Here is a 230,686-nt window from a genome sequence, read left to right on the forward strand (position 1 = left end):
GGGATTTTTCATACGGGACATCCCTGTCCCGATGAAAAACGGCGCGCATCCCTGCGCGCCGCCCTCCGGGTCTTCGATTGCCTTCGCTAGTGCTAGGCGACGCACAGCAACAGCCAAAGCCAAAGCCAAAGCCAAAGCCAAAGCCAAAACGATGGCCGAGGACGGGATTTGAAGTCGGCTGCGAAGTATCCTCGCCATCGAAAGTTCGCGGTCGCGGCTTACGCCGCTCCTACAGTGGTCGATCACCGTTGCGGTTGCGGTTGCGGTTGCGGTTGCGGTTGCCGTGAAAGCTTGGCGTGGCAATGAGCTACGATGCGATCGTAGACCCGGAGGGCGCCGCACAGGACGTGCGGCGTTTTCCGATAAGACAAGGATGTCTTATCGGAAAATCCCGGCGACAGTTGCGAACTCGCAGGGGAGCTTCGTCAAGGAGAGCCCTTTTCTTTGGTTACCTTTCTTTTGGGCTTAGCAAAAGAAAGTAACCCGGTCGCGTCAGCGGACGGAAGCTTTAGATGTTGCTTCACCGCTCTGCGGCAAGGTGCGCAGCAACCCCGAGCTGCGCGATCGCGGCTTGTGACCGAAGGAAATCCAGTAGGACGCCGCTCCTACCCTGCGACAGATCAAGGCTTCGATCAATGACGGCGGCTAGGCGACCTCTGCGCATTCCGCGGTCGCGGCTCACGCCGCTCCTACAAGAGGAGGACGACTCACGCCGCAGCCCCGCACCGCTACTGCAACTGATAAGAGAAACTCAGGTTCCAGCGCGCCTTGCGGTCGTCGGCCTCCAGCGGCAGGTCCGCGGTCGGTCGGGCGTAAGCGAAGTCGACGTTGTAGTGGCGATTGTCGGACAGACGGATGCCGAGCCCGACCGAGCCGAGTTTGTCGATCGGCGGGCGGCCTTCGGTCATCGACACTTGGGCGTGCTGGACGACCAGATAGGGGGACACCGATTTCAACCAGCGCGACTGCGGGCGGTAGTTGCGGCTGAGTTCCAGCGACAACCCCCAGCCCTTGTCGGCCGACACTTCGCCGGGGTCGTAGGCCAAAGCGAAACGCGAGGCACCGAAGCTGATCTGCTCGGACGAAGGCAAGCGGTTGCGGCTGTACTGGGCGATGCCGCGCAGGATCGCCAGGTAGCGTTGGTCGGCCCAGCTGCGGCTCTGCGCGTAACCGAGGTTGTAGCGCCGGAACGAAACATCGTTCGGCGAGGCGAATTCGACGCCGGCGACGTTGGTCACCGTGCTCGCCGAGGCGCCCCAGGCATCGAGGCCGCGCGCGATCGACAGGCTGATCTGGCGCGCGCTGTTCTTCTTGGCCTTGGTGTAATCCAAGCTCGCCTGCAACACGCGGGTCTTGGAGCGCTGCTGCAGGGTCGCACCGGTCGCGGTGTTGCGGTAGGCATCGACCTGATCGGCGCCGTAGATGCCCGCGCCGATGAAGATCGAGCGCTCGTTGCGCAGCAGCCAGGGATAACGCGCAGCGAACGCCAGGCGGTCCTGTTCGACGCGGTGATCGAGGAAATCCGGCAACGGCGTGCGGCTGGCCGGTTCGCCGCGATAACGCGAACCGTCGACGCGACCGATCCAGCCGTCGCTGCCGAACAACTGCGAATAGCCGGCACCGTAGAAACGCTCGTCGCCGCGGCCGTCGGGATACAGCGTCGACAAGGTCCACTGCTCGGCCAACGGCGTCAGCGCATTGAGCTGCAGATTCATCAGCCCCTGGGTGCCGGGATGATTGAACTCCAGCGCCCAGGTGGCGTCGTAACGCTTGCCTCCGACGTTCAGTTCCAGCGCGGTCGCGCCGTCGGTGGTGGTCGGCGCGGGCACGTTGATCGCCATCTTCGCGCCGGGCAGGAAACCCAGGATCTGCGAGTAACGCTCGAAGGTGGCCTGGCGCAGCGGCCGGTCGTCGAGGATGTGCTGGGCGATCGCGCGGATCTTGCGCTCGAGCTTGCCCGGCTTGCCGCTCAGGCGCAGCTCGGCGACGTAGCCTTCGACCGCGATCACGCGGACCACGCCATTGGCGAAATCCTGAGTGGGCACATAACAGAACGACAGCGCGTAGCCGTGTTCGCGATACAGCTTGCTGCAGGCTTCGGCGGCCTGCAGCAATTCGGCGACGGTGATGTTCTTGCCGGCGAGCGGACTGAACACCGCCGCGACCTGCTCGAACGGGATCGCCTTGACCCCGGACACGTCGAATTTGCTCGGCGTGATCTGCACGGCGAGCAAGGCGGCCATTTCGGGATTCTGTTGCGGTGCGACCGTGGTGCTGACCTTCGGATCGGTCTTTGGCAACGGTGCCTGCGGCAGGGTCTGCAACGGGTTGCCGGTCGGCAGGCGGTCCTGGGAATACGCCGGCAAGGTCGAATACAAAAGCGCGGTGACCGTCAGCGCGAGTAGGTAGCGTTTTCCCGAAAGGCCTGTTCGCATGCACGCGCCCCTGCGTTTAGCGTGGTCCATCCAGCGGAAGATCGGCATTGGAATGGCGCGCCCGCCATGCGGCGGAACGCGCCTCCCCAAGACTCATGCGTTCACCATACGCCGTTGTTGCGCGACGGGAACGGGCCTGTGCCCGTTCCCGCGCGTTGCATCACAAACTTGCGTTCAAGGCTTCTTCTTGAGAAGGCCGGTACCGAGCAGGCCACCTTGGTTGGTGGTGCCGCCGAGCAGGCCGCTGCCGGTGCTGGTGCCATTGAGCCCGGTCGCCCCGGCCACGCCGTTGACGACCGTGCTCAGCCCCTGGGTAACCGGCTGCAAAGGACCATTGACCGCTGCAGTCGCCGTCGTGCCGACCGTAGTCACGCCACCGCCGACGCTGGTCACCGCGCCGGCGACCAAGCCGGTGACCGGCGCCAACGGCGTGGTAGCGCCGGTGCTGGCCAATGCCGAGCCCACGCCGCCGACCGTGCCGCCGAGACCGGCGACGCCGCTGGTCACGCCAGCTGCGGTCACGCCGACTGGATTGGCGATGCTGCCGGCATTGCCCATGCCTGCGGTGATGCCCGCGCCGACCGTGCCGAGGTTGCCGCTGACGCCCTGTACCGCGCCACCGAGTACGCCGGCCGCGCCGCCCGGAACCGGAACGCCGCTGAGCTGCGCACCGACCGTGCCGCCCGCCGCGGCTACGCCGCTGGTCGTGCCGCCCACACTACGCGAGACATTGGCGACGAGGTTGCTGCCGCCGCTGCCGCCGTTGGTGCCGCCGTTGGCCTGGCCGATGCCGGCGACCGGGGTCAGCACATTGCTGAGTGCGCCGGTCAGCGCCTGTCCGCTCGGGCCTTCGATCAGGCCGCCGACCTTCGGCGCGAGGCCTTTGACCTGCGTGCCGACGCCGGAGACCAAGGCACCGGCGGTGCTGGTCAACGGCTGGATCGGCGAGCCCTGGAAGGCGCCCACGGTCGCGACCGTCTTGCCGAGGTCGTCGACGGTGGTACCGACGTTGACCACTACGTTGTCGACGCCGGCCGCGGTCGTGCCGACCGGATTGGAGATATTGCCGATCTGGCCGAGACCGCTGCTGGTCGCTTGACCGAGCGCGGTGATCGTGTCGCCGACATCGTCGACCACAGTGCCCAGCCCCCGCGTGGTCGGAGTGCTGCCGCCGAGCAGAGCCTGATTCGGGATTTGCGCGCCCAGCCCGCTGATCGCGCCGCCTACGCCGGTGAGCAAACCGCCACCGGTGGTGACGACCGAGCCGACTACGCCGCCGGGCGGAGTGGTGGTGCTGCCGGGAGGATTGCCTGGACCGCCAGGCGTGCCGGGGCCACCGGGATTGCCCGGGCCACCGCCGCCGCCGGAACCACCACCGCCAGAGCCGCCACCGCCAGAGCCGCCGCCGCCCGAGCCACCGCCGCCGGAACCTCCACCACCCGTGCCGCCGCCTCCTGAGCCGCCGCCGCCCGAACCGCCACCCCCGTCGCCGCCCCCCCCGGGATTAGGATTGAAACTCGATTTGACGCCGCCCGAACCCGAGCAACCCGTGGTCGATACCGTGACCGTCAGGATGCAGGCTGCAAGCAGGCTGTAGGAAAGGGCCTTACGAATGCTTTGAGATTCCATTGCGTTCCTCCGAATGCAGCCTGAGCTGCCTCGTGCGCGAATGTGTCGCTACGCCTGCGTTCGCTAGATCGCGATACCGGCAAGCTCCCCTATCACACTTACAGTTGCCGTTCTGGTGTGTAGTGGGTCAAGGCTGCTCCGATCCATCGTTTATAAAGTGTGACGATCATCACGTTTATATAGCGACGCTCGCATATTTCCGATGACCGGTTAATTCGGTGAGAAAGAGTGATTTTCGTTCATCGGACGGCGCTGGAACGCGAGTTTGACGAAGTAACGGACAAGGCCCTGCGCAACCGTACGGTTAAGCCCTTCAGCGTTCTGAATGCGAACATGAAATCACCACTCAAACGTGCCTTCTGCGCACCCCAGACCCACGTCGGCACGGCCACGGCGGCGAGGCGCGAACTCGCTCGTCACGCGGCTTTCTTCTTTTGGACGGTCATGCAGTAAGCGTTATCGGCGTAATCATGATTTATGCACGATGGCTGATGCGCGGACCGGTTTCACCACTCGACCGTGCCGCGAACCACCGCCTGCACGCGCCCGCCGATCCACACTTCGCGTTCGTCGTCGATGCGGATCTCGATGCAGCCATCGCGGCCGACCTCGCGCCCCTGGCTGATCTGGTAGGCATCGCCAGCCTCGATGCGGCCGGCGGCGAGCAAGGCCGTCGCGATCGCCGCATTGGCGCTGCCGGTCACCGGGTCTTCGGCGATGCCGTCGCTCGGGCAGAAGGCCCGCACCACGTAGGCGAATCCGGGCTCCCGGGTTCGCGCGAACACCGCCAGGCCGAGCGCATCCTCGCCGCTCAAGGCCTGGATCGCCGCCAGGTCGGGGCGCATGCCGCGTACCGCGGCGGCATCGGCGAGTTCGGCCACCCACCAACGCGGTCCGTTGTCCCACAACGCCGGCACCAGCGGACCCCATGACACTCCGGCCAACGCCGCGTCGAGCAAGGCCTGCTTGTCGTCGCCGGTAACGCAACGCTGCGCGCGCGGCGTGCGGATGCTGACCCGCAAACCGTTCGCGTCGTGAACGATGCGCACCGGCAAATGCCCGGCCGCGCACTGCTGCACCAAGGCTTCGCTGCGCGGCGACACGCGTCCCGCATCGAGCACCGCCCAGGCCGCGCCGATGCTCGGATGACCGGCGAACGACAGCTCCTGGCGCGGGGTGAAGATGCGCACCCGATAATCGGCGCCCTCGTCGGGAGGCAGCAGGAAAATCGTTTCCGGCAGATGCGTCCAGGCCGCGAACGACTGCATCGCCTCGCTGTCGAGGCCTTGCGCATCGAACACCACCGCGAGCGGATTGCCCGCACCGATGCGGTGGGCGAAGACGTCGAGTTGCAGAAAGCGGCGCAGGCTCATGGAGGCCGAGAGTACAGCCCGCGGCGCATGCATTCATGTGCCCTCGGCACGATTGACGCGATGCTCGGCGAAGTCATCGCCGCTTGCGTCGAACCCATGCGGCCGAAGCGCATGTCATCGTGCGCGCGGTGCGACGACGGTGCAGCGCAAGGGCGCGGCCAGGACGGCCGCCCCCTTGCGTTGCGGGCCTGCGATCAATCGCAGAACCAGGTCCGCTTCTGGAAGATCGCAGTGCTCTCGCCCCAGGAGCTGTACTGGCCGCCGCAGCTGGCGACGGCGCCGCCGACTTCTTCGCCGGCTTCGTTGAAATACAGAATCGAATAACCCTGCCACGGAGGCGCGGCCTTGACGCTGCCGGCCAGCACCAACCCACCCAGCACCACCGCCGCCACTGCAGTTGCGATAAGACGCATCGTCGTTCTCCCCTTGCCTGATTCGTGCTCCGTCGGGCCATGCCTCGCCGGAGCGCTGGAAACCCCGCGACGTTCGCGCAAAGAGGAAAGCCCCGGAAGACCGGAGCTTTCCTGCGGCGCGGACGCCGCGAACCGTATGCGCGACGCCTCAGCTTTCGGCTGCGCAGCCCTGCACGAAACGCTTGTTCTCGGTGGTCTGGCCCCAACGGCCGTCGGCGGCGCCGCAGCCGGCGGTCCACTTGCCGACCTGCGCGCCTTCGGCGTTGTAGTAGTACCAGGTGCCCTGCCAGTTGTAGGCCAGTGCATTGAACGACACGCCACCCACCATCGCCACCGCCATGACGGCAGCGAACAATCCGATACGACGCATGCGATTTCTCTCCCGATTGCGCGGCGTCATTCGCCGCTCGGGCACCTTATGCCAGCGCGCGAGCGCAGCGGCACGATCGGACGCCCGAGCTTGTATCCACTTATCGAAATCGTGATTGCTATCGCTATTGGCCGTTTTGCCGCTGCGTAAAGCGCCGGCAATCGCAATCCAGGCGACGCGACGGAGCGAATCTGCGAGGTCGTCGTGGCGCATTCAGCCGCGCCGATGGTGCAGCGCACGACGCGTTGCGCGAACGAGTGTTGCGTGGACAACAGCGGCGCCGCTGCTGGGTAGGAGCGGCGTCCTACTGGATTTCCTTCGGTCACAAGCCGCGACGGCGATCGATCCGATGGCGGCGCAAGCGTGAGCGCTTCGGCGCAACCATGCCCATCTCTTACCTCGGAACACTTGAGATTCGGCGTTTGCGCCGCGACGGGCGGCGGCGCGGTCGCGGCTCGCGCCGCTCCTACCCCGCCGCCGCGCGTCGGATGCCCGCGCGGCCGATCAGGCCGCGAGCAAGGCCGGCAACTGCACCGGCGCGGCGGCCAGGTGCTGGGCGCCGGCTTCACGCAGTTCGTCTTCGCTGCCGAAGCCCCACAACACGCCGATGTTGCGCATGCCGTGCTCGCGCGCGCCTTCGATGTCCATGCGCCGGTCGCCGATCATCAGGCACTGCTCCGCCGACAGTTCGAAACGACGCAAGGCTTCGGCGATCAGGTCGACCTTGTGGGTCAGGCGGCCATCGCGGCTGGAGCCGATGACGTCGTCGAAGCGGTCGCCGAACGGCAGGCCGGCGAGGATCTTGCGTGCGTTGTCTTCGTTCTTGGCGGTGACGACGGCCAGGCGATGGCCGGCGCCGTGGACCGCGTCGAGCATCTCGGCGACGCCGTCGTAGACCGAAAGCTCGGTCCAACCTTCGCGGCTGTAGCGCTCCAGGTACAAGGCCACGGCCTGCTCGACGCGGGCCTCGTCGCCGAGCAGCGGCAGGAAGCTGGTGCGCAGGGCCGGACCGATCCAGCCCCGCAACTCCGCCTGCGACGGCACCGGATACCCAAGCTGCTCGAAGGCGTACGACACGCTGCGGGTGATGCCCTCGGCCGAATCGATCAGGGTGCCGTCGAGATCGAAGAACAGGGTGATCGGCGCGCCCACGGTCAGCCCGCGCGCTGCTTGAGCGCGGTCACCGCCGGCAGTTCCTTGCCTTCGAGGAACTCGAGGAAGGCGCCGCCGCCGGTCGAGATGTAGCTGACCTCGTCGGCGATGCCGTACTTGTCGACCGCCGCCAGCGTGTCGCCGCCACCTGCGATCGAGAACGCCTTCGACGCGGCGATGGCGCGCGCCAGGGTCTGCGTGCCATGGCCGAAAGCGTCGAACTCGAACACGCCGACCGGGCCGTTCCAGACCACGGTGCCGGCGTTCTTGATCAGTTCGGCGTAGCGCGCGGCGGTGTCGGGGCCGATGTCGAGGATCATGTCCCCGGCGTCGACCGCATCGACGGCCTTGACCGTCGCCGGCGCATCGGCGGCGAACGCCGGTGCCACGACGACGTCGGTCGGCACCGGAATGTCGGCGCCGCGCGCCTTGGCGTCGGCCATGATCTGCTTGGCGGTGTCGATCAGGTCGGGCTCGACCAGCGACTTGCCGACGCTGTGGCCCATCGCGGCGATGAAGGTGTTGGCGATGCCGCCGCCGACGATCAGCTGGTCGACCTTGGACACCAGCGAAGACAACAGTTCGAGCTTGGTCGACACCTTGGAGCCGGCGACGATGGCCAGCAGCGGACGCGCCGGGTGTTCGAGCGCCTTGGCCAGCGCGTCGAGCTCGGCCATCAGCAGCGGACCGCCGGCGGCGACCTTGGCGAAACGGATCGCGCCGTGGGTCGAAGCCTGGGCGCGGTGCGCGGTGCCGAAGGCGTCCATGACGAACACGTCGCACAGCGCGGCGTACTGCTTGGACAGCGCCTCGTCGTCCTTGCCTTCGCCGACGTTCATGCGGCAGTTCTCGAGCAACACCAGCTGACCGGGCTGTACCTCGACGCCGCCGACCCAATCCTTGATCAAGGGCACTTCGATGCCGAGCAGTTCCGACAGGCGCTGCGCCACCGGCGCCAGCGAATCGGCCTGGCTCCACTGGCCTTCCTTGGGGCGGCCGAGGTGCGAGGTGACCATCACCGCCGCGCCCTTCTCCAGCGCCAGCTTCAGCGTCGGCAGCGCGGCGAGGATGCGCAGTTCGGAGGTGATGCGGCCATCGTCGATGGGGACGTTGAGATCTTCACGGATCAACACGCGCTTGCCGGCGAGATCGAGATCGGTCATGCGAACGATGGGCACGGGGCCTCCTGAGGCGATGCGGGGGATGGAATGAATCGAACTGGGGACGTGGCTCGCTCGCGGAGCCGGCGCCGGGGTGGCTATTGTCGCGGCGCGGGGGGACGAAATAAACCTTCGTGTCTGAACGGAGGCATTGGTGGGGCTTATGGGTGTGGAGACTGTTTGGTATGGAAGGACGGCCGGGCCTGTGATCGGTGCTGATTGGGCCGCGCGAGAAGGTCGAAGTGGCGCGGTCGCGGCTTGTGACCGAAGGAAATCCAGTAGGGCGCCGCTCCTACCCAAGAGCGGGCGCGTTGCCGTTGCCGTTGCCGTTGCCGTTGCCGTTGCCGTTGCCGTTGCCAAGATTTTGATCTGCTTGGCCGCTTTGCCGGTCAACCGTAGACCCGGAGGGCGGCGCACAGGACGTGCGCCGTTTTTCGATAGGACAAGGATGTCCTATCGAAAAATCCCGGCGACAGCATCGCACTCGTGGCCTGTGCCCTTGCAAGGAGAGCCCTTTTCTTTGGTTACCTTTCTTTTGGGCTTAGCAAAAGAAAGTAACCCGGCCGCATAGCGGGCGGAAGCTCTGCACTTGCTTGAAGGAGGGAGCGTCGCGAATCCACCCCTGTAGGAACGACGTAAGTCGGGACCGCGACGCCTCAATCTCGCGCCGCTGCCGGCTAGAGCCCAGGGTAGGAGCGGCGCGAGCCGCGACCGCGTCGTTTCGGTCTCGCGGCGTATCGCTCGAGCAAGATCAAGATCTAGATCCAGATCAAACGCCAAAAGCTTCCGCCACTAAAGCGGCGGGTTACTTTCTTTTGTCTAAAGCAACAAAAGAAAGGTAACCAAAGAAAAATGCTTTTCTTTGAATCACAGGCCCGCACGAGCGGTGCATCCGCGGGGATTTTTCATACGGGACATCCCTGTCCCGATGAAAAACGGCCCGCATCCTTGCGGGCCGCCCTTCGGGTCTTGTATCGCCTTCGCGAGTGCGGCACTGCGCACAGCAACAGCAACAGCAAAAACTAAAGCCGCAGCCAGAGCCAGAGCCAGAGCCAGAGCCAGAGCCAGAAAAACTAAGTCATAGCCGTGGTGAATGCGGAGCTGAAGCTGGAGCTAAAAGCAAAGCAACGCAACCGCGCTGCCGCGCGAACCCTCAAGCCACCGGCTTGGAGCTGCGCAGCAAACTGAAAGCGAACCCGGCCACGATCAGCGCGCCGGCTATCAACACCGCCCACAGCAGCCACGAGCGCCAGTCGCGCTTCGGTTCCGGCGGCACCAGGGCGGCGGGGCCGGCCAGGGCCGCGGGTTCGCCGAGGCTGGCTTCGGCCGGTTGCCAGTCTTTACCGCGGGTCTGACGCAAGGCTTCGATCAGATGCGCGAGCGGCGAGTCGGCTCGGGCGGTGCGGGCGCTGCCGGCGACCAGGGTGTACGGCGGTGCGCCCTGGGCCAGGAACACCGCGACTTCGGGGCGATAGCCCAGGCGCAGCACCGGTTCGCCGGGCACCGCGGCGTTCGCACGCAAGCGCCAGTGGCGATCGCGCACGGTCGCGGCGAGCTGGCGCGCGGCGGAGCGGTCGCCCTCGCCCTGGCCGGCGACGCGGAACGCCATCCACGGGCCGGCCTGCGGGTGCCAGCCCTGCTCGCTGTCGTCGCGGCTGTCGAGGCGCCATTCCAAGGCATGGTTGCCCGGCAGGGCAACGTCGATCTGCTGAATCGGAAAGCGCCCGTCGAGTTCGTATTCGAACGCGACGCTGCCGTCCTTCTGTTCGAGGCGACGGCCTTTCAGCTCGCGCCATTGCAACGGCGCGGCGGCGGCGTTGCCGGCCAGTTCGGCGCTGACCGCGTTGATCTGCGCGGCGGCCTTTGGGTCTTGCGGGGTCAGACGCAGGTAGCGCGCCTGTTCGCCGACGCTGTCGAAGACGATGCGCCGCTGCAGCAGGCGTTGGCCGCCGCGTTGCAGGTCGACCAGACGACCGCTGCTGCTCAGGCTGCGCCACCGATCGAGATCGTCGCTGGCCTCGACGCTATAGGCCGCATCGAGCGCGGCGCCCGGCGCCCATTCCAGTTCGAGCGCGAGGATCGGCCGGCGCAAGCGGCTGGCGTCGATCAACAAGGCGGTCTGCGGCAAGCGCGTGGTGTCGCTGGCGGTGCTGCGCGCTTCGACGCGGCGCAGACGGCCGTCGGTCTCGACTTCGCTGATCAACTCCCAACCCTGGGTCGCCGAGTCCGGCGGCGAGGCCGGCAAGGCGAACCACGGCAAGGCCACGCGCTGCGGCGCGCGCGCCAAGGGCTGTTCGGGCGCGAACACCGAGGCCGGCACCGGCGTGCCGCTGCCGTCGAGCACCTCGATGTCGCGCAGCTGCGGGCTCTGCGCCTGCCGATAGACGTTCTCGTCGAGCACGACGCGATAGGCGCCGCCGTCGTCGCGGCTGAGGTTCAAGGGCCATTGCCGCGCGTAGTCCTCGCGCGGGCCGGCCCAGGCCAACAGCGGCACCGCGGCGAGCAACCAGGCGCTGCGGCGCAACCCGGAAATCGTACTCATGAAATCGTGCTCATGCCTGGGCCTCGTGAGTGCCGCGGTCGGGGCGGTCGGGACGGGTGTCGTCGTACGGCGGCGCCGGCGCACCGGGCGGCGCCGGGGCGAAATAGCCGACCAAAGTGCACAGCAGGCCGTAGGCGATGAACGAGGCGATGCCGAGCAGGTTGCCGAGATGGCCGCGATCGACCAGCACCAACTTGGCCAACACCACCGCCATCAGCAACGCACCGGCCAGCCACAGACCGCGCTGGCCGCGGCGCGAACCGGCGATCCAGCCGGCTACGCCGAGCACGCTCCAGACCACGGTCAAACTGGTCTGCACCAGGCTGGTCGAGAACATCGACGACGACCATGCCACTCCGCCCCAGTAATGCGCGCTGCGCAGCACTTCGACGGTGATCAGGACGAAACCGGCGGCGGCAAGCAGGGGCACGCGGCGGCGGCGCAGTACGGCGCCGACCAGCGGCGAGGCCAGCCAGGCCCCGAACACCGTCAACACCGCCCACTGCATCAGGCCGAGCGGGTTGACCAGGGGCAGCCACATCAGCGGACGCGGATTGGCCGGCGTGGCGAGGGTGAAGCCGATCGCCAACGCCAGCACGATCGCGAACGAGGCCATCAGCGGCGCCCGCCAGGCGGCGAAGCGCTGCGGCAAGGGCTGTGCGACCAGACCCGGGCGCCACAGGATCGCCGCGGCCATGACCAGCATCGGCAGCAACAAGGCCGCGACGGTCCAGCCGGTGCCGAGCACGGGAATGCCGTTGCGCTCCCACAAGGTCGACACGCGCAGCAGAGTCATGCCGATCGCCAGCGCCCAGGCCCACCACCAGCCCGAATGCCCCATGCCGAGTTCGCCGCCGGCGCGTTCGCGCAGGCCGCTCAAGTTGCGCCAACCGAGCACGGCATACAGCGCCCAGGCCAGCCAACCGAGTCCGGCCAGCGGGTAGTCGTGCTGTTCGGTCTGCAGGAACAGCAAGGGCAGCGCGGACAACAACGCGAATACCGCGGTCAGCGACAAGGCTTTCCAGGCATGGCGACGGAACACCTCGGCGGCGATGCAACCGCTGGCGGCGGTCAGCATCAGCACCGCATCGGCGCTGTGGCGGTCGGCGACGAAGTCGGCGATCTCGCTGCCGGCCGCACCGAGCCACCAGGCCAGGCCCCACAGGTAGTACGGCAAGGCCGGCCCCGGGCTGTCGCTGCGGCGGTGGCTCCAGGCGCTGGCGAAACCGGCGATGGCGATCAGCAAGGCGCCGGCGAAGCTGGCGTTAAGCACCGGTACCTCCGCGTCCCAGACCGCATCGCTGGCGCCGATCACGAAGGCGAAAGCCGCCGCGCCCTGCAGCAGGAAACCGACCAGTTGCGGCAAGCGACGTTGCTGGCGCAAGCCCAGCCAGACCATCGCCGCGCCTTCGAGCGCGAACACGCAGGCGGTGGCCTCGGCGGCGAGCGCGAGCGGAATGGCCAAGGTCGCGAAGCCCACCGCGAGCAAGGCATACGGCGTCGACAAGGCGAGGAAACGCTCGTCGCGACGCAGCCACCAGGCCAGCGCCGCGTACAACGCGCCCAAGCCCAGCGCGCAGAACGCCAGCGGCATGCGCTCGCCTTCGAGCAGGCCGGCCTGCAGCGAAAACGCGACCAGCGGCGTGCCGAACACCAGGCAGCCGTCGATGAGGTCGCGGCGCCCGGCCGGACGCTTGCGCGCATACAGCACCGGGATCAACAGATAGAAGGCGAAGAACAGCAGCAGGAAGGGTTCGGAGGTAGAGAAATGCTCGGGGCGGTACTTGAGCACGCCCCACAAGGTGCCGATGCCCCAGGTGAAGACGAAGCCGAGCAAGTTGAGCACGCGCCACGGCCGCCACCAGGCGATCGCGAAGATGCCGGCATTGAGCACGGCGTAGTAACCGAACAGGGCGACGTGGTTGCCGGAACCGGTCGACAGCCAGATCGGCGCGAGGAAGCCGGCGAGGATCGCGAACACCGCCAGCGCCATCGCGTTCTGCTTCACCGCCAGCACGCCGGCGCCGGCCACCAGCACCACGCTGAGCGCGAACGCCGCGCCGGCCGGCATCAGCTGGTACAGCTTGAACGCCGCGAACACCACCAACAGCAGGACGCCGATGGCGCCGCCCTGCAGGCTCAGGGCGAAACTGCGCTTGCGTTCGCGCTGGCGCCAACCGAACACCAGCCCGGCCATCGCCGCCAGGGCGACGCCCGCCAGGCGCAGTTCGATCGGCAGGTGCAGCCAGCCCTGATCGGTCGCGTACTTCAACAACGCGGCGACGCCGGCGAACAACACCAGCATGCCGACCTTGACCGGCACGTTGCCTTCGGTGAACCAGCGCCGCAGCCAGCGCGCGGCGACGGTGAACACGTCCGGCGGCGGCGGTGCGGCGGGTGCGCGCGCGGCTGCGGGCGCTACGCGCGCGGCGACCGGACGGGCGGCGACGTCCTGCGGCAGCGGCGGCGGCACGCTCGCGACCGTCGGCGGCGTGGGCGCCGAGACCGGCGGAACGGTTTGCGGTGGCGCGGTCGTGGGAGGAGCGGCCGCGGGAACGACGGGCCGCGGCGGACGGACCGCCTGCGTTGTCGGCGGCGGCGCTTCGCGCGCGATCCGCTCGGCCAGGGTCTCGTCCTCGCGGCGGCCGGATCTGGCCGCGCCATGCGATTCGGCTTGCTGCGCCACGCGACGCTCGAGTTCGGATACGCGCGACTTCAATCCGGCGACTTGCACCAGCGCCACCACGAGCAGGATCGGCACCAGCAACAACCCCAGTGCCACTAAAACGATCAGTGCTTCCATCACCCGTCCCTGTTCCGTGCATCGTGCGCTTGGTCACGAACGTTACACCAAGCCGCAAGCCTTGAAGGACAAGGCTTCACGCATTCTATACACAGCTTGTTCACCACATATCGCGTTGACGGAATCGATAAACCACACTATGTTGTGCCCGTCGGTGCTGATCGCGAGATTGGCTCAATAGGGAAGCCGGTAAGGACGCAGCCAGCGCGACGTCCAAAGCCGGCGCTGCCCCGCAGCGGTATGGGAAACGAACGCTACCAAGCACTGGACGCGCCTCGCGTCTGGGAAGCGGTAGCCAGTAGGAGACGCGAGTCGTCGTGTCCCGAGCCCGAAGACCTGCCGACAGCCGCGCGTTGCACACCGCGCGGTACCGGCCCAGGAGTCTTCGGGGGAAGACGGCCGGTGTCGCAGCACGATGGCTCCGCCGTCGTGCTCGTTCCGTTGCGGCGCCGCCACGCGCGCCGACGCGGGATGCGCCCGTCTCGGGCCGCGCGACACCTCGCCTGCAAGCTCCCGAGTTCCGCGCCCGCGGGGGCTCGGCCGTGCCATCGACGACGCCGCTGCGCGGCCGGTCGTCGCTGGCGCGTCCGCGTTCTCCGCGCGTCGCCCTTCGCGGGAAGGTCGGCGACCCGTGCACCCACGCCCCGGAGTTACGCCATGACCACGCTCGCACCCGAATCGTCCGCCGCCTCCCCCGCCGCCGACACTGCCGCCAAACCCGCCCGCGACCCGCAAGCCGATACCGGCTTCGCGCTGACCCCGCCCGCGGCCAACCTGACCATGAGCGTGACCAAGCGCAACGGCCGCCGCGAGCCGGTCGACCTGAACAAGATCGTGCGCGCGGTGACCCGCAGCGGCGAGAACCTGTACGCCGTCGACCCGATGCGCGTGGCCACCCGCACCATCTCCGGCCTGTACGACGGCGCGACCACGCGCGAACTCGACGAGTTGTCGATCCGCACCGCCGCCCTGCTGACCGCCGAAGAACCCGAATACGGCCGCCTCGCCGCGCGCCTGCTCGCCGGCGTGATCGAGAAGGAAGTCGCCGGCATCGAGATCCATGCGTTCTCGCAGTCGGTCCAGCGCGGCTTCGACCTGGGCCTGATCAACCAGCGTCTGCTCGACTTCGTCCAGGCCAATGCGCGCAAGCTCAACGACGCGATCGACCGCAACCTCGACGCCAAGTTCGACTACTTCGGCCTGCGCACCCTGTACGACCGCTACCTGCTGCGCCATCCGACCGCGCGTACCGTCATCGAGACCCCGCAGCAGTTCTTCCTGCGCATCGCCTGTGCGCTGAGCGAAGACGTCGGCGACGCACTCGCCCTGTACCGGCGCATGGCCCAGCTCGACTACATCCCGAGCTCGCCGACCCTGTTCAACGCCGGCACCACCCACGAGCAACTGTCGAGCTGCTTCCTGCTCGATTCGCCCGACGACTCGCTGGAAGCGATCTACAAGCGCTACATGGACGTGGCCAAGCTCAGCAAGTTCAGCGGCGGCATCGGCCTGAGCTACACCCGCATCCGTTCGCGCGGTTCGCTGATCCGCTCGACCAACGGCCTCAGCAACGGCATCGTGCCGTGGCTGAAGACCCTCGATGCCTCGGTCGCCGCGGTCAACCAGGGCGGCAAGCGCAAGGGCGCGGCCTGCGTCTACCTGGAGCCGTGGCATGCCGACGTCGAGGAGTTCCTCGAACTGCGCGACAACACCGGCGACGAAGCGCGCCGCACTCACAACCTCAACCTCGCCAACTGGATTCCCGACGAATTCATGCGCCGCGTCGAGGCCGACGCCGACTGGTCGCTGTTCGATCCGTCCAAGGTGCCGCAGCTGACCGACCTGTGGGGCGAGGCCTTCGACCGCGCCTATCACGCCGCCGAAGCGGCCGGCCTGGCGACCAAGAAGGTCAAGGCGCGCGACATCTACGGCCGGATGATGCGCACCCTGGCGCAGACCGGCAACGGCTGGATGAACTTCAAGGACAAGTCCAACCGCGCCTCCAACCAGACCCTGCGCGACGGCAACGTCATCCACCTGTCCAACCTGTGCACCGAAATCCTCGAGGTCACCTCGCAGGACGAGACCGCGGTCTGCAACCTGGGCTCGATCAACCTCTCGCACCACGTCGAGATGTACGAGGATGGCAAGGGCGCGTTCGATTTCGACAAGCTCGCCGAGACCGTGCGCCTAGCCGTGCGCCAGCTCGACCGCGTGATCGACCTGAACTTCTACCCGATCGAGACCGCGCGCCGCGCCAACCTCAAGTGGCGCCCGGTCGGCCTGGGCTCGATGGGCCTGCAGGACGTGTTCTTCAAGCTGCGCCTGCCGTTCGACTCCGAACCGGCGCGCAAGCTCGCCCAGGAGATCGCCGAGGCGATCTACTTCCACGCTCTGTCGGCGTCGAACGAGCTGGCGATGGAACACGGCAAGCACCCGTCCTTCGCCGACACCCGCGCTTCGGTCGGCGAGCTGCAGTTCGAAGCCTGGGGCGTGACCCCGTCGCAGCCCGAGCGTTGGGACGCCCTGCGCAAGCGCATCGCCGAGCACGGCCTGCGCAACTCGCTGCTGATCGCGATCGCGCCGACCGCGACCATCGCCTCGATCGCCGGCTGCTACGAGTGCATCGAGCCGCAGGTGTCGAACCTGTTCAAGCGCGAGACCCTGTCGGGCGACTTCCTGGTCGTCAACAAGTACCTGGTCGAAGAGCTCAAGAAGCTCGGCCTGTGGACCGCGGAAATGCGCGACCGGATCAAGATGGCCGAAGGCTCGATCCAGTCGGTGACCGAAGTGCCGGACGCCCTGCGCCAGGTCTATCGCACCGCCTGGGAACTGCCGATGCGCTCGCTGATCGACATGGCCGCCGAGCGCGGCGCGTATATCGACCAGAGCCAGTCGCTCAACCTGTTCATCGAAAGCCCGAACATCGGCCAGCTCAGCTCGATGTACATGTACGCCTGGAAAAAGGGCCTGAAGACCACGTATTACCTGCGTTCGCGCCCGGCCACCAAGATCGCCAAGACCACGGTCAGCGCACCGGCGACGCCGAAGCCGGAGCTCGTGCCGGTGGAGTTCAGCGCCAGCGAGGCGATCGCGTGCTCGTTGGAAAATCCCGAGTCTTGCGAGGCTTGCCAGTAATCCGCTCTGCTCCCTCTCCCGCTTGCGGGAGAGGGCCGGGGTGAGGGCCGCCGCACCGCCCAGCTCGCGCAGTCGACGATCCTCGCGCGCCCTCATCCGCCCTCCGGGCACCTTCTCCCGCAAGCAGGAGAAGGGATAAGCAACCTCTCCCGCATTCGGAGGGGACAGTAATCCAAGGAACCACCATGTCCACCGATTCAAATCGCCTGCTCCTCGACCCCGGTTTCGATCTCACTTTGCGGCCGATGCGCTATCCGCACTTCTACGAGATGTACCGCGATGCGATCCGCAACACCTGGACCGTCGAGGAAGTCGATTTCTCCCAGGACGTCAACGATCTCAAGCACAAGTTCGGCCCGGCCGAGCGGCATTTGATCGAACGCCTGGTCGCATTCTTCGCCACCGGCGACAGCATCGTCTCCAACAACCTGGTGCTGAACCTGTACCAGCACATCAACGCGCCGGAAGCGCGCATGTACCTGTCGCGGCAGTTGTACGAGGAAGCGCTGCACGTGCAGTTCTACCTGACCCTGCTCGACACCTACCTGCCCGATCCGAACGAGCGCGCCAAGGCCTTCGATGCGGTCGAGAACATCCCCTCGATCCGCGCCAAGGCCGAGTTCTGCTTCCGCTGGATCGATTCGATCCAGGGCCTGCGGCGCATCGAAACCCGCGATCAGCGCCGCCAGTTCCTGCTCAACCTGATCTGCTTCGCCGGCTGCATCGAAGGCCTGTTCTTCTTCGCCGCCTTCGCCTATGTCTATTACCTGCGTTCGCGCGGCCTGCTCAACGGTCTGGCCTCGGGCACCAACTGGGTGTTCCGCGACGAGAGCTGCCACATGGCGTTCGCGTTCGAAGTCATCCGCACCGCGCGCGAGGAAGAACCCGACCTGTTCGACGCCGACCTGCGCGCGCAGGTGGTGAAGATGTTCGAGGAAGCGGTCGAATGCGAATACCAGTTCGCCCGCGACGTGCTGTCCGGCGGCGTGGTCGGCCTGTCGCTGAAGGACATGCGCCAGTACCTGGAGTATTGCGCCGACCAGCGCATGGCCCAGCTCGGCATGCCCAAGCATTTCGGCTCGACCAACCCCTTCGCCTTCATGGACCTGCAGGACGTGCAGGAAGTGACCAACTTCTTCGAGCGCCGCGTCTCGGCCTATCAGGTCGGCGTGCAGGGCGAAGTCGCCTTCGACGAAGCGTTCTGAGTCTGTTCGGCACGGTCCGCTTCGCTTAAAGCGCCTTCCGCGCCCTTGAGCCCTCTCCTGCTTGCGGGAGAGGGGTTGGGGTGAGGGCGCGCCGCCGCATCGCGTACAGCGCTGCAATCCCGCATCGCCGCATCGAGTACGTCGCCTCTTGAATCTCCCCGAGCTCCCCATGACCGAAGCGCGCATGACCGAGATCGTCTTCCCCGACCACACCAACCACCTGGGCACGCTGTTCGGCGGCCAGGCGCTGGCATGGATGGACAAGGCCGCCTTCATCGCCGCCTCGCGCTACGCCCGTCGCACGGTGGTCACCGCGCGTTCGGAGCAGATCGACTTCCATACCGCCGTGCCCAAGGGCGCGTTGGTCGAGCTGATCGCGCGCGTGGTCGAGACCGGCCGCACCTCGATGCAGGTCGAGGTCGAGATGCATAAGGAAGACCTGCTGTCGGGCGAGTCGCAACTCGCCACCCGCGGCCGCTTCACCATGATCGCGCTCGACAGCGACGGCAAGCCCACGCCGGTACCGCCGCTCGCGCGCTGAGGCGCGCGGCCAGGACGTTCAGGGCGCCGTGCCGGGCGTCTCCGGCTCAGGCACGATCGTGCCCGTGCAGGCGCCGCTGGGCTGCTCGCACAACACCAGCGCGCGATACGACAAGCCGGCCCAACTGCGGCGCAGGCGCATCCCCAAGCGCGGTTTCTGCTGCAGCGACCAATACAAGGGCTGCGAGGTCTCGATGTAGCGCGAGCGATCTGCACCATCGACGGCCGCGCCATCGGCGGCCGCGCCCTCCGGCTCGAAGCGGAAGCTCACCGTGACGCTCGGGCCGCCGTTCTTGCTCCAATGCTGTTGCCAATGCAGGTTGGCGGTCTTGCCGACCACCCACTCCTCGCGTCCCCAACGCGCGTTGTAACGGTCCACCGACCAACCCAGCGCCATCCACATCGCTACCAGCACCATCAGCAAGGGCCCGGCCGCCAGCACGCGCCAAGGCCGCAAACTCGGCCAACGCGCCAGGCGATAAGCGCCACAAGCCAGGCCGACGATCAGCAACAGGTTCCACGCCCGCCACAAGCCGCTGGGTTCCACCGCGACCGGCCCGCCCCCATCGACCAGGCTCACCATCGCCATGATCAGGGCGACCGTAGCCGCGACCCCGAGCGCGATCACGGTCATGACCTTCCATTCGGCCATCGTCACCGGGAAATCTTCGCTGACGGGATCCTTCGTGGCGGCGGCTGCTTCTTGCTTCGATTTCTGTTTCGGCTTCGGCTTCGCTTCCTGCTTCGACATCTGCGCTCCATCGCCGCAAGCCGCGGCCCACATCAGGGTTACCCGGCGCGCGCGCGGAAGCAAGTTGCGGATATTTCGCCGGCACGGCGCTGCCTAGACTCGTGGCTCCCCCTCGATGGAACCACGACATGCGTCTGGACGATTACCGCACCCTGGGCCGCTCCGGCCTGCGCGTCAGCCCGCTCTGCCTCGGCACGATGACCTTCGGCAACGACTGGGGCTGGGGCAGCGACGCCGACGAAGCGCGCAGCGTGTTCGACGCCTACCTCGAACGCGGCGGCAACTTCATCGACACCGCCAACCTCTATACCGGCGGCAGCTCGGAAAGCCTGATCGGCGAATTCGCCCGCGGCCGCCGCGATGCGCTGGTGATCGCGACCAAGTTTTCGCTGTGCATGAATCCCGGCGACCCCAACGCCGGCGGCAACCACCGCAAGAATTTGCGCCAGTCGGTCGAGGCCAGCCTGCGCCGGCTCGGCAGCGATTACATCGACCTGCTGTATCTGCACGCCTGGGATGCGACCACGCCGGTCGAGGAAGTGATGCGCGGCTTCGACGACCTGGTCCGCGCCGGCAAGGTCTTGTATGCCGGCGTATCCGACCTTCCGGCCTGGCAGGCCGCGCGCCTGCAGACCATCGCCGAACTGCGCGGTTGGTCGCCGTTGATCGCTTTGCAGACCGAATACAGCCTGGCCCAGCGCGACAGCGAGCGCGAACTGCTGCCGATGGCGGCCGAACTCGGGCTCGGCGTCACCGCCTGGTCGCCGCTGGCCTCGGGCGTGTTGACCGGCAAGTACACGCAGGCCGACCTCGATGCGGGCAACGCCGAAGGCCGCCGCGCGGTCGCGATCGGCAACGGCGCCCTGACCGAACGCGCGCTCGCCATTGCCGAGACGGTCAAGGCGGTCGCGGCCGAACTCGAACGGCCGCCGGCGCAGATCGCCCTGGCCTGGTTGCTGCACCGGCCCGGCGCGGTGGCGCCGGTGATCGGCGCACGCACCCTGGCGCAGTTGCAGGAGAACCTCGGCGCGCTCGAGATCGAATTCAGCGACGCACAACAGCGTCGGCTCGACGACGCCAGCGCGATTCGGCTCGGCTTCCCGCACGATTTCCTGGCCCTGCCCGGCATCCGCCAGGTGATGTTCGGCGGCGCGCGGGTCGAACGCCGCTGGTGAACCCCGACGGACGAACCCGCGCGGCGGGCACGGCCGTTACTCGGCGCTCTTGTTGGAACGCCTCTTCGACGCGCCCGCCGTGGCCGGCGCGTCGGCATCGGCGCCCTCGTCGTCCAGCAGCGGCAGGCGCCGAAGGTCGCGGGCGTACAGATCGGCCGGGCTGTCGGAGGGGCAGGTCTCGTCCGGGAAGCCGAACTGTTCCTGCAGGGCCTTCGCGCACTCCGGCATGGAGGCGAAGTTCTTGCCGGTGGCCATGCACTGGGCATCGAAATCGCGACGGAAGGCCTCGCGGCGGCGGACGAAGTCCTCGCCGCACTTGCGGGTCAGGCGGATGCGGTCGAGGTCGTCCTGGGCGGCGTTGGTGCCGTCGAGGCCGAATTGCTTGAGCTCGTCCTCGGTGAGCACGCGCAAGTCGCGGTTGGCGATGGTCATCATCAGGTCGGCGACGCCGGTGGCGACGCCGTTGCGTTCCAGATAATCGCGGACCTGCTGGTTGATCGCCTTGAGTTCGCGGCTGAGTTCGGCGCGCGAGGTCGCGGTCGAGCGGTCGCGCATCAGCCGGTGGATGCCGACCTTGCCTTCGATCGAGCGGGTGTCGCCGGCGGCCAACACCAACACACAGGCGCTGTGGCAGACCGAATCCTCGCGCACCCAGATCGCCCAGCCCGACTCGGCGATCGAGTCGCCGGCGCGGATCGCTTCCTCGACGTGGCCGCCGCTGGAGTCGATGTCGAGGATGCGGGTCTGGATTTCCATGCGCGTGGCCATGGCGGCGACGCGCTGCACCAGCGCGGTGAAGCCGGCGCCGATCTTGCCCTGGTAATGCAGGCGCACCACGCCGCTGGCCTGGCACGGCGACAAGGCGTCGACCAGGCTGAAGAAGTCCAGCGCGGTCAGCGGTTTTCCGTCGCCGAAACGCGGGTAGTCGTATTCGCAGCTGATCTTGGCCACGCCGCCGTCGAGCTTGGCCGGCGGCCAGTAGGTGCCTTGCAGGATGTCGGTCTCGCTCGACGCGTCCGCGGCGGCGACCTTGGGCGACTCGTTCTGGCTGCCCATGGTGACCGGCTCGGACCGGGCCGGCGGCGGCGCGGCGGAATCCCTCCCGCAAGCCGCCAGTCCGAGCAGGCACAAGGTCAGCGCAAACGTCCTTCTGAAAAGCATGTTCCACCCATCGGAGTCGGGATCGCGCGGGCCGTCCTGGACCCGCGCCGCGCATCGTCGCCACAGCACCAACGTTAGCCCCAGGGCCCACCAAGCTCAACGGCAGGAGGTCATGGCGTTCGCGCCCGTCAGCGTGCCGACATCATCGTCGGCGGCGCATGAACGGCAGCCGGGGAAACCCCGGCCGCGGCGCCGTCGCCGGCTGCGGCCACAAATCGCAAACCGGGTCCACGCATCGCGATCGCGGCGATTGACTTCGCCGGTCGCGTTGCGTAGCTTGGCGGCGTGATGGTGAACATCGCTTCATGCAGATGAAGCGATGTGACAAATCGCCACCGGTTCGCACCGGCGGCGGTTAGAGGGAATCCGGTGCGGACGCCACGTCCAATTCCGGAGCTGCCCCGCAGCGGTATAGGGAACGAACTTCGTCAGGCACTGGGAGCGATCCCGGGAAGCGACGGACAGTAGGAGGCGCCTCGTGCTCCATGCCCCAAGCCCGAAGACCTGCCATGACCGGAAGGCTCGCCTTCCGTCCGACTCCGGCCCGCAAGGCGTCGGCGCTGCGTCCGGGCCCGTCCCGGCGCGGGCCGCATCGTGCGCGCCGGTTCGCCCGCGGGGGCGAAGGTCGACACCAAGGGTTGCGGCGAAGCCGGGCGCGCGAGCGTCGGGCCGGCGCAGCCGTGGTCTCCTTCGTTGCCCTGCGCCATGCCCACGCATCGCAGGTAATCATCATGATCAGCGTCACCCATCTCGGCTTCCCGCGCATAGGCGCGCGGCGCGAGCTCAAGCTGGCCCTCGAATCGTTCTGGAAAGGCGACACGCCGGCCCAGGCGCTGCACGACACCGCCCACGGCCTGCGCGAACGCCATTGGCAACTGGCGCGGCAGGCCGGCGCCGACGTCGTGCCGTGCAACGATTTCTCCCTTTACGACCACGTCCTCGATACCGCCGTTCTGTTCGACGCGATCCCCGCGCCGTACCGCGAGGTCTACGAGGAAAACCCGCTGACCGGGTACTTCGCCCTCGCCCGCGGCCTGCAGGACGGCCGTCGCGACCTGCACGCGCTGGAGATGACCAAGTGGTTCGACACTAACTACCACTATCTGGTGCCTCAGTTCGAACGCGATCAGCGTTTCGTGCTGCGCGGCGACAAGCCCCTGGCCGAACTGGCCCAGGCGCGCGCGCTCGGCATCCAGGCGCGGCCGGTGCTGCTCGGCCCGGTGTCCTTCCTCAAGCTCGGCAAGCGCAGCGACGGCGGCGACCCGCGCGAGTTGCTCGATGCCCTGCTGCCGGCCTATGCCGAATTGCTCGGCAAGCTCAAGGCGGCGGGTGCCGACTGGGTCCAACTCGATGAGCCGGCCCTGGTGCTCGACCTCGACGACGACGACCGCGACGCCTATCGCCGCGCTTATGCGGCCCTGGCCGAAGCCGACGCGCCGCAGCGCCTGCTGACGACCTACTTCGGCGGCCTCGGCGACAACGCCGCCCTCGCCGCGCGCCTGCCGGTGCAAGGCCTGCACGTCGACCTGGTGCGCGCGCCGCAGCAGTTGGAAAGCGTGCTGCCGCTGTTGCCGGACGACCGCGTGCTCAGTCTCGGCGTGGTCGACGGCCGCAACATCTGGCGCGCCGATCTCGACGCCGCACTGAGCCTGGCCCGCCGCGCCGGCGATCGCGCGCAATGGCTGGCGCCGTCGTGCTCGCTGTTGCACGTGCCGACCGACCTGGAACTGGAACGCAAGCTGCCCGCACCGCTGCGTCACTGGATGGCCTATGCGCGGCAGAAGATCGAGGAACTGCGCCTGCTCGCCGATGCCCTCACCGGCAGCGCCGACGCCAACCGCGACCTCGCCACCGCCGCCAGCGCGCGCGCTGCGCGCCTGGCCTCGCCGTTGCTGCGCAATGCCGAGGTGCGCAAGCGCTTGGCCGCGGTCGAACCGGCCATGACCCGGCGCGCCTCGCCCTACCCGCAACGCGCGAAGGTGCAGGCGCAGCGTCTCGGCCTGCCGCTGTTCCCGACCACCACCATCGGCTCGTTCCCGCAGACCGCCGAAGTGCGACGCGCGCGCGCCGAGCACAAGGCCGGCAAGATCGACGACGCAGCCTACCGGACCTTCCTGGAGAACGAGACCAAGCTGTGCCTGCGCGAGCAGGAAGCGCTGGGCATCGACGTGCTGGTGCACGGCGAGTTCGAACGCAACGACATGGTCGAGTACTTCGGCGAGCAGCTCGACGGTTTCGCCTTCACCGCCCACGGCTGGGTGCAGAGCTACGGCTCGCGTTGCGTCAAGCCGCCGGTGCTGTTCGGCGACGTGGTCCGGCCGCAGGCGATGACCGTCGACTGGACCCGTTACGCGCAGGCGCAAACCCAGCGGCCGGTCAAAGGCATGCTGACCGGACCGGTGACGATCCTGCAGTGGTCCTTCGTCCGCGACGACCAACCGCGCGCCGACAGCTGCCGCCAGATCGCCCTGGCCCTGCGCCAGGAAGTGCTGGACCTGGAAGCGGCCGGCATCGCCATCGTCCAGATCGACGAACCGGCCCTGCGCGAAGGCCTGCCGCTGCGCCGCGCCGACTGGCCGGCCTACCTGGCCTGGGCCGGGGAAAGCTTCCGCCTCGCCGCCAGCGGCGTCGGCGACGCGACCCAGATCCACACCCACATGTGCTACGCCGAGTTCAACGACATCATCGAGGCGGTGGCCGCGCTCGACGCCGACGTGATCTCGATCGAAACCTCGCGTTCGCGCATGGAGCTGCTGGACGCGTTCGTGCGCTATCGCTATCCGAACGGCATCGGCCCGGGCGTCTACGACATCCACTCGCCGCGCGTGCCCATCGAGACCGAGATGCGCGACTTGCTCGACAAGGCTCTGGATGTGCTCGATCCGGCGCAGTTGTGGGTCAACCCGGACTGCGGTCTGAAGACCCGCGGTTGGCCGGAAGTGCGCTCGGCCCTGCGGGCGATGGTGCAGTCGGCGCGCGGCCTGCGCGAGCAGGTCGCCGCCGAAGTCGAGTGAGCATGGCGGCCGACTGAACGGAACCGTCGGGGGCGCTTTCGCGCCGCCGACGATGCCCCTTCCGGAGTGCGGAAGGGGCGCTTGCCTTACATCACGTCGTAGGCCAGCACGTTCCACTGCTCCGGCTGGCCGGAGCTTTCCACCGAGCGCACGATCGCGCCGACGTCGGCGCCGGACACGCTGAACGGTGCGACTTCGTAATCCAGATCCTGGATTTGCAGACTACCTTCCATAGAGTTGCTCCTGATTCGCCGGCCTGATGGCATCCCGCGACGCGCCGGCGACGCCGCGCAGATTCATTGCAGCGTCTGCAGCACCTTGCTCGCATGGTCGCGGACCATCGCGCAATCGTCGGCGTACAAGCGCTCGAGCGCGCCGCGATAAGCGTCGCGATCCTCGCGCAGGCCGTCCAGGCACATCAGGCGCATGCGCGGCGGCAGCACCGTCGAGTCGACCACGTCGGCGAACAGCGGCGTGAGTTCGTCGCCGCCGACCAGCACCGCCATCTCCGCCAACATCGACAAGCGGCTGTGGATGCTCGCCGAGGTGTAACTGAGGATGCGCGCGCGCTCTTCCCCTAATTCCTGTTCGAACACGAAGTTGTACTGGCACTTGGCGATCTGGCTCTGATTGTTGAACAACACGTTCAACGAGATCGACAACTCGTCCGGCGGCGCCTGCCGATGCACATCGCGATGAGCGCGGTAGAGCATGATCTTGCCCTTGGGCAGGGTCGTGACCTCCGAATCCAGGATGCGCGCGCTGTCGCCGATGGCGCCGGTCAGTTCTCCCGGGTCGATCTCGGCGATGTGGGTGCGATAGCCCGAGCCGAAATAACCGACGGTGAGGAAATGGAAGTTGTGGTCGTGGGCGGTGTCGTACGAGTACGCGCGCTCCTCGTTCTTGCGCAAGGCGCCGGTCTGCTTCAGCGGCGACCACACGTTGGCGCGGATCATCACGTGCTTGCGCCGCGCGATCACATAGCACTGCGGGGCGACGAACGGCGGCGGCTCGCCGTCGAGGATCGAACGCAGCGACCGCGCCATGGTGCGCGCGACCAGGGCCGGGTCGTTGGCGTAGGCGGCGAGCACCGGCGCGGCTTCGGCGATGCTGTCCGGGTCGAGCGTATCGACCCGGCTGAAGATGAAATCGAACAGCTCTTCTTCGCTGGCCACCGTGGTCGCGGCGGCATTCAAGGTGTAGGCCATGGCGGTGTCCTTAGCGGTCAGGCGGTCGGGGTCAGGGCGGCGAGCGAACGCGTCGCGGCCCGGCGGATGTCGTCGTGCTCGTCGTCGACGGCATCGCGCAAACGCTCCAGCGCGGCCTGCGGATCGACCTTGCCGAGCAGTCGAATGGCCGACCAGCGCACGAAATGGCGCGGGTGCCGGCTCAGTTCGAGCAAGGCCTGCGGCGCCTGCTCCGCGTCGATAGTGGCCAGGGTCTGGCCGATGCAGACCAGTTCGGAGTCGCTCAGGCGCGCGGAAATGCAGCTGTCGGCACGCAGCGTCTCGGGGTCGAAGCGCCATTGCAGATCGACCGCGCTTTGCGAGAGCAACAACACCACGATGGTCGGTTGCCGCACGTCGACCTTGAACGCGGCATCGTCCACGCCCAGCGCCGCGGCCTCGCCGCTGGCCAGTTCGATGCGGCGGTTGAGCTGCACGCTCTGCTCGCGTTCGAAGTAGGCGTTGCGGAAGCTCTCGCCGGTGGCGTAGGTGCTCAGCTCGATGGCGCCGGCGGCGACGCCGATGCAGGCGTACTGCGACAGGGTGAAGATGCCGCTGGACGAGCTGAAGTAGCGCGACAGGTGCAGCGACCAGCCCTCGCCCGACATCAGGAACACGCCGTGCCGGCTCCACAGGCCGCCGCGGTTCCAGTTTTCCCACAACAGCGCCTGTTCGCCGTCGCCGAGCAGATCGGACAGCTCCTGGCGCAAGCGCGCGGCGATGGCGCCCGATTGCAGCAGAGTCTGCAGGTCCGCCTGCATATCGACGATGCCGGCGATGCCGCGCTCGCCGACGCGCCGGTCGACGGCATGCTTGAAGCGCGCGAATCTGGAATCGGCTAAAGAGCGCGATTGTGCATCCATGCATCCTTCCTTGAGTTGTGAGTTCGATCCAGCGAAACCTTCCGCGTCCTGCGGCCGCCGTGCCCAGCCATTCGGAATGGGTCACGGCCTGGCGACGATCGCGCGTCGCGGAGGATCGTGGTCCAACCGCTCCCCGGACCACGTGTTGCGATCCTAGCGACAAGCCGTCGCAAACGCAGCGATGCACAGGCGACGCCGGTCACAACTCGATCGATGCGTCGACCGCCGCGAACCGATGCGTCGTCGCTACGTAATTACGCTTTCATTCCGGCCACCTAACGCCCGCAATCTACGAATCCGTCCACCTCGCCCGCGCCACGCAAGCTTCGAATCAGTTCCACCCTTTGAAAAAGGGGGGCCAGGGGGGATTTGCTTTTTGCGGCGCACGCCGCCGCCATGCAACCCGAGATCAGAACGAGCCCACATCAAGCAGAGTTCTGGCCAGGCCGGAATGACGGATGTCCCGGCCGCCTCTTCCACAAACCCCGCCCAACAAAAAAGCCCCGCAATCGCGGGGCTTTTCGTCGCTCAGGATAACCGCCGCTTACTTGCCGGCGACGACCTTGACCATTTCCAGGCACTTGTTCGAGTAGCCCCATTCGTTGTCGTACCAGCTCACCAGCTTGACGAAGGTACCGTCCAGCGCGATGCCGGCTTCGGCGTCGAAGATCGAGGTGCGCGCGTCGCCGCGGAAGTCGGTCGCCACGACCTTGTCTTCGGTGTAGCCCAGCACGCCCTTCAGCGCGCCTTCGCTCTGCGCCTTCATTTCCGCGCAGATCTCGGCATAGGTCGCTTCCTTGACCAGTTCGACGGTCAGGTCGACCACCGACACGTCCGAGGTCGGCACTCGGAACGACATGCCGGTGAGCTTCTTGTTGAGCTCCGGGATCACCACGCCGACGGCCTTGGCCGCACCGGTGCTCGACGGAATGATGTTCTCCAGGATGCCGCGGCCGCCGCGCCAGTCCTTGTTGCTCGGGCCGTCGACGGTCTTCTGGGTCGCGGTGGCGGCGTGTACGGTGGTCATCAGGCCACGCTTGATGCCCCACTTGTCGTTGATCACCTTGGCCAGCGGCGCGAGGCAGTTGGTGGTGCACGAGGCGTTCGAGACGATCGTCTCGCCCTTGTAGGTCTTGTCGTTGACGCCATAGACGAACATCGGCGTGTCGTCCTTCGACGGCGCCGACAGCACGACCTTCTTGGCACCGGCATCGAGATGCTTCTGCGCGGTGACCTTGTCGAGGAACAGGCCGGTCGATTCGATCACGACTTCGGCGCCGACCTCGTCCCACTTGAGGTTGGCCGGGTCGCGTTCCTGGGTCAGGCGGATCTTCTTGCCGTTGACGATCAGGGTGTTGCCTTCGACCTTGACCTCGCCCTTGAAACGGCCGTGGACCGAGTCGTACTGCAGCATGTAGGCCAGGTAGTCGGGCTCGAGCAGATCGTTGATGGCGACGATTTCGATGTCGTTGCCGAAATTCTGCACGGCCGCGCGCAGGACGTTGCGTCCGATGCGGCCGAAGCCGTTGATGCCTACCTTGATCGTCATTGAGGTAACTCCTGCAGCCGCCCGGGCGGGTCAAGTGGGGAAACTCCCATTCTAGCAAGGCAGGGGCTGGGTCGCAGTCCGGCCCCCATGGATGGCTCGTCGCGGCCTATGGCGGCCCTTGACCGCGTCCGCAGCGGCTTTAAGGCCATTTCCGCGGCACATAGCAACAAGAATGGAACGTAGGTCTAGGTTTGCCGCTCTCCGGCGTATTTAGAGTGCGGTGCGGACAGACTCCTGTTCAGCAAACCTGCAAAATCGGTCTCTTCACGACCTCACAGGGGACTCAAGGAATGAATCAGCGACTGATCGGCGGCGTCCTCGCCGCCACCCTGGCCTGCGCGGCCCAGCCCGCCCTCGCCCAGCAGACCGGCAACTTCACCCTGGGTATCGGCGCTCACCAGGTCAATCCGAAGTCCGACAACGGCAGCGTGCTGGGCGGAGCGGCCGAGCTGGAAATCGGCGACAACGTCCAGCCCACCATCACCTTCGAGTACTTCATCCGCGACAACCTCGGCATCGAAGTGCTGGCGGCCACGCCGTTCAAGCACGACATCGATATCAAGGGCGTCGGCAAGGTCGGCACGACCAAGCACCTGCCGCCGACGTTTTCGCTGCAGTACCACTGGAACAGCCGCGGCGTGGTCTCGCCCTTCGTCGGCCTGGGCGTCAACTACACGACCTTCTTCAGCGAGAAGACCACCGGCGCATTGCGCGGCACCCGCCTCAAGCTCGACGACTCGGTCGGCGTGGCGGCCCATGTCGGCGTCGACTTCATCCTGACCGAGCGCAGCTCGATCCGCGTGGATGCGCGCTGGATGGACATCCAGACCGATGTCGAGCTGAACGACCAGAAGATCGGCAAGGCCACCATCGACCCGACCGTGTTCGGTCTGGCCTACGTGATGAAGTTCTAAGCGGACGATCCGCATCGGCGATCGCGGCGGGCGCGGCCGGCCGCGATCGCCGCACGGCCGATCCTGCGATTGTTGCCGCACTCGTGCGGCACGCCCATCCGCCAAGCGAATGCGGACCGCATCGCCGTTTGCGCGTGCCGGTTCCGGCCGACCGCGCGCCGCCAGGTTCGGACAGCGGAGTCGATGCACGGCTCCGGTAAAGTGGACGACATGACCTCCATCCGTGCGCGTTCGTTCTCCAAATCGCTGCGCCGCTATTCGGCGCTGCTGCTTCTGCTGCCGCTCAACAGTCTGGCCTGGGGTCCGCAGGGGCATCGCCTCGTCGCGGCGCTGGCCTGGGACGATCTGCGTCCGGACGTACGCGCCGAAATCGCCAAGATGCTCAAAGGCGAAGCCGACCCGTCCCTGCCCGGCATCGCCAATTGGGCCGACGACCTGCGCAACAGCGACCCCAAGCTCGGCAAGGAAAGCGCCAAGTGGCATTACGTCAACCTCGCCGAGGACGACTGCCGCTACGACGCAGCGCGCGATTGCCCCGGCGGCAACTGCGTGGTCGAGGCGATCCGCACCCAGACCGCGATCCTCGCCGACCGCAGCCGGCCCCAGGCCGACCGCCTGCAGGCCCTGAAGTTCGTGGTCCATTTCGTCGGCGACGTGCACCAGCCGCTGCACGCCGGCTTCGGCCGCGACAAGGGCGGCAACGATTACCAGTTGCAGATTCGCGGCGAGCCGGAACCCGTCGACGGTTATGGCACCAACCTGCACTCGCTGTGGGACAGCAAGATGCTGTCGATGAGCAAGCGCGACTACACGGCCTATCTCAAGTATCTGCGGCAGACCCCGGCGCCGGCCGCGACCGCTCTCGGCCTGCCGCCGGCCTCGCCCGCCTGGGCCGAGGCCTCGTGCCGGATCGTGCTGCAGCCGGGCTTCTATCCCGGCGGCCACCTACTCGAACCGGCCTATGTGGAAACCTGGCGCCCGGTGGCGGAAACTCAGCTGAGACTCGGCGGCGCGCACCTGGCCGGCGTCCTCAACGCCGCGCTCGCACGTCGCTGAGCGCAGCGGCCGCCTGCCGGCCTGGTCACGGGGCGGCGTCCGTCCCTCCCGCGCCCATCGAGCGGGGTCGCCGCCAGGAGCGTTCCGTATGTCGCCGCAGGTCATCTCGCCGCAGGTCGTGCCGTTCCATCATCGCGAAACCGGGACCTGGTCGTATCTGGTCGCCGACCCGGCGACGCGTGCGGCCGCCATCGTCGACCCGGTGCTCGACTACGACGCGCGCTCGGGCCGCACCGGCCTGGGCAGCGCGCAAGCCTTGCTCGACGAAGCCGCGCGCCGAGAGCTGCGCATCGACTGGCTGCTCGAAACCCATGCCCATGCCGACCACCTCAGCGCCGCCCACGCCCTGCGCGAGGCCATCGCCGCCGGCGGCGCGACGCCGCCGCGAATCGCGATCGGCCGCGGCATCGGCGAGGTCCGGCGTGTGTTCGCGCCGCTGTTCGGCCTGGCCGAGACCGAGACCGACGCCGCCTTCGACCATCTGTTCGCCGACGACGAAGGTTTCGCCATCGGCGATCTGCAGGCGCGGGCCATCCCGGTGCCCGGCCACACCCGCGACAGCCTGGCCTATCTGATCGGCGACGCCTTGTTCACCGGCGACTCGCTGTTCCTGCCCGACAGCGGCACCGCGCGCTGCGACTTCCCCGGCGGCAGCGCCGCCATGCTGTATCGGTCGATACAAACGCTGTATCGGCTGCCCGACGCCACCCGCGTCTTCGTCTGCCACGACTACGGCAAGCCCGAACGCGAGCCGGCCTGCGAAACCACGCTCGGCGAACAGAAGCGCAGCAACATCCACGTGCGCGCCGGCACCGGCGAAGCCGAGTTCGTCGCCTTGCGCGAGCAGCGCGACGCCGGGCTGCAGATGCCGGCGCTGATCCTGTCGGCGCTGCAGGTCAACCTTCGCGCCGGCGCCCTGCCCGAGCCCGAGGCCAACGGCGTGCGTTACCTGAAACTTCCGCTCGACCGGTTCTGAGGCGACTCAGCCGGCTTCGCGCTACTCTCGTCCTGACTCACACCCGACAGGTCCGCAATGAACCCGATCCGCCGCCGCTGGCTGGGCGCCTTGTGCACGCTCGCCGCGGTTTTCGCGGCCGCTTCGGCGTACGCCGCGCCGAGGCCCGAGGCCGCACCGATCACGGTGTTCGCCGCCGCCAGCCTGAAGGAATCGCTCGACGAAGCCGCGGCCGCGTACACCCAGGCCAGCGCGCAATCGGTGCGGGTGTCCTACGCCGCCAGCTCCGCGCTCGCCCGCCAGATCGAACAGGGCGCGCCGGCCGACGTCTTCCTCTCGGCCGACCTGGACTGGATGGATTACCTGCAGCAACGCAAGCTCATCGACGCCGGCAGCCGCCGCAACCTGCTCGGCAACCGCCTGGTGTTGATCGCCGCCCGGGCCAGTACCGCCAAGCCGGTCGCGCTCAAGCCCGGCGTCGACCTGCGGCCGCTGCTCGGCAACGGCCGCATCGCCCTGGCCCTGACCAACAGCGTGCCGGCCGGCAAGTACGCGCGCGCGGCGTTCACCTCGCTCGGCGTGTGGACCGCGCTGCAGCCCAAGGTCGCCGAGGCCGAGAACGTACGCGCCGCGCTGATGCTGGTCGCGCGCGGCGAAGCCCCGCTCGGCGTGGTCTACGCCAGCGACGCCCGCGCCGAACCGAAGGTGCGCGTGCTCGCGACCTTCCCGGCCGACAGCCATCCGCCGATCGTGTACCCGGTCGCCCGCGTCAGCGGCAGCCGGCATCCGCGTGCGGCAGCGTTCGCGCAGTGGCTGAAGAGCCCGGCCGCGGCGGCGATCTTCCGCCGCCACGGTTTCGCGACCCTGGACTGACCGCGCGACGATGTTCGACTTCAGCCCGGCCGAACTGACCGCGATCGCGCTCAGCCTCAAGGTCGCCACGGTTGCGACCCTGGGCAGCCTGCCGCTCGGCATCGCGATGGGCTGGCTGCTGGCGCGCACCCGCTTCCCCGGCAAGCTGTTGTTCGACACTTTGCTGTATTTGCCGCTGGTGTTGCCGCCGGTGGTCACCGGCTACGCCTTGTTGATCCTGTTCGGCACGCAAGGCGCGGTCGGGCGTTTCCTGTCGGACTACTTCCATTTCAGTTTCGCCTTCCGCTGGACCGGCGCCGCCCTGGCCAGCGCGATCATGGGGTTTCCGTTGATGGTGCGGGCGATCCGCCTGTCGATCGAAGCGGTCGACCGCCGCCTCGAACAGGCCGCCTCGACCCTCGGCGCGAACCGCTGGCGGGTGTTCTTCGGCGTGACCTTGCCGCTGGCCTGGCCCGGGCTGGTCGCCGGCGCGGTGCTGTCGTTCGCCAAGGCGCTCGGCGAGTTCGGCGCCACCATCACCTTCGTGTCCAACATCCCCGGCGAAACCCAGACCCTGTCGTCGGCGATCTACGGGCTGATGCAGGTACCCGACGGCGAGTCCGGCGTGCTGCGGCTGGCCCTGGTCGCGGTGGCGATTTCGTTCGCCGCCGTGTTCGCCTCGGAGTGGCTGGTGCAGCGGCAGCGACGCGAGACCCACCGATGAGCGATGCCATTCTCGATCGCGACTGCAGCGCGGACGATCCGCCCCCGGACGACATCCACGTCCTCGATTTCAGCCTGCGCCGCGGCAGCTTCGAACGCAGCGTCAATATTCGCAGCCGTCATCGCGTGATCGCCCTGGTCGGCGAATCCGGCGCCGGCAAGACCTCGCTGTTGTATGCGGTGGCCGGGCTGCTGCGGCCGCAGCGCGGCCGCATCGAGATCGCCGGCCGCTGCCTGTTCGACAGCGAACGCGGCATCGACGTGCCGGTGCATCGCCGCCGCATCGGCTACGTGTTCCAGGATGCGCGGCTGTTTCCGCACCTCAACGTGCGCCGCAACCTGTTGTACGGCCTGCACGGCGAAGCGCGGCACTCGCCGCGCTTCGCCTTCGAGGCCATCGTCGACTTGCTCGGCATCGCGCCCTTGCTCGAGCGCGATACCGCCGGCCTGTCCGGCGGCGAAAGCCAGCGCGTCGCCCTGGGACGCGCGCTGCTGTCCCAGCCGCACATCCTGTTGCTGGACGAGCCGCTTTCGATGCTGGACATGAACCGCCGCGACGAGCTGTTGCCTTATCTGCAGCGGGTACGCGACGAGATCGCGTTGCCGATGATCTACGTCAGCCACTATCCCGAGGAAGTGCGACGCATCGCCGACGAGGTGCACACCGTCGGTGCCTGAGCGCGTCGAGTGCGCAAGACTGGCGCGCAGCGTTCGGAGGAATGCTTCGAGTCGACGGCGATGCCGTCAGCGCTTGACGTCGACCGGAACGAAGGTGACCGACCGGCCCTGGAACACCGGCTTCATGCCCGAACTGCCGGCGACAAGCTCCAGGGCACTGCGCGCCGGTATGCGATCGACCTGCAGGCTGACGCCTTTGCCGCTGTCGTCGAGCGCCTGCGGATTGGTCAGGATCAGGCCGGCCTGGGTGGCGATGCGACCGGCGACTTCGCGCGGCATTTCGTCCGTCGCCGCGAGGGAGACCATCGGTTCGCCGGGCACCGAGTGCAAATAGACCGATTCGGTCTTCGGCGCGTCGGCGGGTTGCCCGGCCCATACGCCGAAGCCGCTGGCCAGGGCGACCAGACCGAGCACGGTGGCGCCGATCCCGACGCGCTTGGCCGCGGGCAAAGGTTGCTTGAGCATGAGAATTCTCTCCTTCAAAGGATGGGCTTGCGCCCAGTGGCATGCCAACGGCGAAGGGTTCGCCGCCAGCAGGGTTTTCAACATCGCTTCGCCGTAGGTACGCCGCGAGCGGGGATGCCGGGCGAGCACGCGCAGATCGCAGGCCAGCTCCTGGTCGTGACGGAAACGGCGCACGGCGTAATGCAGCAGGGGGTTGAACCAATAAACGCAACGCAACAGGGCGACGAAGGCGTTGACGTGCAGGTCGCCGCGCCGGATGTGGCTGCGTTCGTGGGTGCGGATCAAGGCCTGCTGTTCGATCGAGTAGCGCGTGTCGAAATCGCGCTGCACCACGATGCGCGGCCGCAACAGGCCGAACGCCGCCGGCAACCCCAGGATCGTTTCGGCTTGATAGAGGCCGTCCTCGCGGCGCGCGACGCGGCCGAGCCCGCGCTGGAAGCGCCATTGCTGGCCTAAGGTCGCTACGGCCATGACGATGGCGCCTGCAAGCCAGACAGCGAGCAACCAAGGCATCGGGTCGAAATCGGACGACGCGGCCGCCTGCATCGACGGCGGCAGGATCGGTGCGGCGCTCGCGCCCGCGACCGCCCCTGGCAGCCTTTGCCCTGCCGTCGGCAGCAACACCGCGATCATCAGCAGCGGCACCAGTGCCCAGGCGGCATAGCCGATCGCGGCACCGAAAGCGCGGCGCAGCGGCTGGCGCGCGGCCAACACGAACAACACCGCCAGACTCGTCGCGACCGTGGTTTCGATCAGCCACGTCGTCCATTCCATGCCCATGATCATGAGTCGCTCTCCAAACCGCCGGGGATTGCCGTTGCGTTCGCAGCGCCGCGCCTTGCTGCGACACGCCTGCCAACGACGTCAGTGCGCGTCATCGTCGAGCTCGTCGAGCAATTTGCGCAGATCGGCGATGTCCTTGCGACTGAGCTTGCGCTGCTCGCTGAAGTGCGCGACCAGGGGCGCGACGCGGCCGTCGAACAAACGGTCCAGCAGGCTGCGGCTCTCGCCCATCACCCAGTCCTCGCGCTTGAGCACCGGCGCGTACAGATAACGGCGGCCGTCCTTGTCGGCGCGCACCGCCCCCTTGTTCAACAGCCGGTTGAGCAAGGTCTTGATCGTCGCTTCCTGCCATTGCTGACTGTCGGCGAGCGCGGCGATGACCTCTTCGGCCGACTGCGGGTGACGGCGCCACAACACGTCCATGACGAGAGATTCGGCTTCGCTGATCTGCATCGTTTACATCCGTAATTTTTCCTTAGATTACGCATGTAAACGATACTGTCAAGCCCGCCGTCCGCGGAATGCGATACTGCCCGCATGACCGATCCCGCCCGCTTCGATTCCCTCGACGACGCCGTCGCTTTCCTCTACGAACGACTGCCCGGCCCACTGCATGTCGGTGCCCCGCTCGGCCTGGGCAAGCCGCATCGACTGCTCAATGCGCTGTACGCCCGGGCCGAACGCGAAACCGCGCGTCCGCTGCATCTGTACACGGCGCTGTCGCTGGATCCGCCAGGAGCCGGCAAGGGTTTGGAGGGGCGTTTCGTCGGTCCGTTCGCGCAGCGCCATTTCGGCGACGACTTCCCGCGCCTGCGCTATGTGCAGGCGCTCAAGCGCAACACGCTGCCTGCGCATATCGAGATCGAAGAGTTCTATCTGCAATCGGGCGCGCTGCTCAACGCCGTCGCCGCCCAGCGCCGCTACGCCAGCCTCAACTACACCCACGTCGCTCGCGCTCTGGCCGACCGCGGCGTCAACGCCATCGTGCAGAAGGTCGCGGCCGAACCCGGCGGCGATCGCCTGTCCTTGTCGTGCAATACCGACCTGACCTGCGATGCGGTCGATGCGATCGTCGCCCGCGGCCTGCCGCGGCCGGTGCTGATCGCCGAAGTCGATCCGCAACTGCCCTGGCTCGGCGGCAGCGCCGCCGTCGACCCCGGCTTTTTCGACGCGGTAGTGACTCCGCCGGGTCCGCATCCGAAGCTGTTCGGGCTGCCGCGGCAGCCGGTCACCGACGCCGACTACGCGATCGGCTTCTACGCCAGCACCCTGGTGCGCGACGGCGGCACCCTGCAGATCGGCATCGGCACCCTGGCCGATGCGCTGTGCCATGCGCTGGCGCTGCGGCATACCGACAATGCGGCATATTTGCGGGTGATAGCCGCATTGGGAGTCGACGTTGGAGCAACGCGTGGGCACACGGCTCCGTTGCAGGGTGACCTGACCGGAGACCGTAACGCGAAGGCGCCGGTTGCGCCGCTTGGTCACACCGCTTCTAGCGCCAATGACCTGGCCGGAGGCCGTAACGCGATGGCGCCGGTTGCGCCGCTCGGTCAACCTGCTTCTAGTGCCAATGACCTGAGCTTGGGGCGTAACGCGAAGGCGCCGGTTGCGCCGCTCGGGACCTTTAGCGCTGGGCTTTTTGGATGTAGCGAGATGATCAACGAGGGGTTTCGGCGTCTCGTCGAAGTCGGCGTGATCAAACGCAAGGTCGTCGACGACCTGGAGCTCATGCGCCGGCTCGACGACGGCAGCGCAAGCGCCGCAGACCATGCGTGGCTGGAAGCCGAAGGCGAATTCCTGCAGGGCGGCTTTTATCTGGGCTCGCCCGACTTCTATCAGTGGCTGCGCACCTTGTCGGACGAACAACGGCGCGGCATCGGCATGCGCCGGATCAGCGAAGTCAACGAACTCTACGGCGGCAACGAGACGCTCGAACGCCTGCAACGCCGCGATGCGCGTTTCTTCAACAGCTGCATGATGGCGACTGCGCTCGGTGCGGCGGTCTCGGACACGCTCGACGACGGCCGCGTGGTGTCCGGCGTGGGCGGCCAGTACAACTTCGTCGCCATGGCGCATGCGCTGCCGAACGCGCGCTCGGTGCTGATGCTGCGCTCGACCCGCGAAAGCGCCGGCACGACGCGCTCCAACGTGGTCTGGAACTACGCCCAGGCCACCATCCCGCGCCATCTACGCGATGTCTACATCACCGAGTACGGCATCGCCCACCTGCGCGGCAAGACCGACGAGGACTGCATCGAAGCGATGTGCGCGATCGCCGACACCCGCTTCGCCGGCGCCCTGCGCGAAGCCGCGCGTGCCTCCGGCAAGCTCGCGCCGGGCGCGGCGAAGCCGGCGTCGAGCGCACGCGGCGGCGCCAACACCCCGGAACGTTTACGCGAACTACTCGCCCCGTTCCGCGCCGACGGCACCCTGCCCGACTACCCACTCGGCAGCGACTTCACCGAAGTCGAGCAACGCCTGGTCAAGGCGCTGGGCCTGCTCAAGGCCAGTACGACCACACGTGCGACCACCCTGCGCACCGTGCTGCGGGCCGTGTTCTCCGCTCCCCGCCGCGACGACGAAGCATTGCAACGGATGGAGCTGGAAAAACCCACCGGCCTCGGCGAAAAACTGCAAGCGCGGCTATTGTCCTGGGCGCTGGCACAAGACGGGCAAGGCTGAGCTCGCTTCCTCGGGCGTAGTGTCCGGCGCAGACCAATCGAGGCGCTGCGAGCCGCAAGTCCATCCAGATTCCTTGCCGTTGCCGTTGCCGTTGCCGTTGCCGTTGCCGTGAAGATTTTGCTGTGGCTGTGCGTCGCTTCGCACTCGCGAAGGCAACCGAAGACCCGAAGGGCGGCACGCAGGGATGCGTGCCGTTTTTCATCGGGACAGGGATGTCCCGTATGAAAAATCCCTGCGTCAGCACCGATCGTGCGGGCCTGTGATTCAAAGAAAAGCAACTTCTTTGGTTACCTTTCTTTTGTTGCTTATGACAAAAGAAAGTAACCCGCCGCTTTAGTGGCGGAAGCTTTTAGCGTTTGATCTAGATCTTGCTTGAGCGATGCGTCGTGAACTCGTCGCAACGCGGTCGCGGCTCACGCCGCTCCTACAGGGGAAGGATTCGCGAGGTTCCGTTCTTCAAGCAAGAGCCGGCCCTCAGTAGGCCCCCTGCGTCTCGCCCACGGGCGCCCGCTTGCGCGCCGACACGCGAGCGAACAGCCGATGCCCGAGGCGGATGCCCGGTTTCTCGACGAAACGATAGGTCAACCACGCGGCCGGAATCGCCAGCGCCAGACTGATCGCCGCACAACCGGCATACGCCGCTCCCGGCGGAAGATGCTCGTACAACCTTGCGAACACGCCGTACAAGCGCGACACCACGAACGGATGCACGAGATAAAGCGAGTAGCTGATCGCACCCAGGAAACAGGTCGCTCGATTCACCAGCAAGCGATTATTGGCCAGCAACAGACCCAGCAACATCGCACCGTAGAACAGGGCGCACTGGAGTCAATCGCTCAGCCCCGGCACGGGCGGCAGCAGCCGATAGAACACCAAGGCGTTGCCGAGGATACCGATCAGCAACAAGGCGACGCCGAGCGGTCGGCGAATGCGCACGGGCTTGTCGCGCAGGCATAACCAGAGCTGGAACAGGACGCAGCCCCAGGCGAATACCGGCCAATGCGTCAAGGCTCCATAAACGCCGCCCAGGTGCGCGAACGGCGCCGGCCACCCGGCCGCCCACAGCGACAGCGCGAACGCCAGTGCGAGCAACAGTACCTGTCCGAGCAGCCCGCGCGCGTAAAGGGCGAACAGCGGGAACAGCGGGAACAGCAGGTAGAACAGCACCTCGACGCCGATGGTCCAACTGCCCATGACGATGCCAGACTGCCAATCCGGCGACAGGCCGAACAACATCGATACGTTCTAGACCGTCTCGGCAACGCCGTAGCGGGCCGACTCGCGGAGTTGGTCCGTGAGCAACATCACCGCCAGCAACACCAGCAGCAAGGGCGCGATGCGGAACCACCGGTTCAGATAAAAACTGCGCAAGGCCGCGCCCGATGCGGCATGGCGCGGCCGGGTCAGGGACAACGAAAACGCACTCATGACGAAGAACAGGGCGACACGGGTGACCGCCCATCGACGAACGGCAGGAGCGCCGCTAGCACGGCGAGATCGGGATCGGTCATCGCCATGACGTGATAGATCACCACATACAAGGCGGCCAGGCCGCAGCGCATCCAACTGGGGCAAGCGGGACTGCAGCGGCTCGGTGTTGAGGTCTTGTGCCATGCCATGTCATGGCCTCGGCAGCTAAGGAAGGACACGGTCGCCGGCGCGATCCACCGGAGGGCGTCATCCGGCTCGGTTCCGGATCGGCCCCGAGCCTCGTCACGCGTTGGTGCGGCCCGCCGGAGCGTCGTCGCACCTCGCCTTGCAGGCCCACGCCACCGAGCGGCGGCGGCGCGGCCTGCCCGAACCGGTCAGGCCAGGTTCTTGACCGCCGACACCACACGCTCGACGGTGAAGCCGAAGTGGGGGAACAGGGCCTCGGCCGGGGCCGAGGCACCGAAGCCGTCGATGCCGATCACGTCGCCGTCCAGGCCGACGTACTTGCGCCAGAAGCCGGTAACGCCGGCTTCGATCGCGACGCGCTTGCGCACGGCGTTGGGCAGCACCGACTCGCGGTACTCGAACGGCTGGCGGTCGAACACGTCGCTCGACGGCATCGACACCACGCGCACCTTGAAGCCTTCGGCGCTGAGCACGTCGGCAGCCTGGGTGGCGAGGCCGACTTCGGAACCGGTCGCGATCAGGATCGCGTCCGGGGTGCCTTCGCTGTCGCGCAGCACGTAGCCGCCGAGCGCGATCTGCTTGACCTGCTCGTCGGTGCGCGGCTGATGCATCAGGTTCTGACGCGAGAAGATCAGGCAGCTCGGGCCGTCCTTGCGCTCGATCGCCGCGCGCCACGACACCGCCGACTCGACCGCGTCGCAGGGACGCCAGACGTCGTTGTCGGGGATGTAGCGCAGCGACGCCAGGTGCTCGACCGGCTGGTGGGTCGGGCCGTCTTCGCCGAGGCCGATCGAATCGTGGGTGTAGACGTGGATCGCGTGCGCGCCCATCAGCGCGCTCATGCGCACGGCGTTGCGGGCGTAGTCGCTGAACACCAGGAAGGTGGCGTCGTAGGGGATGAAACCGCCATGCAACTGCAGGCCGTTGCTGATCGCGGTCATCGCGAATTCGCGCACGCCGTAATAGATGTAGTTGGCGTTCGGGTCGTCGGTCGCGACCGACTTGCTGCCCTTCCACAGGGTCAGGTTGGAATGCGCCAGGTCGGCGGAACCGCCGATCAGTTCCGGCAGCAGCGGCGCGAAGGTCTCGATCGCCATCTGCGAGGCTTTGCGCGAGGCGATGGTCGGGCCGTCGGCCTGCAGTTTGGCGATGTAGGCGTTGGCCTGGGCGAGGAAGTCGTCGGGCAGTTCGCCGTGCGAACGGCGGGTCAGCTCGGCGGCTTCGTCCGGGTAACGCGCGGCATAGGCGTCGAACAGGCGGTTCCACTGGTCCTCGCGAACCAGGCCGGTGCTGCGCGAACGCCAGCCGTCGTAGATGCTTTCGGGAATCTCGAAGTCGCCGTACGGCCATTCCAGCGCGGCGCGGGTCGCGGCGATTTCGTCCTTGCCGAGCGGCGCGCCGTGCGAGGATTCCTTGCCGGCCTTGGCCGGCGAGCCGAAGCCGATGGTGGTGCGGCAGCAGATCAGGGTCGGCTTGTCGTCGTGCTTGAGCGCGGTGTCGATGGCGGTCTTGATCTCGACCGCGTCGTGACCGTTGACGTTGCGGATCACGCGCCAGCCGTAGGCCTCGAAGCGGGCCGGAGTGTCGTCGGTGAACCAGCCGTCGGTGTTGCCGTCGATGGAGATCTTGTTGTCGTCCCAGAACGCGACCAGCTTGCCCAGGCCCCAGGTGCCGGCGAGCGAGGCGGCTTCGTGCGAGATGCCTTCCATCAGGCAGCCGTCGCCCATGAACACCCAGGTGCGGTGATCGACGATGCTCAACTCGGGGCGGTTGAAACGCTGTGCGAGCAGCTTCTCGCCGAGCGCCATGCCGACCGCGTTGGCCAGGCCCTGGCCGAGCGGGCCGGTGGTGGTCTCCACGCCCGGGGTCATGAAGTTTTCCGGGTGGCCCGGGGTCTTGGACTCGAGCTGGCGGAAGCGCTTGAGGTCTTCGATCGACAGGTCGTAGCCGGACAGGTGCAGCAGTGCGTACTGCAGCATCGAGCCGTGGCCGTTGGACAAGATGAAGCGGTCGCGGTTGAACCACTTCGGATTGTTCGGGTTGTGGGTCAGGTAGTCGTTCCAGAGCACCTCGGCGATGTCGGCCATGCCCATCGGCATGCCCGGATGACCGGAGTTGGCGGCCTGCACCGCGTCGATGGCGAGGAAACGAATGGCGTTGGCAAGGTCGCGGCGGCTGTGCGTCGTCATGGGAGTCTGCATGCTGGGGGCTTGGAAGCCGCTCCCGACGGGACCGGCGAAGAGCCGCCATTGTCCCATCCCGGCGCCGCCGTGTCGCCCCGCAGCAATGGCCGAAAGCCGCACGCCGGGCTTGCAAATGCGCGGAAAACCGCGCCGGGCCTGCTTCGAGGGCAGGATCGGCACGCTCGCCACAAGTGATCGGTGCGCTCGGCCACGAAGCCTGCCGGGCCGAGCGTGCGGACGGTCGCGCAAGCCCTCGCGCAAACGAAAAACCCGCCGTTCAGGCGGGTTTTCGTGCGCTCGCGGCAGCGGCCTCAGTCCGCCAGGCTTTCGGCCGGCGGATCGGCGACGCCGCGCGACACCATCGCCGCGATGGCGATGTCGCCGGTGACGTTGAGCGTGGTCCGGCACATGTCGAGGAAGTGATTGACGCCGAGGATCAGGCCGATGCCTTCGGCCGGCACGCCGACCATGGCGCAGATCATCGCGACCACCGGCAGCGAACCCGAGGGCACGCCGGCGGTGCCGATGCCGCCCAGGATGCACACCAGCATCACCATCACCTGCTGGCCCAGGCTCAGGTCGACGCCGAAGAACTGGGCCAGGAAGATCACCGTGACGCCTTCGAACAGGGCGGTGCCGTTCTGGTTGGCGGTCGCGCCCACGGTCAACACGAAGCGCGACACCCGACGCGGCAAGTGCAGCTCCTCTTCGGCCACGCGCAACGCGGTCGGCAGGGTGGCGTTGCTCGACGCGGTCGAGAACGCCAGCACCATCGCCTCCTGTACGCCCTTGAAGAACTCCATCGGCGAGCGGCCGCCGAAGAACTTCAGCGCCAGCGAATAGACCACGAACAGATGGATCGCGAGCGCGGCGACGACCACGGCGACGTATTTGGCGAGCTTGAACAGCAGGTCCCAACCGAACGCCGAGGCCAGGTTGAACATGAAGCAGAACACCGCGTACGGCGCCAGCTTGATGACCAGGCCGATCAGGGTCATGGAGATGTCGAACAGGCCCTGGATGCCTTCGCGCAGGGTGTCCACGGCCTTGGAGCGGGTCAGCACCATGCCCACGCCGATCATCAGGGCGAAGAACATCACCGCGAGGATGGCGTCGTTGGCGGCGGCCTGGATGACGTTGCTGGGCACGATCGAGACCAGCATCTGGATGCCCTTGGGCGCGTTGGCGCTGCCCTGGACGATGCTCTGCGCGCGCTCGGCGTTCTCGCTCATCATCAACTGGGCCTGGGCCGGGTCGACGCCGGCGCCGGGCTGGAACAGGTTGACCATGACCAAGCCGAGGATCACCGCCAGCGCCGACATCAGCACGGTCAGGCCGAGCGTGCGCCAGCCGACCCGGCCGAACGAGCGGATGTCGCCCATCTCGCTCACGCCCATGACCAGCGCCGAGAACAACAGCGGGATCACCAGCATGAAGATCAGGCGCAGGAAGATTTCGCCGGCCGGGCCGGTGACGGTTTCGGTGAGCAGCTTGAGCAGCGGGCGGCACTGCCAGGCGACATCGGCGCCGGCCGTGGTGGCCGGACAGACCTGGCCGGCCAGTTGCGCGTAGGTGACGCTGCCGATGCCGGCGGCGTAGACGATCAGGCCGAGGACGAGGCCCGCGAGGAAGCCGATCGCCATCTTCCAATGCAACGGCAGCGGCTTGCGCGCGTTAAGGTTTTCGCTCATGAATCCGGCCTGGCCCAAACAGCGGGCAGGATACACCAGGGGCCCGCGGCGGCCTTGCTGCGTCGCAGCCGCACCGGTCGAGGCCGGCGGAGCACGCGTCGGCGGGTGGAGCGGCGATCGCGGCGCCCGCTCAGGGCGCCGGGCGGCTCAGGAGGGCTCGTTCGAGCATGGCTCGCTCGAACATGCCTCGCTCAAGCAGGGCTCGCTCAAGCAGGGCTCGCTCAGGACGGCTTGCGCGGGGGATACAGCGGCGGCAACGGCGACGCTGTCGTCTGCTCCGCCTCGTGCCACGACGGCCCCTGGGCGAAGGCTTGGCGCAGTTGCGCACGCGCGGCGACGCCGTCGCCTCCGCCCCAGCGCGCGCGGCGCAGCGCCTGCACCGCCTCGCGCTGGGCCGGATCGGCCAGGCGCTCGACCAGTTCGTCGTCGTCGGCCGCCGGCGGATGCGCCAGCGAACGCAGCACGGTCGCGATGTGGTCGAAATCGGCGAGATCGATCATCTGGCGCAAGGCCGGCACGTTGACCGGCACGCGTTTGACCGCAGCGGCGGTGTCGGCGGTGACCTCGGCGCCCGGTTTTGGCAGCAAGGCAGCCGGATGGCTGCGCAGGTGCAAGGCCCAGACCAGGGTCGCCAGCCACAGCGCCGCGAACAGCAGCGCCGCCAAGGCCCAAGCGCTGGAAATGCCGCCCGCAGGCGCGGCACCGACAGCCGCCCCCGCCGCACCGGCCGGCAAGGCATCGGCAAGGGTCGTGGCCGCACCCGCTGCAGCGGACGCAGCCGTAGGAGCCGCCGCGGCCGCACCGCCGGCCGCCGCGATCGTCCACGACAGCGGCGGCAGGGCGCTGCTGCGCGGCTTGCCGCCGGCGACGTCCCACCACTCCATGCGCAGGCCGTCGAGCCGGGTCGGGCCAGTGCGCGACGGCACCAGCGAGAACTTGCGCGTCAGCTTCACCCGCGGGCGGCCGTCGGCGAAACCGTCGTCGGCCTGGACCGGCTCGGGAAACACCTGCACGCCGTCGATCGGCGGCAGTTCCAGCTCGGGCAGCTGCGCGGCGTTGGCGCCGTCGACCGTCGCCTCGACCACCAGGGTCGCCGCGCTGCCGACCCGCAGCTCCTGCGGCGTGGCGCGATAACGCAGGCTCAGGTCGTGCAAGGGCAGCCACGGCTGCGGCGCGTCGGCCGGCAGCGCCTGCACGTTCAGATTACGCGGCCGGGCGCGCGCGCGCAGTTCGTCGCCGCTGCCGCCCATGATCTGGTCGATGAAGCCCGGCGCGCTGCGCCCTTCGAACAGCGCCGCCGGCACGCTGAGGGCGCCGCTGCGTTCGGGCACCAGCAGGAAACGCCGTTCGACCACGGTGTAGCGGCGTCCGGCGATATCGCGGCTGTACTGCGCGTCGTCGCCGACCCGCATCAGCGACGCGCCTTCCGGCACCGGCTGGTCGATCTTGCCGGCCAGCAACGGCACCGCCGCGTACAGACGCACCACCCAGCCCACCGCCTGCTGCACGTAGGGGCTGAGGTCGTCGGCTTCGCTCTCGATGAAGACGTCGCCGCCCGCGCCCTGCGGCGCGCTGGCCGGTTCGCCCAGCACCTCCAGCGCCAGCGGCTGGGTGCTCTCGCTGCCGACTTGCAGCGCCGCAATCGCGATGCGGCCGCTGCGGCGCGGCTGCAGCAGCACCGAGAATTGGCTGCGCACGGCCAGGCCGTTCTTGCCCGGCACCATCTCGCTGTTGCTGCTGCTGGCGCTCAACACGAAATCGCCGCGCAGCGGGGCGAAGTCGGGACTGTTGCCGAGCGAGCCGGTGGTCTCGACGTTCAGGGTCACCGTTTCGCCGGCATTGATGCGCTCGCGGTCGAGCCAGGCGCGCGTTTGCGCGAACGCGCCCGTGCTGAGCGTCGCCAGCAACAACCACAACCCAAGTTGGCCCATCCATCGCGACATCGGTTTCAATCCCCTCGCAGCGCTTCCATCTGGCGCCGCTCGTATTCGATCTTGAACTTCTCGCGCAGCAGGCCGCCCGGATCGTCGGGGACGCGCTTGAGCCAGGCTTCGTTGGCGAGCCGGCGTTCGCGCTCGACCGGTGTTTCCTGCCCGGGCTTGCGCCCGGCAGCAGGCTGCTGTGCAGGGTCCTTGCCCTGGCGCGCAAGTTCGCGCTGCATGCGTTCGCGCTGGGCCGCATCGGCCTTGCGCTGGGCTTCGCGGTCGGACGGCTTGGATTCGCCGCCGGGCTTCGGCTGGGATTGGGCGGGGTCGCCGGAGTCCTGCGAGGGCTTGGGCGGCGCCGGCTTCGGCGACGCCGGCTGCGGCTGCCCGCCCTGCTGCCCGCCCTGCTGCGCATCCTGGCCTTGGCTGTCGTTCTGACCGCTCTTGCCGTCCTGCGATTTCGAGTTCTTGCCGTCGCCGCCGCCCTTCGGCGGCGGCGGGCGCTTCATCGCCGCTGCGACCGCGCGTTTGTTGGCCAGGGCGTCGGCCATGCCGGGCTGCAGCTTGAGCGCGCGATCGTAGGCCGCGATGGCGTCCGGATAACGCCCCTGGCGCGCCAGCGCGTTGCCGAGGTTGTACTGCGCATCGGCGCCTTGGGCGCGCTGATAGAGCTCGCCGGCACGCTCGAACTCGCCCTTGCGGTAGGCCTGGGTGCCTTCGCGCATGCGTTCGTGCGCGGCCTGATCCGGGCGCTGCCACAGGCCCTGCGCTTGCGCCGGCTGCATCGCCGGCCAGCACAGGCAGATCAGCACGACCGCGGCCACGCCGCTGCGGCGGCGGAACGCGAACAAGGCCAGCAGCATCAACAGCGGCAACAGCCAATAGCCGTTGTCTTCGCGGGCCAGGCTCTTCTCGCCGCGCGCGCTGCCGGCATCGGACACCTCCGGCGCCAGCAACCGCAGCGTCCGCAAGTCTTCATCGCCGCGGCCGATGCTCGCGTAACGGCCCTCGCCGTCGGCGGCGAGTGCGCGCAGCGAGTCGGCATCCAGCTTGACGCTGACGATGCTGCCGTCGGGACGCTGGAACGGGGTCGCGGTTTCGCCGCCCAGGCCCAGTACCGAGACGCGATAACCGCGATCGGCCGCCTGCGCCGCGGCGCGGCGCGCGGCCGCGTCGGCGCGGTCGGTCATCAACACGATTTCGCCACGTTCGAAACCGGCCTGGGCGAGCAGGCGCGCGGACCATTCGATGGCGCGGTCGCCGCGCTGGCCGTCGCCCGGCATGACATCGGGCGACAGCGCATCCAGGAACACCGCGACGTTGCGCGCGTCGTCGGTCAGCGGCGCCACCGTATAGGCATCGTCGGCGTATACGACCAAGCCGACCTGGCCGCCATCGCGCAGCTTCAACAGGGTCGCGAGCTTGGCCCGCGCCTGCGCCAGCCGCGTCGGCGGCAGGTCGCCGGCCAGGGTTCGGCTCGACAGGTCCAGCGCGATCACCAAGGGCGTGCTGCCCTGCCACAAGGGCTGCTCGCTCTGGCGCCAGCTCGGCCCGCTCAGCGCCAACACCGCCAGCGCATAGGCGAACACCGCCGTCGCCGCGGCGAAACGCGAACGACGGCCGTCGCGGCCGTCGAGCAGATGCGGCAGCAGATGTGGATCGACCGCGCTACGCCACACGCTGCTGCGATTGCGGCGCCGGCGCCATACCCACGCCAACAACGGCAGCGCCAGCAAGGCCCATAGCCAATGCGGACGCAAGAACTGCAAGGGCGCCAGATTCTGCAGCCACAGCGACGGGTTCATGCCGGCCTCCGTCGCGGCCACGCGAAGGCCAACAGGGCCAGCCCGAACGCGCCCGCCAACGGCCAGACGTAGCGCTCGATGCGCGGCCGCACCGCTTTACCGGGGCGCTGCACCGGTTCGATGCGGTCGATCTCGGCATAGATGCCGGCCAGCTCGGCGGTGTCGCGGGCGCGGAAGAAACGCCCGCCGGTGGTCTGGGCGATGGCGCGCAACGAGGTTTCGTCGAGCGGGTCGCCGCCCGGCACCGCGATCTTGAAACCGAACAGAGACAAGGAACCGTCGCCGCCGAAGGCGATGGTGTGGATGCGCACCTGATGATCGCGCGCGAGTTCGGCGGCCTTGTTCGGATCGAGTGCACCGGCGGTGTTGACGCCGTCGGTCAACAGGATCAGCACGCGCTGCCCCGAAGGCTGTTCGCGCAAGCGCTTGACCGCCAGGCCGACCGCGTCGCCGATCGCGGTTTCCTGCCCGGCCAGGCCGACCACGCTGTCCTTGAGCTGGTCGCGCACGGTGTCGCGATCCAGGGTCAGGGGCGTAAGCACGTAAGCTCGGCGCCCGAACACGATCAAGCCGATGCGATCGCCGACGCGGCGATCGAGGAAGTCGGCGAGTACCGCCTTGGCGGCGGTGAGGCGGTCGACCGGCGCATCGTTCAGGGCCATGTCCGGTTCGCTCATGCTGCCCGACAGGTCGAGCGCAAGCATCATGTCGCGGCCGATCTGCGGCGGCTGCACCGCTTCGCCGAGTTGCTGCGGGCGCGCCGCGGCGATGCACAACAAGGCCCAGGCCAACCACAGCAACCAACCCGCACCGCCGCCGCGCAGGCTGCGCCCGCCCACTGCGGCGATCGCATCCAGGCGTTCGCCGAACGGCACTTTGAGTGCGGCCGAGGCATCGCGCGCGGCCGGCAACAGCCAACGCGCAAGCAAAGGCAACGGCAGGGCCAACAGCCACCAGGGCCAGGCGAACAACTCGCGCCAATCGCTCAGCCAGGACATCAACGCGCCCCCATCCAACGCAGGAAGCGTTGCCGGGCGAGTTCGCGCAAGGCCGCGACCTGGGCCGGGTCGGCCTCGCGCCGATAGCCGCCGTCGAGCAACAGGCGCCCAGGGCCGTCGACGAAGTCGCTGCGCTTGCTGCCGCCATCGAGGAACTCCAGCCACTGCTCGCCCTGCAGGCGATCGGCCTGGCGATCGTGGCGGCGCGCGGCGCGGCGCAACAGCTCCGACATCGCCGCGACTTCGGCCGCCGGCGTGGCGGCGGCTTCGAGCGCGTGGTCGAAGACCCGCGCGATATCGCGCCGCCGCCGTTGCCGGCGACGCTGCCAGACATATACCGACAGCGCGACGATCGCGACCACGGCGATCAGCAGCCACCAGCCCGGCGCCAGCGGCCACAGGGACGGCGCATCCGGTTGGTGGACATCGCGCAGCGGCAGGGTCGCATCCATCACGCCACCAAGGGCCGCGAACGGCCCAGCAACGGTAACCACGATTCGCTCGGCGCCTCGGTCGACAAGGCCTGCACGCGCACCCCGCGCGCCGGCAGTTTCTCCAGGGCGAGCTGGACCGGCGCGACGAACTGGTCGTGCCAACGCTTACGCTGCGCATCGATGCCGAGATCGAGTTCGACCCGCTGGCCGTCGCGGCTGAACGGCAACGCCGTCTGCGGCGGCTGGGTTTCGATCGGATCGGTCAGCAGCAGCACGATCACTTCATGATGTTGGGCGAGCACCGGCCAGCGGCGCTGCGGCAAGGCCGCGATGCTGGCCGGGTCGGCGAGCACGATCAGGCGCGAACCCGGCCGCAACAAGCGCGCGGCGTGATCGAGCGCGACCTCCAGGCCGGCATCGTCGGCTGGCGGCTGCGCATACCAGCGCACCATCGCATCGAGCACGCGCAAGGCGCCGCGCGGGCCTGAAGCCGGCGTCACCGGCGGCTCGCGCAGGCTGCCGCGCAGCGCGGCGATGCGGTCGCCGTCGCGCGCCGCGGCCCAGGCCGCGACCGCACCCGCGCGCGCGGCCTGCACTGATTTGAAGCGTACGCGGGTGCCGAAATACAGCGAAGGCGCGGTGTCGGCGACGATCAAGGTCAAGCGCTCGCGCTCGGCCTGGAACAGTTTGGTATGCGCGCGGCCGGTGCGTGCGGTCAGGCGCCAATCGATATGACGCGCATCGTCGCCGTGCGAGTACTCGCGCGACTCCGCATATTCCATGCCGCGCCCGCGCAGCGGCGACAAGGCCTGCCCGCTGACGCCGTGACGGCCCAGGCGCGCACTGCGGCGCCCGCTGACCAACGCGCGCAGCGCGACCAGTTCCGCCAGACCCGGAACGATGCCTTCGCTCATCGGCCCATTCCGCTTGCGCGCATGTCGCCGTTACGAATCCCGGATCCCGATTCGCGAATCGCGGCCCTCAAGGCAACGGCACCTTCTTGAGCAATTCCCCGAGCAGGCGGTCGCCGTCCCAGCCTTCGGCGGTGGCCTCGTAGCTCGGCAGGATGCGGTGACGCAGCACCTCCGGAGCGATCGCACGCACGTCGTCGGGAGTGACGAAATCGCGACCGGCCAGCCAGGCGTGCGCGCGGGCGCAACGTTCCAAGGCGATCGAGCCGCGCGGGCTGGCGCCCCAGGCGATGCGTCGCGCCAGCGCGGCGTCGTAGCGCGCGGCATCGCGCGAGGCCAGCACGATCTCGATCAGGTAACGCTCGACCGCCGGCGCCACGTGCAGATCGAGCACGGCCGCGCGCGCGGCGAACACGTCGGCCTGCGGCATTTTCTCGACCGGCGTGGTCACGGTCTGCAAGGTCTGGCGCGCGCGTTCGCGGGCCAGGCGCAGGATCTCGGTTTCCGCGGCGGCTTCCGGATAGCCGATGCGCACATGCATCAGGAAGCGGTCGAGCTGCGCTTCCGGCAAGGGGAAGGTGCCCTCCTGCTCGATCGGGTTCTGCGTGGCCATGACCAGAAACAACGGCGGCAAGGCATAGGTCGCACGGCCGACCGTGACCTGGCGCTCGCCCATGGCCTCGAGCAGCGCCGACTGGACCTTGGCCGGCGCGCGGTTGATTTCGTCGGCGAGCAGGATCGGGTGGAAGATCGGCCCGGCCTGGAACTCGAAGCGGCCCTCTTGCGGGCGCCAGACTTCGGTGCCGGTCAGATCGGCCGGCAGCAGGTCGGGCGTGAACTGGACACGGGCGAAATCGGCTTCCAGACGCGAGGCCAGGGCACGCACCGCACTGGTCTTGGCCAGGCCCGGCGCGCCCTCGACCAGCAGATGGCCGTCGGCGAGCAAGGCGATCAACAGCCGTTCGATCAGTTCGGCCTGGCCGACGATCTCCAGCGCGAGCGCATCGCGCAGGGCGCGGAAAGCGTCGTGCAGGCGCGCGGTCTCGGCGCCGGCCTGCGCGGGAACGGTGTCACGGGTGCGTTCGAGGCTGCTGTCCATCCGGTATCCAATGACGATCAAAGGCGAGATCAGGTCGATTTTGACCGAAGTTCGCCATCGGGGTTCAAAAAGCGCGACAAATGCATCGAACCGCGGCCGTCGCGAACGCGGTTTGGCCGCGGCAAATCCATGCGATGCACGACGCAAGTGCTTGATTGGCGCCGCTTAACACCGGCCGCGGCGGTCTTCGTGCGAGGCTTCGAAATCGACCGCGGCCGGGCGCGCTCCCGGCCGTCATTCAGCTTGTGCGAACCACGGGCAGAAATGCAAAGAGGGCCCGAAGGCCCTCTTTGCGATGCGACTGATGTGTCCGCCCGTCCCCGGGTCGGACGCTCGACGCGGTGGATCAGCGCTGAGTCACCTTCATCACCTTGGGGGTGACGAAGATCAACAGCTCGGCCTTCTCCTTGCTGCGGCTCTTCTTCTTGAACAGATTGCCGAGGAAGGGGATGTCGGCCAGGAACGGCACCTTGGACAGGTCGGTGCGATCGCGGAACTCGTAGACGCCGCCGATCACGACGGTCTGACCGTCTTCGACCAGCACCGCGGTGTTGATGTTGCGCTTGTTGATCTGCGGCACCTGACCGATCGAGGTGTCGACGAAGCCCTCGATCTCGTCCTTCTTCACGTTCATGTTGAGGAAGACGCGGCCGTCGTTGGTGATGGTCGGATTGACCTTCATCTCCATCAGCACGTCCTTGAACTGGACGTTCGGGATCGGGATGCTGTTGCCGCCCTGCTGCGGGGAGATCGTCACGTAGCCGACTTCCTGGCCCTGGCTGATCACCGCTTCGCGCTGATTGCTGGTGACCACGCGCGGGTTGGAGACCACTTCGCCGCGACCTTCGGTCTGCATCGCGGTGAATTCCATGTCCAGGTTGACGTACTTGCCGAGGATCGTGAAGGCAAGCGCGCCGGCCGGATTGGCGATGCCGACGTTGCTGTTGAGGCTGGCCGGGAACAGGAAGGCCGGATTGGTCATCGTCTGCAGCAGCGAACGAGCCTGGTCCAGCAACGAGGTGGCCTTGGCCGGATCCGAGACGCGGAACAGATCGGCGTCGGCGGTCAGCTTGCTGGCCTGGTCGCGGATCAGCGCGTTCTTGGCGGTGGTGTTGCGATAGTTGTTGATGCTCTCCAGCGTGCCGCTGGTGATCACGTCGCCCTTCTGGCCGGAGACGCCGAAACGCGCGCCGAGGTCGCGGGCGAAGCTTTCGGTGGCGATGACGATGCGGGCCTCGATCAGGACCTGGTCGACCGGACGGTCGATGACCCGGATCAGTTCCTTCATCTGCACGACTTTCTTCGGAATGTCGCTGATCATCAGGGTGTTGGTGCGTTCGTCGGCGACCAGGCGGCCGCGCGGCGAAAGGAAGCCGTTTTCGTTGCTGGTACCGCCACCTTCTCCACCGCCGCTGCTACCGCCGCCGCCGATGCCTTTGGCCTCGGTCAGCGCCTTATAGATCTGCGCGGCGTTGTGGTAGTTGATCTGGATGTATTCGGTGGTCAGGTCGACGCGGTTGTCGAGAGCGATGCGCGCGTCTTCGCGGTCCTGCTCGTACTTGGCGACCTCGGCCTGCGGGGCGACCCAGACCACGTTGCCGCTGCGGCGCTTGTCCAGGCCCTTGGCCTGCAGGACGATGTCGAGCGCCTGATCCCACGGCACGTTGACCAGGCGCAGGGTGACGTTGCCCTGCACGGTGTCGGCCGCGACGATGTTGAGGTTGGACTCTTCGGCCACCAACTGCAGCACGGTGCGCACCGGCACGTCCTGGAAGTTGAAGGTCACCGGACGGCCGGAGTAAGAACGGACCACGCCGGGCTGAGTGGAGCCAGTGCTGCTGCCCGCTGCGCTCGCCGCCGACTTGGCGCCGGCCGCACCGACCGCGCGATTGCCCGTCGCCGCCGTGCGCGGCACGACCTCGACGATGTACTCGCGGCCGGTCTGGTAGGCCATGGTGTCGTAGGCACCGCTGGTGTTGAGCACCAACTGGGTCCCGGTGCCGCTGGTGCGCGCTTCGACGCGCTGCACCGGCGTGGCGAAGTCGCTGACGTTGAGCGGACGCTGCAACGAAGCGGGAAGTTGCGCATTGCCGACGTTGACCAGGACTTCGGAGCCCTGGTTACGCAGGTCCGGCAGGGCGCCGTCGCCGTTGAAACGCACGATCAGCTTGCCGGAGCCGCCGTCGCCGCGCTTGAAGTCGATGTTGGCCACCGAGATCGTGCCCGGCAATTGCTTGCTCGGGTCGTTGCTCGGCGTCGGCGCGACTTGCACCGTGGGTGCCTGGACAGCGGGTGCCGTCGTCGCAGCCGCAGGCGGCGCCGCGTGGACGGCGCTGATGCCAGCCAGCAGGCCGACGACGAGTCCGGCCATGCGCGGACCGGAAGCCATGGGGCGTCGAGCCGACGGCATGGATTTGGCGTTGAGTACGATCATCATGCTATCCCCTAATCATTGATCTTCGAGCGCCACGGAAGCTGGACGTTCCAGCCAACCGCCTGCGCCGTCCGGCACCAGTTCCACCAAGTCGATGCGCTCCTCAGTCACGGCGGTCACACGACCGTCGTTCTGCCCCATGTACGCACCGGGTCGAACACGATAAGTCACTTTGTCGGGCGCCATCACCAGCGCCACCGTACCGCTACCGCGGCCGAGCGTGCCGACCATGTCCAGAGCGTCGAGCGGAAACTGTTCGAGCAACTGCTTGCGCCGCACCTTGTCCGGACGCAGGCCGGAGCCGTCGTCTTCGTCGGTGAAGGCGGTGCTGAACGGATCGCGCAGGTCCTGCGCGGCGTATTCGAAGGTCTCGAACTGTTGCATGACCGGCAGCGGGTCCAGCGGCGGCGCGGGCTTGGCCTTGACCTCGGCGACCCACTTCTCGAGATTGGGCGCGTCGCCCGGCGTGCTCGAGATGCTGCGGAAGCAACCGCTGACGACCAGCGCCATGGCGATGGCGCACAGGCCGCCGACGAAGGAACGATTGAGAACGAAGCGTGCGCGCATCTCAGCTGCCCTCCTTCTTGTTCGCGCCGTCGCTGTTGCCAGCCGCGTCTTCAGCCGCCGGAGTCTGCGCAGCCATCTCTTCCTCGTCCAGATAGCGGTAGGTCTTGACCGTACCGGCCAATTCCAGCGGGCTGTTCGGCGTGATGCCGCCGACCGCGTCCTTGTTGTTCTTGCCCTTGGGCTTCAGCGAGATGTCGTGCATGGTCATGATGACCACGCGCGGCAGCGACGCCACGCCGCTGACGAAGGCGCCGAACTGGTGGTAGGTGCCCACCATGCGCAGAGCGATCGGCTTCTCGGCGTAGAACTCCTTCGGGACTTCGGCGCCGGGCTGGAACAACTCGTTGGCGATGCCGGTGGCCAGGGCCGTCTGCGAGATGTCGACGATCAGGTCGGGCATCTCGGTCTTGCTCGGCAACTGACGCAGCATCTGCTGGAGCTGCTGTTCCATCTGCACGAGCTGCTGCTTGAGCGGCTCCAGGTTGGCGGCCCGGCCCTGCTTGGTCTCGAAGGTGGTACGCAGATCGGTCTCTTTGCGCTCCAGGCCTTCAAGTTCGGTGCGCTTGTCGCTGACGAACAGCCACCAGGCCAGGCCGATGATCACCACGCCGACGAGGCCGCAGAAAATGATCTGGGCCCGACGCGGCCAGCCGCCGATGTTGTTGATGTCGAGGTTCTTCATAGAAGCCTTTCTGCTCACGACGCGGCTCCTGTCTTGGTGGGCGCCGACGCGGGCTTGGCCGGCGCGGCAGCAGGCTTGGCGGCTTCAGCAGCCGGCTTGACGGCCGGTTGCGCGGCCCCGGCAGGCGCGGCGGCCGGCGGCGTGGCACCCGGTGCCGGCGCTGCGGCGGCCGCAGGCGCGGTCCCGGCAGCGGCTACGTCCGCGGCCTCGGCCGAAACGACCGGCTCATCGGGAACACCGTCGCCGTCCTCGTCCTTCGGCGCGTTCGGATTCGCCAGTTTGACCTGGAGCTTGAACTCGTACGGCAGGCCCTTCTCGTCACCCTTGGCTTCGATGATGCTCAAGTCGGGCTTGGTCATCCAGCCGGAGGTTTCCAGAGTACGCATGTAGGTACTGACGCGGGCGTTGGACTGGGCCCGGCCTTCGAGCGTCAACGTTTCCGCATCCTGCTTGATCGCGGTGAGCACTGCGCCATCGGGGATGGTGCGCACCAGCGAATCGAACAGATGGACCATCTGCGAACGGTTGGACTGCAGCTTTTCGATCACTTCCTTGCGGGCGAGCAGCTTGGCCTTCTTCTTGTCGAGCTCTTCGATCTCGGTGATCTTCTTGTCGACCTCGGCGATCTGCGCTTCGAGGAAGGAATTACGCTTGCGTTGACCGCTGATTTCGCTGCTGTAATAGAAAACGATCAGCACCGAAAGCGCGACGGCGACCAGAGCCGACAGGCCGAGGATGGCGCCGAATTCTTTCTGACGTGCCTTGCGCCGTTCGGCGCGCCACGGGAGCAGGTTGATGCGTGCCATCAGTCGAAGCTCCTCAGGGCCAGGCCGCAGGCGATCATCAGCGCGGGGGCGTCCTGTGCGAGCGCATGCGCCTGGACGCGCGGTCCGAGGGTCATGTGCGCGAGCGGATTGGCCACCGTGGTCGGGACGCCGAGCTGTTCCTCGACCATCTCGGCGATGCGCGGAATCGAAGCGCCGCCGCCGGCCAGTACGATCTGGTCGACACGGTTGAATTCGCTGCCGGCGTAGAAGAACTGCAACAGGCGGCTGACCTGCTGGACCATCGCTTCCTTGAACGGCTCCAGCACCTCGGCCTGGTAGCTCTCGGGCAATCCGCCCTGGCGCTTGGCCAGACCGGCTTCCTCGTAGCTCAGTCCGTAGCGGCGCATGACCTCGTCGGTCAGCTGCTTGCCGCCGAAGACCTGCTCGCGGTGGTACAGACTGCGGCCGTTGCGCAGCACGTTGAGGGTGGTCATGGTCGCGCCGGAGTCGACCAGGGCGACCAGACCGTCGCGCGGGCTGCTCAGGGTGTCGGCCAGCAGCGCGAAGGCGTTCTCGATGGCGAACGCTTCCACGTCCATGACGCGGGGCGTCAGTCCGCCGAGTTCCAGCGCCGAAGCGCGAACCTCGACATTCTCCGAACGTGACGCCGCGAGCAATACCTGGACCATGTCCGGGCTGCCGGGCATCGGGCCGAGCACCTCGAAGTCGTGGTTCACCTCATCGATCGGGTACGGCACGTAGTTGGCCGCCTCCAGCTCGATCTGCGACTCCAACTCGTCCCCTTCCAGGTCGTTCGGCATGCCGATCACGCGGGTGATCACCGAGGAACCGGCGACGGCCGCAGCGGCATGCCTGACGCGGGTCCCCGACCTCGCGACCGCACGTTTGATCGCCTCGCCCACCGCCTCGACCTCGACGATGTTCTTCTCCACCACCGCATTGGGCGGCAGCGGTTCCACAGCATAGTGCTCAACGCGGTAGCGATTGCCGACTCGTGAGAGTTGCAACAGCTTCACCGCCGTCGAACTGATGTCCACGCCGACCAATGCCGGCTGGCTTTTCGTGATGAGTCCCACAGTTATCTCCCCATGCCACAAGCGCTTACGCGCACTTCGTGTGGCCCCGGCTTAGATAACGGACTTTTCACAGGCTGGCAACCACTTCTTTCACGATTGCCAACCCAGTCGTGCTTTTTTGACCCGCAACGTCACGTGACCCCCACCGTCAGTCTGTCGACTGCCTGTAAGACGGCGCAACACCGCGGGCCCTCCCCAGCCCGACTACCCGTCATCCCGTTCCGTGCCGATTGCCCCCAATCGCCCCCATCGCGGCCGCCCTGCGGCGCGTGGTCGCGCCACCACCCTACTCGCCCGAACCGGTTCCGTCGCCGACCGCCGGTCGGCTGGCGCCGAAACCGGGGCCGCCATCCGCGCTCCTCTATACTTGCCCGTCACGACCACCGACTCCGGAATCCGATTCGATGTCCCGTATTCGCCGTTGGCTGCGTTGGGCGCTCTATGCGTTCATCGGCGCAGTCCTGCTGGGCGCCATCGCGCTCGGCACCCTGTACTACCTGATCGTCCCCAAGCTTCCCGACGTCGAGACCCTGCGCACGGTCGAGCTGCAGGAGCCGATGTACGTCTATGCCCGCGACGGCCGCCTGATGGCGCTGTTCGGCGAGACCCGACGCTACCCGATCGCCATCGAGGACGTGCCCGAGCGGCTCAAGCAGGCGTTCATCGCGATCGAGGACGCCCGCTTCTATAAGCACCACGGCATCGACTACAAGGGTATCGGCCGGGCGATCTGGCTGCTGGCGACCACCGACGACAAGCGCGTCCCGGGCGGCTCGACCATCACCCAGCAGGTCGCGCGCCAGTTCTTCCTGAGCTCGGAATACAGCTACAAGCGCAAGCTCGGCGAGATGCTGCTGGCCATGCGCATGGAGCGCGAGCTCAGCAAGGACGAGATCTTCGAGCTGTACTTGAACAAGAGCTTCTTCGGCAACCGCGCCTACGGCGTCGGCGCCGCGGCCGAGTTCTACTACGGCAAGAAGATGAGCGAGCTCTCGCTCGACGAGATGGCCTCGTTGGCCGGCATCCCGAAGTTCCCGTCCAGCGGCAACCCGCTCAGCAATCCCGACCGCGCCAAGTTGCGCCGCGACTACATCCTCGACCGCATGGCCGAGCAGCGTTTCATCAGCGCCGACGAAGCCGCGCAGGCCAAGGCCGTGCCGATGCACGCCAGCCCGCACGAGCGCCCGGTCGAGGTCTACGCGCCCTACGTGGCCGAGATGGTGCGCCAGGAAATGATCGCCCGCTACGGCGCCGAGGCGCTGACCAAGGGCTATCACGTCACCACCACCATCGACCCGACTTTGCAGGTCGCCGCCGACAAGGCCGTGCGCGACGGGCTGTCGGTCTACGACCGCCGCCACGGCTGGCACGGGGTCGAGCAGCACTTCGACCTCGCCGCCGGCGAGGACGCCGCGACCGCGCGCCAGCGCCTGCGCGGCATCCCGGCCCAGGCCAATCTGTTGCCGGCGGTCGTGCTCGGCAGCAGCGGCGGCCAGGCCAACGTCGTGCTCGGCGACGGCACCGAGCTGACCCTCACCGAGAAGCAGGGCTTCGGCGGCCGCAGCCCCGGCAGCCTGGTCAAGCGCGGCGACGTGGTGCGCATCCAGCGCACCGAGACCGCGACGGAACCGGTAGCCGCTCCCGCCGCTCAAACCGGCACCGCGGCGGCCGCACCGGTCGTGCCCGCCGTGCCGGCCAAGCCGCCGGTGGTGAGCTACCGCCTCGACCAACTGCCGCAAGCGCAGGCCGCGCTGGTATCGCTGGAGCCCAGCAACGGCGCCTTGCGCGCGCTCTCCGGTGGTTACAGCTTCGCCGGCGCCAAGTTCAACCGCGCCACCCAGGCGCGCCGCCAGCCCGGCTCGAGCTTCAAGCCGTTCGTGTATGCGGCGGCGTTCGAACGCGGCTACAACCCGGCCTCGATCGTCCTCGACGCCCCGGTGGTGTTCAAGGATCGCCGCGGCCACCTGTGGCGCCCGCAGAACGACGGCGGTAACTTCGCCGGCCCGATGCGCGTGCGCGAAGCGATGGTGCAGTCGCGCAACCTGGTCTCGGTGCGCCTGCTCGACGCCATGGGCGTCGACTTCGCCCGCAAGTACATCAGCCACTTCGGCTTCGACCCGGAGCAGCTGCCGCCGAACCTGTCGATGTCGCTCGGCACCGCCTCGCTGACGCCGCTGTCGGTCGCACGAGGCTATTCGGTGTTCGCCAACGGCGGCTTCCGCATCACCCCGTGGTTCATCGACGAGGTCAAGGATCGCGCCGGCGCCGTGGTGTTCAAGGAAAAGCCGGCCACCGCCTGCCCCGAATGCGGCGGCCGCGGCGGCACCTCGGTCGCGGTGCAGGCCAGCACGGTGGTCGACGGTTTCGACCTGGGCCCGGCCGGCGGCACCGGCGACACGGCCAAGCCCGACCCGAAGAAGCCCGATCCGAAGGCCAAGAAGGCCGAGGACAAGCCGGCCGCGCCGAAGAAGGAACTGACTGCGGCCGAGAAGGCGAGCATGAACCTGGCGCCGCGCGCGATCGACGACCGCATCGCCTACCAGATCGTTTCGATGCTGCGCGACGTGGTCAAGCGCGGCACCGGCACCGCGGCCAAAGTGCTCGGCCGCGAGGACGTCGGCGGCAAGACCGGTTCGACCAACGACCACCGCGACGCCTGGTTCTCCGGTTTCGGCGGCCCTTACGTCACCACGGTCTGGGTGGGCCGCGACAACTACAAGTCGCTGGGTTACCGCGAATACGGCGGCAAGGCCGCCCTACCGATCTGGATCGACTACATGCGGGTGGCGTTGAAGGATCAGCCGCTTGCCGTCAACGAGCCGCCGCAGGGCATGGTCAAGGTCTCCGTCGCCGGCAACGGCGCGCTGATTCCCGACGGCGCCGGCGGCGTGATCGAGTGGGTCAAGGCCGAAGACCTCGAACGCATGCAGACCTACACCGATTACGGCAACGAAGAATCCGCGCCGTCGGAAGAGTCCTACGACATCTTCTGATCGCCTGTCCCAGGCAAGGCCCCGGCCAGGGCCGCACGCAGCGCGTGCGGCCTTTTCTTGCGCCATCGCGCGGCTCGGATCGTCCGCGCCTGGCCTGGCGTCTTGCCCGGTCGCGTTTGCCAGGTCGTATCTTGCTGAATCAGGCGCCTCGCGCCCTGCCGCGGCGACGGCGAGCCGCATGGACATTGCCCTGACCGACGAACGTGCTAGGTTTGGTCATGCCAGCCCTACCCGGCCGCGGCGAGCGCCCTCGCCGTGACGTGCCAGCCCGGAGGTCGAGATGCACCAGGCCCGACAGCACGCACATCAGCATGCGCAGACCCGCATTCGCGAGCGTCGCCATCGCCTCGCCCACGAAGCGGCCCGCCTGATCGCCGAGAGCGGCATCCGCGACTACCACCAGGCCAAGCTCAAGGCCGCCGAACGCCTGGGCATCTTCGACGACGCTTCGCTGCCGCGTAACCGCGAGATCGAGGACGCCTTGCGCGAGTATCAGCGCCTGTTCCAGCGCGACAACCTCAACGGCCTGCGCCAACGCCGCGAGGCCGCGCTGCGCGCGCTCGAGTTCTTCGCCGAGTTCGAGCCGCGCCTGGTCGGCCCGGTGCTGGACGGCACCGCCGACGCACGCAGCCCGGTCGCCCTGCACCTGTACAGCGACGATGCCGAGGCCGTGTCGATGTTCCTGGATCACCATCTGATCCCAGCCGAAGCCCGCGAACGCCGCTTGCGCCTGGACCGCGAACGCAGCGAAGACTTCCCGGTGTGGGTGTTCGGTGCCGAGGACCTGACCTTCGACCTGACCGTACTGCCGCTCGACGTGCTGCGCCAGGCGCCGTTGTCGAACGTCGACGAGAAGCCGATGAAACGCGCCTCGGCGGCGCAGTTGCGGCAGTTGCTGGCCGACGAGGAAATTTCCGACTTCGAGCGAGGATAGCGGGCCCTGGCGCGGATACCGCTGCGGGCAGAGCCCTCCGGCCCGCCTCGGCCACAGAACGCCTGAGCAGGCGGCCCGGTCATCGCCGTGCGCCTGACCACCCTCGCGACGCTTCCAAGCGCCATCCCCGCGAAGGCGGGGATCCGGAGACTTCAGGGCCATGTCGCGACCGAGCCCCAGGGGCCACGCCTTCGCGGGATAGCGGCACGAGATGAGCCAAGGGCCATGCGGCCGCGTGCGCATCAAACGAAATCGCCGACGACGCACGCCTGCCGCCAGCGCTGATCGGCTTCTTTCTGGCCCAGAACGACAAATACGCCCGTGCCTCCGGCCTGAGCCTGCAGCGCATGCGGCAATTGCGCGACGGCGTGCTCGACGGCAGCCTCGGTGCCGACCGGGCCATGCGCCAGGCGCAAGCGCAACGCGAACGCATCGCGCCCGGCGCCGCCGACGACCGCCGCGCATATGCGCATTTCATCCGCGACCTGCAAGCGGTCGCAAAGACTCCATAGCGACGGCCGCCGGCCCCACCCCGCCGCTGTCGCAACGCGTATAAATCCGCATCGATCCTTAGCAGGAAGCGCCCCACCATGCCGCGCAACGCCGTCCGGGCTCCGCAGCAGCCCCGCGCCCGGCCGGGCCGAGGTTTCCGTGAAACTTGCCCGATGACGAACGAGACACCGCCACGGGCCGACGGCACAATGACGAACCTTTACGCAGCCACCCAAGGAAGCATCATGCGATTTCATGGAACCGTACTGCTGTGTCTGGCGACGCTTTCGTCGGCCGCCGTCGCCGCCGGCAAGCCCGCGGCGACCAGCCTGTCCAAGCTCTATCAAAGCTACGAAGAGGCCGGGCACAGCGCGCTGTCGATGCCGGAGTACGATCAGGCCGTGCGCTTCACCGCGGTGGTGCTGGAACAGAGCACCTCGATGGCCGACACCGCGCTCACCTCCGCGACCGACGCCGACGGCGAGGTCGAATACGCACGCCTGACCAGCGAGGACGGCAAGCTGGCCGCACTTCCGCCAGGCACCGCCTTCACCGCGACCTGCACGGTCGGCTTCACGTCCGGCACCGAGTACCTGAGTCTGACCGACTGCGAGGTCGAGTAAAGCGCGACCCGCTCGGTCCGGCATCGCCGCGCGATGCCGATCCGGAGCGCAAACGAAAACGCCCCGCCGAAGCGGGGCGTTTTCGCATCCGGGATGCGGACGCGGATCAGCGCTGGTCGGCGCCGACGTAGTCGCGCGTCGCGTGACCGGTGTAGATCTGGCGCGGACGGCCGATCTTGTTCTCGGGGTCGTTCTGCTGTTCCAGCCAATGCGAGACCCAACCGGCGGTGCGCGCGATCGCGAACATGACCGTGAACATCTCGACCGGAATGCCGAGCGCCTTGTAGATGATGCCCGAGTAGAAATCGACGTTCGGGTAGAGCTTGCGCTGAACGAAGTACTCGTCCTTGAGCGCCGCTTCTTCGAGCTTCATCGCCACTTCGAGCAGCGGATCGTTGACGCCGAGCTCGCCGAGCACGTCGTGGGTCATCTTGCGGACCAGCGCGGCGCGCGGATCGTAGTTCTTGTAGACGCGGTGGCCGAAGCCCATCAAGCGGAAGCCCGACTCCTTGTCCTTGGCCTTGTCGATCGCGCCCTTGACGTTCTCGGGGCGACCGATCTCGTTGAGCATCTTGAGCACGGCCTCGTTGGCGCCGCCGTGCGCCGGCCCCCACAACGCGGCGACGCCGGAGGCGACGCTGACGTAGGGGTTGGCACCGGTCGAACCGACCAGGCGCACGGTCGAGGTCGAGGCGTTCTGCTCGTGGTCGGCGTGCAGGATGAACAGCAGGTCCATCGCCTTGGCGGCGACCGGATTGAGTTCCAGCGGCTCGCTCGGCACTTCGAACAGCATGTGCAGGAAGCGCGTGGTGTAGTCGAGGCTGTTCTTCGGATAGCGGATCGGCCAGCCGATCGAATAACGATGGCAGGCGGCGGCGATCGTCGGCACCTTGGCGATCAGGCGGATCGCGGCCAGGCGGCGCTGTTCCGGATCTTCCAGGTCGAGTTCGTTGTGATAGAAGCTCGCCATCGAGCCGAGCATGCCGACCAGCATCGCCATCGGATGGGCGTCGTGGCGGAAGCCGTACAGGAAGGTACGAAACGCTTCGTGCATCATCGTGTGATGCGTGACTTCGTGCTCGAACTTGCTGAACTCGCCGGCGGTCGGCAGTTCGCCGTTCATCAGCAGATAGGCGACTTCGAGGAAGTTCGACTTCTCGGCGAGCTGTTCGATCGGGTAGCCGCGGTACAGCAGCACGCCCTCATCGCCGTCGATGTAGGTGATCGCCGACTTGCAGCTGGCGGTCGCGGTGAAGCCGGGGTCGTAGGTGAACATCCCGGTTTCTTTCGGCAGCTTGGCGATGTCGACGCAGGAAGCGCCCAACACCGGATGCTGCACCGGCAAGATCACGCTCTTGTCGCCGGCGGTCAGGGTGACCTGATCGAGGCCAGCTTTTTTGGAATCATCGGACACGAAACACTCCTCAATCTGCCTGCCGCAGGGAAGGCCGCGGCAGGAGGGGGACGGGGGTCGCATTTGAACTGCGATGCTGAATTATCGCACAACGCTTCTTGAGCCCAAGCTCGGACTTTGGTCGGGAGGGGCGCATGGCGGCCACGCAGCGTTTCATCGCCGAGGCCGGTTTTCGGCCCCGAGGCAGGCCCAGGAAGGCCTCGCGCCGGCGGACGCGGGCCGGCTTGTCGCGGCTTGGCGGAAAGCCTGTCGCGAGGCGGTCGCCGGCCCGGACCGAACGCGACGAAGGCATCCGGGGAGGCGCGAACCGTCGCGGCCACACCCGTCGCTCAGCGGAACCGGTGGCGACGCAAACGCAAACGGCCGCCCTTTCGGGCAGCCGTTGTGCGCACAGCGATTGCGACGCGATTACTTCTGCGCGTAACGCTTGCGGAACTTGTCGACGCGACCGCTGGTGTCCATGATCTTGTGCTTACCCGTATAGAACGGGTGCGACGCCGACGAGATGTCGACCTTGATCAGCGGATACTCGGTGCCGTCGAGCTTGATCGTTTCCTTGCTCGACAGGGTCGAACGGGTCAGGATCTGGAAGTCGGTGGTGACGTCCTGGAACACGACGTTACGGTATTCGGGATGGATGCCTGCCTTCATGGCACTCAACCTTAGGTATGCGGGAAAGTCGGGCAGTATAGCGGCCGGATTGGGGGGCGTGCAAGTCCATTTGGCCGGAAAACCAATCGGCGGCGCTGAGGCTGAATGAGGCGGGCGCGAGCCATACGCACCCTGCTTCTTGCTCCATTGGCCGGCACCTAGCCGGCGATCGCGGGCGAGGCTTTGGGGCGTCGCCCGCTGATGGCTATCAACACTTCAAGCTTGGACAGGCGGCTCGGAGTGGGCTTGGGGCGCTGGAGATGACCTTCCGCACTCCTGCACCTTTCGCCGTAAACCGACGTTCCTCTGCCTGAGTGTGCGGCCAGTGCTGTCTCAATCCGGCGTTTGAAGCACGGCTTCTGCCCGTTTCGCCGTACGCCTACTCTCCTCTGCGAGGGTGTGCGGCCAGTGCCTTCTGAATCGGGAGGTCGCGGCGCTGTTGCTTCTGCCCGTTTCGCCGTACGCCTACTCTCCTCTGCGAGGGTGTGCGGCCAGTGCTGTCTCAATCCGGCGTTTGAAGCACGGCTTCTGCCCGTTTCGCCGTACGCCTACTCTCCTCTGCGAGGGTGTGCGGCCAGTGCCTTCTGAATCGGGAGGTCGCGGCGCTGTTGCTTCTGCCCGTTTCGCCGTACGCCTACTCTCCTCTGCGAGGGTGTGCGGCCAGTGCCTTCTGAATCGGGAGGTCGCGGCGCTGTTGCTTCTGCCCGTTTCGCCGTACGCCTACTCTCCTCTGCGAGGGTGTGCGGCCAGTGCCTTCTGAATCGGGAGGTCGCGGCGCTGTTGCTTCTGCCCGTTTCGCCGTACGCCTACTCTCCTCTGCGAGGGTGTGCGGCCAGTGCCTTCTGAATCAGGGTTTCGAAGCGCTGTTGATCATATTTCATGAGGATCGCGACCTTGTCGGGGCGGCCTTCCTGGCGACGCCAGTCGACCACAGTCGCGCCGCGGCTGTGGGTGCCTTCGAGTTCGATCGAGACCGGCCGCGATTGCACGTCCTGCGCACCCTCGGGTTCGAGCGCGAACGCCATCGCCAGGGCATCGGCGGCATGCCAGTGATCGCCGCGACGGTCGATCGACCACATCCGCGTCTTCTCGGAAATGCGCTCGTAGAACTTGCCGCGCGCCGAATCGGTCTGGAACCAGGTGAGCACGCGCTCGTGATGGAGGCCGTGGGCGATCACCGCTTCCCAGTCGGCCAGGTCGATGTGCTCGAAGGCTTCGAACACGATGTGCGCGGCTTCCGGATCGAAGTAGATGTTGAACTCCGCCGCCGGGGTGATGTTGCCCTGGCAGGTCACCGCGCCGCCCATCACCACCAGGCGCGCGATGCGCTGGGGCAGGGTCGGATCGAGCTTGAGCGCCAGCGCGACGTTGGTCAGCGGCCCCAGCGCCACCAGCAACAACTTGCCGGCGTGTTCGTGCGACAGGCGGATGATCGCGAGCGCGGCGTGCTCGGCTTCGACCTGGCGCTTGGCGGCTTCGTAGCCGACATCGCCGAAACCGTCCTGGCCGTGCACATAGCCCGCGTCCGGCGATGGATGCAGCAAGGGCGCATCGGCGCCGGCGAACACCGGCACGTCGACGCCGGCCACTTCGCAAAGCTTGAGCGCGTTGGCGACGGTGTGTTTGAGGCCGACGTTGCCGGCGGCGATGGTCAGTCCGACCAGTTCGTGGCGCGGATCGTTGAACGCCATCAGCAGCGCCAGCGCGTCGTCCACACCGGGGTCGGTATCGATAAGCAGGGGAATACGATCAGTCATGAAGCCACTCGTTCGTCGGTAACGGCCGCGTCGGCCGGGACAGCGTGCAGCGCGCCTTCGTAGCGCAACAGCTCGCCGAAGGGAAACAGAGAAAAGGCGACGGCGAAGCGGTAACGCTCGCCGTCTTCGATGCGCTTGTAGGCATCGGTGCGCGGAAACAGGAACAGCGGCAGCGGCACGCCGCGCACTTCGACGCCGCGCAGACGCCAGCGCCAGCCGCCATCCTCGAGCTCGACACCGAGTTTCATCCGCGCCGGGCCGGTGCTTTCCAGCCAATGGCCATCGGGATAACGGCCGACGGGACGGAACACCGAGATCAGTTCGCTGCCGTCGTCGAAACGGCGGCGCCACTGCATGGCCTGCGCGTCATGGACGATGTCGACGCGGAAACCGCGACGTGCGCGATCGATCGGAATGCCGAGGCGTCGGGCGAGACGGCGGCCGATGTACCCGGCCGGACCGGTTCCGGTGGAAAGAGCGACCTGCCCGCCCAAGGTCCCGCCGCTGCGATGCAGCGCCTGCAGCAAGGGGTGCAGCCGGTCGAAAGCCGGGCCGAACCATTGCGTGGCCGCGTTTTGAAGGGCTCCCGGCATCCGGGTGGGGCGCTCCAGCTGGCGGGACACTATGCCATTGTTTGCGGTCGCGGGGAGTGTTCGATTGTGCCCGGCTTGCGGCCTGGGTCACGGCGCTCAGGCGCCGCCGCGACAGCCCTCGACGATCAGGCCGAGGCGATCAGGCCGAGACGATCAGGCCGAAGCGTATCTCGCGGCACCGCCGACCCAGCGCGAGACGATGCGTTCGGCCAGCTCTGGTGAAGTCTTCAGCAGGCGCTCGCCCAGTTCCTGCACCAGCGGCAGCAGGTCGGCATCGCGGGCCAGATCGGCGACGCGGAAGCCGGCCAGGCCGGTCTGGCGGGTGCCGAGCAGTTCGCCGGGGCCGCGCAGCTCCAGGTCCTTCTCGGCGATCACGAATCCGTCGTGGGTCTTGCGCATGGTGTCCAGGCGCTGGCGCGCCAGGCCCGACAGCGGCGAGCGATACAGCAGCACGCAACTCGACGCGGCGCTGCCGCGACCGACGCGTCCGCGCAGCTGATGCAACTGAGCCAGGCCGAGCCGCTCGGCGTTTTCGATGATCATCAACGAAGCGTTGGGCACGTCGACGCCGACTTCGATCACCGTGGTCGCAACCAGCAGGTCGAGTTCGCCGTCCTTGAACGCGCGCATCGTTTCCTGCTTTTCCTTGGCCTTCATGCGCCCGTGCACGAGGCCGACGCGCAGCGGCGCGAGTTGCTGCGACAGTTCCTCGAACGTGGTCTGCGCGGCCTGGGCGATCACCTCGTCGGAATCGTCGATCAGGGTGCAGACCCAGTACGCCTGCCGGCCTTCGGCGCAGGCGGTGCGGATGCGTTGCACCAGTTCGGGCCGGCGCTCTTCGCCGAGCGCGACGGTCTGCACCGGCGTGCGTCCGGGCGGCAGTTCGTCGATCGCCGACACATCGAGATCGGCATAAGCCGTCATCGCCAGGGTGCGCGGGATCGGGGTGGCGGTCATGACCAACTGGTGCGGCACGATCGCATCGTCGCCGACCGCGCCGCCGGCGCCTTTGTCCCTCAAGGCCAGGCGCTGGTGGACGCCGAAGCGGTGTTGCTCGTCGACGATCGCCAGGGCCAGGTCGCGGAACGCCACGCCTTCCTGCATCAATGCATGGGTGCCGACCACCACCTGCGCCTCGCCGTTGGCCACCTGTTCGAGCACCGCCTTGCGCGCGCGGCCGGTGACCTTGCCGGCCAGCCAGGCCACGCGCACGCCCAGCGGCTCGAGCCAGCGGCGCAGATTATTGAGGTGCTGCTCGGCCAACAATTCGGTCGGCGCCATCAGCGCGGCCTGGCGGCCGTGCTGCACGGCCAGCATCGCCGCGAGCGCGGCGACCACGGTCTTGCCGCTGCCGACGTCGCCCTGGACCAGGCGCAGCATCGGCGAGGGTTTGGCCAGGTCGGCGCGGATCTCGTCGAACACCCGCCGCTGCGCGCCGGTGAGTTTGAACGGCAGCGCCTTGCGCAGTTTCTCGGCCAGCGGCATCTGCTTGAGCGGGCGCGACTTGTGCGCCTGTTGGCTGATGCGCTGGCGGCGCAGGCTGAGGTGATGGGCGAGCAGTTCTTCGAGTGCGAGCCGTCGCTGCGCCGGGTGGCGGCCGGCGATCAAGGCGGCCACGTCGGCGTCGACCGCCGGCCGGTGCACGGTCAGCAGCGCTTCGCGCAAGGTCGGCAGTTGCAGGCGCTCGCGCAGCTCGCGCGGCAGCAGCTCCAGCGAGGCATCGTCGGGCAGGCGGTCGAGGGCATAGCCGATCAGGCGGCGCAGAGTCGCCGGGCCGATGCCTTCGATCGCCGGATAGACCGGGTCGAGTTGTTCGCCAAGCGCGACCTCGCCCTCGTCGTCGAGCACGCGATAGCTGGGATGAACGATCTCGAGCCCGTGCTGGCCCGGCTTGGGCGTGCCGTACAGGCGCACCCGGGCGCCGATGCGGAACTGCGCGACCTGGGCGGCGCGAAAATGGAAGAAGCGCAGCACCAGCACCGAGCGCGAATCGTCGCCGACCGCCACGCGCAGCATCGGCCGGTAACGAAAGCCGCGGTCGACCGCCTCGACCCGGCCTTCGACCTGGGCGGCGACGCCGGGCTGGAGCAGCCGGATCGGGGTGATCTGGGTGCGGTCTTCGTATTGCCGCGGCAGTTGCAGCCAGAAATCCTGCAGCGTGGTCAGGCCGCGTGCGGCGAGCTTGTCGGCCACGCGCGGCCCCACCCCGGGCATCCGCGGCAACGGCTGTGTGTGGAGATCGACGGAGGGCCCGTCCTGACGGCTCGGCATCGCATAAGCATGCCGGGAACGGCCGCAAAGCTAAACCCCGGCGCGTCCCTGTGCCGGGTCTTAAGCGTGAACCCCGATGCATCGCGGCGGCGAACGAAACCGCTGCTGCCGTCGATGCGGGATTCTGCCGTGATCCCGCCGAAGCGGGAACGACGGAACAATGAAACGACCGGCCCTGCCTCAGAACCTCGCGCTGAACTCCACGCCGTAGCTGCGCGGTTCGCTGACCCGCGCGCCGACCGTGCCGAGCACGTTCTTGCCGTAGGTGCCGAGCGCGTTGATGTACTGGTGGTCGAACAGATTATTGCCGTAGGCGGCCAGGCCCCAGCGCCCCTGCGGCGAGGTCCAGCCCACGCGCAAGTCGGTGCGGTTCTGCGCCTCGCCGAGGTTCAAGGCCGGGCTGACGCCGCAGCGGTTCTGCGCCTGCGACTCCTCGCTGCAGCGGACCTTGCCGCGATAGGCATGGCGCAGAGAGAAGCGCAGGTCGCCGTGCTCGCCGAGGTTCCAGACGTAATGCGCGCCGCCGGCCATCGACCAATACGGCAGGCCGGTGGGATCGCCGCTGGCGTCGATGCCGTCGGAGGTCACGTAGTTCTTGTAGGTCGAATCGATGAAACCGGCGTTGAAGTCGAGGCCGAAGTTATCGGTGGCCTGCCAGCGCAGGTCGAGGTCGAGGCCGTAGGCTTCCAGGTCGGAGGTATCGACGACGAAGCGCGGAATGTCGGTGCTGCTGTCCAACCGCACCGCCTGGCGGTTGTCGTAGACATAGTAGTAAGCCGAGGCGTTGAGCTGCACGCGCTGCTCGGGGAAGACCTGCTTGATGCCGGTCTCGAAGTTCCACACGTCCTCGTTCTCGAAACTGCTGCCGATCTGCAGCGAGTTGAAGCCGCCGGCCTTGTAGCCCTTGGCCAGCGAAGCGAACACCATGGTGTCGTCGCTGAAGTGGTAGTCGACGACGAAACGCGGGCTGAAATCGCTCCAACTGTTCGAGGTGCGGTTGAGTACGCCCTTGTTGAGCATCGCCGGCGGGTCGATGAAGGCGACGTCGAACACGAACGCTTCGCGCGGCAGGCCGACCATGTCGAAGAAGCCGAAGGCCTGCAATTGGTTCAAGGTCGCATCGAGGGTCGGCGCGGTACGCGGCGTGTTCAACCACGAGAACTTCTTCTCGTCGCGGGTATAGCGCAGGCCGACGGTCAGGTTGAGCTTGTCGGTCGCGTGCCAGATCACGTCGCCGAACACCGCATAGGCCTTGGTGTCGAGGGTGTTGTGGAAGGTCTCGTTCCAGCGGTGGCCGAGCAGGGTCAGCGGAATGCCGTTGGCCTGCAGCAGGTCGTCGAAGAAGCCGAACAGACGCCCGTCCGGGGTCGGCGCCAGGCCGAGGTTGCGCACGATGGTGTCGACCGAATCGGTCAGCGCATTGACCTCGCTGGTCTGGCGGGCCTTCTCGTCGAAATAGCTGGCGCCGGCGATCCAGTCGAGCGTGTCTGTGCTGCCGCTGAACTTGAACTCCTGATAGAAGCTGCGGTTGCTCTCGGTGTTGGTCGAATCGACGTACAGGTACTTGCGGTTGGTGCCGTCTTCCTCGACCCGGTTGACCGAGTCGTAGTCGCGCCACGAGGTGGTCGAGGTGAAACCGCCCCAGTCGAAACCGTGGTCGACGATCAGGGTCACGCCGTCGAAACGCCGCGACTCTTCGTTGCCCTCGATGTCGACCGCGGTCGGGATCTTGCGCGGGTCGAGATAAGCCGATTCGTCGACCGGCAGAGTCGGCAGGCCCGGCGCGGACGGCAAGGCGACGATGCCGGTGGTGACCTGGCCGTTCTGGTCCAGGCTTTCGTGGTCCCAACTCAGCAACGCGCTGGTGCGCTCGCCGAAGCGGGCCTTGAAGGCCGCGCGCGTGGCCCAGTTGTTTTCCGGGCCGAGGTCCTCGCCGGTCACCGCGTCCTGGATCCAGCCGTCGGCGTGATTGACCAGGGCGTTGAAGCGAAACGCCGAGTGTTCGCCGGTCGGCAGGTTGAGCATGCCGTCGACGTATTGCTTGCCGTCGCTGCCCAGGCGCAGACGCGCCTTGACCTCGGTGGCGCTGAAGTCGGGTTTGCGGGTGATGATCGAGACCGCGCCGGCAGCGGTGTTGCGGCCGAACAAGGTGCCCTGCGGCCCCTTCAGCACTTCGATGCGCTCGACATCGGTGAACGGCAACAGCACGCCGCCGCCACGACCGGCGTACACGCCGTCGACGTATACGCCGACCGCCGGATCGGTGCCGATGCCGAAGTCGTCGGTACTGATGCCGCGCAACTGGAAGCCCGGCTGGGTCGGTTGCTGGCTGTCGACCACCAGGCCCGGCACGAAGCTGTCCAGGTCGCCCATGTCCTGCGCGGCGATGTCGTCGATGAGCTCGTCGGTCACCACCTGCAGGGCGATCGGCACGTCCTGCAGTTCCTGCTCGCGGCTCTGCGCGGTGACGGTGATCTTCTCCAGCTCCTTCGGCGCCGCCTCCTGGGCGTAGGCGACCGGCGCGGCCAGGGCGAAGGCGCCGCCGCAAAGCGCGGCGAGTGCGGCGGTGGTCGCGGTGACCAAACGGTGTTTGCGCAACGGCATCGGAAAGCTCCCCTCTCGTTCGTCGTAGACACGAACGCGCACGGCGGCGCGTTCCCCTCCCTGCCTTCCCCGACCCGCAGGTATCAGCCGCACTGCCCCTGTTGCGCGGCGATCCAGTCGCGGATCAGTCTTACCCCTTCGGTGTGCACGACACTGCGACCCAGCTCCGGCATCATCACCGAAGGGTCGTCGCTGCGCATGCGATAGAGCAGGATCGATTGATCGGGCTTGCCCGGCACGATGTCGTGACGGAAATCGCCGGTGCCCTTGCCGGCGGCGATCGGCAGCTTGCAGCGGCCCAGCCGCATCGGCTCTTGGGTCGCCGCATCGAGCCACAGGCCCGAGGTGTTGCCCGGCCCTTTCGGGCTGTGGCAATGGCCGCAGTTGATGTCGAGATAGGCGCGCGCGCGCGCGTCCAGGCCCGCCTTAGTGTCGCGCCAGTTAGCATCGCGCGGCGCGGCGGCCGCAGCGGGCGCGCCGTGCAGATAGCCGGCGCGAGTCCAGCGCGCGATCTGATTGCTCAGCCCATCGTCGTAAGCGAAGTCGCGATTGAGATGGCGTGCCTTCGGCCCGATCGGCTGCAGCGCCTTGCTCTTCATGTCGACGCCGTGGCAGCCGGCGCATTGGTTCTGGTCCGGCACTTGGTATTCGGCCGCTTCGCGTTGGCCGTCGGCCGCGACCAGACTCAGCGAAATCAAGGCGCCGCTGCGCATCAACCGCGCCTCGGTCTGTTCGGCGTTCCACACGTAAGGCAGCGCAACCCAACCCTGCTGGCGCCGCAGCAACAAACGCGTCTCGACCAGCCGGACCTTGGCCAGTTCCAAACCGCCGCCGCGCAGCTCCGGGCCATCGTCGGCGCTGCGCAGTACCGCATCGCCGCCGGCCTGGCTGCGCGGGTAGTAGAAGGTCTTGCTGAAGATGGTGCCGACCGGGAAATCGAAGGCCTCGTCAGCCCGGTACTGCGCGGCCTGGCCCTTCGGCATCCATACCGTGCGCAGCTTGTGCGCGTAGTCGGAGAACAGCGGCGTGTTCAAGTCGTAGGGCACGACCCCGGCATTGAGCTTCAAGCGGCCGTCGGCGACGCGCAGCAGGTTCCATTCGGCCAGGGTCGGCGGCTGGCCGTCGGCGAAGAAATGCACCGGCGCCGGCGCCGACTCGCGCGCGCATCCGGCCAGCAGCATCGACAGCAATACGGCAACGACCGAGCGCATCATCGTCTTGCGCATCGATCAACCGCGCTTGAGGTCGATCGCCGGCAGCTTCGGCAGGGTGCAGGCGTAGGACTTGAGGTCTTGGCTCGGGCTCTTGTAGCCGCCGGGACCATCGGCGTTGATCACGCCGGAGACGTCGCGGATGCAGATCTGCGGCCCGTCCTTGAGCGCCTTGTTGGCATACCCGTCCCACAGCACGTCGGGGAAGCGGCCGTTGAGGCCGTAGATCGCCGTCTTCAGGGCCTTGAGATCGAAACCGTCGGGCGAGTCGCCGCCGCCGGACAGGCGATTGCCGTAGATCGAGATCCGCTCCGGATAGGGATCGAAGTCTTTCGCCGCCTTGTCGTCCTTGTAGCCGGTCGAATACACGCTGGAGACGATGATGTTGGTGGTGGCGTTGTCGCTGATGTCGTTGTCGAAGATCTCGACGTCGTCGTTGGAATTCACCACCATGCCGCTGCCGGCCGGCACGCTGGCCACCGGCGTGCCCTTGGCGCCGAAGTTGGCGGTGTTGTTCTTGAACACCTTGTTCTTGAACACGCGGATCGCCCCGCCCTGCTGCGACAGCGCCGGCATGTTGAACACCAGGATGCCGCCGGTGTTGTTGGTGGCGACATTGTCGTAAACGTCGGCGTTGATCGTGTTTTCGATCTCGATGCCGGCGACGTTGAACTCGGCGCGGCTGTTGCGGACGATCACGTCGCGCGACTGGCCGACGTAGATGCCGGCATCGGAGGCGCCGATGGCCACCGAGTTCTCGATCAGCACGTTGCGGGTCTTGACCGGGTACAGGCCGTAGGCGCCGTTCTTGGTGCTCGGCCCGCCGGTCCATTCGACCCGCACGTTGCGGATGGTGATGTCCTGCGCCTCGTTGATCTTGAGGCCGTCGCCCTTGCTGTCCTCGATCGCCAGATTCTCGATGGTGAACTGGCTGGCGTTGACCAGCAGGCCTTCGGCGCCGGCCTTCTGGCCCTTGAAGCTCAGCACCGACTTGTCCGGGCCGGCGCCGCGGATGGTCACGCCGTCCACGCGCAGGGTCAGGCTGCGGTCGAAGGTGTAGCGCCCGGCCGGCACCTCGATCACCTCGCCCGGCTTGGCGTCGAGCAGACGGGTGCGGAAGCTCTCGGCGAAGGCGGCGTCGCCGGCGGCGACCTGCGCGGTCGCGGTGTGCTTGGGCTGCTCGGGACCGCAACCGGCGGCCAGGGCTGCGGCGGCGGCAAGGGCGAACGCCGGAATCTGCTTGCTCATGGATCTCCCCGTGATTGGCGACCGGGGCGCGGCGCGAATGCTCGCGTTGGGCGTCCCTCGTGGCTATGCGACGAGTCTCCGCCGCCGATGTGAGCGCGCGTGAGGGCGAATGCGGCACACTAAGGGGGCATTAGCGGTCAACCGTGCGGCCACGATCGTGAGGGGCGATGCGTCAGCCATCCGAGCAGGACAGCGCCAAATCCGACATCGCCTTGATGTCGCCGAACCTGCTGTGGGGCTTGCTCGAGACCGCGGACCGGATCGGCGCGCCCAGCGACGATTGGTTCGCCGGCACCGGCCTGAGCCGCGCCCAGGTCAGCGACCCGGGCGTGCGCCTGCCGAACCGGCCGACCGCGATCGTGATCGACCGCGCCCTGCGCGTGCTGCCCGACAGCATCGGCCTGGACATCGGCCGCAGCCAGCATGTCGGCAACTTCGGCCTGCTCGGCCTGGCGATGACGACCGCGGCGACCTTCGGCGAGGCCCTGCAGATCGGCCTGCGCTTCACTCCGGTAGTCGGCAGCCTGATGCGTTTCGTCGAAAGCGCCTCCGAATCCGGCACGGTCGCCCTGGCCGGGCAAATGACCCTGACCTATCCCTCGATCCACCGGTTCGTCTGCGAGGAGTTCTTCAGCAGTTGCCTCGCCCTCGCCCGCGGCCTGGTCGGCGAAGGCCTGCGCCCCTTGCGCATCGAGTTCAGTTATCCCGCGCCGGACTACGCCTCCCACTACCGCGATGTGTTCGACTGCCCGGTCGCGTTCGAACAACCGCAGAACCGGCTGGTGCTCGACGCGCAATGGCTGGCGGCGCCGCTGCCGACCCACAACCCGATCGCCTCGCGCCAGGTGCTGGCCCTGTGCGAAGCGCAGATGCCGGAAGGCGCGGTGCCCGGCGAGGTCACCGCCGCGGTCGAACGCCTGTTGCGCGCGCAATTGCCGCAGGACCCCAAGCTCGCCGGCATCGCCGCGCAATTGCACGTCAGCGAACGCACCCTGCGCCGGCAACTGACCGGCGAAGGCACCAGCTTCCACGAGATCCACGACCGCCTGCGCATCGACCACGCCTATGCGCTGCTGCGCGAACGCAATCTCACCATCGCCAGCGTCGGCGCCGCCATCGGCTATAAGGACCCGCGCGATTTCCGCCGCGCCTTCAAGCGCCTGACCGGCGAAACCCCGCGCGCGCTGCGCGAACGCCTGGCGGCCGAGATCGCGCGCGAGCGCAGATAGGGCTTGGGATTCGGGATTCGGGATTCGGGATTCGGGAATCGGGAATCGGGAATCGGGAATCGGGGCGATGATTTGCGAGCTTGCGTCGCCCGGTCGAGGCTCGTCGTTATTGCGGCTTCGCGGTCGCAGCTTGCGCAGTTCCTACTCGGGAGTTCATGCCCTGACGATGCCGGCACAAACGCAAACGGCCGCCTCGTGACGGGGCGGCCGTTGCTGTAAACACTGGGTGTCGCGGTTTAGCGCAGCACCATCACCGCATCGACTTCGAACGCCACGCCGCGCGGCAGCGCCGACACTTCGACGGTCGAGCGCGCCGGATACGGCGGGTTGAAGTACTCGCCCATCACCGCGTTGACCTTGCCGAACGCGCCGAGGTCGGTGAGGAACAGGCCCAGGCGGGCGATGTCGGCGAGCGAGCCGCCCGCGGCTTCGCAGACCGCCTGCAGATTGCGGAACGCGCGATGCGCCTGGGCTTCGATGTCGCCTTCGATGACCAGGCCGCTGGCCGGGTCGAGCGGGATCTGGCCGGACAGATAGACCGTATCGCCGACGCGCACGGCCTGCGAGTACGGGCCGATGGCGGCCGGAGCTTGATCGGTATGGATGATTTCGCGAGACATTTGGGGGCCGGGAATCGGGAATGGGGAGTCGGGATCTTAAAGCCGGGAATCGGGAATAGGGAGTCGGGAATCGTAAAAGCGAGGCGGTCCGTCTGGGCCTTGCGATTCCCGACTCCCCATTCCCGATTCCCGGCGGCGGCAAAGCCGCCGCACCTACATCCGCTGCACGCCCAGCACCACCGCCAGCCTGCGCACGCGGCGCATGACGTCGGCCAGATGGCGGCGGTCGCTGACTTCGATGGCGAAACGCATGATCGCGATGTTGGCGTCGCGCTCCAGATATTCGACGCGGTCGATGTTGGATTCGGCCTCGGCGATCGCCGCGGCGACCTGGGCCAGCGAGCCGGGGCGGTTGTCGACTTCGATGCGCAATGCGGCGGCGAAGTCGCCGGACACCTGGCGGTCCCAACCGATCGCGACCCAGCGGTCGGGCGACTTGCGGTAGTCGGCGACGTTCGGGCAGTCCAGGCGATGCACCACGATGCCCTTGCCGGCGGTGTGGTAGCCCATGATTTCGTCGCCCGGCAACGGCAGGCAACAGTTGGCGAAACTGATCACGCCGCGCTCGGCGCCGGTAATCAGGATCTTGTCCTCGGGCAGCCGCGGGCGGTCGATCGCACGGCCGCGCGTCTTGCCCGGCACTTCGCGCGCCAGCGCCAGGGCGACCTGGTTCGGCATGCGGTTGCCCAGGGCGATATCGGCCAGCAAGGCCTCCAGGCGCGGATAGCGATACTCGGCGAGATAGCTTTCCAGGCGCAGCGCCGGAGTGCGGTCCAGCGAGGTCTCCAGCACTTCCAGCGCGCGGTCGAGCATGCGGTGGCCAAGCTGGACCGCATCCTCGTGTTCGAGCTGCTTGAGCTGCTGGCGGATCGAGGTGCGCGCCTTGCCCGACACGACGAACTCCAGCCACTGCGGCTTAGGCGTCGACGACTTGGCGGTGATGATCTCCACGCGCTGGCCGCTGGCCAGCTTGGTGCGCAACGGCACCAGCTTGCCGTCGACGCGCGCGGCGACCGCGCGATTGCCGACGTCGGTATGCACCGCGTAGGCGAAATCCAGCGCGGTCGAATTGCGCGGCAGCGACATGATGTCGCCCTTCGGCGTGAACAGGTAGACCTCGTCCGGGAACAGGTCGACCTTGACGTTTTCGAGGAATTCCAGCGACGAGCCGGTCGAACGCTGCGACTCGACCAGACTGGCGATCCAACTGTGCGCACGCGACTGTGCGCTGTTCGGGCCTTCGCCGCCGTGTTTGTACGACCAGTGCGCGGCGATGCCGCGCTCGGCGATCAGGTCCATGTCCTCGGTGCGGATCTGCACTTCCACGGGCGAGCCGTAGGGGCCGAACAACACCGTGTGCAGCGACTGGTAACCGTTGGCCTTGGGGATGGCGATGAAATCGCGGAAGCGGGCATCCAGCGGTTTGTAGGCCGAATGCACCACGCCGAGGGCGTGGTAACAGTCCGGCACGCTGCGCACGACGACGCGGAAACCGAACACGTCCATGACCTGGTTGAAGCTCTTATGCTCGTGGTGCATCTTCATGTAGATGCTCCACGGCGATTTCACCCGGCTGATCAAGCGGTGTTGAAGCTTCTCCTTCGCCAGGCGCTGGGCCAGGTGCGCTTCGATCTGCACCAGCGACTCGCGCCGCACCACCGGTTGGGTGCGGATGCGTTTTTCGATGACCGCGTGGCGCCAGGGATGCAGGGCGCGGAAACCCAGGTCCTGCAGCTCGGCCTTGATCAGATTCATGCCCAGGCGCTGGGCGATCGGCGCGTAGATCTCCAGCGTCTCGCGGGCGATGCGCTCGCGCGCCTCGGCGCTCTGCGCGCCGAGCGTGCGCATGTTGTGCAGACGGTCGGCGAGCTTGATCAGGATCACGCGCAGGTCGCGCGCCATCGCCAGCAGCATCTTGCGGAAGCTCTCGGCCGCCGCTTCCTGGCGATCGCGGAACTGCAGCTTGTCGAGCTTGGTGACGCCGTCGACGAGTTCGGCCACGGTCGGCCCGAATTCGGTCGCCAGGCATTCGCGGGTCAGCGGCGTGTCTTCGATGGTGTCGTGCAGGATCGCCGCGACCAGGGTCTCGACGTCCAGCCCCTGCTCGGCCAGCACCTTGGCGACCGCGACCGGGTGGGTGATGTAGGGCTCGCCCGACTTGCGGGTCTGGCCCACGTGCGCGGCGGCGCCGACCGACCAGGCGCGACGCAGTTGCAGGCGCTGCGCTTCGGGCAGGTAGTGCGCGGCCAGTTCGAGCTCGCGCACATAGTCCGGCAGCTCCGTGTCGTCCAGAACGGCGGGATAGGTGCTCAGCGCGGGCTCGGCAGGGGTCATAACGGAAATTTACGCGGGCGATGGCTCAAGGTGCAACGCATCCATTGATATTGGGTGCGGCACGCAGGCAGCGCAGGCAAGCGGCCGGTCCCGATTGCGGCGCAAGGACGAGACATTCGTTCAGGAATGCGCCGACGGTCGCAGTCGGAAGGCGGCGGATACCGCGGCTGGCGCGTGATCGCGCTCGCGGCCGGCGTGCGGCCTGGCGCACCGCGTCGAGCGTCCGCGGCGGCGGCACAAACGAAAACGGCCCCGCCGAGGCGGGGCCGTAAACGTAACGGGCCCGCCAAGGCGGAGCCGCGATCGACTCCCCGCGCCGGAGCGCGGGGCGGATGCACTCAGTCGTCGCTCTTCGACAGATCGTCGTCGGCGACCACTTCGGCGGCGGCCCATTCCAGGGCTTCGCGCTCTTTGCGCTCGCGCTCGGCCTTCTCGACCGCATCGATGTATTCGGGGTTGATCTGGCGCGCGGCGATTTCGCGCAGTGCCAGCACGGTGGGCTTGTCGTTGGCTTCGCTGTTGTCCAGCTGCGGCTCGACGCCGTTGGCCAGCTGACGCGCACGCTTGGCGGCCAACATGACGAGTTCGAAGCGGTTATCGACCACTTCCAGGCAATCTTCGACGGTAATGCGGGCCATGGGGCTCCTGGCGGCCGGTGGGCCGTCTTTACAAGCGGTTGGGGACCGGGGAGTTTAGACCGCTTGCCGGGTCGGGGCAAGGTTTACTGCACCAAGCCCTTATGAATCAGACAGATAGGGGACGGGGCCGGGTGCGTGACGATGGCTTTGCACTGGGGGATGGGAACGGCCGAGAGCAAATCCCCCCTACCCCCCCTTTTTCAAAGGGGGGAAGCGGAGGCGGCGGGGTCGGGACTTCCGACTCCCGATTCCCGGCCCTCAGCCCTCGTCGGCCAGCAGCGCGGTGATCAGGCGCGAATGGCGGGCGACCTGCGGTTCGCGACGCAAGCGGCTGGCCAGGAAGATCGCGCACATTTCCTCGACCGCGGTGTCGAACACTTCGTTGACGATGACGTAGTCGAACTCGCCGTAATGCGACATTTCCTCGCGTGCGGCGTCCAGGCGCTGACGGATCGTCGCCTCGCTGTCCTGGCCGCGGGTGCGCATGCGCGACTCCAGCGCCTGCCTCGACGGCGGCAGGATGAACACGCTGACCGCATCCGGCACCTTGGACCGGACCTGGCGCGCGCCCTGCCAGTCGATTTCCAGCAACACGTCCTTGCCGGCGGCCAGGAAGGGCTCGACCGATTGCCGCGCCGAGCCCTTCCAGTCGCCGTGGACGCGGGCGTACTCGAAGAAATCGCCGGCCTCGACCATCGCCTCGAATTCCTGCGCGCTGACGAAGTGGTAGTGCTCGGCATGGCGTTCGCCCGGACGCGGCTGGCGCGAGGTGAACGAGATCGACAGGCGGATGTTGGGATCGCGCGCCAGCACGGCGTTGACGATGCTGGATTTTCCGGCCCCGGACGGGGCCGCGACGATGTAAAGGGTTCCGCGCATTAGGCAGTGATTCGTGATTCGAGAGTCGGGATGGGTAAAGCGGTTTCGCCGAGACGGGAACCGGCAACCCGGGATGCGCTGTGCGAATCCCGAATGCCGAATTCCCGATCGCGGCTACTCGATGTTCTGGATCTGCTCGCGGACCTGGTCGATCAGCACCTTGAGTTCGACCGCGGCCGCAGAGCTGCGCGCGTCGACCGACTTGGAGCCCAGGGTGTTGGCTTCGCGATTGAATTCCTGGAGCAGGAAATCGAGGCGGCGGCCGACCGCTTCGCGCAACTTGAGCACGCGCCGCGCTTCGACCACGTGCGAATCGAGACGGTCGAGTTCTTCGTCGACGTCGAGCTTCTGCAGCCACAGCACGAGCTCCTGCTCGACGCGGCCGTTGTCGGCCGGCTGGGCCAGATCGGCGAGCCGCGCCTCGAGCTTGGCGCGCTGGCCGGTGCGGATTGCCGGCATCAGCGTGCGCACCTCGGCGGCGATCGCGGCGATGCCGTCGACGCGCTCGCCGATGACCGTCGCGAGCTTGCCGCCTTCGCGTTCGCGCGCGGCGACGAATTCGTCGAGCACGCTGTCCAGCAGCGCCAGCGCCGCGGCCTGCAATTCGGCCGGATCGGTGCTCGGCGCCTGCAGCACGCCGGGGAACTGCAGCAGATCGGTGAATTCGGTGCGCAGCGCCGGGAACCGTGCCGACAGGTCGATCGCCAGATCGCTGAGTTCGCGCAGCCGGGTCGGGTTGAGCTGCAGCGCGTCGCCGCCTTCCGGCGCGCGCAGGCGCAGGGTCAGGTCGAGCTTGCCGCGGCTGATGCGTGCGGAAATGCGCTCGCGCAAGGCCGGTTCGAGCACGCGCAGTTCGTCGGCCAGGCGCACCCCGAGCTCGAGGAAACGATGGTTGACCGAGCGCAACTCGCAGCCGAGCGTGCCCCAGGGTGTCACGCGTTCGCCGCTGGCGAAGGCAGTCATGCTGCGAATCATTCGCGAATCCCAAGCCTACAGGGAGCGAATGGTAAACTCGCCGGCCATCAAAACGGTAACTTCGCGCCCATGACCGGTCCCAACGCCGCCCCCAACGAGGCCCCGACCGGCCCCCTCGCCCGTCCCAGCGGCCGTACCGCGGGCCAAATGCGCGAAGTCCGCATCGAGCGCAGCTTTACCCGCCACGCCGAGGGCTCGGTGCTGGTCAGCTTCGGCGAGACCCGGGTGCTGTGCACCGCCAGCGTCGAAAACAAGGTGCCCTCGTTCCTGCGCGGCAAGGGCGAAGGCTGGGTTACGGCCGAGTACGGCATGCTGCCGCGCGCGACCCACACCCGCAGCGATCGCGAGGCCGCACGCGGCAAGCAAGGCGGCCGCACCCTGGAAATCCAGCGCCTGATCGGCCGCGCCCTGCGCGCCTGCATCGACCGCAAGGCGCTCGGCGAGCGCACCATCACCCTGGACTGCGACGTCCTGCAGGCCGACGGCGGCACCCGCACCGCGGCGATCACCGGCGCCTACGTGGCCCTGGTCGATGCGGTGCGCTGGCTGCAGTCGCGCCGCGAGATCGCCCGCGACCCGATTTTCGGCGCGGTCGCCGCGGTCTCGGTCGGCGTCTACCGCGGCGTGCCGGTGCTGGATCTGGATTACGCAGAAGACAGCGATTGCGACACCGACATGAACGTGGTCATGAACGACGGCGGCGGTTTCATCGAGCTGCAGGGCACCGCCGAAGGCCACGCCTTCCGCCGCGAAGAGCTCGACGGCTTGCTGGCCCTGGCCGAAGCCGGCATCGCGGAGCTGATCCTCAAGCAGCGCGAGGCGCTGGCGGTCTGATCGCCGCGGACGGCTTCGAGTCCGGATGCGGGCTCGAAGCCGCTGCCATCGTTTCGCTCCGCTTGCGTGCCCGTCTCGCTGCGGCACACCAATCTTTCCAGCGCGGCAGGCCCGCGTGGACAGTCGCTCCTGCATCGCCCGCTGCGCCCATCCCGCGCTCTCTGTGTCATTCCCACGAAAGTCGAAATCCAACGGTTTTCCCTGGTTTTCGGAGACAAGGGCCAAGACGGGCGCCGCTTTCGCCGGCAAGGCGATGCGCTTGATCGATATACGCGATACGCGCAGCGTTGAAGACACACGCGCAGCGTTGAACTGAACGCAACGTGCGGGCTCGACGCGCATCGCAACGCCGTCCTTGTAGTCCAAGCACGAGCACGCCACCAGAACCACGAAACCCTTCACGGATGCACGAAGCCGGGCTTCGTATAACGGCGGCGGCGTGCCAATCTGCAGCGGGCTCGAGGGCGACACGCTCGGGCACGCGCATCATCGCGACGACCGGGGATTGTGCTTTCTGCCGGACCGTCGCGTCCTCCCTCCTCTCCATTCGGCCGGCTTCGCCCGCCCTCCTACCGAAGGCGATGGCGACGGCCCCTCAGCAAGGTCCGCCATGAATCGCAGCATCGGCAGCATCGCCCTCGTCGTCGCCGATTACGACGAAGCCATCGCTTACTACACCCAGGCACTGGGATTCGTCCTGCTCGAGGACATCGACCAGGGCGGCGGCAAACGCTGGGTCCGGGTCGCGCCCGCCGACGACGCCCAGACCGCGCTGTTGCTGGCCCAGGCCGTCGGCGAGGAACAAGGCTCGCGCATCGGCAACCAGACCGGCGGCCGGGTCGGCTTTTTCCTGCACACCGACGACTTCTGGCGCGACCACGCGGCGATGGTCGGGCACGGCGTGCGCTTCATGGAAACTCCGCGCGTCGAGACCTACGGCACGGTCGCCGTGTTCGAAGACCTGTACGGTAATCGCTGGGATTTGCTGGAACTGAAAGCATGAGATTAGTGCTGGCCAGCAGCAACGCCGGGAAGCTGGCGGAACTGCGCGACCTGCTCGGCGACACCGGCATCGAACTGGTGGCGCAAACGGATCTGGGGGTCGAGGACATCGAGGAAACCGGCAGTACGTTCGTCGAGAATGCGCTGCTCAAGGCCCGTCATGCGGCCGCGGTCACCGGGCTGCCGGCCCTGGCCGACGATTCCGGCATCTGCGTCGACGCGCTCGGCGGCGCCCCCGGCCTGTACTCGGCCCGCTACGCCGGCCAGCACGGCGACGCCCAGGCCAATATCGACAAACTGCTCGCCGCCCTCAAGGACGTGCCGGACGCCCAGCGCGGCGCGCATTTCTATGCGGTGATCGTGCTGCTGCGCCACGCCGGCGACCCGCGCCCGGTCATCGCCGAAGGCATCTGGCACGGCCGCATCCTGCACCAACGCCAGGGCGAGCGCGGTTTCGGCTACCAGCCGGTGTTCTACGACACCGAGTACGACGTGTCCGCCGGCGAGATCGACGACGCCCTCAAGAACCGCGTCAGCCACCGCGCCCGCGCCCTGGCGGCGCTGCGCGAGCGCCTGCCGGAGGTCGCCAGGTGAACCGGATGATGCGCGCCGCCGCTCCGCCCCGACGCGCCTTTCGCACCGGCGGCCACACCGTACTGTCGGTGGCCGTGCTGTACCTGCTGGCGATGCCGATCGCGATCTGGATCCGCCAGGACGGCCTCAGCGCCGGCACCCACCAGACCAACAGCTTCAGCTCGGAGATCGAGCTGGCGCTGTGGCTGCTGGCGACCCTGGTCGGGCTGGTCGCTCTGGCCGCCATCCAACGGGTCAGCCTGCAAGCCAGCCCCGGCCATACCATCGGCTACGCCAACATCACCACCGCCCATCGCACCCGCCGCTTCGCCCCGGGCGAGGTAGTGGGCATGTCCCTGCACCGGGCCAAGGACGGGCGCCTGCGCCTGACCTCGACCCTGGAACTGCGCCTGTCCCCGGCGCCGCACCGGCGCTGGAACACCGCCACCATTTTCGACGGCGAAACCTCCGGCGACGGCAGCGCCGAGCCCCTGGCCACGATCATGCGGCTGGTCGTCCAGGCCCGCCCGGACGTGGCGATCGACGCCAATCTGCGCGCCCTGCTCGCCGTCACCCGCTACGGCGCGACGCGCGACCGGTAAGCTGTCGGCCCCTTCCGACTGTTTCCGGGCCCTCGGGTCCGGTCGAGCGCTGTTTGAGCGATACCCTGACCACCCCGCCGTTGTCGCTGTACGTCCACCTGCCCTGGTGCGTGCGCAAATGCCCGTACTGCGATTTCAACTCGCACGAATACAAAGGCGGCAAGGGCAGCGCCCTGCCCTACGACGCCTATGTCGACGCCTTGCTGGCCGACCTGGAGCACGACCTGCCCTTGGTCTGGGGCCGGCCGGTGCACAGCGTGTTCTTCGGCGGCGGCACCCCTAGCCTGTTCCCGCCCGAGTTCATCGACCGCTTCCTGCAGGGCGCCAGCGCCCGCCTGCGCTTCGCGCCGGGTTGCGAAATCACCCTGGAAACCAACCCCGGTACCGCCGAGCACGGCCGTTTCGAGCTCTATCGCGCCGCCGGGGTGAACCGGCTCAGCTTCGGCATCCAGAGCTTCGACGACGGCTGCCTGCAGCGCCTGGGCCGCATCCACGACAGCCAGGAGGCCGAGGCCGCGGTCAAACTGGCGCAGGACGCCGGTTTCGACAACCTCAACCTCGACCTGATGTACGCCCTGCCCGGCCAGACCCTGGCGATGGCCGAGCGCGACCTGGAGCGGGCCTTCGCCCTCGACCCGGCCCACCTCTCGCATTACCAGCTGACCCTGGAACCCAACACCGTATTCGCGGCGCGGCCGCCGCAGGGCATCCCCGACGAGGACAGCGCCTGGGATATCCAGGAGCACTGCCAGGCCTTGATCGCCGCACGCGGCTACGAGCATTACGAGGTCAGCGCCTATGCGCGGCCGCAGCGCCGTTGCGCGCACAACCTCAATTATTGGCGTTACGGCGACTACCTCGGCATCGGCGCCGGCGCCCACGGCAAGATCACCCTCGGCGCCGAGCAGGCCATCCTGCGGCGCTGGAAGCACAAGCACCCGACCGAATACCTGGCCAAGGCCGGCACCGAAGCCGGCATCGGCGGCGACGACCGCATCGCGCCGGAGCGGCGGCCGTTCGAGTACATGCTCAACGTGCTGCGCCTGGTCGAGGGCTTTTCGCTGGCCGACTACGAGGCCCGCACCGGCCTGGCCCGCGCCGCCATCGCCACGCAACTGCAGGCCGCCTTCGACGCCGGCTGGCTGGAACAAAGCGGCGACCGGGTCCGTCCGACCGAGCTGGGGCGCTGCTTCACCAACGACGTGGTGGCGTTGTTCCTGCCCGACTGAGGGCCGATCGATCACCGACTGAGCGGCTTGCCCCGGTCGTAAACCGGGGGCCGCGGCAGGTGCCGGGCCTCACAAGCCCGCGACCGGCCCCGGCGGACACTCGCCTTTGGCCGCCCGTGCGGGTCGTTCGCGTTAGTGCCATTGGCCGCCTCCTGTCGGCTGCACGCCCACGCGCGGTCGTCGTCGGACCGCTTCGAGTTGGCGAGCGCCGGGGAGGCGTGGTTATATCTTGAGGTCGTCAGTACCGAATCCACATGTCCGCCACGTTTGATCCTCTGGACGCCTCGCCGCCGCGGGCCACCCTGGCCACGGCCGCGCTGCCCCGTCGCGTGCGCCGGTTGCTGGAGCAGCTGTACGCCCTGATCTCCGACGAAACCGCGCCGCAAATGGAACGGATGCTCGCCGAGTTCGAGCAGCAGCTGTTCCGCCAGGCCGACCAGGCCCGCAACCCGAGCCTGCAATCGGGTTATCTGGAAACCCTGCGCCTGGTCCGGCTGCGCCGCGCCGACCTGATCCCGCGCTATCTGGTCGCGCTGGAAACCGCGTTGACCCGCGTACGCCAGCCGGTCGCGCCGCGTTCGCAAGCGACGATCCTGCCCAGTTTCAGCGACCTGCGCCTGGTCGACGACAGCGAGGTCGACGAGAACACGGTGCTGCGCAGCATCGCCAGCCGCCACGAATCGCGCGCCGGCCTCGGCCTGTTGCTGCTCGGCCAACGCTTCGGCGTGCTCGCCGGCGCGCCGGCCTTCGATGCCGAACGCCTGCCGGTCGGCCCGCACCGCCTGATCCGGATCTTCGCCGACGTCTGCCAGCCGCTGCAGATCGGCCAGGACTCGCGCCTGGATCTGTTTCGTGTGTTCGACCAGCAGGTGATGCTGGGCTATGCGCAGATGGTCGAGGCCATGAACGCCCTGCTCGCGCGCGAGAACGTGCTGCCGAGCCTGTCGTTCGTGCCGCTGCGCACGCGCCCCAACGCTACGCCCCAGGGCGAGGCCGCGCCCGCCGACGCCACGCGCCGCGAACCGGTGCCCGACAAGAACCGCATACCGCACACGGGAGCCTCGCCGTCGGCGCGGCCCGGCGACGAGCGTCCGCACACCGCCTGGCCGGGCCAGCAAGCGGTGGCGCGGGCACCGGACGCAACCGATTTCGCGACCCTGCAGCAATGGCTCGGCGAGCGCCGCGAGTTGGTCGACAAGCTGCGTCCACGCAGCGCGGTCGCCGTGCCGGCCGCGGCCATGGACACCGCCGAGGTGTTGTCGATGCTGAACCGGCTCAAGGACGAACTGCCGCACGGCCCGCAGCCGCTGCGCAAGATCGCCGAGCTGCGCCAGTCGCTGCTGGAACACAGCGAGCCCCCGCCGGGTACGGTCGCCACGCTGTCGCGCGACGACGGCGACGTGTTCGATCTGCTCGACATGCTCTACGACGAGATCGAGCAGCGCCTGCGCGGCGACGCGACGATCTCGACCCTGCTCAACCGTCTGCAGGCGCCCTTGCTGCACGCCGCACTGCGGGACCGCAGCCTGCTCGAGCAAACCGAGCACCCGGCGCTGCAGTTGCTCAACACCGTCGCCGAAGCCGGCGCGCGCTGGACGCCGAGCGAAGACGTCGATCCGCAGTTGCACGAGCCGCTGCGCCAGGCCGTCGACCACGTGGTCGAGCACTACGACAGCGGCGCGGACGTGTTCGATGCCGCCAACCTGCGTTTGCAGGAACAACTGCAGAACCTGGCGCGCAAGGCCGAAGTTTCCGAACGGCGCCACGTCGAGGCCGCGCGCGGCAAGGAAAAGCTCGAGATGGCCAAGCGCCTGGCCAGCGAGGCGATCGAACAGCACACCGCCGAGCAGCGCCTGCCGCGTTTCGTCCAGACCCTGCTCAACCAGGCCTGGGCCGACGTGCTCACCCTGACCCTGCTGCGCCACGGCGAAGAATCCGAAGCCTGGCAGCGGCAATTGGAAACGACACGGCAGATCGTCTCGGCCAACCTCACCGGCGCGGATGCGCCGATGCCGTGCGGGCTCGACGCCGACATCGAACACGCGTTGACCCAGGTCGGCTACCACGGCGACGACGCCCGCGCGATTTCGCGCCAGCTCACGGTCGGCCCCGCGCACGAAGACGATGCCGCCTCGCGCACCGAACTGGCGATGAAACTGCGTTCGCGCAGCCGCCTCGGCGAAGACGCCGGCCCGGCCCGTTCGATCCTGCCTGCGCGCACCGCCGACGAGCAGCAGTGCTGGGAACAAATCCGCAACCTGCCGTTCGGCACCTGGTTCGAGTTCGTGCAGAACCAACAAGGCGACGCGGTGCGCCGGCGCCTGTCGTGGTTCAGTCCGGTCACCGACAACGCCTTGTTCGTCAATCAACGCGGCCAGCGGGTCGGCGAACAATCGCTGGACAGTCTCGCCCGGATGATGGCGCGCGGCCAGGCGCGGGTGGTCGTCGAGGAACGCAGCCGCCTGGTCGATCGCGCCTGGCACGCCGCGCTCGACGTGCTGCGCGGTTTCGGCGGCAAACGCACGGCCGATCCGGCCGGCGCATGAGGGCAGGCCCATGAACGAAGAATTCCGCCGCACCCGTCGCCGCCGACTCGCCGAAACCGTGCAGGTCGTCGACACCATGACCGAGACCGTGATCGGCCATCTGGGCAACTTGTCCGAGACCGGGATGATGCTGATCGCCAACACCCCGCTGGTCGACGACGCGCTGTACCAACTGCGCTTCAACCTGCGCGACGCCCCCCAGCACACCTCGCCGATCGAAGTCGGCGCCCATCTGCTGTGGCAGGACCGCGCCAGCGTGCCCGGCCAGACCTGGACCGGCTTCCGCTTCATCGCCATGCCCGAAGACGGCATGCAGCACCTGCGCCAGTGGCTGGACCTGCCCGGCGGCAGCTACGAGTAAGCGCTTCCCGCACCTGGTTGTTCTCCCTGTCGCGCCTGCGGCGAGCGCAGGCAGTGCAAGGCGAGAGGGCCGAAGCGAAGGTCCTGCCCCCGCCGGCGCAAATCCTGCCCCGGCGAATTGCGGCAAAATGGGCCGGTTTCCTCCAGGCCAGGCCCGCAATGAACGCTTCCGCCCGCACCGCCGATCCGTCCGCCCTCGACACCCACGCCCTGTACCGGCAGCACTTCGCCGAACTGCAGCGCCGCTGCGAGCAGGCGCTGGAACGCGGCGGGTTCGATCACCTGGTGGTGCCGAGCGGCACCTTGCACTACCAGGTCTTCGACGATCGCGATTACCCCTATGCGGTGAACCCGCAGTTCAAGGCCTGGGTGCCGCTGACCCGCAACCCCGGCAGTTGGCTGGTGGCCACGCCGGGCCATAAGCCCAAGCTGATCTATCTGCAGCCGTTCGACTACTGGCACGTCGTGCCGCAGGCCCCTAATGGCTGGTGGGTCGATCACTTCGAGGTGATCGTGATCCGCCAGCCGGAGGAAGCGCTGGCCCACCTGCCCAAGGACCCGGCGCGCTGCGCGATTCTCGGCGAAGCGCAGAGCGCGCTCGGCGCCGGCAGCGACCGCGCCTTCGTGCCGAACAACCCGCCGGCGGTCATCGACTATCTCGAATACCACCGCGCCTACAAGACGCCGTACGAAGTGGCGATGATGCGCGAAGCCACGCGCAAGGGCGTGCGCGCGCACCGCGCCGCCGAAGCCGCGTTCCGCGCCGGCAAAAGCGAGTTCGACATCCACCTGGCCTATTGCGCCGCCGCGCGCCAGGATGCCAACGAACTGCCCTACGGCAACATCGTCGCCCTCAACCGCAACGGCGCGGTGCTGCACTACATGGAACTCGACCGCGAAGCCCCGGCGCAGTCGCGCAGCTTCCTGATCGACGCCGGCGCCAGCCATCACGGCTACGCCTGCGACATCACCCGCACCTACGCCAGCGACGGCGGCGGCGAATTCCAGGCCCTGATCGACGCCGTCGATGCCGCGCAGCGGACGATGTGCGACCAGGTCCGCGCCGGTACCGACTACAAACGCATCCACCTCGACGCCCACCTGGCCCTGGCCGGCATCCTCAAGGACGTCGGCGTGCTCAAAGTCTCGCCGGAAGCGGCGGTGGCGACCGGCGTCAGCGGCGTGTTCTTCCCGCACGGCATCGGCCACGGCATCGGCCTGCAGGTGCACGAGGTCGCCGGCTTCGCCGCCTCCGACCGCGGCGGCCGCATCGACAAGCCCGCCGGCCATCCCTACCTGCGCATGACCCGCGTGCTCGAACCTGGCATGGCGGTGACGATCGAACCCGGCCTGTACTTCGTCGACCTGCTGCTCGACGGCCTCAAGCAGGGCGAACACGCCGGCAGCGTCGACTGGGACCGCATCGAACAGTTCCGCCCCTTCGGCGGCATCCGCATCGAAGACGACGTGGTCTGCACCGACGCCGCGCCGGTCAACCTGACCCGCGACGGCTTCGCGGAAGCGGCCTGAACCCCGCGTGCGGCGCATCCTGTTCGTCTGCAGCCAGAACAAGCTGCGCAGCCCGACCGCCGAACAGGTATTCGCCGTGCGCGACGACCTCGACGTCGCCTCGGCCGGCCTCAATCACGACGCCGAGCAGCCGCTCGGCGCCGAACAGGTCGAGTGGGCCGAGCTGATCTTCGTGATGGAAAAGGCGCAGCGCAGCAAGCTGCAGCGCAAGTTCCGGGCGCAGCTGCGCGGCAAGCGCGTGGTTTGTCTGGATATTTCGGACGAGTACGAGTACATGGCGCCGGAGCTGGTCGCTTTATTGCAGGCGCGGGTGCCGCGGCATTTGTGATGAGAGGGCGGCCGGCGCGGCGTCCAAGCCCCGCCGTTGCCGTTGCCGTTGCCGTTGCCGTTGCCGTTGCCGTTGCCGTTGCCGAGATTTTGATCTGCATTGCCGCTTTGCCGCTTTGCCGGTCAACAGTAGACCCGGAGGGCGGCGCACAGGACGTGCGCCGTTTTCCGATAAGACAGGGACGTCTTATCGGAAAATCCCGGCGACAGCATCGCACTCGTGGCCTGTGCCCTTGCAAGGAGAGCCCTTTTCTTTGGTTAGCTTTCTTTTGGGCTTAGCAAAAGAAAGTAACCCGGCCGCGTGAGCGGACGGAAGCTCTGCACTTGCTTGTAGCTTTTTAGAAGCGAAGCAAGATCAAACGCCAAAAGCTTCCGCCACTAAAGCGGCGGGTTACTTTCTTTTGTCATAAGCAACAAAAGAAAGGTAACCAAAGAAAAATGCTTTTCTTTGAATCAAGGGCCCGCGCGCTCGATGCCGACGCAGGGATTTTTCATACGGGACATCCCTGTCCCGATGAAAAACGGCCCGCATCCCTGCGGGCCGCCCTCCGGGTCTTCGATTGCCTTCGCGAGTGCAGGGCTGCGCACAGCAACAACCAAGACCACAGCCACAGCCACAGCCACAGCCACAGCCACAGCCACAGCCACAGCCACAGCAGAATCTTTACGGCAACGGCGAACTGCAACTGCAACGGCAACCGCAAAATGCATCATCGGCCTTGCAACCCGCACGACCACCCATCCCTCACCACACCTTGAACACCCGCCCACTCTGAATCCCCTCCACACTGCGCTGATACGCCAACGCCGCGCGCGCCGCGGTGACCGGTTCGAAGCCAGGGAAGAACGCGCCGTAGGCCTGCCACGACTCCGTCAATACGTTCGGGCTGACGGCATTGATGCGCAGGTCGCGCTGCAATTCGAAGGCGGCGCCACGCACGAAGCCCTCGATCGCGTTGTTGACGGCGCTGGCGTTGGCGCCGGCACGGATCGGTTCTTCGGCGACGATGCCGGTGGTCAGGGTGATCGAGCCGCCGTCGTTGAGGTGGTGCTGGCCCAGCAGGGCCAGGCGCACCTGGCCGAGCAGTTTGTCGTTGAGGCCCAGCGCGAAGTCGGCCGGGCGCATCGTTTCGAGCGGGCCGAAGTGCAGCACGCCGGCGGTGGAGACGATGGCGTCGAGCTTGCCGGTGCGACGGAACAAGGCCTCGACGCTGGCGTCGTCGGTGATGTCAACTGGGTAATCGGCGCTGCTGCGGCCGGCGGCCAGAATCTCGTGCTGCGGGGCGAGGCGTTCGGCCACGGCACGGCCGAGGGTACCGCTGGCACCGACGATGAGGATCTTCATGGGAACTCCGGGATGAGAGACAGGCGGCCAGTCTGCTCGCCGCGGCATCGACGGTGAATGCGCTAGGATTTCGGGCTCCCCTAACCGCGGGTTAGCCCTTGGACAAGCTGCGCAGCATGGCCGTGTTCGTCGCGGTCGCCGACACCGGCAGTTTCGCCGCCGCGGCCCAGGCCCAGAACCTGTCGGCGGTGATGGTCGGCAAACATGTGCACCAGTTGGAAGCGCATCTCGGCGCGCGCCTGCTGCAGCGCGATACGCGCAAGCAGCGCCTGACCGAGGTCGGCGAGAGCTTTCTCGAGGACTGCCGGCGCATCCTCGACCAGGTCCGCCACGCCGAGTCGGTCGCCGAACGCCTGCGTCACGACGGCCAGCCGAGCGGGCGCTTGCGCATCACCGCGCCGGTCACCCTCGGCGGCAATGCGGTCGCCATGGTGGTCACCGAATTCCTGCAGCGCCATCCCGAGGTCGCGGTCGAACTGGTGCTCAGCGACCGCATGTCCGACCTGATCGCCGAGGCCTTCGACGTCGCGATCCGGATCGGGCCCTTGCCGGATTCGGATCATCTGGTCGCACGCCCCCTGCGGCCGTACCGGATGATCGTCTGCGCTTCCCCCGAGTATCTAAACAAGCACGGTACGCCGAGCGACCCGCGCGAGCTGGTCGGCCACAGCTGCCTCAACCATCTGCTGTGGAATCACGATGCCGGTTGGCGTTTCGAGCACATCGCCGCCGAACCGCTGCGTCTGCGCGGGCGCTTCGCTTCCAACAACGGCGAGGCGCTGCGGCGCGCGGCGGTGGCCGGCTGCGGCATCCTGCTGCAGCCCGAGGTGTTGCTGGCCGACGACCTCGCCGCCGGCCGGCTACTGCCCCTGTTCGCCGAGCAACTGCCGCCGCCGCGTCCGGTGCATCTGCTGTACCCGCGCGACCGCCAGCCATTGCCCAAGCTCAGCCGTTTCGTCGAGCTGGTGCTGGAGCGCATGGGCCCGGCGGCGTAAGACTCGGCCCGCTGACCACACGTCCGGCGTTTTCGACTGCGATGCCGCCGCGAACGGCGGCGGCTGATGCACTGAAAACACGCGACAGCCAACTGTTGCTGCTATTGCTGTGCGCAGCTTGGCACTAGCGAAGGCAACAGAAGACCCGGAGGGCGGCCCGCAAGGATGCGGGCCGTTTTTCATCGGGACAGGGATGTCCCGTATGTAGAGCCCCGCGGATGCAACGATCGTGCGGGCCTGTGATTCAAGAAAAAGCAACTTCCTTTGGTTACCTTTGACCGAAGGGAATCCAGACAGACTTTGTTGCTTTAGGCAAAAGAAAGTAACCCGCCGCTTTAGTGGCGGAAGCTTTGGATTCGATCTTGATCCTGATCTTGCTTGAGAAAGACGCCGCGAGATCGCCACAGCGATGTCGCGGCTTGTGACCGAAGGAAATCCAGTAGGCGCCGCTCCTACCCTGACCAGGGCTGCGGCCAGAATCGACGCGATAGTGCGAGGTCGCGGTCGCGACTCACGTCGCTCCTACAGGGATAGATTCGTGGCGACGGCGCTCACCGCGCCATCAAGGCCTCGATCTCGTCGGCGCTGCGCGCGAGCCGGTCGGTCAGCACCTGATGGCCGTCCTTGGTGATCAGCACGTCGTCTTCGGTGCGGATGCCGATGCCGCGCCATTTCGGGTCGACGCTGCTGTCGTCGGGCGACACGTACAGCCCGGGCTCGATGGTGAACACCATGCCCGGCTCGAGCAGGCGCGACTCGCCGTCGAGGCGGTATTCGCCGACGTCGTGCACGTCCATGCCCAGCCAGTGCCCGGTCTTGTGCCGATAGAAGCGTTTGTAATGGCCTTCGGCGAGGTTCTTTTCCAGCTTGCCCTTGAGCAGGCCGAGTTGCAGCAGGCCTTCGGTCAAGGTTTCGACCGCGGCCAGATGGCCGGCCTCGTAGGCCACGCCGGGACGCGCCTGCGCCAGGGCCGCGGCCTGGGCCGCGCCGACCAGGTCGTGCAGCGCGCGTTGCGGCGCGCTGAAGCGGCCGTTGACCGGAAACGTGCGGGTGATGTCGGCGGCGTAACCGCGGTACTCGGCGCCGGCGTCGATCAGGACCAGGTCGCCGTCGGACGAGGCCGCGCTGTTGGCGCGATAGTGCAACACGCAGGCGTTGCTGCCGGCGCCGACGATGCTGCCGTAAGCCGGCTCGGCGTCGTGGCGGCGGAACACGCATTCGATTTCGGCTTGCAGCTCGTACTCGCGCACGCCGGGCCGCGCCGCGCGCATCGCCGCTTCGTGGGCGAGTACGCTGATGTCGGCGGCACGCTGCATGAAGCGCACCTCGTCGCGGTCTTTGAACAGGCGCAGCTCGTCGAGCAGATGGCCCAGCTCGAGGAATTCGTGCGGCGGCTGCGCGCCCTGGCGCACCATCGCACGCACGCGGTTGAGCCAGCCGATCAGCTTGAGGTCGAACTCGGCGTCGCGGCCGAAGTGGTAGTACACCCGGGAGCGGCCTTCGAGCAGGCCCGGCAGGATGTCGTCGAGGTCGGTGATCGGATACGCGTCGTCGAGACCGAAGGCCTCGACCGCGCCTTCCGGGCCGTAGCGCGGGCCGTCCCAGGCTTCGCGTTCGCGATCGCGCTCGCGGCAGAACAGCAAGGTCTCGCCATGGCGCCGGCCCGGCACCAGCACCAGCACCGACTCGGGTTCCGGGAAACCGGTCAGGTAGCTGAGGTCGGAGTCCTGGCGGAACGGGTAGTGGGTATCGCGGCTGCGGATATGCTCGTTGGCCGACGGCACGATCACGATCGCGTCGTCGCCGGCCATCGTCATCAACTGCTTGCGCCGGCGCACATAGGCCTTGGCCGGCATCGACAGCGCGGCGTTCATGTCAGTTCAGCCGATGGCGGTGCTGCGCCGCCATCGCCACGTCGCCGTGCAACAACAGCGCGACGATGCGCACGAACTCCTCGATCTCGGTCAAGGCTTCTTCGTCGTCTTCGTCGCCGTCGTCCTGCGGCGAGGCCGCGGCCAGACGGGCCAGATCGCCGAGCGCTTCGCGGCTTTCCTCCGACAGCGAGGCGGCCTCGCCGGCGGCGAGGCCGAAACCGCCGAGGAAACCGCGGCACCAGTCGAACAAGGCGCCGCTGCGTTCGGACAAGGGCGCTTCGCTATCGGGCAGCAGCAGATCGAAGCCGAAGCTGCGATCGCCGAGCTGCGAGGCGCTGGCGTTGCGCAGGCGATCCAGCGCGCCGTTCTCGGCCGGCGTCGCGACGGCCGGGTCGGCCAGCACGCGCGCGGGCCAGTCGCGCACCGATGCGCCGCCGCCGGCGAGCCAGCCGCACAAGGCGCCGTGCAGTTCGGAAGCGGAAGCGCCGAGCGAGAGCGTGCGGCTCTCGGCATCGACATCGGACAACAGGGGCAGTTCGATCGCGGCCACAGGCATCAAGTCGTGAGGGTTGCCGCAGTTTAGCAATGCCGGGCGAATGCAGGCGGCGTGAAGAAAGCCGCAGGATCCTGTCCTGTCTGGCGATTCGAGTCCGTAGTGCTTGTTGCCGCAACGGGCGCCTGCCTAAACTGCGGGCTGTTGCGCTTCACGCCACGGTGTCCGTGCGTTCCTCTTCCCCTGTCGCCCTGCTGACTGCCGGCCTGATCGCCTTGCTCCTGTGCATGGCGGCGCTGCCCCAGCGTGCCGATGCGGCCACGCGCGACTTCTACTTCTCGCGCCTGGGCAGCGAGCTCGGGCTCAGCCAGAACTCGGTCACCGCCTTCACCCAGGACGCGCACGGTTTCATCTGGGTCGGCACCCAGGGCGGCCTGCACCGCTACGACGGCCAGCGCTACGTGCCCTATCGGCACGACCCGCGCGATCCGGCCAGCCTGCCCGACAGCTACGTCACCGCGCTCGCCCTCGACGGCCAGCGCGCGATCTGGATCGGCACCCATTCCGAATACCTGGCCCGGCTCGACCTGGCCAGCGGCGCGATCCACCGCTACGAACCGCCGGATTCGCAGGCCGGGCGCCAGATCGTCTCGCTGCTGCCATGGCGCGACTCGCTGCTGATCGGCACCCTGGCCGGCCTTGAGCGCATGGACCCGCGCAGCGGCGCGCGCGAGCTGCTGCTGGCCCTGCCCGGCGAACTGAGCCGGCAATCGCCCTGGCAGGAACTCGCCCTCGCCCGCGACGGCACCGCCTGGTTCGCCAGCGCGGCCGGCCTGTACCGGATCCTGCCGAGCGGCAAGATCGAACGCATCGGCGCCGCCCAAGTGCTGCGCAGCGTGTTGATCGATCGGCGCGGCCGGCTTTGGGCCGGCGGCGTCGACGGCCTGTACCGGCTCGACGGCCACACCGGCATCCTGGTCAAGGTCGAGGACGAGGCCCTGGCGACGCTGCGCGATGCGCGGGCCCTGATCGAAGCGCCGGACCAGCGGATCTGGATCTCCGGTTTCGGCAACGGCCTGTACCGCCACGACCCCGAGACCGGCCACTCCCAGCGCGTGCACGCCGAGCCCGGTGTCGAGGCGACCCTGCCCGAAGACACCATCGAAGCGTTGATGATCGACCACGGCGGCCTGCTTTGGGCCGGCGGCCAGTACCGCGGCGTCGCCGTCGCCGACCCGCGCGGCACCCGCTTCAGCTACGTCCTCGACCTCGACGAGGACCGCACCGGCGCCGGCGCCTCCGACGCCAGCATCCGCAGCCTGGCCCAGGACGACCTCGGCGCGATCTGGATCGGCACCGACAACGGCCATCTGCGCCGCTACGACCTGGGCGCCGACCGCTTCCAGGACATGACCGCGCTGCTGCCGGCCAACGCCGGCGCCCGCCGCATCGCCGCGATCGCCCGCGAACCCTGCCCCGAGGCCGACAACCCGAATCCGCCGGCCTCGCTGCCACCGACCCGGCTCTGGCTCGCCACCGGCCAGGGCCTGCTGCGCCTGGACCCGGCCACCCGCCGGGTCGAGAGCATCGATCTGCGCGGCTACCGCGACGTCGCCCTGCGCTCGCTGGCCTTCGCCCGCGACGGCAGCCTCTGGCTCGGCAGCGACGACATCGGCGCCCTGCACTACCTGCCCGAGACCGGCGCCCTGGTCCGCTACGCCTATCGCGAAGGCGATTCCAAGGGCCTGAGCCATCCGCGCGTCAACGCCGTGCTCGAAGACACCAAGGGCCGGATCTGGTTCGGCACCGGCGACGGCCTGGACCTGCTCGACCCGGCCACCGGCTATCTGCGCCACTACCGCCATGCCACCGACGAGGCCGACAGCCTGCCGGGCAACTTCGTCCGTGCCGTGCACCAGTCCGCCGACGGCTCGATCTGGGTCGGCACCCAGGCCGGCCTGAGCCGGGTGGTCGAACACAGCGACGGCCGCATCCGCTTCGACCACCCGCTGGCCGAAGTGCTCGGCGACCACCCGGTGCCGGTGGTGTTCTCGATCGCCGAACGTCCGGCCGGCCGCCTCTGGCTCGGCACCGACGCCGGCATCCTGCGCTTCGACAGTGGCGCCTCGCTGGTGCGCCGTTATGGCCTGGCCGACGGCCTGCAGGACCTGGAATTCAACGCCGGCGCGGTCGACATCCTCGCCGACGGCCGCATCGCCTTCGGCGGCGTGCGCGGCCTCAACGTGTTCGACCCGGCGCGCATCGCCGACTCGCGCTACACCCCGCCGGTGCGCCTGCTCGGGGCCTGGATCGGCTCCGACACCAGCGCCGGTTCGAGCACGCTGTGGCAGTCGACCCGGCTGGAGATTCCCAACGACGCCGGCATCCTGCGCCTGCGCATCGGCGCCCTCGACTTCGGCCCGAACAGCGGCATCCGCTATCGCTACCGCATGGACGGTTTCGACCGCGATTGGATCGACAACGGCCCGCGCCAGGACATCACCTACACCCGCCTGCCGCCCGGCCGGTATGTCTTCCGCGCCCAATCGACCAACCGCGACGGGGTCTGGAATACCCAGGAACTGCGCATCCCGGTCAACGTCGAGCCGCCTTTGTGGCGGCATCCGCTGGCGATCGCCCTGGCGGCGTTGGCCGCGCTCGGTCTGGCCCTGAGCTTCGGCTGGCGCTGGCACGTCGCCCGCCAGCGCGAACGCGGTTACTTCGCCCAGATCCGCGAACGCGAAGAACGCCTCAAGCTGGCGCTGTGGGCGTCCGGCGAACAATTCTGGGACTACGACCTGAAGCGGCGCGAGTTGCACCGCATGCGCGTCGACGACCACAACCCGCAGTCGCCGGAGATCGGCGTGCAGGCCGACATCGCCGACGACCACGAGATCCATCCCGACGACCTCGGCCGCGTCACCGAACTGCTGCGCAAGCACCTCAAGGGCGACGCCGCGCTGTTCCTGTCCGAACACCGCATGCGCACGCCGAAGGGCGAATGGGGCTGGGTGCGGGCCCGCGGCCGGGTCGTCGAACGCGACGCCGAGGGCCTGCCGGTGCGCGTCGCCGGCACCGGCCGCGACGTCACCGCGGTGCGCAGCGCCGAACGCGAGCGGCGCATTTCCAGCGAGGTGCTGCGCTCGATGGCCGAAGCGGTGGCGGTGTTCGACCGCGACTTCGTGTTCGTCTCGATCAACCCGGCGTTCTCGCGCATGACCGGCTACCCCGAGAACGAAGTCATCGGCCAGACCACCGGCCTGCTCGACAGCCGCCAGCACGATCCCGAGTTCTACAGCGACATGCGCGACGAGTTGCAGCGCAGCGGCCGCTGGTCCGGCGAGATCTGGCAGCAGCGCAAGGACGGCAACGAATTCCTGTGCTGGCTGCAGGCCAGCATCGTGCTCGACAGCAGCGGCCAGCGCGGCCATTACGTCGCCGTGCTGACCGACATCACCGACCAGAAGCGCGCCGAGCAAGAACTGCGCTATCTGGCCAACTACGACACCCTGACCAGCCTGCCCAACCGCACCCTGTTGTCGGAGCGGCTGTCGCGGGCGATCGTGCGGGCGCGCCGCCACGGCCATCGCATCGCCCTGTTGTTCCTCGATCTGGACCGCTTCAAGGACATCAACGACTCGCTCGGCCATGCCGCCGGCGACCGCATCCTGCGCGCCGCCGCGGTGCGCCTGCAGGAAACCGTCGGCGCCGAGCACACCGTCGCCCGCCTGGGCGGCGACGAATTCACCGTCGTGCTGGAAAACCTGGAAACGCCGGAACAGGCCGAAGACGTCGCCCGCCGCCTGATCAAGGCCTTCGAGGCGCCGCTGGATTTCGACGAACGCCACGACGTGGCGATCTCGCCGTCGATCGGCATCAGCCTCTACCCGGACCACGCCCAGGTCCCGACCGACCTGCTCAAGCACGCCGACACCGCGATGTACCAGGCCAAGGCCGCCGGCCGGCGCACCTTCATGCGCTACACCGAGGCGATGGACATCGAGATCCGCCAACGCGCGACGATCTCGGCGGCCTTGCGCAAGGTCCTGGACCGCAACGAACTGCGCCTGGTGTTCCAACCGCGCCTGTCGCTGCCGGAAGCGCGCATCACCGGGGTCGAGGCGCTGCTGCGCTGGAACAGCGCCGAGTACGGCAATATCCCGCCCTCGCAGTTCATTCCGCTGGCCGAGGAAAGCGGCCTGATCCTGGAAATCGGCGAATGGGCGATGCGCGAGGCCTGCAGCCGCCTGCGCCAGTGGCGCCAGCAAGGGCTCGACCAGTTGTCGATCTCGGTCAACGTCTCGGCGATCCAGCTGTTGCGCGGCGACCTGCCGAAGATGGTCGCGCGCGCCCTCAGCGAAAGCGGCATCCCGCCGTGGCGGCTCGAGCTGGAGTTGACCGAAAGCGTGATCATGGCCAACGCCGCGCACACCTCCAACACCATGCAAGCGCTGCGCGAACTCGGCGTCGCCCTGGCGGTCGACGACTTCGGCACCGGCTACTCCTCGCTCGCCTACCTCAAGCGCCTGCCGATCAATACCTTGAAGATCGACAAGGAATTCATCGGCGACCTGACCCGCGACCCCGACGACGAGGCGATCACCAGCACGGTCATCACCATGGCTCACTCGCTGGGCCTGAACGTGGTCGCCGAGGGCGTGGAGTTGGAAGAGCAGATGGAGTTCCTGCTCGCCCACGGCTGCGACGAGATCCAGGGCTATTGGCTGGCGCGGCCGCTCGAAGCCGACGACTGCCTGGCGTTCATCCAGCAATGGCAGCCGCCGCTGAGCGTGCGCGCGGCGCGCTGAGACGGCCGGGAATCGGGAATCGGGAATCGGGAATCGGAACAGCAAGAGTGGGCGTCCGGCCATTGGGGGAGTGGCGACGCAGCACCGCATCGCCCCCCCGCGATGCCGTCGCCCCCGGCACGCCCCCGCGCCGCCCCGAAGCCGCCAGCGACCCGACGCCCGACCGATTCCCGACTCCCGATAGCCGATTCCCGGCAGCGCCTTGACCGCCCCCGCCCCAGCCTGCCATCGTGCCGGGATGGATCGCACCGAACTCATCACCGAATTGCAGTCGCTGCTGACCCGCGTCGACGAACTCGGCGATCGCGTGCGTCGTCTCAGCGAAGAGAACCGCAGCCTGCGTCAACAGCAGGAACAACTGGTCGGCGAGCGCTCGGCGCTGCTGGCCAAGAACGAGCAGGCCCGCACCCGCGTCGAGGCCATGATCGCGCGACTGAAGTCGCTGGAGCAGCACACGTGAATCCGAACCGATGAGCACGACCAGCGAAGCCGTCAGCATCCGCCTGCTCGACCGCGAATACACCGTCGGCTGCGAGCCGTCCGAACGCGACGACCTGCTCGCCGCCGCGCGCATGCTCGACAGCAAGATGCGCGAAATCCGCGGCAGCAACCGCATGGCCGCGCTCGACCGCGTCGCCGTGCTCGCCGCGCTCAACTTCGCCCACGAACTGCAGCAGCTGCGCGGCGACGGCGACCATCGCGACCGCGAAATCTCGCGCACCCTCGACGAACTGCATCGCAAGCTCGACAGCCTGTTCGACGCCGCGATCCGCTGAACCGCCGATCCGCTGAATCCGGGCGGCTCGCCCTTCGCCGCAAGCCTTGGCGCAAGCGGTTTTTTGTGACTTCGAGCATTGTCGCGTCGGGCGTTGCCGCTTGGCGTTTGTCTCATCCGGCCCCGTTCATCCGCGCTCGCGGATCGATCAAGCGCATGAACCGCAACGCAGCGTCGCCGACGAGCGGGCCCGCTGCGAGCGATGCGCGCGCTATACTCCGCGCACGTCCTCTGCTGTGCTCGACGGCGTGCGCAAACATTCGCCTTGTCCCTTAATTACGACCACGGGGGCGCAACGGGAATCCGGAGTGCAAGTCCGCCTCGCAGCGGGAAGCCCGAAGATCCCCAAGCGTTCCCACTTGAACCCCGGGTTCAAGGTCGTTTCGCACGCATCGACATTGGCGGAGGACTACTCATCCCGGAACGGGCGCGACGTCACGAAAGTGATTCGCGCCCGTTGCCTTGTCCGGAGCGCCCGCGCTTCCGTTTTCCCCCAGGACCCCGCGCCGAATGACGGTTGACCGTACGACGCTGCGCCGCGAACTGCGCGCGCAACGCCGCAATCTCGCCGCCCCCGCGCGCATCGCCGCCGCCGAATCCCTGGCCGCCCGCCTGCTGGCGCTGCCGTTCGCGCCCGCCACCGGCTATGTCGCCGGTTATTGGGCCATGGACGGCGAAATCGCCCTGCATGCCTGGCAGCTGCGCCTGCCGCCGGGCTGTGTGTACTGCCTGCCGGTGCTGCACGAAGACCAGCGCCTGCGCTTCGCCCCGTGGCGCCCGGGCGATGCCCTGGTCGGCAACCGCTTCGGCATCCCCGAGCCCGACGTCAGCCCCAGCTCGCTGCTCGAGCCTGAACACATGAGTCTGGTCGTGCTGCCGCTGGTCGGCTTCGACCCGCGCGGCCACCGGCTCGGCATGGGAGGCGGCTGGTACGATCGCAGCTTCGCGTTCCGCCAACGCAGCCCGGCCCCGCCGTGGCTGGCCGGCGCCGCGTTCGAACTGCAACGCATCGATGCGCTCGACAACGCCGATTGGGACGTAGCGCTCGATGCGGTTTGTACGGAAGTCCAGACTCTGGATTGCCGTTCCCCCCTGTTCGTCTGACCGTTGAGCACCGCATGACCGCACGCCGCCGCTACTGGCTGATGAAGTCCGAACCGGACACGTTTTCCATCGACGATCTGCAACGCGTCCGTACCGAACCCTGGAACGGCGTGCGCAATTATCAGGCCCGCAATTTCATGCGCGACGGCATGAAGGTCGGCGATGGCGTGTTGTTCTATCACTCCAACACCGCCGTGCCCGGCATTGCCGGCCTCGCCACGATCGCCAGCGAAGCCTACCCGGACCCGACCCAGTTCGACGCCAAGTCCGACTACTACGACGGCAAGAGCTCGCGCGAAGACCCGCGCTGGCTGCTGGTCGACGTCGCCTTCGAACGCAAGTTCGAGCGGGTGATCCCGCTCGACGAAATCAAGGCCCGCGCCGACGACCTCGGCGAGGACTTCGCCCTGACCCGCCGCGGCAACCGCCTCTCGGTGCTGCCGGTGACGGCGGCGCAGTGGAAGGTGTTGTTGTCGATGGAGTAGTGGAGCCGAGATTCGGGATTGGGGATTCGGGATTCGCAAACCCGCTCCTCCCGACCGAACCCACCTCCCCCGCTTTCTTTTCCAATCCCGAATCCCGAATCTCGAATCCCATGTCTGAAGCCAAACGCCTGGCCGGCGAAAAAGCCATCGACTACATCGAAGACGGCATGATCGTCGGCGTAGGCACCGGTTCCACCGTCGCCTTTTTCATCGAGGCTCTGGGCCGGCACAAGGAGCGCATCAAAGGCGCGGTGTCGAGTTCCGAACAGAGCACCGCGCGCCTGCAGGCGCTCGGCATCGAAGTGCTCGACCTCAACGCCACCGGCCCGCTGTCGTTGTACGTCGACGGCGCCGACGAATGCGATCCGCACAAACGCCTAATCAAGGGCGGCGGCGCCGCGCTCACCCGCGAAAAGATCATCGCCGAGGCCAGCGCGAAGTTCGTCTGCATCGTCGATCCGGCCAAGCGCGTCGACGTGCTCGGCAAGTTCCCGCTGCCGGTCGAGGTCGTGCCGATGGCGCGCAGCCTGGTCGCGCGCGAGATCCTGGCGATGACCCGCGGCCAGCCGGTGTGGCGTCAGGACGCCAACGGCGCCGGCGTGGTCACCGACAACGGCAACCTCATCCTCGACATCCACGGCCTGGCGATCACCGACCCGGTGGCGATGGAATCGGCGATCAACCAGATCCCCGGCGTGGTCAGCGTCGGTCTGTTCGCGCGCCGCCCGGCCGACATCGTCATCGTCGGCGGCGAGCCGCCGATCGTTCTGTAAGCCACTGATTTAGAACGTCTCTCAGCAGACGAGACGGCCTGCCGCCAGAATCGGCAGGTCGTCCGCACCGCCCGCCCGGCGCATCCCAGGCGGCCGGTTGCGCGGCGCGATACCGCCCCCATGCCGGCCCGCCGCCATGACCCTGCGCTGCCTGTTCGTCGACTTCAATTCCTACTTCGCCTCGGTCGAGCAATTCGACCGCGAGGAATTGCGCGGCCGTCCGGTCGGCGTGGTGCCGGTGTTGGCGGCCACCACCTGCTGCATCGCCGCCAGCCGCGAGGCCAAGGTCCACGGCATCAAGACCGGCACGCCGGTGCACGAGGCGATGGCGCGCTGCCCCGATATCGCCATCGTCGAAGCGCGCCCGGCGCGCTACGTCGATCTGCATCATCGTTTGATCGCGGCGATCCAGGATTGCATTCCGATCGACGGCGAACCGCTGTCGATCGACGAAGTCGCTTGCCGCCTGATCGGCCGCGAACGCCAACGCGACAACGCGATCGCGATCGCCCACCGGATCAAGCAGACCTTGATCGATCGCGGGCTCGCTCCGGCGATCCGCTGCTCGATCGGCATCGCCCCGAACACCTTCCTGGCCAAGACCGCCTCCGACATGCAGAAGGTCGACGGCCTGACCGTGGTCGAGCTGGGCGATCTGCCGCAGGCGCTGCACGGGCTGGAACTGCAGGATCTGTGCGGTGTCGGCCCGTCGATGCTGCAGCGTTTGCGCGATGCCGGTATCGACACCGTCGAACAACTCACCGCCGCACCACGCGAACACTTGCGCGCGGTCTGGGGCGGGATCGAAGGCGAACGTTTCTGGGCGCAGTTGCGCGGCATCGAACCGACGTCGCGGCAACGCAAGACGGTCGGTTCGGTCGGTCATTCGCACGTGCTGGACCCGCAGATGCGCAGCGCCGACAGCATGCGCTCGGTGCTGTTCAAATTGCTCGCCAAGGCGGCGATGCGGATGCGCGGCGAGCGGTGCCAGGCGCGCGGGATGAGCCTGCACGTGCGCTTCGCCGGCAAGGAACAACGCTTCAGCCGCAACCTGTCGTTCGCCGCGCTCGACGACACCCCCACCTTGCTGCAACTCATGGCCGAGGCGCTGGAACCGCTGATGCGCGGCGCCGCCAGCGGGCGGTGGAACGTCAAGCGTTTCCCGCCTTTGTCGGTCGCGGTGTCCTTGATCGACCTGCAACCCAACGCCGCCGACAGCGGCTCGCTGTTCGTCGAACGCGGACGCAGGCAGGCGCTGACCCGCGTGCTCGACCAGGTCAATCAGCGCTACGGCAATAACCGTCTGTATTTCGGCGCGATGCAGGACGCACTCGCCCAGGGCGCCGCGCCGATGCGCATCCCCTTCAGCCATATTCCCGAAGAATCCGCCGAAGCCGACCTCGGCGCCATCGCCCTGGTACCCGATCCGAGCATGAACGAGCTGTGGTTGCGACGGCTGCGCGAGTTCAATGTCATGGCCGAACATGCCCATCGCGAAGCGCGCGAAAACCCCGGCAAGCCCCTGCCGCCACCGGGGCCGTCGCCGATGCACCGTTCTTCCGGTGTCGGCGGCTGGGGCCGCAAACAACGCGAGAAAAACGACGACGACGGACGGGGCACCACCGGTTCGCTGTTCTAGCTATCGCAGAGGCGGCGTAGACCACGCCCCCGCAAATGGCTCCGCCCGCAAATGGCGCCGAAAGCCGCATGACGCCCCTCTCCCGCGAGCGGGAGAGGGAGTGGGGTGAGGGCAGTTGCTTACGAGCCATCAATCGACCGCGACGAACCCGCCGGTCTGCCGCTTCCACAGGCGCGCATACAAACCATCGCGGGCGATCAGTTCCTCGTGCGTACCGGTCTCGATGATGCGGCCCTTGTCCATCACCACCAGGCGATCCATGCGCGCGATCGTCGACAACCGATGGGCGATCGCGATCACCGTCTTGCCGGTCATCAACGTGTCCAGGCTGTCCTGGATCGCCGCTTCGGCCTCGGAATCCAGCGCCGAAGTCGCCTCATCGAGAATCAGGATCGGTGCGTTCTTGAGCAGCACGCGCGCTATCGCGATCCGCTGCCGCTGACCGCCCGACAGCTTGACGCCGCGTTCGCCGACCAAGGCTTCGTAACCGACTCGCCCCTCGCCATCGACCAGGCGAGGGATGAACTCGTCCGCACGCGCCTGACGCGCCGCCTCGGCCATCTCCGCTTCGCTCGCATCGGGACGGCCGTACAGCAGGTTGTCGCGAATCGAACGATGCAGCAGCGAAGTGTCCTGGGTGACCACGCCGATCTGCGAACGCAGGCTTTCCTGGGTTACGCCGGCGATGTCCTGGCCGTCGATCAGGATGCGGCCGCCTTCGAGATCGTACAGGCGCAGCAGGATGTTCATCAGCGTCGACTTGCCCGCACCTGACGGCCCGACCAGGCCGATCTTCTCGCCAGGCTTCACCGTCAGGTCCAGGTCGGCGATCAAACCGCTGTTCTGTCCGTAGTGGAAGTGCACGTTCTCGAAACGCACGCTGCCTTCGTCGACCTGCAGCGCTTTGGCCTCGGGGTGGTCGACCACCGTCAGCGGCCGCGAGATCGTCTCGATGCCGTCCTGCACCGTGCCGATGTCCTCGAAGATGCCGTTGATCGTCCACATGATCCAACCCGACATGTTGTGGATGCGGATCACCAGGCCGGTCGCCAACGCGATCGCGCCGACCGTGATCGCTCCGCGATGCCACAGCCACAAGGCCAGACCGGTGGTGCCGACGATCAGCAGACCGTTGAGCGTGGTGATGCTCACACCCATCAGCGTGGTCATGCGGGTCATGTCGCGCGACCGTTGGGTCTGCTCGATCATGGCCTCGGCCACGTATTCCTCTTCGCGCCGCGAGTGCGCGAACAGCTTGAGCGTGGCGATGTTCGAGTAGCCGTCGACGATGCGCCCCATCAACTTGGAACGCGCATCCGAGGCCCGCCATGAGCGCAGCTTCACCCGCGGCACGAAGTAGCGCAGCAGACCGATATAAACCACGATCCACACCGCCAACGGCAACACCAGCCAAACGTCCGCCTGCGCGAACAAGTAGATCGCCGACGCCGAGTACACGATCACGTACCAGATCGCGTCGAACGCCTGGGTCGTGGACTCGCGCAAGGACGGGCCGGTCTGCATGATCCGATTCGCGACACGGCCGGCAAAGTCGTTCTGGAAAAAGCTGAGGCTTTGCTTGAGCATGTAACGGTGGGTCTGCCAACGCACCAGGTTGGTCATGCTCGGATGTACCGTCTGATTGAGCAGCAAATCGTGCAAGCCGAGGAACAGCGGCCGCGCCAACAGCATTACCACGGCCATCCACAGCAACTCACCGCCGTGCTGCGCGAACAGTTCCTTGCTCGGCGTGGTATTGACCAGGTCGATGACGCGACCGAGGTAGTCGAACATCGCAACCTCTACGATCGCGACCAGGAAACCGACCACCGTCAGCACTGCGAACACAGGCCAGGCCTGTCTTATGAAATGCCGGTAGAACCCGGTGACGGTGTTCGGCGGCATCGTCTCCGGCGCCGGCCGGAACGGGTCGATCAACGATTCGAACCAACGAAAAATCATCATGGCGTTGAGCCTTGTTTGAACTTGGAAAGACTCCCGTGCGCGCCGCGTTTTCCGAGCCGAGACAGGCGCGGAAACAGCGATGCGAGGACGAGCGGCGCTGCTGCGCCGGATCGGATGACGGGAGTTAGGCGGCGGACGAGCGCGGGCGATCCAGGGCCAGGAAGGCCCGGAACGGCGGTCGTTCAGCCGGAGGCGGCCCAGGCATCGCCCGGTACCGCAAGCGCCGACTTAACGGCGGACTTTGCCGGTGATTGTGAACTTCATCGTGCTTCTCCTTGCGATCCCGGGGCGTCGCCGGGCACATGTGGCTCGACGCGCGAATCGCTGATGGGTGACCCGGCCGAAGTCTAACGCGCTTATGTTGCCGGCGACATCCGCCCAAAGTCGGTGTGGGCCGGGTTGCAGAGGCTGCCCATCCAGTTTCCGGCCGCCGTAAGAATTGCCTGGACCGCAGTCCACGTGCGGCCGAAGCGCCCAGGCCAATCGTGCTGTTCTGTTTTTTCGACACCGCCTCGCCAAAGCCGAGCGCGAAGCCGCCCATGTCGGCAAGGCTGAGCGTAGCCGTTGCCGTTGCCGTTGCCGTTGCCGTTGCCGTAGCCGTAGCCGTAGCCGTAGCCGTAGCCGTAGCCGTAGCCAAGATTTTGATCTGCTTTGGCGCTTTGCCGGTCAAGTGGAGACCCGAAGGGCGGCGCACAGGACGTGCGCCGTTTTTCGATAGGACAAGGATGTCCTATCGAAAAATCCCTGCGCAGGCATCGCACTCGTGGCCTGTGCCCTTGCAAGGAGAGCCCTTTTCTTTGGTTACTTTCTTTTGGGCTTAGCAAAAGAAAGTAACCCGGCCGCGTAGCGGACGGAAGCTCTGCACTTGCTTATGGCTTTCATACAAGCAAGATCAAACGATAAGAGCTTCCGCCACTAAAGCGGCGGGTTACTTTCTTTTGTCATAAGCAACAAAAGTCCGTCTGGATTCCCTTCGGTCAAAGGTAACCAAAGAAAAATGCTTTTCTTTGAATCAAGGGCCCGCGCGCTCGATGCCGACGCAGGGATTTTTCATACGGGACATCCCTGTCCCGATGAAAAACGGCGCGCATCCTTGCGCGCCGCTCTTCGGGTCTTCGATTGCCTTCGCGAGTGCAGGGCGGCGCACAGCAACCGCAATCTCCTGACGGCTACCGATGCCGCTATTTAGGTGCCAAGACATCGCGGCCTTTGCGCGCCCCAGCAGGCCACCTCGATAAACGACATCGGCGTTGTTTTCTCAACGCATTCGTGGTCGCGACTGACGTCGCTCCTACAGGTGGCACGGCGGCGATTAACGTCCGGTATCGAAGCGGGCCCCGAACTTAATGGGCTGGGATTAAGTGTTGGCTTGATTCCGGGTTAAAACGCGGACAAAGAAAAACGCCGCAACCTGTGGGTTGCGGCGTTTTAGGGTAAAGCCCCTGGCGATGACCTACTCTTGCATGGCTTAGGCCACACTACCATCGGCGCATGTGCGTTTCACTTCCGAGTTCGGGATGGGATCGGGTGGTGCCACACAGCTATTATCACCAGGGAGAGGGTGGAGGGTCGCCGTCTTCGTTGTATTGAAGTAGCGCACACGCTCTCGTTGGGTTGCTTCAGACGGGATGGTCTCCGTCATCGGCGAATAAGTTGGAATGTAGCGAACAGTATTTTGGGCGAAACGTCTAGAACGTGTCAATGAAGCCAAGGCAACTTGAGGTTATATGGTCAAGCCACACGGATCATTAGTACAGGTTAGCTCAATGCGTTGCCGCACTTACACACCCTGCCTATCAACCACCTAGTCTTGATGGTTCCTTTAGGGGACTTAAAGTCCCGGGAGATCTCATCTTGAGGCGCGCTTCCCGCTTAGATGCTTTCAGCGGTTATCGCTTCCGAACATAGCTACCCGGCAGTGCCACTGGCGTGACAACCGGAACACCAGAGGTTCGTCCACTCCGGTCCTCTCGTACTAGGAGCAGCCCCTCTCAAATCTCCAACGCCCACGACAGATAGGGACCGAACTGTCTCACGACGTTCTGAACCCAGCTCGCGTACCACTTTAAATGGCGAACAGCCATACCCTTGGGACCGACTACAGCCCCAGGATGTGATGAGCCGACATCGAGGTGCCAAACACCGCCGTCGATATGAACTCTTGGGCGGTATCAGCCTGTTATCCCCGGAGTACCTTTTATCCGTTGAGCGATGGCCCTTCCATACAGAACCACCGGATCACTAAGACCTACTTTCGTACCTGCTTGATCCGTCGATCTTGCAGTCAAGCACGCTTATGCCTTTGCACACAGTGCGCGATGTCCGACCGCGCTGAGCGTACCTTCGTGCTCCTCCGTTACACTTTGGGAGGAGACCGCCCCAGTCAAACTACCCACCATACACGGTCCCCGACCCGGATTACGGGCCTAGGTTAGAACGTCAAGCACGACAGGGTGGTATTTCAAGGATGGCTCCACCACAGCTAGCGCCATGGTTTCATAGCCTCCCACCTATCCTACACAGACGAACTCAACGTTCAGTGTAAAGCTATAGTAAAGGTTCACGGGGTCTTTCCGTCTTGCCGCGGGAACGCTGCATCTTCACAGCGATTTCAATTTCACTGAGTCTCGGGTGGAGACAGCGCCGCTGTCGTTACGCCATTCGTGCAGGTCGGAACTTACCCGACAAGGAATTTCGCTACCTTAGGACCGTTATAGTTACGGCCGCCGTTTACTGGGGCTTCGATCAAGAGCTTCGCCTTGCGGCTGACCCCATCAATTAACCTTCCAGCACCGGGCAGGCGTCACACCCTATACGTCCACTTTCGTGTTTGCAGAGTGCTGTGTTTTTGATAAACAGTCGCAGCGGCCTGGTCACTGCGGCCCCTCCCAGCTATTCACCAGAAAGGGCGCACCTTCTCCCGAAGTTACGGTGCTATTTTGCCTAGTTCCTTCACCCGAGTTCTCTCAAGCGCCTTAGAATTCTCATCCTGCCCACCTGTGTCGGTTTACGGTACGGTCTGCGTAAGCTGAAGCTTAGGAGCTTTTCCTGGAAGCGTGATATCAGCAGCCTAGTCCAAAAGGACCGGTCCTTAGTCTCAACGTTGCCCCCCCGGATTTGCCTAAGGGGACCGCCTCAACTCTCTCACCAGGACAACCAACGCCTGGCCTGCTTAACCTTCTCCGTCCCTCCATCGCACTTACGCGAGGTGCAGGAATATTAACCTGCTTCCCATCGACTACGCATTTCTGCCTCGCCTTAGGGGCCGACTCACCCTGCGTCGATTAACGTTGCGCAAGGAAACCTTGGGCTTTCGGCGTGCGGGCTTTTCACCCGCATTATCGTTACTCATGTCAGCATTCGCACTTCCGATACCTCCAGCGGACTTCTCAATCCACCTTCAACGGCTTACGGAACGCTCCTCTACCGCGCATCACAAAGTGATGCACCCCAAGCTTCGGTTTATCGCTTAGCCCCGTTAAATCTTCCGCGCAGACCGACTCGACCAGTGAGCTATTACGCTTTCTTTAAAGGGTGGCTGCTTCTAAGCCAACCTCCTGGCTGTCTGTGCCTTTCCACATCGTTCACCACTTAGCGATAAATTTGGGACCTTAGCTGTGGGTCTGGGTTGTTTCCCTTTTCACGACGGACGTTAGCACCCGCCGTGTGTCTCCCGGATAGTACGTACTGGTATTCGGAGTTTGCCATGGTTTGGTAAGTCGCAATGACCCCCTAGCCATAACAGTGCTCTACCCCCAGTAGTATTCGTCCGAGGCGCTACCTAAATAGCTTTCGAGGAGAACCAGCTATCTCCGGGTTCGATTAGCTTTTCACTCCTAATCACACCTCATCCCCTACCTTTGCAACGGGAGTGGGTTCGGGCCTCCAGTTGATGTTACTCAACCTTCACCCTGGGCATGACTAGATCACCCGGTTTCGGGTCTACTGCCCGCGACTATGCGCCCTTATCAGACTCGGTTTCCCTTCGCCTCCCCTATACGGTTAAGCTTGCCACGAACAGTAAGTCGCTGACCCATTATACAAAAGGTACGCAGTCACTCCTTGCGGAGCTCCTACTGCTTGTACGCACACGGTTTCAGGGTCTATTTCACTCCCTTCACCAGGGTTCTTTTCGCCTTTCCCTCACGGTACTGGTTCACTATCGGTCGGTCAGGAGTATTTAGCCTTGGAGGATGGTCCCCCCATGTTCAGACAGGGTTTCTCGTGCCCCGCCCTACTCGATTTCATCGCATCAGCCCCTTCGCATACAGGGCTGTCACCTTCTATGGCCGAGCTTTCCAACTCGTTTTGCTGAAGCTGATGCAACTTAAGGGCTAGTCCCCGTTCGCTCGTCACTACTTAGGGAATCTCGGTTGATTTCTTTTCCTCCGGGTACTTAGATATTTCAGTTCTCCGGGTTCGCTTCCAGCAGCTATGTATTCACTGCAGGATACCTATTGCTAGGTGGGTTTCCCCATTCGGACATCGTGGGATCAATGCTTATTGCCAGCTCCCCCACGCTTTTCGCAGGCTGTCACGTCCTTCATCGCCTCTGACCGCCAAGGCATCCACCGTGTGCGCTTATTCGCTTGACCATATAACCCCAAGTTGCCTCAGGATTATCGATTCACGAACAAATCAACAACTTCAAATGTTAGGGCCTCTTGGGCCCCGCCTTAGCCTCACGACACGTTTGGACATTCCGTCTCAAAACGCTCGCTACATTCCAGTTTTTCAAAGAACACTTCAAAGGCTTCAGCGCCTTCGAAGTTTCAAATCTTTATGTGTGCGCAGTTCAGAGTTTTGTCTCGCTCCAGCTTTCGCCAGGGTGGTGGGTCTGGGAGGACTCGAACCACCGGCCTCACCCTTATCAGGGGTGCGCTCTAACCACCTGAGCTACAGACCCAATTCGTCCCTAAGGACTACTTACTGGCTAGGTGGTGGAGCTTGTCGGGATCGAACCGACGACCCCCTGCTTGCAAAGCAGGTGCTCTCCCAGCTGAGCTAAAGCCCCATCGAAACGGGACGACTCCTCGATCACCCCAAGGCGATCGGGAACTCTGAAATGCAGGTCACTTGTGCGGACGTCTGGACAGGCAATTAACTGTCTTTTTGTCTCTAAAGGAGGTGATCCAGCCGCACCTTCCGATACGGCTACCTTGTTACGACTTCACCCCAGTCATCGGCCACACCGTGGCAAGCGCCCTCCCGAAGGTTAAGCTACCTGCTTCTGGTGCAACAAACTCCCATGGTGTGACGGGCGGTGTGTACAAGGCCCGGGAACGTATTCACCGCAGCAATGCTGATCTGCGATTACTAGCGATTCCGACTTCACGGAGTCGAGTTGCAGACTCCGATCCGGACTGAGATAGGGTTTCTGGGATTGGCTTGCCCTCGCGGGTTTGCAGCCCTCTGTCCCTACCATTGTAGTACGTGTGTAGCCCTGGTCGTAAGGGCCATGATGACTTGACGTCATCCCCACCTTCCTCCGGTTTGTCACCGGCGGTCTCCTTAGAGTTCCCACCATTACGTGCTGGCAACTAAGGACAAGGGTTGCGCTCGTTGCGGGACTTAACCCAACATCTCACGACACGAGCTGACGACAGCCATGCAGCACCTGTCTCACGGTTCCCGAAGGCACCAATCCATCTCTGGAAAGTTCCGTGGATGTCAAGACCAGGTAAGGTTCTTCGCGTTGCATCGAATTAAACCACATACTCCACCGCTTGTGCGGGCCCCCGTCAATTCCTTTGAGTTTCAGTCTTGCGACCGTACTTCCCAGGCGGCGAACTTAACGCGTTAGCTTCGATACTGAGAGCCAAGTTGCTCCCAACATCCAGTTCGCATCGTTTAGGGCGTGGACTACCAGGGTATCTAATCCTGTTTGCTCCCCACGCTTTCGTGCCTCAGTGTCAGTGCTGGTCCAGGTAGTCGCCTTCGCCACAGATGTTCCTCCCGATATCTACGCATTTCACTGCTACACCGGGAATTCCACTACCCTCTACCGCACTCTAGTAAGCCAGTTTCCAATGCCATTCCCAGGTTGAGCCCAGGGCTTTCACATCAGACTTAACAAACCACCTACGCACGCTTTACGCCCAGTAATTCCGAGTAACGCTTGCACCCTTCGTATTACCGCGGCTGCTGGCACGAAGTTAGCCGGTGCTTATTCTTCCGGTACCGTCATGACCTCGGGGTATTAACCCGAAGCTTTTCTTTCCGGACAAAAGTGCTTTACAACCCGAAGGCCTTCTTCACACACGCGGCATGGCTGGATCAGGCTTGCGCCCATTGTCCAATATTCCCCACTGCTGCCTCCCGTAGGAGTCTGGACCGTGTCTCAGTTCCAGTGTGGCTGATCATCCTCTCAGACCAGCTACGGATCGTCGCCTTGGTGGGCCTTTACCCCGCCAACTAGCTAATCCGACGTCGGCTCATCTATCTGCGCGAAGCCCGAAGGTCCTCCGCTTTCACCCGTAGGTCGTATGCGGTATTAGCGTAAGTTTCCCTACGTTATCCCCCACAAATAGGCAGATTCCGACGTATTCCTCACCCGTCCGCCACTCGCCACCCAAGGAGCAAGCTCCTCTGTGCTGCCGTTCGACTTGCATGTGTTAGGCCTGCCGCCAGCGTTCACTCTGAGCCAGGATCAAACTCTTCACTTAAATGTTTCGATTCCAGCCTTGCGGCCTTCATCAATGCTTTGAGTGCAGACTTCGCCCCAGGCCCTCATTACTCAATTACTCGCATTTGCATGCTTTCTTCAATCATTTGGACTCTGTTACGAACGTCTGCAAGATGGACAATCATCCACCCGCCAGACGCCCGCACAAGTCACCTGCGCACACTGTCAAAGATCGTCGAAACCGGCCTCAGCGCCTTGTTTCGTGCTCGTCACCGAAGTGCCCGAGCGAGCCGCACACTATACAGCAGTTTTCGTGAACGTCAACACCTGTCCGCGAAACTTTTTGCTGCCTCCCGACTCGTCGTCCGCTTCGTTTTTCCGAAGCTTCCGTCTCACCGGGCCGCGCATCTTACAGCATGTTTTCGACTCGTCAACACTTATCGAAACCGCCGTTTTCTGCGCCCCACCAACCTTACAAACCGGTCAGCGGGCCGCGCATCTTACAGCAATGTTTCAGACCGTCAACACCTGTCGAAACCGCCATTTCTGCGCGTCCCCGCCGTGCGATGCGTCTGCTCAGCGGGGCCGCGCATTATGCATACATGAATACGCATTGGGAAGAGGATCACGAAAAGAATTTCACAGCGTTCGCATTGACGCGCGCCGGCCGCTTCGATGATGTTCCAAGCATTCTCCAATCGCAGGGATGAGCGCCATGTCGACGCTACGTGCAGCGATCGTTTGCCTGGGCCTGCTCCTCTCAGGCTGTGCATCCAATGACGGCGAATCCTGGGTGGAACTCGCGGGTCGCCGCTATTCGGTGGAAGTCGCCGCCGACGATGAATCCAGGGCGCGCGGGCTGATGTTCCGCGACGAGATGGCCGCCGACCGGGGCATGGTGTTCGTCCACGACGGCGAACAGGCGCTGGCCTACTGGATGAAGAACACGCGGATCCCGCTCGACATCCTCTACTTCGATGCCCGCGGGCGGCTGGTGTCGCAACGCCGCGATGTGCCGCCGTGCTCGGCCGGCGATGCCTGCCCGCCCTATCCGAGCGATGCGCCGGCGAAGTATGTGCTTGAGCTCAATGCCGGCCAGGCGGCTCAATTGAACCTGCGCGACGGTGCCGCGCTGCAGTTCGGGCCGGGGATCGAATAAAGACGGGCGGTGGGATCACGCCGGCCTGGGCAGGCCCCGCCATGCGGGATACCTGTGTCGGGCACCTTCACGTAGGGAAGGACACCCAAGAAGCGAGCCAAACCGGCCAGGGCCGGCGATCCGCCGGGGCGGGACGCCCGCGCAGCGGCGCTTCAGACTTCCATCATCTCGAAATCGTCCTTGGTCACCCCGCAATCCGGGCAGGTCCAGGTGTCCGGCACGTCCGCCCAGCGCGTTCCCGGAGCCAGGCCCTCTTCCGGCAGCCCCAGGGCTTCGTCGTAAATGAAGCCGCACACGACGCACATCCAGGTGCGGTAGGCGGTGGTCGCGGCGATCTCGGACATGGGCGGATAATGCGGGGATTGCGGGACGCGCATTGTCACACCCCGCCCTCCCCGACGGAAGCCGACCCATGAATTCTCCTTGGCCGCGCCGCGGCCTGTACGCGATCACGCCCGACGAAGCCGACACCGGTCGTTTGACGGCCCGGGTCGATGCCGTGCTGGCGGCCGGCGCCCAGTGGCTGCAATACCGAAACAAATCCGCCGGCGCCGCCCTGCGCCGGCAACAGGCCTTGGCCCTGCTGGCGATATGCCGGCGCCATCGCGTGCCGCTGATCGTCAACGACGATTGGCGTTTGGCCGCCGAAATCGGCGCCGACGGCGCGCACCTGGGCGAAGACGACGGCCAACTCAGCGCGGCCCGCGCCGCGCTCGGCCCCGATGCGATCCTCGGCGCCTCGTGTTACGACGATATCGAACTCGCCCGCAGCGCCGCCGCCCAGGGCGCCGGCTACGTCGCTTTCGGCGCCTTCTTCCCCTCGCCGACCAAACCGCATGCGCGGCGGGCCTCGCCTCAGTTGCTGACGCAAGCGGCGGCGCTGAACCTGCCGCGGGTGGCCATCGGCGGCATCACCCCGGACAATGCGCGCTCGCTCGTCGATGCCGGCGCCGATTTGCTGGCGGTCATCAGCGGCGTGTTCGATGCGCCCGACCCGGCCGCTGCGGTGCGCGCCTACCTTTCCTGTTTCGAAGAAGCCCCCCATGAATAACACCCGCTCCCACGAGCTGTTCACCCGCGCGTCCGAACTGCTGCCCGGCGGCGTCAATTCGCCGGTGCGCGCCTTCAAGTCGGTCGGCGGCGAACCGTTCTTCGCCGAACGCGCCGAACGCGCTCATCTGTACGACGTCGACGGCAACCGCTATATCGACTACGTCGGCTCCTGGGGCCCGATGATCGCCGGCCACGCGCATCCGCAGGTATTGGCCGCGGTCGCCGAAACGATGCGTCACGGCCTCAGCTTCGGCGTGCCGAATGCGCTCGAGGTGACGATGGCCGAGGCGATCACCCGCATCGTGCCGAGCTGCGAGATGGTGCGCATGGTCAATTCGGGCACCGAAGCGACCTTGTCGGCGATCCGGGTGGCGCGCGGCGCGACCGGGCGCAGCCGCATCGTCAAGTTCGAGGGCTGCTATCACGGCCACGGCGACAGCTTCCTGGTCAAGGCCGGCAGCGGCGCACTGACCCTGGGCCTGCCGAACTCGCCGGGCGTGCCGTCGGCGCTCGCCGACCTGACCCTGACCCTGCCCTATAACGACTTCGACGCCGCGACCGCCCTGTTCGACGAAGTCGGCGACGAGATCGCCGGCTTGATCATCGAGCCGATCGTCGGCAACGCCAACTGCATCCTGCCGCGCAACGGCTACCTGCAGCATCTGCGCGAGCTGTGCACGAAGCACGGCGCGCTGTTGATCTTCGACGAAGTCATGACCGGCTTCCGCGTCGCCCTGGGCGGCGCGCAACAGCGTTACGGCATCGTTCCGGACCTGAGCACCTTCGGCAAGATCATCGGCGGCGGCATGCCGGTCGGCGCCTACGGCGGTCGCCGCGACCTGATGAGCCAGGTCGCGCCGAGCGGCCCGATCTACCAGGCCGGCACACTCAGCGGCAATCCGGTCGCGATGGCCGCGGGCCTGGCGACCCTGGAGCTGATCCAGGCGCCGGGCTTCCACGATGCCCTGGAACGCAGCACCCATGCGCTCTGCGATGGCCTGGAAAGCGCGGCGAAAGCCGCTGGAATCGCCTTCCACACCACCCGTGCGCCGGGCATGTTCGGCCTGTATTTCCGCGAAGGTCCGGTCGAAAGCTTCGCCGATGCCCTCGGCTCGGACACCCAGCGCTTCAACCGTTTCTTCCACGGCATGCTCGAACGCGGCGTGTATCTGGCGCCATCGGCATTCGAGGCCGGCTTCGTGTCGAGTGCGCACGGCGAGGCGGAAATCGCCGAGACGGTGGAAGCGGCGCGAGCGACGTTCGCTACGCTGTAAGGCGTCCACTCGCGGACTGAGGCAAGAGCAAATCCCCCCTGCCCCCCTTTTTCAAAGGGGGGAGCGAGCCGGGAAGTGGACGGCGTGGCGCCATTGTCCTTCGCCGCCGCAGTGACGCAAACAAAAAAGGCCGGCGAATTCGCCGGCCTTTTGTTTGACCAAGGCGGTCAGAAGGTGAACGTAGCGCTCAGACCGATGTTGCGGCGCGCGCCGAACCAGCAGTCGCCTCGGCCCATGCAGATGCTGAAATAACGCTTGTCGGTGAGGTTGTTGACGTTGAGCGCCCAGCGCCATGCGCCGGTGTCGAACGACACCATCGCGTCGGCCAGCGTCACCGAAGGCGTGGTCGGCGCCGGCAGGCTGTCGAACGCGCTCATGTAGCGCAGGCCCAGACCGGCGGCAAAACCGTCGCGGCCGCCGATGCTGAAACGCTGCTTGCCCCACACCGCCGCCTGGTGCCGTGGCGTGGCTTCGAGCTGTTTGTCGTTATCGAGATAGTTGTAGTGCGCGGTGATGTCGAAGCTGGAGGTCACCCTGCCGGTGAGCTCGAGCTCAAGACCGCTGACCTTGGTCTTGCCGGCCTGCACATTGGTGTTCGGGTGGGCCGGATCGGACACCAGGCGGTTTTCTTCGCGCAGTTCGTAGGCCGCGGCGGTGAAACTCAGGTCGCGGCCGGCCGGCTCGAACTTGAGGCCGGCTTCGATCTGCTCGCCCTTCTTCGGCTTGTAGCGAGCGCCGGTGATCGCATGGGTGCCGGCCACCGGGGTGAAGGACTCGCTGTAACTTACATACGGCGACCAGCCGGCCCAATCGTGGAACATGATGCCCAGGCGCTTGGTGGTGGCGCTGGACGCCTCGGTGCCGGCGCCGGCCAATCCGTTCTTGGCCCGATCGTGACGCAGGCCGGCAACCACGATCCAGTGATCGCCGATATGCATCTGGTCCTGCAGGTACATGCCCACCTGGCGCTGGCTGCTTTTGACCGCCGGACCGAACGGCGGCGGCGTATGCGGCAGGTACACCGGATCGAAGATGTCGATCGCCGGCATGGTGCCGCCACGGTCTTGCGCACCCTCGAACAGTTGCCGCTCTTCCTGCTTGAAACGCGCCGCATCGAGACCCAGCAGCATCTGATGCGAAACCGCGCCGGTCTGGAAGCGTCCTTCGACGTGCTGATCGATGTTCTGCATCCGCACCTCGGTATCGGCGAACCAGCCTTCGCGCCGAATGACGCGTTGCTGCGCGTCGACGAACGGGTTGAGCGGGTCGGTGAAGGGATCGCCATAAGCGCTGGCGTAATCGACCTTGTTGCGCGCGGCGCGGAAGGATTGGCGGACGGTCCAGTTGTCGTTGAAGCGATGCTCGAACGACCAGCCCGCGGACGTGCGGTCGGTGTCGTAATGATCGCCCGGGTTGCCGATGTAGCGATCGACCGGAATGCGCCCGTTCGGATTGGGCGCCAGCAGGCCGCTCCAGCCGAAGAATTGCGCGGTCGAGCCGCTGCGGTCCTGCTGCCAGCGCAGTTGCAGGGTCAGAGAAGTGTCTTCGCTCGGCTTCCAGGTCAGCGAGGGGGCGATCAGGCGACGGTCGTCGTCGACCTGATCGACCTGGGTTTCGCTGTCGCGGTAAACGCCGACGATGCGATACAGCCAGGTACCGTCGGCGGTCAGCGGCCCGGTGAAATCGGCGTTGACCTGGCGCCGATCGAAGCTGCCCAGTTGCACGCCGATTTCGCGCTGCGTCTGCGCCTGCGGGCGCTTGCTGACCAGGTTGACCACGCCGGCGGTGCTGCCCTGCCCGAACAGCATCGAGGACGGGCCGCGCAGCACTTCGATGCGCTCGAGCATGTAGGGGTCGGTGCGCGCGGTGCTGGTGTAGTAGTTGAAGTTGCTGCGCAGGCCGTCGAGGTATTCCTGCGGCGAACTGCCGCGGATCAGCACCGAGTCGGTACGCGAGTCCAGACCGTAAGCGTCCGAGCGCACGCCGGCGGCGTAGTTCAGTGCGTCCTGCACGTTCAAAGCGCCCTGGTCGGTCATGCGCTCGCGGGTGACCACGGTGATCGCTTGCGGGGTTTCCGAGATCGGCGTGTCGGTCTTGGTCGCGGTGCTGGCGTTGCCGGCCTTGTAGCCGATGGACGCGCCCTGGACGACGATGTGGTCGAGCGTCTTGGCTTGGTCGGCGGCGGCATCGGGGCCTTCGGCCAAGGCCGGAAAGCTCAGGCAAAAACCAATGGCCAGGGCGAGGGGCGCCGGGACGTGACGGCTGCAGGGCATGCGGGGGACTCCGGGGTCTAAAGCAAACGAGAATTATTATCGTTTAGTGAAGAGCCGTAAAGGCCCGCTCCCGGCCGGAGCGTTTGCGAAGGCGAGGTCGACGCCCTGCCGGCGCGGTTTCGATGGGTAATCGTTAGAGATCGCGAGCGATACGCTCGGCCAACCGGTCCAGCACGGCGCGATCGGCCGGTGCCGGCAAGCCGTCGCGGTACAGGCGCAAGATGCCGTCGTGCTCGCGGCGCGGCTGCACGTGCAGATGCACGTGCGGCACCTCCTGGCCGCCGGCCTCGCCGTTGGATTGCCACAGATTGAGCCCGGCCGGCCGGTCTTGCGCCGCCAGGGCCTTGGCGATGCGCACCGCGACCGCCATCAGATGGCCGGCGGTGGCTTCGTCGAGGGCGTAGATGTCCTCGATGTGCCGGCGCGGCACCACCAGGACGTGGCCTTCGACCGCCTGGCGCAGGTCCATGAAGGCCACCGCGACCTCGTCCTCGTACACCCGGCTCGCCGGCGCGCGGCCGGCGAGGATGGCGCAGAAGATGCAGTCGCTCATCGCGCCCAAAGTCAGCGCCCGGGTCAGCGGCCGAGGAACTGCAGCAGGGCCGCGCGCAGGCGCGCGAGCCCGTCGGCGACGTCTTGGTCGCCGATGTTCAGCGCCGGCACGAAACGCAGCACGTCCGGCCCGGCCTGCAGCACCAGCAGGCCGTGCTCGATGCAACGGTCGAGGATCTCGCCGGCCTTGCCGGCGTGTTCGGCACGCAACTGCGCGCCGATCATCAGCCCGCGCCCGCGAATCTCCGAGAACAGACCGAGCTCGCTATCGAGCGCGGCGAGGCCGGCGCGGATCGACTGCGCCTGGCGTTCGACGTTGGCCATCAGCTGCGGCGAATTCAACTCGCGCAGCGCCGCGCCCGCGACTGCCGCGGCCAGCGGATTGCCGCCGAAGGTGGTGCCGTGGGCGCCGAACTGCATCGACTGCGCGGCCTTCGGCCCGACCAGCATGGCGCCGATCGGAAAACCACTGCCGAGCGCCTTGGCCAGCGTCACCACATCGGGCACGACCTCATAACCATGGCAGGCGAACAAACGCCCGCTGCGGCCCATGCCGCACTGGATCTCGTCGAGAATCAACAGCGCTTCGTGGCGGTCGCACAAAGCCCGCAGACCACCTAAGAACTCCTGCGAGGCCGGCGTTACCCCACCCTCGCCCTGGACCGGTTCGACCAGCACCGCGCAGACGTCGCCCGCGGCCATCGCCGCTTCGGCCGCGGCCAGATCGTTGAAATCGCTGTAGCGGAAGCCCGGCGGCAGCGGCTCGAAACCTTCGTGGTACTTCGGCTGCGCGGTCGCGGTGACCGCGGCCAGGGTGCGGCCGTGGAAGCTGCCGCGGAAACTCAGGATCACCCGGCGCTCGGGCTCGCGGCCCTGCGCGGTCGCCCACTTGCGGGCGAGCTTGATCGCCGCCTCGTTGGCTTCGGCGCCGGAGTTGCACAGGAACACGCGTTCGGCGAAACCGGCGGCGGACACGAGCTGCTCGGCCAGGCGCAGTGGCGGCTCGCTGATGAAGACGTTGCTGGTATGCCAGAGCTTGCCGGCCTGCTCGGTCAGCGCCTGGATCAACGCCGGATGCGCATGGCCGAGCGCGTTGACCGCGATGCCGGCGCCGAAGTCGACGTACTCGCGGCCGTCCAGGTCCCACACGCGCGAGCCCTTGCCGTGATCGAGCACGATCCGGCGCGGGCGGTAGACTGGCAGGTAATAGCGCTCGGAGAGGGCGTAGAGCGAGGCGGTGTCCATGCGGGCGGCGGTCGCGATCGAGGGAGAAGAACCGCCATTGTCGCGCATCGTGCCGGCGCGCGCAGCGGCGCGGAGGCAAGACCGCCCGGCGTTCGGCGGCTGCGCGCCGGGCGGATCGAACCGCCGACGGACTGCCGCCGGCCGCGGCGGGCCTACGCTTCGCCGTCGCGGTGACGAAGACACCGATCGCGGCACCGCGACACGCCCGCGGCACTTCCCTCCCGCGCGGTTCGCGCCGACCCTGACCGACGCGTCGTCGCTGCGATGGCGCGTCGCCGGACATTCCATGCTCTTCTTCGATGAGGAAACGTCATGAGTTCACGCCGTAGCCACACCGTTCGCCTGCTCCCCGCCGTGCTCGTCGTGGTTCTGGCCCAGGCCGGCGCCGCGCCGCCGAAGATCGCGATCACCGAAACCGCCGCCTTCGATGCCGCCTCGGTGCCCGCCTTCACCGGCGCCTACGCCGATGTCTATGCGCACCTGGAAAAACAGCGTGCGGCCGACCTCGCCCAGTTGCAGCGCTGGGTCAGGCAGCCCTCGATCAGCGCCCAGGACAAGGGCATCGACGCCATGGCCGAACTGCTGCGCGGCGACCTGCAGGCGCTCGGCTTCCGCGATACCGCGCTGGTGCCGACCTCCGGCCACCCCGGTGTCTACGGCTATTACGACGCCGGCGCCGAACACACGCTGGTGGTCTACATGATGTACGACGTGCAGCCGATCGAACCCACCGGCTGGAAGGTCGACGCCTTCGACGGCGCCCTCGTCGACGACCCCAAGCTCGGCAAGGTGCTGATGGCGCGCGGCGCGACCAACCAGAAAGGTCCGCAACGCGCCTTCCTCAATGCGCTCGATGCGGTGATCCAGGTGCGCGGAAAACCGCCGGTGAACCTGATCGTGCTGGCCGAAGGCGAGGAAGAACTGGGCTCGCCGCATTACCCCGAAGTCGTCGCCAAATACGAGGCGCAACTGCGCAAGGCCGATGGCGTGTTCTTCCCGATGAACACCCAGGACCGCGACGGCGAAGCCTCGATGTTCCTCGGCGTGAAAGGCATCCTCTACCTGGAGCTGGAAGCCAAGGGCAATGCCAAGACCGGCGGACCGCAGAAGAGCGAGGTGCACGGCTCGCTCGCGGCCAAGCTCGACTCGCCGAGCTGGCGCCTGGTGCAGGCCCTGGCGACATTGACCACGCCCGACGGCGAGATCGCCGTGCCCGGCTATCGCGACGCGATCCGGGCGCCGAACGTCGAAGAACAGCGCTTGTTCAACGGCCTGGTGGCCAAGCGCGCCGGCGACACCCAGAAACAACTCGATGCCTTCGCCGCGGCGCGCTGGAAGAACGGCCGCAACGACCGCGACGCCCGCGCCGCGGAATTGTTCGACACCACCCTCAACATCGACGGCCTGGTCGCGGGCTACACCGGCGAAGGCGTCAAGACCATCCTGCCGCACCGCGCCGTGGCCAAGGTCGATTCGCGCCTGGTGCCCGACCAGACCCCCGACCAAGCCATGGCCCTGATCCGCAAACAGCTGGACGCCAAGGGCTTCGACGACATCGAGATCCGCAAGCTGTCGGGCTACCCGCCGGCGCAGACCTCGGTCGAAGCCCCGTTGACGCGCGCCGCGATCGGCACCTACCGCAAACACGGCTTCACCCCGCCGGTCGCCCCACGCATCGGCGGCAGCGCCCCCTACTACGTCTTCACCCAGACCCTGGGCCTGCCGATGATCGCCGGCGGCCTGGGCCACGGCAGCGGCGCCCATGCGCCGAACGAATACATGGTGATCGAACCCCTGAAGGGCTCGAAGATCGCCGGCCTGGTGCAGACCGAACAGTTCTACGTCGATCTGTTGTATTCGCTGGCGGAGGCGTTGAAGCAACCGAAGTAGTGAGTCGGGTGGCTTCGCACGGGAGCCCGAGGCAGCGATGGTCTGCCGTTGCCGTGAAGATGTCGCTGTTGCTGTTGCTGTTGCTGTTGCTGTTGCTGTGCGCAGCTTGGCACTAGCGAAGGCAATGGAAGACCCGAAGGGCGGCGCGCAGGGATGCGCGCCGTTTTTCATCGGGACAGGGATGTCCCGTATGAAAAAGCCCCGCGTATGCACCGCTCGCGCGGGCTTGTGATTCAAAGCAAAAGCATTTTTCTTTGGTGACTTTCTTTTGTTGCTTTAGACAAAAGAAAGTTACCCGCCGCTTTAGTGGCGGAAGCTTTTGGCGTTTGATCTTGCTGATCGAGAAGCCACAAGCAACAGCAGAGCTTCCGTCCGCTAACGCGGCCGGGTTACTTTCTTTTGCTAAGCCCAAAAGAAAGGTAACCAAAGAAAAGGGCTCTCCCTGCAAGGGCACAGGCCACGAGTGCGATGCGCGCGCCGGGATTTTTCGATAGGACATCCTTGTCCTATCGAGTCATTCCTTTTTAAAAGCTGGGCGCACGTCCTGTGCGCCGCCCTCCGGGTCTCCACTTGACCGGCAAAGCGGCAAAGCAGATCAAAATCTCGGCAACGGCAACGGCAACGGCAACGGCAATTCAGCGTGACAGCTCACGCAGATCGCAGAACGACCGCGGTCGCGGCTTGTGACGCAGGAAATCCTTGTACGACGCCGCTTCTACCCCCGAGGTTGCAGGCGGTAGCGGAGCGAGACCGAAGCATTGCGGTCGCGACTGACGTCGCTCCTACAGGGGGCAGCGAGTAGCGATGCGAACATGGGGCCTTGCAAACGGAGAACGGCGCACTGCGCCCCTCCCCATCCAGAGCGCCATCAATCGAGAAACAAATCCGGCAGCGGCTGCTTGCTCGCATCCACCGCGTATTCGCTGAAGTCGGTCACCCCGGCCTCGCCGAGCACGTCCTCGTCGATCAGGAAACGTCCATAGAAACCCTGCGCCGGGCGCACCAACACCGCGTGCACCGCATCGGCGACGATGCTCGGCTTGCGGCAGCGGTCCATCGGGATGCCCGGGATCAGGTTCAAGGCATCGGTGGCGATGATCGTCCTCGGCCACAGCGCGTTGACGGCGATGCCCTTCGGGCCGAATTCGCCGGCCAGGCCCAGGGTCACGAAGCTCATGCCCATCTTGGCCAGGGTGTAGCCGGTATGCGGCGCCCACCACTTCACGTCCAGGCTCGGCGGCGGCGCCAGGGTCAGGATGTGCGGGTTCGCGGCCTGCTGCAGGTACGGCAGGCAGGCCTGCGCGCACAGGAAGCTGCCGCGCGAGTTCACTTGCTGCATCAGGTCGAAACGCTTCATCGGCGTGTCGAGGGTGCCGCGCAACCAGATCGCACTGGCGTTGTTGATCAGGATGTCGATGCCGCCGAAGGTGTCGACGACCGCGGCGACCGAAGCGTTGACTTCGTCTTCTTCGCGAATATCGCACTTGAGCGCGAGTGCGCGGCCACCGGCCGCTTCGACTTCGGCGGCGACGCTGTGGATCGTGCCCGGCAACTTGGGATTGGCGACCGAAGACTTGGCGGCGATGGCGATGTTGGCGCCGTCGCGCGCGGCGCGCAACGCGATTTCGCGGCCGATGCCGCGCGAGGCGCCGGTGATGAAGATGGTCTTGCCGGACAAGCTGCTCATGGAAGCTCCTGGGGGCGGACGCAGAGCTCCCGAGCGGAAGCCCTGCGCTGGACAGAGGATTCGACCGATGCGTGGAACGCTAACGCAGCGACGACGCTGCGAGTTCGTGTCCCGCGACGGTGCGGCCGTAGCGGCGGATCGTAGCGGACCGGGTACACCATGCGCTTGCGCGGCCTGTGCGTACGGAAGCAGTCCGCGCGCGACGCCGGCGTCAACGCGGCCTCGCCTGACCGCCACGTCGCGGTTTCAACGAATCCCACCCCCTGATACCGATTCCCGACTCCCGGCCGTCAAGGCTTGGGCCCCTGCCCCTCGTTGTCTTCCCAATCCAGGATGCGCCGGGTGACGAAGCGGTAGACCGGCTTGCCGGTCGCGAACCAGAGTTCGCGCAACCAGGAATGGCGCTTGAGCACGCGCCGTTCGACCGGCGTCAGCGCCTGCGGGCAATAGGTGCGTTTGTGCTTGAGCAGATGGCGCAGGTCTTCGCGCGCCAACAGGCGCATCCAGCGCGAACGCGGGTCGCCGCGGGTGGCGAGCTGGAAATCGATGATCGCCGGGCGGCCGTCGACCAGCACCAGCCAGTTGGCTTCCTTGGCCAGGTCGTTATGGGCCAGGCCGCGCCGATGCAGCCGCTGCAGCAGGCGCCGGGCCTGGCGGAAGTAAGCCAGATCGCCGTGCGGCGGGCGCTGGTACATGGCGGCGCCGTCGAGATAGCTGCGGTCGAGCCGGCGCCCGTCCCAACGCAGCAACTGCGGGGTGGCCTCGAGGCCGTCGACGCGCTGCAGCGCGCGCGCCTCGCGCCGCGCCAGCCACCAGGCCGGCAAACGCAACCACCACGGCACGTGGCCCAGGTCGCGGCGCACGAACAGCCCGTCGCCATCGCGCATCAGGGCGATACGGCCGAAGCTGTCGGCCTTGAGTGCGGCGACTTCGATGACATCACAGGACATGCCGCCAGTGTAGCCGGGGTCGGAATCGGGAATCGGGAATCGGGAATCGGGAATCGGGAATCGGGAATCGGGAATCGGGACAGGCGAATGCATCAACCGAAGCCGGGCAAGCGCCTTTTTCGATTTTCGATTCCCTATGCCCCATTCCCGCCCCCAGGCAGTGCCGTAGGTCACGACCTGCCGTCAAGCACAGGCAGTCATCCGCGCAACAGACATCGCTGCCTATAATCGGCCGATGGAACCTGCCTGGCTAGAAAGCGCGACCGCATGGATCGCGGCCAATCCGATCGCCGCAGGCATCGTGATCTTCTTGATCGCGTTCTGCGATGCCCTGGTCATCGTCGGCATCGTGGTGCCCGCCCTGCCCCTGTTGTTCGCCGTCGGCACCCTGGTCGGCCTCGGCCACATCAGCGGTCCGTATGCGCTGGTCTGCTCGACCCTCGGCGCCTTCGCCGGCGACGGCCTGAGCTACTGGGTCGGCTACCGCTGGGGGCCGCAATTGCGCCAGCGCTGGCCGTTCTCGCGTTATCCGCAATGGCTGGACCGCGGCGAAGGCCTGTTCCGCCGCCACGGCAGCAAGAGCATCGTGATCGCGCGCTTCGTCGGCGCGGTGCGGCCGTTCGTGCCGGCGATCGCCGGCATGTTGAAGATGCCGATGAAGCGCTACGCGATCCCGAGCTTCGGCGCCTGCCTGGTGTGGTCGGCGCTGTTCCTCGCGCCCGGCTGGGTGCTGGGCGCTTCCTACGACGCCGTCGCCGCGGTCGCCGATCGCCTCGCGATCGTGCTCGGCGCCTTGCTGGTCGCGGTCGCTCTGGTCTGGGCCACGGTGCTCTACACCTGGCGCTGGTTCGCCTCGCACGCCAACAACCTGCTCGCGCGCGCCTTGCGCTGGACCCGCGCGCATCCGCGCCTGGGCCGCTACGCCGCGGCTCTTATCGACCCCAACCGCCCCGAATCGGCCTCGCTGGTGATGCTGGCGGTGTGCCTGCTCGGGATCAGCTGGATCTGGTTCACCCTGCTCGCCACCCTGCTCGCAAGCGGCGGCCCGTTGGCGATCGACCATACCGTCCACGAGTTCATGTGGACCCTGCGTAATCCGCTCGCCGACCGCTTGATGGCGGGGCTGGCGAGTCTGGGCGATGCCTCCGTGCTCGGCCCGGCCTCGCTCGCGGTGCTGGTCTATCTGGCCTGGCGCCGGCGCTGGATGGCGGCGGCGCACTGGGTCGGCGCGATCGTGTTCGGCCTCGCCCTGACGTCGTTGCTGGAAGCGGCGATCGACATGCCGCGCCCGCCGACCGCCCCGGCCGGCTTCGGTTTCCCTTCGGTTGCGGTGACGATGACCACGATCGTGTTCGGCTTCTTCGCCGTGCTGATCGCACGCGAACTGCCGGGCCGGCAACGCGTATGGCCGTATCTGCTGGCCGGCGTGGTCACCACCCTGGTCGGCTTCGCCCGTCTCTACCTGGGCGCGCACTGGCCCAGCGACCTGGTCGGCGGCACCTTGTTCGGCATCGTCTGGCTGTTGCTGCTCGGCATCGCCTATCGCCGCCATGTCGCGCGCTCGTTCTGGATGCGGCCGCTGGCTTGGCTGTTCTATACCGTCTTCGTCGCCGCCGCGCTGTGGCATGCGCCGCGCTCGGCCGACGCCTTGCTGGCGAAGTTCGCCGCCGCCACGCCGACCACCGTGCTCGAAGCCGGGCCGTGGTGGAAGAGCGACTGGGCGACGCTGCCGGCGCAACGCAACGAGAGCGACGTGCGCCAGCGCTGGCCGCTCGACATCCAGATCGCCGGCCCCTTGCCGCCGCTGCGCGCAAGCCTGGAAGCCAACGGTTGGCGCGTGCAGGAACAAGCCAACTGGCTGGCGACCATCGCCCTGCTCGACGACGACGCGCCGCCGCGCGACCAGATCGTGCTGCCGGCGACGCTGGATGCTCAGGCCGAAGCGCTGCTGATGCTGCGCGATGGGCCGAGTCCGGACGTGCAATACGCTCTGCGCCTGTGGCCGGCGCCGGCGGTGCTGTCCGACGGCACCCCGCTGTGGGTCGGCACCACCCAAACCCTGCGCTTGAACAAGCCCTTCAACGCCGCCGCCTTGTGGCTGCCGCAATCCGACGACGGCCGCGCCCATGCCGAAGTACGCAAGGCGTTGACCGGCTTCACCATGATCGAGCAGGCGCACCCGAAGAACGGCACGCGCGTGCTGCGCCTGCAATCGCAGTATCGAGTGCCGGGTACCGACCCGGCGCCGTGAGTGCACCGCGCGATCGGCGCCCGCACGTTGCGGCGCCGATCGATCAAACCGTGCGTGCGGGCTTAGGGCAATACCGTCAGCAGATGATCCAGACGCCGATGCGGCCCATCCATCTGCAGCAGCGCTTGCCGCTGGGTCAACGACAGCGGCAATAGCTCGGTCAGTCGCCAGCCGACCCAGGCCGCGTCGTCCATGCACGAACGCGGCGCCTTGGCATGCTCGCCGCCGATCTGCTCGAGCAGATGCTCCAGCAAGGTGACCAGCAGCGAATGTTCGGGCCTAACGACTTCGCTCGGTTCCGGCGCGCACCACTGCACCTCGGCGACCTGCAGGCCGTTGTCGCGCACCCGCACGCGCTCGGCGTGGAAGCGCCGCACGCCGCGCACGCGCAAGGTCAGCAGACCGTCCTCGCCGGTACCGAAATCCTCGATCACCGCCTCGGTACCGTAAGCCGCGGCCGCGGCCGGCGCACCGGCCTCGTTGCCGTCGATGATCAGGCAGACGCCGAAACCGCGCCCCTGTCGGCCGCAATCGCGCACCAGGTCGAGGTAGCGTCGCTCAAACACGCGCAAACCGAGCGCCGCACCGGGCACGAGCACGGTGTGCAGGGGAAACAGGCCCAGGGATTCGGAAGCGGCGATGTCTGCGGACATGGCGGCAGTGTAGCCAAGACCGGCTGCGGCCACGATATACGGCGGCTTGCTGGGGGCGCTGCGTCCGGCAGTAGCCCGCACGGCAATCGTCGCTTGCTTGGCTCGCGGCCCCTCTATCGCCGGCCCGGGTCGTCGGGGCTTATGGTCGGCGAGGGTGAGCGGTTGCCGTTGCCGTTGCCGTTGCCGTTGCCGTTGCCGTTGCCGTTGCCGTTGCCCAGATTTTGATCTGCTTTGCCGCTTTACCGGTCAAGTGGAGACCCGGAGGGCGGCGCACAGGACGTGCGCCGTTTTTCGATAGGACAAGGATGTCCTATCGAAAAATCCCGGCGACAGCATCGCACTCGTGGCCTGTGCCCTTGCAAGGAAAGCCCTTTTCTTTGGTTACCTTTCTTTTGGGCTTAGCAAAAGAAAGTAACCCGGCCGCGTTAGCGGGCGGAAGCTCTGCTCTTGCTTATGGCTTTCATACAAGCAAGATCAAACGATAAGAGCTTCCGCCACTAAAGCGGCGGGTTACTTTCTTTTGTCATAAGCAACAAAAGAAAGGTAACCAAAGAAAAATGCTTTTCTTTGAATCAAAGGTCCGCATGAGCGATGCCGACGCAGGGATTTTTCATACGGGACATCCATGTCCCGATGAAAAACGGCCCGCATCCCTGCGGGCCGCCCTTCGGGTCTTCTATTGCCTTCGCGAGTGTTCGGCTACGCACAGCAATAGCCGAAACCGAAGCCGAATCTTTACGGCCAAGGCGAAAGCCGGTCTTGCCGGGCCTCGTGGCCGGCGCCGTTTCGGGGAACCGGCGCGGTCGCGGCTCACGCCGCTCCTACAGGGGCTCGGGCGGCAACGTTAATTACGCCGTCTGCGCATCGCGCAATGCGGCGAAGAACCGCCGCGGGGCGCCGTCGAAACCACCGTTCGACATGAATACGACATGGTCGCCGGCGCGTACGCGTTCGCTCAACGCGGCGATCAGGGTATCGGCGTCGGGCACGGTCACGCCCTCGCCGCGCAGGCCGGCGACGACCTTGCCGGCATCCCAGGCCAGTTCGGGCCGATGCAGAAACACCACGGTGTCGGCGCCGTCGAGCGACGGCGCCAGGGCGTCGGAATGCGCGCCCAGGCGCATCGAATTGCTGCGCGGCTCCATCGCCACGACGATGCGCGCGCTGCCGACGCGTGCGCGCAGGCCGGCGAGCGTGGTGGCGATCGCGGTCGGATGATGAGCGAAGTCGTCGTAAACGGTGACGCCGCCGGTTTCGCCGATCACTTCCAGGCGGCGCTTGACGCTGCGGAACGCGGCCAGGACCGGCAGCACGCTGGCGACATCGACGCCGACCGCGTTCGCGGCGGCCAGCGCAGCCAGGGCGTTCATGACGTTATGGCGGCCGAGCAAGGGCCAACGCACTTCGCCGACTTCGACGCCGTCGTGGATCACCGCGAAGGCGCTGCCGTCGGCTTCGATCAAGCGCGCGGTCCATTCGAAGGCCGGCGCCGCCGATTCGGAGTGCAGGCCGAAACGCTCGACCGGGGTCCAGCAGCCCATCGCCAGCACTTCGCCCAGGCGCTCGTCTTCGCCGTTGACGATCAGGCGGCCGCGGCGCGGTACGGTGCGCACGAGGTGATGGAATTGGCGTTGGATCGCGGCGACGTCGGGGAAGATGTCGGCGTGGTCGTATTCGAGGTTGTTGAGGATCGCCACCAACGGACGGTAGTGGACGAACTTGCTGCGCTTGTCGAAGAAGGCGGTGTCGTACTCGTCGGCTTCGACGACGAACTCGCGGCCGGCGCCGATGCGCGCGGACACGCCGAAATCCTCGGCGACGCCGCCGATCAAAAAGCCCGGCCGGCGACCTGCGGCTTCCAGCAACCAAGTCAGGATGGTCGTGGTGGTGGTCTTGCCGTGGGTGCCGGCGACGGCGAGCGTGTCGCGGCCCGGCAGCACCTGTTCGCACAGCCACTGTGCGCCGGAGGTGTAGCGGCGGCCGTCGTCGAGGACCTGCTCGACCGCGGCGTTGCCGCGCGACAGCGCGTTGCCGACCACGATCTCGTCGCAATCGGCGCCGATGTGTTCGGGCCGATAGCCTTGCTTGAGTGCGATGCCGAGCTGTTCGAGCTGGGTCGACATCGGCGGATAGACCGCCTGGTCGCTGCCTTCGACCTCATGGCCGAGTTCGCGTGCGAGCGCGGCGACACCGCCCATGAAGGTGCCGGCGATGCCCAAGATATGTAGCTTCAAGATCCGAGGTCCTGGATTAACGTCGAAGGTCCAACGCGAGCGGCTCCTGCACGGCACCGGCGGCGCCTTTCCCGCCTGCGGGAGAAAGGGCTGAGGGCGCAGGAGTCGGCGTGCGCAGAAGCGCCACGGCTGCCGATCCCGCTACCGCGGAACCTGTGCGGTGGCTGGGAGGGCGAATGCCCTCACCCCAACCCTCTCCCGCAAGCGGGAGAGGGAGAAGAACCGGGGCGCGAACGCGACGCAGAAGAAACGGGGCTCAACCGACCGTCGGCGCCGGTTCCAGCGCTTCGATGATGCGGGTGAACACCACGTCCAGCGAGCCGACGCCGTCGACCACGGTGAGGCGGCCATGCTGGCGGTAGTACTCGATGACCGGCGCGGTCACGTCGTCGTAGACCTTCAGGCGCGTGCGCACCGCTTCCGGGCTGTCGTCGACGCGGCCCTGCTCGGCGGCGCGGCCGGCGATGCGCTGGACCAGCAATTCGGTCGGCACTTCGAGCTGCACGGCGAAGTCCATCGGCTGGCCGATCTTCTTCAGCAGCACGTCGAGCGCATCGGCCTGGGCCAGGTTGCGCGGATAGCCGTCGAGGATGAAACCGCCGGCGGTGTCGGGACGCGAGAAACGGTCCTCGAGCATGCCGAGCAGGATCTCGTCGCTGACCAGGTTGCCGGCATCCATCACCGCCTTGGCTTCCAGACCCAGCTTGGAACCGGCCGCGACTTCGCCGCGCAACAGATCGCCGGTGGAAATATGCGGCACCTGCAAATGCTCCTTAAGCCGCGCAGCCTGCGTGCCCTTGCCGGAACCGGGCGCGCCCAGAAGTACCAATCGCATCAACATCGCTCCTGAAAACTAACGAAATCGTCGCGGCCGGCGTTCGCCACGCCAGCCTCGCAGCCCACCGGCCGCACGAGGCTGGCCAGTCCGCGGGGCGGCGCTACACTCGGAGCCGCCATTCACCCGCCGGGCAAAATATTGCTGGCAGCTTACCGCAATCCGGCCGAAATCCTGGAATCCCCATGCCCAACGGAACTTTGCTGTACGCCCAATCCGGCGGTGTGACCGCCGTCATCAATGCCACGGCCTCGGCCGTGATCGAAACCGCCCGGGCCCGCAAGGTCAAGGTGCTGGCCGCCCGCAACGGCATCCTCGGCGCCCTGCGCGAGGAGCTGATCGACACTTCCCGGGAGTCGGCGGCGGCGATCCGCGCCCTCGGTCACACCCCGGGCGGCGCCTTCGGCTCGTGCCGGGTCAAGCTCAAGTCGCTGGAAGCCGACCGCGCCCGCTACGAGCGCCTGCTGGCGGTGCTCAAGGCCCACGACGTGCGCTGGTTTCTCTACAACGGCGGCAACGACTCGGCCGACACCGCGCTCAAGGTGTCCCGGCTCGCGGCCGAGTTCGGCTATCCGCTGACCTGCATCGGGGTGCCGAAGACGGTCGACAACGACCTCGCGGTGACCGACTGCTGCCCCGGCTTCGGCTCGGCCGCCAAGTACACCGCGGTGTCGGTGCGCGAGGCCGCCCTCGACGTGGCGGCCATGGCCGAAACCTCGACCAAGGTCTTCGTCTACGAGGCCATGGGCCGACACGCCGGCTGGCTGGCCGCGGCCGCCGGCCTGGCCGGCCAGGGCGCCGACGAGGCCCCGCACCTGATCCTGTTCCCGGAGCGGCCCTTCGATGAGGCCGATTTCTTCGCCAAGGTCCGGGCCACGGTCGAACGCGTCGGCTATTGCGTGGTGGTGGCCAGCGAAGGCATCCAGACCGCCGACGGCCGCTTCGTCGCCGATGCCGGCGGCGGCCACGACTCCTTCGGCCACACCCAGCTCGGCGGCGTCGCCTCGCACCTGGCCGGGCGGGTCAAGGACGCCCTGGGCTACAAAGTGCACTGGGCCCTGCCCGACTACCTGCAGCGCTCGGCCCGCCACCTGGCCTCGAAGACCGACGTCGAGCAGGCCCGCGCGGTCGGCAAGGCCGCGGTCGAGTTCGCGCTGAAGGGCCACAATTCGGTGATGCCGGTGATCGTGCGCACCTCGGACGCGCCGTATCGCTGGAAGATCGAGGCCGCGCCGCTGAGCAAGGTGGCCAACCACGAGAAGAAGATGCCGGCCGGGTTCCTGCGCAAGGACGGCTACGGCATCACCGCCAAGGCCCGCGCCTATCTGGAGCCGCTGATCCGCGGCGAAGCCCCGCCGCCGTACGGCCGCGACGGCCTGCCCAAGTACGTGGCGCTGAAGAACGTTGCGGTGAAACCCAAGCTGCCGGCCTTCGAAGGCTGAACGAACAAGGCTGAGCGAACTGCGACGGCCAGCCGTTAATGCCATCGCGAAACCGGCCTGAGCGCGCCGTCCGTAGCGGGCGGCGCTATCCTCGGGCGGCGGCGGGTCGCCGCCTCAAGGACCGCGTTCGATCATGGACAGTTGGACGAAGGCCGCCACGAAGGCCATCAAGAAACCCGCACTGTCGGCCAGCCTCGCCGCCCTCGTACTGGCGGCGGCACCGGCCTGCGCCGGCGAGGGCTATCTGTTGCATCGCTACGGCGACAAACCCGCGCGCGGCCTGATCTATGCCGACAGCAGCTGGATCGGGACCGCTTTGTCGCCGGAAGAGGAAAGCAGGATCTTGTTCGCCGACGGCCCCGACGCGGCGATCAGCGCGCGCGAGGCGGCGCCGCGTTCGATCCAGGTGTTCGAGGTCATGGAGCACCAGTCCGCACCGGACAAGATCGTCCACCACCTGCAGTTCGACTGCGCGCGCGGACGGGCGCGCAGCACCGCCGTCGAGGTGTATTGGCGCAACGACACCGAGGAAAGCCGAGCGCCGAGCGAGTGGGCCGCGACGCCGGCCGGCTGGATGACCCAGGCGCAGCGCTTCGCCTGCGAGCCGGCCTCGCGCAAGCCCGAACACGGCATGACCCCGCTCGACGGCGCGGCGAACCAGCTGACCGTGGTCGACCTGTCCTGGCAGCGCTTCTGGACCGACGGCAAACGGCCACGCTACACCACCACCCGCTCCAAGACCCAGATCGCCGCGCGCCGGCAGGAGGTCGAAAGCACGCTCGCGCGCCTGTCCGGTGCGATGAACCAGGTCCACGCCGAGCTGCGCGACCAGCAGGACGACGCCCGCGCCCAGGCCGAAGCCTCGGCGCGCAGCGCCCGCGCGAGCGAACGTCGCCAGCGCACGCCGAACCCGGCGCTGGAAAGCTGGATCGACGCACCGCTGCAATTGCTGGTCGGCACCTGGGGCGATCCGCTCTCGTACCGCGAGGAAGACGACAGCCGCTGGCTGCACTACGTGCTCGGCGCGACCGGGCCGATGCGCGAGGCGACCCCATCGGCACCGGCCACGGAAACCGGCCGCTGCACGATCAAGTTCATGGTCCGCCAGGGCAGCATCTACGACTACACCACCAGCGGCACAGGCGCATCGTGCAAGAACGCCGCGATCCCGGTCCGCTCCGTCTCGATATGAATGCGCGCCGGCATCGAGCACCGCCATCGGATAAGAGCGCATGATCGTGCATTGCCGCCGCCGCGACCTGTCGCCCTTATCCCGTACGCCATGACCGCCGAACGCCCCGTGCCGGATTCGCTGCATCCCTGGATCGAACGCATCTGGGTGCAGACGCGTCCGGCCGAGCCAGCGCGCGCCCTGCGCGAGCATTCCTTGCCGAACGGCTCGATGCATCTGGTCGTGCGCCTGGACGGACCGCCGCTGCGCTTGTACGCCGATGCCGACGATCGCATCGGCCGTCGCCACGCCGCCGCGACCGTCGCCGGCATCCGCGCCACGTATTGCATCAAGGACACCTCGGCTCCGGCCGCATCGGTCGGCGCCGTGCTGCGCCCCGGCGCGGCGCTGGCCTTGTTCGGCGTGTCCGCGGCCGAGCTCGCCGGCCAACACGTAGCGCTGGGCGATCTGTGCGGCGATGCCGCCGAGCTGCTGTACGAGCGCCTTGCCGGAACCGACGATCCGCACCGTCGTCGCCAGGTGTTCGGGCGTTTCCTGCACGAGCGTCTGCGCTCGTTGCGCGGCCTCGACCCGCAGATCGCGCAGGCGGCGACCCGGCTCGAACGAGCCTCCGGCACGGACGACACCATCGCCGCGATCGCCGAAGCCGGCGGCCGCAGCCATCGCCACTTCATCGCGGGCTTCCGCGATGCGGTGGGCCTGGCGCCCAAGCGCTATGCGCGCGTGCAGCGCTTCCGCCGCCTGCTCGCGGCCTTGTCGGCGACGCCGCGGCCCGCATGGGCGCAGCTCGCGCTCGAGCACGGTTATTTCGACCAGTCGCACCTGATCGGCGAGTTCCGCGAATTCGCAGGGGTCAGCCCGCGGGAATACCTGGCCGCACCGCTCGCCTCGCCGCATCATCTGCCGATCGGGCCGGGCTAGGCACGCGGTTCTCCTACTCGACGACGCCGGTCAATTTTTTCCAATCCACGCGAGCGGCCCGCAGCCATGCTGGCGCCGACATCCATCACGGAGCCCGCCATGGCCGTCCACGAGTTGTTTTCCTATCTGTGCGTCGGCGACGCCCAGGCCGCGATCGCGTTCTACTGCAAGGTCTTCGACGCCACCGAAAAATTCCGCCTGGTCGAACTCGGCGGCCGCATCGGCCACGTCGAACTCGACCTGGGCGGCACGACCCTGATGCTGTGCGAGGAATTTCCCGAAGTCGAGATTCGCCGCCCCGAACCGGAGCGCGGCCACAGCCACACCCTGCACCTGCATGTCGACGATGCCGACGAGGTGGTCGCACGCGCGGTCGCCGCCGGCGCGCACCTGGCGATGGCGCCGCGCGATCACTTCTACGGCGAACGCTCGGGCACGGTCATCGACCCGTTCGGCCATCGCTGGAACATCGGCCACAGCATCGAGCAGATCGAGCCCGACGAAATGCAGCGCCGCTACGAGCAGGACCCGGGCTGCTGAGGACGGCGAACCTAGGACAGCGAACCGAGGACGACGAACCGAGGACGGCAGGCCGCGTCCCGCGCGGCCTGCGTATCTGCACGCACGGCCACTCGCGGCGTGTGCGTGCCCATCGAGGCTCGGCGCGCAGGCGATGCTGCAGCCGCCTGCGTGGGCGCGAGTTCAGTTTTCGCGGGCGCCGCAAGCTGTGCGCTGCGTCAGGAATAGGCACACAGCACATTAACCATGCGGCGAAACCCGTTGAATCGCCTGGGCGATTGCGGCACTCTGCCATCGCGCGCGTTCATGCACCTAATGGCGGACGCACGGACGCTGAGTTTCGACATATCAAGGAGGCCTTCATGAAAGGCAAGCTGTTACCGCTGCTCATTCTCTTGCTGCCCTCGGCTTCGGCCCTGGCCGGCAAGTGCGAAGACAATTTCACCAAGTCCGGCAACCCGCTCAAGGGCACCGAGTATTCGACCTCGGTCACCGTGCCGGGCCTCAGCGTCGCCAGCGCGGTCGGCCAGATGAACAACATCGCCGTGTCCGACGGCATGAACGTGATCGACGCGAACAGCCAGACCGGCTCGCTGCTGCTCGAAGTGTCGCCGAACGTCGCCCATCGCGGCCTGCAGGTCTACGTGACCGCAGTGCCGGACGGCACCGTGACGATGTTGATGAAGACGCGCCGCGGCGCACTCGCCAACGCCGACTCGATCAAGACCTCGATGTGCAAGATGCTGTACCAGCTCAAGCCCGGCAAGGCACCGCCGAAGGCCGCCGGCGGCGCCAAGCCGATCTCGATCTCGGCGATCAAGCTGGCCGACGAAGTCTCCAAGACCGTCGAAGACAACGTCGCGATGATCGACGTGCGCAACAAGGGCAAGACCTACCGCGTCAGCGGTTACTTCCTGGGTTCCGAATCCGGCAGCGGCGGCCTGAGCGTGTTCTACGACATGAAGCCCTCGTTGCTGCCCGGCTTCATCCCGAGCAGCCGCGACGCCATAGTCTTCACCCGCGTGATGTGCCACATGGCCTCGGACCAACGCGGTTATTCGATGACTTTGCGCAAGGGCGACAAGCTCGACCTGGTCGGCACCTTCGACTCCTACCAGGCCGACACCCGCCTGATCCATATCGGCAACTGTCGGGTCGCCAAGTAAGCGCAGCGGCTTCGCAACGAAGCCGCCGCACTGAAGCGGGACGAAAGAAAGGGCCGCATTGCGGCCCTTTCTTTATGCGCGCCGTGACGCGCGAGGATTCTTCGACTGAAGTCCGGCAGGCGCCGGGGCCTTCGCTCAGCCGCCGCAGCCCTGGCCTTCGACTTTCATTTCGGCAGCGAACATCGGAATCGCGGCGAGCTTGTTGGCGGCGGCCTTTTCCTTTTCGTCCTGCAGGTACAAGCGCGACTTGCCCTGCGCATCCAGGGTCGGCGGCACCGCGGCCGCGGCCGGCTTGCGCCAGATCCGCACCACCGCCTGTTGCTGCGGGCAGGCAGCGCTGGGCACGCGGATCAGATCGTTGAACTTCCAGCCGCCGGCTTCGGAAGGCTGCGCCTTGGCGGCGTCGACGAAACGCGCACGCGGCTGGCAGTTCGGGCTGGTGCGCACGACCGCGAATTTGTAGGGATCGGCGGCCTGGCCGGTGAATATCCCCTCGACCCGCGCACAGGCTTCGGGAATCTGGCGCAGGGTGTGCAGGCGGGCGACCGCCTGGGCCGGGATCGGCCCGCGCTTGATCTCGGGCACCGGATCGGCGGCGGTCGCGAGCGCAGGCAGGCCCGCGCACAGGATCGAAACGAATAAAACGGGAACGAATCGCATCGTCGGCTCCGGTCTCACAAGGCCGGCGCAGACTGGCACGCATTGGCTGAACCCTCGCCGGCCGGGGGCGGAAGCCCGGCCGACGGCGCTCGCAGGTCCGGACCGCGAGCGCGTCGGCCGCCTGCAAGCGGCGGCCGACGCGCGGGTCGACACGACCCCGGGGTTCAAGCGGCCGGGTTCATTCCAGCGGAATGGGGCACTGCTTCTGCACGCAGCACGACCAGCAATAGGCCTGGGTGTTGCCGGACAGCTTGCAGTCGTAGATGCACTGCGCCATTTCCGGCGTGATGCTGGAGCCACCGGCCGCGGCGGTCAGCCCCAGCCCCATACCGAACACGAACACACAACATGCGATCAGCTTCTTGCTCATGGACATCTCCTGACTTGAGGTTCGATGGAAAACCCTTTCCTGTACTCAAGCGCACACCGGTATCGGCGCCGCAACGACGCGTCCACCCGTGGCTCCCCCTGCGGGCCATGCCCGCAGTGCGCATCGGCAGACCGTGGCGAATCCCTGGCCGGCACGATGCGCGCCATCGATCTAAGCGGCGCAGCGCAGGCAGTGTCAAACCGATGACCTGCCGGCGCCGTGCGAACGTCCGCGCGCCCGTGCATGCTGCTGCGCCGGTCGCTGCGCACCGCGCGTATTCAGCTGCTGCGTCACAGCGCGCGCGTGCACGGGTCAAGGCGATTACGGGGTCGATCCCGGGAACGAACCGGACCCGATCCGTGACTGCAGTCGCAGCCCCGCCGATGACCGCTCGGCCCTTGCGCCAGCCCGCGGCGGCGAGGTTTCACCGGCCCAGTGCGTGTGCGATAGTCGCGACACCGCCGTGTTCGCAGCACGGCGTCGCTGCAATGCAACACGCATCAGCGCAAGAAGCGATTCCGCGGCACACCGGCCAACAGCTTTCCGCGGCACAACACGATCGACCCGTTGTCCTGTGATGTCCACTTCTACACTTGGGGAGGGGTTCATGCTGGAGCAGTACGGTTTGACCTTGGCGCTGGGCTGCGCCGTCATCGCGATCCTTTACGGCATCGTGTCCGCGCGCTGGATCAGCGCTCAACCCGCCGGCAACGAACGAATGCAGGAGATCGCCGGCGCGATCCAGGAAGGCGCACGCGCCTATCTCAACCGTCAGTACATGACCATCGGCATCGCCGGCGCGGTCCTGTTCGTGTTGATCTGGTTCGCACTCGGCGGGCCGACCGCGATCGGCTTTCTACTCGGTGCGGTGCTCTCGGGCGCGGCCGGCTACATCGGCATGAACGTCTCGGTGCGCGCCAACGTGCGCACCGCCGAGGCCGCGCGCAAAGGCATCGGCCCGGCCATGGACGTCGCCTTCCGCGGCGGCGCGATCACCGGCATGCTGGTGGTCGGCCTGGGTCTGCTCGGCGTGGCCGGCTACTGGCTGGCGCTGGCGAAACTCGGCGTGACCGGCGAAAAAGCACTGCACGCCCTGGTCGGCCTGGCCTTCGGCTCGTCGTTGATCTCGATCTTCGCCCGACTCGGCGGCGGCATCTTCACCAAGGGCGCCGACGTCGGCGCCGATCTGGTGGGCAAGGTCGAAGCCGGTATTCCCGAGGACGACCCGCGCAACCCGGCGGTGATCGCCGACAACGTCGGCGACAACGTCGGCGACTGCGCCGGCATGGCCGCCGACTTGTTCGAGACCTACGCGGTCACGGTGATCGCGACGATGTTGCTCGGCAGCCTGATGGCCAGCACGGTCGGCGCCAACGGCGTGCTGTATCCGCTGGTGCTCGGCGGCGTGTCGATCATCGCCTCGATCATCGGCGCGTTCTTCGTCAAGGTGAAGGCCGGCGGCTCGATCATGGGCGCGCTGTACAAGGGCGTGATCGTCTCGGCGGTGCTCGCGGCGATCGCGTTCTATCCGATCACCACCGAGCTGATGCGCGATGCCAGCCACGGCGCAATGAACCTGTACGGCTGCGCGCTGATCGGCCTGATCCTGACCGGCGCCATCGTCTGGATCACCGAGTACTACACCGGCACCCAGTACGCGCCGGTCAAGCACGTCGCCGCCGCATCCACCACCGGTCACGGCACCAACATCATCGCCGGCCTCGGCGTGTCGATGAAGTCGACCGCGCTGCCGGTGATCGCGGTGTGCGTGGCGATCTGGGGCTCGCATGCGCTCGGCGGCCTGTACGGCATCGCCATCGCCGCCACCTCGATGCTGTCGATGGCCGGCATGATCGTCGCCCTCGACGCCTACGGCCCGATCACCGACAACGCCGGCGGCATCGCCGAAATGGCCGAGCTGCCCTCGGACGTGCGCGCGGTCACCGACCCGCTCGACGCCGTCGGCAACACCACCAAGGCGGTGACCAAGGGGTATGCGATCGGTTCGGCGGCGCTGGCCGCGCTGGTGTTGTTCGCCGACTACACCCACAACCTGCAGGCCGCGCATCCGGGCGTGGTGTTCAACTTCGACCTGTCCGACCACATGGTGATCATCGGCCTGCTGATCGGCGGCCTGATCCCCTACCTGTTCGGCGCGATGGCGATGGAAGCCGTCGGCCGCGCCGCCGGCGCGGTGGTCGAGGAAGTGCGGCGTCAGTTCCGCGACATTCCCGGAATCATGGAGGGCACCGGCAAGCCGCAGTACGACCGCGCCGTCGACATGCTGACCAAGTCGGCGATCAAGGAAATGATCGTGCCCTCGCTGCTGCCGGTCGCGGTGCCCGTGGTCGTCGGCCTGTTGCTCGGGCCGAAGGCGCTCGGCGGCTTGTTGATCGGCACCATCGTCACCGGCCTGTTCGTCGCCATCTCGATGACCACCGGCGGCGGCGCCTGGGACAACGCCAAGAAGTACATCGAAGACGGCCACCACGGCGGCAAGGGCTCGGAAGCGCACAAGGCCGCGGTCACCGGCGATACCGTCGGCGACCCGTACAAGGACACCGCCGGCCCGGCGATCAACCCGCTGATCAAGATCATCAACATCGTCGCCTTGCTGTTGGTGCCGCTGCTGCCGGTGACGGGAATGGGCGACGCTTCCGCCACCCACGGCGTCAGCGAAGCCGCACTGACCGCGCCGGCGACCGATGTCGGCGGGCCGGTGGACTCGGGCGCAATCGATGCATCGGGTCCGACCGAGGCCGTCGACAGCGCAGCATCCACGCCGGCAGGCAGCGCCAAGCTCTACTTCGACGTCGGTTCGGCCACCCCGCCGGCCAGCGCCGAGGCCGATCTGGCCGGCGTGGTCGCCGCATTGAAGGCCGAACCGTCGACGAAGGCCCGCATCTCCGGCTTCCACGACGAGTCCGGTGGCGCAGCGACCAATGCCGAGCTGGCCAAGGAGCGCGCGCAAGCGGTGCAGGGCTGGCTGGAATCGCAGGGCATCGGCGCCGACCGCATCGTCCTCGACAAACCGATGGTCACCACCGGCGGCGGCAGCGCCGATGAAGCGCGGCGAGTGGAAGTGAAAGTCGAGTAAGCGCATTCGGCATCGGCCCGACAGCCGATGCCGCTTCGCAAAACCGAAAACGGCGGCCTGGGCCGCCGTTTTCTTTTGACTATCTTCCCATCACCCAACTCACTGCTCCGCGAATGCATTCGCCGCGATATCGAACCACGGCGTGCACACGAGTTGCTGCCGTTCGGCGACCGCAAACGAGGCGCGCCAGATTTCGACCTCGCCGACACTTTCCGGCGCGATGAAATCGCCGTCTTCGAACGTCGCCACACCGAGACACCAGCGCAAACGCTTCGGCGCATCGGCGCCAGGTATCGCGAACTCGAAACGCCCTGCCGTCTCCGCACCCACCGGTACACGAATCGCCAACGGCGTCGGCGGCAAGGTCGGCGCAGGTCGCGGCAAGGGCGATACCGCATGGCTCAATGACACATCACCGTTCTCGGTCTGCACGGTCGGCGCCGCGATCGCACCGGCCTTCTGCCGCCCTGTCGCCACGGCGTGGCGGTCGCCGCGATCGAACACCGCGAGCGGCACATCGCCAAGGTTGTGCAGGCGATAACGCACCGTCAACACGCGTTTCGACGCCGCATAGGCGAACTCGGCTTCGAGCGCGACGCCGCGGCCTTGCACCTTCGCGATAGGGACGGCAGCCGAAGCGCGGTCGGCAGGCATGGGGTCGGACTCCGCGGATGAAGAGGGTTGAGCATGCACGCAGGCGCTCGCGGCGAGCGCCATCGAACACACGAGCAAGCGGCGAATGCAGGGATAACGGGGATACTGCGTCGACTTCATGCCAGGGCTCGTCTCGGGTACGGAGGATCGGCGCACGCGATGGAGGATGGCGACTGCCTCGGCGCACGCCCCATCCGGGAATCAGAACGACTATCCGCCGATCCTAGACAAAGCCGGGCAGCCCGCGATGAACGCGGGCTGCCGCCCGTCGCTCCTGAGACCGTCGTCGCGATGCGCAGTGAATACCGCGCCGTCAGAGCGAATAACTCGGCCGGTCCGGCAAGCCGAGCTCGCCTCGGATGCCGTTCTCGGTCAGGTGATCGGGATTGGCGGTGGTCTTGGGCGTATTGGGGTCGCCGTCGAAATCGTAGGCCGGCGCACTGGTCTCCAGGCCGACCGCCTGGCGTTCGGCGTTCGGCACCTCGCCGTTGTCGGGCCCGGTGCCGCGATAGGTGCCCGGCTGGAAGGTGCCGGTGACGCCGTTATAAGCGTGCGACATCTCGTGATACAGCACCACCACCGGCGCCGGGAACTCGGCCAGGTGGAACGAAGGGTTGTAGCTGATCTGCACGTCGCCGCCGGCGCCGGGCTTGCCGTTGACGATGTCGGCGTCGTTGCTGAAGGTCTGGGCGTAGCCGTTCTGCTCGTTGGCCAGTTCCTTGATGGTGACGGAGTTGCCGCGCGCGGCCGCCTGGTCGAACTCGGCCAGCATCTGCTGGCCGTTCGGCGAGCTGCGCAGGAACTCGATCTCGGCGCCGACGCGCTGCTTGAACGCGTCCGAGCCCTCGATGGTCACGCCCTTGCTGGCGCTGATTTCGACGTTGATCACCGTGTTGCGGGCGCCGGTGGCGGCGTTGATGAGGTCGCTGGCCTGTTGCGCATACACGGTGTCGTGGCCGGAGCGGTTGTCGACCGTGTCCTTGCCGGCGCCGGTATAGACGGCATCGTCGCCCTCGCCGCCGCGCAAGCTGTCGTCGCCCAGGCCGCCGGACAGCATGTCCTTGCCGGCGCCGCCTTCGAGTGTGTCCTGGCCCTGGCCGCCCTCGAGGAAGTCGACGCCATCGCCCCCGCCGAGCGTGTCGGCGCCGTCGCCGCCATAAACCACGTCGTCGCCGGTGCCGGCGTCGAGACGGTCGTCGCCGCTGTTGCCGAACACATCGTCACGGCCGGCGCCGGTCGATATGACGTCATTGCCGAGGCCGCCGTCGATGCGGTCGCTGCCGGCGCCTGTCGCGATCTGGTCGTCGCCGGCACCGCCGTCGACGACGATGTTCACCTTCACGTTCGAGGCGACGTTGATGGTGTCGTTGCCGGCGCCGCTGCGAATGGTCAGTTCCTGATTCTCGCCCAGGCGCACCTCGTATTTCTCGCCGTTGACGCCGACGTCGAGGGTGCCGTCGTCGCGCTGGGTGATCTGCACGTCGTCGTTCTTGGCGCCGGTGGTCAGCACGACCTGATCGGTGCTGACATAGGTGCGGCCCAGGCCGGCGTCGGCGAGGGTCTGCTCGCGCGCTATCGACACTTCGGCGCCCTGGTGCAGCGGGTCGATCTGCACGGTCTTGCCGTCCGGCGTGCGGCCCTCGCTGCGCTGCTGCGGGTTGGTGTCGTTGCCGTCTATCGCCACCGCATTATCGAGCGTCGGGCGGTCCGGCTCGGCAAGCTCGGTGACCGCCGCTTCGGCGGTCACCGGCGGCTGCGGCTCGGCCAGACGGTTCGGGTCGGCGGCGACCGGATCGTTCCAGTAAGAATCGACCGGCGGCGCGGAACGGGTGGCGTCGAGCTGTACGGACATGGCAAGCCTGCGATGGACGGAGTACGAGCCTCCTAGATACGCAGACGTATGGCCGCATCCAAGCTAGGGCGTACCCACGCTAGGGTCGACCCCAGGAGCGCCCGAACGCCGGCCCGACGGCGCGCGACGCAGAGTTACCAGGCTTCGACTTCGTAGATGCGGGTCGCCGGATCGGCCGGGTCCTGCGCCGGCTGGCTCACGTCCAGGCGCACATAACGCGCCCGCGTCGGGGCGATGCGATGCACGCTGACGCCGTCGACGTTGTCGTCGACCTTCGCCACTTGCCGCCAGCTCGCGCCATCGCTCGACACCGACAGCGCGAACGCACGCGTGTTCATCGCAGCCGCTTCGCCGCCGGCTTGCGCATGCTTGACGGTGAAGCCGCGCAGCACGCGCTCGGCTTGCAGGTCGATGCGCAGCCAGGCCGGCCGCTGCAGCGAACAGAACTTGTCGTGGGTCTTGCTGGCAAGCAAGCCGTTGACCGCCTTCTCCGCTTCCTCGCCGGGCTTGCAGATCGCCGAGCCGGTGGCCGGGCGATGCAAGGCGAGATTGGCTCGCGCCGGCTCGCCCGCGTATGCGAGAGCGCTCGGCCAGGCCACGGCGAGCACTACCCACACGATCGGCCAACGGTTCATGGCGCCCCCTGCTGCGCCAGCCAGGCGCGTTTGCTGACCTCGGCGGTCTTGTGCTCGCCGTCGTGGCTCCAACCCGGCGGCATGATCGGATACAGCAACTTGTTCTTCCATCCCGGCGCGGCGGCGACGTCGCGCAGCAAGGCCGCGAATTCGCCGAGATACGCATCGAAAAAACTGCCGGGTTTCAGCGGCCGGGTGATGCCGTACTCGATCCGCACGTCCTCGCGCTGCGGCTGATAGGTGCGGAACACGCGGTCCCAGACGTTGAGCAGATTGCAGAAATTGGTGTCCATGTAGACCGCGTTGCGCGCGTGATGCACGCGGTGGTGCGCCGGCGTCAGGATCACCCGGTGCAGCAACCCCAGGCGCCCGTCCTTGAGCGCGTGCTCGCCCAGGTGGATGAACTGTCCCCACAGCCCGTCGACGAACATGATCAGCAACAGCAGCGGCGGCTCGACCCCGGCCAGGATGCAGATCGTGGTGCGCACCAGATCCGCGTACGGCGCCTCCAGGAACAAATGCGCGTAGTTGACCGACAGATTCATCGCCACCGGCGCGTGATGAGTCGAGTGCAGGCACCACAGCAAGCGCACCTTATGGGCGAGGTAGTGGTAGACGAAATGAGCGAACTCCCAGACCAGGTAGCCGTAGATCAGCCCGGGCGCGCTGATGCCGACCTGGAACGGCGCATACGGCTGGAACAGGCCGATGCACAAGGTCACCACGCCGAAGGTCAGGAAGGTCGAGATCAGCCGGTTGGCCAGCAGGGTCAGGAACGGGAGCTTGTAGTCCTCGAGCTTGAAACGCCGTTGGGCGACGGTGCGCAACAGCTCGTACACCAACAGGATCGGGATGACCGGGTACAACAAGGCCGCGGCGCCGTCGGCGCTGAGCAGCGCCCGGTAGCCCTGCTCGGCCAACAACTGCAGCAAGGCCCCCAGGCCGAAGAAACCGATCAGCTCTTGCTCGACATAGCCCCACCACGCCATCGCCGCCCCCGCATTTGTATCGATCTAAATGCAGGATTAACACCCCACGTGGAGAGCGGCAAGCGCACCGGCCGAAACCCCTGCCGCCTCGTATTGGACGGCGCCTGGACGCTTTGGACACGATCGCCACCGACGCCCGATGGCCGCGTCGCTCGGATGCGGTTGGCTGCCGATGCGCGCACGAAGCCGCTGTTTTGCCGCCGATTGGACATTTACGCGGGCCGCGGCCCCCGGCCGAGCCCGCCTGCCCCCGTGCTGCAACGCAGCACCCAGCCGCGTAGAATGGCGCTCTTTCTTTCACCGCCCGCCTTCCGGCGGGCCTCAGCAGTCGGAGCACACATGGGTCTGGACCTCGTTTCCACCGGCAAGAATCCGCCGCACGAGATCAACGTCATCATCGAAATCCCGAAGGATGCCGAGCCGGTCAAGTACGAGGTCGACAAGTCCTCCGGCGCCATCTTCGTCGACCGCATCCTGTCGACCCCGATGCGCTATCCCTGCAACTACGGCTACGTTCCGCACACCGTCTGCGGCGACGGCGACCCGGCCGACGTGCTGGTGATCCTGCCGCTGCCGCTGATCCCGGGCTCGGTGATCCGCTGCCGTCCGGTGGCCGTGCTGAAGATGTCCGACGAAGCCGGCAGCGACGAAAAGCTGCTCGCCGTGCCGGTCGACAAGGTCTTCGCCGGCTACAGCCACATCCACGACATCGAACAGGTCAGCCCGCACTGGCTCGAGCGCATCGGCCACTTCTTCGAGCACTACAAGGATCTGGAGAAGGGCAAGTGGGTCAAGCTCGACGGTTGGGGCAACGCCGAGGAAGCCAAGAAGATCCTGGTCGAAGCCATCGAGCGCTACGCGGCCACCTCGGAAGAAGACAAGCCGAAGTTCTGATCGGTACTCGGTTCTGCATCAAACAAAAGGCCGCCTTCGGGCGGCCTTTTGCTTTGCGGCCCGCATCGATGCGCTATGCCCGATGCAAGAAAAGCGGGCGAAAGCGACGAACGTCTGCATGGCCTGGCGACCGCCGTTTCGCTCGGCCCGCGCCCCAAAAAACTACGGCCCCTTTCGGGGCCGTAGTCGTATTGCGGTACTACCTGACGCTTATCAGAAGCGCTGCGTGTACTTCATGTAGACGAAGCGACCGATGTCGAAGCTGCCGTTGTACGAGAAGCTGCTGTTCGGCTGGCTGTACATGGTCTGGCCAACGTGGTCGAACACGTTGTTCGCGCCCACCGCCACCGTGGCGTTCCACGGGGTGTTGTAGCGGACCTGCATGTCGTGGAAGGTGTTGCCGCCCACTTCGCGGATCGGCTGGATGCCCTTGTAGCCCGACTGGTAGTTCGGCTTGTCGCATTCCGCGCCGCCGTTCAGATCGTACGAGCACTCTTCCTTCAGGCCGGAGTAGTAACGCACGCCCCAGCTTGCGCCGAAGTCGCCGTAGCTCCAGTCGGCGTTCAAGTTCGAACGCACGCGGAAGTTGCTGCCGCCGTCGGCGACCCAGCTCGTGCGCTGCTCGACCGGCGTGGTGGCTTCGCCATCGCGCTTGTATTCCAGGTAGTCGACGTAGGTCGTCTTCCAGGTGAACGAGAAGTTGCCGAAACGGGTGTCGGTCAGACGGTAGGCGACGCCGAGGTCGTAACCGGCCGTTTCCTGGTAACCGCCGTTGATCAGGTTACGGGTCACGCCCACGACCTGGCCATCGGTGTCGCGCACGAAGCGGCTGCAAGCCGAATCGATGCCGAGCACGTAGCAGTTGTTGAGGATCGAGGTGACGGTTTCAGCCGCGATCACGTCGTCGATCTTGATCTTCCACCAGTCCAGGCTGATGTCGAGGCCGCTGACGTAGCTCGGGCTGTAGACGAAACCGATGCTGGTCGACTTCGAGGTTTCCGGCATCAGGTTCGGGTTCGAACCGGACAGGAAAGCGCTGTCGGACTGGGCGTTCGGACCGGTGGCCGGACGGCCGCCGGAAGCGACCTGGCGGAAGTTCGCCGGGACCGCGCCGCCGCAACGGGTTGCGACCTGCGGGTTACGCACGGCCGAGCCGAACAGCGTGTCGCACGGGTCGGTGTAGTTGTCGAAGCTTTCGCTGATGCCGCCGTACAGGTCGGCCACGGTCGGGGCGCGGAAGCCCGTCGCGTAGGTGCCGCGCACCAGCAGGTCGTCGATCGGCTTCCACTTCAGGCTGAACTTGCCGTTGGTGGTGTCGCCGAAGGTGTTGTAGTCCGAGTAACGGCCGGCGAGGCTGAACGACAGTTCTTTCGCGAAGGCCACATCGGCCAGCACCGGCACGGCGAGTTCGACGTAGAACTCGTCGAGCGAGTAGCCGCCCTGGGTTTCGCTACCGGCCAGGTCGGTGCTCAGGCCCGACTGCAGCAGGGCGTCCGGCGAGTAGTGCGCCGATTCCTTGCGGTGCTCGTAACCGGCCGCCAGGCCGAGGTCGCCCGCCGGCAGCGTGGCGAGCACGCCGCTGAGGTTGAGGCTGTAGACCTCGGTCTTGGTGGTCGAGGTGTCGTGGGTCGGCAGGTACAGGTACTTCTGCAGATCCTTGTTGCTCAGCGAACCCGGAGCGTTGACGCCCGGACCGAGCAGCGGGTTCCAGGCCAGGCAGTCGGCGATCGGGCTGGCTGCGGTGCCGCAACGGGCCACGCCGCCCGCGTCGATGAACGACGGGCCCAGGGCCTTCTCGACGTGCGGCAGGTACAGATTGCCGGTGCCGGTCTTGACGCCCTTGTTCTGGTTGTACATGTAACCGGCGTCCCAATCCCACGGCTTGCCGGCCAGTTCGAACGAACCTTCCAGGCCGCCGCTGAAGCGGTAGGTGGTCAGCTCGGACTTGGTCTGGCGCGGGACTTCCCAGCCACGGCGGTAGAAGTCGGCGTCATAACCCAGCGGGTTGAATGCGCTGCCGCCCTTCAGGGTCAGGTCGCCCTCGTAACGGTCGCTGAAACCGTTGGAACGGAACGGGTAACCGGCGATCTGCTGGGTGGCTTCGCGGTCCGTGTACAGGACGTCGGCCTTGGCGCGCAGGTTGTCGGTGATGTCGAATTCGGCGTTGGCGAACACCGAACGACGCTCCAGGCCGGTCGAGAGATACATCTGCTCGTTGGCGTTGGTGTAGTCGGTCAGCGGGTTCGTCGCGTGGAAGTTCGCGATGTTCGAGGTGTCGGTGGTGCCACGGTTCGCGGTCAGCGCGTTGTCTGCGTTGTCGAACAGGGTGCCCCACTGGTTGATGCCGCTCCAGCCGTTGGTGCGCACGCCGTTCGGGCCGACGTCCGGCACCGGATGGCCACGACCGTTCGGGTAGCGAGTGAAGGCGCGATCGCGGGCCATGACCGGATCTTCCTTGCTGTACTCGGCGCCCAAGGTCACCGAACCGCGCTCGCCGGTCTGGCCGACGACGAAGTTATAGACTTCCTTGTTGCCGTCGCCCTGGCCGTACTGGCCGAGGTAGGCGCTGGCTTCGAGGCCGTCGAAACGCTTGCGGGTGATGATGTTGACCACGCCGGCGATCGCGTCCGAACCGTACAGGGCCGAAGCGCCGTCGGTGAGGACTTCGATGCGCTCGACGATCGAGCTCGGGATCGCTGCCAGGTCGGAGTAACCGCTGGAGCTGATGCCCATGCGCTTACCGTCGATCAGCACCAGCGTGCGCTGCGGGCCGAGGTTGCGCAGGTCGACGTACTGGCCGCCCACGTCTTCGCCCGACGCCAGCGCGTCGGCGCGCGAGATCGCCGGCGAACCGGTGGCGGTGATGTTCTGGACGATGTCCGCGACGCTCGTGAAGCCCTGCTTCTGGATGTCGGCGCGCGTCATCGTGACGACCGGCTGCGAGGTTTCCAGATTCGCCTGACGGATGCGCGAACCGGTGACTTCGATGCGGTCGAGGGTGGTGGTGGCCTGATTGGAGGCGTCGGCTTCCTGTGCGCCGGCGATCGCCGGGATCAGGGCCGACACTAACGCCGTGGCGATGGCGGACGGCAGCAAGCCGTACCGCGCCGCGGGGCGCAGACTGCGATGGTTCATCTATCTCTCTCCAGTAATCTCGTTATGGGCGTGTTAAAACGCTTTGCAAAAGTACGACCCGCAAGCCGATGCTGCTTTGCCCTTGAGGCCGGGTGACTTTGCCGATTGAGTCGTCGCGGTCGTGGTCACAACGCAACGATGCAATCAAGCGCCGATGAAAACGCGATGCGCGCGTCGCGATCGATCGTCGACAACGAGTCGATGCGACGACGCACTCAGGCGACGCACAGGTTTGCGCGCGAAGACGAGAAAGTTTGCCGATGCTGTCGATGCGCCCGGCATGAACGACCGCTAAATCGAAACGGCGGCGATCGCGGCATCGCACCGCGCATGGCTGCGCAACGATTCAGCGCACGTTGCTGGAGAAAGAAATCGCAATGGCGCTGCGTGCTGGGAGATCGCGTACGGCGATCGTGCCGGGCTGGCCCTGCGCTCGTGGCCGGGGCCACGATCGTCGCCGAAGTTTCGATGCGCGCGCGGCGCGCATTCGAAACTTCAGCGGTCGTCCTGTTTGCGTATTGCGGATGTTGCGTACGACGCGTGCGCCGACCCGTGTATCGCGATCGATGCCTGTCGCAGTAATCGACTCGGCTTATGCGGCCTTGCGCAGCGGTGCGGCCGCCGGCTTCGCCGATGCCGATTGGGCCGATTCCAGCTTGGCGCTGGCGGCGGCGCTGCGGTAACGCGTCGCCGAGGTGCCGAAGCGTGCGCGGAAGGCGCGGGCGAAGCTGCAGCAATTGTCGAAGCCGCTGGCGGCGGCGACTTCGCCGATCATCATCGAGGTGTTCTTGAGCAGATCGGCCGCGTGCTCCAGACGCATGCGCGCCGAGGCCGCCTGCGGGCTCTCCTCATAAAGACTGTGGAAGGTCTTGGAGAAGTACCAGCTCGAGAAGCTCGTCAGTTCGGCCAGTTCGCTGATCCGCACCACGCGGTCGCAGTTGCCTTCCAGGTACAGGCGGGCGCGCTGCAGACGGCCGAACACCTGGCGCTTGCGGCTGCGCGAGCGGCCCGGGCAGCGCTGGATGCGTGCGGTCAGCTCGCGCTGGACGCCGGCCAGGTGCAGCAGGATCGGACGCAGGGCGTTGATGTCCAGGCCACCGTCGGCTTCGCCGTTGCGGGCATGGGCCTGGCGCCACAGGCGCAGGGCGATGCGGGCGTCGTGGCGGCTCATGCGGCCGCGGCCGGCATAGAGGCTGCACTCGGCGAGCCGGGTCATGGCCTTGATCGCGTCGGCGGTCAGGTTGAGGCCGACGCAGACGCCGTAGCGGTCGGCCTGCAGGACCGGCTTGGAGTCGCGTTCGAACGCGATCCAGTCGCCGCGCTTGAGGCGGAACTTACCTTCCTTGGCTTCGACCCAGGAGCTGCCGCGCAGCTGGACCCAGATCGAGAAATGCGTGCCCGACAGCTGGGCGCTGCCGAGACGGGAGACGCCGACGCAACTGGCCTGAATGGCGGGATCCTGAGCGTCCAGCTGCAACAGCTGTCCGCGATCCGCCCACAATGCTTGCTCCATTGGTCCACCTCATGTGCCGAGAATGAGGTGTTGTTTTGCCTAAGTCCGGCGCGCGACTTCAGAAATTTGACGGAGAGTTAGGCGAATTCGGAACGACGTCACAACCGAAGCTTTTCCGAAAGCACATTTGTTTGCAGAATCAATCAGTTGAGCCAACCGGGCACGAAGGTCTTCGGCTCTTCGGGCAGGTCCATGTAACCGATATCAGCGCCGTCCCACTTGGCCAGGGCCAGATAAACCGCGTCGCCGCGCGGACTCAGGCTGAATCCGTTGATCGCCGAGCGCCGGCTCTGGTCCAGGCACAGGACCGAGGGCGGCAACTCCGGCGAGGCGATCCGGCGCAGCAGGGACAGGCAGGTCGGCTGCTGGTCGAGGTAGCGCAGCTCGCCGGTCTCGGTCGCCACGTCCCAAAGCCGGTAGCGGTCGGCGACCGGTTCGCCGTCGTCGATGCGGCGGACGCTGGCCGGGGTCAGGTCCAGGTCCGACTGCCACAGCCCGGCCTCGGTCTGGCGGGTGAACAGCAGACGGTTGCGGGCGCCGTCGACGCGGACTTCGGAGACGTCGGCCAGCTGGCTCAACAGGCGCCAGGGCGTCAGCCGGCGGTCGAACAGATTCAGGCTCAGGCGGCCGTCGCCGGTGCCGGCCAGGACCAGCAGGCGATGCGGGTCGGGCAGTTGCACGGCCTGGATCGGGTCGGGCAAGGGCACCGGCAGGCGGGTCACGCGGCCGCTGGCCGGGACGATCTCGTGGACCACGTTGCGGCCTTCGGCGTCCGGCCCGACCACGGTCACCCGCGCGCTGTCGTTGGACCACGACGGCGCATAGCGCGTGCCGGGTTGCACGCCCTGCAGCATGCGCAGCGAATCGGGCTGGTCCATGTCGGCCCACCACAGATGGGTGCTGCCGGAGCGGTCGGAGACGAACACGATCTGGTGCGCGTCGGGGGCGATGGTGGGCAGGATGTCGCGGGCCGAGGACGGGAACAGCGGGTCGACCACGTGCACCGCGCCTTGCGAGGTATCGCCGAGCACCACCCGGAACAGGCCGAAATAAGGTTTGCGCTGGACGAAGGCCGCCGCCGGCCGCGCCGCCGCCACCGCCGGCGCCTGCGCCGACTCGATGCCGAGGTCGCGGGCCTGACCGGTGTCCAGGTCGAGACGGAACATGCGGGTGTCGCCGTCGATCATCCGCCCGAACAGAATATTGCGGCTGTCCGGCAGCCAGTCCCAGCCGCGCACGTCGGCGCTCAGGTGGCTGAGCCGTTCGGCCTTGCCGCCTTCGGCCGGCAGGCGCCAGAAATCGCCCTGCGGGCTGTTGCGCACGAACACCAGCCAGCGCCCGTCCGGCGAGAACCGCGGCGACAGATCGAGGTTGCCGGCGCCGGGCTGATACGGCACCGCGCGCCACTCGCCGCTGGCGAGGTCGAGCACGCGCATGCCGACGATGCCCTGCGGGGTCCACATGCTGCCGAAGATCAGGCCGCGGCCGTCGCCGGTCCAGTCGAAAGTCGGCGGGTTGCGCGAGTCGCACGTGCCGACTTCGCGCTCGGCGCCGCCGTTGGCGGCGATCACCAGCACCCGGCACGACACCCCGGGCTCCAGGCGCAGGAAGGCGATCGAACGACCGTCCGGCGACCACGCCGGGGCGCTGTCCTCGGCCTGGCCGTTGGGTTGGGTGAGCTGACGCGGCGGGGTCTGGTCGGTGGTCTGCACCAGGATCGCGGTGCCGCGCTGGCCTTCGGGGATCGCCACATAGGCCACCATCGCCGCATCCGGCGACAAGGTCGGGGCGAGCTCGAAGCCGGGCATGGACGTGATCAGGCGATACGGGCGCGGGGTATTGGTCGCGCGCGCCGGGTCGACCGCCGGCGCGGCCGCCTGCGTTTGCGGCTGGCGCGCGAGCGACCACCACACCAGGCCGCCGACCAGGCCGATCACCAGCGCGATCACACCGACGATCGAACGCCAGGTGCCGCGCGGACGCGGGTGGTTCGGCAAGGGCACCGGCTCGACGCGCTCGTCGACCATCGCCGCCGGTGCGGTCGATATTTCAACGTCGTCGGCCGGCTCGTGGTGGGTAGAAGCCGCGCTCTCCTGCGGCAGCCATTCGACCTCGGCCAGCAGGCGGTAGCCGTTCTTGGCGATGGTCTCGATGTAGCGCGGATTGCCGCGGTCTTCGTCGAAGGCCTTGCGCAGTTGGGTGATGGCCTGGGTGACGACGTCGTCGGTCGGCAAGGTGTCGGGCCAGACCTCGGTCAGCAGGGCATCGCGGCTGACCACGCGGTCGGCGTGTTCGACGAGCACCAGCAGCACGCCCATCGATTTGGGCGTGATGCGGCGAGGCCGACGGGCGCCCGGTGCGCGGATCTCGCGCAAGGGGATGTCGACCAGGCACTCCCCCACCCGCAGTTGCTCGGCGGGCGGAGTCGGTAACGATGGCTCGTGAATTCGCGGCATGAATCCTGCTGATGATGCGCACTCGCCCGCCGCCGGTCATGTGCCTGAACGCATGGGCGGCGTAACGACAAACCGACATATCCGGCATGGCGCGATGGCGCAATCGGAAAAGCGCGTATGAACCGCCTATTCTAGCGTCCGCGAAGCTGAGCCGGACCTGTTCGAGTGACGCAGGCGGCCCCAAACCGGCCAAAACGCCGGAACGTATCGTTCCAAAAGGGCCCAGGACCCGCGCATTCCCCTGTAACCCGGGGGTGTTAGCGGCTCAGCGCCGCTCGTTGCGCAGAATGGTCAGGCCGATCAGGCGCGACACCACCGCGGCGATATACCCCACCCCGGCGAACTGCTCGAACATGGTCAGCACCCGCGCCGCCGGGCTCATCGGCAGGATGTCGCCGAGGCCGACCGCCGACAGATTGGTGAAGCTCAGGAACAGCAGTTCGAGCCAGGTGCGCGGCTCGCCGGGGCGTTCGGCACCTATGAAACTGCCCGGATACCAAGCCTGGCAGACCAGGAAGGCGTAGGCGAAGCCCCAGGCCAGCAGGGTGAAAGTGGCACCGGCGGCGAACAGTTCGTCGGCGGTCACCCGATGGTCGCTCATCATGTAGGCGATCAGGCTGCCGGCCGCATAGAAGTACAGGGCCGCCTCCAGCGCCGAAGAAGCGATCAACAGATCGGGGCTGGCGAACAGCACCGACAACACCGACAACACGAACGCCGGCACCGCGATGATCCAGGCGATCCACTTGATGGCCGGGCTGCGGTTGACCACCCATACCGCCAGCGCCAGCACCAGCACGCCGAAGGCGCCGAACACCACCCGCCCGCCGCCCGACGGCTCGAACAAGGGATAGGCGAGCATGCTCAGCAGCTGCGCCGCGAGCAGGAAGGCCGAGGGATGGCGTCGCGCATGGACGCGCCATTTGAGGGAGGTGTAGTGGCGGTCGCTCATGCGGCGAGAGTGTGCAGGACTTGGCCGACGGCGCACAGAGGGGTGAGCGGGTGGTGCCGCCAAACGCGGTCCGCGCGGCCGTCCCCCTGTAGGAGCGGCGTGAGCCGCGACCCACCGAAGAGACCGGATACCGCGAATCCATCCGAAGCGGCAGGCATCCGGATCGAATCCGACCAGAGCCGTGGGGCTTCGGGGGGTCGGCTACTACGCTTTCGTACGACGCTTTGGTTAGTCGCAGCTTGCGCCGCTCCTATCCAACGGCAAAAGATCGGGCATCCGCGCATCGGAACTTCGGCTGCGGCGCTTTCGTACGACGCTTCGGTTGGTCGCGGCTTACGCCGCTGCTACAGGAGAGGCGGCGCAATGTTGGCAATCCGGCGCGACGCCATCGCGTCGCGCCGGATTTTCTCGACGGCCCGCGACGATCAGGCGCGGCGATAGACTTCCGCGCCCTGGGCGCGGAACTCGGCGGCCTTTTCGGCCATGCCCTCGTCGAGCGCGGCGACTTCTTCGACGCCGTGTTCCTTGGCGTAGTCGCGCACGTCCTGGGTGATCTTCATCGAACAGAAGTGCGGGCCGCACATCGAGCAGAAGTGCGCAACCTTGTGCGCGTCCTTCGGCAGGGTCTCGTCGTGGTACTCGCGGGCGCGCTCCGGATCGAGGCCCAGGTTGAACTGGTCTTCCCAGCGGAACTCGAAACGCGCCTTGCTCATCGCGTTGTCGCGCGCCTGCGCGCCCGGGTGGCCCTTGGCCAGGTCGGCCGCGTGCGCGGCGATCTTGTAGGCCATCAGGCCTTCGCGCACGTCGTGCTTGTTGGGCAGGCCGAGGTGTTCCTTCGGAGTGACGTAGCAGAGCATCGCGGTGCCGAACCAACCGATCATCGCCGCGCCGATCGCCGAGGTGATGTGGTCGTAGCCCGGGGCGATGTCGGTGGTCAGCGGCCCGAGGGTGTAGAACGGCGCTTCGCCGCAGACCTCAAGCTGCTTGTCCATGTTCTCCTTGATCAGTTGCATCGGCACGTGGCCGGGGCCTTCGATCATGGTCTGGACGTCGTGCTTCCAGGCGATCTTGGTCAGCTCGCCCAGGGTTTCCAGCTCGCCGAACTGGGCCGCGTCGTTGGCGTCGGCGATCGAGCCCGGACGCAGGCCGTCGCCGAGCGAGAAGGCCACGTCGTAGGCCTTCATGATTTCGCAGATTTCCTCGAAGTGGGTATAGAGGAAATTCTCCTTGTGGTGCGCCAGGCACCACTTGGCGAGGATCGAGCCGCCGCGCGAGACGATGCCGGTCACCCGCTTGGCGGTCAGCGGCACATAGCGCAGCAGCACGCCGGCATGGATGGTGAAGTAATCCACGCCCTGCTCGGCCTGTTCGATCAGGGTGTCGCGGAAGATCTCCCAGTTGAGTTCTTCGGCGCGGCCGTCGACCTTTTCCAGCGCCTGGTAGATCGGCACCGTGCCGATCGGCACCGGCGAGTTGCGGATGATCCACTCGCGGGTTTCGTGGATGTGCTTGCCGGTGGACAGGTCCATGACCGTGTCGGCGCCCCAGCGGATCGACCACACCAGCTTCTCGACTTCTTCGGCGATGCCCGAGGACACCGCGCTGTTGCCGATGTTCGCGTTGACCTTGGTCAGGAAGTTGCGGCCGATGATCATCGGCTCGCTTTCCGGGTGGTTGATGTTGTTCGGGATGATGGCGCGGCCGCGCGCGACTTCGTCGCGGACGAATTCCGGAGTGATGATTTTCTGGATGTTCGCGCCGAAGCTCTGGCCCGGGTGCTGGGTCAGCAGATGGCCTTCGCGGATCGCTTCCAGGCGCTGGTTCTCGCGGATCGCGATGTATTCCATTTCCGGGGTGACGATGCCGCGGCGTGCGTAATGCATCTGGGTAACGTTGGCGCCGCCAATGGCGCGACGCGGCAACGGCCGGTTGCCGAAACGCACGTGGGCGAGCTTGGGGTCGTGTTCGCGCTTGCGGCCGAACTCCGAAGACAGGCCGGTCAGCGCCTCGGTGTCGCCGCGTTCGGCGATCCAGCCGGCGCGCAGCGGCGCCAGGCCGGCGGCCAGGTCGATGACCGCGCCGGTGTCGGTGTAGATGCCCGAGGTGTCGTAGACCGCCAGCGGCGCGTTGTCTTCGCCGCCGAAGATGGTCGGGGTGCGTGCCAGCGCAATCTCGCGCATCGGCACTTGCAGGTCCGGACGCGAGCCTTGCACGTGGATCTTGTGCGAGCCGGGGATCGGGCGGGTAACGTCGGCCGACAGCTTCTCGGCTTGCTGGATCAGTTCGGAGGGCACCGCATTCATCGGAATTCGTCCTGTAGTTCGCTCATTCGAGCCGGGACGAAGCGGGCGGCGCGCGGACGCGCTGAAGGCGCCTCCGGCGAAGCTTCCCTACGGCGGTCTAAACCGCATCAGGTTCGAAGGGTCTGTCTCAACCACCGGGCCGTTCAGGCCATCGGCGGTACCCCCGCTTCAACGCGCATTAGACATGGAAACCGGCGACGGCGCCAATCCGGCGACGGCGGCGATTGCCCGCGATGGCCGGGCCGGCTAGGGTTCGGCGATGAAACCGACCCTGCCGCGCCGACGCGCCTACGTTCTGCCCACCCTCGCCGCGCTGGTCGTGGCCCCGTTGGCCATCGCCCTGTCCGCCTGCGCCGGCCCGGCGGCGAAGCCCGGCCCCGGCCCCGGCCCCGGCGCCGCCGCGCCAGCCGCCACCGCGGCGAGCCATCGCTCCGACCTGCTCGACCGCCTGCGCCCGCTGTGCGGCCAGGCCTTCGCCGGACGCGTCGTCGCCGATACCCCCAAGAGCGCCGACGACCCGTTTGCCGGCAAGCCGCTGGTCATGCACGTGCGCGAATGCGGCGCGAACGAAATCCGGGTGCCGTTCCATGTCGGCGACGACCGCTCGCGCACCTGGGTGCTGCGCGACGACGGCGTGCGCTTCAATCTCAAGCACGATCATCGCCACGCCGACGGCAGCGCCGACGCCATGACGCTATACGGCGGCGACTGGCGCGAGTCGTCGCGCGCCGGCCGCTACGAGTTTCCCGCCGACGACGAAAGCAAGGCCTTGTTCGGCAAGCTCGGCCGCGCGGTCTCGATTCCCAATGTCTGGGCGATCGAGATCAACGAGCGCCGCTTCGTCTACGAACTCGCCCGCCCGGGGCGATTGTTCCGGGTCGAATTCGACCTGACCCAACCGGTGCCGGCGCCTCCGCCGCCGTGGGGCAGCTGAGCCACGCCTGACACGCCGACATTCGCCAGGCCGCGCCGGCTGGCGATAATGCACAGCCGTTCCTTTCATGACCGTGCTGCTTGCACGCCCATGACCCGCCGATGCCTTCGCCTCGGTCCATCGCCCACACGGATGCCACGCCATGAACCTGTTGCGCCATGTTCTGTCCATCGCCTTGCTGCTCGCTTCGCCGCTGGCATCGGCCGCCGACTTCGTCGTCGAAAGCCCCGACATCCGCGACGGCGACACCATCGACGCGCGCTACGTGTTCAACGGTTTCGGCTGCAAGGGCGCCAATCAGTCGCCGGCGCTGGCCTGGCACAACCCACCGGCCGGCACCCGCAGTTTCGCGATCACCGTGCACGATCCCGACGCCGCGGGCGGCAAGGGTTGGTGGCATTGGGTGGTGGTCAACATCCCGGCCAAGGCCACGTTTCTCGACAGCGGCGCGAGCGCGGTTGCGAAGGCCTTCCCGCCGGGCGCCGTGCAGACGCGCAACGATTTCGGCAAGCCCGGTTATGCCGGGCCCTGCCCGCCGGCCGGCACCAGCCATCGCTACGAATTCACGGTGTGGGCGCTCAAGGTCGACAAACTCAAGGTCGACGCCAACGCCGGCGGCGCCCTGGCCGCCTTCATGCTGCGCGATCACGTCATCGGCCAGGCCCGGATCACCGCGAGCTACGGCCGCTGAGTCCGCGCCGGCGCGTCCCCGCCGGGGCCGCGTCCGGCTGGACAGGGGCCCGGACGGCGGCCGATTCCGCCGTCCGCCACATTCCTGCCGCCCCCTACTTGACGCGCCGCACAACGCCGGGTTATTGCTAGCCCCATGCACCCCGCCTTCGCCATCGTCCACAACGTCTCGACCCAGCCGCAAGGCGGGGTATCGGCGATTGTGTCGATGTCGATTACCACCACCGGTACCGGTACCACCTCTCACAAGGTGCGGACGGGCGTGTCCAGCTAATCGACCACGCCGCTCCGCACCCGACCAGGGTGCGGGCTGCCAGCCTCACCCGAACCGGGACACGGAGCTCCATCAGGAGTTTTCCATGTCGTCCGCTCAACCTCAGCCCGCCCTCGCTCGACCAGGCCTCGCTCAACAAGGCCCCGACGACCCGCCCGAAGCGGCTGGGTCCGACGCCGAACCGTCCAAACCTGCGCAAGCCTTCGCCGCATCACCGGCGCAGCAGTCGGCCTATGCGCCGGTGCCCGCGCCGGCACGCCATGCCCACAAATTCGGCGGCAGCAGCCTGGCCGACGCCGGCCGTTACCGCGTCGCCGCCGGCCTGCTCGACGACGGCGCGCCGCAACGGGTAGTGGTGGTCTCGGCGATGCAGGGCGTCACCGATGCGCTGGTCGCCCTGGTCGCCGACGCCCGCGCCGGCCAGGACTGGGTACCGGCCTGGTCCGATCTGCGCCAGCGCCACCTCGACACCGCCGACGCACTCGACGGCCAACACCGTCATGGTGCACACGCGGCGATCGAGACCGAGTTCGATGGCCTGCGCGCGGCGCTCGAAGCGCTCGCGACCGCCTCCGACGGCGCCTACGCCGATGCCCTGCCCGGCCTCGGCGAAGTCCTGTCTTCCTACCTCATGCACGCCGCACTCGGCGGCGATGGCGCGGGCTGGACGCGGCTCGACGCGCGCGAGGTGCTGGTGGTGCATCCGGGCGAGATGGGCGTCGGCGTGGATTGGGCGCTGAGCCGCGCGCGCCTCGCCGACTGGCGCAAACACCATGCCGACAACGACGTCGTCGTTACCGGTTTCGTCGCCCGCGACACCCAGGGCCACGACACCACGCTCGGCCGCAACGGCAGCGATTATTCCGCGGCGATCTTCGCCAACCTGTTCGACGCCGATGCGCTGACGATCTGGACCGACGTCGACGGCGTGCTGTCGGCCGACCCGCGCCTGGTGCCCGATGCGGTATGCCTGCCGACGATGTCGTATGCCGAAGCCTGCGAACTCGCTTATTTCGGCGCCAAGGTCCTGCATCCGCAAACGCTGGCGCCGGTGCAGCAGGGCGGCATCCCGCTGCGCATCCGCAACACCCGCAATCCGCAGGCGCCCGGCACCTTGATCAGCCTGGTGTCGGAACCCGATGCGGCGCCGGTCAAGGGCTTGAGCCTGGTCCACGACCTGGCGGTGCTGGAACTGATCGGCAACGGCATGGTCGGCGTGCCCGGCACCGCCGAACGCCTGTTCGGCGCGCTGCGCAGCGCCGGCGTGTCGGTGACGATGATTTCGCAGGGCTCGTCCGAGCATTCGATCTGCTGCGTGGTGCGCGCCGACCAGGCCGCGCGCGGCCGCGACGCCATCGTCGCCGCCTTCGCCGATGCCATGGCCGACGGCCAGGCCCAGGAAGTCACCGTCACCCCGGACATTTGCGTGCTCGCCGCGGTCGGCGACGGCATGGTCGGCACGCCCGGCGTCGCCGCGCAGTTGTTCGACGGCCTGGCCAAGGCGCGCATCAATCTGCGCGCGATCGCCCAGGGCGCCGGCGAGCGCAACATCTCGGTCGCCATCGCCGCGCGCGACGCCACCCGCGCCCTGCGCGCCGCGCACTCGGCGTTCTGGCTGTCGCCGCATTGCCTGTCGATCGGGTTGATCGGCCCCGGCAAGGTCGGCCGCGCCCTGCTCGCGCAACTGCACGAAGCGCAATCGCGTTTCCAACGCGACAGCCGCCACAACAAGGTCGACCTGCGCCTGCGCGCGATCGCCGACAGCCGCCGCATGCAGTTGGCGCCGCGCGCGATGGCCTTCGAGGGTGCGCACGAGGCGCTGGCCGCCGATGGCGTGGAAACCCTGGACCTGGAACGCTTCGCCGCGCACGTACGCGCCGAGCACATCCCGCATGCCTTGATCGTCGATTGCAGCGGCAGCGACGCGGTCGCCGCGTTTTATCCGCAATGGATCGCCGCCGGCATTCACATCGTCACGCCGAGCAAGCACGCCGGTTCCGGCCCCTTGGGGCGCTACGAGGCGATCCGCGAGGCCGAGCGCAGCGGCGGCCAGTTCCGCTACGAAGCCACGGTCGGCGCCGGTCTGCCGGTGATCCAGACCCTACGTTCGCTGCTCGACACCGGCGACGAACTGACCGAAGTCGAAGGCATCCTCTCGGGCACGCTGGCCTGGTTGTTCAACCGCTACGACGGCCAGACCGCGTTCTCCGAACTGGTGCGCGAAGCGCATGCGCTGGGCTATACCGAACCCGATCCGCGCGACGACCTGTCCGGCACCGACGTCGCCCGCAAGCTGGTGATCCTCGCCCGCGAAGCCGGCCGCGCCTTGTCGCTCGACCAGATCGAGGTCGAGAGCCTGGTGCCGGAAGCGCTGCGCAGCGTATCGAAGGAAGAATTCTTCGAGCGCCTGCACGAACTCGATGCGCCGCTGCAGCAGCGCTTCGACGCCGCCCGCGCCGCCGGCCTCAGCCTGCGCTACCTCGCCCGTCTCGATCGCGAAGGCCGCGCCAGCGTCGGCGTGGTCTCGCCGCCGCCGGGCCACGCCGCCTTGCACGGCGCGCTCACCGACAATCTGATCCAGTTCCGCACCCGCCGTTACGCCGATAATCCGCTGGTGGTGCAAGGCCCCGGCGCGGGCCCGGACGTCACCGCCGCCGGCGTCTTCGGCGACCTGCTGACGATCGCGCAAACCCTTGGAGCCCGTGCATGAGCGCCGCGTTTTCTTCTGCATCCTCTTCCGCTCCGTCCGCCTCCGACGCAGCCGCGCAGCGGCGCCAGGCCAGCGCGTTCGCGCCGGCCAGCGTCGGCAATATCGGCGTGGGCTTCGACCTGCTCGGGCATTCGATCGAAGGGCCGCGCGATGTCGCCACGGTGCGGCGCATCGAGGCGCCGGAAGTACGCATCCGCGCGATCCGCGGCGACGTGCCCGGCGCCGACTCGTTGCCGCTGGAGGCCGCACGCAATACCGCCGGCCAGGCCTTGATCGCGCTGCGCGAAAAACTCGGTCTCGAGCACGGATTCGAACTCGAACTCGACAAGGGCATACCGCTCGGCTCCGGCCTCGGCGGCTCGGCGGCGTCCTGCGTCGCCGCGCTGGTCGCGGCCAATGCGGTGCTCGCGCAACCGCTGTCGCGCGATGCGCTGTACGAATTCGCCCTCGACGGCGAATCGGTGTCGAGCGGCAGCCGCCACGGCGACAACGTCGCGCCGATGTTGCTGGGCGGTGTGGTCATGGCGACCTCGACGCGGATGATTCCGCTGTCGGTGCCCGACTGGCTGTACGCGGTCGTCGTGCATCCCGACCAGGTGCTGGAAACGCGACGCGCCCGCGCCGTGCTCGCCGATCCGTATGCGCTGCCCCTGGTGGTGAAGCAGAGCGCGCACTTGGCCCTGTTCCTGACCGGCTTGCAGCGCGGCGACGCCGGCCTGCTGCGCGAAGGCTTGGTCGACCTGCTGGTCGAACCGCGCCGTGCACCGTTGATCCCCGGCTTCGCCGCGGTCAAGGCGGCGGCGCTCGATCACGGCGCGCTCGGCGCGAGCATTTCCGGCGCCGGCCCGAGTTGCTTCGCCTGGTTCGCTTCGCGCGCCGAAGCCGCTGCGGCGGCGCCGGCGATGCAGCAAGCCTTCGCCGATGCCGGCTTCGATTCGCGCGCTTACATCACCCCGGTAGCGGGACCGCGCACGGAGGTGATCGGGTAGTAGCGGAGCAACAGCAACAGCAAATCCCCCTGCCCCCTTTGTCAAAGGAGGGAGTAGCAACGGCAACTGCCAAAGCAACGGCAGGAGCTTTCGGCTTCCACCTACTCGACGCGCCTGTCTTCCCCCTTTGGTGAGGGGGACCGAGGGGGACTGCTCTCCCTGCAAGCGCAACATCATCACTTCCGGACATCGCATGAACTTCCTCAGCACCCGCGGCAACACCCCGCCGACCGCTATCGACCAGGCGCTCGCCGCCGGTCTCGCGCCCGACGGCGGGCTCTACGTGCCCGAACGCATCCTGCCCTTGGCGCAGCCGCTCGCCGCCGAGCGGCTGGCCGACACCGCCCACACGATTCTCGCGCCTTACTTCGAGCAGTCCTCGCTGCGCGAGCGCCTCGATCAGATTTGCAAACACGCGTTCTCCTTCGATGCGCCGCTGCGCCCGCTCGCCCGTACCGACGACTGGTTGCTCGAGTTGTTCCATGGCCCGACCGCCGCGTTCAAGGACTATGCCGCGCGTTTTCTCGCCGAGGCGCTCGCCGGCCTGCGCGAGGCCGATGCGCCGCCGACCACGATCCTGGTCGCGACCTCGGGCGACACCGGCGCCGCGGTCGCGGCGGCCTTTCACCGCCGCCCCGGTTTCGAAGTAGTGATCCTCTATCCCGATGGCCGCGTTTCGCCGCGCCAGGCGCACGGCCTGGGCTGCTGGGGCGACAACGTCCGCGCGCTGCGCGTCGACGGCGATTTCGATGCCTGCCAGCGCCTGGCTAAGCAAGCGCTGTCGGACGAAGCCCTGCGCGCGCAACGGCCGCTGAGTTCGGCCAACAGCATCAGCCTCGGGCGGCTGCTGCCGCAGGCGGCGTATTACGCGCATGCCGCCGCACGCCATTACGCCGAACGCGGCGAGCCGCTGAACTTCGTCGTCCCCACCGGCAACCTCGGCAACGCCTGCGCCGCCTTCGTGGCCAAGCGCATGGGCCTGCCGATCGGCGAGATCGTGCTGGCGACCAACGCCAACGACACCTTGCCGCGTTATTTCGCCGGCGCCGACTATCTTCCTCAGCCGACCCGGGCGACCCTCGCCAACGCGATGGACGTCGGCGCGCCGAGCAACTTCGAGCGCCTGCGTCATTGGCACCGCGACGATGCCGAACTGCGTGCCGCGGTGCGCGCGGTCGGCGTCGACGACGCCACCATCACCGAGACCATCCGCAACGCGCCGCAGCGCCACGGCATCGTGCCCTGCCCACACACCGCGACTGGCCTGCACTTGCTCGAGACCCTGCGCGCGCAAGGCGACGAACGCCCCTGGGCGGTGGTCGCGACCGCGCACCCGGCCAAGTTCGACAGCATCGTCGAGCCCTTGGTCGGTCATGCCGTGGAACCGCCGCCGGCGCTGGCCGAGTCGTTGGCCCGGCCGGCGAACGCGGAGCCGTTGGCGGCCGACTATGCGGCGCTGCGGCAGCGCTTGTTGGCGGATGGCGCCTAAAGGGAACGCGTGCGGTCTACGTGCCCCTTTGAAGAAGAGGTCATGCCTGGCGCGTGAACATGGAGCCTGAACGCGGCGACGCGAGGGGATTTGCTTCCACCGCTGAGATCTAAGCCACAGCAAATCCCCCCGCCCCCCCTTTTCAAAGGGGGGGAACTGCAAGCGACCGCAAAGGGGAGAACTGCAAGCGATGACGTAATACGGAGGTGGGTGCGCGCGTTCTATCGCCCCCTTTGGCAAAGGGGGCCACGCCCCGGAGAGCATGAAGCCTGAACGTGCCGACGCGTGGGGGATTTGCTTCGGCCTTGCGATCAGGGGCAAAAGCAAAGCCCCCTGCCCCCCTTTTTCAAAGGTGGGAACTGCAATGAGACTTCCACGTCGAAACGCGGGAACCAGAATCGAAGACAAGGCACATTCGCCGGACAGGCGAGCTGTGACCGCTCGCACGCGTCCGGATGGTTTTTCCAGAAACTATTGACAAGCCCAGAACGGGCATGTTCTTCTCGCTGACATGACGCAGCGCAACAACCACTCGCAGACGACTTCGGTCCAGGCCCAGCAGGCCTCGAACGACGCCGCGCGCGTTGCGCTCCGACTCGGGCCGGCCATCGCCACGATTATTCTCGTCCTCGTACTTATTACCTCGCTTACCAGCGCGGGAGTCGGGTTCGTGTAGCAAAACCACACAACCCAGGTCGAAAGAACCTAGACCCCGCGCCCGAAAGGCGCGGGGTTTTTCGTTTTAAGGCCCTGGGTTCCTGTCGCCAACGACTTAGGAACACCTGTTCGTGAGAAGCAACGCCATCAAGCAAGGCCCGGCCCGAGCCCCCGCACGCGCGATGTTGCGTGCGACCGGCCTCGACGACGCGGCCATCGCCAGACCGCTGGTCGCCGTCGTCCACACCTGGTCCGACGTTTCGCCGTGCAACATCACCCTGCGCGACCTGGCCCAGCACGTGCGCCGCGGCGTGCACGACGGCGGCGGCACGCCGATCGAGTTCAACACCATCGCCGTCACCGACGGCATCGCGATGGGCACCGACGGCATGCGCGCCTCGCTGGCCTCGCGCGAAACCATCGCCGATTCGATCGAGCTGGCGGTGTCCGGCCATTGCCTGGACGCGATGGTGCTGCTGGTCGGTTGCGACAAGACCATCCCGGCCGCGGCGATGGCCGCGGCACGTCTGGATATCCCGACCGTGATCCTCTACGGCGGCACGATCATGCCGGGCCACTGTCCGTCGAAGGCCGGCCAGGACGACAAGCCGCTGACCGTGCAGGACGTGTTCGAGGCGGTCGGCGCGCATTCGGCCGGGCGCATCGACGACGCCGAGCTGCATCGCATCGAGTCGCATGCCTGCCCCGGCGCCGGTGCCTGCGGCGGCCAGTTCACCGCCAATACCATGGCGATGGTGCTGACCTTCCTGGGCCTGTCGCCGCTGGGCCTCAACGACATCCCGGCGATCCACGCCGACAAGCCCGAGGCCGCGCGCGCCTGCGGCGAAATGGTCATGCAACAGTTGCGCAATGGCGGGCCGAGACCGCGAGCGCTTCTCTCTCCCCATGCGTTGCGCAACGCAGCGCGCGCGGTCTCGGCCACCGCCGGTTCCACCAATGCGGCCCTGCATCTGTTGGCGATCGCCCACGAAGCCGGCGTCGCTTTCGACCTGGAAGAGTTCGAAGCCGCCGCGCATACGCCGGTCATCGCCGACCTGAAACCGGGCGGCCGTTACACCGCCGCGGAGATGTTCGAATTCGGCGGTGCGGCACTGGTGGCTCGCGAACTGAAAGCGGCCGGTTTGATCGAGGATATTCCGACGGTCACCGGCCGTTCCTTTTTCCAGGAACTGGCCGAGGCGCGGATGGCCGACACCCAGGACGTGGTGCGTCCGATCTCCGACCCGCTGAAGCCGCGCGGCGGCTATTCGATCCTGTACGGCAACCTGGCGCCCGAGGGCTGCATCCTCAAGCTGGCCGGTCACGGCCGCGAACACTTCGCCGGCCCGGCGCGCGTGTTCGATTCCGAAGAAGCCGCGTTCGCCGCGGTGCAGGCGCGCCGGATCAACGCCGGCGACATCGTGGTGATCCGCTTCGAGGGGCCCGCCGGCGGCCCCGGCATGCGCGAAATGCTGGCGGTCACCGCCGCGCTGGTCGGCCAGGGCCTGAGCAACGACGTCGCGCTGATCACCGACGGCCGCTTCAGCGGCGCCACCCACGGCTTCATGGTCGGCCATATCTCGCCGGAAGCCGCGCACGGCGGCCCGATCGCGCGTCTGCGCGAAGGCGACGTGGTCAGCATCGACGTCAAGACGCGCCGCCTCGACGTCGCCGCCGACCTCGCCGCGCGCGAGCCCGCGCGTATCGAACCGCGCGTGACCACCGGCGTGTTGGCCAAGTACGCCCGTCTGGTCGGCTCGGCCTCGCAGGGCGCGGTTACCGCGCCCGGCCCGCTGCAATCGCCGGCCCCGAAAAAGATCGACGCGGCACTGATCGACACCGCGCTGCCCCAACCCGCCTGACCCGCTCCATCGCTCACCCCTCTCCGCTCACTCCTCCTTACGAGACCGTCATGACCACCAGCACCGCCTCCCGCCCCAAGATCGCCATCGTCGGCTACGGCAGCCAGGGCCGCGCCCATGCGCTGAACCTGCGCGACTCCGGCTTCGACGTCACCGTAGGCCTGCGCCCGGGCGGCCCGACCGAGATCAAGGCCAAGGCCGACGGCTTCACCGTCAAGTCGCCGGCCGAAGCCGTCGCCGGCGCCGAGCTGGTCGCCGTACTGACCCCGGACATGGTCCAGGCGCAGCTCTACCGCGACGTGATCGAACCCAACATCGCCCAGGGCGCCTGCCTGCTGTTCGCGCACGGCTTCAACGTGCACTACGGCCAGATCGCCCCGCGCGCCGACCTCGATGTGGTGCTGGTCGCGCCGAAGGGCCCCGGCGCGCTGGTCCGCCGCGAATACGAAATCGGCCGCGGCGTGCCGAGCGTCTACGCCGTGCACCAGGACACCAGCGGTCGCGCCGAAGAGTTCGCCCTGACCTATTGCGGCGGCATCGGCGGCGCGCGCCAGAACGCGATCAAGACCACGTTCAAGGAAGAGACCGAGACCGATCTGTTCGGCGAACAGGCGGTGCTGTGCGGCGGCGCGACCAAGCTGGTCCAGGCCGGTTGGGAAACCCTGGTCGAAGCCGGTTATCAGCCTGAAGTCGCCTACTACGAGTGCCTGCACGAACTGAAGCTGATCGTCGACCTGTTCTACGAAGGCGGCGTGACCCGCATGCACGAGTTCATCAGCGAGACCGCCCAGTACGGCGCGCTGACCCGCGGCACCTACGTGGTCGACGACAACACCAAGGCGCAGATGCGCAAGGTGCTGGCGGAAATCCAGGACGGCACCTTCGCCCGCCAGTGGATCGCCGAGTACGCCTCGGGCAACGCCAACTACAAAAAGCTCAAGCAGGGCGACCTCGATCATCCGATCGAAGCGGTCGGCAAGAAGTTGCGCGCCAACATGAAGTGGCTGGACACCGCGCCCAAAGCGCAGACCGCCGCACCCGCCGCGCCCCGCGGCGAACGACAGGAAGAGGCCGCCTGATGAACGGTGCCCGCTGGCTGGTGCAAGCACTGGCCGCAGAAGGCGTGGACACGCTGTTCGGTTATCCGGGCGGCACGATCATGCCTTTCTACGATGCCCTGCACGGGTCGGACCTCAAGCATGTGCTGGTCCGTCACGAGCAAGGCGCGGCTTTCGCGGCCAACGGCTATGCCCGTGCCAGCGGGCGAGTCGGTGTATGCGTAGCCACGTCCGGTCCGGGCGCGTCGAACCTGGTCACCGGCATCGCCGACGCGATGCTGGACTCGGTGCCGATGGTCGCCATCACCGGCCAGGTCGCGACCTCGCTGATGGGCACCGACGCGTTCCAGGAACTGGACGTGTTCGGCATGACCATGCCGATCGTCAAGCACAGCTTCATCGTGCGTCGGGTGGATGATCTGCCGGGCATGGTCGCCGAAGCCTTCCGGCTGGCGCGTTCGGGCCGTCCGGGCCCGGTGTTGATCGATCTGCCCAAGGACGTGCAGAACGCCGACGCCACCCATCTGGCCGCGCACGTGCCGCTGCCGACCGATCCGGTGCCTAGCGCACCGGACGCGGCGTATCACGAAGCCGCAGCGCTGATCGCGCATGCGCAAAAACCGCTGATCTACGGCGGCGGCGGCATCGCCCTGGGCGATGCGGTCGAGTCCTTCCGCGCCTTCGTCGACGGCTGCCAGATCCCGGCGGTGCTGACTCTCAAGGGCCTGGGCGCCCTGCCGGCCGCGCATCCCTTGAACCTGGGCATGCTGGGCATGCACGGCAACCGCGCCGCCAATATGTCGGTGCAGGAATGCGATCTGCTGATCGTGGTCGGTGCGCGCTTCGACGACCGCGCCACCGGCAAGCTGGCCGAGTTCGCACCCAACGCGCGCGTGGTCCACATGGACCTGGACGCCTGCGAGATCGGCAAGCTGCGTCACGCCGATGCCGCGGTCAACGGCGACCTGCGCCGCGCGCTGGATGCGCTGACCCCGCCGTGCACCGCGCAACTGCGCGGCCGCAACGGCAACGCACGCCGCAACTGGCGCGACACCTGCCTGCAACGCAAGCGCGACTGCACGCCGCGCTACGACGCGCCCGGCGAAAGCGTGTACGCGCCGTCGCTGCTCAAGCGTCTGTCGGAGCTGGCGCCTGAAGCGGTGGTCAGCTGCGACGTCGGCCAGCACCAGATGTGGGTCGCCCAGCATTGGCGCTTCGACGACCCGCGCAAGCACCTGACCAGCGGCGCGCTCGGCGCGATGGGCTTCGGCCTGCCCGCGGCAATCGGCGCGCAACTGGCGCTGCGCCGCGACGGCGAGCCGGAGCCGCAGGTCATCTGCGTCAGCGGCGACGGCTCCTTCCTGATGAACGTGCAGGAGCTGGCCACCGCCGCGCGCTACCGCCTGCCGGTGAAGATCGTTCTGCTCGACAACCAGGCTCTGGGCATGGTGCGGCAGTGGCAGGAACTGTTCTTCGAACGCCGTTATTCCGAGATCGACCTGTCCGACAACCCGGACTTCTGCGCCCTGGCCACCGCGTTCGGCATCAAGGCCATGTACGTCGACCGCGCCGACTCGGTCGAGGAAGCGCTGGCCTACATGCTCGACACCCCGGGCCCGGTGCTGCTGCACGTCGCCATCGACCAGGCCGCCAACGTCTGGCCGCTGGTGCCGCCGAACCACAACAACGCCCAGATGCTCGACCCCGAGGCCAACGACGCCGACGCGATCGTCAGCCTGACGCCCCCCACCACCGCCGAGAAGGAGGACGCCCATGCGATACCAGCTTGAACTGACCCTGCGCCAGGCCGAAGGCGCGCTGGCTCGCGTATTGGGCGCCGCCGAACGTCGCGGCTTCCGTCCCCTGTCGGTGGACGGCGAAGCGCAACCCGACGGCGATCGTTGGCATCTGCGCATGACGGTGGAGGGCGACCGCGCCGACTCCGCCCTGCAGAGCCAGCTCGCCAAGCTTTACGACTGTCTTGCTGTCGAGGTTTCCCCATGCACCTGAATGCCGAAATCCTGGAGCGTCCGGCGCAAGCCGAGGCGCAATCGCCCGCACAGGCCGCCTCGACGATGCGCGAGCGGGCTTATGCGCCGGCTCGGAGTGAAGCGCCGGGCGCTGAAATCGATGGTTCGAGCGCGGCTCGCGGTTCTGAGTCCCATGCTCGCAGTGAAGTCCCAAGCGCTGAAGTCGCCAGTTCGACCGCCGCTCGTGGTTCTGAGTCCCATGCTCGGAGCGAAGTCCCGACTTCTTCGCAGCAACCACTCATTTGGTTCGACGGCCAGTTCATCGCTGGCGACACTCCGGAAGCGCCACTGACCACCCACGCCATGCATTACGGCACCGCGGTGTTCGAGGGCATCCGCAGCTACGCCACCGCCGACGGCGGCGCGGCGGTGTTCCGCCTGCCCGAGCACATGGAGCGCATGCGCAAGGGCGCGCAGATGTTCGGCATCGACTTCGACGTCGAGCGCGCGAGCGAGGCGACCTTGGCGACCCTGCGCGCCAACGGCCATCGCGATGCCTACATCCGTCCGCTGACCTGGATGGGCACCGGCACCATCGGCCTGGACGTCGATCCGCTGACCCAACACCTGATGATCGCGACGCTGGCCAAAGTCGTGCACCTGGGCGGCGCACGCACCCGCCTGACCGTGTCGCCGTGGAAGCGCAACCCGGCCACCTCACTGCCGGCACTGAAACTCAGCGGCGCCTACGTCAATTCGATCCTGGCCAAGCGCGAAGCCAAGCAACGCGGCTTCGACGAGGCGCTGTTCACCGACGACAAGGGCTATGTCGTCGAATGCACCGGCGCCAACGTGTTCATGGTCAAGAACGGCGTGATCACCTCGGTCGACCATCGCGACGCCCTGCCCGGCATCACCCGCGACACCATGATCGAGCTGTCCGGCGCGCAGTCGCGCGAAGTGACCTTGCACGAACTGCTCGACGCCGACGAAGTCTTCGTCTGCGGCACCGCCGCCGAAGCGACCGCGATCGCCGTGCTCGACCGCCGCGAGTTCGGCGACAACCCGGTCACGCGCGAGCTCGCCGCCCTGTATGCACGCGTGGTGCGGGGCGAGGAATCGCGCTACGCCTCGTGGCTGACCCCGGTCTGACGCCGTGGACTGCGACGTAGCCAGCCTGGCCCAAGTCAGCGCCGCCGATCTGTTGGCGGCGCAGGCGCGGCTGCGGCGTTATCTGGAACCCACCCCGCTGCACCACGCCGAGCGTTTCGGCTGCTGGCTGAAGCTGGAGAACCTGCAGCGCACCGGCTCCTATAAGGTGCGCGGCGCGCTCAACGCGTTGTTGGCGGCGCGCGAACGCGGCGATCACCGCACCGTGATCGCCGCTTCCGCCGGCAACCATGCGCAAGGCCTGGCCTGGGCGGCCTACCGCCTGGGCATCAACGTCATCACGGTGATGCCGCGCTGCGCGCCGCAGACCAAGATCGCCGGCGTCGCCCACTGGGGCGCCACCGTGCGCCTGCACGGCGAGACCTACGACGAGGCCAAGGCCTTCGCGATCGAGCTGGCCGACCAACACGATTACCGCCTGCTGTCGGCCTTCGACGACCCCGACGTGATCGCCGGCCAGGGCACGGTCGGCCTGGAACTGGCGGCGTTCGCGCCCGACGTGGTGATGGTGCCGATCGGCGGCGGCGGCCTGGCCGCCGGCGTGGTCCTGGCGTTGAAGTCCGAACTGCTGGCGCGCACCCCCGCGGCGCGGCGCATCCGCGTGATCGGCGCCCAGGTCGAAGGCGTCGATTCGATGGCGCGCGCGCTCAAGGGCGACCGCCGCCTGATCGAACCGGTCGCGACCCTGGCCGACGGCGTGCGGGTCAAGGACCCGGGCCGCCTGACCGAACGCGTGCTCGAGAGCATGCTCGACGACATCGTCATCGTCCGCGAAGCCGAGCTGCGCGAGACCCTGGTCCGCCTGGCCCTGGAAGAACACATCATCGCCGAAGGCGCCGGCGCCCTGGCCCTGGCCGCGGGCCGCCGCATCGTCGGCAAGCGCAAATGCGCGGTCGTCTCCGGCGGCAACCTGGATGCCGGCGTGCTGGCACGCCTGCTCTCGGAAGTGCGCCCGCGCGCGCCGCGGCGCCCACGCCGGCGCACTCGCGAAGCGCTCGGTCGCGAGACCGCAACCATCGAGGCGGACATTTATACGCTGGCCAATCTTCCTCCCGCGCTGCGACTTAGCCGGGGCCCGAGCGGCCCCGACTCCCGCCCCGCCACCGATGCCCCGTATTCCATCCGCCATTCAGTTGTAACAGAGGAAGTCCCCGCATGAACGACTCGCCAGGACCGGTAGCAGCGATTACCGACGCGCCTCAACACGTCACCATTTTCGACACCAGCCTGCGCGACGGCGAGCAATCGCCCGGTTGCAGCATGACCGCCTCGCAAAAGCTCCGTTTCGCCCACGCCCTGTCCGAACTCGGCGTCGACGTCATCGAAGCCGGCTTCCCGGCCAGCTCCGAAGCCGATCTCGAAGGCACCCGCGCGATCGTGCGCGAGGTCCGCGGCTCCACCCTCGCCACCCTGGCGCGCTGCCATTCCGGCGACATCGAAGCCTGCGCGCGCGCGCTCGAAGGCGCCGCCAAGCCGCGCATCCACGTCTTCATCTCGACCAGCCCGCTGCACCGCCAGCACAAGCTCAACCTGGACAAGGAGCAGGTGATCGAACGCGCGATCGCCGCGGTCGAGCAGGCGCGCAAGTACGTCGACGACGTCGAGTTCTCGGCCGAAGACGCGCTGCGCACCGAACACGACTACCTGGCGCAGATCTGCAGCGCCGCGGTCGCCGCCGGCGCGCGCACCTTGAACATCCCGGACACCGTCGGCTACACCACGCCGAGCGAAATCCGCAGCCTGTTCGAGTACCTGCGCGCGAACGTGCGCGATGCCGACCGCGCCGTGTTCAGCGCCCACTGCCATAACGACCTGGGACTGGCCGTGGCCAACAGCCTGGCCGCGATCGAAGGCGGCGCGCGCCAGGTCGAGTGCACCATCAACGGCATCGGCGAGCGCGCCGGCAACTGCGCCCTGGAAGAACTGGTGATGGCGCTGCGGGTGCGCAACGCCTATTACAACGTCGGCACCCGCATCGACACGCGCCGGCTGGTGCCGACCTCGCGCCTGCTGTCGCGCATCACCGGCATGGTGGTCCAACGCAACAAGGCCATCGTCGGCCAGAACGCCTTCGCCCACGAATCCGGCATCCACCAGCACGGCATGCTCAAGCACCGCGGCACCTACGAGATCATGCATCCGGAAGACGTGGGCTGGGCGCAGTCGCAGATGGTGATGGGCCGCCATAGCGGCCGCGCCGCCTTGAGCGACCGCCTGCAAACCCTGGGTTTCGCCCTGGACGAGGCGCGCTTGAACGCGGTGTTCGCCGGCTTCAAGGCCCTGGCCGAGAAGAAGCGCGAGGTGTTCGACGCCGACCTGGAGTCGCTGGTGCTCGGCGCCGACGCCAAGGCCGCCCGCGGCCATCGCCTGGTGCGCGCCCACGTCAGCACCGGCGTCGCCGACGGCAGCCTGCCGACCGCGAGCGTGCAGTTGCTCGACCCCGACGGCGCCGCGGTCAGCGAGGCGGCGATCGGCGACGGCCCGGTGCACGCCTTGTTCGCCGCGCTCGCGCGCGCGACCGGCGTGGCCTTGCGCATCGACAGCTACAACGTGTCGAGCGTGACCACCGGCGACGACGCCCAGGGCCAGGCCAGCGTGACCGCGCGCATCGACGGCATCGAGATGACCGGCTCGGGCACCAGCACCGACATCATCGAGGCCAGCGCCCTGGCCTGGCTCGACGTCGCCAATCGCATTCGCCGCACGCAACAGGCGCCGCAGCGGCTGACGGCTACGGCATGAATCTCGCCCCTCTCCGGCCGTCGCGTCTTCCCGAAGTCGTCATCCCCGCGAAGGCGGGGATCCAGAGACTTCAGAGTGCTGCTGCGATAGAGCCCTGGGTCCCCGCCGTCGCGGGGACGACAGCCGAAAGACTCGGCTAGGGACGAAACCACCGAACTCCGGCGCCACTACGAACCACTCCAGCCATAGCAGCCAAACAGAACACCGGACTCCATGACTACCACCTCGGCTCCTCCCAGCACCTTGTTCGACAAACTGTGGGACGCGCACCTGGTATCGCCCGAAAGCGATGCCGTGCCCGCGGTCCTCTACATCGACCTGCACCTGATCCACGAAGTCACCTCGCCGCAGGCGTTCGCCGAACTCGAATCGCGCGGGCTCGCGCCGCGCCGCCCGGACCTGACCAAGGGCACGCTCGACCACTCCACCCCGACCCTGCCGGCCGGCGCCGACGGCCGCCTGCCCTATTTCACCGCCGAGGCCGAGAGCCAGGTCGACACCCTGCGCCGCAACTGCGCGCGCCACGGCGTCGAGCTGTTCGATTTCGACAGCGCCTACCGCGGCATCGTCCACGTGATCGGCCCGGAACTCGGCCTGACCCAGCCCGGCATGACCATCGTCTGCGGCGACAGCCACACCGCCACTCACGGCGCCTTCGGTGCGCTCGCCTTCGGCATCGGCACCAGCGAGGTCGGCCACGTCCTGGCCACCCAGTGCCTGCTGCAACGCAAGCCCAAGACCCTGGCGATCAACATCGAGGGCGAACTGGCGCCTGGTGTCGGCGCCAAGGACCTGATCCTGCACGTCATCGGCGAGATCGGCGTCAACGGCGGCACCGGCCAGGTCATCGAATACCGCGGCTCGACCATCCGCGCGCTGTCGATGGACCAGCGCATGACCGTGTGCAACATGTCGATCGAAGCCGGCGCGCGCGCCGGCCTGATCGCGCCCGACCAGACCACCTTCGATTACCTCGCCGCGACCCCGCGCGCGCCGCGCGGCGCCGACTTCGATCGCGCCGTCGAACGCTGGAGCGCCTACAAGACCGACGACGGCGCGGTATTCGATCGCGAAGTGCATATCGACGCCAGCGCGATCAAGCCGACCCTGACCTGGGGCACGCATCCCGGCCAGGTCGCGGCGATCGATGCGCACCTACCGCAGGCGCGCGATACCGACGAAGCCAAGGCCCTGGCCTACATGGGCTTCGACGGCGGCGCGGCGATGGCCGGCCGTCCGGTCGACGTGGTCTTCGTCGGCAGTTGCACCAACTCGCGCTTGTCGGACCTGCGCGAAGCCGCCGAGGTACTGCGCGGCCGCCACATCCATCCGCGCGTGCGCATGCTGGTGGTGCCGGGCTCGGAGCAAGTCAAGCGCGACGCCGAGGCCGAAGGCATCGACCGCATCGTGCGCGAGGCCGGCGCCGAATGGCGCGAACCGGGCTGCTCGATGTGCATCGCCATGAACGGCGACCTGGTCGGTCCCGGCCAGCTCGCGGTGTCGACCAGCAACCGCAATTTCGAGGGCCGCCAGGGCAAGGGCTCGCGCACCCTGCTGGCCTCGCCGCTGACCGCCGCCGCCTGCGCCATCGCCGGCCACGTCACCGACCCGCGTCCTTACCTCACCGCCGTGAAGGAGGTCGCGTAATGTCCGCGTCCCAGTCCCCCAACCACGCCGCTTCGCCGTCGAGCGACGGCTTCGTCGAGTTGATCGCGCGCACCGTGGTGCTGCGCGAACGCAATATCGACACCGACCAGATCATCCCGGCGCGTTTTCTCACCACCACCGAGCGCAAGGGCCTGGGCCGATTCGCGTTCAACGATTGGCGCGCGCTGCCGGACGGCTCGCCGAACCCGGACTTCGTGTTCAACCGCCCCGAGAACGCCGGTGCCGCGATCCTGGTCGCCGGTCGTAATTTCGGCTGCGGCTCCTCGCGCGAACACGCGCCGTGGGCGCTGACCGACCTGGGCCTGCGCGCGGTCATCAGCAGCGAGATCGCCGACATCTTCCGCAGCAACTCGCTCAAGAACGGCCTGCTGCCGATCGTGGTGTCGCAAGAATTGCTGGACGAACTGCTCGAACAGCCCGGCATCGAACTGCGCATCGACGTACGCACGCGCCGCCTGCACCTGCCCGACGGCCGCGCGATCGAGTTCCCGCTCGACGCCTTCGCCCAGACCTGTCTGATCGAAGGCGTGGACCAGCTCGGTTATCTGCTGCGCCAACTCGACACCATCAACCAATACGAACAGCGCCGCGCGACGGCGCTGAACCCCCGCCAGGAGAATCAACATGCGCGCTGACATCGTCGTTCTGCCGGGCGACGGCATCGGTCCGGAAGTCACCGCCGCCGCGGTCGAAGTGCTGCGCGCGGTCGGCCGCCGCTACGGCCATCAGTTCACCCTCAACGAGCACCTGATCGGCGGCGCCGCCATCGACGCCAGTGGCGAGCCCTTGCCGGCCGCTACCCTGAGCGCCTGCCAGCGCGCCGATGCGGTGCTGCTCGGCGCGGTCGGCGGCCCCAAGTGGTCGGACCCGAAGGCGAAAGTGCGTCCCGAACAGGGCCTGTTGGCGCTGCGCAAGGGCCTGGGTCTGTACGCCAACCTGCGCCCGGTGCAGCCGCACTCGGCCACCCTCGGCGCTTCGCCGATCAAGCCGCATCTGCTGGCCGGCGTCGACATGATCGTGGTGCGCGAACTCACCGGCGGCATCTATTTCGGCCAGAAACAACGCAGCGAGACCAGCGCCAGCGACCTGTGCGAATACAGCGTCGAGGAAATCGAACGCGTCGTGCGCCGCGCCTGCCAGCTCGCGCGCGGCCGCCGCCAGCACGTGGTCTCGGTCGACAAGGCCAACGTGCTGGAAACCTCGCGGCTGTGGCGCGAAGTCGCCAGCCGCGTCGCCCGCGACGAGTTCCCCGACATCACCCTGGAACACCAACTGGTCGACTCGATGGCGATGCACCTGATCGCCAAGCCGCGCGCGTTCGACGTCATCGTCACCGAGAACATGTTCGGCGACATCCTCACCGACGAGGCCTCGATGCTGGCCGGTTCGCTGGGACTGCTGCCGTCGGCCTCGCTCGGCGAAGGCAAGGTCGGTCTGTACGAGCCGATCCATGGCTCGGCGCCCGACATCGCCGGCCGCGGCATCGCCAACCCCTGCGGCACCATCCTCAGCGCAGCGCTGTTGCTGCGTCATTCGCTGGGCCTGAATGCGGAGGCCGAGTGCATCGAGCAGGCGGTCGCAGCGGTGCTCGAAGCCGGCGTGCTGACCGCCGACCTCGCCCCGGCCGGCCAAGCCGTCGGCACCCGTGCGGTCACCGACGCGGTGCTGGCGCAACTCGAACTGCCCTGTCACATCCCCGAACTGCGCGACTGACGCCTGGCTCCATCTGGCTAGCTCCATCTGGCTTGTTCCATCCACCGCAGGCCGCCCCGGCGGCCTGCGGCAGCCGCAAGACCGCTCTCTCCAACGTTCTGGTAACTCCTGGCCCGATGCTCGTGCATCGGGTTTTTTTTTGCCCTTCGCCCGGCCGCACCGCAACACCGCCGTCACCCGTCGTTGATGTGAACCCCGGCCACAATCGATTCGTCACCGTATGCCATCATCCTGACGTGTCCTGGGTCGACGCCGCGGCCCGCAGCATTCGCGAGAGCGCATGACCGAACCCGCATCCTCTCCCGACCGACCCGCCCACGAATCGCCCGCCGCGAACCCGTCCGATGCCGTCCTGCCCGACGTCGATCTATTGGTCGTCGGCGGCGGCATCAACGGCGTCGCCATCGCCCGCGACGCCGCCGGCCGCGGCTTGTCGGTGCTGCTGTGCGAACGCGACGACATCGCCTCGCACACCTCCAGCGCCAGCACCAAGCTGATCCACGGCGGCCTGCGCTATCTCGAACAGTTCGAGTTCGCCCTGGTCGGCAAGGCCCTGGCCGAACGCAAGCGCCTGTTGCGCATGGCACCGCACATCATCTGGCCGCTGCGCTTCGTCCTGCCGCATCAACCGCATCTGCGCCCGGCCTGGATGATCCGCATCGGCCTGTTCCTGTACGACCGGCTCGGCGGCCGGCGCGGACGCGGACTGCCCGGTTCGCGCTCCGTCAATCTGCGCAAGCACATCACCGGGCGGCCGTTGCGCGACGACTTCGTCCACGGCTTCGTCTACTCCGACGCCTGGGTGCAGGACGCGCGCCTGGCGGTGCTCAATGCGATGGATGCGGCCGAACGCGGCGCGACCGTGCTGACCCGCACCGCCTGTGTTTCGGCGCGGCGTGAAGAGCAGGCCTGGGACGTACGCTTGCGCGGCGCCGACGGTGTGTCGCGGCGAGTGCGCGCGCGCGTCCTGATCAATGCCACCGGCCCGTGGGCGGTACGCTTCCTCGACGAAGTCGCGCAGGTGCCGCACCGGCACAATCTGCGCCTGATCAAGGGCAGCCACATCGTCGTGCCGCGGCTGTTCGAACACGATCACGCCTACATCTTCCAACAACCCGATCGCCGCATCGTGTTCGCGATCCCCTACGAACACGACTACACCCTGATCGGCACCACCGACGTCGACTACCGAGCCGATCCTTCGGCGCCGCACATCGACGAGGCCGAAACCCAGTACCTGTGCGAGGCCGCCTCGCGCTATTTCAAGCGCGCCATCCAAGCGAGCGATGTGGTCTGGACCTACAGCGGCGTGCGGCCCCTGCTCGACGACGAAAGCGACGCCGCCTCGGAAATCACCCGCGATTACCTGCTCACCCTCGACCGCGAAGGCGCGCCGCTGCTCAACGTGTTCGGCGGCAAACTGACCACCGCGCGCAAGCTGGCCGAGGAAGCCTGCGACCGGCTCGCACCGCTGTTCGGCGGACTGGGTCCGGCCTGGACCGGCACCGCGCCGTTGCCGGGCGGCGATCTGCCCGATGCCGATTTCGACGCCTTCCACGAAGACTTCAGCCTGCGCCGGCCGTGGCTGCCGGACGCGCTGGCCCTGCGCCTGTGCCGCAACTACGGCAGCCGGGCGCTGCGCATCGTCGAGAGCTGCTCGCATCTGGAAGAGCTGGGCGAATGTTTCGGCGCCGACCTGTACACGGCCGAGGTCGATTACCTGATCGATTGCGAGTGGGCGCGCAGCGCCGACGACATTCTGTGGCGGCGCTCGAAGCTCGGGTTGCGCATCGATGCGGCGGGTGCGATGCAACTCCAGGGTTATGTTGCGCGACGTCTGGCTGGCTGGGCTGATATAGATGTACCAGCGGCGGATGTACCAGCGGAGGACGCATGAACCGGGGCGCCGCTACGCACTGTCGGGAGTGCGTGTTCAGTCGCTCGCCCCTCGTATCGCCATTCCCGCGAAGGCAGGCTCCGCTTTCATTTCGGCGAAACCGAACATCTAGGGCTTCTCAGATGCATGGCTCTGAAGTCTCTGGATTCCCGCCTTCGCGGGAATGACGAAAGGAAGGAACTTCGTTTCCGTTAGTCGCCCACAAATCCTAACCGAACTATCGCCACGACTCGCAACGCCGTAGCCGCCCTCAATAACACCACCAACGTACCAACGCGACACCCAGGAGAGTCATCGCAATGGTCACACCGATGTCGCAATACCTTAGCGAGTTCATCGCCACCGGCATGTTGATCCTGCTCGGCAACGGCGTGGTCGCCGGCGCACTGCTCCATCGGTCGAAGGCGCAAGGCGCCGGCTGGGGCGTGATCACCGCGGCCTGGGGCCTGGCGGTGCTGATCGGCATCTTCATCGCCGGGCCGACCAGCGGCGCGATCATGAATCCCGCGCTGACCATCGCCCTGGCGAGCATCGGCAAGCTCTCGTGGGCAGTGGTGCCGGGCTATGTCGCCGCGCAGGTCGCCGGCGCCTTCGCCGGCGCGGTGCTGGTGTGGCTGGCCTATCTCGCCCATTGGCGGATCAGCGACGACCCGGCCGCCAAACTCGCGATCTTCTGCACGGCGCCGGCGGTGCGCGACACCAAGGCCAACCTGCTCACCGAAACGATCGGCACCTTCGCCCTGACCTTCGGCGCGCTCGCGATCGGCGCGAATACGCTCGCGCCCGGCATGGGTCCGCTCGGTGTCGGCCTGCTGGTGGTGGTGGTCGGCATGTCGCTCGGCGGACCGACCGGTTATGCGATCAATCCGGCGCGCGACCTCGGCCCGCGCATCGCCCATGCGCTGTTGCCCATCGCCGGCAAGGGCGGCTCCGACTGGGGCTACGCCTGGGTGCCGATCGTGGCGCCGATCGTCGGCGCCCTGCTCGGCGCTTTCGCTTTCCAAGCCGTGTATGGATGAGGAGCGGGAATCGGGAATGGAGAATCAGGAATCGTAAAGCGGTGCGATCACATCGCTAAGCCTCTTCCAACTCCCAGCCCACCCACTCGATTCCCCATTCCCCATTCCCCATTCCCCATTCCCCATTCCCCATTCCCGACCTCGACCTCGACCCCGAACGAGTACCCACATGGACAAGTCCTACATCCTCGCCATCGACCAGGGCACCACGAGCTCGCGCGCGATGCTGTTCGATCGCAATGGCGCCGTGGTCGGCGTGGCCCAGCGCGAATTCGAGCAGATCTTCCCGCGCCCCGGCTGGGTCGAACACGACCCGCGCGAGATCCTCGCCAGCGTGCAGACCACCGCCATCGAGGTCATGACCAAGGCCCAGATCAGCGCCTCGCAGATCGCCGGCATCGGCATCACCAACCAGCGCGAAACCACGGTGGTCTGGGACCGCCACACCGGCCAGGCGATCCACAATGCCATCGTCTGGCAGTCGCGCCAGACCGCGGCGATCTGCGACCAGCTCAAAGCCGATGGTTATGAGCAACTGGTGCGCGAACGCACCGGGCTGCTGATCGACGCGTATTTCTCGGGGACCAAGGTCAAGTGGATCCTCGACCACGTCGAGGGCGCGCGCGAACGCGCCGAACGCGGCGACCTGCTGTTCGGCACCATCGACACCTGGCTGATCTGGAACCTGTCGGAGAACAAGGCCCACGTCACCGACTACAGCAACGCCTCGCGCACGCTGATGTACGACATCCACAAACGCCAATGGTGCCCGGACCTGTTGAAGATGCTCGGCGTGCCGGCGGCGATGCTGCCGGAGGTGCGCTCCAGCAGCGAGGTCTATGCCCACACCGGTGCGCGCCATTTCTTCAACAACTCAGTGCCGATCTGCGGCGTCGCCGGCGACCAGCAGGCAGCGCTGTTCGGCCAGGCCTGCTTCGAGGCCGGCATGGCCAAAAACACCTACGGCACCGGCTGTTTCCTGCTGATGAACACCGGCGACAAGGCGGTGCGTTCCGACAACGGCCTGCTGACGACGATCGCCTGGGGCATCGACGGCAAGGTCGAATATGCCCTCGAAGGCAGCATCTTCGTCGCCGGTTCGGCGGTGCAGTGGCTGCGCGACGGCTTGCGCATGCTCGGCAAGGCCGGCGACTCGCAGGCCTATGCCGAACGCGCGCGTTCGACCGAAGGCGTGTACTTCGTGCCGGCTTTCGTCGGCCTGGGCGCGCCGTACTGGCGCAGCGACGTGCGCGGTGCGATGTTCGGCCTGACCCGCGGCACCAGCAAGGAGCATTTCGTCCGCGCCGTGCTCGAATCGCTGGCCTACCAGACCCGCGACGTGCTCAGCGCGATGCAGGCCGACTCGGGCATCGAACTGAAATCCCTGCGCGCCGACGGCGGCGCCATCGCCAACGATTTCACCGCCCAGTTCCAGGCCGATATTCTCGATGTGCCCTTGAAGCGCCCGCGGGTCAGCGAGACCACCGCGCTCGGTGCGGCGTATCTGGCGGGTTTGGCGGTGGGGTTCTGGGAAAGCCGCGAACAGATCGCCCAGCAATGGCAGGTCGAGCGCAGCTTCGAACCGCAGATGCTGGAAGCCGAGCGCGAGCGCTTGTATGCGGGCTGGAAGCGGGCGATCGACGCGACCTTGGCGTTCAGCGTCGAGCACGCTTAGGCGCCGCGTTCTTTAGCCCTTAGCCTGCTTTGCCCCTCTCCCATTCAGAGGAGAGGGGTTGGAAGGAGGGCAGTTCTCACGCCTCGTTCGGCACCTTGATCCGGAACCAGGCCGCGTAGAGCGCCGGCAGGAACAACAAGGTCAGCGCGGTCGCGACCATCAGGCCGCCCATGATCGCCACCGCCATCGGGCCGAAGAAGGCGCTGCGCGACAGCGGAATCATCGCCAGGATCGCCGCCAGCGCGGTCAACACGATCGGGCGGAATCGCCGCACGGTCGCATCGACGATGGCCTTCCAGGGCTCGTGCCCTTCACTGCGGTCCTGTTCGATCTGGTCGACCAGGATCACCGAGTTGCGCATGATCATGCCGGCCAGCGCGATCGTGCCGAGCATCGCGACGAAGCCGAACGGCACCCGGAACACCAGCAGGAACAGGGTCACGCCGATCAGGCCCAGCGGCGCGGTCAACAGCACCATGAAGCTGCGCGAGAAGCTGCGCAGTTGCACCATCAACAGGGTGAACACCGCGAACAGGAACAGCGGCATGCCGGCGTTGATCGACTTCTGCCCGCGCGCCGAGTCCTCGACGCTGCCGCCGATGTCGATCGAATAGCCGTACGGCAGCTTGGCGCGCAGTCCGTCCAGGGTCGGCGAAATCTGCGCCATCACGCTCGAAGGCTGGGTGCCGTCGTAGATGTCGGCGCGCACGGTCATGGTCGGCAGGCGGTCGCGATGCCAGATGATGCCTTCCTCGAAACCGTATTCGAGGGTAGCGATCTGGGTCAGCGGCACGCTGCGGTTGTTGGCGGTCGGCACCATCAGGCTGCCGAGCATGTCGAGCTGCAGGCGCTCCTGGTCGGGACCGCGCAGCAGCATCTCGATCAGCTCGTTGCTTTCGCGGTAGGTGCTGATGTGCGAGCCCGACAGCGAACTCGACAGGAACTGCGACAGCTGGGCCGAGCTGATGCCGAGCGCACGCGCGCGCTCCTGGTCGACCTGCAGGCGCACGACCTTGCTCGGCTCGTCCCAGTCGAGATTGACGTTGGCCACGTGCGGGTTGGCGCGGATCTTCTCGCGCACCTGGTTGGCGATCTTGCGCACCTGGTCGATGTGCTCGCCGGACACGCGGAACTGCACCGGATAACCGACCGGCGGGCCGTTCTCCAGTCGCGTCACCCGCAACTGCAGTTCGGGGAAGCGCGGCGCCACGTCCTGGATGATCCAGGTGCGCAGGGTTTCGCGGGCCTGCAAGTCCTTCGGCATCAGCACAAACTGGGCGAAATTCGCCGCCGGCAGTTGTTGGTCGAGCGGCAGATAGAAACGCGGCGAGCCGGTGCCGACGTAGGACACGTAGTTGGCCAGGTCCTTGCGCTGCTTGAGCATGACTTCCAGGCGCTGGACCTGTTCGCCGGTCTGACGCAGCGAACTGCCTTCGGCCAGCTCCATGTCGACCATCAGTTCCGGGCGCACCGAATCCGGGAAGAACTGCTGCGGCACGAAGCGGAACATGAACACCGACAGCAGGAACGCGCCGACGGTGATGCCGATCACCAGCCAGCGCCGACGCACGCACCAGGTCACCCAGCCACGGAAGCGCACGTAGAACTTGGATTCGTAGGGATCGTGGGCGTGGCCGTCGATCGGCGGCTTGGGCGCGATCACGCTGGCGAACATCGGCAGGCGCTCGGCCCAGGACACGCGCGCGTCGTGCCAGCGCGCGGCCAGCGAACCGGGCTTCGGCGGCGCCGCGGCGTGGCCGTAGTCGGGCAGCAGTTTGTCGCCGAGGAAGGGAATGAAGGCGACCGCGGCGATCCACGACACCAGCAAGGCGATGGTCACCACCTGGAACAGGGAACGCGTGTATTCGCCGGTGCTCGATGCAGCGGTCGCGATCGGCAAAAAGCCGGCCGCGGTGACCAGGGTGCCGGTCAGCATCGGGAAGGCGGTGCTGTCCCAGGCGAAGGCGGCGGCGCGCAGGCGGTCGAAGCCCTGCTCCATCTTGATCGCCATCATCTCCACCGCGATGATCGCGTCGTCGACCAGCAGGCCGAGCGCCAACACCAGCGCGCCGAGCGAAATCTTGTGCAGGCCGACGCCGAAGAAATCCATGACCGCGAAGGTCATCGCCAGCACCAGCGGAATCGACAGCGCCACCACCAGTCCGGTGCGCAGGCCGAGCGAGAAGAAGCTCACCAGCAACACGATCGCCACCGCTTCGGCGAGCACGCGCACGAACTCGCCGACCGATTCCTCGACCGCGGCGGGCTGGTCGGCGACCTTGCGCAGTTCCATGCCGGCCGGCAGGGTTTTCTGCAGCCGCGCGAATTCCGATTCCAGGGTCTTGCCGAGCTGCAGGATGTCGCCGCCCTGTTTCATCGACACGCCGATGCCGATCGCGTCCTGGCCCATGAAGCGCATGCGCGGCTGCGGCGGATCGGAGAAGCCGCGACGCACGTCGGCCACGTCGGCCAGACGGAAGGTGCGGTCGCCGACGCGGATCGGGAACTCGCGGATCTGTTCGACCGAGGTGAACTGGCCGCCGACGCGCAAGGGCACGCGGCTGGTCGGGGTCTCGAAGAAACCCGCCGGGGCCAGCGCGTTCTGCTGATTCAGCGCTTCCTGCACGGCCTGCGTCGGCACACCCAGGGTCGACAGCTTCACGTTGGACAGCTCAACCCAGATCTTTTCGTCCTGCACGCCGATCAGCTCGATCTTGCCGACGTCGGTCTGGCTCTGCAGCGCCAGTTGCACGCGCTCGGCGTAATCCTTGAGCACGGCGTAGTCGAAGCCCTCGCCGGTGAGCGCGTAGATGTTGCCGAAGGTATCGCCGAACTCGTCGTTGAAGAACGGGCCGACCACGTCGCTCGGCAAAGTCGGACGAATGTCGCCGATCTTCTTGCGCACCTGGTACCACAGCGGCCCGATCTCGCTGGAGCGCATCGAATCGCGCGCGGCGAAGATCACCTGCGACTCGCCGGCGCGCGAGTACGAGCGGATGAACTCGTACTCGCCGGTCTCCATGAGTTTCTTCTCGATGCGCTCGGTGACCTGGCGCGAGACTTCCTCGGCGGTCGCGCCGGGCCACAGGGTGCGCACCACCATCACCTTGAAGGTGAAGGCCGGGTCCTCGCTGCGGCCGAGGCGCAGGTAGGACATCGCACCGGCGATGGCCAGCACCAGCATGGCGTAGACGATCAGGCTGCGATGGCGCAGGGCCCATTCGGAAAGATTGAAGCGCATGGATCAGCTCACTTCGTAGGCCCCTGTCCCGGCGGCGGGACAGGGTTGGGGTGAGGGTGCGGGCGGTAGCGCGAGGGCATGGCCGGCCTGGTAGGAGTCGCGGAGGCGGTTAACGCTCAACGTCGCGGAGCGATCAGCGCTCAACCGGGTGGTTGTCGCGGTCGACGGCGACCACTTTCTGCCCGTCGCGCAGCAGGTGGCCGCCGGCGGCGACGACCCAGTCGCCGGGCTGCAGGCCCGAACTCACCGGCACCCGCTCGGGGCCGTAGGCGCCCGTCTGCACCGGCCGCAGCTTGACCGTGCCGCTCTTGAGGTCGGCGACGAACACGGCCGTGCCGTTGGCGCTGCGCTGCACGGCCGCGAGCGGCACGCTGAGCCCGCTGGCGGCATGGTTGGGCAGGTAGATGCGCGCGCTCTGGCCCAGTTCCAGGGTGCCGGCCGGCGCGTCCACGGTGACCCGCGCGGCGTAGGTACGCGAGGCCGGATCGGCTGCCGGCGACACTTCGCGGACCCGGCCCGGCCAGCGCTGGCCGGACTGCGACCACAGTTCGATCAAGACCTGCTGGCCCGGCTTGAAGGTCGCGATCGCGCCCTCGGGCACGGCGAAGGCGACTTCGCGGGCGCCGTCGGCGGCCAGCGCGAACACCTGCTGGCCGGCGGCGACCACCTGGCCGGCCTCGGCGCTGCGGCTGGCGATCACGCCGGCGCTCGGCGCACGCAGATGGGTGTAGGCCGACTGGTTGCGCGCGACCTCGAGGTTGGCGCGGGCGGCGTTGACCTGGCCGAGCGCGGCCTTGGCCGCTGCGTCCTGGGCGTCCTGGGTCGAACGGCTGACCAGTTGGTCCTTGGCGAGCTGCGAATAACGGACCTGATCGGCGCGGGCGCGGCCGTAGTCGGCTTCGGCAGCGGCGAGCTGGGCCTGGGCCGCACGCGCCTGGGCCTCCAGATCGCCGGCGTCGAGTATCGCCAACACCTGGCCTGCGGCAACATGGGCGCCGACGTCGACCTTGCGCTCGATCAGCTTGCCGCCGACCCGGAACGACAGCGGGCTCTCCTCGCGGGCCCGGACCTCGCCGGCGAAGGCCGAGACCCCGTTGACCGCACCGCCCGGGTGGGTGACCAGCACCGGCCGCGGGGACTCTTCGACCTGCTGGCCCTTGCCGCAGGCCGTCAGGACCAGCATGAGCGCCGCGCCGAACAGCATCGGGGCGGCGGGCGCGGCGGTAAAAGTCCGGTGGCGCATTGCGGTTGGCCTCATCGCGAATTAATGTACTTACCAGTACTGTATAAATAACGAACCCGGTAGTCCAGTATTCCTTATGTCCTCGCCCCGACCCTCCAGCCCCCCGATGCGGCCGGCCAAGCCGGCCGGCCCAGGCCGCCCGAAGGACCTCAGCAAGCGCAACGCGATCCTCGACGCGGCCAAGCGCCTGTTCCTGGTCGACGGCTTCGACGGGGTCAGCATGGACCAGATCGCCGCCGGGGCCGGGGTCTCCAAGCTCACCGTCTATAGCCATTTCGGCGACAAAGAGACCCTGTTCGGCGCCGCGGTCAAGGCGTATTGCGAGCAGCACCTGCCGCCGCTGATGTTCGTGCCCGACCCGGCCACGCCGCTGCGCGAGCGCCTGCTGGCGATCGCCAACGCCTTCTACGAGATGGTCAGCTCGCCCGAGGCGATCCAGATTCATCGTCTGTTGTGCTCGCCCCAGGTCGCCCAATCGCCGCTGTCGAAGATGTTCTGGGAGGCCGGGCCGCAGCGCCTGCACGACGAATTCACCGCCTTGCTGCAGCGCCGGGTCGAGGCCGGCGAGCTGGAGATCGACGACGTGCCCCGCGCCGCGCCGCAGTTCTTCTGCCTGGTCAAGGGCGAGCCGCACGCCTTGCTGATGTTCGGCTGCGGCGCGCCGGGCCGGACCGAGGTGCGCGCGCACATCGACGCCTCGGTGACGATGTTCCTGCGCGCCTATGCCCGCCGCGAGCGCTGAAACCGCCGCGGCACGGCCCGAAACCCGCACGGTGCCGAGAGTTCCGGTGACTTTCGGCACTAAGCCCGGGCCCGGGCGTGGTTAATTCTTTTGCTCCGGGGGTCGCGTGGTCCCGGTAGAATTCGCAGTTCCCACGCAACATGAAGACGCCCCGATGACTACGCTCGATTACGCAAAAGCACGTGAACTGATGGTCGAACAACAGGTTCGGCCGTGGGACGTGCTCGACCCGCGCGTGCTCGATGTGCTGGCCGCTTTGCCGCGCGAGGCCTTCGTCGACGAAGCGCACCGCAATCTGGCCTATACCGACGTGCAGCTGCCGTTGGCGCACGGCGAATTCATGATGAAGCCGGTGCTCGAAGGCCGCACGCTGCAGTCGCTCGCGGTCGACCCGACCGACGACGTGCTCGAGATCGGCACCGGCAGCGGTTACCTGACCGCCTGCCTCGGTCTGCTCGCCCGCGAAGTCGTCAGCCTTGAGCTCCACCCCGACCTCGCCGCGACCGCGCGCAAGCGCCTGGCCGCGCAATCGATCAACAACGTCCAGGTCGTCGATGCCGACGCCCTGACTTACCGCACCGACCGCCGCTTCAACGCGATCTGCGTGACCGGCGCGGTCTCGGAAATTCCGCCGCAGTGGTTGCAGTGGTTGCAGCCCAACGGCCGCCTGTTCGTCGTCCGCGGCCGTTCGCCGGCCATGGAAGGACTGCGGGTCACCGCCGGCGAACGCAACGATGTCAACGCTGCGCGCATCCAATCGTTGTTCGAAACCGACCTCCCCTATCTCGTCGGCGCGGCCCCCGCGCCTGCCTTCGAGTTCTGAACGCTCAAGGAAGCCGCATGACCCGCCGCCCTCTCGTTCTTGCCCTGGCCTTATCCCTGCTGCCGGCCGTCGCGTCGGCGGAAGACTTGCTGCAGACCTATGAACTCGCGCGCCAGGGCGACCCGCAGCTGTCGGCGGCCGAATCCAACCGTCTGGCGACCAAGGAAGACCGCATCCAGGCCCGCGCCGCGTTGCTGCCGTCCTTGTCGGGCACCGCGCGGCTGAGCCGCAGCCGCACCACCAGCGAAGGCGGCTCGGGCAGCAGCGATCCGACCGATCCGGATCCGATCCCGGCCGGCGTCGACTTCCGCTCCGACAGCACCTCGCGCAACTACTCGCTCGCCGCGAGCCAGATGATCTACAACCGCGCCAGCATCAAGACCTACCAGGGTCAGAATGCGATCAGCCAGGCCAGCGACTTCACCCTCGAATCGGCCAGCCAGGAACTGATCACGCGCACCTCGGCGGCCTACTTCGACGTGCTGGTCAAGCTGGAGAACCTCGCCGCCGCCGAAGCCGCCGAAACCGCGCTGCAGAAGCAGTTCGACTACGCCTCCAAGCGCCTGGAAGTCGGCCTGGCGCCGATCACCGACGTGCACGAAGCGCGCGCCCAGTACGACACCGCCCGCGCCGGCACCATCACCGCGCGCAACGCGGTCGAAGACGCCTACCAGGGCCTGAGCCAGATCACCGGCCAACCGGTGCGCGCGCTCAAGGCCTTGCCGGCCGACTTCAAGCCGAACCTGCCGGAAGCGCAGGACGTCGAAGGCTGGGTCAACAATGCCGTGCAGAACAATCCTTCGCTGCGCGCGCAGGACTTGCAGGTGCGCGCCGCCGAAATCGGCGTGGAAACCGCGCGCGCCGGCCATTGGCCGACGCTGAGCTTGAACGGCAGCTACGGCGACAACGCCAGTTGGGGCGACCGCACCTTCATGGGCCAGACCATGAATGCACCCGGCAACGCCAACCACGGCCCGAGCATCGGCCTGGAACTGTCGGTGCCGTTGTACGCGGGCGGCCGCATCCAGTCCGGCGTGCGCCAGGCCCTGGCGCGTCGCGACGCCGCCCAGGACGAACTCGAACGCCAGAAGCGTCTGCTCGTGCGCACCACCCGCAACGCCTACCAGACCCTGGTCGCCGGCATCAGCGAAGTCGAAGCGCGCCGCCTCGCCCTGGTCTCGGCGCAGGCCGCCTACGATGCTTCGCAGGTCGGCCTGGAAGTCGGCACCCGCACCGTGCTGGACGTGTTGAACAACCAGCGCACCCTGCTGGAAGCGCAACAGGCCTATGCCCAGTCCAAGTACAACTATCTGCAGAACCGCCTGCTGCTGGAACAGGCCGCCGGCTCGCTCGACGTCGCCGACGTGCAGGACATCAACCGCCTGCTGACCGCCGACGCAGCGACCAACCTGGCACCGCCGCAGGCGCAGTAACGCGGCGATCCGGATCCCTTCGGAGCCCCACGAAAAACCGCCGGCCCACCGGCGGTTTTTTCGTTTGTGGCCGCGCCTTCTTCCCCAGTAGGAGCGGCGCGAGCCGCGACCGCGGGACGCGCAACAACCTCAATGTCTTCGTAATCGATCGAAGCCGCGTAGCTTCACCAGGGTAGGAGCGGCGCGAGCCGCGACCGCGCCCTAGCGCCGACCGTGCAACCGCGGGCACCGCTGCGAATACGACGCTCTGCGGATGGCTGCGCAATGGTTGCGGGTTCGCGCTCGCGGCTTGCGCCGCTCCTACCCGCGTGCCGGTATTTCGCGTTGATGATTTACGACGACGATGGCGTTTCTGGCCATCCCGCGGTCGCGGCTTACGCCGCTCCTACAGGGATGGATTCACCGCGCTCAACGCAGCGGCGGCAAGGCCGGCTGCAGCAAGGCCATGGTGCGGGCCAAGGCGCCGCGGCCCAGTTCGACCAGGGCGCGGCCGGCGTCGATCATCTTGGCGCGTTCGATCGGGTCGGCCAGCAGGCGCTCGACCGCGGCCTCGACCGCCTCGGCGTCGGCGCCGATCCGCAAGGCACCGGCGGTTTCCAGGCGCTGCGCGATCTCGACGAAGTTGTGCAGATGCGGGCCGGTCACGATCGGGGTGCCGGTCGCGGCCGGTTCGAGCAGGTTGTGCCCACCGATCGCCTGCAGGCTGCCGCCGACGAAGGCGACATCGGCGCAGGCGTAGAAGCTCATCAGTTCGCCAAGGGTATCGATGACGAAGACATCGTCGCCCGGCTGCGGCCAGCGCGCGCGCGAACGCGTCGACACCTGCCAGCCGGCGCTGCGGGCGTGTTCGGCGACGACCCGGAAGCGTTCCGGATGGCGCGGCGCCCACAGCAGCAGCAGGTCGGGGAAACGCTCGCGCAGGCGCCGATGCATGGTCACCGTCGCGGCCTCTTCGTCCTCGTGCGTGCTCGCCGCGATCCACACCGGCCGCTCGCCGGTGTGGCGGTGGCATTCGAGCGCGAACTCGTCGAGCGCGTCGGGCACGTTGACATCGAACTTGAGGTTGCCGGTCTCGGTGACCTGCTCGGGGCGCGCGCCGAGTTCGACGAAACGCTCGCCGTCGGCGCGCGACTGCGCCGCCACCGTGCGCACCGTGCGCAGGGCGCGCCCCACCAAGGGCGCCAACACGCGATAGCCGCGCAGCGAACGCTCCGACAGGCGCGCATTGAGGATATAGGCCGGAATACCGCGGTCGCGGCAGCCGAACAACAGGTTCGGCCACAACTCGGTTTCCATGATCAGCGCCGCGCAGGGCTGGTGATGGCGCAGGAAACGCCCGACCGCGCCGGGCAGGTCGTAAGGCAGATACACGTGCTCGACCGAATCGCCCCAGGCCGAACGCGCGCGGTCCGAACCGGTCGGGGTGATCGTGGTCACCAGCAGGCGCAGATCGGGACGGCCGCGGCGCAGGGCATTCACCAGCGGAATCGCGGCGTTGACCTCGCCGACCGAGACCGCGTGCAGCCACAGGGTGCGGGTCTGCGCGGGGCCGCGATAGATCGCGTAACGCTCGAGCCAGCGCTGGAAATAGGCCGGCTGGCGGAAGCCGCGCCAGATCAGGTGATAGATCGTCACCGGCGCCAACAGATACAGCGCGACCGAATACAGGCCGCGCAACAGGCGCTCGATCAAGTCCTTCCGCATCCGACAAGGATAAAGCTTGCGGAGGTGATCCGGTCGTGGATGCCGTCATCGCGCACCGCACCGGACTCGACCGGATGCGCAGAACCGGCGATGCGCGGGCATTCGCAGCTCATCGGCGCGGAAGCCGCGAGGCCCGCAGCGCACGCGAACCACTCACCGCCGGCATCGAGCCCCGACGTGCCGATGCCCGCCGCGGTCGCGCTCGCGGCGGTACTGCACCGACAGCACACGCTCACCGCATAAACTATGGCCATGGCCGAACCTGTCCTGCCCCCTCGCCCTTCCCTGCTGGTGCCGCGCCTGTGGCCGATGTGGCTCGCGCTGGCCGCGATGTGTTTCGGCGCGCGCCTGCCCTGGGGTCTGCAACGTGCGCTCGGCCGCCTGATCGGGGTCTTCGCCCTGCGCGTGGCGGGCCAGCGCCGACGCGCGGCCCGCATCAACCTGGCCCTGTGCTTCCCGGAGAAGACCGAGGCCGAGCGCGAAACCCTGCTGCGGCAAAGCTTCCGCGACCTCGGCATCGGCTTCTTCGAATTCGCCCGCGCCTGGTGGGGCGGGGTCGCGCCGATGCGGCGCACGGTGCGCATCGAAGGCCTGGAGCGGCTCGACGAGGTGCGCGCGGCCGGACGCGGCGTGCTGATGATCTCGGGCCATTTCATGACCCTGGAGATGTGCGGGCGGCTGATGTGCGACCACCTGCCGCTGGCCGGCATGTACCGCAAGCACCGCAACCCGGTCATGGAATGGGCGGTCAAGCGCGGCCGTCTGCGCTACGCCGCGGCCATGTTCACCAACGAAGAGATCCGCCCGGCGATGCGCCATCTCAAGCAGGGCGGCTTCCTGTGGTATGCGCCGGACCAGGACATGCGCGGCAAGGACACGGTGTTCGCGCCGTTCTTCGGCGTGCCGGCGGCGACGATCACCGCCACCCACCAGTTCGCGCGCCTCAGCGGTTGCGCGGTGGTGCCGTTCTTCCATCGCCGCGAGGGCGCCGATTACATATTGCGCGTCGGCGCGCCGCTGGCCGAGTTCCCGTCCAGCGATGCCACGCAGGACAGCACCCGCGTCAATGCCCAGATCGAGGCGATGGTGCGCGAAGCGCCGAGCCAGTACCTGTGGATCCACCGCCGCTTCAAACGCCGCCCGCCGGGCCAGCGTTCGCCGTACAAGAAGCCCGTCGAGAACGCTCCGGCCTGATCGACCCGCTCGGCAACGGAACAACGCGACCGCTTACGCCGTCGCGGCGCCCTCGTCCGGCGGCTGCGCCAGCAGGCTGCCGGCGTACAAGGCCGCCAGCAGCAAGGTCAGCCCGCCCCAGAAGGTCGAATAGAAGGCCAGGTGGGTGTTGAACGGGAACACCGTCACCAGCAAGGCCAGCATCGCCGGCCGCGCGGCTTCGCGCGCGCGCGCATCGGCGACCGCCCACGCGCGCCAGGCCAATGCGGCGCCGGCCAGCCACAGCAACAGGCCGAAGGCGCCGGTTTCGGCGAGCACTTCGAGCAGCAACTGGTGCGCATGCAGCGCCGGGCCTTCGCCCCAGGACGTGGTGCGCCCGGGTTGCGGGTCGCAGGCCGGGAAGGCTTCGCGGAAGCCGCGCGCGCCCACGCCGTTGAGCGGATGCTCGCCGACCATGCACAGCGCCGCGCGCCAGATGCGCGTGCGCCCCGACAACGCATTGTCGAGGCCTTCGACGTCGGCGCTGACGATGTGCGCGGTGCGGGCGAGGCGGTCGTGCACCTGCGGGCTGGTCTGGTCGAGCACCGCCAGTGCCAGCACGCCGAACGCGAACACGCCGAGCAGGCGCTTCCAGCCGAGCAAACGCCACCCCGACAACACCAGCACCAGGCCGTAGGTGATCCACGACGCGCGCGAGCCGGCCAGCACCACGACCACGCCTACGGCGGCCGCTGCGACCAACCAACCGCCGAGACGGAAACGGCGGCCGACCGCGTACAGCACGAACGGCGAGAAGCTCGCGATCACCTGGCCGAGCTTGAGATTGCACGGGCCGAGCACGCCGCTGAGGCGGTCGACACTGGCGATCTCGGCGTCCGAACACATGCCGTGGCCGCTGATCGCCTGCTTCAGCGAGTCGATGCCGAAGAACAGCGGGCTGGTGCCGGTGAGGCCTTGCAGCAAGGCGTCGACGGTCCACAGGCCGATGATGATGGCCAGGCCGCCGAAGGTGGTGCGCTGCCCCTGCCGGGTCGCGACCGCGGCCGCGACCAGCCACAGGAACGGCAGATAGCGCAGATCGACCGCGGCCTCGCGCAAGGCGCGGCCCGGGTCGACCGCATCGGTCGCCGAGATCAGTTCCGGCAACCAGTACGCCGCGAACAAGGCGCTGGTCAGCACCCAGGCCGGATCGCTGAGCAGGCGCGCGCCGGTGTTGAAGCGGACCAGCACCAGTCGCACCAGAGCGGTCAGTGCGCCGAGTGTGAGCACGGTTTCGGCATAGCCCGGCGCGAACAGCAGCGCTATATAGGACAGGATCCAGGCCGGCGCCCAGCGCCAGCCGACGATCGCATGAGGTGCCTCGACGGGCGGCGGCCCGGACGAAGCCGTCGCCGGATCAGGCGCGGTGTGAGGCATCGACGAGTTCGGCATAGACGGCAAGCGTGGCCTCCTGCATCGCCCGCAGGGAAAACGCCATCGTATCCACAGCCGCGGGCGCTTGCGTTAGCAATTCGCAAGCCGCCGCGCGCAGGGCCTGCAGATCGAACGGCGCGACCGCGCCGCGCGGCTGCAACTGGGTCAGCAGTTCGCCGACACCGCCGTAATTCCAACCGACCACCGCACGCCCGCAGGACAAGGCCTCGACCACGGTGCGGCCGAAGGCCTCGGGTTTGCGCGAGAGCTGGAGGACCAGATCGCTCGCGGCATAGGCGCGGGCGATCTCGTCGGTCGGTGCGGTGAAGGCGATCGCCTCGCCGATGCCGAGCTGCTGCGCGGCCTGTTCCAGTTCGACGATATAGGCCTCGCGCCCGGCCTCGCGCGCGCCCGGCAGCCACAGCCGCGCATCATGGCCGTCGGCGCGGATCGCGGCGAGCAAGGCCAGCGCATCGGCATGGCCCTTCAGGCGCGTACCGCGTCCGGGCAACAGCAACAAGGGGCCGTCGCCGGCGAGCGCGGGATGCCGCGCCGCGGCCCAGGCCCGCGCCTGCGGATCGGGCCAGGGCGCGTGCGGGAACGCCGCCGGATCGATGCCGCGCGGAATGATGCGCAGCTTGTCCGGGTCGGTATCGGGATAGTGTTCGAGCACGTAGTCGCGGACCGTGCGCGAGACACAGATGGTGCGTTCGCCGCGGGTCATCACCGCGCTGTAGCGCGACGGCGAATTGAGCCCGTGCACGGTGGTGACGAAGCGCGGCCGCGTCGCCTCGTCCATGCCGCGCCAGGCCAGCAGGCCGATCCAGGCCGGCAGGCGCGAACGCGCGTGGACGATGTCGACCGAGTGCTCGGCCCACAGCCGGCGCAGGGTGAAGCCATGGCGCAGGGTCGAAGGCGATTTGCGCCCGATCGCCAGCTCGATGTGTTCGGCGCCCGAGGCCAGCAGTTGCGGCACCAGGCGGCCGCCGGCCGAGACCACGATGGCGCGGTGGCCGGCGCGCACCAGCGCTTCGGCGACTTCGAGAGTCGAACGTTCGACGCCGCCGGATTCCAGCTTCGGCAGCAATTGCATCACCGTCAGCCGGCGCATGGTCGGCGTGGGCGGTGTCACGCGGCCGCGATCAGTCGTCGACCAGGGTGAAATGCGCGCCGCAGTACGGGCACTGGCATTCGCGCTCGGCCTCGATCGGCAGGTACACGCGCGGGTGCGAGTTCCACAGCGCCATCGACGGCAGCGGGCAGCTCAACGGCAGGTCGGCGCGCGTGACGGTATAGCGCTGCTCGGCGTTGGCCTGGGTGGGATGGGCGTTGGCTGCGGTCATGAGGGACGACGGATGGCGACGCGGGGGTGGCAGTTTAGCAGCGTTGCGGGGTCGGGCCGTGTACGGGGCGCGGCGGTCTGGCTGGGTACTTTAGGAGCAAATCCCCCCTAGCCCCCCTTTTTCAGAGGGGGGGGAATCCTTCTGGTGGGTATGGCAGCACAGGCGGCTTGGTCGCCTCCGGTTGCCCTTGATCTCGTAACGACGAAGCGAACGGCTCGATCAGCTAAGGATTGATCGAAGCGATCAAGGCTCAGATCGGCGAAATCCCCGTAACGGGTCCCCCTCTGAAAAAGGGGGGCCAGGGGGATTTGCTCTTGATTCTTGCTCTTGCTCTCAACCCGCCGGCGGCAGATCGAAAAACAGCAGATCGGCCGTCGTATCGCCCAAACCGGTCAACACCAGCTCGGCGGATTCTTCGCGAAACCCAAGCGCATCGCCGGCTTCGAGCGTGCGCCCAGCCACCTCGACCCGCCCCCGCGCGACCTGCAGCCAATACAGACGTCCCGCATCGAGCAGGCGTCGCGCGCTGGACCCGGGCGCCAGGGCCAACGAATACAGGCGCAGGTCCTGGCGCACCGGCAGACCGCCGTGGGCGCCGTCGCGCGAGGCCAGGAGAACGAACTCGCCGTCGCGCGCTTCGGTCGCCTCGCGCTTGGCGTAGGCGGGTCGGGCGTTGAGACGGTCGGGCTGGATCCAGATCTGCAGGAAATGCACCGGCTCGCTGTCGGAGCCGTTGTACTCGCTGTGTTCGACGCCGTGGCCGGCGCTCATCCACTGCAGTTCGCCGGCGCCGATGACGCCGCCGTCGTCGGCGCTGCCTTGGTGCGACAGGCGGCCGCTCAGCACGTAGCTGAGGATTTCCATGTTGGCGTGACGATGCGGCGCAAAGCCCGCGCCGGGGTCGACGCGGTCTTCGTTGATCACCCGCAAGGCACCGAAGCCCATCCAGGCCGGGTCGTAGTAGCCGCCGAACGAGAACGTGTGGCGGCTGTCCAGCCAACCCGCCTGGACCTGGCCGCGGGCGCTGGATGGGCGTTCGATGATCATGCGTTCGCGCTTACTTCTTGGCTTCGGGCTTGGGCACCAGCGCTTCGGTGGTGATGCGGATGCTGACTTCGTCGCTGACGTTCGGCGCGTACTTGCCGAGGCCGAAATCGCTGCGCTTGAGCGTGGTGCTGGCATCGAAGCCGGCGGCGGCGCGCTTGGCCATCGGCTGCTCGCCGATCTTGTTGATGGTGACGTCGAGCACGGCCGGCTTGGTCACGCCGTGCACGGTCAGCTCGCCACTCACCTTGAGCTTCTTGTCGCCGGCCGCTTCGACCTTGGTGCTCTTGAAGGTGATGGTCGGGAATTTCTCGGCGTCGAAGAAATCGGCGCTCTTGAGGTGCTCGTCGAAATCCGGCACGTGCGAATCCAGGCCGTCCAGCGGGATCGTGACCTGCACCGAGGAAGCCGCCGGCTTGGCCGGATCGTAGGTAATGGTGCCGTCGACCTTGCCGAAATGCGCGACCGGGTTGGAGAAGCCGAAATGGCTCCAGCCGACCACGACGTCGGTGTGGTTGGGGTCGATCTTGTAGGTCACGGCGGCGGCGCTGGCGGTGCCGGCGAAGGCCAGGCCCAGGGCAGCGGCAAGCAGGATGCGCTTCATGGTGAATTCCTCGAATGGAGTCGTAGGGGGTGGATCGTATGGGTCGGGAGTAACGACATCACGGCACTATTGCGCAAGCAGGCGCGGGCCGGCATCGGCCCACGCCGGAAGCGTGGCGGCGCGCACGCCTCAATCGATGCGCGCGGCCTCGTCGAACGGCAGGCGCGGCGAGCGCGGGAACAGCGCCGCCGGCGCGCCGACGCCGAGGTTGATCAGGAAGTTCGACTTGATCTGGGTGCCGCCGAAGAAGGCCTCGTCGACCTTGGCGTTGTCGAAGCCCGACATCGCGCCGGTGTCCAGGCCGAGCGAACGCGCCGCCAGGATGAGGTAGGCGCCCTGCAGGCTGCCGTTGCGGAAGGCGGTGGTGCGGATGTGCTCGTCGTTGCCGGCGAACCAGCTGCGGGCATCGGCGTGCGGAAACAGGTAGGGCAGCTTGTCGTGGAATTCCAGGTCGTGGGCGACGATCACCGTGACCGGGGCGGCCATGGTCTTGGCCAGGTTGCCTTCCGACAGGGCCGGGCGCAGCTTTTCCTTGGCTTCGGCCGACTTCACGAACACGAAGCGCGCCGGCGAGCCGTTGGCGCTGGTCGGCGCCCATTTGACCAGGTCGTACAGCTGGCGCAGCGTCTCGTCGCTGACCTCGCCGCCGAGCTCGTTATGCGTGCGGGCGGTGCGGAACAGTTGATCGAGGGCTTCGTCGTTCAGGGGCCTGGACATCGTCTTCTCCATGAGGCTGCCGCGCTGGGCATTGATCGGGAGACGAAGTGTAGAGTCTCAATCTGACCTTAGAACCGACAATCCCGGAACGGATTAAGCGCATCTGTGCAACGAAACGGCCTTTCCGCCAAAACTAGCTCCACGGCTGCAACCTGGATCCTGACCGACGGCCATGCCGGCAATCAGCGCCAAGCCTATGCCCTGACCCAGGCCCTGGGCCGGCCGGCGATCGATTGGACGCTGGACCCGCGTGCGCCCTGGCGCTGGGCTGCGCCGCGGCGCCTGCCCGGCGTCGGCCAGGCCTTCGGCCCCGAATTCGTCCGCGCCCGCAGCGCCCGCCCTGCGCTGGTGATCGGTTGCGGCCGCCAGGCCGCGCTGGCCACCCGGCTGCTGCGCGGCGACGGCTGCGCAGCGGTGCAGATCCTCGATCCGCGCATCTCGCCGAAGCATTGGGACTTGGTGATCGCGCCCGAGCACGACCGCCTGCACGGCGGCAACGTCATCACCCTGCTCGGCAGCCTGAACCCGGTCGACGACCTGTGGCTGGCCGGCGCGCGCAGCGCCTTTCCCGCGTTCGGCGCCCTGCCCGGGCCGCGCACGGCCTTGTTGCTCGGCGGCCCGAGCGCGCATGCGAAATTCGATCAGGCCGCGTTCGACGTGTTGGCGACGCAGTTGCAGACCCTGCTCGAACGCGAGTCCGGCAGCCTGTTGGCGACCACCTCGCGGCGCACGCCGGTCGAGATCCGCGCGCGCCTGCGTCAGCGCCTGGCGCGGTTGCCGCGAGTTTCCTGGTACGAGCCCGGCGAGGGCGCCAACCCCTACCCCGGCCTGCTCGGCTGGGCCGACCGCATCGTCTGTACCGCCGACTCGGTCAACATGCTGTCGGAAGCCGCGGCCACGCGCGTGCCGGTGTTCGCCTTCGGCATCGAGCGCGTCGACGGCCGGCCCGGACGTTTCGTCGACAGCCTGCTCAGCCTCGGCCGCGTGCGTCCCTTCGACCAACGCTTGTCGGCCTACCCGGTGACGCCGTTGCGCGAGACCGCGCGGGTCGCGCAGGAAGTCCGGCAACGGCTGGGCCTGCGCGACTGAGCATTCGGCCGACGGCCGCGTCTAGCGGGCCTGGCGCGGGTTGGCGAAGTTGCCGATGAACTGCAGCTCGTTGTAGCGCCGGCCGGGCTGCGCTTCGTGGAAGACGGCGTGGTCGTAGAAGTACAGCGCATTGCCTTCGATCACGCCGAGCTCATGGCAGCGCGCCAGGATCGCGCGTTCGGTCTGCGGCGTATGCGCGCCGACTTCCAACACCAAGGTCTCGACCGGCACCCGCCGATGCCCGGCGGTGGCATAGGCGATGAAGAAATCCGCATCGAGAAAATCGCAGCCGAAGTCGCGGTGCGCCGGGCAGCCCGAACCGCTCGCTTCCATGCCGTCGAGATAGCGCTCGAACGCCTGCGGCGATTGCGTGGTCGTGCCCATCCACACCGAGATCATGCCGCGCGCGGTGTCGTCGATCATGCCTGCGGCCGGCTCATGACGCCTCGCGCAGGCCGTGCGCCTGCATCGCCGTGGAGATGGCCGTGCGCGAGGCGGCGATCGCCTCGGTCTCGACCACCCGGCGCGGGCGCCGGTCGAGCGTGCATTCCAGGCCCGCCGCCAGCAAGGTCGTATGCGCCACGCGTAGCGAGGCGGCCTGGGTGTCGTCGAAGGCGCCGCAGCGACGCGCCGCCTCGATCAGGCCGGCCGAGTCGCGCGGCGACAACAGGGCGCGCTCGCGCACCGAATCGCGCAACACCAGGTACTGCAGCAGGAACTCCAGGTCGACCAGGCCGCCCTCGCCCTGCTTGAGGTCGAAATAGGCGGCGTCGCTGCGGTCGAGTTCCGCGCGCATCTTCACCCGCATCTTGGCGACGTCATCGCGCAACTTGGCCGCGTCGCGCTCGCGCGCCAGGGTGCGTTCGCGCACCGCTTCGAAACGCTCGTGCAAGCCGGCATCGCCGGCGACGAAGCGCGCGCGCACCAGGGCCTGGTGCTCCCAGGTCCAGGCGCGCTCGTACTGGTACTCGCTGAAGCTCGCCAAGGACGACACCAACAGGCCCTTGGCGCCGTCCGGGCGCAGCCGTACGTCGACGTCGAACAAACGCCCGGCCGCGGTGACCGCGCCGAGCAGGGCGACGATCTTCTGCGCCAGGCGCGCGAACCAGCGCCCGGCGTCGAGCGGACGCGCGCCGTCGGACTGCGCCCCGCCTTCGATCGCCGGCGCGTCGTACAGAAACACCAGGTCGAGATCGGAACCGAAGCCGAGTTCCTCGCCGCCGAGGCTGCCGTAACCGAGCACGGCGAAACGCGCGTCCGGCACGCGGCCGTGCGCACTCGCCACTTCCTGCTCGGCCAGGGCCAGGATGCGCATGACCACACCGTCGGCGAGCCAGGCGAGCTGGCGCGCGCTCTGTTCGGCGCTCTGGCGGCCGTCGCGCAAGGCCATGGCGATGCGGAAGCTCAGCGACTGCCGCACCTCGTTGAGCGCCTGCAGGGTCGCCTCGGCATCGTCGCCGCCGTCGACTTCGGCGCTGGCCGCCTGCAATTCCTCGCGGCCCGGCAACGGGCCGACGACGCGCGCGTCGAGCAACTCATCGAGCAGCAGCGGATGCGAGGCCAGACGCTCGGCCAGCAAGGCACTTCGCGACACCGCCTCGACCAGGCGCGACAGCGCCGCCGGCTGCTCATCGAGCAAGGCCAGGTAGGCGCTGCGGCGCAGGACGTTATGCAACAAGGCAAGCAGGCGCTTGAGCGCGAGCATCGGCTGCGACGAGGTCGCCGCGCCCTGCAGCAGCGCCGGCAACACCCGGTCCAGGCGCGTACGCGCGGCATCCGACAAACCGCGCACGCCGGGGCTGCGGGCGAAATCGCGCAGCGCGCCGTCGGCATCGGCAGCGGCCTCGAAGCCGGCCTCGGCCAGGGTCTCGGCATCGCCGGACTCGGGCAGCGCGCGCCAGTACGCGGTCAGTGCATCGGGCGCGGCGCGGCGCCGACGCGGCGCGAGCAAGGCCTCGAACTCGCCGGTCACGCGTTCGCGCCGACGTTCGAGTTCGCCCGCCAGCGCATCCCAATCGGGATAGCCCAGGCCGACGGCGATGCGCAGGCGGTCGCTTTCGGCCGCAGGCAAGGCGTGGGTCTGGGCGTCGCGCAGCATCTGCAGGCGGTTCTCCAGACGGCGCAGGAAGCGATAGGCCTCGGCCAGCGACTCCCCGGTTTCTTCGGCGATCTGGCGCAGCGCGATCAACTCGCGCAGCGCAGGCAACAGACGGCGCCCACGCAGTTCGGCTTCGCGGCCGCCGCGGATCAGTTGCAAGGCCTGGACCAGGAATTCGATCTCGCGGATGCCGCCGGGGCCGCGTTTGATGTCGTCGGCCAGCTCCTTGCGCGCGACCTCGGCGCTGATCGCCGCCTTCATCGCGCGCAAACCGTCGAGCGCGCCGAAATCGAGATAGCGCCGATACACGAACGGCCGCAACGCATCCAGGAAGCGTTCGCCGGCCTCGATGTCGCCGGCCACCGGGCGCGCCTTCTGCCAGGCGTAACGTTCCCAGTCGCGGCCTTCGCGCTGGAAATACTGCTCCATCGCCGCGAACGACCAGGCCACGCGACCGGCGTTGCCGTAGGGGCGCAGACGCAGGTCGACGCGGTGGCAGAAGCCGTCGGCGGTGATCTCGTCGAGCAAACGCGCCAATTGCTGGCCGAGCTTGGCGAAATAGGCCTCGGCGTCGAGCGCGCGCGCGGCGTCGCGGCCGTCGAACTCGGTGCTGCCGTCGTGCTCGTAGGCGTAGACCAGGTCGACGTCGGAACTGAAATTGAGCTCGCCGCCGCCGAGCTTGCCCAGGCCGAACACGACCAGACGCACGCGTTCGCCGTCGCGGGTGCGCACCGCGCCGTGGCGGCGTTCGAATTCGTCTTCGAGCGCGCTCAATGCGACCTGCAGGCAGATCTCGGCCAGGCGAGTGCTGCCCTCCAAGGTGTCCTCGACCCGATCCAGGCCGAGCGTGTCGCGCCAGATGAGGCGCGTCGAGCCGGCGGCGCGGTAACGGCGCAGGCGTGCGCCCCAGTCGGCGCGGAACTCGGCCTCGAGCGAAGGCGGCGGCGGTTCGCTCGCGCCGTCGTCGGCGCCGAGCGCAAGCAGCAGCGCCGGCTGTCGCACCAGGGTGTCGATGGCGAAGTCGCTGACCGCGGCGACGCGCGCCACCCGCGCGGCCAGGCCGGCATCGTCGAGCGCGGCGCGCGCTTCCGGCGAGGCGGCGCGCAAGCGCGTCAGCGCGCGCTCGGCGAGCGCGTGTTCGAGTGCGGGACCATCGTGGGGAAGAGTCGAAGAGAAAGACGCGGACATGCGGCGATGATGGCATGCCGTTGCGCGGCATCGGAATCGGAATCGGCGTCGACAACGGACGCAGCGGCAAGCAGGAGTGAGCTGCGAGGAGTGAGGAGTGAGGAGTGAGGAGCGAGAAAAGCCGAGCGCAGCGGCGACGACAACGCGCTTGCGGCTCGACGCGTATGCGCCGGCACTCATCGCGCTCACACCACGTTCGCGGCGGCCCTGTTCGCACGAACCCGATCGGCCGATGCAGGCCTTCGCGGCGCCGCCGGACCCGCCACAAAACCTTCGGGCATAAAAAAGCCCGCTTCCGGTAGAACCGGTTGCGGGCTTGCTCCCTCCCCCACGTCGGGATGCGGGGCGATCGTGAAGGAAGCGTTATCCCCTTTGCACGCTGCACTGCAAAACAGAACTCCCCAGTTCATTTGAAGCACTGAGAACGATTCCCGATACGCATCGGCAAAGCCTGTCGCGGCGCGGATGTTACCGATGACATCCGATTCATCGTTGTGACCGTAAGCGCGCGGCGCTCGCGTGGCCGAAGAAACCTGAATAGGGAAGCCCCGCGCTCGCTTGCGCCAAACGGTCGCAGCCCAGCGGCATGAACAGCGTGGGCCGCGTGCCCTCATGAACCGCTTTGTCCTGTCGGCCACGCTCCTGCCGTTGATTTGGCGTGCTCCCCGTATCTATATGGAAGCCACCCGCGTCCACGGAGGAGGCGCTATGCCCCGCAATCAAGCATCCCCCCGCAGCTTGCTGACGGCCTGGGCCCTGTGCCTGGCCCTGTCGGCCTGCAGCCATGCCTCATCGCCCCGTTCAAGTACCAACGCACCCAAGGAGGACCCCATGACCGCCGCCACCGGCACCACCCCACTCAGCGGCGACGAGGTCAGCCGCCGCATGCTCAAGCTGATCGGCAGCCTGGCGTCCAATGCCGACCTGACCGCCGAGCACCTGGAGAAACACACCGGCCTGGCCATGCGGCAGGCCGACAGCGGCGACGGCTCGTTCGGCGCCGGCGCCCAGATCCATCCGGACTGGTCGTACAACCTCTACGTCACCCGCCCGGCCGGTTCGCAGAAGAACAAGCTGATCTTCGACTTCGCCCGCACCGGCAACGAGCGCGCGCCGATGACCCCGATCTGCGGCCTCGACTTCGACGCCTATGCCAAGGAACTCAAGGGCATGGGCTTCCAGGACAGCGCCTCGTACGGCGAACACGGCCGCGTCGACCACTGGAATTTCCAGCGCCCGACGCTGACGCTGCAGGTCTTCATCGAGGGCGAGTCCAACGATTCGCCGGAGAAGATCGGCCATCGCTGCGTCAAGACCATCACCATCGAATAAGGCAGGGAAGCCGTCATGCCGACCCCGACCAGTACCGAGCTGCAGAAGCTGCTCGACGAATTCGCCAAGCAACCCGGCGTCACCGCCGAGGTCACCGCGAACCTCAAGACCACCATCGCCAATTCGCCCACCCTGGCGGCGCAGGTCGACGACGCCATCGCCAAGGGCCACCTGAAATCGTTCAAGCCGCTCAGCGACGCGCATGCCGGCGGCGCCTACAACGGCAAAGAGCAGGCCATGCTGTTGCCGATCAACGGCCTGACCAAGCCGCCGGCGGGCAGCTACAACGCCGGCAACATGACCTTCGTGCTCGGCCACGAAGTGCAGCACGGCTTCTACCGCACCGACCGCGACACCGCGCTCAAGACCTTCGCCACCGAAGCCACCGCGCTGGCCAAGACCGTCGGCGACAAGCACGACTACACCGCGACCATCGGCAAGGTCATCCAGGCCGACCGCGACAACGAAGCCAAGGCGCACATCGCCGGCTGGAACGCCCTGGTCGGCAGCGTGCGCGAAGCCAAGCCGACCGCGACCCTGGCCGACGTCTACAACGCCTCGCCCGGCCGCGCCGGCGACTTCATGACCCGCGGCGGCACCGCGCCCAACTTCACCTATGCGCTCAAGGCCGACCTGACCGTCGATGCGAACCTGTCGATGGCGATGAGCGCCGACAACGTCAAGGCGATGGGCAAGTACTACTTCGACATGCCGCCGGCGCAGGCGCGCCTGGGCCACAACGGCAATTCGGATTACGCCAACTACTACGGCGCCGGCTACATCGGCTACGTCAGCCAGCTCGAACACGCCCACGGCAAGACCGCCGCCGGCGGCAAGCCCGAGCTGCACGTCAACCTGACCCAGCTCAAGCTCAACGAAAACATTATGGAGCAGAACGGCATCGACCTCGGCGCCAATTCCGCCAATCGCCAGCCTTACTTCGACACCAGCAGCACGCCGCCCCGGGCCGGGCACTTCGACCACACCAAGTCGACCCACACCCACGTCAACATCAACGCCTCGCCGCTGGACCTGCTCAACGAACTGCGCGGCGACCCGCATGCGCACGGCAAAGGCGATCCGCGCCATGCCGAGCATCCCGACCACGCCTTGTTCCGCGGCATCCTCGACAAGGTCAACGGCGAGTTCCACAAGCACGGCGGCCATGTGTCCGAGCGCGACGCCGACCGCATCGCCGCCGGCCTGACTCTGGAGAGCAAGCGCAACCAGCTCACTCCGGACCATGTCGTGCTGAGCGTCGATCCGGCCACCAAGGAAGTCGGCAAGACCGCGTTCCTGGTCCAGGGCGACCTCGCCAGCCCCACCCATACGCGCGTCAGCGTGGCGACCGACCGCACCGCGCCGGCGGAAGAATCCTTCCGCCAGCTCGAAGCCCTGAACCAGGCCCAGGCGCCGGCCCAACAGGCCGCGCAAGGACAGCAACAGACTGCATCGCGAGCGACCCCCGCACTATAAACAGCAGCAACAGCACCGCGGCGATCCAGACCGCCGGCGCGCAAGGCGCCGGCGGTCCACCGAGACACCTTCCAGTGCCGACCCGGCACTTCACCGTAGTGCCACCAGGAACCCAAGCATGGACCGCAATTCCCAGACCTGCGCTGTGAATGCGCAACGCTGGCCGACACCGCGAGCGCAACCCCTCGCTCTCGTTTGCCTGCTCGCCGCTGCCCCCCTGACCCTCGCCGCGCAGGACAACGCGCCGCGCGAGCTCGACCAACCGGTGATGGCGCGCATGCTGCGCTCGGGCGACGCCAAGACGCCGTCCCTGCTTCTGACCAAGAGCGGCCCGCAACCGCTGGACACCCACGAGGCGATCCTCGACCTGCGCATCGCGTATACCGAGTCGAAGATCTGGAACCCGGGACATACACGCTTCGACACCGTCAAGCTGCGTTCCTATCAAAGCCCCGGCACCAATCCCAAAGTGCCGTTCGTGGCGCCGACCATCGTCACCGCACCCGGCGAAACCGTGCGCGTACGTCTCGACAACAGCTTGCCGAAAGAAGATTGCGCGCCGGTCGGCATCAACGTGCCGCACTGTTTCAACTCGACCAACCTGCACTCGCACGGCCTGTGGGTCAGCCCCACCGGCAACAGCGACAACGTGCTGCTGACCCTGCGTCCCGGCGTGAAGTTCGAGTACGAGTACAACCTGCCCGCCGATCACCCGGCCGGCACCTTCTGGTATCACCCGCACTTGCACGGCTCGACCGCGCTGCAGGTGTCCAGCGGCATGGCCGGCGCGCTGATCGTACGCGGCAACCGCCTGCCCTCGAACGATCGCAACGGCGACCTCGACACGCTGTTGCGCGATCAGGGCGGCACGCCATACCAGGAACGCCTGTTGCTGTTCCAGCAGGTCGCCTACGCCTGTCGCGATCAGCCCGAGCCCGGCAAGACGCTCGGCAAGATCAAGACCGACCAGAACGGCTTCTGGCGCTGCGATCCGGGCGATGTCGGCGGCATCGAAGCCTACGACCAGTTCGGGTTCCCGGGTGGCAAGAGCCTGTGGGAACTCTCCGGCCGCTACACCAGCATCAACGGCGAAGTGCTGCCCAATTTCTACGAACTGAAAGCCGGCCGCATCGAACGCTGGCGCCTGGTGCACGCCGGCGTACGCAACAGCATCAACCTGCAACTGCGCGCGGTACGCGCGGGCGCCGCCAGCATCGAGGGCTTGTCCGGACCGGCGCTCGACGGCTGGGTGACCCAGAACTGCACCGGTCCGCTGCTGCCGCAGTTCGAGGTCGCCGCCGACGGCCTGACCCATGGCCAGGCGATCGAGAAAAGCGAAATCGTCCTGCAGCCGGGTTATCGCAGCGACGCCCTGGTCGTGTTCCCGCAGGCCGGCCAGTACTGCGTGATCGACGGCGCCGCACCGGCCAGCGCCAGCATCACCAACGCCGCCGAAAACCGGCAATTGCTCGGCCTGGCCAACGTCGCCGCGACCGCGGCGCCGCCGGTCGCCGACATTCGCGCCTACCTGACCGAGAACCTGATCACCTCGGCGAAGTACCTGATGCCGGACGGCGTCCGCGCCAAGGTCGTCGCCGACCTCAACGACCGTCTGCGACTGACGGCGTTCGTGCCGCACAAGGACATCGCCACCGGCGACCTTACCGGCAAGCAGGAACTGGAGTTCTCGATCAAAGGCGAGGACTACATGGTCGACGGCAAAACCTACGACCCGAAGAGTGGGCGCGACCTGGTGCTCGGCAATGTCGAGGAATGGCGCCTGACCTCCACCGTCGGCAGTCACCCCTTCCACATCCACGTCAATCCCTTCCAGGTGGACCGCATTCTGAACAAGGAAGGCAAGGACGTCAGCGTCACCGGCGACCCGGGCGACTCGCAGTACGCCAACACCAAAGGCACCTGGAAAGACACCTTGTTCGTCAAGGGCGGCTACCAGTTGTTCGTGCGTACCCGCTACGAACGCTACATCGGCGAGTACGTCCTGCATTGCCACATCCTCGACCACGAGGATATGGGCATGATGCAGAACGTGCGCATGCTGGTGCCCGACGGCAAGGGCAACGGCATCGGCAACGGCCACCATTGAGGCGCGATGAGATCGCGGCACGGGCGGATCGCCCGTGCCGCGATCCACGAACGTCTCCTGTAGGAGCGGCGCAAGCCGCGACCAACCGAAGCGGTAGATCCCACGCCTCATCCCGAAGCCCGGCGCCCCACCCGCAAAACCGGACCTGCATCGTTACCGCGATAGCGCGGTCGCGGCTCACGCCGCTCCTACAAGGGGCATTACTCGCTAGCGCAGATCCAGGCGATCCGCGCCTCAGCGCTTCACCCGCTTCGCATACTCGGCCATATCGATGCGCAGGATGCGGCGCAGCTCCAGGATCGCCTGCGGGGTCTCCTGCACGCTGTGACCAGAGGGGATCACCTTCTCCGACAGGGCGCCGTCGAGGTGCGCGCTGCGGTACGGCACCGCGCCATCGCTGGACTGCAGCAGCGGCAGCTTGAGATCGCGCTGACCGACGATGGTGTGGTACGGCAGGCCCGCTTCGATCGGCAGGTTTTCGGTGCTGCGCATGAACAACGAGTTCGGGCTGAGGTCGTCCGGGCCGGTCGGCGGGCGTCCCTTACGGAAACCGATCTTCTGCAATTCGTCCTGGCCGACTTCGTTGCGCTGGGCCAGTTCGGCGGTTTCGCGCAATACGTCGAACGGCAGCCGGATCAGCTTGCGCACCATCCGCAACGGCCAACCGTCGGTGACCACCGCGCCGCGATGCGGCGAGGCCAGGAATACCGCGCGTTCGAACTGCGGCATCGCCTTGAACACGGTCAGTTCGCGCACCATGGGCTCGTTGCGCAGACGCTGCGCGGCGGCCGGGTCGAAGGCCTGCAGGGTCGCATCGAGGACGCGGTCGCCGCTGTCGCTCACGAGCAGGCGCGAGATCACCCCGCCCATGCTGTGCCCGACCAACACCGCGTCGCGGCCGGCGATGTCGTCGCCTTCGGGATCGTAGTGGGCGAAGGTCTGGGTCAGGGCCGAGTCGATCGCGGCGCGATTGGACAGGATGCTGAGGTTGGTCGGATAGAACACCTGCCACAGTTGGTAATGCTTGCGCAGGGTTTCGTCGCCGAGCAGTTCGTTGGCGAGGTTGACCCAGGCCTCCGGGCTGCTGGCCAGGCCGTGCACCAGCACGATCACGCGCTTGTCGGGGTCGTAGGGCTGGTTGAGGTAGATGCGCGGCTTGAACGCGCGCGCCTGCTTCGGCCTCAGCAAGCTCGACAGACTCAACCGCGCCAGTTCCGAACGCGCCAGCCAGATGCCGTAGGCGGCCGAGTAATTCGCCGCCAGCGGCACCTTGCGCCCGGCGATGGTTTCGCTGTCGATGCGATAAGGGTTGTAGACGTCCATGCGCGCGGTGCGGCTGGCGAGCACGGCATCGAGCCCGCCGTCGCCGTCGAAGCGCAGGGTCGCGGTGACCGGCAGATAGCGGGTGTCGCGGTACGGCGTGTCGGCGGCATCCGGGTCGCTGCGCGAACGACGCGGGAACACCGCCACCAGGGCAGTGCCGAAACCGTCGCGGCGATACACCGCGCGCAGGTTGTCGAAACCCAGGGTGTCGGACGCGAGCAAGGCTTCCGGTTGCTGAGTCAGCTCGGTGGCTTCGTAACCGTGCAGGGCGATGCTCAGTTCGAGCCCGCCGACCTGCAGGGGCGTAGTGCCGATCTGGCCGCGGCTGGCTTCGAACGCGGCCTGGGCGACGACGTCGATGGCGCGGTTGTAGAAACGCAGCACGCGCTCCTGGCGCGCCTCGAACACGCGCTGTTCGGGCGTGCGCGGGCTCAGGAACAAATAGGCGTAGGCATAGCGCGCGGTCTCGATCGCCGCGCGCGTGCGCAGGTCGCTGCCGACGTCGGGCGCCACAGCCGGGCTCTCCGACGGTTCGGCCCGCTTCGCGATCCCAGCGCTCTCGGCGGCCTTGGTCACGGTCGCGGGCGCGGCGTTCATGCGCAGCAGTTGCAGCTCTGCCGCAGTCGCCAGCCAATCTTCGACCGGCGCCAGCGGCCGCAATTGCGCGATGCAGGGCTCGGGCTCGCGTGCGCAGTGTTCGGGGTCGAGGCCGGCCGAGCCCAGCGCGGTCGCCGCCGCGGTGCTCAGGCGCCCGCCGCTGAGCGCGTCGACGTTGCGTTCGACCGCGACCTCGCCGAACGCGCGTTCCTTGACCTTGACCACGGCGCAGCCGCTGCCGAGCGACAGGATCAGGCTGGTCAGAAGCAGGGCGATTGGGCGCAGGGACATGCAGGTTCCGGAGCAAAGGCTGGCGGGCATTGTCGAGCGCGGCCGCCCGCGAGTAAACGCATTCCGGCACGAACCGGCTACAGGGGGCGCGGCCAACTCGCCCGACCGTCGAGCGGGCAAAGAAAAACCCCGCCTCGCGGCGGGGTTTCTCGTGTTGCGTCAGCGCGGAGGCTTGAATCAGAAATCCATGCCGCCCATGCCGCCCATGCCGCCGCCGCCCGGCATCGCCGGCTCGTCCTTCTTCGGCAGCTCGGCGACCATCGCTTCGGTCGTGATCATCAGACCGGCGATCGAAGCCGCGTTCTGCAGCGCGGTGCGGGTGACCTTGGTCGGGTCCAGGATGCCGAACTCGAGCATGTCGCCGTATTCGCCGTTGGCGGCGTTGTAACCGAACGCGCCCTTGCCTTCCTGGACCTTGTTCAGGATGACCGACGGCTCTTCGCCGGCGTTGGTGACGATTTCGCGCAGCGGGGCTTCCATCGCGCGCAGGGCGATCTGGATGCCGTGGTTCTGGTCTTCGTTGGCGCCCTTGAGGCCCGAGATCGCGGCCTTGGCGCGCAGCAGCGCGACGCCGCCGCCCGGAACGATGCCTTCTTCCACGGCAGCGCGGGTGGCGTGCAGCGCGTCTTCGACGCGAGCCTTCTTTTCCTTCATCTCGATCTCGGTCGATGCGCCGACCTTGATCACCGCCACGCCGCCGGCCAGCTTGGCCACGCGCTCCTGCAGCTTCTCGCGGTCGTAGTCCGAAGAGGTCTCTTCGATCTGCGCCTTGATCTGCTTGATGCGGGCCTGGATCGAATCGCCGTCGCCGGCGCCGTCGATGATGGTGGTGTTCTCCTTGGAGACCTGCACCTTCTTCGCGCGGCCGAGATCCTTGATCGTGGCCTTTTCGAGCTGCAGGCCGACTTCCTCGGAGATCACGGTGCCGCCGGTCAGCACGGCCATGTCTTCGAGCATCGCCTTGCGACGATCGCCGAAGCCCGGGGCCTTGACGGCGCAGACCTTGACGATGCCGCGGATGGTGTTGACCACCAGGGTCGCCAGCGCTTCGCCTTCGACTTCCTCGGCGACGATCAGCAGCGGCTTACCGGCCTTGGCCACGCCTTCCAGCACCGGCAGCAGGTCGCGGACGTTGGAGATCTTCTTGTCGTACAGCAGCACGAACGGGTCGTCGAGCTCGGCCGACATCGACTGCTGGTTGTTGATGAAGTACGGCGACAGGTAGCCGCGGTCGAACTGCATGCCCTCGACGACGTCGAGCTCGTTTTCCAGGCCCGAACCGTCTTCGACGGTGATCACGCCTTCCTTGCCGACCTTGTCCATCGCCTGGGCGATCAGGTCGCCGATGTCGGCGTCGGAGTTGGCGGAGATCGCGCCGACCTGGGCGATTTCCTTGCTGGTCGAGGACGGCTTGGAGAGCTTCTTCAGCTCGGCCACGGCCTCGATCACGGCCTTGTCGATGCCGCGCTTGAGGTCCATCGGGTTCATGCCGGCCGCAACGGCCTTCATGCCTTCGCGGATCAGCGCCTGGGCCAGCACGGTCGCGGTGGTGGTGCCGTCGCCGGCGTTGTCGGAGGTCTTGGAAGCGACTTCCTTGACCATCTGCGCGCCCATGTTCTCGAACTTGTCGGCCAGCTCGATTTCCTTGGCGACGGACACGCCGTCCTTGGTGATCGTCGGCGCGCCGAAGCTCTTCTCGAGCACGACGTTGCGGCCCTTCGGACCGAGGGTGGCCTTCACGGCATTGGCGAGCACGTTGACGCCGCGCACCATCTTGGCGCGCGCATCCTCACCGAAACGAATTTCTTTAGCGGACATTTGGAACTCCGGGAATAGGGAATGGGGAATCGGGAATGGGAAGAGCGAAAGCGGGCGGAATCGGTCGGGGCGGGTTCGTCAGCGCAAGCGCTTTACGATTCCCTATTGCCCATTCCCGATTCCCGGCTTTCAGCCAACGATCGCGAGGACGTCGTCTTCCTTGAGGATCTTGTATTCGACGCCGTCCTGCTTATAGGAGCTGCCCGAGTACTGACCGTAGATGACCTTGTCGCCGACCTTGAGCTTCGGCGCGCGCACGCTGCCGTTGTCCAGGGCCTTGCCTTCGCCGATGGCGACGACTTCACCCTTGGTCGACTTTTCCTTGGCGGCGTCGGGGATGATGATTCCGCCGGCCGAGATTTCGTCGGCTTCGATCGGCTTGACCACAACGCGGTCGTAAAGCGGCTTGAGATTCATGGCAACCCTCTGTAAGTGCTTGAATGGGTGGAGAAAGGACGGGAATTTTAGCAGTCGCCCCCGGAGAGTGCCAACGCCGGGGACAAAAGCGCCCGGACGAACCGGGACTGCACGCTAAATGAGGCGGTCCCGGCAGCCTTTCAAGGGGTGGGCGACGAAATCCTGGCCCCGGTCGATGACAGGCCGGGTAGCGGCCCGCTCGCGCAGCCCGACCGCTCAGCTCCCGAGCCGCTTAAGGTAGGCGGTCGGTGTGGCGCCGAGGTTGCGCCGGAACATGGCGATGAAGGCGCTGACGCTGTCGTAGCCCAGGTCCAGGGCGATCGCGGTGACCGCATCGCCGGCGGCCAGGCGCTCCAGCGCCCGCATCAGGCGTGCGCGCTGCCGCCATTGCAGCAGGCTTTGGCCGGTCTGCGCGGCGAAACGCCGGCTCAGGCTGCGCTCGGACAGATGCGCGAACGCGGCCCACTCGGCCAGGCCGCGCGGGTCGGCCGGATCGTCGGCCAGGGCCTGGGCAACGCGCAGCAAGTGCGGGTCGGTCGGCATCGGCAGGCCGATCGGCCGCTGCGCCGGGTCCGCGGGCCTGCTGAGAGCGGGCCCGTCCAGTGCGAACCCGCTTGGAGCAAGCTCGCCCTGGGCGATCTCGTCGAGCAGCACCTGGGCGAGCCGGGCCTGGGTCGGGCCCAGAGGGGCGTCGCCCGGCCATTGCGCGGCCCGCGCGACCGCCTCGCGCAACAGGCCGGACACGCGCAGGGCGCAGGCTTGCGCCGGCAGCGCCGCGCAGGCGGGTTCGGCGACGTAGACGCTCCAGCCGGAGAAGGCGGCGCCGTGCGAGCGTAAGGAGTGCTCGGCCTGCGGCGGCACCCACACCGCGTCGGTGGCCGGCACGACCCAACGCCCCTGCGCGGTGCCGACCGTCAGCAGGCCGCGCTGCGCGCCGAACAACTGCCCGCGCGCATGCCGATGCGCGGCGGTGTCGCGCACGCCGGCGCGGGTCATCGTCACGGCGATCACCACCGGTCCGTCGGCGGAATCGGCGCGGAGCGCGGCGAGCAGAGGGTCGGACATTGGCTGGAACGCGCGATCGAATGGCCGGGGCAACGTAGCAGAGCATCGCCGCCGAACCCAGCATGGTCGCCTCATCCCGAACGGAGCCGCGCCATGCGAGCCGAAGACATGTTGCCCGACCATCTCGACCACACCCGCATCGACGGCGTCCTCGTGCGCAAAGGATCGGTCGGTGCGTTTCTCGCCAATGCGCGGGTCTGGTCGGATGGCGAAGCCGATGCCGAGGCGCGTGCGCAGGCCGAACGGCATATCGTCGAGGCGCTGCCGGCCTTGCGCGCGTTGGGTCTGTTCGAGGTATTGGAGATTCGCGATCCGGGGCTGCGCGCGTTCGTTGCGGGGATGAGTGAGGTTACGGTCGCCTAAAGAATCAATATTTCGTCGCACCCCGGATTCGCGGTCGCGGCGCGAGCCGCGACCGCGCCGTCTCAACCTCGCTTCGTCACCGGCGGCCCCTCCCCTGTAGGAGCGGCGTAAGCCGCGACCGCGCTGCTTGCCGTGGCGGCGTGTCTGGCCGCAGAGCGGTGAAACAACATCAAGATCTAAAGCTTCCGTCCGCTACGCGGCCGGGTTACTTTCTTTTGCTAAGCCCAAAAGAAAGCTAACCAAAGAAAAGGGCTTTCCTTGACGAAGCTCCCCTGGGAGCACGCAGCCTGCGCCGGGATTTTCCGATAAGACATCCTTGTCTTATCGGAAAACGCCGCACGTCCTGTGCGGCGCCCTCCGGGTCTACGGTTGCATCGCTAGTTCGGAACTGCGCCAAGCACTTACGGCAACGGCAACGGCAACGGCAACGGCAACGGCAACGATCGTCGCGGCTCTTGGGTAGGAGCGGCGCGAGCCGCGACCGTGATCGCTCCGCCTGCCGCGTCGCTGCGGTGCCCGACATTCCACGCTACCCATGACTTCCCTACCGCGCGCCCTGCTACGCCGCGCACTAAACTGCAGCCATCCCCGCCATCGCCAGGACCGCCGCATGTCATCCGTGACCTCACCCAAACAGATCGCCGCGTCGCTGACCGAATTCTGGTCGCCGCGCGTGGTCGCCGAAGTCGACGACGCCTACATCAAGGTCGCTCGCGTGCAAGGGCAACTGGCTTGGCACAGCCACGCCGACGAGGACGAGCTGTTCCTCGTACTCAAGGGCCGGCTGGTGATCGAGATGGAAGACCGCAAGGTCGAACTCGGCGAGGGCGAGATGTTCGTCGTGCCCAAGGGCGTGCGCCACAACCCGATCGCCGACGAGGAATGCCATCTGATGCTGATCGAGCGCAAGACCACCCTGCACACCGGCGACGTGGTCACCGACAAGACCCGTTCGCTCGACGAGCAACTGCGCCCTTTGGGCTGAGACGGCGTAACCGAACCATCCACGACACGATCTGCAAGCGCGATGACTTGGCAGCCGCCGCGTCGTCGATGGACGCACCACGCTCGATCGCGGTTGCCGCTACCGATGCTCACGGCCGGTCGGGCCGGACGACTTCGATGTCGAGGCCGAAGATCTGGCGCCACAAAAGAAAAGAGCGCGTCCCGTGGAACGCGCTCTTTGGTGCGGAGATGGCCTGTCCTCTGCATGGCGCTATCCGGCGCCCTCCCCCCGAACCGACCTCTTGTCTTTCCGAAGTCCTTATCGGCGTGCGGCCATATTCCAAAGTCCACGCTACGGTTGCTAGGGAGCGCGACCGGAAATTACGCTACTTTTGGTAGCGCTAATGATTGCTTATCGGCCTAAGTCATTGTAATAAATAGGCCTGCTGATACAGCACGACAGCGTAAACGCACGGGCTGATGCGACTATCGATCACCTGGTGACTATCGGTAGCTGAACGTGTGATATCGGCCACTAACCTGCCAGGAACTGTCATATGACGCCGCAACAGCGCATCCGCCTCGCCCGCCGTCACGCCGGACTCTCGCAAGCCGCGCTCGGGGCCGCGGTCGGGGTGCAACGCAGCGCGGTCGGTCATTGGGAGTCGGCGCAGAGCAAATTCCCGAGCGTCGCCCACCTGCGCGAACTGGCCCTGGTCACCGGGGTGCAATTCGAATGGCTGGCGACCGGGCGCGGCAAGATGAGCCTGTCGTTGGACACGGCGATGGACTCGGTCGCCGCGGCCGAGGCCTTGCTGATCGACGACCCGCTGGAACTGCGCCTGATCCTGGCCTTCCGCGAAGCGCCCACGCGCGCCAAGGCACCGCTGGTCGAAGTCGTCGAACAGATGGCCGAACTGCGCACCGGCCGCCCGGCGCGCTCGGTCGCCGGCGGCGCCAAGCGCACGACGGCCTGAGAAGCCCGTCGCAAGTTCGGGCGCGAACCGTGACGCAGGGCCGCGGGCGATGTCATAAACCCCGACTAGACTCGACCGTATGCGCCCGGGGAGGGTGCATCGACCGCGTCGTTCCGCACGCACGCGTCGTCAATACATAAGGAGCCGTTCGATGCCGATGTCCGTTCGTGGCCGATCCACCGCCCTGCACTGTTCACACCCCGCACGCCCCCGCCCCGCCCTGCCGCGCCAAGCCGCGCGCCTGGCCCTGGCGATCTGCGCCCTGTTGCCGTCGCTGGCCTCGGCCGCCGTCTTCATCAACGAATTCCATTACGACGATGCGACCTCCGCCGGCGACGTCGGCGAGCGCATCGAGATCGTCGCGACCGCCGGCGAAACGCTTAGCAACTACCGCGTCTATCTGTACAACGGCAGCTCGCCCTCGTCGGCGGTGACCTACGACAACGACCTGGTGCCGGCCGGCAGCGTCGTCACCTGCGGCGGCAGCGTGCGCATCGCGACGCTGAGCTATCCCACCAACGGCATCCAGAACGGTTCCAACGACGGCTTCGCCCTGGTCGACGGCAGCGGCAACGTGGTCCAGTTCCTGAGCTACGAAGGCCAGATCACCGCCAGCGGCGGTCCCGCCTCGGGCCGCACCAGCACCAACCTGCCGGTGTCGGAATCCGGCTCGACCGCGGCCGGCACCTCGCTGCAGCTGTCGGGCAGCGGCAGCGCTTATTCGCAGTTCGCCTGGCAGAACTCGGCGACCCAGACCTTCGGCGCCTGCAACAACGGCCAGAGCTTCACCACCTCGACGCCGAACACGCCGCCGAGCGTGACCTCGACCACGCCGGGCAACGGTGCGAGCAACTTCCCGGCCGCCGGCGACCTGGTCGCGAACTTCAGCGAAGCGGTGACCCTGGCCAGCGGCGCGTTGACCTTGCAGTGCGCGACCTCGGGTACGGTCGCGCTGACCTATCCGTCCAGCGGCACCGCCATCACCGCCTCCACCGGCACCGCCCTGCATGCCGGCGAAAGCTGCACCTTCACGGTCGTGGCCAGCCAGGTCAGCGACGCCGGCGGCGCGCATCCGGCGGCCAACACGGTCGCCAACTTCACCGTCGCCAGCGGCGGCGGTGGCGGCACCGGCTACTACTCGCACGTCAACACCAGCAGCGCCAGCCAGTTGCGTTGCTCGCTGCACGAAACCATCAAGGGCCACACGGTCTATCCGTACAGCGGCGGCACCACCAACACCTGGACGATCCTGGAGATCGCCGACGAAGACCCGAACAACGCCGGTCGCATCCTCGACGCCTACAAGAACCGCAGCTTCGTCAAGGTCACCGACCGCGCGGGCAGCGGCAGCGGCGTGAAATACAACCGCGAACACACCTGGCCGAACTCGCTCGGCTTCGGCTCGACCACCGGCAACCTCGGTCTGCCGTACGCGCCCTACACCGATACCCACATGCTGTACCTCACCGATGCCGGCTATAACGCCGACCGCGGCAACAAGCCCTTCGCCGACTGCTCGCTGTCGAGCGGCTGCGGCGAGCGCGTCACCGAGGTCAACAACGGCAACGGCGGCGGCAGCGGCGTGTACCCGGGCAACTCGAACTGGTTCAAGACGCCCGACGGCAACGCCGGTTCGTTCCAGGTCTGGGGCAAGCGCAAGGGCGACATGGCGCGCGCGGTGCTGTACATGGCGATCCGCTACGAAGGCGGCACCGATCCGAACAACGGCCAGAGCGAACCGGATCTGGAACTGACCGACGACCGCAGCAAGATCGTCATCACCTCGTCCTCGCCGGCCTACATGGGCTTGTTGACCACGCTGCTGTCCTGGCACCAGGCCGACCCGCCGGATGCCACCGAACAGGCGCGCAACGAAGTGATCTTCAGCTTCCAGGGCAACCGCAACCCCTTCATCGATCATCCGGAGTGGGCCACCGCCTCGCTGTTCAACTCGGCCAAGCCGGCGAGCTGCCAGCTGATTCCCTGATCGGCAAGTAACGCGCAAGAACGAACGCCCGCGGATGCGGGCGTTCGTTTTTTGGGGAACGAGAACCGCGCAGCCCGGGCAGTGCGCTTGCTTGCATTGCCCCGTATTGATCGTATGGCCGCATGGGTCGTAACCCATCTGGCGTCATCCCCGAACAGGGGATACCGCCGCATCGTCCTAGAGACCTCAAGCGTCCTCGCATGAAAGTCCAGTGGTCGCGGAGTGCCCTGGCCGGGTCGTAGCGACCTGGCGATAACCTCCAGATGAAGGTCCGGCGATAGCATCCCCACTCAATCGAACACCACCACCGGCTTGCCCATCTCGCGCGCGCCGGCCATCGAAGCGATCGCCGCGACGCCGTGGTCGAAGCCGTAGCGCGCGCCGACCACCGGCTCGATGCGATGCCGTTCCACATCGGCCAGAAAAGCCTCGAAATCGCGAAGGCTGCCGACGCTGATGCCGTGGATGTTGAGCTGGCGCGCCATGATCGGCCCGATCAGATTGCCGTCGACCTGCATGCCGTGCAGGAAGCCGATCACCGCGATATGGGCGTTGTCGGCGGCCGCCTGCAACAGCTCGAGGAACTGCGAGCCACCGACCACGTCGACGATGCCGTCCACGCCGCGGCCGTCGGTGAGTTCGCGTACCGCCGCGGCCAGATCCGGGCGCTGCCGATAATCGATGACCGCGCGCGCACCGAGCGCACGCAAGCGTTCGGCCTTGCCGGCATCGCCGGTGGTCGCGATCACGTCGATGCCGCGCGCGACCGCGAGCTGTAAGGCCATCAAGGACACGCTGCCGGTGCCTTGCACGAGTACGCTGGCGCCGGGCTGCAGGTTCATGCGCTGCAGCGCGCTCCAGGCGGTGAGCCCGGACACCGGCAAGGTCGAGGCCGCTTCGTCGCTGAGGAATTCCGGCGCGGGCAGGATCGCGCCGGCGGGCAATACGATCTGGCGCGCGAGCCAGCCATCGAGCGGGCCGCCGAGTTTGCTGAGGTGGTTCGCCGACTTGAACGGCCCGTCGATCCAGCCGGTGGTGTAGTGGCCGAGCACGCGATCGCCGGGCGCATAGCCCTCGACGCCGTCGCCGACCGCCTCGATGCGGCCGACCCCGTCGGACAGCGGTATGAACGGCCGCGGCAGTTCCGGCTGATAGCGGCCGGTGGCGAGGGCGTAATCGCGGTAATTCACCGAGGCCGCGGCGACGCGGATCCGGACTTGGCCGGGGCCGGGCTGGGGTTCGGGCAGGTCGATGCGGCGCAGGCTGTCGAGGCTGTGGCCCTGGAGTTGGTAGGCATCCATCGTGGTTCTCCGTTGCCGGTGCGCGGACCGGCCGGGTGAGGGGTGCCCAGACTATTGTTGAGTCGATTGCTGATATAGGATCTCGATGACAACTCATCATTGAGGATGTCTCAACAATGATCGGCGGGCTCTATTCCGAACTCGAGGCCTTCGAGGCCATCCTCCAGCACGGCAGCTTCACCGCCGCGGCGAAGCAACTGCAGGTCACCCCGGGCGCGATCACCCGCCGCCTCAACACCTTGGAGGCCCGGCTCGGGGCCAAGCTGCTCAACCGTTCGACCCGGCGACTGAGCCTGACCGAGTCCGGACGCCACTACTACGCCGAAGTCGCGCCGGCGCTGGCGCAGATCCTCGCCGCCGGCGAACGCGTACACGACCTGTCGGCGCAGCCGCGCGGCGAGCTGCGGGTGTCGGTGCCGATGAATTTCGGCCGTCTGTACGTAATGCCGCACGTCGAGGCCTTCCTGCAGCGTTGGCCCGGCATCGACCTGGACCTGCAATTCGACGACCGCTTCGTCGACCTGATCGGCGCCGGTTTCGACGCCGCGATCCGCATCGGCGCGCTCAGCGATTCGCGCCTGGTCGCGCGCCGCATCGCGCAGACGCGACGGATCCTGGTGGCCTCGCCCGACTACCTCGCACGGCGCGGCGCACCGCGTACGCCGGCCGAGCTGATCGAGCACGACTGCCTGCACTACACCTTGTTCCGCGACACCCCAACCTGGGAATTCCACCGCGACCGCGAACCGCTGCGCGTACCGGTGCGAGGGCGCTTGAAAGCGAACTACGGCGTGCCGTTGGTCGACGCCGCCGTGCACGGCCGCGGCATCCTGCAGACCGCGACCTTCGCCGTCGCCGAGGAGTTGGCGAGCGGACGGCTGGTCGAAGTGATGCCGGACTGGAGCCTGCTGCCGATCGGCATCTACGCGGTGTACCCGAGCCGCGACTACCGGCCGCGCAAGGTCGAGGCCTTCATCGACTTCGTCGAAGCGACGATCGGCGAGCCGGCGCTGTGGGATCGGGTGATCGCCGGGGGCGAATGACGGGCGAACGGCGCCGGGTCGTTTCGAGCAGAGCAAATCCCCCGCGCTGCGGTTCTGCATCGGCATCGGACCAGGCGGGGCGCTCGCCCCCTTTGCCAAAGGGGGCGATGGTCGGCTCGGATCATCGATTGCTGGGGAGCGAAGTGCGCGTGTGCCGCTTCGGGCGGAGCAAATCCCCCGCGCTGCGGTTCTGCACCGGCATCGGACCAGCGCGGGGCGCTCGCCCCTTTGCCATAGGGACGATGGTCGATCGCGCTTCTGCGGGTGTCGCCGGTCGGCTCCAACTCGCCGCTAAACCACGAGCGAGCGCAGGAGCACGAGACCTCCGGCCACCAAGCTGAGCGCAACCGGTTGAACCCGCCCCCCCTTTGTTGCAACCTCGCAAAAGGTCATAAGCCAAACCCGCCTCCTGGCGTGGCCGCTCCAGCCACCGCCATGAAGATGCGGGCCGCGCTCGGGCCCAAGGATCGAAAGAACGCCTCAGACCCAAAGTGCTCCGTCACCGATCCGGTGGACGGCACCGACACCGCAGTCAACGGGGGCCGATCTGTGCGACGCATCCTGAAGTACCTGGGCATCACCTTACTTGCCGCCTTGGCGGTATCGCTGGTACTGGGCCTTTGGCCCTTCATCGACCGGGATGCACCCGCTACCCATCCCCTCCCCCTCGCGCAAGCTCCGCTGCCTCCGGAGCAAGCGAAGAAGCTCACGAACTACATAAGGACCGAGGCGGACGGCATCGATGCTTTCGTCGTGCTGCGCGGCGAAACGGTGCTGATGGAGTACGGGGAGGTCGGCACGCCCATGAACCTGGCGTCCGCGCGCAAGAGCATCCTCAGCCTGCTGTTCGGTGTGGCGGTCGACCGCGGGTTGATCGATGTGAACGAGAAGCTCGGAGCGCTAGGCATCGACGAGAGCCGCACGCCCCTCACGCAGACGGAGAAGCAAGCCACCATCGAGCACCTCCTTCAAGCCAGGTCGGGCATCTACCTGCCCTCTGGCGCGGAGACGGTAGAAAACAAAGAAGGCCGCCCGCAGCGCGGCCAGTTCGCGCCGGGCGCGAACTACTTCTACAACAACTGGGACTTCAACGTTCTGGGCGCCATCTTCGAACGCAAGACGGGGCTGTCCATTGGCGAGGCCATCGATACCTGGCTGGCCACACCGCTGGGCATGCAGGACTTCAATCGCGAGCACGTGATCTACGACAATCGCGGCTCCGACTCCGATTACAGAACCTATCGCATCCACATGAGCGCGCGCGACCTTGCGCGGCTTGGGGCGCTGGTAGCGCAAGAGGGCCTGTGGAACGGGAAGCGGGTCGTCTCAGCCGAGTGGATAGCCAGGAGCACCACGTCGTATTCCGCCACGCAGAACCCGTTCTACGACGGGTTCGGCTACTCCTGGTGGTTGAACTCCGAGCTCAACGCCGTGCAGGCCGACGGCTGGGGCGGCCAGTACCTGCTGGTGGATCCGGCGCGGGAACTGACGCTGGTGGCGCGGCGGGATACGGGTAACTCGATTCTGGGCTACCTGATCTTCAGCCAGTTCCAGAAGCAGGGGCATCCTTCGGACATACAGAAGTTGTACAAGCTTGTGCGGGATGTGCCGGCGATGAGTGGCGTGCGCTAGTTCGAGCCTGCGCAGAAGAACGGGGATTGGGGCGGTACCCAACTGCAGCCCCCTATCGAGTAGCCACTCGACGGGCGCTTGCCGTTCGGGCGCGGCCGTCCGTCTCAAGGGCGAAGCCCGTTGCGCTGATCGGTTGAACCCGCTCTGTCTTCCAGTCCGGAACCAACCGCCCCCGGCAAACTCCAAGCCCGGTCCCTCATTCCGCTTTCGCGTGGTTTGCTGAAAGCTTGCTCGTCGCCCCCACGGCCCGCCGATGACCCCGCCGACTCCCGCCGCAACGACCTCCCACTCCTGGCGCCGCGCGCTGTCGATGCTGGCCAGCCTGGCGATCCTCGCCCTGGCGCTGCATGCGCTGGCCGGCGAATTCAGCGAGCAGGGCTATCGTTCGATCCGGCATGCCTTCGCGCAGTTGGAAGACCGGCGCATCGTCCTGGCGTTCCTGCTCGGCCTGGCGAGTTATGCCTGCCTGGTCGGTTTCGATGCCATCGGCCTGCGCCGCAATGCGAGCAAGGTCAAGCCGCTGCGCCTGGTCGTCACCGCCTTCCTCGCCAATGCGGTCGGGCACACGCTCGGTTTCGCGGCGTTGACCGGTGGCGCGGTGCGCTTGCGCGGCTACGGCGCGGCCGGTCTGTCGCTCGCCGACATCGGCCAGGTCGTGTTGATGAGCACCCTCGGCTTCGTGTTCGGCGCCTGGGTATTGCTGGCCTGCGCCTTGTTGTTCGAGCCGGCCCCGGCGGCGTTGTTGCTGCCGCTCGGCGAAGGCGCGATTCGCGCCATCGGCGCGGTGATCGCGCTCGCCTTCGTCGGCCTGTGGTTCGCGGTCGGGCACGACGGCCGCACCCTGCGCTGGCGCGGCCATGCCTTGTGGTTGCCCGATCGCCGCACCGTGCTCGAAGTGACCGCCTTGAGCGTGGTCGAACTGGCCCTGGCCGGCAGCGCGCTGTATGTCCTGCTCGCACCGATCGCCGGTACCGACTTCATCGGTTTCGTCGGCCTGTACCTGGTCGCGGTGGTCGCCGGCCTGCTGTCGAGCGTGCCCGCCGGCATCGGCGTGTTCGAGTGGAGCCTGCTCAAGCTGCTGCCGGGCGTGGCGCCGGCCAGCCTGCTGGCGGCGGCGCTGGCCTATCGCATCACCTACTACGCCTTGCCGCTGGCCTTGGCGACGCTGGTCGGCATGATCGGCGCCGTGCGCGGACCGGTGGCGGCGCGCGCCGGCGCCCTGCGCACCGCCTGGCTCGCGATCCGGCCGTGGCTGCCGCATGTGATCGCGCTCGCCGCGTTCGTGCTCGGCGCCGCGCTGATCCTCGACGGCACCTTGCCGAAACCGCGCCATCGCCTGGTCGGTGCGCCGCTGCCTTTGATCGAGACCTCGCAATTGCTCGCCAGCCTCGGCGGCGTCGGCCTGCTGTTGATCGGCCAGGGCCTGCAGCGCCGCAGCCATGCCGCGTGGGCGCTGGCGTTGGCCGTGTGCATCGTGCTGCCCTTGCCGACCTGGTTGCGCGGCGGCCACCTCAGCCTGGCGCTGGCGCCGCCGCTGGTGGCAGTCGCCTTGTGGGCGGCGCGGCGCGAGTTCTATCGCGAAGGCGCCCTGCTCGACGAAGCCTGGTCGTGGCGCTGGCTGCGTAATCTCGGCCTGGTGCTGATCGCCGCGGTCTGGCTGCTGTTCTTCGCCTACAGCCATGTCGAATACCGCAACGAGCTGTGGTGGGAATTCCTGGTCTCGAGCAACGCGCCGCGCGCCTTGCGCGCGATGCTGCTGGTCAGCGTCACCGTGATCGCCTTCGGCCTGGCGCGCTTGCTGCATGCGGCGCGCGCGCCGCTGCCGGCGGCGAGCGATGCCGAGCTCGCGGCGATCCGGCCGGTCCTCGCCCAGGCCGACGACAGTCAGGCGCATCTGGCCTTGACCGGCGACAAAGCGCTGCTGCTCGATCCGCAACAACGCGGCTTCGCGATGATGCAGCGCTACGGCGGCTCGCTGATCGCGATGGGCGACCCGGTCGGGCCGCCCGAGGTCGCCCGCGCGCTGATCTGGCGTTTTCGCGAGGAAGCCGACCGGCTCGGCATGCGGCCGGTGTTCTACCAGGTCGGCGAGCAGTATTGGCAGACCTACCTCGACCTCGGCCTGACCCTGGTCAAGCTCGGCGAAGAAGCGCTGGTGCCACTGGCCGATTTCAGCCTGCAGGGCGCGACCCGCGCCGAATTGCGCCAGGCCTGGAACCGCGGCAAGCGCGCCGGGCTGAGCTTCCGCATCGCCCCGGCCGACGAGGTCGAAGCCTTGCTGCCGGTGCTCGCGGAAATTTCCGAGGATTGGCTGGAGCACAAGTCCGGCGAAGAGAAAGGCTTCTCGCTCGGCTACTTCGACGCCGATTATCTCAAGCGTTTGCCGATCGCCCTGGTCGAACGCGAGGGCCGTATCGTCGCCTTCGCCAATCTGTGGAACGCGACCAACGGCCGCGAGCTGTCGGTCGACCTGATGCGTCACGGCGAGGCCGCGCCGAAAGGCACGATGGATTTCCTGTTCGCCGAGTTGCTGGGCTGGGGCCGCGAACACGGCTACGAGCGCTTCTCGCTCGGCATGGCGCCTTTGTCGGGGCTGTCGCAGCATCGCCTCGCCGGGCGCTGGAACCGCTTCGCCAACCTGGTCGCGCGCCACGGCGAACGTTTCTACGGTTTCGTCGGCCTGCGCCGCTTCAAGGCCAAGTACGACCCGGTCTGGCGCACGCGCTACCTCGCCGCGCCGGGCGGCATGCATCTGCCGGCGGCATTGATCGACGTCACCCGCTTGATCTCGCTCGACCCGCGCCGGCACGACGACGGCGAGCATCGCATCGCGCGTTTCCCGACCCGCGCGCCCGAGGCTCAGGAACCCGGCGCGATACCGGCCGCCGACAGCACGCGCGCGGCGACACCGTCGTAATCGCCGTCGAGGTGGTGGTCGCCCGGCAGTTTCTCGGTCCGTGCGGCGGCGGCCGGCAACTTCGGACACAGCGCATCGCCGTCGTCGGCGCCGTACAGACATAGCGTGCGCGCGGCCGGCATGCGCGCGATCTCGGGCGCGATCGGCAGGCCGCGGTCGCTGCTGCCGATCCAGTTGCTGAGGTGGAACTCGTATTCGGCTTTCTCGCCGACCGAAATCAATGCGGTCAGCGCGATCGCCTCGCGGCTCGGCGACGGTAAGCGGTTGTAAGCCGCCGGCAACACGTCGGCGCCCTGCGAGAAACCGATCAACAGCACGCGCGGGCGCCGCCACTGAGCGCGGTAGTAGCGGACGATGCGATCGAGGTCGGCGGCGAAACCCTGCGGCGTGCGCGGGCTCCAGAAGTAACGCAGCGAGTCGATGCCGACCACCGGCACGCCGGCTTTCGCCAAGCGGTCGGCCACGCTCTGGTCGAAGCCGGCCCAACCGCCGTCGCCGGACACGAAGATCGCAAAACTGTCGCGGTGGCCGCCGCTGCTTGCAGCGACTTCGGTCAGCGGCAAGCCTTTCAGATCGGCCGGCGGCAACGGCGCGCTGACATGGCCTTGCGCACCGAGGCCGATCAAGGCCGCGCGCAGACCCGGCGTAGCATCGCCGCGCGCATCGCGGGCGAAACGGCGCGCCTGCGGGATGGCGGCGACGAAGGCATCGCTCGCCGCCTTCGGGCACTGCGCCTCATGGCGCCCCGTGTCCGCAGCGGCGACCAGCCAGGGCAACGACAACGGCGAAGGCTGCAACTGCGCCGAACCTGCGCCGCGAGCCGGCACCAGCTTCAACGCGCCGGACGGACATATTGCGCGCGGCAGGACCAGACGCGGGCAAAAATCGACCGCCACCGCACCGGCGAACAGCGTGCCGCCGCCCTGCGCGGCGACCGCATACGCCAACGCCGCCCCTTCGCCATCGCCGAGCAACAAAGGCAGGCGGTAGGTCGGCAAGCGGTAATAGGCCTGCACGAAACGCGAGAAGTTCTCGACGTCGCCGGAGGAGAACGCGCAGGCGCCGCCGTCCTTGCGCAGGTCGCGTTCGAGCGCGGCGACGTCGACGGTCGCGACCATCGCGCCATCGGCGACCAAGGCGTCGACGCGCGCCTTGCGTTGCGCGCCGTCGAGACCGTCGGCGAACCAGAGCACGAAGCGGCGCGCCTCGCCGGAGGGCAGACGCACCGGGATGTTGTGGAAGCGGCCGTGGGAGACGCTGCGCGCGAGCACAGGCGCGGCTGCGGTTGCCGTTTGCGCCGCCACCGCCGCGCTGTACGGCGCGGCGATCAGCAGCAGGGGCAAGGCCCATCGGGCAGGAATCGTCATGGGCACGTGCTGCATCTCCTGGATGCAGGGCTTATACCATCGGGGTTGGCCGGGGTTGGCCCCAAAGCAAATCCCCCCTGCCCCCCTTTTTCAAAGGGGGGAAACGCGCAGCGCCGGAGTTTTGCAACGCGCAGCGACGGGGTTGGGTGACGCCGGCGGACTTCCAGGCCTGTCGGGCACCGCTCCGGGCCGGCCCGGCCCGGCTTCGATCCTGCACCATCCGACCGGATCGGGTTAGGCCGGTCCCGGCGACGGCCTTACACTTGGCCGGATGTCCCTCACCGACTCCACCCCGCTGCCGAGGCTGGTGCTCAGCACCTGCCCCGACGAGGCCACGGCCGATGCCATCGCATTGGCCCTGGTCGAGGAACGGCTCGCCGCCTGCGTGAGCCGTTGGCCGGGCGTGCGCTCGACCTATCGCTGGCAAGGCCGCATCGAACACGCGACCGAGGTCCAGTTGCTGATCAAGACCACCCCCGCCCTGGCCTCGGCCGTGCTCCAGCGGATCGCCGAGCTGCATCCGTATGAACTGCCGGAGGCATTGGTGGTCGAAGTCCGCGACGGCCTCGACCCGTACCTGCACTGGGTGGCCGAACAGACCCGAGACCGATGACTGACGACCTGCTTTCCGGTCGGCGCCCGCGCGCCGGCGCCGCCCTCGCCTACGCCCTCGCCTGCCTGGCCGCGCTGTTCGCCGCGCCGGCGCTCGCGGTCGACGAAAAAGACCTGCTGCCGGTCGACGAGGCCTTCGTGCTCGCGGCCGAGGCCGGCGGCGCGGATCGCATCGCGGTGTCGTGGAAGGTCGCGCCGGGTTACTACCTCTACAAGCACCGCATCTCGGTCAAGAGCGACGCCGGCTTCGCCGCGCAGGCGCTGCAGTTGCCGAAGGGCAAGGCCTACAAGGACGAGTTCTTCGGCGACGTCGAGACCTACCGCGACCGCCTCGTCGCCACCCTGCCCGGCCAGGCCAAGGCCGGCAGCGCCAAGCTCACCATCAAGTACCAGGGCTGCGCCGACGCCGGCATCTGCTATCCGCCGCAGACCCGCACCGTCAACGTGGCGCTGGCTGCGCCCGCCGCGGCGGCAATGGACCCGGCTCCGGCGGCCGCGCCATTGGTTTCCTTCGGCCCGCGCGGCGGCGCCAATCCGCTGCTCGGCGCCAGCCCGCTCGGCGCGCCCTCGGCCGCCAACACCGGCACCGATGCCTTGCCGTTGCCGCCGGAGCAGGCCTTCGGCTTCGAGGCCATCGTCAGCGACGGCAACACCCTGCTGCTGCGCTTCACCCCGGCGCGCGGCTATTACCTGTATCGCGACAAGACCTCGCTGAAGACCGACCAGGCCGCGATCGCCGCCGGCAAGCCGCAGTGGCCGCGCGGCACCGCGCACCGCGACGAGCACTTCGGCGAGGTCACCGTGTTCTTCGACCAGATCGACGTGCCGCTGCCGCTGCTGCGCAAGCAGGCCGACGCCGCAAAACTGACCCTGACCGCGAACTTCCAGGGCTGCCAGACCGACGGCATCTGCTATCCGCCGATGACGCGCAAAGTGACCCTGGACTTGCCGCGCGGCACCGTGGCGGCGAGCGCGGTCGCGCCGGCGGAGCCGGCCGCCGGCACGACGGCCGCTGCAGCCGCGGCGAGCGCTGTATCGCCTGCGACCGCCGCAGCATCGACCCAAGCGAACGCTGCTGCCGATGCCTCCGCCGTCGGCATGGCCGCGAGCAACGCGACGCCCGCCACCGACGCAGCCAGCCTGGCGCCCGCCAGCGACGCGGCAACGCCCGCGACCGATCCCTCAGACGCGGCCGCGCCGCAGGCCGAGGACAGCCTGCTCGCCGCCTCGCTCAAGGGCGCCAACCGTTATTGGGCGCTGCTGACCTTCTTCGGCTTCGGCCTGCTGCTCGCGTTCACGCCCTGCGTGTTGCCGATGGTGCCGATCCTGTCGGGCCTGATCGTCGGCCAGGGCCCCGGCCTGAGCGCGCGCCGCGCGTTCTCGCTGTCGCTGGTCTACGTGCTGGCGAGCGCGGTGGTGTTCACCCTCGCCGGCATCGTCGCCGGGCTGGCCGGCGCCAATCTTCAGATCGCCTTCCAGACGCCGTGGGTGATCGTGTTGTTCGCCCTGCTGTTCGTGGTGCTGTCGCTGTCGAGCTTCGGCCTGTACGAACTGCAGTTGCCGCATGCATTGCGCAGCCGCCTCAGCGAGGCCAGCAATCGCCAACGCAGCGGTTCCTGGCTCGGCGTCGCCAGCATGGGCGCGCTGTCGGCCTTGATCGTCGGCCCCTGCGTCGCGCCGCCGCTCGCCGCCGCCGTGCTCTATATCGGCCAGACCCGCGACCCGCTGTTCGGCGGCGCGGCGCTGTTTGCGCTGGCCATGGGCATGGGCGCGCCCTTGATCGTGTTCGGCGTCGCCGCCGGCAGGGGCCTGCCGACCACCGGCCCGTGGATGGTCGCGGTGCAGCGCGCGTTCGGCCTGATCTTCATCGGCATGGCGGTGTGGATGCTCTCGCGCATCCTGCCCGGCCCGGTGACGCTGGCGCTGTGGGGCGCGCTGCTGCTCGGCGCCGCGGTGATGGTCGCGCTGTCGGCCGGCACCAAGACGCTCGGCCAGGGCGTGCGCGTGTTCGCCTGGCTGCTGGCCCTGCTGCTGGGCTTGGCCGGCGCGGCGCAGATCGTCGGCGCCCTCGCCGGCAGCGACGATCCGCTGCAGCCGCTCGCCGGCCTGCGCGGCGGTCACGCCGCTCAGAGCACCGAGCTGCCGTTCCGCAAGATCAAGTCCGGCGCCGACCTCGATCGCGAGATCGCCGCCGCGCAGGCCTCCGGCCAACCGCTGATGCTCGACTTCTATGCCGACTGGTGCGTGGCCTGCAAGGAAATGGAGAAGTACACCTTCCCCGAGCCGCAGGTGCACGAGGCGCTGAAGGGCTTCGTCCTGCTCAAGGTCGACGTGACCGCGAACGACGAAATCGACCAGGCGTTGATGAAGCGTCTGGAGATCATCGGCCCGCCGGCCACCCTGTACTTCGTCGCCGGCGCCGAACGCCGCGAACTGCGCCTGTTCGGTTTCGAGAAGGCCCCGGCCTTCGCCGAACGCGCGCAACGCGCGCGCGCCGCGACTCGCTGAGGCCGGGCGATGGCGATCTCCTCGACCGTCAAACTCGTCGCCCTGGCGCTCGGTGCGGGCGCGCTCGGCCTGCTCGCCGGGCAACTCGTCGGCGGGGGCGGCTGGCTGGCCCGCACCGAACTCGGCCAGTACTTCCTGCACGAGCGCATGACCCGCAGCGCGCCCAAGCCGCCGGCCGGCCTCGCCGTGGCGAGCCCGGGCCAGGCCATGCCTGCGCTGACCCTGCCCGGCCTCGACGGCCGGCCCTCGCAGCTGCCGCAGGCCTACGCCGGCCGGCCGATCATGATCAATCTGTGGGCCAGCTGGTGCGGCCCCTGCATCAAGGAAATGCCCGAGCTCAACCGCTACGCCAAGGCCCAGGGCGGCCAGGGCACGCAAGTGGTCGGCATCGCCCTCGACAACGCCGAGGACGTCGCCGCCTTCCTGCAGCGGGTGCCGGTCGATTACCCGATCCTGCTCGACGCGCCCGGCCCGCGCGACGCGGGCGTCCGCCTCGGCAATCTCAAGGGCGTGCTGCCGTATACGGTGCTGATCGGCGCAGACGGCAAGCTGATCAAGCAACGCATCGGCCCGTTCGAGGACGGCGAGATCGAGGGCTGGGTCGACTGAGCCCGGTCCGGGGCCGAGGCCCGGCTGTCATGCCCGCGCCACCTCGTGGCGGCAACCTCAGCGAAAACTCGCCGATCGTCGGCTAGCCGCGCCAGCCGCGAACGACCGGCACGCGCCGATTCCGCCAACGGGTTACCGGCTTGCCCGGCCCGATCGTGCTCGAATGGGCTCCGGGGACCACCCCCAGAATCGCCGTCGTGCCGGCAAATGCGCCGATCCGGTCACGAAAACACGGCGACGCCGGCGAACGTGCCGGCATTCTAGAGTCGCCACTCAAACAACCGCTTAAATCGCGGCAACTTCGCCGATTTGGCGGGCAACTTCTGGACACCAGGCCGGCCTTCACGCAAACTGCCGCCCTTTGAAGGCAACCGTCCGGTCCCAATGGCCAAGCTCCTGGTCCTGCACGGCCCCAACCTCAACCTGCTCGGCACGCGCGAGCCGGAGGTCTACGGCCGCACCACCCTGGCCGAGATCGATGCCGGGCTACGCGAGCACGCCCAGGCCGCCGGACACGCCCTGGACAGCCTGCAGTCGAACGCCGAGCACGTGCTGGTCGACCGGGTCCAGGCGGCGCGCACCGACGGCACGGCGATGATCCTGATCAACCCGGCCGCCTTCACCCATACCAGCGTCGCGATCCGCGACGCGCTGGCCGCGGTCGCGATCCCGTTCATCGAGATCCACCTGTCCAACCCGCACACCCGCGAGCCGTTCCGCCACCACAGCTATTTCAGCGACCACGCCGTCGGCGTGGTCTGCGGCTTCGGCGCCGACAGCTACCGCTACGCGCTCGACGCCGCCATCAAGCGACTGGCGACCTGATACCCACCCAGCCCGGGCCGCGTTCGCGCGGGCCGCAACGACGATCCAACCAGAGGCCCGCTCCATGGACCTGCGCAAAATCAAGAAACTGATCGACCTGCTCGAGGAATCCAACCTCGCCGAGATCGAGATCAAGGAAGGCGAAGAATCCGTCCGCCTGGCCCGCACCCCGAAGGGCGGCTATGCCTACGCGCCGCCGCAGATGCAGGCCGCCCCCTACGCCGAGCAGCGCCCGGCCCCGGCCATGCCGATGCATTCGCCGACCGAAGCGGCCACCGGCGGCAGCGCCAAGCCCGGCAGCGACCTGCCCGACGGCCACGTCGTGCGCGCGCCGATGGTCGGCACCTTCTACGCCTCGCCGGCGCCGGACAAGCCCTCCTTCGTCACCGTCGGCCAGGCGGTCAAGGCCGGCGACACGCTCGGCATCATCGAAGCGATGAAGATGTTCAACCCGATCGAAGCCGACGTCTCCGGCACGGTGCTCAAGGTCATGGCCGAGAGCGGCCAGCCGATCGAGTTCGATCAGCCTTTGTTCGTGATCGGCTGAAGCCGGTCGCGACGGGAATCGGGATTCGTGATTCGGGATTCGGACCAGCAGCGACCGCACGAGCGCCTGGATGTCTGGCGCGATGCGATGTCGTTGGTCGAATCGATTTATCGCATCACCGCATCTTTTCCCGAAACGGAGCGACTGGGCCTGAGCATGCAGTTGCGCAAAGCGGCGGTCAGCGTTCCGTCGAACATCGCCGAAGGCGCAGCCCGGCGATCGAGACCGGACTACTTGCGGTTTCTGGCGATGGCACGCGGCTCGCTCGCCGAAATCAGTACCCAGTACGAGATCGCCCGCCGCCTCGGCTACCTCACCGACAACGCCACGGACACAGACTTGCTGGACCGAACTTTCGCCCGTCTGAATGCTCTGATCCGCTCGCTCGGCTCATCGCCGCGCGCCGTCAGCGAGACGCCCGCGCTTCACGAATCCCAAATCCCGAATCCCCAATCCCATGCTTGATAAAGTCGTCATCGCCAATCGCGGCGAAATCGCGCTGCGCATCCTGCGCGCCTGCCACGCGCTGGGCATCCGCACGGTCGCGGTGCATTCCACCGTCGATCGCAATCTCAAGCACGTCGCCATGGCCGACGAGTCGGTCTGCATCGGGCCGGCGCCGTCGTCGGAGAGCTATCTCAACATGGCCTCGATCATCGCCGCGGCCGAAGTCACCGACGCCCAGGCGATCCACCCGGGCTACGGCTTCCTCAGCGAGAACGCCGACTTCGCCGAACGCGTCGAGCAATCCGGTTTCATCTTCATCGGCCCGCGCGCCGAGACCATCCGCCTGATGGGCGACAAGGTCGAGGCGATCCGCGCGATGAAGGAGGCCGGCGTGCCCTGCGTGCCCGGCAGCGGCGGCCCGCTCGGCGACGACAACGCCGCCAACATCAAGATCGCGCGCGAGATCGGCTATCCGATCATCGTCAAGGCCGCCGGCGGCGGCGGCGGTCGCGGCATGCGCGTGGTGCATACCGAGGCTCACCTCAACGCCGCGATCCAGACCACCAAGTCCGAAGCCAAGGCCGCGTTCGGCAACGACATGGTCTACATGGAGAAGTTCCTCGAGAACCCGCGCCATGTCGAGATCCAGGTGCTCGCCGACGGCCAGGGCAGCGCGATCCATCTGGGCGAGCGCGACTGCTCGATGCAGCGCCGCCACCAGAAGGTGGTCGAGGAAGCGCCGGCGCCGGGCATCACCCCGGAACAGCGCGCCGAGATCGGCAAGGTCTGCGTCGAAGCCTGCATCCGCATCGGTTACCGCGGCGCCGGCACGTTCGAGTTCCTGTACGAGAACGGCCGCTTCTACTTCATCGAAATGAACACCCGCATCCAGGTCGAGCACCCGGTCACCGAACTGGTCACCGGCATCGACCTGGTGCGCGAACAGTTGATGATCGCGGCCGGCCGCAAGCTGTCGATCAAGCAGAGCGACATCGTCCTCGAAGGCCACGCCATCGAGTGCCGCATCAACGCCGAGGACCCGGAAACCTTCATGCCCTGCCCGGGCCTGATCCAGCACTTCCACGCGCCCGGCGGCCCCGGCGTGCGCGTCGACAGCCACATCTACGAAGGCTATCGCGTGCCGCCGAACTACGACTCGATGATCGGCAAGCTGATCGTGCACGGGCCCGACCGCGACACCGCGATCGCGCGCATGCGCGTGGCGCTCAGCGAGATGGTCGTGGACGGCATCAAGACCAATATCCCGCTGCAACAGCGGATCTTGTCGGATGCCGGCTTCCAGCAGGGCGGGATGAACATCCACTACCTGGAAAAGCGGCTCAAGGAACAGAAGGAAAAGACGATCTCGATCGTCTGAGCTCGCTCGTCTGAGCTCGCTCGTCTGAGCTCGATCGTCTGAGCTGGCGCCCGCAGTCGGCGGGCTTGCGGCAAGAACGCCTGCGACAAAAAACGAAACGGCCCGCGTCATCGACGCGGGCCGTTTCGTTTTGGGTGACGCACCGGGCGACGCGTCGGCGCGGTCTCGCAGCAGCATCAGCCTAAGCCGCGACACCGCCGTCGGCGGTCGCGGCTTAGGCCGCCGCTACCGCCAGCGAGCCGTCGCCGGTGCCGCGCCCAGCCTCATCGCAGTACCGGCTCGACCCAGGACGCCATCTCCTGCACGTCGGCTTCGGTGAGCTCCGTGGACGAGGACGCCGGCAACAGGGTCGGCCCCTTGGCCGAGCTGCCCGAGCTGCCCGACGACTTCTTGCCCGAACCCGGCACCTGGGTGCCCGGGATCGGCTGCACGCCGCCGCTCGTCGATGGACTGACCACCATCACGTACTCGCTCGAACCGTCCGGCCAGACCACCTTGAAGGTGCTGCCGGGCGGCAGGGTCGAGAAGGGCGCGCCGCTCTGGGCGCGATAGACGGCCGCGATCTGGGCGGCGCTCAGCGAACGCAACTCGGTCTTCGAATCCACCGAGGTCACCGCGACCTGTCCCAGCTCGCGGTAGTCCTCGCCGAATACGTCGATCATCACGCCGGCTGCGCCGACCGAGTACGCGCTGAGCAGCAATGCCCAGAAACCGATCTTGGCCGTGTTTACGAAGTGCTCGCGTTTCATTGCACTGTCCTCTGTTCGCCTAGCAGCGAATCGACCATGTCTTCCACCACATCCGCCCCCTGACGCGGGATCGCCGCGTCGTATACGAAACTCGCAAAATCCTGTTTGGCGTCTTGCGAGCAAATTCCGCCGTTGGCGCAGTAGGACGTCATCAACGAACCCTTCGGACTGCAATCCTGCCCGAGCTCGCATGCCGCCAACTGCCAAGCCAGTTCCGCGAATTGAGTGCCGGCCACGCGCATGTCGCCCCAGCGCCGGCCGTTGGCGGCGATGCCCATGCCGGGCGACAACGCCGAATACGCTTCCGGGTCCTTCGAGCGCTGCACGCGATCGACCAGGTTGAGCCGGTATTCCTCGGTCTTCTCCAGCGGCTTGCCGGCGGCCAGCAACGAGGCCTCGGCCGGCAGGCTGCCCGATTGGGCGGCCTCGACCCGCTTGAGGAAGATCATCTGGTAACTGAGGTTGTCGCTCGGCGCGAAACGCGCGCAGCGCGAGCTGACCCGATTGCGCGCCTCGGTCATCGTCGAGGCGCCGCGCAGCTTCATGCTCTCGATTGTGCGCGTGTCGTTGCCGTAGTCGACCGGTGCGTTGGCGTAGTTCGAGCAGTAGTCGTAGACCCGGCTCAACAGCCAGATCGCCTCGGGCTCGCCGGCATCGGCGCGCGAGCGGATCGACTGCGCATACGCGTACAAGTCCGGGGCCTGCTCGAACTGCACCCGCAACGGCGACGGCGCGACCGCGCCGCGCGGCGCGGCCTTCTTTTCGACCACCGGTACCGAGTCGTCGCGCGGCGCATCTGCTTGGCCACGCGCCCTCGGCTGCGCCTTCTCCGCGACCCGGACCGGCACGCTCTCGCCGGGTACGGCCTGTTCGCCGCCATTGCGTCGGCCGGCATAGACGAAGGCGGCGGCCAACAAGGCGAAGCCCATGATCGCGATCAGCGAGCGTCCGGACACGCGCACACCGGCCGGCGCCCCGCCAGGGCCTTGCTTGTAACCGGAAGGGTAGGCATCGGACATCAAGACCGTTTCTCTGAGCCTCTACGCTGCTGGCACGAACCGGACGCAACGCAGGTGCGGGCCGTCGCACTGGCGCCACCCAGCCCGCCTGCCGCCCGGCAAGGGCCGGGGCCGGCATGAGCTGGCATGGGCCGGCCTGAACTGTGTTTCGTCGAGATGCCGATAGTAAGTCAAGCGCCGTGCCGATGCCCGCGCGACGCTGAACCGTGATGGGTCTCCGGCTTCGGCGAGACGGCGCTTCAGCCGCCCGGAGCGGGAGCTACCGTGGCCTTGGCCGCGCAGGTCACTTCGCTGCCGACCACCGTGGGCCAATAGGTCTTGCCGCCGTCCTCGCCGTGCTCGCCGGCGGTGGTGACCGCCAGGCCGTCGCCGGCCTCGTTGGAATATTCGAAGCTGCAATAGCCCTGGCCGGTACCGGCGCAATCGACGACCTCGGGGTAACCGGCTTCGATCAAGCCGCCCAGGAAACGCTCGGCGCCCTCCTCGCGCTTCGGCTGCACGCCGCGCCAGCCTTGGGCGAGCAACTTCGCCCGCGCCTGCGGCAGGCTCAGGCCCTCGATCCGCGGCACCTTCGCCCCGCCGCCGCAGTAGGCGTCCAGCGCCGGCAAGGCCGTCAGCTCCAGCCCGGCGGCAGTCGCGAGCACGCGCGCACGCGCCACCTGCCATTCGCCGACCCGCAGTTCGCT

At 67.5% G+C, this 230,686-nt stretch carries 180 protein-coding genes, 2 tRNA genes, 3 rRNA genes, 1 other RNA gene, 2 pseudogenes and 3 riboswitches (1 of these 191 only partly in view); of the genes and pseudogenes, 88 read left to right on the forward strand and 100 right to left on the reverse strand.

Going from position 1 to position 230,686, the window contains the following annotated elements; all coding sequences use genetic code 11:
* The 3 genes from ACKN61_RS19360 to ACKN61_RS19370 all read right to left on the reverse strand — a co-directional run.
* Positions 1–246 (reverse strand): hypothetical protein (locus ACKN61_RS19360; protein ID WP_408950840.1); only part of this gene is annotated, 246 nt, incomplete at its 3' end.
* Positions 247–728: 482 nt separating this feature from the next.
* Positions 729–2,435, reverse strand: a complete 1,707-nt coding sequence (locus tag ACKN61_RS19365) for a ShlB/FhaC/HecB family hemolysin secretion/activation protein (RefSeq protein ID WP_408950841.1) — start codon at positions 2,433–2,435, stop codon at positions 729–731.
* 174 nt (positions 2,436–2,609) lie between these two features.
* A complete protein-coding gene (locus tag ACKN61_RS19370) occupies positions 2,610–4,064 on the reverse strand; it encodes a collagen-like triple helix repeat-containing protein (protein WP_408950842.1) in 1,455 nt (484 codons plus the stop codon).
* Between the two features lie 228 nt (positions 4,065–4,292).
* On the opposite strand from ACKN61_RS19370, the gene ACKN61_RS19375 reads away from it, so the two are divergent.
* Complete coding sequence (locus ACKN61_RS19375; protein WP_408950843.1) at positions 4,293–4,517, forward strand: hypothetical protein; 225 nt, start codon at positions 4,293–4,295, stop codon at positions 4,515–4,517.
* Positions 4,518–4,570: 53 nt separating this feature from the next.
* On the opposite strand, the gene ACKN61_RS19380 is transcribed toward ACKN61_RS19375, so the two are convergent.
* The 7 genes from ACKN61_RS19380 to ACKN61_RS19410 form a co-directional block, all read right to left on the reverse strand.
* Entirely contained in the window at positions 4,571–5,437 is an 867-nt protein-coding gene (locus ACKN61_RS19380; RefSeq protein ID WP_408950844.1) for a PhzF family phenazine biosynthesis protein, read from the reverse strand.
* A gap of 194 nt (positions 5,438–5,631) precedes the next feature.
* Complete coding sequence (locus tag ACKN61_RS19385) at positions 5,632–5,850, reverse strand: DUF6289 family protein (protein WP_152566412.1); 219 nt, start codon at positions 5,848–5,850, stop codon at positions 5,632–5,634.
* A 148-nt stretch (positions 5,851–5,998) separates the two neighbouring features.
* Positions 5,999–6,220 (reverse strand): DUF6289 family protein, encoded by a 222-nt coding sequence (locus ACKN61_RS19390; protein WP_031374090.1) that lies wholly within the window; start codon positions 6,218–6,220, stop codon positions 5,999–6,001.
* A 504-nt stretch (positions 6,221–6,724) separates the two neighbouring features.
* Positions 6,725–7,372 (reverse strand): HAD hydrolase-like protein, encoded by a 648-nt coding sequence (locus ACKN61_RS19395; RefSeq protein WP_408950845.1) that lies wholly within the window; start codon positions 7,370–7,372, stop codon positions 6,725–6,727.
* A 2-nt stretch (positions 7,373–7,374) separates the two neighbouring features.
* Positions 7,375–8,550, reverse strand: a complete 1,176-nt coding sequence (locus tag ACKN61_RS19400; protein WP_031374092.1) for a phosphoglycerate kinase — start codon at positions 8,548–8,550, stop codon at positions 7,375–7,377.
* A 1,135-nt stretch (positions 8,551–9,685) separates the two neighbouring features.
* Entirely contained in the window at positions 9,686–11,074 is a 1,389-nt protein-coding gene (locus tag ACKN61_RS19405; protein ID WP_408950846.1) for a DUF3999 domain-containing protein, read from the reverse strand.
* 10 nt (positions 11,075–11,084) lie between these two features.
* On the reverse strand, positions 11,085–13,877 hold the full coding sequence (locus ACKN61_RS19410; RefSeq protein ID WP_408950847.1) for a DUF2339 domain-containing protein: 2,793 nt from the start codon (positions 13,875–13,877) through the stop codon (positions 11,085–11,087).
* A 135-nt stretch (positions 13,878–14,012) separates the two neighbouring features.
* Positions 14,013–14,236, forward strand: a riboswitch (cobalamin riboswitch).
* Between the two features lie 421 nt (positions 14,237–14,657).
* Here ACKN61_RS19410 and ACKN61_RS19415 point away from each other — a divergent pair.
* From ACKN61_RS19415 to ACKN61_RS19425, 3 genes are all read left to right on the forward strand, one after another.
* Positions 14,658–17,015 (forward strand): ribonucleoside-diphosphate reductase subunit alpha, encoded by a 2,358-nt coding sequence (locus tag ACKN61_RS19415; RefSeq protein ID WP_408953870.1) that lies wholly within the window; start codon positions 14,658–14,660, stop codon positions 17,013–17,015.
* Positions 17,016–17,200: 185 nt separating this feature from the next.
* The gene (locus ACKN61_RS19420; protein WP_408950848.1) at positions 17,201–18,220 is read left to right on the forward strand and encodes a ribonucleotide-diphosphate reductase subunit beta; all 1,020 of its coding nucleotides are present in this window, start codon (positions 17,201–17,203) and stop codon (positions 18,218–18,220) included.
* A 169-nt stretch (positions 18,221–18,389) separates the two neighbouring features.
* Positions 18,390–18,761, forward strand: coding sequence for an acyl-CoA thioesterase (locus ACKN61_RS19425; protein WP_408950849.1), 372 nt, complete (start codon positions 18,390–18,392; stop codon positions 18,759–18,761).
* 18 nt (positions 18,762–18,779) lie between these two features.
* Here the strand turns inward: ACKN61_RS19425 and ACKN61_RS19430 are convergent, their stop codons facing one another.
* Positions 18,780–19,511 carry a hypothetical protein gene (locus ACKN61_RS19430; RefSeq protein WP_408950850.1) on the reverse strand — a complete coding sequence of 244 codons (732 nt, stop codon included), beginning with the start codon at positions 19,509–19,511 and terminating at the stop codon, positions 18,780–18,782.
* A gap of 128 nt (positions 19,512–19,639) precedes the next feature.
* Here ACKN61_RS19430 and ACKN61_RS19435 point away from each other — a divergent pair, with 128 nt between their 5' ends.
* Positions 19,640–20,686: an aldo/keto reductase gene (locus ACKN61_RS19435; RefSeq protein ID WP_408950851.1), complete on the forward strand. Its 1,047-nt coding sequence runs from the start codon at positions 19,640–19,642 to the stop codon at positions 20,684–20,686.
* Between the two features lie 36 nt (positions 20,687–20,722).
* Here ACKN61_RS19435 and ACKN61_RS19440 read toward each other — a convergent pair whose 3' ends face one another.
* Together ACKN61_RS19440 and ACKN61_RS19445 are read right to left on the reverse strand one after the other, a co-directional pair.
* Positions 20,723–21,742, reverse strand: coding sequence for a hypothetical protein (locus tag ACKN61_RS19440; RefSeq protein WP_408950852.1), 1,020 nt, complete (start codon positions 21,740–21,742; stop codon positions 20,723–20,725).
* A 233-nt stretch (positions 21,743–21,975) separates the two neighbouring features.
* Entirely contained in the window at positions 21,976–22,146 is a 171-nt protein-coding gene (locus tag ACKN61_RS19445; protein WP_408950853.1) for a hypothetical protein, read from the reverse strand.
* Positions 22,147–22,166: 20 nt separating this feature from the next.
* A riboswitch (cobalamin riboswitch) is annotated at positions 22,167–22,374 on the forward strand.
* A gap of 204 nt (positions 22,375–22,578) precedes the next feature.
* On the opposite strand from ACKN61_RS19445, the gene metE reads away from it, so the two are divergent.
* Positions 22,579–24,861, forward strand: a complete 2,283-nt coding sequence (gene metE / locus ACKN61_RS19450; RefSeq protein ID WP_408950854.1) for a 5-methyltetrahydropteroyltriglutamate--homocysteine S-methyltransferase — start codon at positions 22,579–22,581, stop codon at positions 24,859–24,861.
* 86 nt (positions 24,862–24,947) lie between these two features.
* On the opposite strand, the gene ACKN61_RS19455 is transcribed toward metE, so the two are convergent.
* The 4 genes from ACKN61_RS19455 to gap all read right to left on the reverse strand — a co-directional run bounded on the left by ACKN61_RS19455 (position 24,948) and on the right by gap (position 28,499).
* Positions 24,948–25,094 (reverse strand): hypothetical protein, encoded by a 147-nt coding sequence (locus tag ACKN61_RS19455; protein ID WP_161786128.1) that lies wholly within the window; start codon positions 25,092–25,094, stop codon positions 24,948–24,950.
* A 63-nt stretch (positions 25,095–25,157) separates the two neighbouring features.
* Positions 25,158–26,069 (reverse strand): hypothetical protein, encoded by a 912-nt coding sequence (locus ACKN61_RS19460; protein WP_408950855.1) that lies wholly within the window; start codon positions 26,067–26,069, stop codon positions 25,158–25,160.
* Positions 26,070–26,086: 17 nt separating this feature from the next.
* A complete protein-coding gene (locus tag ACKN61_RS19465; RefSeq protein ID WP_408950856.1) occupies positions 26,087–26,950 on the reverse strand; it encodes a HEAT repeat domain-containing protein in 864 nt (287 codons plus the stop codon).
* A gap of 544 nt (positions 26,951–27,494) precedes the next feature.
* Positions 27,495–28,499 carry a type I glyceraldehyde-3-phosphate dehydrogenase gene (gene gap, locus ACKN61_RS19470; RefSeq protein ID WP_031372606.1) on the reverse strand — a complete coding sequence of 335 codons (1,005 nt, stop codon included), beginning with the start codon at positions 28,497–28,499 and terminating at the stop codon, positions 27,495–27,497.
* Positions 28,500–28,789: 290 nt separating this feature from the next.
* On the opposite strand from gap, the gene ACKN61_RS19475 reads away from it, so the two are divergent.
* The 6 genes from ACKN61_RS19475 to ACKN61_RS19500 all read left to right on the forward strand — a co-directional run bounded on the left by ACKN61_RS19475 (position 28,790) and on the right by ACKN61_RS19500 (position 33,677).
* Positions 28,790–29,413, forward strand: coding sequence for an OmpW family protein (locus tag ACKN61_RS19475; RefSeq protein WP_031372607.1), 624 nt, complete (start codon positions 28,790–28,792; stop codon positions 29,411–29,413).
* A gap of 210 nt (positions 29,414–29,623) precedes the next feature.
* Positions 29,624–30,469: a S1/P1 nuclease gene (locus ACKN61_RS19480; RefSeq protein WP_408950857.1), complete on the forward strand. Its 846-nt coding sequence runs from the start codon at positions 29,624–29,626 to the stop codon at positions 30,467–30,469.
* 88 nt (positions 30,470–30,557) lie between these two features.
* Complete coding sequence (locus ACKN61_RS19485) at positions 30,558–31,445, forward strand: MBL fold metallo-hydrolase (protein WP_408950858.1); 888 nt, start codon at positions 30,558–30,560, stop codon at positions 31,443–31,445.
* 57 nt (positions 31,446–31,502) lie between these two features.
* Complete coding sequence (gene modA, locus ACKN61_RS19490) at positions 31,503–32,297, forward strand: molybdate ABC transporter substrate-binding protein (RefSeq protein WP_408950859.1); 795 nt, start codon at positions 31,503–31,505, stop codon at positions 32,295–32,297.
* Positions 32,298–32,307: 10 nt separating this feature from the next.
* Positions 32,308–33,000 (forward strand): molybdate ABC transporter permease subunit, encoded by a 693-nt coding sequence (gene modB, locus ACKN61_RS19495; RefSeq protein WP_031372611.1) that lies wholly within the window; start codon positions 32,308–32,310, stop codon positions 32,998–33,000.
* On the forward strand, positions 32,997–33,677 hold the full coding sequence (locus ACKN61_RS19500; RefSeq protein ID WP_408950860.1) for a molybdenum ABC transporter ATP-binding protein: 681 nt from the start codon (positions 32,997–32,999) through the stop codon (positions 33,675–33,677). The genes modB and ACKN61_RS19500 overlap by 4 nt, the downstream gene beginning before the upstream one ends.
* Positions 33,678–33,743: 66 nt before the next feature.
* Here the strand turns inward: ACKN61_RS19500 and ACKN61_RS19505 are convergent, their stop codons facing one another.
* Positions 33,744–34,928 carry a M56 family metallopeptidase gene (locus tag ACKN61_RS19505; protein WP_408950861.1) on the reverse strand — a complete coding sequence of 395 codons (1,185 nt, stop codon included), beginning with the start codon at positions 34,926–34,928 and terminating at the stop codon, positions 33,744–33,746.
* 78 nt (positions 34,929–35,006) lie between these two features.
* Positions 35,007–35,378, reverse strand: coding sequence for a BlaI/MecI/CopY family transcriptional regulator (locus tag ACKN61_RS19510; protein ID WP_408950862.1), 372 nt, complete (start codon positions 35,376–35,378; stop codon positions 35,007–35,009).
* 84 nt (positions 35,379–35,462) lie between these two features.
* Between ACKN61_RS19510 and ACKN61_RS19515 the strand changes: the two genes are divergently transcribed.
* Positions 35,463–37,610 carry an acetyl-CoA hydrolase/transferase C-terminal domain-containing protein gene (locus ACKN61_RS19515; protein WP_408950863.1) on the forward strand — a complete coding sequence of 716 codons (2,148 nt, stop codon included), beginning with the start codon at positions 35,463–35,465 and terminating at the stop codon, positions 37,608–37,610.
* A gap of 474 nt (positions 37,611–38,084) precedes the next feature.
* Here the strand turns inward: ACKN61_RS19515 and ACKN61_RS19520 are convergent, their stop codons facing one another.
* From ACKN61_RS19520 to ACKN61_RS19595, 16 genes are all read right to left on the reverse strand, one after another.
* On the reverse strand, positions 38,085–38,411 hold the full coding sequence (locus ACKN61_RS19520; RefSeq protein ID WP_408950864.1) for an acyltransferase family protein: 327 nt from the start codon (positions 38,409–38,411) through the stop codon (positions 38,085–38,087).
* A 27-nt stretch (positions 38,412–38,438) separates the two neighbouring features.
* Positions 38,439–38,846 (reverse strand): hypothetical protein, encoded by a 408-nt coding sequence (locus ACKN61_RS19525; protein WP_408950865.1) that lies wholly within the window; start codon positions 38,844–38,846, stop codon positions 38,439–38,441.
* 9 nt (positions 38,847–38,855) lie between these two features.
* Positions 38,856–39,038 (reverse strand): hypothetical protein, encoded by a 183-nt coding sequence (locus tag ACKN61_RS19530; RefSeq protein WP_408950866.1) that lies wholly within the window; start codon positions 39,036–39,038, stop codon positions 38,856–38,858.
* Positions 39,039–39,415: 377 nt separating this feature from the next.
* Positions 39,416–41,416, reverse strand: coding sequence for a transketolase (gene tkt / locus ACKN61_RS19535; protein ID WP_408950867.1), 2,001 nt, complete (start codon positions 41,414–41,416; stop codon positions 39,416–39,418).
* 305 nt (positions 41,417–41,721) lie between these two features.
* The gene (locus ACKN61_RS19540) at positions 41,722–43,101 is read right to left on the reverse strand and encodes a dicarboxylate/amino acid:cation symporter (protein WP_408950868.1); all 1,380 of its coding nucleotides are present in this window, start codon (positions 43,099–43,101) and stop codon (positions 41,722–41,724) included.
* 221 nt (positions 43,102–43,322) lie between these two features.
* Positions 43,323–45,044: a BatD family protein gene (locus ACKN61_RS19545; protein ID WP_408950869.1), complete on the reverse strand. Its 1,722-nt coding sequence runs from the start codon at positions 45,042–45,044 to the stop codon at positions 43,323–43,325.
* 5 nt (positions 45,045–45,049) lie between these two features.
* Positions 45,050–46,831: a VWA domain-containing protein gene (locus tag ACKN61_RS19550; protein WP_408950870.1), complete on the reverse strand. Its 1,782-nt coding sequence runs from the start codon at positions 46,829–46,831 to the stop codon at positions 45,050–45,052.
* Positions 46,828–47,829, reverse strand: coding sequence for a vWA domain-containing protein (locus ACKN61_RS19555; protein WP_408950871.1), 1,002 nt, complete (start codon positions 47,827–47,829; stop codon positions 46,828–46,830). The genes ACKN61_RS19550 and ACKN61_RS19555 overlap by 4 nt, the downstream gene beginning before the upstream one ends.
* Positions 47,829–48,284 (reverse strand): DUF4381 domain-containing protein, encoded by a 456-nt coding sequence (locus ACKN61_RS19560; RefSeq protein ID WP_408950872.1) that lies wholly within the window; start codon positions 48,282–48,284, stop codon positions 47,829–47,831. Before ACKN61_RS19560 ends, ACKN61_RS19555 begins: the two co-directional genes overlap by 1 nt.
* Complete coding sequence (locus ACKN61_RS19565) at positions 48,281–49,177, reverse strand: DUF58 domain-containing protein (RefSeq protein WP_408950873.1); 897 nt, start codon at positions 49,175–49,177, stop codon at positions 48,281–48,283. The genes ACKN61_RS19560 and ACKN61_RS19565 overlap by 4 nt, the downstream gene beginning before the upstream one ends.
* A 67-nt stretch (positions 49,178–49,244) precedes the next feature.
* Positions 49,245–50,273 (reverse strand): AAA family ATPase, encoded by a 1,029-nt coding sequence (locus ACKN61_RS19570; protein ID WP_408950874.1) that lies wholly within the window; start codon positions 50,271–50,273, stop codon positions 49,245–49,247.
* Between the two features lie 346 nt (positions 50,274–50,619).
* Positions 50,620–52,707: a type IV pilus secretin PilQ gene (locus ACKN61_RS19575; protein ID WP_408953871.1), complete on the reverse strand. Its 2,088-nt coding sequence runs from the start codon at positions 52,705–52,707 to the stop codon at positions 50,620–50,622.
* A 15-nt stretch (positions 52,708–52,722) separates the two neighbouring features.
* A complete protein-coding gene (locus ACKN61_RS19580; RefSeq protein ID WP_408950875.1) occupies positions 52,723–53,274 on the reverse strand; it encodes a pilus assembly protein PilP in 552 nt (183 codons plus the stop codon).
* 1 nt (position 53,275) lies between these two features.
* Positions 53,276–53,956, reverse strand: coding sequence for a type 4a pilus biogenesis protein PilO (locus ACKN61_RS19585; RefSeq protein WP_408950876.1), 681 nt, complete (start codon positions 53,954–53,956; stop codon positions 53,276–53,278).
* Positions 53,957–53,970: 14 nt separating this feature from the next.
* Positions 53,971–54,762, reverse strand: a complete 792-nt coding sequence (locus ACKN61_RS19590; RefSeq protein ID WP_408950877.1) for a PilN domain-containing protein — start codon at positions 54,760–54,762, stop codon at positions 53,971–53,973.
* Positions 54,762–55,820 (reverse strand): pilus assembly protein PilM, encoded by a 1,059-nt coding sequence (locus ACKN61_RS19595; RefSeq protein ID WP_031372629.1) that lies wholly within the window; start codon positions 55,818–55,820, stop codon positions 54,762–54,764. The genes ACKN61_RS19590 and ACKN61_RS19595 overlap by 1 nt, the downstream gene beginning before the upstream one ends.
* A 404-nt stretch (positions 55,821–56,224) precedes the next feature.
* On the opposite strand from ACKN61_RS19595, the gene ACKN61_RS19600 reads away from it, so the two are divergent.
* Together ACKN61_RS19600 and ACKN61_RS19605 are read left to right on the forward strand one after the other, a co-directional pair.
* Positions 56,225–58,813: a penicillin-binding protein 1A gene (locus tag ACKN61_RS19600; protein ID WP_408950878.1), complete on the forward strand. Its 2,589-nt coding sequence runs from the start codon at positions 56,225–56,227 to the stop codon at positions 58,811–58,813.
* 280 nt (positions 58,814–59,093) lie between these two features.
* The gene (locus ACKN61_RS19605; protein WP_408950879.1) at positions 59,094–59,747 is read left to right on the forward strand and encodes a hypothetical protein; all 654 of its coding nucleotides are present in this window, start codon (positions 59,094–59,096) and stop codon (positions 59,745–59,747) included.
* A 242-nt stretch (positions 59,748–59,989) separates the two neighbouring features.
* Here the strand turns inward: ACKN61_RS19605 and ACKN61_RS19610 are convergent, their stop codons facing one another.
* Complete coding sequence (locus ACKN61_RS19610; RefSeq protein ID WP_408950880.1) at positions 59,990–60,238, reverse strand: hypothetical protein; 249 nt, start codon at positions 60,236–60,238, stop codon at positions 59,990–59,992.
* Positions 60,239–60,484: 246 nt separating this feature from the next.
* On the opposite strand from ACKN61_RS19610, the gene ACKN61_RS19615 reads away from it, so the two are divergent.
* Complete coding sequence (locus ACKN61_RS19615; RefSeq protein WP_408950881.1) at positions 60,485–60,862, forward strand: hypothetical protein; 378 nt, start codon at positions 60,485–60,487, stop codon at positions 60,860–60,862.
* A gap of 106 nt (positions 60,863–60,968) precedes the next feature.
* On the opposite strand, the gene ACKN61_RS19620 is transcribed toward ACKN61_RS19615, so the two are convergent.
* The 8 genes from ACKN61_RS19620 to ACKN61_RS19655 all read right to left on the reverse strand — a co-directional run bounded on the left by ACKN61_RS19620 (position 60,969) and on the right by ACKN61_RS19655 (position 72,611).
* A complete protein-coding gene (locus tag ACKN61_RS19620) occupies positions 60,969–62,276 on the reverse strand; it encodes a citrate synthase (protein ID WP_031372635.1) in 1,308 nt (435 codons plus the stop codon).
* A 408-nt stretch (positions 62,277–62,684) separates the two neighbouring features.
* The gene (locus ACKN61_RS19625; protein ID WP_031372636.1) at positions 62,685–62,927 is read right to left on the reverse strand and encodes a type B 50S ribosomal protein L31; all 243 of its coding nucleotides are present in this window, start codon (positions 62,925–62,927) and stop codon (positions 62,685–62,687) included.
* 806 nt (positions 62,928–63,733) lie between these two features.
* Entirely contained in the window at positions 63,734–64,684 is a 951-nt protein-coding gene (locus tag ACKN61_RS19630) for a nucleoside hydrolase (RefSeq protein WP_408950882.1), read from the reverse strand.
* On the reverse strand, positions 64,681–65,307 hold the full coding sequence (locus ACKN61_RS19635; RefSeq protein ID WP_408950883.1) for a DUF4166 domain-containing protein: 627 nt from the start codon (positions 65,305–65,307) through the stop codon (positions 64,681–64,683). Before ACKN61_RS19635 ends, ACKN61_RS19630 begins: the two co-directional genes overlap by 4 nt.
* A 123-nt stretch (positions 65,308–65,430) precedes the next feature.
* The gene (gene recG / locus ACKN61_RS19640; protein ID WP_408950884.1) at positions 65,431–67,548 is read right to left on the reverse strand and encodes an ATP-dependent DNA helicase RecG; all 2,118 of its coding nucleotides are present in this window, start codon (positions 67,546–67,548) and stop codon (positions 65,431–65,433) included.
* A 180-nt stretch (positions 67,549–67,728) separates the two neighbouring features.
* Entirely contained in the window at positions 67,729–70,152 is a 2,424-nt protein-coding gene (locus ACKN61_RS19645) for a TonB-dependent receptor (protein ID WP_408950885.1), read from the reverse strand.
* 83 nt (positions 70,153–70,235) lie between these two features.
* The gene (locus ACKN61_RS19650; RefSeq protein WP_408950886.1) at positions 70,236–71,378 is read right to left on the reverse strand and encodes an SO2930 family diheme c-type cytochrome; all 1,143 of its coding nucleotides are present in this window, start codon (positions 71,376–71,378) and stop codon (positions 70,236–70,238) included.
* Positions 71,379–71,381: 3 nt separating this feature from the next.
* Positions 71,382–72,611, reverse strand: coding sequence for a parallel beta-helix domain-containing protein (locus tag ACKN61_RS19655; protein ID WP_408950887.1), 1,230 nt, complete (start codon positions 72,609–72,611; stop codon positions 71,382–71,384).
* 167 nt (positions 72,612–72,778) lie between these two features.
* Between ACKN61_RS19655 and ACKN61_RS19660 the strand changes: the two genes are divergently transcribed.
* The gene (locus tag ACKN61_RS19660) at positions 72,779–73,840 is read left to right on the forward strand and encodes an AraC family transcriptional regulator (protein ID WP_408950888.1); all 1,062 of its coding nucleotides are present in this window, start codon (positions 72,779–72,781) and stop codon (positions 73,838–73,840) included.
* Positions 73,841–74,076: 236 nt separating this feature from the next.
* On the opposite strand, the gene ACKN61_RS19665 is transcribed toward ACKN61_RS19660, so the two are convergent.
* From ACKN61_RS19665 to ACKN61_RS19685, 5 genes are all read right to left on the reverse strand, one after another.
* Positions 74,077–74,460 carry a RidA family protein gene (locus ACKN61_RS19665; protein ID WP_031372644.1) on the reverse strand — a complete coding sequence of 128 codons (384 nt, stop codon included), beginning with the start codon at positions 74,458–74,460 and terminating at the stop codon, positions 74,077–74,079.
* A 153-nt stretch (positions 74,461–74,613) separates the two neighbouring features.
* On the reverse strand, positions 74,614–76,794 hold the full coding sequence (locus ACKN61_RS19670) for a bifunctional (p)ppGpp synthetase/guanosine-3',5'-bis(diphosphate) 3'-pyrophosphohydrolase (RefSeq protein ID WP_031372645.1): 2,181 nt from the start codon (positions 76,792–76,794) through the stop codon (positions 74,614–74,616).
* Between the two features lie 338 nt (positions 76,795–77,132).
* A complete protein-coding gene (gene rpoZ / locus ACKN61_RS19675) occupies positions 77,133–77,432 on the reverse strand; it encodes a DNA-directed RNA polymerase subunit omega (protein ID WP_031372646.1) in 300 nt (99 codons plus the stop codon).
* Between the two features lie 258 nt (positions 77,433–77,690).
* Positions 77,691–78,311 (reverse strand): guanylate kinase, encoded by a 621-nt coding sequence (gmk, locus tag ACKN61_RS19680; RefSeq protein WP_057919064.1) that lies wholly within the window; start codon positions 78,309–78,311, stop codon positions 77,691–77,693.
* Positions 78,312–78,425: 114 nt separating this feature from the next.
* Positions 78,426–79,286 (reverse strand): YicC/YloC family endoribonuclease, encoded by an 861-nt coding sequence (locus ACKN61_RS19685; protein ID WP_031372648.1) that lies wholly within the window; start codon positions 79,284–79,286, stop codon positions 78,426–78,428.
* A gap of 69 nt (positions 79,287–79,355) precedes the next feature.
* Here ACKN61_RS19685 and rph point away from each other — a divergent pair, with 69 nt between their 5' ends.
* The 9 genes from rph (at position 79,356) to ACKN61_RS19730 (ending at position 88,290) form a co-directional block, all read left to right on the forward strand.
* The gene (gene rph / locus ACKN61_RS19690; RefSeq protein ID WP_051885115.1) at positions 79,356–80,120 is read left to right on the forward strand and encodes a ribonuclease PH; all 765 of its coding nucleotides are present in this window, start codon (positions 79,356–79,358) and stop codon (positions 80,118–80,120) included.
* A gap of 610 nt (positions 80,121–80,730) precedes the next feature.
* Positions 80,731–81,123 carry a VOC family protein gene (locus ACKN61_RS19695; RefSeq protein WP_408950889.1) on the forward strand — a complete coding sequence of 131 codons (393 nt, stop codon included), beginning with the start codon at positions 80,731–80,733 and terminating at the stop codon, positions 81,121–81,123.
* The gene (gene rdgB, locus ACKN61_RS19700; RefSeq protein ID WP_031372651.1) at positions 81,120–81,716 is read left to right on the forward strand and encodes an RdgB/HAM1 family non-canonical purine NTP pyrophosphatase; all 597 of its coding nucleotides are present in this window, start codon (positions 81,120–81,122) and stop codon (positions 81,714–81,716) included. The genes ACKN61_RS19695 and rdgB overlap by 4 nt, the downstream gene beginning before the upstream one ends.
* Positions 81,713–82,297: a hypothetical protein gene (locus tag ACKN61_RS19705; protein WP_408950890.1), complete on the forward strand. Its 585-nt coding sequence runs from the start codon at positions 81,713–81,715 to the stop codon at positions 82,295–82,297. Before rdgB ends, ACKN61_RS19705 begins: the two co-directional genes overlap by 4 nt.
* A gap of 53 nt (positions 82,298–82,350) precedes the next feature.
* Positions 82,351–83,526: a radical SAM family heme chaperone HemW gene (gene hemW, locus ACKN61_RS19710; protein WP_408950891.1), complete on the forward strand. Its 1,176-nt coding sequence runs from the start codon at positions 82,351–82,353 to the stop codon at positions 83,524–83,526.
* A 254-nt stretch (positions 83,527–83,780) separates the two neighbouring features.
* Positions 83,781–86,072: a DUF1631 family protein gene (locus ACKN61_RS19715; RefSeq protein WP_408950892.1), complete on the forward strand. Its 2,292-nt coding sequence runs from the start codon at positions 83,781–83,783 to the stop codon at positions 86,070–86,072.
* A 10-nt stretch (positions 86,073–86,082) separates the two neighbouring features.
* On the forward strand, positions 86,083–86,433 hold the full coding sequence (locus ACKN61_RS19720; RefSeq protein ID WP_031372655.1) for a PilZ domain-containing protein: 351 nt from the start codon (positions 86,083–86,085) through the stop codon (positions 86,431–86,433).
* Between the two features lie 158 nt (positions 86,434–86,591).
* Positions 86,592–87,962: a Xaa-Pro dipeptidase gene (gene pepQ, locus ACKN61_RS19725; RefSeq protein WP_408950893.1), complete on the forward strand. Its 1,371-nt coding sequence runs from the start codon at positions 86,592–86,594 to the stop codon at positions 87,960–87,962.
* 7 nt (positions 87,963–87,969) lie between these two features.
* The gene (locus tag ACKN61_RS19730) at positions 87,970–88,290 is read left to right on the forward strand and encodes a low molecular weight protein tyrosine phosphatase family protein (protein ID WP_408950894.1); all 321 of its coding nucleotides are present in this window, start codon (positions 87,970–87,972) and stop codon (positions 88,288–88,290) included.
* Positions 88,291–89,034: 744 nt separating this feature from the next.
* Here the strand turns inward: ACKN61_RS19730 and ACKN61_RS19735 are convergent.
* Complete coding sequence (locus ACKN61_RS19735) at positions 89,035–89,634, reverse strand: short chain dehydrogenase (protein ID WP_408950895.1); 600 nt, start codon at positions 89,632–89,634, stop codon at positions 89,035–89,037.
* Positions 89,635–89,732: 98 nt separating this feature from the next.
* On the opposite strand from ACKN61_RS19735, the gene ACKN61_RS19740 reads away from it, so the two are divergent.
* Entirely contained in the window at positions 89,733–90,629 is an 897-nt protein-coding gene (locus ACKN61_RS19740; protein WP_408950896.1) for a LysR family transcriptional regulator, read from the forward strand.
* A 551-nt stretch (positions 90,630–91,180) separates the two neighbouring features.
* Here ACKN61_RS19740 and ACKN61_RS19745 read toward each other — a convergent pair.
* Positions 91,181–92,503 (reverse strand): aminopeptidase P N-terminal domain-containing protein, encoded by a 1,323-nt coding sequence (locus tag ACKN61_RS19745; RefSeq protein WP_408950897.1) that lies wholly within the window; start codon positions 92,501–92,503, stop codon positions 91,181–91,183.
* A gap of 1 nt (position 92,504) precedes the next feature.
* A complete protein-coding gene (locus tag ACKN61_RS19750; protein WP_408953872.1) occupies positions 92,505–93,044 on the reverse strand; it encodes a UPF0149 family protein in 540 nt (179 codons plus the stop codon).
* Between the two features lie 179 nt (positions 93,045–93,223).
* On the opposite strand from ACKN61_RS19750, the gene ACKN61_RS19755 reads away from it, so the two are divergent.
* From ACKN61_RS19755 to ACKN61_RS19790, 8 genes are all read left to right on the forward strand, one after another.
* Positions 93,224–97,804, forward strand: a complete 4,581-nt coding sequence (locus ACKN61_RS19755; protein ID WP_408950898.1) for an EAL domain-containing protein — start codon at positions 93,224–93,226, stop codon at positions 97,802–97,804.
* Positions 97,805–98,042: 238 nt separating this feature from the next.
* Positions 98,043–98,264, forward strand: a complete 222-nt coding sequence (locus ACKN61_RS19760) for a TIGR02449 family protein (protein WP_031373971.1) — start codon at positions 98,043–98,045, stop codon at positions 98,262–98,264.
* A 10-nt stretch (positions 98,265–98,274) separates the two neighbouring features.
* Positions 98,275–98,580 (forward strand): cell division protein ZapA, encoded by a 306-nt coding sequence (locus tag ACKN61_RS19765; RefSeq protein ID WP_031373970.1) that lies wholly within the window; start codon positions 98,275–98,277, stop codon positions 98,578–98,580.
* Between the two features lie 224 nt (positions 98,581–98,804).
* A non-coding RNA gene (gene ssrS, locus ACKN61_RS19770) (6S RNA) lies at positions 98,805–98,991 on the forward strand.
* 98 nt (positions 98,992–99,089) lie between these two features.
* Positions 99,090–99,683 carry a 5-formyltetrahydrofolate cyclo-ligase gene (locus tag ACKN61_RS19775; protein ID WP_408950899.1) on the forward strand — a complete coding sequence of 198 codons (594 nt, stop codon included), beginning with the start codon at positions 99,090–99,092 and terminating at the stop codon, positions 99,681–99,683.
* Positions 99,684–99,697: 14 nt separating this feature from the next.
* A complete protein-coding gene (locus tag ACKN61_RS19780; protein ID WP_031373968.1) occupies positions 99,698–100,168 on the forward strand; it encodes an EVE domain-containing protein in 471 nt (156 codons plus the stop codon).
* 110 nt (positions 100,169–100,278) lie between these two features.
* Positions 100,279–100,941: a ribose-5-phosphate isomerase RpiA gene (rpiA, locus tag ACKN61_RS19785; protein ID WP_408950900.1), complete on the forward strand. Its 663-nt coding sequence runs from the start codon at positions 100,279–100,281 to the stop codon at positions 100,939–100,941.
* A 136-nt stretch (positions 100,942–101,077) separates the two neighbouring features.
* A complete protein-coding gene (locus ACKN61_RS19790; protein WP_408950901.1) occupies positions 101,078–102,580 on the forward strand; it encodes a DNA polymerase thumb domain-containing protein in 1,503 nt (500 codons plus the stop codon).
* 129 nt (positions 102,581–102,709) lie between these two features.
* Here the strand turns inward: ACKN61_RS19790 and ACKN61_RS19795 are convergent, their stop codons facing one another.
* The 6 genes from ACKN61_RS19795 to ACKN61_RS19820 all read right to left on the reverse strand — a co-directional run bounded on the left by ACKN61_RS19795 (position 102,710) and on the right by ACKN61_RS19820 (position 111,210).
* Complete coding sequence (locus ACKN61_RS19795; RefSeq protein ID WP_408953873.1) at positions 102,710–104,539, reverse strand: ABC transporter ATP-binding protein; 1,830 nt, start codon at positions 104,537–104,539, stop codon at positions 102,710–102,712.
* A gap of 1,446 nt (positions 104,540–105,985) precedes the next feature.
* Positions 105,986–106,100, reverse strand: a 5S ribosomal RNA gene (gene rrf, locus ACKN61_RS19800).
* Positions 106,101–106,272: 172 nt separating this feature from the next.
* Positions 106,273–109,140 (reverse strand): 23S ribosomal RNA (locus tag ACKN61_RS19805).
* Positions 109,141–109,374: 234 nt separating this feature from the next.
* A tRNA-Ile gene (locus ACKN61_RS19810) sits at positions 109,375–109,451 on the reverse strand.
* 32 nt (positions 109,452–109,483) lie between these two features.
* Positions 109,484–109,559 (reverse strand) — tRNA-Ala (locus ACKN61_RS19815).
* Positions 109,560–109,665: 106 nt separating this feature from the next.
* A 16S ribosomal RNA gene (locus ACKN61_RS19820) occupies positions 109,666–111,210 on the reverse strand.
* Together the 16S, 23S and 5S rRNA genes with 2 tRNA genes alongside form the textbook arrangement of a ribosomal RNA operon.
* Before the next feature lie 675 nt (positions 111,211–111,885).
* On the opposite strand from ACKN61_RS19820, the gene ACKN61_RS19825 reads away from it, so the two are divergent.
* On the forward strand, positions 111,886–112,329 hold the full coding sequence (locus ACKN61_RS19825) for a DUF192 domain-containing protein (RefSeq protein ID WP_408953874.1): 444 nt from the start codon (positions 111,886–111,888) through the stop codon (positions 112,327–112,329).
* Between the two features lie 152 nt (positions 112,330–112,481).
* On the opposite strand, the gene ACKN61_RS19830 is transcribed toward ACKN61_RS19825, so the two are convergent.
* A complete protein-coding gene (locus ACKN61_RS19830; protein WP_036115753.1) occupies positions 112,482–112,673 on the reverse strand; it encodes a rubredoxin in 192 nt (63 codons plus the stop codon).
* A gap of 68 nt (positions 112,674–112,741) precedes the next feature.
* Here ACKN61_RS19830 and thiE point away from each other — a divergent pair, with 68 nt between their 5' ends.
* Positions 112,742–113,380, forward strand: coding sequence for a thiamine phosphate synthase (thiE, locus tag ACKN61_RS19835; RefSeq protein WP_408950902.1), 639 nt, complete (start codon positions 112,742–112,744; stop codon positions 113,378–113,380).
* Positions 113,373–114,656 (forward strand): glutamate-1-semialdehyde 2,1-aminomutase, encoded by a 1,284-nt coding sequence (gene hemL / locus ACKN61_RS19840; protein ID WP_408950903.1) that lies wholly within the window; start codon positions 113,373–113,375, stop codon positions 114,654–114,656. The genes thiE and hemL overlap by 8 nt, the downstream gene beginning before the upstream one ends.
* A gap of 167 nt (positions 114,657–114,823) precedes the next feature.
* Here the strand turns inward: hemL and ACKN61_RS19845 are convergent, their stop codons facing one another.
* The 3 genes from ACKN61_RS19845 to ACKN61_RS19855 all read right to left on the reverse strand — a co-directional run bounded on the left by ACKN61_RS19845 (position 114,824) and on the right by ACKN61_RS19855 (position 118,726).
* The gene (locus ACKN61_RS19845) at positions 114,824–116,929 is read right to left on the reverse strand and encodes a TonB-dependent siderophore receptor (RefSeq protein ID WP_408950904.1); all 2,106 of its coding nucleotides are present in this window, start codon (positions 116,927–116,929) and stop codon (positions 114,824–114,826) included.
* Positions 116,930–117,062: 133 nt separating this feature from the next.
* Positions 117,063–117,482 (reverse strand): HIT family protein, encoded by a 420-nt coding sequence (locus ACKN61_RS19850; protein ID WP_408950905.1) that lies wholly within the window; start codon positions 117,480–117,482, stop codon positions 117,063–117,065.
* 23 nt (positions 117,483–117,505) lie between these two features.
* A complete protein-coding gene (locus tag ACKN61_RS19855) occupies positions 117,506–118,726 on the reverse strand; it encodes an acetylornithine/succinyldiaminopimelate transaminase (protein WP_408950906.1) in 1,221 nt (406 codons plus the stop codon).
* A 312-nt stretch (positions 118,727–119,038) separates the two neighbouring features.
* On the opposite strand from ACKN61_RS19855, the gene ACKN61_RS19860 reads away from it, so the two are divergent.
* Positions 119,039–120,616: a M20/M25/M40 family metallo-hydrolase gene (locus ACKN61_RS19860; protein WP_408950907.1), complete on the forward strand. Its 1,578-nt coding sequence runs from the start codon at positions 119,039–119,041 to the stop codon at positions 120,614–120,616.
* 112 nt (positions 120,617–120,728) lie between these two features.
* Here ACKN61_RS19860 and ACKN61_RS19865 read toward each other — a convergent pair whose 3' ends face one another.
* The 3 genes from ACKN61_RS19865 to ACKN61_RS19875 all read right to left on the reverse strand — a co-directional run bounded on the left by ACKN61_RS19865 (position 120,729) and on the right by ACKN61_RS19875 (position 123,253).
* A complete protein-coding gene (locus tag ACKN61_RS19865; protein ID WP_408950908.1) occupies positions 120,729–121,115 on the reverse strand; it encodes a hypothetical protein in 387 nt (128 codons plus the stop codon).
* Between the two features lie 369 nt (positions 121,116–121,484).
* Positions 121,485–122,303: an SDR family oxidoreductase gene (locus tag ACKN61_RS19870; protein ID WP_408950909.1), complete on the reverse strand. Its 819-nt coding sequence runs from the start codon at positions 122,301–122,303 to the stop codon at positions 121,485–121,487.
* Between the two features lie 290 nt (positions 122,304–122,593).
* Positions 122,594–123,253, reverse strand: a complete 660-nt coding sequence (locus ACKN61_RS19875) for a serine/threonine protein kinase (RefSeq protein WP_408950910.1) — start codon at positions 123,251–123,253, stop codon at positions 122,594–122,596.
* A gap of 235 nt (positions 123,254–123,488) precedes the next feature.
* On the opposite strand from ACKN61_RS19875, the gene ACKN61_RS19880 reads away from it, so the two are divergent.
* A complete protein-coding gene (locus ACKN61_RS19880) occupies positions 123,489–125,504 on the forward strand; it encodes a bifunctional DedA family/phosphatase PAP2 family protein (protein WP_408950911.1) in 2,016 nt (671 codons plus the stop codon).
* 62 nt (positions 125,505–125,566) lie between these two features.
* Here the strand turns inward: ACKN61_RS19880 and ACKN61_RS19885 are convergent, their stop codons facing one another.
* The 3 genes from ACKN61_RS19885 to ACKN61_RS19895 form a co-directional block, all read right to left on the reverse strand.
* Complete coding sequence (locus ACKN61_RS19885; protein ID WP_408950912.1) at positions 125,567–126,157, reverse strand: LON peptidase substrate-binding domain-containing protein; 591 nt, start codon at positions 126,155–126,157, stop codon at positions 125,567–125,569.
* 848 nt (positions 126,158–127,005) lie between these two features.
* Positions 127,006–128,394: a UDP-N-acetylmuramate:L-alanyl-gamma-D-glutamyl-meso-diaminopimelate ligase gene (gene mpl / locus ACKN61_RS19890; RefSeq protein WP_408953875.1), complete on the reverse strand. Its 1,389-nt coding sequence runs from the start codon at positions 128,392–128,394 to the stop codon at positions 127,006–127,008.
* 253 nt (positions 128,395–128,647) lie between these two features.
* Positions 128,648–129,226, reverse strand: coding sequence for an adenylate kinase (locus ACKN61_RS19895; RefSeq protein ID WP_031370360.1), 579 nt, complete (start codon positions 129,224–129,226; stop codon positions 128,648–128,650).
* 185 nt (positions 129,227–129,411) lie between these two features.
* On the opposite strand from ACKN61_RS19895, the gene ACKN61_RS19900 reads away from it, so the two are divergent.
* From ACKN61_RS19900 to ACKN61_RS19920, 5 genes are all read left to right on the forward strand, one after another.
* Positions 129,412–130,668 carry a 6-phosphofructokinase gene (locus tag ACKN61_RS19900; RefSeq protein WP_408950913.1) on the forward strand — a complete coding sequence of 419 codons (1,257 nt, stop codon included), beginning with the start codon at positions 129,412–129,414 and terminating at the stop codon, positions 130,666–130,668.
* A gap of 133 nt (positions 130,669–130,801) precedes the next feature.
* Positions 130,802–131,860 carry a hypothetical protein gene (locus ACKN61_RS19905; protein ID WP_408950914.1) on the forward strand — a complete coding sequence of 353 codons (1,059 nt, stop codon included), beginning with the start codon at positions 130,802–130,804 and terminating at the stop codon, positions 131,858–131,860.
* A gap of 90 nt (positions 131,861–131,950) precedes the next feature.
* Positions 131,951–132,781, forward strand: a complete 831-nt coding sequence (locus ACKN61_RS19910) for a helix-turn-helix domain-containing protein (protein WP_408950915.1) — start codon at positions 131,951–131,953, stop codon at positions 132,779–132,781.
* A gap of 99 nt (positions 132,782–132,880) precedes the next feature.
* Complete coding sequence (locus tag ACKN61_RS19915) at positions 132,881–133,321, forward strand: VOC family protein (RefSeq protein ID WP_408950916.1); 441 nt, start codon at positions 132,881–132,883, stop codon at positions 133,319–133,321.
* A gap of 341 nt (positions 133,322–133,662) precedes the next feature.
* Positions 133,663–134,466: a hypothetical protein gene (locus tag ACKN61_RS19920; protein ID WP_031370355.1), complete on the forward strand. Its 804-nt coding sequence runs from the start codon at positions 133,663–133,665 to the stop codon at positions 134,464–134,466.
* Between the two features lie 135 nt (positions 134,467–134,601).
* Here the strand turns inward: ACKN61_RS19920 and ACKN61_RS19925 are convergent, their stop codons facing one another.
* On the reverse strand, positions 134,602–135,126 hold the full coding sequence (locus tag ACKN61_RS19925) for a hypothetical protein (protein ID WP_223620996.1): 525 nt from the start codon (positions 135,124–135,126) through the stop codon (positions 134,602–134,604).
* Between the two features lie 178 nt (positions 135,127–135,304).
* The gene (locus tag ACKN61_RS19930; RefSeq protein WP_152566055.1) at positions 135,305–135,496 is read right to left on the reverse strand and encodes a hypothetical protein; all 192 of its coding nucleotides are present in this window, start codon (positions 135,494–135,496) and stop codon (positions 135,305–135,307) included.
* 607 nt (positions 135,497–136,103) lie between these two features.
* Here ACKN61_RS19930 and ACKN61_RS19935 point away from each other — a divergent pair.
* Together ACKN61_RS19935 and ACKN61_RS19940 are read left to right on the forward strand one after the other, a co-directional pair.
* A pseudogene (locus ACKN61_RS19935) lies at positions 136,104–138,128 on the forward strand (sodium-translocating pyrophosphatase); the annotation flags it as partial.
* 12 nt (positions 138,129–138,140) lie between these two features.
* On the forward strand, positions 138,141–138,593 hold the full coding sequence (locus ACKN61_RS19940; protein WP_408953876.1) for an OmpA family protein: 453 nt from the start codon (positions 138,141–138,143) through the stop codon (positions 138,591–138,593).
* Positions 138,594–138,692: 99 nt separating this feature from the next.
* Here the strand turns inward: ACKN61_RS19940 and ACKN61_RS19945 are convergent, their stop codons facing one another.
* From ACKN61_RS19945 to ACKN61_RS19960, 4 genes are all read right to left on the reverse strand, one after another.
* Positions 138,693–139,310 carry a hypothetical protein gene (locus ACKN61_RS19945; protein WP_408950917.1) on the reverse strand — a complete coding sequence of 206 codons (618 nt, stop codon included), beginning with the start codon at positions 139,308–139,310 and terminating at the stop codon, positions 138,693–138,695.
* 250 nt (positions 139,311–139,560) lie between these two features.
* Positions 139,561–141,099, reverse strand: a complete 1,539-nt coding sequence (locus ACKN61_RS19950) for a M91 family zinc metallopeptidase (protein ID WP_408950918.1) — start codon at positions 141,097–141,099, stop codon at positions 139,561–139,563.
* Positions 141,100–141,233: 134 nt separating this feature from the next.
* The gene (locus ACKN61_RS19955; protein ID WP_408950919.1) at positions 141,234–141,734 is read right to left on the reverse strand and encodes a discoidin domain-containing protein; all 501 of its coding nucleotides are present in this window, start codon (positions 141,732–141,734) and stop codon (positions 141,234–141,236) included.
* Positions 141,731–142,723: a sterol desaturase family protein gene (locus tag ACKN61_RS19960; protein WP_408950920.1), complete on the reverse strand. Its 993-nt coding sequence runs from the start codon at positions 142,721–142,723 to the stop codon at positions 141,731–141,733. Before ACKN61_RS19960 ends, ACKN61_RS19955 begins: the two co-directional genes overlap by 4 nt.
* A 339-nt stretch (positions 142,724–143,062) precedes the next feature.
* Between ACKN61_RS19960 and ppa the strand changes: the two genes are divergently transcribed.
* Positions 143,063–143,617 (forward strand): inorganic diphosphatase, encoded by a 555-nt coding sequence (ppa, locus tag ACKN61_RS19965; protein WP_031370347.1) that lies wholly within the window; start codon positions 143,063–143,065, stop codon positions 143,615–143,617.
* Between the two features lie 213 nt (positions 143,618–143,830).
* Here the strand turns inward: ppa and ACKN61_RS19970 are convergent, their stop codons facing one another.
* The 5 genes from ACKN61_RS19970 to thiC form a co-directional block, all read right to left on the reverse strand.
* Positions 143,831–146,752, reverse strand: a complete 2,922-nt coding sequence (locus tag ACKN61_RS19970; RefSeq protein WP_408950921.1) for a TonB-dependent receptor plug domain-containing protein — start codon at positions 146,750–146,752, stop codon at positions 143,831–143,833.
* A gap of 592 nt (positions 146,753–147,344) precedes the next feature.
* Positions 147,345–148,265, reverse strand: a complete 921-nt coding sequence (locus tag ACKN61_RS19975; RefSeq protein WP_031370345.1) for an AraC family transcriptional regulator — start codon at positions 148,263–148,265, stop codon at positions 147,345–147,347.
* Between the two features lie 143 nt (positions 148,266–148,408).
* Positions 148,409–150,721 (reverse strand): winged helix-turn-helix domain-containing protein, encoded by a 2,313-nt coding sequence (locus tag ACKN61_RS19980; protein WP_408950922.1) that lies wholly within the window; start codon positions 150,719–150,721, stop codon positions 148,409–148,411.
* 265 nt (positions 150,722–150,986) lie between these two features.
* Complete coding sequence (locus ACKN61_RS19985) at positions 150,987–151,673, reverse strand: ion channel (protein ID WP_408950923.1); 687 nt, start codon at positions 151,671–151,673, stop codon at positions 150,987–150,989.
* Between the two features lie 425 nt (positions 151,674–152,098).
* Positions 152,099–153,976 (reverse strand): phosphomethylpyrimidine synthase ThiC, encoded by a 1,878-nt coding sequence (gene thiC / locus ACKN61_RS19990; RefSeq protein WP_408950924.1) that lies wholly within the window; start codon positions 153,974–153,976, stop codon positions 152,099–152,101.
* A gap of 66 nt (positions 153,977–154,042) precedes the next feature.
* Positions 154,043–154,151: riboswitch (TPP riboswitch) on the reverse strand.
* Between the two features lie 84 nt (positions 154,152–154,235).
* Between thiC and ACKN61_RS19995 the strand changes: the two genes are divergently transcribed.
* The 18 genes from ACKN61_RS19995 to glpK all read left to right on the forward strand — a co-directional run bounded on the left by ACKN61_RS19995 (position 154,236) and on the right by glpK (position 178,493).
* Positions 154,236–154,910 (forward strand): hypothetical protein, encoded by a 675-nt coding sequence (locus ACKN61_RS19995; RefSeq protein WP_408950925.1) that lies wholly within the window; start codon positions 154,236–154,238, stop codon positions 154,908–154,910.
* 142 nt (positions 154,911–155,052) lie between these two features.
* On the forward strand, positions 155,053–155,601 hold the full coding sequence (locus ACKN61_RS20000) for a YbhB/YbcL family Raf kinase inhibitor-like protein (RefSeq protein WP_408950926.1): 549 nt from the start codon (positions 155,053–155,055) through the stop codon (positions 155,599–155,601).
* Between the two features lie 358 nt (positions 155,602–155,959).
* A complete protein-coding gene (gene thrA / locus ACKN61_RS20005) occupies positions 155,960–158,584 on the forward strand; it encodes a bifunctional aspartate kinase/homoserine dehydrogenase I (RefSeq protein WP_408950927.1) in 2,625 nt (874 codons plus the stop codon).
* Positions 158,581–159,573 carry a homoserine kinase gene (locus ACKN61_RS20010; RefSeq protein ID WP_408950928.1) on the forward strand — a complete coding sequence of 331 codons (993 nt, stop codon included), beginning with the start codon at positions 158,581–158,583 and terminating at the stop codon, positions 159,571–159,573. The genes thrA and ACKN61_RS20010 overlap by 4 nt, the downstream gene beginning before the upstream one ends.
* A gap of 193 nt (positions 159,574–159,766) precedes the next feature.
* Complete coding sequence (gene thrC, locus ACKN61_RS20015) at positions 159,767–161,062, forward strand: threonine synthase (RefSeq protein ID WP_408950929.1); 1,296 nt, start codon at positions 159,767–159,769, stop codon at positions 161,060–161,062.
* 788 nt (positions 161,063–161,850) lie between these two features.
* Positions 161,851–163,581, forward strand: coding sequence for a dihydroxy-acid dehydratase (locus ACKN61_RS20020; protein ID WP_408950930.1), 1,731 nt, complete (start codon positions 161,851–161,853; stop codon positions 163,579–163,581).
* A gap of 50 nt (positions 163,582–163,631) precedes the next feature.
* A complete protein-coding gene (ilvC, locus tag ACKN61_RS20025) occupies positions 163,632–164,660 on the forward strand; it encodes a ketol-acid reductoisomerase (RefSeq protein WP_051884318.1) in 1,029 nt (342 codons plus the stop codon).
* Positions 164,660–166,429, forward strand: coding sequence for an acetolactate synthase 2 catalytic subunit (gene ilvG / locus ACKN61_RS20030; protein ID WP_408950931.1), 1,770 nt, complete (start codon positions 164,660–164,662; stop codon positions 166,427–166,429). Before ilvC ends, ilvG begins: the two co-directional genes overlap by 1 nt.
* Positions 166,413–166,649 carry an ACT domain-containing protein gene (locus ACKN61_RS20035; protein WP_031370333.1) on the forward strand — a complete coding sequence of 79 codons (237 nt, stop codon included), beginning with the start codon at positions 166,413–166,415 and terminating at the stop codon, positions 166,647–166,649. Before ilvG ends, ACKN61_RS20035 begins: the two co-directional genes overlap by 17 nt.
* A gap of 323 nt (positions 166,650–166,972) precedes the next feature.
* On the forward strand, positions 166,973–167,761 hold the full coding sequence (locus ACKN61_RS20040) for an aminotransferase class IV (RefSeq protein WP_223620981.1): 789 nt from the start codon (positions 166,973–166,975) through the stop codon (positions 167,759–167,761).
* Positions 167,762–167,765: 4 nt separating this feature from the next.
* Complete coding sequence (locus ACKN61_RS20045) at positions 167,766–168,938, forward strand: threonine dehydratase (RefSeq protein WP_408950932.1); 1,173 nt, start codon at positions 167,766–167,768, stop codon at positions 168,936–168,938.
* Positions 168,935–170,521, forward strand: a complete 1,587-nt coding sequence (locus tag ACKN61_RS20050; RefSeq protein ID WP_408950933.1) for a 2-isopropylmalate synthase — start codon at positions 168,935–168,937, stop codon at positions 170,519–170,521. Before ACKN61_RS20045 ends, ACKN61_RS20050 begins: the two co-directional genes overlap by 4 nt.
* A 213-nt stretch (positions 170,522–170,734) precedes the next feature.
* Positions 170,735–172,168 carry a 3-isopropylmalate dehydratase large subunit gene (gene leuC, locus ACKN61_RS20055; protein WP_408950934.1) on the forward strand — a complete coding sequence of 478 codons (1,434 nt, stop codon included), beginning with the start codon at positions 170,735–170,737 and terminating at the stop codon, positions 172,166–172,168.
* On the forward strand, positions 172,168–172,824 hold the full coding sequence (leuD, locus tag ACKN61_RS20060; RefSeq protein ID WP_408950935.1) for a 3-isopropylmalate dehydratase small subunit: 657 nt from the start codon (positions 172,168–172,170) through the stop codon (positions 172,822–172,824). The genes leuC and leuD overlap by 1 nt, the downstream gene beginning before the upstream one ends.
* On the forward strand, positions 172,814–173,902 hold the full coding sequence (leuB, locus tag ACKN61_RS20065; RefSeq protein WP_408950936.1) for a 3-isopropylmalate dehydrogenase: 1,089 nt from the start codon (positions 172,814–172,816) through the stop codon (positions 173,900–173,902). The genes leuD and leuB overlap by 11 nt, the downstream gene beginning before the upstream one ends.
* Before the next feature lie 280 nt (positions 173,903–174,182).
* On the forward strand, positions 174,183–175,799 hold the full coding sequence (gene glpD / locus ACKN61_RS20070) for a glycerol-3-phosphate dehydrogenase (RefSeq protein ID WP_408950937.1): 1,617 nt from the start codon (positions 174,183–174,185) through the stop codon (positions 175,797–175,799).
* A gap of 299 nt (positions 175,800–176,098) precedes the next feature.
* Positions 176,099–176,818 carry an MIP/aquaporin family protein gene (locus ACKN61_RS20075; protein ID WP_408950938.1) on the forward strand — a complete coding sequence of 240 codons (720 nt, stop codon included), beginning with the start codon at positions 176,099–176,101 and terminating at the stop codon, positions 176,816–176,818.
* 169 nt (positions 176,819–176,987) lie between these two features.
* A complete protein-coding gene (glpK, locus tag ACKN61_RS20080) occupies positions 176,988–178,493 on the forward strand; it encodes a glycerol kinase GlpK (RefSeq protein ID WP_408950939.1) in 1,506 nt (501 codons plus the stop codon).
* A 76-nt stretch (positions 178,494–178,569) separates the two neighbouring features.
* Here the strand turns inward: glpK and ACKN61_RS20085 are convergent, their stop codons facing one another.
* On the reverse strand, positions 178,570–181,734 hold the full coding sequence (locus ACKN61_RS20085; RefSeq protein ID WP_408950940.1) for an efflux RND transporter permease subunit: 3,165 nt from the start codon (positions 181,732–181,734) through the stop codon (positions 178,570–178,572).
* 133 nt (positions 181,735–181,867) lie between these two features.
* Entirely contained in the window at positions 181,868–182,977 is a 1,110-nt protein-coding gene (locus ACKN61_RS20090; protein ID WP_408950941.1) for an efflux RND transporter periplasmic adaptor subunit, read from the reverse strand.
* 76 nt (positions 182,978–183,053) lie between these two features.
* Here ACKN61_RS20090 and ACKN61_RS20095 point away from each other — a divergent pair, with 76 nt between their 5' ends.
* From ACKN61_RS20095 to ACKN61_RS20105, 3 genes are all read left to right on the forward strand, one after another.
* Entirely contained in the window at positions 183,054–183,719 is a 666-nt protein-coding gene (locus ACKN61_RS20095; protein WP_408950942.1) for a TetR/AcrR family transcriptional regulator, read from the forward strand.
* A 154-nt stretch (positions 183,720–183,873) separates the two neighbouring features.
* Positions 183,874–184,542 carry a protein-L-isoaspartate O-methyltransferase family protein gene (locus tag ACKN61_RS20100; protein WP_408950943.1) on the forward strand — a complete coding sequence of 223 codons (669 nt, stop codon included), beginning with the start codon at positions 183,874–183,876 and terminating at the stop codon, positions 184,540–184,542.
* Between the two features lie 17 nt (positions 184,543–184,559).
* Positions 184,560–185,975: a TolC family outer membrane protein gene (locus ACKN61_RS20105; protein ID WP_408950944.1), complete on the forward strand. Its 1,416-nt coding sequence runs from the start codon at positions 184,560–184,562 to the stop codon at positions 185,973–185,975.
* A gap of 408 nt (positions 185,976–186,383) precedes the next feature.
* Here the strand turns inward: ACKN61_RS20105 and waaA are convergent, their stop codons facing one another.
* Both waaA and ACKN61_RS20115 read right to left on the reverse strand, forming a co-directional pair.
* On the reverse strand, positions 186,384–187,679 hold the full coding sequence (gene waaA, locus ACKN61_RS20110; protein ID WP_031370318.1) for a lipid IV(A) 3-deoxy-D-manno-octulosonic acid transferase: 1,296 nt from the start codon (positions 187,677–187,679) through the stop codon (positions 186,384–186,386).
* Complete coding sequence (locus ACKN61_RS20115) at positions 187,664–187,933, reverse strand: hypothetical protein (RefSeq protein ID WP_408950945.1); 270 nt, start codon at positions 187,931–187,933, stop codon at positions 187,664–187,666. The genes waaA and ACKN61_RS20115 overlap by 16 nt, the downstream gene beginning before the upstream one ends.
* On the opposite strand from ACKN61_RS20115, the gene lpxL reads away from it, so the two are divergent.
* Positions 187,932–188,873 (forward strand): LpxL/LpxP family Kdo(2)-lipid IV(A) lauroyl/palmitoleoyl acyltransferase, encoded by a 942-nt coding sequence (gene lpxL / locus ACKN61_RS20120; RefSeq protein WP_408950946.1) that lies wholly within the window; start codon positions 187,932–187,934, stop codon positions 188,871–188,873. The genes ACKN61_RS20115 and lpxL overlap by 2 nt on opposite strands.
* 33 nt (positions 188,874–188,906) lie before the next feature.
* On the opposite strand, the gene ACKN61_RS20125 is transcribed toward lpxL, so the two are convergent.
* The 6 genes from ACKN61_RS20125 to ACKN61_RS20150 all read right to left on the reverse strand — a co-directional run bounded on the left by ACKN61_RS20125 (position 188,907) and on the right by ACKN61_RS20150 (position 193,973).
* On the reverse strand, positions 188,907–190,268 hold the full coding sequence (locus tag ACKN61_RS20125; RefSeq protein ID WP_408950947.1) for an O-antigen ligase family protein: 1,362 nt from the start codon (positions 190,266–190,268) through the stop codon (positions 188,907–188,909).
* Positions 190,249–191,376: a glycosyltransferase gene (locus tag ACKN61_RS20130; RefSeq protein WP_408953877.1), complete on the reverse strand. Its 1,128-nt coding sequence runs from the start codon at positions 191,374–191,376 to the stop codon at positions 190,249–190,251. The genes ACKN61_RS20125 and ACKN61_RS20130 overlap by 20 nt, the downstream gene beginning before the upstream one ends.
* A gap of 31 nt (positions 191,377–191,407) precedes the next feature.
* Positions 191,408–191,608 (reverse strand): zinc-finger domain-containing protein, encoded by a 201-nt coding sequence (locus ACKN61_RS20135; protein WP_031370314.1) that lies wholly within the window; start codon positions 191,606–191,608, stop codon positions 191,408–191,410.
* Between the two features lie 333 nt (positions 191,609–191,941).
* On the reverse strand, positions 191,942–192,655 hold the full coding sequence (locus tag ACKN61_RS20140; RefSeq protein WP_408950948.1) for a pirin family protein: 714 nt from the start codon (positions 192,653–192,655) through the stop codon (positions 191,942–191,944).
* A 10-nt stretch (positions 192,656–192,665) separates the two neighbouring features.
* Positions 192,666–193,256 carry a YceI family protein gene (locus ACKN61_RS20145; RefSeq protein ID WP_031370312.1) on the reverse strand — a complete coding sequence of 197 codons (591 nt, stop codon included), beginning with the start codon at positions 193,254–193,256 and terminating at the stop codon, positions 192,666–192,668.
* Positions 193,257–193,385: 129 nt separating this feature from the next.
* Entirely contained in the window at positions 193,386–193,973 is a 588-nt protein-coding gene (locus ACKN61_RS20150) for a malonic semialdehyde reductase (protein ID WP_408950949.1), read from the reverse strand.
* 105 nt (positions 193,974–194,078) lie between these two features.
* Here ACKN61_RS20150 and ACKN61_RS20155 point away from each other — a divergent pair, with 105 nt between their 5' ends.
* On the forward strand, positions 194,079–195,062 hold the full coding sequence (locus tag ACKN61_RS20155; protein WP_408950950.1) for a mitochondrial fission ELM1 family protein: 984 nt from the start codon (positions 194,079–194,081) through the stop codon (positions 195,060–195,062).
* A gap of 21 nt (positions 195,063–195,083) precedes the next feature.
* On the opposite strand, the gene ACKN61_RS20160 is transcribed toward ACKN61_RS20155, so the two are convergent.
* Complete coding sequence (locus ACKN61_RS20160; protein WP_408950951.1) at positions 195,084–195,485, reverse strand: hypothetical protein; 402 nt, start codon at positions 195,483–195,485, stop codon at positions 195,084–195,086.
* Between the two features lie 13 nt (positions 195,486–195,498).
* Positions 195,499–198,348 (reverse strand): bifunctional [glutamate--ammonia ligase]-adenylyl-L-tyrosine phosphorylase/[glutamate--ammonia-ligase] adenylyltransferase, encoded by a 2,850-nt coding sequence (gene glnE / locus ACKN61_RS20165; RefSeq protein ID WP_408950952.1) that lies wholly within the window; start codon positions 198,346–198,348, stop codon positions 195,499–195,501.
* Between the two features lie 831 nt (positions 198,349–199,179).
* Between glnE and ACKN61_RS20170 the strand changes: the two genes are divergently transcribed.
* From ACKN61_RS20170 to ACKN61_RS20180, 3 genes are all read left to right on the forward strand, one after another.
* Entirely contained in the window at positions 199,180–199,680 is a 501-nt protein-coding gene (locus ACKN61_RS20170) for a hypothetical protein (protein WP_408950953.1), read from the forward strand.
* Between the two features lie 15 nt (positions 199,681–199,695).
* Positions 199,696–201,156: an XVIPCD domain-containing protein gene (locus tag ACKN61_RS20175; RefSeq protein WP_408950954.1), complete on the forward strand. Its 1,461-nt coding sequence runs from the start codon at positions 199,696–199,698 to the stop codon at positions 201,154–201,156.
* 118 nt (positions 201,157–201,274) lie between these two features.
* Positions 201,275–203,263 carry a multicopper oxidase family protein gene (locus ACKN61_RS20180; RefSeq protein ID WP_408950955.1) on the forward strand — a complete coding sequence of 663 codons (1,989 nt, stop codon included), beginning with the start codon at positions 201,275–201,277 and terminating at the stop codon, positions 203,261–203,263.
* A 234-nt stretch (positions 203,264–203,497) separates the two neighbouring features.
* On the opposite strand, the gene ACKN61_RS20185 is transcribed toward ACKN61_RS20180, so the two are convergent.
* From ACKN61_RS20185 to ACKN61_RS20200, 4 genes are all read right to left on the reverse strand, one after another.
* Positions 203,498–205,474: an esterase/lipase family protein gene (locus ACKN61_RS20185; RefSeq protein ID WP_408950956.1), complete on the reverse strand. Its 1,977-nt coding sequence runs from the start codon at positions 205,472–205,474 to the stop codon at positions 203,498–203,500.
* A gap of 177 nt (positions 205,475–205,651) precedes the next feature.
* A complete protein-coding gene (gene groL, locus ACKN61_RS20190; protein ID WP_031370300.1) occupies positions 205,652–207,292 on the reverse strand; it encodes a chaperonin GroEL in 1,641 nt (546 codons plus the stop codon).
* Between the two features lie 129 nt (positions 207,293–207,421).
* Positions 207,422–207,709 (reverse strand): co-chaperone GroES, encoded by a 288-nt coding sequence (locus ACKN61_RS20195; RefSeq protein ID WP_031370299.1) that lies wholly within the window; start codon positions 207,707–207,709, stop codon positions 207,422–207,424.
* A 216-nt stretch (positions 207,710–207,925) separates the two neighbouring features.
* Positions 207,926–208,774: an AraC family transcriptional regulator gene (locus ACKN61_RS20200; RefSeq protein WP_408950957.1), complete on the reverse strand. Its 849-nt coding sequence runs from the start codon at positions 208,772–208,774 to the stop codon at positions 207,926–207,928.
* A gap of 93 nt (positions 208,775–208,867) precedes the next feature.
* Here ACKN61_RS20200 and ACKN61_RS20205 point away from each other — a divergent pair, with 93 nt between their 5' ends.
* From ACKN61_RS20205 to ACKN61_RS20220, 4 genes are all read left to right on the forward strand, one after another.
* Positions 208,868–209,137, forward strand: coding sequence for a hypothetical protein (locus ACKN61_RS20205; protein ID WP_408950958.1), 270 nt, complete (start codon positions 208,868–208,870; stop codon positions 209,135–209,137).
* Between the two features lie 610 nt (positions 209,138–209,747).
* Positions 209,748–210,122 (forward strand): cupin domain-containing protein, encoded by a 375-nt coding sequence (locus tag ACKN61_RS20210; protein WP_031370296.1) that lies wholly within the window; start codon positions 209,748–209,750, stop codon positions 210,120–210,122.
* Between the two features lie 517 nt (positions 210,123–210,639).
* Complete coding sequence (locus ACKN61_RS20215) at positions 210,640–211,059, forward strand: helix-turn-helix transcriptional regulator (RefSeq protein ID WP_408950959.1); 420 nt, start codon at positions 210,640–210,642, stop codon at positions 211,057–211,059.
* Positions 211,060–211,216: 157 nt separating this feature from the next.
* Entirely contained in the window at positions 211,217–213,046 is a 1,830-nt protein-coding gene (locus ACKN61_RS20220) for an endonuclease (protein WP_408953878.1), read from the forward strand.
* 290 nt (positions 213,047–213,336) lie between these two features.
* On the opposite strand, the gene ACKN61_RS20225 is transcribed toward ACKN61_RS20220, so the two are convergent.
* Positions 213,337–214,347: a zinc-dependent alcohol dehydrogenase family protein gene (locus tag ACKN61_RS20225; protein ID WP_408950960.1), complete on the reverse strand. Its 1,011-nt coding sequence runs from the start codon at positions 214,345–214,347 to the stop codon at positions 213,337–213,339.
* A 116-nt stretch (positions 214,348–214,463) separates the two neighbouring features.
* Between ACKN61_RS20225 and ACKN61_RS20230 the strand changes: the two genes are divergently transcribed.
* The 3 genes and pseudogenes from ACKN61_RS20230 to mprF all read left to right on the forward strand — a co-directional run.
* Complete coding sequence (locus ACKN61_RS20230) at positions 214,464–215,390, forward strand: LysR family transcriptional regulator (RefSeq protein WP_408950961.1); 927 nt, start codon at positions 214,464–214,466, stop codon at positions 215,388–215,390.
* Positions 215,391–215,825: 435 nt separating this feature from the next.
* Positions 215,826–217,022, forward strand: coding sequence for a serine hydrolase domain-containing protein (locus ACKN61_RS20235; RefSeq protein ID WP_408950962.1), 1,197 nt, complete (start codon positions 215,826–215,828; stop codon positions 217,020–217,022).
* Positions 217,023–217,275: 253 nt separating this feature from the next.
* Positions 217,276–219,834: pseudogene (mprF, locus tag ACKN61_RS20240) on the forward strand (bifunctional lysylphosphatidylglycerol flippase/synthetase MprF); the annotation flags it as partial.
* A gap of 47 nt (positions 219,835–219,881) precedes the next feature.
* Here the strand turns inward: mprF and ACKN61_RS20245 are convergent.
* On the reverse strand, positions 219,882–221,306 hold the full coding sequence (locus ACKN61_RS20245; RefSeq protein ID WP_408950963.1) for a virulence factor family protein: 1,425 nt from the start codon (positions 221,304–221,306) through the stop codon (positions 219,882–219,884).
* Positions 221,307–221,577: 271 nt separating this feature from the next.
* Between ACKN61_RS20245 and cutA the strand changes: the two genes are divergently transcribed.
* The 7 genes from cutA to accC all read left to right on the forward strand — a co-directional run bounded on the left by cutA (position 221,578) and on the right by accC (position 228,232).
* Complete coding sequence (gene cutA / locus ACKN61_RS20250; protein ID WP_408950964.1) at positions 221,578–221,919, forward strand: divalent-cation tolerance protein CutA; 342 nt, start codon at positions 221,578–221,580, stop codon at positions 221,917–221,919.
* Complete coding sequence (gene dsbD / locus ACKN61_RS20255; protein ID WP_408950965.1) at positions 221,916–224,426, forward strand: protein-disulfide reductase DsbD; 2,511 nt, start codon at positions 221,916–221,918, stop codon at positions 224,424–224,426. The genes cutA and dsbD overlap by 4 nt, the downstream gene beginning before the upstream one ends.
* A 9-nt stretch (positions 224,427–224,435) precedes the next feature.
* Positions 224,436–225,035 carry a TlpA family protein disulfide reductase gene (locus tag ACKN61_RS20260; RefSeq protein WP_408950966.1) on the forward strand — a complete coding sequence of 200 codons (600 nt, stop codon included), beginning with the start codon at positions 224,436–224,438 and terminating at the stop codon, positions 225,033–225,035.
* 384 nt (positions 225,036–225,419) lie between these two features.
* Positions 225,420–225,860, forward strand: coding sequence for a type II 3-dehydroquinate dehydratase (aroQ, locus tag ACKN61_RS20265; protein ID WP_223620959.1), 441 nt, complete (start codon positions 225,420–225,422; stop codon positions 225,858–225,860).
* Positions 225,861–225,924: 64 nt separating this feature from the next.
* Positions 225,925–226,407 (forward strand): acetyl-CoA carboxylase biotin carboxyl carrier protein, encoded by a 483-nt coding sequence (gene accB / locus ACKN61_RS20270; protein WP_408950967.1) that lies wholly within the window; start codon positions 225,925–225,927, stop codon positions 226,405–226,407.
* A 27-nt stretch (positions 226,408–226,434) separates the two neighbouring features.
* A complete protein-coding gene (locus ACKN61_RS20275) occupies positions 226,435–226,872 on the forward strand; it encodes a four helix bundle protein (RefSeq protein WP_408950968.1) in 438 nt (145 codons plus the stop codon).
* Positions 226,865–228,232, forward strand: coding sequence for an acetyl-CoA carboxylase biotin carboxylase subunit (gene accC, locus ACKN61_RS20280; RefSeq protein WP_408950969.1), 1,368 nt, complete (start codon positions 226,865–226,867; stop codon positions 228,230–228,232). The genes ACKN61_RS20275 and accC overlap by 8 nt, the downstream gene beginning before the upstream one ends.
* 263 nt (positions 228,233–228,495) lie before the next feature.
* On the opposite strand, the gene ACKN61_RS20285 is transcribed toward accC, so the two are convergent.
* The 3 genes from ACKN61_RS20285 to ACKN61_RS20295 all read right to left on the reverse strand — a co-directional run.
* Positions 228,496–228,981 (reverse strand): hypothetical protein, encoded by a 486-nt coding sequence (locus ACKN61_RS20285; protein WP_408950970.1) that lies wholly within the window; start codon positions 228,979–228,981, stop codon positions 228,496–228,498.
* Entirely contained in the window at positions 228,978–230,000 is a 1,023-nt protein-coding gene (locus tag ACKN61_RS20290; RefSeq protein WP_408950971.1) for a hypothetical protein, read from the reverse strand. Before ACKN61_RS20290 ends, ACKN61_RS20285 begins: the two co-directional genes overlap by 4 nt.
* 239 nt (positions 230,001–230,239) lie before the next feature.
* Positions 230,240–230,686 carry the 3' portion of a hypothetical protein gene (locus tag ACKN61_RS20295; RefSeq protein ID WP_408950972.1) on the reverse strand. The gene runs 627 nt beyond the window's last position, so the window shows 447 of its 1,074 coding nt (coding positions 628–1,074); its start codon lies off the right edge, out of view; it ends in the stop codon at positions 230,240–230,242.

Source organism: Lysobacter sp. Hz25 (assembly GCF_046097045.1).
GTDB lineage: Bacteria > Pseudomonadota > Gammaproteobacteria > Xanthomonadales > Xanthomonadaceae > Lysobacter > Lysobacter antibioticus_B.

Bases quoted from the DNA above. Each gene is read 5' to 3' on its own strand.
- ACKN61_RS19365 (WP_408950841.1), bottom strand. From the start codon at position 2,435: ATGCGAACAGGCCTTTCGGGAAAACGCTACCTACTCGCGCTGACGGTC.
- ACKN61_RS19370 (WP_408950842.1), bottom strand. From the start codon at position 4,064: ATGGAATCTCAAAGCATTCGTAAGGCCCTTTCCTACAGCCTGCTTGCA.
- ACKN61_RS19380 (WP_408950844.1), bottom strand. From the start codon at position 5,437: ATGAGCCTGCGCCGCTTTCTGCAACTCGACGTCTTCGCCCACCGCATC.
- ACKN61_RS19385 (WP_152566412.1), bottom strand. From the start codon at position 5,850: ATGCGTCTTATCGCAACTGCAGTGGCGGCGGTGGTGCTGGGTGGGTTG.
- ACKN61_RS19390 (WP_031374090.1), bottom strand. From the start codon at position 6,220: ATGCGTCGTATCGGATTGTTCGCTGCCGTCATGGCGGTGGCGATGGTG.
- ACKN61_RS19405 (WP_408950846.1), bottom strand. From the start codon at position 11,074: ATGAGTACGATTTCCGGGTTGCGCCGCAGCGCCTGGTTGCTCGCCGCG.
- ACKN61_RS19410 (WP_408950847.1), bottom strand. From the start codon at position 13,877: ATGGAAGCACTGATCGTTTTAGTGGCACTGGGGTTGTTGCTGGTGCCG.
- ACKN61_RS19415 (WP_408953870.1), top strand. From the start codon at position 14,658: ATGAGCGTGACCAAGCGCAACGGCCGCCGCGAGCCGGTCGACCTGAAC.
- ACKN61_RS19420 (WP_408950848.1), top strand. From the start codon at position 17,201: ATGTCCACCGATTCAAATCGCCTGCTCCTCGACCCCGGTTTCGATCTC.
- ACKN61_RS19425 (WP_408950849.1), top strand. From the start codon at position 18,390: ATGACCGAAGCGCGCATGACCGAGATCGTCTTCCCCGACCACACCAAC.
- ACKN61_RS19430 (WP_408950850.1), bottom strand. From the start codon at position 19,511: ATGTCGAAGCAGGAAGCGAAGCCGAAGCCGAAACAGAAATCGAAGCAA.
- ACKN61_RS19435 (WP_408950851.1), top strand. From the start codon at position 19,640: ATGCGTCTGGACGATTACCGCACCCTGGGCCGCTCCGGCCTGCGCGTC.
- ACKN61_RS19440 (WP_408950852.1), bottom strand. From the start codon at position 21,742: ATGGGCAGCCAGAACGAGTCGCCCAAGGTCGCCGCCGCGGACGCGTCG.
- ACKN61_RS19445 (WP_408950853.1), bottom strand. From the start codon at position 22,146: ATGTTCACCATCACGCCGCCAAGCTACGCAACGCGACCGGCGAAGTCA.
- metE (WP_408950854.1), top strand. From the start codon at position 22,579: ATGATCAGCGTCACCCATCTCGGCTTCCCGCGCATAGGCGCGCGGCGC.
- ACKN61_RS19455 (WP_161786128.1), bottom strand. From the start codon at position 25,094: ATGGAAGGTAGTCTGCAAATCCAGGATCTGGATTACGAAGTCGCACCG.
- ACKN61_RS19460 (WP_408950855.1), bottom strand. From the start codon at position 26,069: ATGGCCTACACCTTGAATGCCGCCGCGACCACGGTGGCCAGCGAAGAA.
- ACKN61_RS19465 (WP_408950856.1), bottom strand. From the start codon at position 26,950: ATGGATGCACAATCGCGCTCTTTAGCCGATTCCAGATTCGCGCGCTTC.
- gap (WP_031372606.1), bottom strand. From the start codon at position 28,499: ATGACGATCAAGGTAGGCATCAACGGCTTCGGCCGCATCGGACGCAAC.
- ACKN61_RS19475 (WP_031372607.1), top strand. From the start codon at position 28,790: ATGAATCAGCGACTGATCGGCGGCGTCCTCGCCGCCACCCTGGCCTGC.
- ACKN61_RS19480 (WP_408950857.1), top strand. From the start codon at position 29,624: ATGACCTCCATCCGTGCGCGTTCGTTCTCCAAATCGCTGCGCCGCTAT.
- ACKN61_RS19485 (WP_408950858.1), top strand. From the start codon at position 30,558: ATGTCGCCGCAGGTCATCTCGCCGCAGGTCGTGCCGTTCCATCATCGC.
- modA (WP_408950859.1), top strand. From the start codon at position 31,503: ATGAACCCGATCCGCCGCCGCTGGCTGGGCGCCTTGTGCACGCTCGCC.
- modB (WP_031372611.1), top strand. From the start codon at position 32,308: ATGTTCGACTTCAGCCCGGCCGAACTGACCGCGATCGCGCTCAGCCTC.
- ACKN61_RS19500 (WP_408950860.1), top strand. From the start codon at position 32,997: ATGAGCGATGCCATTCTCGATCGCGACTGCAGCGCGGACGATCCGCCC.
- ACKN61_RS19505 (WP_408950861.1), bottom strand. From the start codon at position 34,928: ATGATCATGGGCATGGAATGGACGACGTGGCTGATCGAAACCACGGTC.
- ACKN61_RS19510 (WP_408950862.1), bottom strand. From the start codon at position 35,378: ATGCAGATCAGCGAAGCCGAATCTCTCGTCATGGACGTGTTGTGGCGC.
- ACKN61_RS19515 (WP_408950863.1), top strand. From the start codon at position 35,463: ATGACCGATCCCGCCCGCTTCGATTCCCTCGACGACGCCGTCGCTTTC.
- ACKN61_RS19520 (WP_408950864.1), bottom strand. From the start codon at position 38,411: ATGTTGCTGGGTCTGTTGCTGGCCAATAATCGCTTGCTGGTGAATCGA.
- ACKN61_RS19525 (WP_408950865.1), bottom strand. From the start codon at position 38,846: ATGTTGTTCGGCCTGTCGCCGGATTGGCAGTCTGGCATCGTCATGGGC.
- ACKN61_RS19530 (WP_408950866.1), bottom strand. From the start codon at position 39,038: ATGAGTGCGTTTTCGTTGTCCCTGACCCGGCCGCGCCATGCCGCATCG.
- tkt (WP_408950867.1), bottom strand. From the start codon at position 41,416: ATGACGACGCACAGCCGCCGCGACCTTGCCAACGCCATTCGTTTCCTC.
- ACKN61_RS19540 (WP_408950868.1), bottom strand. From the start codon at position 43,101: ATGAGCGAAAACCTTAACGCGCGCAAGCCGCTGCCGTTGCATTGGAAG.
- ACKN61_RS19545 (WP_408950869.1), bottom strand. From the start codon at position 45,044: ATGTCGCGATGGATGGGCCAACTTGGGTTGTGGTTGTTGCTGGCGACG.
- ACKN61_RS19550 (WP_408950870.1), bottom strand. From the start codon at position 46,831: ATGAACCCGTCGCTGTGGCTGCAGAATCTGGCGCCCTTGCAGTTCTTG.
- ACKN61_RS19555 (WP_408950871.1), bottom strand. From the start codon at position 47,829: ATGTCCTGGCTGAGCGATTGGCGCGAGTTGTTCGCCTGGCCCTGGTGG.
- ACKN61_RS19565 (WP_408950873.1), bottom strand. From the start codon at position 49,177: ATGAGCGAAGGCATCGTTCCGGGTCTGGCGGAACTGGTCGCGCTGCGC.
- ACKN61_RS19570 (WP_408950874.1), bottom strand. From the start codon at position 50,273: ATGGACAGCAGCCTCGAACGCACCCGTGACACCGTTCCCGCGCAGGCC.
- ACKN61_RS19575 (WP_408953871.1), bottom strand. From the start codon at position 52,707: ATGATCGTACTCAACGCCAAATCCATGCCGTCGGCTCGACGCCCCATG.
- ACKN61_RS19580 (WP_408950875.1), bottom strand. From the start codon at position 53,274: ATGCGCGCACGCTTCGTTCTCAATCGTTCCTTCGTCGGCGGCCTGTGC.
- ACKN61_RS19585 (WP_408950876.1), bottom strand. From the start codon at position 53,956: ATGAAGAACCTCGACATCAACAACATCGGCGGCTGGCCGCGTCGGGCC.
- ACKN61_RS19590 (WP_408950877.1), bottom strand. From the start codon at position 54,762: ATGGCACGCATCAACCTGCTCCCGTGGCGCGCCGAACGGCGCAAGGCA.
- ACKN61_RS19600 (WP_408950878.1), top strand. From the start codon at position 56,225: ATGTCCCGTATTCGCCGTTGGCTGCGTTGGGCGCTCTATGCGTTCATC.
- ACKN61_RS19605 (WP_408950879.1), top strand. From the start codon at position 59,094: ATGCACCAGGCCCGACAGCACGCACATCAGCATGCGCAGACCCGCATT.
- ACKN61_RS19615 (WP_408950881.1), top strand. From the start codon at position 60,485: ATGCGATTTCATGGAACCGTACTGCTGTGTCTGGCGACGCTTTCGTCG.
- ACKN61_RS19625 (WP_031372636.1), bottom strand. From the start codon at position 62,927: ATGAAGGCAGGCATCCATCCCGAATACCGTAACGTCGTGTTCCAGGAC.
- ACKN61_RS19630 (WP_408950882.1), bottom strand. From the start codon at position 64,684: ATGACTGATCGTATTCCCCTGCTTATCGATACCGACCCCGGTGTGGAC.
- recG (WP_408950884.1), bottom strand. From the start codon at position 67,548: ATGCCGAGCCGTCAGGACGGGCCCTCCGTCGATCTCCACACACAGCCG.
- ACKN61_RS19645 (WP_408950885.1), bottom strand. From the start codon at position 70,152: ATGCCGTTGCGCAAACACCGTTTGGTCACCGCGACCACCGCCGCACTC.
- ACKN61_RS19650 (WP_408950886.1), bottom strand. From the start codon at position 71,378: ATGCGCAAGACGATGATGCGCTCGGTCGTTGCCGTATTGCTGTCGATG.
- ACKN61_RS19655 (WP_408950887.1), bottom strand. From the start codon at position 72,611: ATGAGCAAGCAGATTCCGGCGTTCGCCCTTGCCGCCGCCGCAGCCCTG.
- ACKN61_RS19660 (WP_408950888.1), top strand. From the start codon at position 72,779: ATGCGTCAGCCATCCGAGCAGGACAGCGCCAAATCCGACATCGCCTTG.
- ACKN61_RS19665 (WP_031372644.1), bottom strand. From the start codon at position 74,460: ATGTCTCGCGAAATCATCCATACCGATCAAGCTCCGGCCGCCATCGGC.
- ACKN61_RS19670 (WP_031372645.1), bottom strand. From the start codon at position 76,794: ATGACCCCTGCCGAGCCCGCGCTGAGCACCTATCCCGCCGTTCTGGAC.
- rpoZ (WP_031372646.1), bottom strand. From the start codon at position 77,432: ATGGCCCGCATTACCGTCGAAGATTGCCTGGAAGTGGTCGATAACCGC.
- gmk (WP_057919064.1), bottom strand. From the start codon at position 78,311: ATGCGCGGAACCCTTTACATCGTCGCGGCCCCGTCCGGGGCCGGAAAA.
- ACKN61_RS19685 (WP_031372648.1), bottom strand. From the start codon at position 79,286: ATGATTCGCAGCATGACTGCCTTCGCCAGCGGCGAACGCGTGACACCC.
- rph (WP_051885115.1), top strand. From the start codon at position 79,356: ATGACCGGTCCCAACGCCGCCCCCAACGAGGCCCCGACCGGCCCCCTC.
- ACKN61_RS19695 (WP_408950889.1), top strand. From the start codon at position 80,731: ATGAATCGCAGCATCGGCAGCATCGCCCTCGTCGTCGCCGATTACGAC.
- rdgB (WP_031372651.1), top strand. From the start codon at position 81,120: ATGAGATTAGTGCTGGCCAGCAGCAACGCCGGGAAGCTGGCGGAACTG.
- ACKN61_RS19715 (WP_408950892.1), top strand. From the start codon at position 83,781: ATGTCCGCCACGTTTGATCCTCTGGACGCCTCGCCGCCGCGGGCCACC.
- ACKN61_RS19720 (WP_031372655.1), top strand. From the start codon at position 86,083: ATGAACGAAGAATTCCGCCGCACCCGTCGCCGCCGACTCGCCGAAACC.
- pepQ (WP_408950893.1), top strand. From the start codon at position 86,592: ATGAACGCTTCCGCCCGCACCGCCGATCCGTCCGCCCTCGACACCCAC.
- ACKN61_RS19735 (WP_408950895.1), bottom strand. From the start codon at position 89,634: ATGAAGATCCTCATCGTCGGTGCCAGCGGTACCCTCGGCCGTGCCGTG.
- ACKN61_RS19745 (WP_408950897.1), bottom strand. From the start codon at position 92,503: ATGAACGCCGCGCTGTCGATGCCGGCCAAGGCCTATGTGCGCCGGCGC.
- ACKN61_RS19760 (WP_031373971.1), top strand. From the start codon at position 98,043: ATGGATCGCACCGAACTCATCACCGAATTGCAGTCGCTGCTGACCCGC.
- ACKN61_RS19765 (WP_031373970.1), top strand. From the start codon at position 98,275: ATGAGCACGACCAGCGAAGCCGTCAGCATCCGCCTGCTCGACCGCGAA.
- ACKN61_RS19775 (WP_408950899.1), top strand. From the start codon at position 99,090: ATGACGGTTGACCGTACGACGCTGCGCCGCGAACTGCGCGCGCAACGC.
- ACKN61_RS19780 (WP_031373968.1), top strand. From the start codon at position 99,698: ATGACCGCACGCCGCCGCTACTGGCTGATGAAGTCCGAACCGGACACG.
- rpiA (WP_408950900.1), top strand. From the start codon at position 100,279: ATGTCTGAAGCCAAACGCCTGGCCGGCGAAAAAGCCATCGACTACATC.
- ACKN61_RS19790 (WP_408950901.1), top strand. From the start codon at position 101,078: ATGACCCTGCGCTGCCTGTTCGTCGACTTCAATTCCTACTTCGCCTCG.
- ACKN61_RS19825 (WP_408953874.1), top strand. From the start codon at position 111,886: ATGTCGACGCTACGTGCAGCGATCGTTTGCCTGGGCCTGCTCCTCTCA.
- ACKN61_RS19830 (WP_036115753.1), bottom strand. From the start codon at position 112,673: ATGTCCGAGATCGCCGCGACCACCGCCTACCGCACCTGGATGTGCGTC.
- thiE (WP_408950902.1), top strand. From the start codon at position 112,742: ATGAATTCTCCTTGGCCGCGCCGCGGCCTGTACGCGATCACGCCCGAC.
- hemL (WP_408950903.1), top strand. From the start codon at position 113,373: ATGAATAACACCCGCTCCCACGAGCTGTTCACCCGCGCGTCCGAACTG.
- ACKN61_RS19845 (WP_408950904.1), bottom strand. From the start codon at position 116,929: ATGCCCTGCAGCCGTCACGTCCCGGCGCCCCTCGCCCTGGCCATTGGT.
- ACKN61_RS19850 (WP_408950905.1), bottom strand. From the start codon at position 117,482: ATGAGCGACTGCATCTTCTGCGCCATCCTCGCCGGCCGCGCGCCGGCG.
- ACKN61_RS19855 (WP_408950906.1), bottom strand. From the start codon at position 118,726: ATGGACACCGCCTCGCTCTACGCCCTCTCCGAGCGCTATTACCTGCCA.
- ACKN61_RS19860 (WP_408950907.1), top strand. From the start codon at position 119,039: ATGAGTTCACGCCGTAGCCACACCGTTCGCCTGCTCCCCGCCGTGCTC.
- ACKN61_RS19865 (WP_408950908.1), bottom strand. From the start codon at position 121,115: ATGTCCTATCGAAAAATCCCGGCGCGCGCATCGCACTCGTGGCCTGTG.
- ACKN61_RS19870 (WP_408950909.1), bottom strand. From the start codon at position 122,303: ATGAGCAGCTTGTCCGGCAAGACCATCTTCATCACCGGCGCCTCGCGC.
- ACKN61_RS19875 (WP_408950910.1), bottom strand. From the start codon at position 123,253: ATGTCCTGTGATGTCATCGAAGTCGCCGCACTCAAGGCCGACAGCTTC.
- ACKN61_RS19880 (WP_408950911.1), top strand. From the start codon at position 123,489: ATGGAACCTGCCTGGCTAGAAAGCGCGACCGCATGGATCGCGGCCAAT.
- ACKN61_RS19885 (WP_408950912.1), bottom strand. From the start codon at position 126,157: ATGTCCGCAGACATCGCCGCTTCCGAATCCCTGGGCCTGTTTCCCCTG.
- ACKN61_RS19895 (WP_031370360.1), bottom strand. From the start codon at position 129,226: ATGCGATTGGTACTTCTGGGCGCGCCCGGTTCCGGCAAGGGCACGCAG.
- ACKN61_RS19900 (WP_408950913.1), top strand. From the start codon at position 129,412: ATGCCCAACGGAACTTTGCTGTACGCCCAATCCGGCGGTGTGACCGCC.
- ACKN61_RS19905 (WP_408950914.1), top strand. From the start codon at position 130,802: ATGGACAGTTGGACGAAGGCCGCCACGAAGGCCATCAAGAAACCCGCA.
- ACKN61_RS19910 (WP_408950915.1), top strand. From the start codon at position 131,951: ATGACCGCCGAACGCCCCGTGCCGGATTCGCTGCATCCCTGGATCGAA.
- ACKN61_RS19915 (WP_408950916.1), top strand. From the start codon at position 132,881: ATGGCCGTCCACGAGTTGTTTTCCTATCTGTGCGTCGGCGACGCCCAG.
- ACKN61_RS19920 (WP_031370355.1), top strand. From the start codon at position 133,663: ATGAAAGGCAAGCTGTTACCGCTGCTCATTCTCTTGCTGCCCTCGGCT.
- ACKN61_RS19925 (WP_223620996.1), bottom strand. From the start codon at position 135,126: ATGCGATTCGTTCCCGTTTTATTCGTTTCGATCCTGTGCGCGGGCCTG.
- ACKN61_RS19930 (WP_152566055.1), bottom strand. From the start codon at position 135,496: ATGAGCAAGAAGCTGATCGCATGTTGTGTGTTCGTGTTCGGTATGGGG.
- ACKN61_RS19940 (WP_408953876.1), top strand. From the start codon at position 138,141: ATGGGCGACGCTTCCGCCACCCACGGCGTCAGCGAAGCCGCACTGACC.
- ACKN61_RS19945 (WP_408950917.1), bottom strand. From the start codon at position 139,310: ATGGCGCTCGCCGCGAGCGCCTGCGTGCATGCTCAACCCTCTTCATCC.
- ACKN61_RS19950 (WP_408950918.1), bottom strand. From the start codon at position 141,099: ATGTCCGTACAGCTCGACGCCACCCGTTCCGCGCCGCCGGTCGATTCT.
- ACKN61_RS19955 (WP_408950919.1), bottom strand. From the start codon at position 141,734: ATGAACCGTTGGCCGATCGTGTGGGTAGTGCTCGCCGTGGCCTGGCCG.
- ACKN61_RS19960 (WP_408950920.1), bottom strand. From the start codon at position 142,723: ATGGCGTGGTGGGGCTATGTCGAGCAAGAGCTGATCGGTTTCTTCGGC.
- ppa (WP_031370347.1), top strand. From the start codon at position 143,063: ATGGGTCTGGACCTCGTTTCCACCGGCAAGAATCCGCCGCACGAGATC.
- ACKN61_RS19970 (WP_408950921.1), bottom strand. From the start codon at position 146,752: ATGAACCATCGCAGTCTGCGCCCCGCGGCGCGGTACGGCTTGCTGCCG.
- ACKN61_RS19975 (WP_031370345.1), bottom strand. From the start codon at position 148,265: ATGGAGCAAGCATTGTGGGCGGATCGCGGACAGCTGTTGCAGCTGGAC.
- ACKN61_RS19980 (WP_408950922.1), bottom strand. From the start codon at position 150,721: ATGCCGCGAATTCACGAGCCATCGTTACCGACTCCGCCCGCCGAGCAA.
- ACKN61_RS19985 (WP_408950923.1), bottom strand. From the start codon at position 151,673: ATGAGCGACCGCCACTACACCTCCCTCAAATGGCGCGTCCATGCGCGA.
- thiC (WP_408950924.1), bottom strand. From the start codon at position 153,976: ATGAATGCGGTGCCCTCCGAACTGATCCAGCAAGCCGAGAAGCTGTCG.
- ACKN61_RS19995 (WP_408950925.1), top strand. From the start codon at position 154,236: ATGAAACCGACCCTGCCGCGCCGACGCGCCTACGTTCTGCCCACCCTC.
- ACKN61_RS20000 (WP_408950926.1), top strand. From the start codon at position 155,053: ATGAACCTGTTGCGCCATGTTCTGTCCATCGCCTTGCTGCTCGCTTCG.
- thrA (WP_408950927.1), top strand. From the start codon at position 155,960: ATGTCGTCCGCTCAACCTCAGCCCGCCCTCGCTCGACCAGGCCTCGCT.
- ACKN61_RS20010 (WP_408950928.1), top strand. From the start codon at position 158,581: ATGAGCGCCGCGTTTTCTTCTGCATCCTCTTCCGCTCCGTCCGCCTCC.
- thrC (WP_408950929.1), top strand. From the start codon at position 159,767: ATGAACTTCCTCAGCACCCGCGGCAACACCCCGCCGACCGCTATCGAC.
- ilvC (WP_051884318.1), top strand. From the start codon at position 163,632: ATGACCACCAGCACCGCCTCCCGCCCCAAGATCGCCATCGTCGGCTAC.
- ilvG (WP_408950931.1), top strand. From the start codon at position 164,660: ATGAACGGTGCCCGCTGGCTGGTGCAAGCACTGGCCGCAGAAGGCGTG.
- ACKN61_RS20035 (WP_031370333.1), top strand. From the start codon at position 166,413: ATGCGATACCAGCTTGAACTGACCCTGCGCCAGGCCGAAGGCGCGCTG.
- ACKN61_RS20040 (WP_223620981.1), top strand. From the start codon at position 166,973: ATGCATTACGGCACCGCGGTGTTCGAGGGCATCCGCAGCTACGCCACC.
- ACKN61_RS20050 (WP_408950933.1), top strand. From the start codon at position 168,935: ATGAACGACTCGCCAGGACCGGTAGCAGCGATTACCGACGCGCCTCAA.
- leuC (WP_408950934.1), top strand. From the start codon at position 170,735: ATGACTACCACCTCGGCTCCTCCCAGCACCTTGTTCGACAAACTGTGG.
- leuD (WP_408950935.1), top strand. From the start codon at position 172,168: ATGTCCGCGTCCCAGTCCCCCAACCACGCCGCTTCGCCGTCGAGCGAC.
- leuB (WP_408950936.1), top strand. From the start codon at position 172,814: ATGCGCGCTGACATCGTCGTTCTGCCGGGCGACGGCATCGGTCCGGAA.
- glpD (WP_408950937.1), top strand. From the start codon at position 174,183: ATGACCGAACCCGCATCCTCTCCCGACCGACCCGCCCACGAATCGCCC.
- ACKN61_RS20075 (WP_408950938.1), top strand. From the start codon at position 176,099: ATGGTCACACCGATGTCGCAATACCTTAGCGAGTTCATCGCCACCGGC.
- glpK (WP_408950939.1), top strand. From the start codon at position 176,988: ATGGACAAGTCCTACATCCTCGCCATCGACCAGGGCACCACGAGCTCG.
- ACKN61_RS20085 (WP_408950940.1), bottom strand. From the start codon at position 181,734: ATGCGCTTCAATCTTTCCGAATGGGCCCTGCGCCATCGCAGCCTGATC.
- ACKN61_RS20090 (WP_408950941.1), bottom strand. From the start codon at position 182,977: ATGCGCCACCGGACTTTTACCGCCGCGCCCGCCGCCCCGATGCTGTTC.
- ACKN61_RS20095 (WP_408950942.1), top strand. From the start codon at position 183,054: ATGTCCTCGCCCCGACCCTCCAGCCCCCCGATGCGGCCGGCCAAGCCG.
- ACKN61_RS20100 (WP_408950943.1), top strand. From the start codon at position 183,874: ATGACTACGCTCGATTACGCAAAAGCACGTGAACTGATGGTCGAACAA.
- ACKN61_RS20105 (WP_408950944.1), top strand. From the start codon at position 184,560: ATGACCCGCCGCCCTCTCGTTCTTGCCCTGGCCTTATCCCTGCTGCCG.
- waaA (WP_031370318.1), bottom strand. From the start codon at position 187,679: ATGCGGAAGGACTTGATCGAGCGCCTGTTGCGCGGCCTGTATTCGGTC.
- lpxL (WP_408950946.1), top strand. From the start codon at position 187,932: ATGGCCGAACCTGTCCTGCCCCCTCGCCCTTCCCTGCTGGTGCCGCGC.
- ACKN61_RS20115 (WP_408950945.1), bottom strand. From the start codon at position 187,933: ATGGCCATAGTTTATGCGGTGAGCGTGTGCTGTCGGTGCAGTACCGCC.
- ACKN61_RS20125 (WP_408950947.1), bottom strand. From the start codon at position 190,268: ATGCCTCACACCGCGCCTGATCCGGCGACGGCTTCGTCCGGGCCGCCG.
- ACKN61_RS20130 (WP_408953877.1), bottom strand. From the start codon at position 191,376: ATGCGCCGGCTGACGGTGATGCAATTGCTGCCGAAGCTGGAATCCGGC.
- ACKN61_RS20135 (WP_031370314.1), bottom strand. From the start codon at position 191,608: ATGACCGCAGCCAACGCCCATCCCACCCAGGCCAACGCCGAGCAGCGC.
- ACKN61_RS20140 (WP_408950948.1), bottom strand. From the start codon at position 192,655: ATGATCATCGAACGCCCATCCAGCGCCCGCGGCCAGGTCCAGGCGGGT.
- ACKN61_RS20145 (WP_031370312.1), bottom strand. From the start codon at position 193,256: ATGAAGCGCATCCTGCTTGCCGCTGCCCTGGGCCTGGCCTTCGCCGGC.
- ACKN61_RS20150 (WP_408950949.1), bottom strand. From the start codon at position 193,973: ATGTCCAGGCCCCTGAACGACGAAGCCCTCGATCAACTGTTCCGCACC.
- ACKN61_RS20160 (WP_408950951.1), bottom strand. From the start codon at position 195,485: ATGATCGACGACACCGCGCGCGGCATGATCTCGGTGTGGATGGGCACG.
- glnE (WP_408950952.1), bottom strand. From the start codon at position 198,348: ATGTCCGCGTCTTTCTCTTCGACTCTTCCCCACGATGGTCCCGCACTC.
- ACKN61_RS20170 (WP_408950953.1), top strand. From the start codon at position 199,180: ATGACCGCCGCCACCGGCACCACCCCACTCAGCGGCGACGAGGTCAGC.
- ACKN61_RS20175 (WP_408950954.1), top strand. From the start codon at position 199,696: ATGCCGACCCCGACCAGTACCGAGCTGCAGAAGCTGCTCGACGAATTC.
- ACKN61_RS20180 (WP_408950955.1), top strand. From the start codon at position 201,275: ATGGACCGCAATTCCCAGACCTGCGCTGTGAATGCGCAACGCTGGCCG.
- ACKN61_RS20185 (WP_408950956.1), bottom strand. From the start codon at position 205,474: ATGTCCCTGCGCCCAATCGCCCTGCTTCTGACCAGCCTGATCCTGTCG.
- groL (WP_031370300.1), bottom strand. From the start codon at position 207,292: ATGTCCGCTAAAGAAATTCGTTTCGGTGAGGATGCGCGCGCCAAGATG.
- ACKN61_RS20195 (WP_031370299.1), bottom strand. From the start codon at position 207,709: ATGAATCTCAAGCCGCTTTACGACCGCGTTGTGGTCAAGCCGATCGAA.
- ACKN61_RS20200 (WP_408950957.1), bottom strand. From the start codon at position 208,774: ATGTCCGACCCTCTGCTCGCCGCGCTCCGCGCCGATTCCGCCGACGGA.
- ACKN61_RS20205 (WP_408950958.1), top strand. From the start codon at position 208,868: ATGCGAGCCGAAGACATGTTGCCCGACCATCTCGACCACACCCGCATC.
- ACKN61_RS20210 (WP_031370296.1), top strand. From the start codon at position 209,748: ATGTCATCCGTGACCTCACCCAAACAGATCGCCGCGTCGCTGACCGAA.
- ACKN61_RS20215 (WP_408950959.1), top strand. From the start codon at position 210,640: ATGACGCCGCAACAGCGCATCCGCCTCGCCCGCCGTCACGCCGGACTC.
- ACKN61_RS20220 (WP_408953878.1), top strand. From the start codon at position 211,217: ATGTCCGTTCGTGGCCGATCCACCGCCCTGCACTGTTCACACCCCGCA.
- ACKN61_RS20225 (WP_408950960.1), bottom strand. From the start codon at position 214,347: ATGGATGCCTACCAACTCCAGGGCCACAGCCTCGACAGCCTGCGCCGC.
- ACKN61_RS20230 (WP_408950961.1), top strand. From the start codon at position 214,464: ATGATCGGCGGGCTCTATTCCGAACTCGAGGCCTTCGAGGCCATCCTC.
- ACKN61_RS20235 (WP_408950962.1), top strand. From the start codon at position 215,826: ATGAAGATGCGGGCCGCGCTCGGGCCCAAGGATCGAAAGAACGCCTCA.
- ACKN61_RS20245 (WP_408950963.1), bottom strand. From the start codon at position 221,306: ATGACGATTCCTGCCCGATGGGCCTTGCCCCTGCTGCTGATCGCCGCG.
- cutA (WP_408950964.1), top strand. From the start codon at position 221,578: ATGTCCCTCACCGACTCCACCCCGCTGCCGAGGCTGGTGCTCAGCACC.
- dsbD (WP_408950965.1), top strand. From the start codon at position 221,916: ATGACTGACGACCTGCTTTCCGGTCGGCGCCCGCGCGCCGGCGCCGCC.
- ACKN61_RS20260 (WP_408950966.1), top strand. From the start codon at position 224,436: ATGGCGATCTCCTCGACCGTCAAACTCGTCGCCCTGGCGCTCGGTGCG.
- aroQ (WP_223620959.1), top strand. From the start codon at position 225,420: ATGGCCAAGCTCCTGGTCCTGCACGGCCCCAACCTCAACCTGCTCGGC.
- accB (WP_408950967.1), top strand. From the start codon at position 225,925: ATGGACCTGCGCAAAATCAAGAAACTGATCGACCTGCTCGAGGAATCC.
- accC (WP_408950969.1), top strand. From the start codon at position 226,865: ATGCTTGATAAAGTCGTCATCGCCAATCGCGGCGAAATCGCGCTGCGC.
- ACKN61_RS20285 (WP_408950970.1), bottom strand. From the start codon at position 228,981: ATGAAACGCGAGCACTTCGTAAACACGGCCAAGATCGGTTTCTGGGCA.
- ACKN61_RS20290 (WP_408950971.1), bottom strand. From the start codon at position 230,000: ATGTCCGATGCCTACCCTTCCGGTTACAAGCAAGGCCCTGGCGGGGCG.